At 61.5% G+C, this 230,686-nt stretch carries 187 protein-coding genes, 7 tRNA genes and 5 pseudogenes (2 of these 199 only partly in view); 86 read left to right on the top strand and 113 right to left on the bottom strand.

Going from position 1 to position 230,686, the window contains the following annotated elements; all coding sequences use genetic code 11:
- Positions 1-13, bottom strand: the 5' end (the start) of a protein-coding gene (tetR(A), locus tag C2U30_RS02750) for a tetracycline resistance transcriptional repressor TetR(A) (protein WP_000164043.1). It extends 638 nt beyond the left edge of the window; 13 of the gene's 651 nt are visible here — the first part of the coding sequence; it begins with the start codon at positions 11-13; the stop codon falls past the left edge of the window.
- Between the two features lie 105 nt (positions 14-118).
- Here tetR(A) and tet(A) point away from each other — a divergent pair, with 105 nt between their 5' ends.
- A complete protein-coding gene (gene tet(A), locus C2U30_RS02745; protein WP_000804064.1) occupies positions 119-1,318 on the top strand; it encodes a tetracycline efflux MFS transporter Tet(A) in 1,200 nt (399 codons plus the stop codon).
- Positions 1,319-1,349: 31 nt separating this feature from the next.
- Here tet(A) and C2U30_RS02740 read toward each other — a convergent pair whose 3' ends face one another.
- Entirely contained in the window at positions 1,350-2,234 is an 885-nt protein-coding gene (locus tag C2U30_RS02740) for a DMT family transporter (protein WP_000058717.1), read from the bottom strand.
- A 137-nt stretch (positions 2,235-2,371) separates the two neighbouring features.
- On the bottom strand, positions 2,372-2,764 hold the full coding sequence (locus C2U30_RS02735) for a cysteine hydrolase family protein (RefSeq protein ID WP_001351729.1): 393 nt from the start codon (positions 2,762-2,764) through the stop codon (positions 2,372-2,374).
- A 3-nt stretch (positions 2,765-2,767) separates the two neighbouring features.
- Between C2U30_RS02735 and C2U30_RS02730 the strand changes: the two are divergent.
- Positions 2,768-4,519: pseudogene (locus C2U30_RS02730) on the top strand (Tn3-like element TnAs1 family transposase); the annotation flags it as partial.
- A 240-nt stretch (positions 4,520-4,759) separates the two neighbouring features.
- On the opposite strand, the gene rsmF reads toward C2U30_RS02730, so the two are convergent.
- From rsmF to C2U30_RS02705, 4 genes are all read right to left on the bottom strand, one after another.
- Entirely contained in the window at positions 4,760-6,190 is a 1,431-nt protein-coding gene (rsmF, locus tag C2U30_RS02720) for a 16S rRNA (cytosine(1407)-C(5))-methyltransferase RsmF (RefSeq protein WP_103244631.1), read from the bottom strand.
- A 129-nt stretch (positions 6,191-6,319) separates the two neighbouring features.
- Positions 6,320-8,872, bottom strand: a complete 2,553-nt coding sequence (locus C2U30_RS02715; protein WP_048207697.1) for an MlaD family protein — start codon at positions 8,870-8,872, stop codon at positions 6,320-6,322.
- Positions 8,873-8,923: 51 nt separating this feature from the next.
- Entirely contained in the window at positions 8,924-9,532 is a 609-nt protein-coding gene (locus C2U30_RS02710; protein ID WP_010674753.1) for a paraquat-inducible protein A, read from the bottom strand.
- The gene (locus C2U30_RS02705; RefSeq protein ID WP_010674754.1) at positions 9,510-10,154 is read right to left on the bottom strand and encodes a paraquat-inducible protein A; all 645 of its coding nucleotides are present in this window, start codon (positions 10,152-10,154) and stop codon (positions 9,510-9,512) included. The genes C2U30_RS02710 and C2U30_RS02705 overlap by 23 nt, the downstream gene beginning before the upstream one ends.
- A 214-nt stretch (positions 10,155-10,368) precedes the next feature.
- Here C2U30_RS02705 and C2U30_RS02700 point away from each other — a divergent pair, with 214 nt between their 5' ends.
- The 5 genes from C2U30_RS02700 to C2U30_RS02680 all read left to right on the top strand — a co-directional run bounded on the left by C2U30_RS02700 (position 10,369) and on the right by C2U30_RS02680 (position 14,361).
- Positions 10,369-10,674, top strand: coding sequence for a YebG family protein (locus C2U30_RS02700; protein WP_103243120.1), 306 nt, complete (start codon positions 10,369-10,371; stop codon positions 10,672-10,674).
- Between the two features lie 280 nt (positions 10,675-10,954).
- Complete coding sequence (locus C2U30_RS02695; RefSeq protein WP_043152718.1) at positions 10,955-12,250, top strand: tyrosine-type recombinase/integrase; 1,296 nt, start codon at positions 10,955-10,957, stop codon at positions 12,248-12,250.
- Between the two features lie 191 nt (positions 12,251-12,441).
- Positions 12,442-12,792 carry a DUF3653 domain-containing protein gene (locus tag C2U30_RS02690; protein WP_042877952.1) on the top strand — a complete coding sequence of 117 codons (351 nt, stop codon included), beginning with the start codon at positions 12,442-12,444 and terminating at the stop codon, positions 12,790-12,792.
- 112 nt (positions 12,793-12,904) lie between these two features.
- On the top strand, positions 12,905-13,315 hold the full coding sequence (locus C2U30_RS02685) for a hypothetical protein (RefSeq protein ID WP_042877955.1): 411 nt from the start codon (positions 12,905-12,907) through the stop codon (positions 13,313-13,315).
- Between the two features lie 158 nt (positions 13,316-13,473).
- Positions 13,474-14,361 carry a DUF2971 domain-containing protein gene (locus C2U30_RS02680; protein ID WP_158654830.1) on the top strand — a complete coding sequence of 296 codons (888 nt, stop codon included), beginning with the start codon at positions 13,474-13,476 and terminating at the stop codon, positions 14,359-14,361.
- Here the strand turns inward: C2U30_RS02680 and C2U30_RS02675 are convergent.
- From C2U30_RS02675 to C2U30_RS02640, 8 genes are all read right to left on the bottom strand, one after another.
- Positions 14,316-15,737 carry an IS66-like element ISKpn15 family transposase gene (locus tag C2U30_RS02675; protein WP_032495448.1) on the bottom strand — a complete coding sequence of 474 codons (1,422 nt, stop codon included), beginning with the start codon at positions 15,735-15,737 and terminating at the stop codon, positions 14,316-14,318. The two genes, C2U30_RS02680 and C2U30_RS02675, sit on opposite strands and share 46 nt — an antisense overlap.
- A 640-nt stretch (positions 15,738-16,377) precedes the next feature.
- Positions 16,378-17,592 (bottom strand): zonular occludens toxin family protein, encoded by a 1,215-nt coding sequence (locus C2U30_RS02665; RefSeq protein ID WP_042878221.1) that lies wholly within the window; start codon positions 17,590-17,592, stop codon positions 16,378-16,380.
- A 3-nt stretch (positions 17,593-17,595) separates the two neighbouring features.
- A complete protein-coding gene (locus tag C2U30_RS02660; RefSeq protein WP_042878223.1) occupies positions 17,596-17,910 on the bottom strand; it encodes a DUF2523 family protein in 315 nt (104 codons plus the stop codon).
- Positions 17,911-17,915: 5 nt separating this feature from the next.
- On the bottom strand, positions 17,916-19,025 hold the full coding sequence (locus tag C2U30_RS22585) for a hypothetical protein (RefSeq protein ID WP_139739368.1): 1,110 nt from the start codon (positions 19,023-19,025) through the stop codon (positions 17,916-17,918).
- Positions 19,026-19,364: 339 nt separating this feature from the next.
- A complete protein-coding gene (locus C2U30_RS02655; RefSeq protein ID WP_042017657.1) occupies positions 19,365-19,577 on the bottom strand; it encodes a hypothetical protein in 213 nt (70 codons plus the stop codon).
- A gap of 303 nt (positions 19,578-19,880) precedes the next feature.
- The gene (locus tag C2U30_RS02650; RefSeq protein WP_103243118.1) at positions 19,881-20,201 is read right to left on the bottom strand and encodes a hypothetical protein; all 321 of its coding nucleotides are present in this window, start codon (positions 20,199-20,201) and stop codon (positions 19,881-19,883) included.
- Positions 20,202-20,228: 27 nt separating this feature from the next.
- Positions 20,229-21,755 carry a replication initiation factor domain-containing protein gene (locus C2U30_RS02645; protein WP_042878226.1) on the bottom strand — a complete coding sequence of 509 codons (1,527 nt, stop codon included), beginning with the start codon at positions 21,753-21,755 and terminating at the stop codon, positions 20,229-20,231.
- Positions 21,742-21,993, bottom strand: coding sequence for a hypothetical protein (locus C2U30_RS02640; RefSeq protein ID WP_039040799.1), 252 nt, complete (start codon positions 21,991-21,993; stop codon positions 21,742-21,744). The genes C2U30_RS02645 and C2U30_RS02640 overlap by 14 nt, the downstream gene beginning before the upstream one ends.
- 123 nt (positions 21,994-22,116) lie before the next feature.
- Between C2U30_RS02640 and C2U30_RS02635 the strand changes: the two genes are divergently transcribed.
- From C2U30_RS02635 to fabA, 3 genes are all read left to right on the top strand, one after another.
- A complete protein-coding gene (locus tag C2U30_RS02635; RefSeq protein WP_103243117.1) occupies positions 22,117-22,479 on the top strand; it encodes a helix-turn-helix domain-containing protein in 363 nt (120 codons plus the stop codon).
- Positions 22,480-22,559: 80 nt separating this feature from the next.
- The gene (locus C2U30_RS02630) at positions 22,560-24,539 is read left to right on the top strand and encodes a Lon protease family protein (protein WP_029314542.1); all 1,980 of its coding nucleotides are present in this window, start codon (positions 22,560-22,562) and stop codon (positions 24,537-24,539) included.
- Between the two features lie 78 nt (positions 24,540-24,617).
- The gene (gene fabA, locus C2U30_RS02625) at positions 24,618-25,178 is read left to right on the top strand and encodes a 3-hydroxyacyl-[acyl-carrier-protein] dehydratase FabA (RefSeq protein WP_010674758.1); all 561 of its coding nucleotides are present in this window, start codon (positions 24,618-24,620) and stop codon (positions 25,176-25,178) included.
- Positions 25,179-25,258: 80 nt separating this feature from the next.
- Here the strand turns inward: fabA and rmf are convergent, their stop codons facing one another.
- The 14 genes from rmf to C2U30_RS02555 form a co-directional block, all read right to left on the bottom strand.
- Positions 25,259-25,438: a ribosome modulation factor gene (rmf, locus tag C2U30_RS02620; protein ID WP_005315693.1), complete on the bottom strand. Its 180-nt coding sequence runs from the start codon at positions 25,436-25,438 to the stop codon at positions 25,259-25,261.
- A 157-nt stretch (positions 25,439-25,595) separates the two neighbouring features.
- Positions 25,596-27,245, bottom strand: a complete 1,650-nt coding sequence (locus C2U30_RS02615) for a DUF3466 family protein (protein WP_045524876.1) — start codon at positions 27,243-27,245, stop codon at positions 25,596-25,598.
- Between the two features lie 8 nt (positions 27,246-27,253).
- On the bottom strand, positions 27,254-29,164 hold the full coding sequence (uup, locus tag C2U30_RS02610; protein ID WP_103243116.1) for an ATP-binding cassette ATPase Uup: 1,911 nt from the start codon (positions 29,162-29,164) through the stop codon (positions 27,254-27,256).
- A 72-nt stretch (positions 29,165-29,236) separates the two neighbouring features.
- Positions 29,237-29,464, bottom strand: coding sequence for a glutaredoxin family protein (locus C2U30_RS02605; protein WP_039040794.1), 228 nt, complete (start codon positions 29,462-29,464; stop codon positions 29,237-29,239).
- Positions 29,464-31,635: a bifunctional 23S rRNA (guanine(2069)-N(7))-methyltransferase RlmK/23S rRNA (guanine(2445)-N(2))-methyltransferase RlmL gene (rlmKL, locus tag C2U30_RS02600; protein ID WP_045524878.1), complete on the bottom strand. Its 2,172-nt coding sequence runs from the start codon at positions 31,633-31,635 to the stop codon at positions 29,464-29,466. The genes C2U30_RS02605 and rlmKL overlap by 1 nt, the downstream gene beginning before the upstream one ends.
- Before the next feature lie 307 nt (positions 31,636-31,942).
- Positions 31,943-32,479, bottom strand: coding sequence for a cell division protein ZapC (locus tag C2U30_RS02595; protein WP_041215146.1), 537 nt, complete (start codon positions 32,477-32,479; stop codon positions 31,943-31,945).
- A gap of 85 nt (positions 32,480-32,564) precedes the next feature.
- Positions 32,565-33,575, bottom strand: a complete 1,011-nt coding sequence (gene pyrD / locus C2U30_RS02590) for a quinone-dependent dihydroorotate dehydrogenase (protein WP_043152728.1) — start codon at positions 33,573-33,575, stop codon at positions 32,565-32,567.
- A gap of 47 nt (positions 33,576-33,622) precedes the next feature.
- Positions 33,623-38,464: an NAD-glutamate dehydrogenase gene (locus tag C2U30_RS02585; RefSeq protein WP_103243115.1), complete on the bottom strand. Its 4,842-nt coding sequence runs from the start codon at positions 38,462-38,464 to the stop codon at positions 33,623-33,625.
- Between the two features lie 274 nt (positions 38,465-38,738).
- On the bottom strand, positions 38,739-38,960 hold the full coding sequence (locus C2U30_RS02580; protein ID WP_010674767.1) for a DUF2835 family protein: 222 nt from the start codon (positions 38,958-38,960) through the stop codon (positions 38,739-38,741).
- Positions 38,961-39,027: 67 nt separating this feature from the next.
- The gene (gene pepN, locus C2U30_RS02575) at positions 39,028-41,652 is read right to left on the bottom strand and encodes an aminopeptidase N (RefSeq protein ID WP_103243114.1); all 2,625 of its coding nucleotides are present in this window, start codon (positions 41,650-41,652) and stop codon (positions 39,028-39,030) included.
- Positions 41,653-41,781: 129 nt separating this feature from the next.
- Positions 41,782-43,797, bottom strand: coding sequence for a carboxy terminal-processing peptidase (gene prc, locus C2U30_RS02570; RefSeq protein WP_041211433.1), 2,016 nt, complete (start codon positions 43,795-43,797; stop codon positions 41,782-41,784).
- 8 nt (positions 43,798-43,805) lie between these two features.
- Positions 43,806-44,450 carry an RNA chaperone ProQ gene (proQ, locus tag C2U30_RS02565; protein ID WP_103243113.1) on the bottom strand — a complete coding sequence of 215 codons (645 nt, stop codon included), beginning with the start codon at positions 44,448-44,450 and terminating at the stop codon, positions 43,806-43,808.
- 101 nt (positions 44,451-44,551) lie between these two features.
- Positions 44,552-45,010, bottom strand: coding sequence for a GAF domain-containing protein (locus C2U30_RS02560; protein ID WP_010674771.1), 459 nt, complete (start codon positions 45,008-45,010; stop codon positions 44,552-44,554).
- Positions 45,011-45,118: 108 nt separating this feature from the next.
- The gene (locus C2U30_RS02555; RefSeq protein WP_103243112.1) at positions 45,119-45,577 is read right to left on the bottom strand and encodes a hypothetical protein; all 459 of its coding nucleotides are present in this window, start codon (positions 45,575-45,577) and stop codon (positions 45,119-45,121) included.
- A 279-nt stretch (positions 45,578-45,856) separates the two neighbouring features.
- Here C2U30_RS02555 and ccoN point away from each other — a divergent pair, with 279 nt between their 5' ends.
- From ccoN to ttcA, 11 genes and pseudogenes are all read left to right on the top strand, one after another.
- Positions 45,857-47,281: a cytochrome-c oxidase, cbb3-type subunit I gene (ccoN, locus tag C2U30_RS02550; protein WP_103243111.1), complete on the top strand. Its 1,425-nt coding sequence runs from the start codon at positions 45,857-45,859 to the stop codon at positions 47,279-47,281.
- A gap of 18 nt (positions 47,282-47,299) precedes the next feature.
- Positions 47,300-47,914 carry a cytochrome-c oxidase, cbb3-type subunit II gene (gene ccoO / locus C2U30_RS02545; RefSeq protein WP_010674774.1) on the top strand — a complete coding sequence of 205 codons (615 nt, stop codon included), beginning with the start codon at positions 47,300-47,302 and terminating at the stop codon, positions 47,912-47,914.
- A gap of 11 nt (positions 47,915-47,925) precedes the next feature.
- Positions 47,926-48,105, top strand: a complete 180-nt coding sequence (locus tag C2U30_RS02540; RefSeq protein ID WP_010674775.1) for a CcoQ/FixQ family Cbb3-type cytochrome c oxidase assembly chaperone — start codon at positions 47,926-47,928, stop codon at positions 48,103-48,105.
- Complete coding sequence (gene ccoP / locus C2U30_RS02535; RefSeq protein WP_039040785.1) at positions 48,105-49,094, top strand: cytochrome-c oxidase, cbb3-type subunit III; 990 nt, start codon at positions 48,105-48,107, stop codon at positions 49,092-49,094. The genes C2U30_RS02540 and ccoP overlap by 1 nt, the downstream gene beginning before the upstream one ends.
- 113 nt (positions 49,095-49,207) lie before the next feature.
- A complete protein-coding gene (locus C2U30_RS02530; RefSeq protein WP_045524884.1) occupies positions 49,208-49,696 on the top strand; it encodes a FixH family protein in 489 nt (162 codons plus the stop codon).
- An 88-nt stretch (positions 49,697-49,784) separates the two neighbouring features.
- Positions 49,785-52,181: a heavy metal translocating P-type ATPase gene (locus C2U30_RS02525; RefSeq protein WP_103244630.1), complete on the top strand. Its 2,397-nt coding sequence runs from the start codon at positions 49,785-49,787 to the stop codon at positions 52,179-52,181.
- An 82-nt stretch (positions 52,182-52,263) separates the two neighbouring features.
- A pseudogene (ccoS, locus tag C2U30_RS22580) lies at positions 52,264-52,416 on the top strand (cbb3-type cytochrome oxidase assembly protein CcoS); the annotation flags it as partial.
- 36 nt (positions 52,417-52,452) lie between these two features.
- On the top strand, positions 52,453-53,139 hold the full coding sequence (locus tag C2U30_RS02520) for a sulfite exporter TauE/SafE family protein (protein ID WP_158654939.1): 687 nt from the start codon (positions 52,453-52,455) through the stop codon (positions 53,137-53,139).
- Between the two features lie 68 nt (positions 53,140-53,207).
- Positions 53,208-53,963 carry an FNR family transcription factor gene (locus C2U30_RS02515; RefSeq protein ID WP_103243109.1) on the top strand — a complete coding sequence of 252 codons (756 nt, stop codon included), beginning with the start codon at positions 53,208-53,210 and terminating at the stop codon, positions 53,961-53,963.
- A 136-nt stretch (positions 53,964-54,099) separates the two neighbouring features.
- The gene (gene uspE, locus C2U30_RS02510) at positions 54,100-55,047 is read left to right on the top strand and encodes a universal stress protein UspE (protein ID WP_103243108.1); all 948 of its coding nucleotides are present in this window, start codon (positions 54,100-54,102) and stop codon (positions 55,045-55,047) included.
- A 67-nt stretch (positions 55,048-55,114) separates the two neighbouring features.
- Positions 55,115-56,023 (top strand): tRNA 2-thiocytidine(32) synthetase TtcA, encoded by a 909-nt coding sequence (ttcA, locus tag C2U30_RS02505; protein ID WP_010674783.1) that lies wholly within the window; start codon positions 55,115-55,117, stop codon positions 56,021-56,023.
- 70 nt (positions 56,024-56,093) lie between these two features.
- Here the strand turns inward: ttcA and C2U30_RS02500 are convergent, their stop codons facing one another.
- Together C2U30_RS02500 and C2U30_RS02495 are read right to left on the bottom strand one after the other, a co-directional pair.
- On the bottom strand, positions 56,094-56,756 hold the full coding sequence (locus C2U30_RS02500; RefSeq protein ID WP_103243107.1) for a DUF2987 domain-containing protein: 663 nt from the start codon (positions 56,754-56,756) through the stop codon (positions 56,094-56,096).
- A gap of 60 nt (positions 56,757-56,816) precedes the next feature.
- The gene (locus tag C2U30_RS02495) at positions 56,817-57,572 is read right to left on the bottom strand and encodes a hypothetical protein (protein WP_199767335.1); all 756 of its coding nucleotides are present in this window, start codon (positions 57,570-57,572) and stop codon (positions 56,817-56,819) included.
- A 257-nt stretch (positions 57,573-57,829) separates the two neighbouring features.
- Here C2U30_RS02495 and C2U30_RS02490 point away from each other — a divergent pair, with 257 nt between their 5' ends.
- The 8 genes from C2U30_RS02490 (at position 57,830) to C2U30_RS02455 (ending at position 66,045) form a co-directional block, all read left to right on the top strand.
- A complete protein-coding gene (locus tag C2U30_RS02490) occupies positions 57,830-58,447 on the top strand; it encodes a glutathione S-transferase family protein (RefSeq protein ID WP_103243105.1) in 618 nt (205 codons plus the stop codon).
- A 245-nt stretch (positions 58,448-58,692) separates the two neighbouring features.
- On the top strand, positions 58,693-59,112 hold the full coding sequence (gene rbsD / locus C2U30_RS02485) for a D-ribose pyranase (RefSeq protein ID WP_103243104.1): 420 nt from the start codon (positions 58,693-58,695) through the stop codon (positions 59,110-59,112).
- Between the two features lie 21 nt (positions 59,113-59,133).
- Positions 59,134-60,663: a ribose ABC transporter ATP-binding protein RbsA gene (rbsA, locus tag C2U30_RS02480; protein WP_103243103.1), complete on the top strand. Its 1,530-nt coding sequence runs from the start codon at positions 59,134-59,136 to the stop codon at positions 60,661-60,663.
- Positions 60,660-61,628, top strand: a complete 969-nt coding sequence (rbsC, locus tag C2U30_RS02475) for a ribose ABC transporter permease (RefSeq protein WP_039040774.1) — start codon at positions 60,660-60,662, stop codon at positions 61,626-61,628. Before rbsA ends, rbsC begins: the two co-directional genes overlap by 4 nt.
- Positions 61,629-61,658: 30 nt before the next feature.
- On the top strand, positions 61,659-62,534 hold the full coding sequence (gene rbsB / locus C2U30_RS02470; RefSeq protein ID WP_103243102.1) for a ribose ABC transporter substrate-binding protein RbsB: 876 nt from the start codon (positions 61,659-61,661) through the stop codon (positions 62,532-62,534).
- A gap of 98 nt (positions 62,535-62,632) precedes the next feature.
- On the top strand, positions 62,633-63,565 hold the full coding sequence (gene rbsK / locus C2U30_RS02465) for a ribokinase (RefSeq protein ID WP_103243101.1): 933 nt from the start codon (positions 62,633-62,635) through the stop codon (positions 63,563-63,565).
- A complete protein-coding gene (locus C2U30_RS02460) occupies positions 63,565-64,590 on the top strand; it encodes a substrate-binding domain-containing protein (protein WP_103243100.1) in 1,026 nt (341 codons plus the stop codon). The genes rbsK and C2U30_RS02460 overlap by 1 nt, the downstream gene beginning before the upstream one ends.
- A gap of 117 nt (positions 64,591-64,707) precedes the next feature.
- Positions 64,708-66,045: an IS4-like element ISAeme15 family transposase gene (locus C2U30_RS02455; protein WP_041205253.1), complete on the top strand. Its 1,338-nt coding sequence runs from the start codon at positions 64,708-64,710 to the stop codon at positions 66,043-66,045.
- A 76-nt stretch (positions 66,046-66,121) separates the two neighbouring features.
- On the opposite strand, the gene C2U30_RS02450 is transcribed toward C2U30_RS02455, so the two are convergent.
- The 14 genes from C2U30_RS02450 to C2U30_RS02385 form a co-directional block, all read right to left on the bottom strand.
- Positions 66,122-67,771 (bottom strand): GGDEF domain-containing protein, encoded by a 1,650-nt coding sequence (locus tag C2U30_RS02450; RefSeq protein WP_103243099.1) that lies wholly within the window; start codon positions 67,769-67,771, stop codon positions 66,122-66,124.
- On the bottom strand, positions 67,768-68,247 hold the full coding sequence (locus tag C2U30_RS02445) for a hypothetical protein (RefSeq protein ID WP_029314555.1): 480 nt from the start codon (positions 68,245-68,247) through the stop codon (positions 67,768-67,770). Before C2U30_RS02445 ends, C2U30_RS02450 begins: the two co-directional genes overlap by 4 nt.
- An 85-nt stretch (positions 68,248-68,332) precedes the next feature.
- A complete protein-coding gene (gene cobB, locus C2U30_RS02440; RefSeq protein WP_041215132.1) occupies positions 68,333-69,106 on the bottom strand; it encodes a Sir2 family NAD+-dependent deacetylase in 774 nt (257 codons plus the stop codon).
- 72 nt (positions 69,107-69,178) lie between these two features.
- A complete protein-coding gene (locus C2U30_RS02435) occupies positions 69,179-69,793 on the bottom strand; it encodes a GNAT family N-acetyltransferase (RefSeq protein WP_103243098.1) in 615 nt (204 codons plus the stop codon).
- Complete coding sequence (locus tag C2U30_RS02430) at positions 69,794-71,044, bottom strand: response regulator (protein ID WP_069651288.1); 1,251 nt, start codon at positions 71,042-71,044, stop codon at positions 69,794-69,796.
- A gap of 1 nt (position 71,045) precedes the next feature.
- Positions 71,046-74,969: an ATP-binding protein gene (locus C2U30_RS02425; RefSeq protein ID WP_103244629.1), complete on the bottom strand. Its 3,924-nt coding sequence runs from the start codon at positions 74,967-74,969 to the stop codon at positions 71,046-71,048.
- 54 nt (positions 74,970-75,023) lie between these two features.
- A complete protein-coding gene (ihfA, locus tag C2U30_RS02420) occupies positions 75,024-75,320 on the bottom strand; it encodes an integration host factor subunit alpha (RefSeq protein WP_005300715.1) in 297 nt (98 codons plus the stop codon).
- Positions 75,321-75,323: 3 nt separating this feature from the next.
- Positions 75,324-77,711: a phenylalanine--tRNA ligase subunit beta gene (pheT, locus tag C2U30_RS02415; RefSeq protein ID WP_103243097.1), complete on the bottom strand. Its 2,388-nt coding sequence runs from the start codon at positions 77,709-77,711 to the stop codon at positions 75,324-75,326.
- Positions 77,712-77,723: 12 nt separating this feature from the next.
- Positions 77,724-78,707, bottom strand: a complete 984-nt coding sequence (gene pheS, locus C2U30_RS02410) for a phenylalanine--tRNA ligase subunit alpha (RefSeq protein WP_041215128.1) — start codon at positions 78,705-78,707, stop codon at positions 77,724-77,726.
- A 306-nt stretch (positions 78,708-79,013) separates the two neighbouring features.
- A complete protein-coding gene (gene rplT / locus C2U30_RS02405) occupies positions 79,014-79,370 on the bottom strand; it encodes a 50S ribosomal protein L20 (RefSeq protein ID WP_010674800.1) in 357 nt (118 codons plus the stop codon).
- Positions 79,371-79,385: 15 nt separating this feature from the next.
- Entirely contained in the window at positions 79,386-79,583 is a 198-nt protein-coding gene (rpmI, locus tag C2U30_RS02400) for a 50S ribosomal protein L35 (RefSeq protein WP_005300673.1), read from the bottom strand.
- Positions 79,584-79,669: 86 nt separating this feature from the next.
- Positions 79,670-80,125, bottom strand: a complete 456-nt coding sequence (gene infC / locus C2U30_RS02395; protein WP_442752128.1) for a translation initiation factor IF-3 — start codon at positions 80,123-80,125, stop codon at positions 79,670-79,672.
- Between the two features lie 96 nt (positions 80,126-80,221).
- Positions 80,222-82,150, bottom strand: coding sequence for a threonine--tRNA ligase (thrS, locus tag C2U30_RS02390; protein WP_010674801.1), 1,929 nt, complete (start codon positions 82,148-82,150; stop codon positions 80,222-80,224).
- A 228-nt stretch (positions 82,151-82,378) separates the two neighbouring features.
- Positions 82,379-83,583, bottom strand: a protein-coding gene (locus tag C2U30_RS02385) for an IS3 family transposase (protein ID WP_103243716.1) whose coding sequence is annotated in 2 segments (ribosomal slippage) — positions 82,379-83,265 and positions 83,265-83,583 — 1,206 coding nt in all. Because the reading frame shifts where the segments join, the coding sequence is not laid out codon by codon here.
- Between the two features lie 227 nt (positions 83,584-83,810).
- Here C2U30_RS02385 and C2U30_RS02380 point away from each other — a divergent pair.
- Positions 83,811-84,026: a hypothetical protein gene (locus tag C2U30_RS02380; RefSeq protein WP_124245003.1), complete on the top strand. Its 216-nt coding sequence runs from the start codon at positions 83,811-83,813 to the stop codon at positions 84,024-84,026.
- Between the two features lie 3 nt (positions 84,027-84,029).
- On the opposite strand, the gene C2U30_RS02375 is transcribed toward C2U30_RS02380, so the two are convergent.
- The gene (locus tag C2U30_RS02375) at positions 84,030-84,620 is read right to left on the bottom strand and encodes a tetratricopeptide repeat protein (RefSeq protein WP_199767334.1); all 591 of its coding nucleotides are present in this window, start codon (positions 84,618-84,620) and stop codon (positions 84,030-84,032) included.
- A 173-nt stretch (positions 84,621-84,793) separates the two neighbouring features.
- Between C2U30_RS02375 and C2U30_RS02370 the strand changes: the two genes are divergently transcribed.
- Positions 84,794-85,849 (top strand): PA0069 family radical SAM protein, encoded by a 1,056-nt coding sequence (locus tag C2U30_RS02370; RefSeq protein ID WP_103243094.1) that lies wholly within the window; start codon positions 84,794-84,796, stop codon positions 85,847-85,849.
- Positions 85,850-85,855: 6 nt separating this feature from the next.
- On the opposite strand, the gene C2U30_RS22750 is transcribed toward C2U30_RS02370, so the two are convergent.
- Positions 85,856-86,029, bottom strand: a complete 174-nt coding sequence (locus tag C2U30_RS22750; RefSeq protein ID WP_164882096.1) for a hypothetical protein — start codon at positions 86,027-86,029, stop codon at positions 85,856-85,858.
- 303 nt (positions 86,030-86,332) lie between these two features.
- Complete coding sequence (gyrA, locus tag C2U30_RS02365) at positions 86,333-89,080, bottom strand: DNA topoisomerase (ATP-hydrolyzing) subunit A (RefSeq protein WP_103243093.1); 2,748 nt, start codon at positions 89,078-89,080, stop codon at positions 86,333-86,335.
- A 199-nt stretch (positions 89,081-89,279) separates the two neighbouring features.
- Between gyrA and ubiG the strand changes: the two genes are divergently transcribed.
- From ubiG to yfaE, 5 genes are all read left to right on the top strand, one after another.
- Positions 89,280-89,996 carry a bifunctional 2-polyprenyl-6-hydroxyphenol methylase/3-demethylubiquinol 3-O-methyltransferase UbiG gene (gene ubiG, locus C2U30_RS02360; protein WP_199767333.1) on the top strand — a complete coding sequence of 239 codons (717 nt, stop codon included), beginning with the start codon at positions 89,280-89,282 and terminating at the stop codon, positions 89,994-89,996.
- A complete protein-coding gene (locus C2U30_RS02355) occupies positions 89,996-90,682 on the top strand; it encodes an HAD family hydrolase (RefSeq protein WP_029314563.1) in 687 nt (228 codons plus the stop codon). The genes ubiG and C2U30_RS02355 overlap by 1 nt, the downstream gene beginning before the upstream one ends.
- A 585-nt stretch (positions 90,683-91,267) precedes the next feature.
- Positions 91,268-93,535, top strand: coding sequence for a class 1a ribonucleoside-diphosphate reductase subunit alpha (gene nrdA, locus C2U30_RS02350; RefSeq protein ID WP_010674815.1), 2,268 nt, complete (start codon positions 91,268-91,270; stop codon positions 93,533-93,535).
- 79 nt (positions 93,536-93,614) lie between these two features.
- Positions 93,615-94,748 carry a class Ia ribonucleoside-diphosphate reductase subunit beta gene (gene nrdB, locus C2U30_RS02345; RefSeq protein ID WP_103243091.1) on the top strand — a complete coding sequence of 378 codons (1,134 nt, stop codon included), beginning with the start codon at positions 93,615-93,617 and terminating at the stop codon, positions 94,746-94,748.
- A gap of 48 nt (positions 94,749-94,796) precedes the next feature.
- Positions 94,797-95,117 carry a class I ribonucleotide reductase maintenance protein YfaE gene (gene yfaE, locus C2U30_RS02340; RefSeq protein WP_042863899.1) on the top strand — a complete coding sequence of 107 codons (321 nt, stop codon included), beginning with the start codon at positions 94,797-94,799 and terminating at the stop codon, positions 95,115-95,117.
- Positions 95,118-95,250: 133 nt separating this feature from the next.
- Here the strand turns inward: yfaE and mltA are convergent, their stop codons facing one another.
- Positions 95,251-96,402 (bottom strand): murein transglycosylase A, encoded by a 1,152-nt coding sequence (gene mltA, locus C2U30_RS02335; RefSeq protein ID WP_029314565.1) that lies wholly within the window; start codon positions 96,400-96,402, stop codon positions 95,251-95,253.
- Between the two features lie 150 nt (positions 96,403-96,552).
- On the opposite strand from mltA, the gene C2U30_RS02330 reads away from it, so the two are divergent.
- Positions 96,553-96,804, top strand: a complete 252-nt coding sequence (locus C2U30_RS02330; RefSeq protein ID WP_039040754.1) for a DUF1289 domain-containing protein — start codon at positions 96,553-96,555, stop codon at positions 96,802-96,804.
- An 82-nt stretch (positions 96,805-96,886) separates the two neighbouring features.
- Here the strand turns inward: C2U30_RS02330 and fruA are convergent, their stop codons facing one another.
- The 3 genes from fruA to fruB are packed head-to-tail and all read right to left on the bottom strand — an operon-like array spanning position 96,887 to position 100,697.
- Positions 96,887-98,611: a PTS fructose transporter subunit IIBC gene (gene fruA, locus C2U30_RS02325; protein WP_103243090.1), complete on the bottom strand. Its 1,725-nt coding sequence runs from the start codon at positions 98,609-98,611 to the stop codon at positions 96,887-96,889.
- Complete coding sequence (gene pfkB / locus C2U30_RS02320; protein WP_103243089.1) at positions 98,608-99,597, bottom strand: 1-phosphofructokinase; 990 nt, start codon at positions 99,595-99,597, stop codon at positions 98,608-98,610. The genes fruA and pfkB overlap by 4 nt, the downstream gene beginning before the upstream one ends.
- On the bottom strand, positions 99,597-100,697 hold the full coding sequence (fruB, locus tag C2U30_RS02315) for a fused PTS fructose transporter subunit IIA/HPr protein (RefSeq protein WP_103243088.1): 1,101 nt from the start codon (positions 100,695-100,697) through the stop codon (positions 99,597-99,599). Before fruB ends, pfkB begins: the two co-directional genes overlap by 1 nt.
- Before the next feature lie 307 nt (positions 100,698-101,004).
- On the opposite strand from fruB, the gene cra reads away from it, so the two are divergent.
- The 4 genes from cra to C2U30_RS02295 all read left to right on the top strand — a co-directional run bounded on the left by cra (position 101,005) and on the right by C2U30_RS02295 (position 105,134).
- On the top strand, positions 101,005-101,991 hold the full coding sequence (gene cra / locus C2U30_RS02310; RefSeq protein WP_010674823.1) for a catabolite repressor/activator: 987 nt from the start codon (positions 101,005-101,007) through the stop codon (positions 101,989-101,991).
- A gap of 612 nt (positions 101,992-102,603) precedes the next feature.
- Positions 102,604-103,797, top strand: a complete 1,194-nt coding sequence (locus C2U30_RS02305; protein ID WP_041211460.1) for an aromatic amino acid transport family protein — start codon at positions 102,604-102,606, stop codon at positions 103,795-103,797.
- A 243-nt stretch (positions 103,798-104,040) separates the two neighbouring features.
- Positions 104,041-104,445: an antitoxin Xre-like helix-turn-helix domain-containing protein gene (locus C2U30_RS02300; RefSeq protein WP_041211580.1), complete on the top strand. Its 405-nt coding sequence runs from the start codon at positions 104,041-104,043 to the stop codon at positions 104,443-104,445.
- Positions 104,445-105,134, top strand: a complete 690-nt coding sequence (locus C2U30_RS02295; protein WP_103243087.1) for an RES family NAD+ phosphorylase — start codon at positions 104,445-104,447, stop codon at positions 105,132-105,134. The genes C2U30_RS02300 and C2U30_RS02295 overlap by 1 nt, the downstream gene beginning before the upstream one ends.
- Before the next feature lie 86 nt (positions 105,135-105,220).
- On the opposite strand, the gene C2U30_RS02290 is transcribed toward C2U30_RS02295, so the two are convergent.
- Positions 105,221-106,621 carry a DEAD/DEAH box helicase gene (locus tag C2U30_RS02290; RefSeq protein ID WP_103243086.1) on the bottom strand — a complete coding sequence of 467 codons (1,401 nt, stop codon included), beginning with the start codon at positions 106,619-106,621 and terminating at the stop codon, positions 105,221-105,223.
- Positions 106,622-106,926: 305 nt separating this feature from the next.
- Between C2U30_RS02290 and C2U30_RS02285 the strand changes: the two genes are divergently transcribed.
- Positions 106,927-107,745 (top strand): substrate-binding periplasmic protein, encoded by an 819-nt coding sequence (locus C2U30_RS02285; RefSeq protein WP_103243085.1) that lies wholly within the window; start codon positions 106,927-106,929, stop codon positions 107,743-107,745.
- Positions 107,746-107,833: 88 nt separating this feature from the next.
- On the opposite strand, the gene aroC is transcribed toward C2U30_RS02285, so the two are convergent.
- Both aroC and prmB read right to left on the bottom strand, forming a co-directional pair.
- Positions 107,834-108,922, bottom strand: coding sequence for a chorismate synthase (aroC, locus tag C2U30_RS02280; RefSeq protein ID WP_042017130.1), 1,089 nt, complete (start codon positions 108,920-108,922; stop codon positions 107,834-107,836).
- Positions 108,923-108,938: 16 nt separating this feature from the next.
- Positions 108,939-109,874: a 50S ribosomal protein L3 N(5)-glutamine methyltransferase gene (prmB, locus tag C2U30_RS02275; protein WP_041211581.1), complete on the bottom strand. Its 936-nt coding sequence runs from the start codon at positions 109,872-109,874 to the stop codon at positions 108,939-108,941.
- Between the two features lie 65 nt (positions 109,875-109,939).
- Between prmB and smrB the strand changes: the two genes are divergently transcribed.
- A complete protein-coding gene (smrB, locus tag C2U30_RS02270; RefSeq protein WP_103243084.1) occupies positions 109,940-110,464 on the top strand; it encodes an endonuclease SmrB in 525 nt (174 codons plus the stop codon).
- Between the two features lie 90 nt (positions 110,465-110,554).
- Here smrB and C2U30_RS02265 read toward each other — a convergent pair whose 3' ends face one another.
- The 6 genes from C2U30_RS02265 to C2U30_RS02240 form a co-directional block, all read right to left on the bottom strand.
- The gene (locus C2U30_RS02265) at positions 110,555-110,965 is read right to left on the bottom strand and encodes an SRPBCC domain-containing protein (RefSeq protein WP_042881036.1); all 411 of its coding nucleotides are present in this window, start codon (positions 110,963-110,965) and stop codon (positions 110,555-110,557) included.
- Positions 110,966-111,011: 46 nt separating this feature from the next.
- Positions 111,012-111,239 carry a DUF4287 domain-containing protein gene (locus tag C2U30_RS02260; protein WP_042863908.1) on the bottom strand — a complete coding sequence of 76 codons (228 nt, stop codon included), beginning with the start codon at positions 111,237-111,239 and terminating at the stop codon, positions 111,012-111,014.
- A gap of 29 nt (positions 111,240-111,268) precedes the next feature.
- The gene (locus C2U30_RS02255) at positions 111,269-111,667 is read right to left on the bottom strand and encodes a GFA family protein (RefSeq protein WP_010674834.1); all 399 of its coding nucleotides are present in this window, start codon (positions 111,665-111,667) and stop codon (positions 111,269-111,271) included.
- 207 nt (positions 111,668-111,874) lie between these two features.
- Positions 111,875-112,240 carry a VOC family protein gene (locus tag C2U30_RS02250; RefSeq protein WP_103243083.1) on the bottom strand — a complete coding sequence of 122 codons (366 nt, stop codon included), beginning with the start codon at positions 112,238-112,240 and terminating at the stop codon, positions 111,875-111,877.
- 122 nt (positions 112,241-112,362) lie between these two features.
- Positions 112,363-113,808: a chitinase gene (locus tag C2U30_RS02245; RefSeq protein WP_103243082.1), complete on the bottom strand. Its 1,446-nt coding sequence runs from the start codon at positions 113,806-113,808 to the stop codon at positions 112,363-112,365.
- A 188-nt stretch (positions 113,809-113,996) separates the two neighbouring features.
- Positions 113,997-115,190 carry a methyltransferase gene (locus C2U30_RS02240; RefSeq protein ID WP_103243081.1) on the bottom strand — a complete coding sequence of 398 codons (1,194 nt, stop codon included), beginning with the start codon at positions 115,188-115,190 and terminating at the stop codon, positions 113,997-113,999.
- A 179-nt stretch (positions 115,191-115,369) separates the two neighbouring features.
- On the opposite strand from C2U30_RS02240, the gene C2U30_RS02235 reads away from it, so the two are divergent.
- The gene (locus tag C2U30_RS02235; protein ID WP_039040739.1) at positions 115,370-115,948 is read left to right on the top strand and encodes a PhnA domain-containing protein; all 579 of its coding nucleotides are present in this window, start codon (positions 115,370-115,372) and stop codon (positions 115,946-115,948) included.
- A 343-nt stretch (positions 115,949-116,291) separates the two neighbouring features.
- On the opposite strand, the gene C2U30_RS02225 is transcribed toward C2U30_RS02235, so the two are convergent.
- Positions 116,292-117,317, bottom strand: coding sequence for a Wadjet anti-phage system protein JetD domain-containing protein (locus C2U30_RS02225; RefSeq protein WP_103244628.1), 1,026 nt, complete (start codon positions 117,315-117,317; stop codon positions 116,292-116,294).
- Between the two features lie 424 nt (positions 117,318-117,741).
- On the opposite strand from C2U30_RS02225, the gene C2U30_RS02220 reads away from it, so the two are divergent.
- From C2U30_RS02220 to C2U30_RS02210, 3 genes are all read left to right on the top strand, one after another.
- Positions 117,742-118,377 carry a LysE family translocator gene (locus tag C2U30_RS02220; RefSeq protein ID WP_103243080.1) on the top strand — a complete coding sequence of 212 codons (636 nt, stop codon included), beginning with the start codon at positions 117,742-117,744 and terminating at the stop codon, positions 118,375-118,377.
- A gap of 123 nt (positions 118,378-118,500) precedes the next feature.
- A complete protein-coding gene (locus tag C2U30_RS02215; RefSeq protein ID WP_039040737.1) occupies positions 118,501-118,704 on the top strand; it encodes a hypothetical protein in 204 nt (67 codons plus the stop codon).
- A 136-nt stretch (positions 118,705-118,840) separates the two neighbouring features.
- Positions 118,841-119,320 (top strand): hypothetical protein, encoded by a 480-nt coding sequence (locus C2U30_RS02210; RefSeq protein ID WP_232091026.1) that lies wholly within the window; start codon positions 118,841-118,843, stop codon positions 119,318-119,320.
- A 66-nt stretch (positions 119,321-119,386) separates the two neighbouring features.
- On the opposite strand, the gene C2U30_RS02205 is transcribed toward C2U30_RS02210, so the two are convergent.
- From C2U30_RS02205 to cmoM, 9 genes are all read right to left on the bottom strand, one after another.
- Entirely contained in the window at positions 119,387-119,878 is a 492-nt protein-coding gene (locus tag C2U30_RS02205; protein ID WP_103243078.1) for a SixA phosphatase family protein, read from the bottom strand.
- Positions 119,879-120,232: 354 nt separating this feature from the next.
- On the bottom strand, positions 120,233-120,541 hold the full coding sequence (locus C2U30_RS02195) for a putative quinol monooxygenase (RefSeq protein WP_010674842.1): 309 nt from the start codon (positions 120,539-120,541) through the stop codon (positions 120,233-120,235).
- A gap of 265 nt (positions 120,542-120,806) precedes the next feature.
- Positions 120,807-121,292, bottom strand: a complete 486-nt coding sequence (locus C2U30_RS02190; protein ID WP_103243077.1) for a GNAT family N-acetyltransferase — start codon at positions 121,290-121,292, stop codon at positions 120,807-120,809.
- 17 nt (positions 121,293-121,309) lie between these two features.
- Complete coding sequence (locus C2U30_RS02185; protein ID WP_041215097.1) at positions 121,310-121,783, bottom strand: cupin domain-containing protein; 474 nt, start codon at positions 121,781-121,783, stop codon at positions 121,310-121,312.
- A gap of 286 nt (positions 121,784-122,069) precedes the next feature.
- Positions 122,070-122,456 (bottom strand): septal ring lytic transglycosylase RlpA family protein, encoded by a 387-nt coding sequence (locus tag C2U30_RS02180; protein ID WP_103243076.1) that lies wholly within the window; start codon positions 122,454-122,456, stop codon positions 122,070-122,072.
- A 150-nt stretch (positions 122,457-122,606) separates the two neighbouring features.
- Entirely contained in the window at positions 122,607-127,034 is a 4,428-nt protein-coding gene (gene mukB / locus C2U30_RS02175; RefSeq protein ID WP_103243075.1) for a chromosome partition protein MukB, read from the bottom strand.
- Positions 127,035-127,079: 45 nt separating this feature from the next.
- Positions 127,080-127,817: a chromosome partition protein MukE gene (gene mukE / locus C2U30_RS02170; RefSeq protein WP_029314572.1), complete on the bottom strand. Its 738-nt coding sequence runs from the start codon at positions 127,815-127,817 to the stop codon at positions 127,080-127,082.
- Positions 127,798-129,117 (bottom strand): chromosome partition protein MukF, encoded by a 1,320-nt coding sequence (gene mukF, locus C2U30_RS02165; protein WP_042863922.1) that lies wholly within the window; start codon positions 129,115-129,117, stop codon positions 127,798-127,800. The genes mukE and mukF overlap by 20 nt, the downstream gene beginning before the upstream one ends.
- Before the next feature lie 114 nt (positions 129,118-129,231).
- Positions 129,232-130,008: a tRNA uridine 5-oxyacetic acid(34) methyltransferase CmoM gene (cmoM, locus tag C2U30_RS02160; RefSeq protein ID WP_103243074.1), complete on the bottom strand. Its 777-nt coding sequence runs from the start codon at positions 130,006-130,008 to the stop codon at positions 129,232-129,234.
- A 179-nt stretch (positions 130,009-130,187) separates the two neighbouring features.
- Here cmoM and C2U30_RS02155 point away from each other — a divergent pair, with 179 nt between their 5' ends.
- The 4 genes from C2U30_RS02155 to C2U30_RS02140 all read left to right on the top strand — a co-directional run bounded on the left by C2U30_RS02155 (position 130,188) and on the right by C2U30_RS02140 (position 135,491).
- Positions 130,188-130,922, top strand: a complete 735-nt coding sequence (locus C2U30_RS02155; protein WP_048208719.1) for an ElyC/SanA/YdcF family protein — start codon at positions 130,188-130,190, stop codon at positions 130,920-130,922.
- A 135-nt stretch (positions 130,923-131,057) separates the two neighbouring features.
- Positions 131,058-131,813: a triose-phosphate isomerase gene (gene tpiA / locus C2U30_RS02150; RefSeq protein ID WP_029314576.1), complete on the top strand. Its 756-nt coding sequence runs from the start codon at positions 131,058-131,060 to the stop codon at positions 131,811-131,813.
- A gap of 143 nt (positions 131,814-131,956) precedes the next feature.
- On the top strand, positions 131,957-132,928 hold the full coding sequence (gene pfkA / locus C2U30_RS02145; protein WP_010674852.1) for a 6-phosphofructokinase: 972 nt from the start codon (positions 131,957-131,959) through the stop codon (positions 132,926-132,928).
- 1,306 nt (positions 132,929-134,234) lie between these two features.
- A complete protein-coding gene (locus C2U30_RS02140) occupies positions 134,235-135,491 on the top strand; it encodes an amidohydrolase (RefSeq protein ID WP_103243072.1) in 1,257 nt (418 codons plus the stop codon).
- A 71-nt stretch (positions 135,492-135,562) separates the two neighbouring features.
- On the opposite strand, the gene yjjG is transcribed toward C2U30_RS02140, so the two are convergent.
- From yjjG to C2U30_RS02085, 12 genes are all read right to left on the bottom strand, one after another.
- A complete protein-coding gene (gene yjjG / locus C2U30_RS02135) occupies positions 135,563-136,243 on the bottom strand; it encodes a pyrimidine 5'-nucleotidase (RefSeq protein WP_010674855.1) in 681 nt (226 codons plus the stop codon).
- 33 nt (positions 136,244-136,276) lie between these two features.
- Positions 136,277-137,761, bottom strand: coding sequence for a M17 family metallopeptidase (locus C2U30_RS02130; RefSeq protein WP_103243071.1), 1,485 nt, complete (start codon positions 137,759-137,761; stop codon positions 136,277-136,279).
- Between the two features lie 144 nt (positions 137,762-137,905).
- Positions 137,906-137,982, bottom strand: a tRNA-Met gene (locus C2U30_RS02125).
- A gap of 96 nt (positions 137,983-138,078) precedes the next feature.
- A tRNA-Met gene (locus C2U30_RS02120) sits at positions 138,079-138,155 on the bottom strand.
- 96 nt (positions 138,156-138,251) lie between these two features.
- A tRNA-Met gene (locus tag C2U30_RS02115) sits at positions 138,252-138,328 on the bottom strand.
- 96 nt (positions 138,329-138,424) lie between these two features.
- A tRNA-Met gene (locus tag C2U30_RS02110) sits at positions 138,425-138,501 on the bottom strand.
- Between the two features lie 96 nt (positions 138,502-138,597).
- Positions 138,598-138,674, bottom strand: a tRNA-Met gene (locus C2U30_RS02105).
- Between the two features lie 95 nt (positions 138,675-138,769).
- Positions 138,770-138,846: transfer RNA gene (locus C2U30_RS02100), tRNA-Met, on the bottom strand.
- Positions 138,847-139,083: 237 nt separating this feature from the next.
- A complete protein-coding gene (locus C2U30_RS02095) occupies positions 139,084-139,803 on the bottom strand; it encodes a hypothetical protein (RefSeq protein WP_103243070.1) in 720 nt (239 codons plus the stop codon).
- Between the two features lie 112 nt (positions 139,804-139,915).
- Positions 139,916-141,550: an ATP-dependent endonuclease gene (locus C2U30_RS02090; protein WP_103243069.1), complete on the bottom strand. Its 1,635-nt coding sequence runs from the start codon at positions 141,548-141,550 to the stop codon at positions 139,916-139,918.
- A gap of 76 nt (positions 141,551-141,626) precedes the next feature.
- The gene (locus tag C2U30_RS23030) at positions 141,627-141,749 is read right to left on the bottom strand and encodes a hypothetical protein (RefSeq protein ID WP_267893005.1); all 123 of its coding nucleotides are present in this window, start codon (positions 141,747-141,749) and stop codon (positions 141,627-141,629) included.
- Positions 141,750-141,811: 62 nt separating this feature from the next.
- The gene (locus tag C2U30_RS02085; RefSeq protein ID WP_103244627.1) at positions 141,812-142,699 is read right to left on the bottom strand and encodes a helix-turn-helix domain-containing protein; all 888 of its coding nucleotides are present in this window, start codon (positions 142,697-142,699) and stop codon (positions 141,812-141,814) included.
- A 178-nt stretch (positions 142,700-142,877) separates the two neighbouring features.
- Between C2U30_RS02085 and C2U30_RS02080 the strand changes: the two genes are divergently transcribed.
- Both C2U30_RS02080 and C2U30_RS02075 read left to right on the top strand, forming a co-directional pair.
- The gene (locus C2U30_RS02080) at positions 142,878-143,795 is read left to right on the top strand and encodes a DMT family transporter (protein WP_041215090.1); all 918 of its coding nucleotides are present in this window, start codon (positions 142,878-142,880) and stop codon (positions 143,793-143,795) included.
- 51 nt (positions 143,796-143,846) lie between these two features.
- Complete coding sequence (locus C2U30_RS02075; protein WP_103243068.1) at positions 143,847-144,779, top strand: LysR family transcriptional regulator; 933 nt, start codon at positions 143,847-143,849, stop codon at positions 144,777-144,779.
- Between the two features lie 52 nt (positions 144,780-144,831).
- On the opposite strand, the gene C2U30_RS02070 is transcribed toward C2U30_RS02075, so the two are convergent.
- From C2U30_RS02070 to C2U30_RS02055, 4 genes are all read right to left on the bottom strand, one after another.
- On the bottom strand, positions 144,832-145,611 hold the full coding sequence (locus C2U30_RS02070; RefSeq protein ID WP_010674863.1) for a TSUP family transporter: 780 nt from the start codon (positions 145,609-145,611) through the stop codon (positions 144,832-144,834).
- A gap of 131 nt (positions 145,612-145,742) precedes the next feature.
- Entirely contained in the window at positions 145,743-146,495 is a 753-nt protein-coding gene (locus C2U30_RS02065; protein WP_103243067.1) for a tRNA-uridine aminocarboxypropyltransferase, read from the bottom strand.
- A gap of 191 nt (positions 146,496-146,686) precedes the next feature.
- A complete protein-coding gene (locus C2U30_RS02060) occupies positions 146,687-147,676 on the bottom strand; it encodes a D-alanine--D-alanine ligase (protein WP_041215087.1) in 990 nt (329 codons plus the stop codon).
- A gap of 200 nt (positions 147,677-147,876) precedes the next feature.
- Complete coding sequence (locus C2U30_RS02055; RefSeq protein WP_041211488.1) at positions 147,877-148,485, bottom strand: 2OG-Fe(II) oxygenase; 609 nt, start codon at positions 148,483-148,485, stop codon at positions 147,877-147,879.
- A gap of 209 nt (positions 148,486-148,694) precedes the next feature.
- On the opposite strand from C2U30_RS02055, the gene C2U30_RS02050 reads away from it, so the two are divergent.
- Positions 148,695-149,171: a glutathione peroxidase gene (locus tag C2U30_RS02050; RefSeq protein WP_039038588.1), complete on the top strand. Its 477-nt coding sequence runs from the start codon at positions 148,695-148,697 to the stop codon at positions 149,169-149,171.
- A 196-nt stretch (positions 149,172-149,367) separates the two neighbouring features.
- On the top strand, positions 149,368-150,768 hold the full coding sequence (locus C2U30_RS02045) for a DEAD/DEAH box helicase (RefSeq protein WP_103243066.1): 1,401 nt from the start codon (positions 149,368-149,370) through the stop codon (positions 150,766-150,768).
- A gap of 70 nt (positions 150,769-150,838) precedes the next feature.
- On the opposite strand, the gene C2U30_RS02040 is transcribed toward C2U30_RS02045, so the two are convergent.
- From C2U30_RS02040 to C2U30_RS02030, 3 genes and pseudogenes are all read right to left on the bottom strand, one after another.
- Positions 150,839-151,276 carry an acetyltransferase gene (locus C2U30_RS02040; RefSeq protein ID WP_069784644.1) on the bottom strand — a complete coding sequence of 146 codons (438 nt, stop codon included), beginning with the start codon at positions 151,274-151,276 and terminating at the stop codon, positions 150,839-150,841.
- A 36-nt stretch (positions 151,277-151,312) separates the two neighbouring features.
- A pseudogene (locus C2U30_RS02035) lies at positions 151,313-151,797 on the bottom strand (GNAT family N-acetyltransferase).
- Positions 151,798-151,913: 116 nt separating this feature from the next.
- Positions 151,914-152,759: a DUF5718 family protein gene (locus tag C2U30_RS02030; RefSeq protein WP_103243065.1), complete on the bottom strand. Its 846-nt coding sequence runs from the start codon at positions 152,757-152,759 to the stop codon at positions 151,914-151,916.
- A 267-nt stretch (positions 152,760-153,026) separates the two neighbouring features.
- On the opposite strand from C2U30_RS02030, the gene C2U30_RS02025 reads away from it, so the two are divergent.
- From C2U30_RS02025 to C2U30_RS02010, 4 genes are all read left to right on the top strand, one after another.
- The gene (locus C2U30_RS02025) at positions 153,027-153,578 is read left to right on the top strand and encodes a class IV adenylate cyclase (protein WP_103243064.1); all 552 of its coding nucleotides are present in this window, start codon (positions 153,027-153,029) and stop codon (positions 153,576-153,578) included.
- A 26-nt stretch (positions 153,579-153,604) separates the two neighbouring features.
- On the top strand, positions 153,605-153,997 hold the full coding sequence (locus C2U30_RS02020; RefSeq protein ID WP_103243063.1) for an NUDIX hydrolase: 393 nt from the start codon (positions 153,605-153,607) through the stop codon (positions 153,995-153,997).
- A gap of 101 nt (positions 153,998-154,098) precedes the next feature.
- Positions 154,099-154,605 carry a GNAT family N-acetyltransferase gene (locus tag C2U30_RS02015; RefSeq protein WP_010674875.1) on the top strand — a complete coding sequence of 169 codons (507 nt, stop codon included), beginning with the start codon at positions 154,099-154,101 and terminating at the stop codon, positions 154,603-154,605.
- 104 nt (positions 154,606-154,709) lie between these two features.
- Positions 154,710-155,018, top strand: coding sequence for an antibiotic biosynthesis monooxygenase family protein (locus tag C2U30_RS02010; RefSeq protein WP_103243062.1), 309 nt, complete (start codon positions 154,710-154,712; stop codon positions 155,016-155,018).
- A gap of 40 nt (positions 155,019-155,058) precedes the next feature.
- On the opposite strand, the gene pdxY is transcribed toward C2U30_RS02010, so the two are convergent.
- The 3 genes from pdxY to C2U30_RS01990 form a co-directional block, all read right to left on the bottom strand.
- A complete protein-coding gene (pdxY, locus tag C2U30_RS02005; RefSeq protein WP_103243061.1) occupies positions 155,059-155,922 on the bottom strand; it encodes a pyridoxal kinase PdxY in 864 nt (287 codons plus the stop codon).
- 549 nt (positions 155,923-156,471) lie between these two features.
- On the bottom strand, positions 156,472-157,227 hold the full coding sequence (locus C2U30_RS01995; protein WP_103243060.1) for a DUF429 domain-containing protein: 756 nt from the start codon (positions 157,225-157,227) through the stop codon (positions 156,472-156,474).
- 77 nt (positions 157,228-157,304) lie between these two features.
- Positions 157,305-157,868, bottom strand: coding sequence for a VC2662 family protein (locus C2U30_RS01990; protein ID WP_103243059.1), 564 nt, complete (start codon positions 157,866-157,868; stop codon positions 157,305-157,307).
- A gap of 316 nt (positions 157,869-158,184) precedes the next feature.
- Here C2U30_RS01990 and ybcJ point away from each other — a divergent pair, with 316 nt between their 5' ends.
- Complete coding sequence (gene ybcJ, locus C2U30_RS01985) at positions 158,185-158,418, top strand: ribosome-associated protein YbcJ (RefSeq protein WP_010674882.1); 234 nt, start codon at positions 158,185-158,187, stop codon at positions 158,416-158,418.
- 24 nt (positions 158,419-158,442) lie between these two features.
- On the opposite strand, the gene C2U30_RS22575 is transcribed toward ybcJ, so the two are convergent.
- Positions 158,443-158,604, bottom strand: coding sequence for a hypothetical protein (locus C2U30_RS22575; protein ID WP_158654829.1), 162 nt, complete (start codon positions 158,602-158,604; stop codon positions 158,443-158,445).
- Here C2U30_RS22575 and C2U30_RS22855 point away from each other — a divergent pair.
- Positions 158,573-158,647, top strand: a pseudogene (locus C2U30_RS22855) (ribosome-associated protein); the annotation flags it as partial. The gene C2U30_RS22575 and the pseudogene C2U30_RS22855 sit on opposite strands and share 32 nt — an antisense overlap.
- 38 nt (positions 158,648-158,685) lie before the next feature.
- Here the strand turns inward: C2U30_RS22855 and C2U30_RS01975 are convergent.
- On the bottom strand, positions 158,686-159,159 hold the full coding sequence (locus C2U30_RS01975) for a DUF4442 domain-containing protein (protein WP_010674883.1): 474 nt from the start codon (positions 159,157-159,159) through the stop codon (positions 158,686-158,688).
- A gap of 429 nt (positions 159,160-159,588) precedes the next feature.
- Here C2U30_RS01975 and C2U30_RS01970 point away from each other — a divergent pair, with 429 nt between their 5' ends.
- On the top strand, positions 159,589-160,770 hold the full coding sequence (locus C2U30_RS01970) for a hypothetical protein (RefSeq protein ID WP_043155175.1): 1,182 nt from the start codon (positions 159,589-159,591) through the stop codon (positions 160,768-160,770).
- A gap of 54 nt (positions 160,771-160,824) precedes the next feature.
- Here the strand turns inward: C2U30_RS01970 and C2U30_RS01965 are convergent, their stop codons facing one another.
- From C2U30_RS01965 to C2U30_RS01955, 3 genes are all read right to left on the bottom strand, one after another.
- Positions 160,825-162,576, bottom strand: coding sequence for an ABC transporter transmembrane domain-containing protein (locus C2U30_RS01965; RefSeq protein ID WP_041215081.1), 1,752 nt, complete (start codon positions 162,574-162,576; stop codon positions 160,825-160,827).
- Between the two features lie 109 nt (positions 162,577-162,685).
- Entirely contained in the window at positions 162,686-164,422 is a 1,737-nt protein-coding gene (locus tag C2U30_RS01960) for an ABC transporter transmembrane domain-containing protein (RefSeq protein ID WP_103243058.1), read from the bottom strand.
- Between the two features lie 139 nt (positions 164,423-164,561).
- Positions 164,562-167,360: a hybrid sensor histidine kinase/response regulator gene (locus C2U30_RS01955; protein WP_045524566.1), complete on the bottom strand. Its 2,799-nt coding sequence runs from the start codon at positions 167,358-167,360 to the stop codon at positions 164,562-164,564.
- 153 nt (positions 167,361-167,513) lie between these two features.
- On the opposite strand from C2U30_RS01955, the gene trxC reads away from it, so the two are divergent.
- Positions 167,514-167,954, top strand: coding sequence for a thioredoxin TrxC (trxC, locus tag C2U30_RS01950; protein WP_010674892.1), 441 nt, complete (start codon positions 167,514-167,516; stop codon positions 167,952-167,954).
- Between the two features lie 154 nt (positions 167,955-168,108).
- Positions 168,109-169,497, top strand: a complete 1,389-nt coding sequence (locus C2U30_RS01945) for an SLC13 family permease (RefSeq protein ID WP_103243057.1) — start codon at positions 168,109-168,111, stop codon at positions 169,495-169,497.
- A gap of 49 nt (positions 169,498-169,546) precedes the next feature.
- Here C2U30_RS01945 and C2U30_RS01940 read toward each other — a convergent pair whose 3' ends face one another.
- Positions 169,547-170,884, bottom strand: coding sequence for an IS4-like element ISAeme15 family transposase (locus C2U30_RS01940; protein WP_041205253.1), 1,338 nt, complete (start codon positions 170,882-170,884; stop codon positions 169,547-169,549).
- Between the two features lie 256 nt (positions 170,885-171,140).
- Here C2U30_RS01940 and C2U30_RS01935 point away from each other — a divergent pair, with 256 nt between their 5' ends.
- Positions 171,141-171,707: a cytochrome b/b6 domain-containing protein gene (locus C2U30_RS01935; RefSeq protein ID WP_080770075.1), complete on the top strand. Its 567-nt coding sequence runs from the start codon at positions 171,141-171,143 to the stop codon at positions 171,705-171,707.
- Between the two features lie 64 nt (positions 171,708-171,771).
- Here the strand turns inward: C2U30_RS01935 and C2U30_RS01930 are convergent, their stop codons facing one another.
- Positions 171,772-174,246, bottom strand: coding sequence for a glycogen/starch/alpha-glucan phosphorylase (locus C2U30_RS01930; RefSeq protein ID WP_103243056.1), 2,475 nt, complete (start codon positions 174,244-174,246; stop codon positions 171,772-171,774).
- A gap of 393 nt (positions 174,247-174,639) precedes the next feature.
- A complete protein-coding gene (locus C2U30_RS01925; RefSeq protein ID WP_005323525.1) occupies positions 174,640-174,837 on the bottom strand; it encodes a DUF4250 domain-containing protein in 198 nt (65 codons plus the stop codon).
- 234 nt (positions 174,838-175,071) lie between these two features.
- Between C2U30_RS01925 and C2U30_RS01920 the strand changes: the two genes are divergently transcribed.
- Together C2U30_RS01920 and C2U30_RS22570 are read left to right on the top strand one after the other, a co-directional pair.
- On the top strand, positions 175,072-175,551 hold the full coding sequence (locus C2U30_RS01920) for a cell division inhibitor (protein ID WP_103243055.1): 480 nt from the start codon (positions 175,072-175,074) through the stop codon (positions 175,549-175,551).
- A gap of 73 nt (positions 175,552-175,624) precedes the next feature.
- Positions 175,625-175,888 carry a hypothetical protein gene (locus tag C2U30_RS22570; protein ID WP_158654825.1) on the top strand — a complete coding sequence of 88 codons (264 nt, stop codon included), beginning with the start codon at positions 175,625-175,627 and terminating at the stop codon, positions 175,886-175,888.
- Between the two features lie 80 nt (positions 175,889-175,968).
- Here the strand turns inward: C2U30_RS22570 and C2U30_RS01915 are convergent.
- Positions 175,969-177,491: pseudogene (locus tag C2U30_RS01915) on the bottom strand (fumarate hydratase).
- Positions 177,492-177,701: 210 nt separating this feature from the next.
- Between C2U30_RS01915 and pabB the strand changes: the two are divergent.
- The 3 genes from pabB to C2U30_RS01900 all read left to right on the top strand — a co-directional run bounded on the left by pabB (position 177,702) and on the right by C2U30_RS01900 (position 181,196).
- On the top strand, positions 177,702-179,072 hold the full coding sequence (gene pabB / locus C2U30_RS01910; protein WP_103243054.1) for an aminodeoxychorismate synthase component I: 1,371 nt from the start codon (positions 177,702-177,704) through the stop codon (positions 179,070-179,072).
- A gap of 43 nt (positions 179,073-179,115) precedes the next feature.
- Positions 179,116-179,682 carry a CoA pyrophosphatase gene (locus tag C2U30_RS01905; RefSeq protein ID WP_103244625.1) on the top strand — a complete coding sequence of 189 codons (567 nt, stop codon included), beginning with the start codon at positions 179,116-179,118 and terminating at the stop codon, positions 179,680-179,682.
- A 215-nt stretch (positions 179,683-179,897) separates the two neighbouring features.
- Positions 179,898-181,196 (top strand): serine/threonine transporter, encoded by a 1,299-nt coding sequence (locus C2U30_RS01900; protein WP_043155190.1) that lies wholly within the window; start codon positions 179,898-179,900, stop codon positions 181,194-181,196.
- Between the two features lie 741 nt (positions 181,197-181,937).
- Here C2U30_RS01900 and sstT read toward each other — a convergent pair.
- Entirely contained in the window at positions 181,938-183,188 is a 1,251-nt protein-coding gene (sstT, locus tag C2U30_RS01895) for a serine/threonine transporter SstT (RefSeq protein WP_010674901.1), read from the bottom strand.
- Positions 183,189-183,520: 332 nt separating this feature from the next.
- On the opposite strand from sstT, the gene C2U30_RS01890 reads away from it, so the two are divergent.
- From C2U30_RS01890 to C2U30_RS01875, 4 genes are all read left to right on the top strand, one after another.
- The gene (locus C2U30_RS01890) at positions 183,521-185,443 is read left to right on the top strand and encodes a RecQ family ATP-dependent DNA helicase (protein ID WP_103243053.1); all 1,923 of its coding nucleotides are present in this window, start codon (positions 183,521-183,523) and stop codon (positions 185,441-185,443) included.
- Positions 185,444-186,016: 573 nt separating this feature from the next.
- Positions 186,017-187,939 carry a PrkA family serine protein kinase gene (locus C2U30_RS01885; protein ID WP_010674903.1) on the top strand — a complete coding sequence of 641 codons (1,923 nt, stop codon included), beginning with the start codon at positions 186,017-186,019 and terminating at the stop codon, positions 187,937-187,939.
- 24 nt (positions 187,940-187,963) lie between these two features.
- Positions 187,964-189,235, top strand: a complete 1,272-nt coding sequence (locus C2U30_RS01880; RefSeq protein ID WP_010674904.1) for a YeaH/YhbH family protein — start codon at positions 187,964-187,966, stop codon at positions 189,233-189,235.
- A 10-nt stretch (positions 189,236-189,245) separates the two neighbouring features.
- Positions 189,246-190,766, top strand: coding sequence for a SpoVR family protein (locus C2U30_RS01875; RefSeq protein WP_039040868.1), 1,521 nt, complete (start codon positions 189,246-189,248; stop codon positions 190,764-190,766).
- A gap of 59 nt (positions 190,767-190,825) precedes the next feature.
- Here the strand turns inward: C2U30_RS01875 and fadR are convergent, their stop codons facing one another.
- Positions 190,826-191,539: a fatty acid metabolism transcriptional regulator FadR gene (fadR, locus tag C2U30_RS01870; protein WP_010674906.1), complete on the bottom strand. Its 714-nt coding sequence runs from the start codon at positions 191,537-191,539 to the stop codon at positions 190,826-190,828.
- Positions 191,540-191,872: 333 nt separating this feature from the next.
- Here fadR and nhaB point away from each other — a divergent pair, with 333 nt between their 5' ends.
- Together nhaB and dsbB are read left to right on the top strand one after the other, a co-directional pair.
- On the top strand, positions 191,873-193,447 hold the full coding sequence (gene nhaB, locus C2U30_RS01865; protein ID WP_010674907.1) for a Na(+)/H(+) antiporter NhaB: 1,575 nt from the start codon (positions 191,873-191,875) through the stop codon (positions 193,445-193,447).
- 86 nt (positions 193,448-193,533) lie between these two features.
- Positions 193,534-194,055: a disulfide bond formation protein DsbB gene (gene dsbB, locus C2U30_RS01860; protein WP_103243052.1), complete on the top strand. Its 522-nt coding sequence runs from the start codon at positions 193,534-193,536 to the stop codon at positions 194,053-194,055.
- Between the two features lie 244 nt (positions 194,056-194,299).
- Here the strand turns inward: dsbB and C2U30_RS01855 are convergent, their stop codons facing one another.
- The 3 genes from C2U30_RS01855 to uvrB form a co-directional block, all read right to left on the bottom strand.
- Complete coding sequence (locus tag C2U30_RS01855; RefSeq protein ID WP_103243051.1) at positions 194,300-194,962, bottom strand: DedA family protein; 663 nt, start codon at positions 194,960-194,962, stop codon at positions 194,300-194,302.
- A gap of 147 nt (positions 194,963-195,109) precedes the next feature.
- A complete protein-coding gene (locus C2U30_RS01850; RefSeq protein WP_103243050.1) occupies positions 195,110-195,367 on the bottom strand; it encodes a DUF1232 domain-containing protein in 258 nt (85 codons plus the stop codon).
- Positions 195,364-197,376, bottom strand: a complete 2,013-nt coding sequence (gene uvrB / locus C2U30_RS01845) for an excinuclease ABC subunit UvrB (protein ID WP_103243049.1) — start codon at positions 197,374-197,376, stop codon at positions 195,364-195,366. Before uvrB ends, C2U30_RS01850 begins: the two co-directional genes overlap by 4 nt.
- A 132-nt stretch (positions 197,377-197,508) precedes the next feature.
- On the opposite strand from uvrB, the gene C2U30_RS01840 reads away from it, so the two are divergent.
- Positions 197,509-197,584, top strand: a tRNA-Asn gene (locus C2U30_RS01840).
- A 138-nt stretch (positions 197,585-197,722) separates the two neighbouring features.
- Here C2U30_RS01840 and C2U30_RS01835 read toward each other — a convergent pair.
- A complete protein-coding gene (locus C2U30_RS01835; RefSeq protein WP_103243048.1) occupies positions 197,723-197,929 on the bottom strand; it encodes a hypothetical protein in 207 nt (68 codons plus the stop codon).
- A 426-nt stretch (positions 197,930-198,355) separates the two neighbouring features.
- On the opposite strand from C2U30_RS01835, the gene C2U30_RS01830 reads away from it, so the two are divergent.
- From C2U30_RS01830 to C2U30_RS01810, 5 genes are all read left to right on the top strand, one after another.
- Positions 198,356-200,041 carry an aspartate:alanine antiporter gene (locus C2U30_RS01830; RefSeq protein ID WP_029314601.1) on the top strand — a complete coding sequence of 562 codons (1,686 nt, stop codon included), beginning with the start codon at positions 198,356-198,358 and terminating at the stop codon, positions 200,039-200,041.
- Positions 200,042-200,219: 178 nt separating this feature from the next.
- Complete coding sequence (locus C2U30_RS01825; protein ID WP_103243047.1) at positions 200,220-201,752, top strand: lytic transglycosylase F; 1,533 nt, start codon at positions 200,220-200,222, stop codon at positions 201,750-201,752.
- Between the two features lie 174 nt (positions 201,753-201,926).
- Entirely contained in the window at positions 201,927-202,892 is a 966-nt protein-coding gene (locus C2U30_RS01820) for a tripartite tricarboxylate transporter substrate binding protein (RefSeq protein WP_103243046.1), read from the top strand.
- Positions 202,893-202,949: 57 nt separating this feature from the next.
- Positions 202,950-203,411 (top strand): tripartite tricarboxylate transporter TctB family protein, encoded by a 462-nt coding sequence (locus C2U30_RS01815; RefSeq protein WP_005300329.1) that lies wholly within the window; start codon positions 202,950-202,952, stop codon positions 203,409-203,411.
- A 9-nt stretch (positions 203,412-203,420) separates the two neighbouring features.
- Complete coding sequence (locus C2U30_RS01810) at positions 203,421-204,950, top strand: tripartite tricarboxylate transporter permease (protein ID WP_045524545.1); 1,530 nt, start codon at positions 203,421-203,423, stop codon at positions 204,948-204,950.
- Positions 204,951-205,087: 137 nt separating this feature from the next.
- On the opposite strand, the gene C2U30_RS01805 is transcribed toward C2U30_RS01810, so the two are convergent.
- The 4 genes from C2U30_RS01805 to C2U30_RS01790 all read right to left on the bottom strand — a co-directional run bounded on the left by C2U30_RS01805 (position 205,088) and on the right by C2U30_RS01790 (position 210,317).
- Positions 205,088-205,753, bottom strand: coding sequence for a response regulator (locus tag C2U30_RS01805; RefSeq protein WP_010674918.1), 666 nt, complete (start codon positions 205,751-205,753; stop codon positions 205,088-205,090).
- Positions 205,754-207,337 carry an ATP-binding protein gene (locus C2U30_RS01800; protein WP_103243045.1) on the bottom strand — a complete coding sequence of 528 codons (1,584 nt, stop codon included), beginning with the start codon at positions 207,335-207,337 and terminating at the stop codon, positions 205,754-205,756. It abuts the gene before it with no gap.
- Positions 207,334-208,545, bottom strand: coding sequence for an ROK family transcriptional regulator (locus C2U30_RS01795; RefSeq protein ID WP_029314606.1), 1,212 nt, complete (start codon positions 208,543-208,545; stop codon positions 207,334-207,336). Before C2U30_RS01795 ends, C2U30_RS01800 begins: the two co-directional genes overlap by 4 nt.
- Positions 208,546-208,649: 104 nt before the next feature.
- On the bottom strand, positions 208,650-210,317 hold the full coding sequence (locus tag C2U30_RS01790) for a methyl-accepting chemotaxis protein (protein WP_103243044.1): 1,668 nt from the start codon (positions 210,315-210,317) through the stop codon (positions 208,650-208,652).
- A 128-nt stretch (positions 210,318-210,445) separates the two neighbouring features.
- Between C2U30_RS01790 and C2U30_RS01785 the strand changes: the two genes are divergently transcribed.
- The 4 genes from C2U30_RS01785 (at position 210,446) to glpC (ending at position 215,325) form a co-directional block, all read left to right on the top strand.
- Positions 210,446-210,901 carry a YchJ family protein gene (locus C2U30_RS01785; RefSeq protein ID WP_103243043.1) on the top strand — a complete coding sequence of 152 codons (456 nt, stop codon included), beginning with the start codon at positions 210,446-210,448 and terminating at the stop codon, positions 210,899-210,901.
- 220 nt (positions 210,902-211,121) lie between these two features.
- The gene (gene glpA, locus C2U30_RS01780) at positions 211,122-212,801 is read left to right on the top strand and encodes an anaerobic glycerol-3-phosphate dehydrogenase subunit A (RefSeq protein ID WP_103243042.1); all 1,680 of its coding nucleotides are present in this window, start codon (positions 211,122-211,124) and stop codon (positions 212,799-212,801) included.
- The gene (glpB, locus tag C2U30_RS01775) at positions 212,791-214,071 is read left to right on the top strand and encodes a glycerol-3-phosphate dehydrogenase subunit GlpB (RefSeq protein ID WP_103243041.1); all 1,281 of its coding nucleotides are present in this window, start codon (positions 212,791-212,793) and stop codon (positions 214,069-214,071) included. Before glpA ends, glpB begins: the two co-directional genes overlap by 11 nt.
- Before the next feature lie 51 nt (positions 214,072-214,122).
- Positions 214,123-215,325: an anaerobic glycerol-3-phosphate dehydrogenase subunit GlpC gene (gene glpC / locus C2U30_RS01770; RefSeq protein WP_010674925.1), complete on the top strand. Its 1,203-nt coding sequence runs from the start codon at positions 214,123-214,125 to the stop codon at positions 215,323-215,325.
- Between the two features lie 316 nt (positions 215,326-215,641).
- Here glpC and C2U30_RS22565 read toward each other — a convergent pair whose 3' ends face one another.
- On the bottom strand, positions 215,642-230,686 hold the 3' portion of the coding sequence (locus C2U30_RS22565) for a retention module-containing protein (RefSeq protein ID WP_158654769.1). Its footprint extends 2,523 nt past the window's final position; only the last 15,045 of its 17,568 coding nucleotides appear in the window; the start codon falls outside the window, past its right edge — the gene reads right to left on this strand; it ends in the stop codon at positions 215,642-215,644.

The following is a 230,686-nucleotide window of genomic DNA, read 5'->3' as shown; positions in this document are numbered from 1 at the left end:
GCAACTTTGTCATGCTTGACACTTTATCACTGATAAACATAATATGTCCACCAACTTATCAGTGATAAAGAATCCGCGCGTTCAATCGGACCAGCGGAGGCTGGTCCGGAGGCCAGACGTGAAACCCAACAGACCCCTGATCGTAATTCTGAGCACTGTCGCGCTCGACGCTGTCGGCATCGGCCTGATTATGCCGGTGCTGCCGGGCCTCCTGCGCGATCTGGTTCACTCGAACGACGTCACCGCCCACTATGGCATTCTGCTGGCGCTGTATGCGTTGATGCAATTTGCCTGCGCACCTGTGCTGGGCGCGCTGTCGGATCGTTTCGGGCGGCGGCCGGTCTTGCTCGTCTCGCTGGCCGGCGCTGCTGTCGACTACGCCATCATGGCGACGGCGCCTTTCCTTTGGGTTCTCTATATCGGGCGGATCGTGGCCGGCATCACCGGGGCGACTGGGGCGGTAGCCGGCGCTTATATTGCCGATATCACTGATGGCGATGAGCGCGCGCGGCACTTCGGCTTCATGAGCGCCTGTTTCGGGTTCGGGATGGTCGCGGGACCTGTGCTCGGTGGGCTGATGGGCGGTTTCTCCCCCCACGCTCCGTTCTTCGCCGCGGCAGCCTTGAACGGCCTCAATTTCCTGACGGGCTGTTTCCTTTTGCCGGAGTCGCACAAAGGCGAACGCCGGCCGTTACGCCGGGAGGCTCTCAACCCGCTCGCTTCGTTCCGGTGGGCCCGGGGCATGACCGTCGTCGCCGCCCTGATGGCGGTCTTCTTCATCATGCAACTTGTCGGACAGGTGCCGGCCGCGCTTTGGGTCATTTTCGGCGAGGATCGCTTTCACTGGGACGCGACCACGATCGGCATTTCGCTTGCCGCATTTGGCATTCTGCATTCACTCGCCCAGGCAATGATCACCGGCCCTGTAGCCGCCCGGCTCGGCGAAAGGCGGGCACTCATGCTCGGAATGATTGCCGACGGCACAGGCTACATCCTGCTTGCCTTCGCGACACGGGGATGGATGGCGTTCCCGATCATGGTCCTGCTTGCTTCGGGTGGCATCGGAATGCCGGCGCTGCAAGCAATGTTGTCCAGGCAGGTGGATGAGGAACGTCAGGGGCAGCTGCAAGGCTCACTGGCGGCGCTCACCAGCCTGACCTCGATCGTCGGACCCCTCCTCTTCACGGCGATCTATGCGGCTTCTATAACAACGTGGAACGGGTGGGCATGGATTGCAGGCGCTGCCCTCTACTTGCTCTGCCTGCCGGCGCTGCGTCGCGGGCTTTGGAGCGGCGCAGGGCAACGAGCCGATCGCTGATCGTGGAAACGATAGGCCTATGCCATGCGGGTCAAGGCGACTTCCGGCAAGCTATACGCGCCCTAGGAGTGCGGTTGGAACGTTGGCCCAGCCAGATACTCCCGATCACGAGCAGGACGCCGATGATTTGAAGCGCACTCAGCGTCTGATCCAAGAACAACCATCCTAGCAACACGGCGGTCCCCGGGCTGAGAAAGCCCAGTAAGGAAACAACTGTAGGTTCGAGTCGCGAGATCCCCCGGAACCAAAGGAAGTAGGTTAAACCCGCTCCGATCAGGCCGAGCCACGCCAGGCCGAGAACATTGGTTCCTGTAGGCATCGGGATTGGCGGATCAAACACTAAAGCTACTGGAACGAGCAGAAGTCCTCCGGCCGCCAGTTGCCAGGCGGTAAAGGTGAGCAGAGGCACGGGAGGTTGCCACTTGCGGGTCAGCACGGTTCCGAACGCCATGGAAACCGCCCCCGCCAGGCCCGCTGCGACGCCGACAGGATCTAGCGCTGCGTTTGGTGTCAACACCAACAGCGCCACGCCCGCAGTTCCGCAAATAGCCCCCAGGACCGCCATCAATCGTATCGGGCTACCTAGCAGAGCGGCAGAGATGAACACGACCATCAGCGGCTGCACAGCGCCTACCGTCGCCGCGACCCCGCCCGGCAGGCGGTAGACCGAAATAAACAACAAGCTCCAGAATAGCGAAATATTAAGTGCGCCGAGGATGAAGATGCGCATCCACCAGATTCCCGTTGGAATCTGTCGGACGATCATCACGAGCAATAAACCCGCCGGCAACGCCCGCAGCATCGCGACCGTCATCGGTGAGAAGTTCGGCAGGTATTGGGTGGTGACAATGTAGGTGCTGCCCCAAATGGCAGGTGCTATCGCTGTGAACAATAAATCGGGCGTGCGTAATGACATGCGATTACAAGACCTCCGCTACGGCGATGGGTTTTTGAGAGTTGCAGGCGCCGCGATGACCGCACCCTGACTTGGACTGGCCCTGCCTCGCACCAATCCACCTGCGGCTATGGCCGCGATCATGCGAGGCCCGAAAATTACACGACCTGTACACGTCCGCCGAACCCGGAACGCAACAGAGCTTCGTGGGCATCCCGATCCGGGTCGTAGCAGCAGTCCTGGACCAAACGCACGTCGTAGTCCGCATCACTAGCCCAGGCGACGCTTGAAAGAACAACGCCGGTGGTGCTTATCCCGGCCATGACAAGCGTGCTTACGCCGCGCGTCCGAAGGTCGGCGTCGAGCGCCGTGCCATAAAAGACGCTGGCTCGCGGACATGCATAGAAAAGGTCGCCCCGTTCGATCGCAAGCCCTTCGACGGGCAGACCGGTGCGAAATCGTCCGCTCGGGAGATACGGTGAGATTTGGCGATTCGTCGCCGGCGGCGCATGTTCATACTCTTCGCCGAGCGAAAAGTTGGGGAACAGCACGGGCCGGCCGCGCAAGGCGTGCTGGCAGCCGTGCAGACCCTGCGTGAGATGAACGCCGACAACCTGCGCAAGGTGCCGGCCGATGCACCCACGGCCTTCATCAAGCCGCGCTGGAAGCCGCTGGTGATCACCCCGGAAGGCCTCGACCGGAAATTCTACGAAATCTGCGCCCTGTCCGAGCTGAAGAACGCCCTGCGCTCCGGCGACATCTGGGTCAAGGGCTCGCGGCAGTTCCGCGACTTCGACGACTACCTGCTGCCGGCCGAGAAGTTCGCCGCACTCAAGCGCGAGCAGGCCCTGCCCCTGGCGATCAACCCGAACAGCGACCAGTACCTGGAAGAGCGTTTGCAGCTGCTGGACGAGCAGTTGGCCACCGTCACCCGCCTGGCCAAGGACAACGAGCTGCCCGATGCCATCCTCACCGAGTCAGGGCTGAAAATCACCCCGCTGGATGCGGCGGTGCCGGATCGGGCGCAGGCGCTGATCGACCAAACCAGCCAGTTACTGCCGCGCATCAAGATCACCGAACTGCTGATGGACGTGGACGACTGGACGGGCTTCAGCCGCCACTTCACCCACTTGAAGGACGGGGCCGAGGCCAAAGACAGGACGTTGCTGCTGTCCGCAATCCTCGGTGATGCGATCAACCTCGGGCTGACCAAGATGGCCGAGTCGAGCCCCGGCCTGACCTACGCCAAGCTGTCCTGGCTGCAAGCCTGGCACATCCGCGACGAAACCTATTCGGCGGCCTTGGCCGAGCTGGTCAACCACCAGTATCGCCACGCCTTTGCCGCCCACTGGGGCGACGGCACGACCTCATCCTCCGATGGCCAGCGCTTCCGCGCGGGTGGCCGGGGCGAGAGCACCGGGCACGTCAACCCGAAGTACGGTAGCGAGCCGGGACGGCTGTTCTATACCCATATCTCCGACCAGTACGCGCCGTTCAGCACCCGCGTGGTGAATGTCGGCGTCCGCGATTCCACCTATGTGCTCGACGGCCTGCTGTACCACGAGTCCGACCTGCGGATCGAGGAGCACTACACCGACACGGCCGGCTTCACCGATCACGTCTTTGCCCTGATGCACCTGCTAGGCTTCCGCTTCGCGCCGCGCATCCGCGACCTCGGCGAAACCAAGCTGTACGTGCCGCAGGGCGTGCAAGCCTACCCGACGTTGCGCCCGCTGATCGGCGGCACCCTGAACATCAAGCACGTGCGTGCCCACTGGGACGACATCCTGCGCCTGGCCAGCTCGATCAAGCAGGGCACCGTCACCGCCTCGCTGATGCTGCGCAAGCTCGGCAGCTACCCGCGCCAGAACGGACTGGCCGTGGCCCTGCGCGAGCTGGGCCGGATCGAGCGCACGCTGTTCATCCTGGACTGGCTGCAAAGTGTTGAACTGCGCCGCCGCGTGCATGCCGGCCTGAACAAAGGTGAGGCGCGCAACTCGCTGGCCAGGGCGGTGTTCTTCAACCGCCTTGGGGAAATCAGGGATCGGAGCTTCGAGCAGCAGCGCTACCGGGCCAGCGGCCTCAACCTGGTGACGGCGGCTATCGTGCTGTGGAACACGGTGTACCTGGAACGCGCCACCCAGGGGTTGGTCGAGGCCGGCAAGCCGGTGGACGGCGAGCTGCTGCAATTCCTGTCGCCGCTGGGCTGGGAGCACATCAACCTAACCGGCGATTACGTCTGGCGGCAGAGCCGCAGACTGGAAGACGGGAAGTTTCGGCCCTTACGGATGCCCGGAAAACCTTAGCGTACGATTTTTTCCGAATTCTGCGGGCTCCCCAAAAAGGAAGACAAAAAAAGCCAGGTACGAATTCCTTGTACCTGGCATAGGGGAATTGGCTCCTTGCAGAGCCGTGCGCTAACTGGTATGCGGATAGCCTTAAGCTTAGACAAGGCTCTAGGCATTTCAAGAACCGGGTAAAAGTTCAACCAGAGTGGGGGTTTTTCAGACTCGAACAGGCGCTATTATTGCTCGAGCGACCCACTCTCACGCATTGAACAGGTTGTTGTCCCGTACCAGCTCCCGGGGCAGGGCATTTTTGATGCGACTCCCCACCCATTTCCCCATGCCGAGCGGGTGCCCCTGGTAACGAACGATCACTTCCCCACTCCCGGCATCCTGCTCTGGCCAGACATCTCGTCCCATCATGAATTCACGGGCATTGGCGGCATCCAGCTCGACGCATCCCTTACTCGCCTCATGGCCGTAAGCCAGAGCCCATTCATGGGTCAATCGATATCCCTTCTTGAAGGTCTCAGCCAGCTTGATGCCGATGCGATCGAAGCGCAGCTTCCCCTGTACCTGCTCGAAGGCGTGAGGGAAGAGCCAGATCTCGTCATTGCGGCCAAACAGTTGGCCATGGGGCACGATGCCAAAATTCCCTTCAATCTCCCGCAGCATGGGGCCAGCCTCTTTCTCTGACAGCGGCGAGAAGGGGAACTTGCCGAGCTTGCCCGGTTTGAACATGGTGTTGGGCACGGAGTGATGCTTGCGTAACCGGGCGACGAAAAAGCCTTCACTGTCGAAGATCTGGGGCCAAACGTGCAAGTATCCCTCCGCTGTACAGGCTTTCTCCGCTTCCGGAAAGAGATCGGCCAACGAGTCAAAGCTGAAGGCATCACCGAACTTCTCTTGCAGTGACTGACAGACGGCCTGATTCTCTTGCAGGCTCAGGGTGCAGGTGGAGTAGACCAGTACGCCGCCGGGTTTGAGGGCGTGAAAAGCGCTCTCCAGCAGGCCACGCTGCACCGCGGCAATCTCGTCGATGCTCTCGAGACTCCAGTTGCGCAGCGCGTCTTCATCTTTTCGCACCGTCCCCTCGCCGGAGCAGGGGGCGTCGAGCAGGATGGCGTCGAAGGTTTCAGGCAGCCATTGGCCAAAGACCTTGGCATCGAAATGGGTCATGCCGACGTTGGTCACACCGCAGCGCTGGATATTGGCGCTCAGCACTTTCAACCTGCTGCTGGAAAACTCGTTGGCGATCAGCATGCCGCGGTTTTCCATCAGCGCCGCGATCTGGGTAGTCTTGGAGCCAGGGGCGGCGGCCGCGTCCAGCAACATGCCATCCCCTCTGGTTTGCTCACTGGCAAAGAGCGCCGTCACCGGCAACATGGAGCTCGCTTCCTGGATATAGAAGAGGCCGCACAAATGCTCGGCCGTGTTGCCAAGGGGAACGCTCTCATCGCTGCGGGTGAGCCAGAAGCCGGCTGCACACCAGGGCACGGGATCCAGCTGCCAACCAAGCGGCGCCATACGGGCGACAAACTCGGATACCGTGATCTTGAGGGTGTTGACCCTGATGCTGCGCCGCAGCGGCTGCCGGCAACTCGCCACGAATGCCTCCATGGAGAGATGGGATGGCATGAACTCCGCAATGTGACGCAGGAAGTGATCGGGGAGGTAGGTGTTGTCGTGCACGGCGCAATCTCGCTGACCCAAAATGAGGGGCGACATCTTACCACAGTGCGCGGCCCTTCTTGATGGGGGAGTCCATGAGGCCATAAAAAAACCGGCACAAGGCCGGTTTTTGACGAACAGGGGAATAACTCAGGGCAAGATGCGGGGGCTCCACTCCAGCCACTCTTTCTCTGCCTTGGCATGAAGCGGATAACGATGGCCCGCCTTGACGGTCGCGCCCATTTCCCGCTCCGGCGTATTGAAGGCAATCCCGCCTGCCAGCAGGCTTTGCACCGTTTCGACCTCGATGGTGCCACCGGTCAGCCCGATATCGGCCTTGACCCCGGAGACATTCCAGAAGCGGCTATTGGCGCGTATCAGATGGGCGTACTGTCCATCCACATTCACATCGATCAGTACCTCACTGCCATCCCGGGCCAGGGTCACGCCGGTGACGCTGCCCACGACCATCTTGCGAAACAGCAGGGGGCTGCCCACGCTGATGCCATCGACGGAGGGGCTCTTGAGGGTCAGGGCAAGACCGGCGGGGCCACTCTGGCTCAAGGGGAAGGTCTCCTTGCCAGCCCCCCGGCCCGGTGTCGCCTCCACAAAGGCCCCCTTGATCAGGGTATCGAGGTGGGCAACCCCCCCCAGCCCGACCTTGGCCTGCACCAGGGCATAGCGTGCCCCGGATTGCAGGAAACGCGCGGCATATTGCTCATTCAGCTCGGCCTTGAAGCTTACCTGGCCCAGGGTCGGGTCCAGTTCCACCTGCTCTACTTTGCCGATGTCCACTCCGCGATAGCGGATGGGGCTGCCAACCCCGAGACCCGGGTTGTGATCCGCCGTGAGCGTGAGGGTACGCACCTGGGAGCTTGCCTGCTCCTTGCTGTCAAAGAGCTGATGACTGCTGCGACCTGTCCCCAGCTTGTCGAATTCGATGGCACCACGCAGCAGGGTGGCGAGGTTCCCCATCTTGACCTGCACGCCGTCGAGCCGGATCTTGCCGTCGATGGCGGCCTTCTTCCAGAACTGAGGTTGCTGCTTGAGCAAAGGAGCATAGATGGCATCGATCTCCAGGGTGATGGCCACACCGCGACCATCGGCATCCAGCGCCTTGACCTTGCCCGCTTCCAGTCCCAGGTAGAGGACGGGGGAGCCCACACCGATACCATCAGCCTGAGCGGCACGCAGCGTCCAGCTGACCGCTTTGGCATGGCGGCTCCCAAGCAGGGCCAGCTCCTGGCTGGGGTAGAGGCGGTCAATCCTGTCACCCTTCGCAGCCTGTACCAGCTTGATGCCCCCCGCCAACCAGGCACTGGCCGGGCTGGTCTCCACCTTGATACCGCTGAGATCCGCCTCCACCTGCAAGGGGGCGGCGCGATAGAAGCGAGCCCGTTGCAGCAGATGGCGATAACGCTCGTTCACCAGCAACTCGACACTGGCATTGCCGCCGGCATCCAGGGTCAGTGCCCCGAGCTGACCTATCTGCAACCCCTTGAACCAGAGCGGAGCCCCTTCGCTCAAACCGGCGAGATCCTCTGCCTGCAGGGTCAGCTTGATGCCGCCGCGCTGTGCCTGGCTCTCCAGGGTCATGGTGTTGACCCGTTTACCGGGTTCATAGTCCAGACGAATGGCGGGCCCGGCCAGCAGGCGATCCGCATGCTTGATCCCGGCAGGGGAGAGAGAGACCGTCTCCCACACCAGACGACTCTTGCCGGTCACCCGGAACGCCTGTTCGGGGTTGATGAGGGCCGTCACGCTCCGCCCCTGCTCGGTCAGACGAATGGGGTCTATGCGTCCAATCTCGATGCCCTCATAGAGGATGGGCATCCCTTCCTTGATGGGCAGAGTCCCCGCCTGGATGGTGATGCGCTCACCCCGGGCGGCCTCGGCCAGCCCCTTGTAGAGGATGAAGTTGACCCCCTTTTGCGCCACGGGAGAATCCTTGGGGGAGTCAAACGCAATGCCGCCGCTCAGGATGGAGGTGAGACTGCCCGCCTCCACGCTGACGCCAGCCAGGCTGAAGGAGCCCTTGATGCCGCTGATGTTCCAGAATCGGGTATCCGCCTTGACGAGGTGCTCGAAGCGCGGCTCGATCACCAGATCCAGGATCACGTTCTGGTTCTCTTCCCCAAGACGGGTGTTGATGACACTGCCCACCTCCAGCCCGCGGAAATAGATCTTGGCACCGATGCCCACCGACCCCAGAGAATCGGCTGTCAGGTGCAGGGTTCGCCCCTGGGCCTGATAACCGGGGGGAGGGCCATCCAGGGCATCGAACTCATCCTCCAGCGGGTTGTTCTCCCGTCCGGGTTGCAGGTTGATGTAGTTGCCGGACACCAGGGTGTCCAGGCCGGAGATCTCGGTCAGTGACGCCTTCGGACTCACCAGCCAGAAGTCGGAGCCCTTGCGTATGAGGGAGCGGGCACGGCTGTCCACCTTGGCCAGCACCGCAATCTTGCGACCATCCTGTGCCAGTTCCAGCTCCTGGACCACGCCGATGGCGACCCCCTGATAGCGCAGCTGGGTCTTGCCCGGCAAGATACCGTTGCCCTGGGCAAAGTTGATGCGAATGAGTTGACCACTGCTCGTCCACTGCTGGTAGAGAAAGCCTCCCGCCAGCAAGAGGGCGATGAAGGGCAGCAACCAGACCGGTGATAACCAGCGGTGCTTCTCAATGACGGGCTCAGCCCCGACCATACCGACTCCTTACATTGGCTGTGATGCACAGCGCGTTCGACACAAAAAACATTAACGGGCCGCCTTGTCCCACAACAGGCGGGTATCGAGCATCCTGGCCGACATCATGGTGAGCACCACCACGCCGGCGAACGCCGTCGCCCCGGGGCCGGCACGCACGTTGAGCAGCACGCCGCGATCCACCAGGGCCACCATCAGCGAGATGACGAACAGGTCCAGCATGGACCAGCGTCCGATGAAATCGATGATGCGGTACATGACGAGCTGGCGTTTGCGGCGCACCGGCTTGCTGCGCTGCAACTGCCAGCAGATCCAGCCAAGACCCAGGATCTTGCCGATGGGCACGATGATGCTCGCGGTCAGTACTATGGTGGCGATGCCGGACATCTTGCTGCGATAGAGCGCCATGATACCGCTGAAAATGGTATCGGACTGCAATAATCCCTTGTTGTAGAAGTGGGTGATGGGCAGCAGGTTCGCAGGCAACAACATGAAGGTGGCCAGCGCCAACAGGCCCCATGACCAGGCGAGGGAATGGGGGATGCGCATCTGCAAGGGGGTGTGACAACGAGGGCAGCTCATGCCGTGTTGATGGCGCACCAGCAACCCGCAGGTATGGCAGCGGCAAAGCCCCAGTTCACGGGCGCTGATCGGGGACATGGTCCGGCTCCCGGGAGGCATGTTGCAGCGGAATCCGCTCCCAGTAAGGGGCAGGATCAAAGAGGATCAGCAGCGTCATGTTGAGCAGCATCAGACAACCCAGGCTCAGCAGACCGCCTCCCAGGCGCACGTCGGCGATGTCGATAAGTTTGAACAGGGCGACCAGCAGGCTGACGATGTACACCTCCAGCATGGCCCAGTGGCGAAATACCTCGACCGCTTTGAGGGTCCACGCCAGCAGATGCCAGCGCTTGGCCAGGCCGGAGGCGAGGGCAAAGATCCCGAGCAGCAGCCCCGTCGGCGCCAGCACGGCGCACCAGAGCACCAGTGTTGCCACCCAGAGCTCGCTCTCGGCATACAGCATCATAATTCCCTTGATCAGGTTGGCGTCCGAGTTCACGCCCGCCAGACGAAGATAGATCAAAGGCTCAAAAAACGCGGAAGGCAGCAACAGGAATCCGGTGATGGTCAGCGCCATCAACTGGGAAGGGCGAAAGGCATAGCGCCCATAGAGATGCTGATGACAGCGGGGGCAATGGGCGTGACGGCGCAGCGGCAGCAACTTGCGTTCGATCAGCAAGTCACAGGCCGGACAGACAATCACCGAGTGCGGATCCGACATACGATTCAACCTGTTGAAGGAATTGATGAAATTTACCTTAAAACGCCTGCCCTGTCTTGCCGCGCTGCACACCCCCCTTTGAAAAGACGTGTTTTCCGCTGTGAACTGGCCGGCCAAGCAGGGGCTGGCGATGCATGCCGACATGCTGAGGGTATTTGCAATACTGTATATACGTACATATACTTGCAATCACTATCATCAGGAGGGCGCCGCGATGGCCGTTGAGATCAAGTATGTTGTGGTACGTGGGGGAGTGGAGAAGATGACCTTTGCCAGCAAGAAAGAGGCGGATGCCTATGACAAACTGCTGGACACCGCCGATGAGCTGATGACACTGCTGGCGGGTGCGCCGGTCGCGCTTGCACCGGAACAGCAGGAGAGTCTGGCCTTTTATCTGGCCGAGCAGCGGGATCAGTTGCAGCAGGTATTGCGCGGTGGAAAAGGGCAGGGGAATCCCCCCAAAGAAGACAAGCAGGATACTGAACTGCCAAAGGGGAAGCCCCTGAAGAGCGTGGCTTGAGACGAAAGGGCGGGGAAGGGGATGTGAGGCAGAACCCGCTATCTCATTCATGAAAAGTGCAACTTAAGTCATTGTCACGACTCTTTTCCCCGAGAATTTTCCAACCAGACCGCATATTCATTGAATATGCCGATTGCTCGTCATCATGGGGTATCACAGCAAGATGCCTCAGGTCGTTGCCCCCAAGGCGCACTGCAAGCCCTGATGCCGATAACCCCATTTATCGGCATCAGGGGGTTGCGGCCCCGTTCAAAACATTCAACCGACATCACACACCATCATGACTCATCCAGCACTTCCACCCGCCATGCCACTGTTCGATAGCGTGGACCACCTTGAGGCGGGCAATCCCCAGGTCAACCAGTACCTCGCCACCCTGAGTCTTGGCAAGGTCCCCGACGCGGGGATCGTGTATGAGCTGGCCGTCGACTGGCTGCTGGAGCAGCGCCACAGCGAAAACAACTACAAGACCTATCGCAGTGAGCTGACCACTTTTTTGCACTGGTGTTTTTGCGAGGTGGCCATCAGCCCCAGGGATCTCACCAGGCGCATCATGATGCGCTATCTCGACTATTGCCAGGCGCCACCGTCCGGACTGATTGCCTATCGCAACGTCGCCCAGTTCGTGCTCGACAAGGAGTGGGGGGAACGGTTGCCAAACCCCCTGTGGCGTCCGTTTCTTGGCAAGCGGGAACTGGGCCGGGAGCTGCCGTATCGACTGAGTGAGCAGGCGATGAAGACAAAACTCGCCATTTTGTCCGCCTTCTTCCAGTTTCTCATCCAGGAGGAGTACATGGATCGCAATCCGGCTCTCCTGCTGCAGCGGGTTAAACGTGCGGGCCCCCAGGAGGCTGGTGAAGACGCACAATCCTTCACCGAACTGCAATGGTCCTATGTGATGCAAGCCGCCGAACAGCTCGCTGCCGAATGCCCGGCACAACATGAGCGCAGCCGCTTTCTCATCTGTCTGATGTATGCCTGTTATCTGCGGATTTCCGAGGTGGCGGCCAGGCCGGGTTTCAGCCCCGTCATGGGCCAGTTTCGACGTGACGCCAAAACGGGCGTCTGGGGTTATGACATTCCCCGCAGCAAAGGCGGTAAACGTCGCACCGTGGCCGTTTCTCAGGCTCTGCTCGAAGCCCTGGCTCGCTATCGTACCTTTCTTGGACTTTCGCCACTGCCGGCCCCCGGAGAGCAAACCCCGCTGTTCGTACGCCACAAGGCGGCGGCCCATGGCCGCGAACAAGGCGAACTCAATGCCAATCTGGGTATCCGCCAGCTACGAGACCTGGTAATGGCGGTATTTGAACAGGCTGCAAGCCTTGCCGAACAAGACTGTTTTGATCAGGATGCCGCTGAAATGCGAACCCTGACGCCGCACTCCATTCGCCACACCGGTATCACCCATGACATCAATCTGCACGGCAGGCCTTTATCCCACGTACAAGCCGATGCGGGACATGACAGCATCGACACCACCTCCAAGTACCTGCACACCGGCAACCGGGAACGTCACGAGAGTGCCAGCCGCAAGCCGCTGGACCACTTGCTCGACCAGGACCGTACATATGATTGATAACCAGTGGTGAACAATAAAACTGCACTCATAGCCAAGACGCGGGACCTAAAGGCAATCCTTGATTGACCATGCCCTGGGACTCATAAATCCGACATCGCGCATAATGTCGCGTTTGGTTAAATGCCCATGTGAAGCCCGCCGATAAGCCAGCCCACGCAATTTTGCTGGTTTATCAGGTATTTACTTGGATGGAACGAGAGTTGACCAAAAACTTCATTTTTCGTTGGTTTGAATGCGGTTTATCGGAAGAGGAGACGGCAAATCTATGTTTCGTTTCTGTGAGGCAGGTCACAAATTGGGATAAGGGTAAAGAGATCCCACCTGTCTATAAACGGCTTATGCGTATGGCATCTGGGCGGGAGCTGCCCACGATTTTCAAGGAGTGGAAGGGATGGCGGATGAAGAATGACTGCCTGATCGCACCGAATGGCGTCATGTTCGACAGAAGGAGGATCGAGGCGCTGGCCATCATCCAGGCCGAGCTGTCAGAGAAGCAGAAGGAAGCCTTCCACTGGCGGAAGAAACTAGGTATCAAGTAGACAGGGGAGGGGGCGCAAGCCCCCTTTTTCCTGATCTGGACAGGCTTGCAAACGTTTTCAGTTGAATGCAAGATAATTCAACACACACATAAAAACATGGGGATAGGTTCGGATGGGGCCCGTTATTGCTCATGGCAAACATACCTCCAGCATTTCTGAACAAGTGATCCAAAGCCAACTGATAGGGGCGTTCAACTCGGAAGGTTGCAGGATTTGGGTTGACAGCGTGAAGTCTCTCATCGCCAGCCTTGACGGTCGTCCGTTCTGCTTCCTCGTCGATACAAGAAGCTACGAGGGCGGCACCGATGAGGCTCTCAGTACAGCTAATGACTTCAATGGTTGGCTCAACGGCCAGAAGATGGTCGCTAAAGCTCATGTCATCAGATCCCAGGTACTACACGACATCGCGATTGAGCGAGTACCCAACATAAAGCAGCAGAATGTCAGAACCTTCAAGAACCAGGAGGACGCCATGGCTTGGTTGATGGAAGAGCTGAGGCTATCCGCAGTCGGCCAAGCATGAATACCGCATCCACCTGGGGAACTGCCCAGGAAGGATGGCGGAAGAAGCTAGGCATCGAGTAGGCAGGGCGGGGGGCGCAAGCCCCCTTTTCGTTGTGGACGCTCTGGGAGCCATGCGGGTAGAATTCCCCCCGTATTACTACACGGGGGGGGCTTTAAGTGAATACAGCATTTAAATATATGAGTTATCTAGGGGTTGAATATTTTGAAAATCCGACATTCAGGATATCTTTAGTCGAAGAACTCAATGACCCTTTTGAAGGTAGTTTATCGGATGATATTGATAGAATTGTAGATGAAATGATGAAATCAATGATTTCTGAAGATGACATTGATGCTGATAAAGAGGAAGAATTAAAAAAAGTAGTAGAGAGAAACATAAAAGGGACACTAAATGGCGCTGGTGTCATTTCTTTTAGCGAAACACATAGAAATTTATTAATGTGGGCACATTATGCAGACAACCATGAAGGTATCTGCATTGAAGTTGAAACAGACTGGTCAAAATCAAAGCCTAGGCTATATGATACATTATCAAATGCATTGCACTCCTTTCAACGAGTAAAATACGATACAAGGAGAGCTGATTATAGCGACATAGTAGAAATAAACGTCCAAAATCAGAATAAAATAACAATTGATCTATGCATGAAACACCTAACCCTTAAAAGTGATGAATGGATGTACGAGAAAGAGCATAGAAATATAATGTCTTTTCTTGAGGCTGATTACGTCAAATTGAAACCAGGAAAAACAATACCCAAAGAACTTAGAAATAGAATAAACAAATCAAAAATAAAGTATCTTGATAATGGTTATACAACAACCGAATGCTCCGACCTTGAGTTCTTTGACAATGTATTTGAAAGCAATTTATTTATGTACTTAAGCAAAGTTCCTGCAAACAAAATAAAAAGAATCTACCTTGGAGCTAGGTTTAATGAAAAGGATAAGATTATAAATGCATTTAAGAATCCAAATCATCCATTGCATGTATCTATTCACCAGGACGGGGTTGACGGCATCAGTTCTGCCGGGATGGGATAATCTGTCTTCTCGATGCACGCCCTGACCACGGCCCTCAACCACTCCTGTGGGCAGCGGCCCAATCGCTTGCCGGTCTCCACCAACGACAGGATGCGCTGGCGAAACAGCTCGCCCCGGTGAGACCACACGCCGTAGCTACCCTTGCGCCAGAGCACATAGCCACGCAGCGCCCGCTCCGCCTCGTTGTTGGTCAGCGCTATTTCGTCGTCAGTCATAAACCGCCACAGCATCTCGTCATCCCGCAGCAGCAACTGGCATCGTCCACGGTAGCGTTTGCTGCACAACAGGGCGCCGCGCTCCAACTGGCTTCGCCAGCTTTGCCGGTAACGCGCGAGCCTGCGCAGGTATTTCTGCTTGCTCAACGCACCGCTTTCCCAACGGTGCCGGGTACGAAACACCGCATCCGCCAGCAAGACCAACCGGGCACCGATGGGCTGGTTGCACTGCTCGCTACTCTCGGCGATGGCCACGAGATTGCGGGCCACGTGGGCCCAGCACAGTTGCCGCTGGTCGGCGTCGATAAACCGGTAGCCGGCGTACTGGTCGGTCACCAGCACCCCGTCAAACTCGGCGCCCAGCAGCCGCTTGGCCGCCTCCTGACCACGGCCATAGGCCGTCATGAAGCAGACGGCTATCTTGCTCAGCGCCAGCCACATCCAGCGGCGCTCTCCACCCCGCTGATGCCGGGTCTCATCGGCATGAACGTGGGTGGCCGTCTGCACCTGCTGCTTGATGGCCTGGTAGGTCGGGGTGAGCATGGCACTCACCCGCCCCTGCGCCTCACTGATGGCGCCCCGGCTAAAACTCAGGCCGAAATGCTGTTTGAGCTGCTGCTGTATCTGGCTGACGCTCTGGTGAAACTGGCCGCTTTGCAGCGCGATGTAGCTGAGCAGATTGGCCCCCATCTGGCTGCTGCTGACGTTGTCTGGCAGTGCGGCCTGGGTCGTGCCGATACACCGTGAGCAGGTCGCACGATACAGTTGGTGTTCGGTGACGAGATAGCTCACCTCGGGCAGCTCGAACACCTGATGAACCTGATAGGGTTTGGCATGGGCCACCATGTCCCCGCCACAGCAAGCGCAATCGGCGGCAGGGTAATGCGGGACCAGGGTCAGGCGGGCATCAAGCGGATGCCGCTCGCGGCGATGTCCCTTGTGACCGGGCTGCGCCCCCCGTTGCTTGCCGGACGCCGGACGCTTGCGGGCCGGCGGCGGTGCACCGGGGCCGTCGCTGGAAGGCGGCTTGGAGGAGTTGCCGCTGTGCTGATTGAGGCGGTCCTCCAGCTCGGCGATGCGGTCGAGGAGCTTATAAATCAGCTCGTTGGCCTGCTCCAGAGTGGTGGGCATTCCCGCGGAATGCATGGTGTTTTTGCTCATGGGGGGAGCGTATCTAAGGAGCAGGATCAAGCAAGCAGGAAAGTGGGATCAAGAGACGATCGTCTCATTTTTCCTGTGTCAATACTGTTCCGGTGAATACTTACCATTGCATCATGTGGAGGTATTTAAGTGTGAGATTAATAACTCACGATTTGAAATAGATGCTATTAGAGTTTATTAAACTCTAATAGCGCCCCTCCATGATAACAGCAATACATAAAGAACACAGTTTAGCAGGGAAGGGGGTTATTTCAGCGGAGGCACTCAATGTCGTGAATCACCCCAGGGAGGCGGACACCTGGGGGGCATAGGTCCTCGGGACGCAAGCGCCCTCCGGCAGGGCGTTTATCATGGTTCGCGCAGCTCACCATATGCTAATGGTCAGCGGCCATTCTTAACGTGAGTGGCAGCAGAGCGAGCGCGGCGTTTTGCCCGGCAGTGGTGCTGCCACTTAACCTCCAGCTCGATAAGGTGACCCCCAAAGAGCCAGAGCAGGGGAGGCAACGAGAACAGCGCCACCAGGGCAACACAGGCCCAACGAGCCTCGGCGGAATAGCTAGGATTGCTCCCTATGGCTATCAGGATGGCAATATCAATGCAGACAGCAATGATGCCAACCACAGTAACCCCCGAGCTTTTTTTATGTCCGGTCATCGCTAGGCATCCCGTCATTCTTGGCACCAGCAAAGAGCGCCCCATTGACCCGCTTTCGCAGCGCATCCCCGTCAGGGTCGCAATAAACGTCCACTGGCTGCCCCTGGTACTGGATAACCGCATGACACGCCGTCATGGGCTTCAAATCGACGAAGAATTGCGGCCACTCTTCGGCATAGATGGCTTGCTCGTCGTCACCTTTGCGCAGGGCGAAGCAATATTCGACGTTGTAGACGTCTCGATCACTTTTGGTCAGCACATGGCAGTTGATGATCATCCGGTATCCGGCGAACGGACCTACAGCAAAGACGCCAGCAGCATCCGCAGCAGGAGCGCCACTAGGACGTACATTAGCAGCGGGCGCAGCACCCACTTGCCCAGGAACCGAAATAGCGGCATCAGCGGGCGCAGAAGCCACCACAGGGGCTTTAGCAGGCGAGTCAATATACTCAGGCTTGATGAAACCAAAGAACATACAGAGTCCCCAAACGACCAGAACAAAAAGTATTTTAGGGTCTCGGAGCATCGAGCTACCCGCGATTGTATCCGAGACTTTACCGGTCGCAGTTGAGTCATAAAGTTTGAAAACATACTTGGGCACCTTATTAAATGGCTTGGCTTGCAGGACATCAGAAAGAGACGTACCGGAGTTATCGGAAAGGTGAAGAACGGTCTTATAACGGCCACCAATGCCCAATATCGCCATATTGGTATGACGAATGGCCGTTTCAGCCGCAGCCCGAATTACCTGGTGCACCTTTTTGATGTTCGGGGTGGTTAATACAAAGTCCCAGTTATGGTGACGGTGCATATCAAAAGCGACGTCGATTGTTTCGGGTCGGCCATCCTCTTTCGCCTTATCCGGCCCACCAGGATAATCGAGTTTATCCAGGTCACTCTGGCGCCATGCTGGCGGGAATACCCGCTGCACCTCATCGACCAGGAAGAATGCCCCCTTGGGTGCCCAATGGTAGAACCGCGCCAGATGATCGCGGCCCTCCTGGGATTCAGTCTCGACATAGAGCACCTCAAAGCCGTCCGGCACCTCTTTACCCAACACTTCGCGGCAACGTTCCACCGAGAAGCCCCGCACGTTGGTAATGATGTAGCGACCCGCCTTGATGGCCGGGATCACATCGGTGTGAATAGCGCCGCTTGATTTATAAGACCCTGGCGCACCGTGATGGATTTTGATGGACATGGATCACCACCCGAAGATATTCAGTAGAAAGCGCGTCACAAATGCCTGGGTAATAACGGACAGACCCTTGTCAAATTGCAGATAGAGCAAAATATCCCGCACAGATGCTGGGAGACTATTAAAGGAGGACGATATCAAATCACTGAATTGCAAGTTTATGAGGATTTCCCTGGCAACATCCCATGAAAACACCAACAGGAATATTTTAAACTCAATCCACTGAATAGCCAGTTTTACCGAAATCCAGGCCGTTACCTGGACAGCAAGATCATATATATCCTGAAACAACCCACTGAATAAATCACCTAACCACTCCATCGCTATCACCTTCTAGTCAAAATAATGAATGCTGTAAAGTAGAAAATAAACATCATCAAAGCCGCCAGAAAATCCCAATAGCCATCGGAATCAGGGCAGACTTGATAATCCTTTCCAAATATGGAGAACATATCGAAGCATTTAGGAGCCGAGGCAGAGCCATAGAACTGATATTTAAACATATCGGTCATTTCATTTTTAATAGAAATATACTGGCTTTTTAAAGCCTCCTTATGCTCACCATATACTTTCGTTATCTGCTCCAGGTCAAAGGCGCAACTAGCATCACCCGAGCAAAGCGGTGATTCATATTCAGCCTTTGCCACATGCAATGGATTTGATGAAGAACCTGGCATCTGAGAATAATCAATATTAAAGTCGCCAGACCCATCTTGACCACTGCCAGAATTTCCCCAGCCTGAATTTAACGCCTGTTGAGTCATCCCCTTGATAGCCGCAAGGCTGTTTTGCATACCGCCTAATTGGGATGAGCTTGTGCTATTCATCGATCTAAGTGTGCCATCGATAGACCCCAAATGTCCCGACATATTGCGCAAGTTGGAATCCATGGAGCCAGTATTGCCAAGAATAGAGCCAATGATTGACATTGATGATTGTTGCATTGCTTTAAGCGAGGCCACATCACCTTTGATTGCAGATAAATCAACAGTAGAAACGGCACCACTTTTACCGCCAGAAGAGACCATGCTATCAGCGATTTTCTTTAACTGGAGATTTGCCAAATCAAAATCAGCCTCCATGCGAGACAAATAAAGATTAGTCCCCTCTATTCGACCAGGGGTTTCCCGTATATAAGTTAGCGCCTCATTAAGCTTGTCATTAACGCCAGACAATCCGAGCTGGGTCTTAAATGTATTATCAGCGATCTGATTGGAATAATCCTTCAAATCAGAAAGTCTAGAATTAACCCCCGTCAACTGCTTACCTAAATTAGTATTAATCTTTGAAAGGGTATGACCCACGGTCTGATAACCGTAATGATTAAAATATTGCCAACCAGCAATATTATCGGTATCACCAGGAAGACTACCATCCCCGCCAGGACTGCCCCCAGTATCGCCACCGTCGCCACCAGTACCAGTACCAGTGCCCACGGTACATTCCACACCGTTAGACTGTATGGGGCCCATGGTGCCCGTAGATGGCGTTTCAACACAGACTCCAGGGCAAACGACCTGACACCCGCCCAGAGTGGAGGACTCCCATTTAACGCAATAGGGCATTTCTGTACCTATAGGCACATTTTGCAGATTGAGCCCTGCCGGACAGCTCGCAAACGCCCCCAGCGGCACCAGGAAGAGCAGATAAAGCAATCTCACGCGACCCCCAATAAAAAAGGCGACCGAAGCCGCCTTATGTCATATCGAAAACGATGTTCTCCAGCCTTCGACAAAGAACAAAAACCATAGCGTCCCAATCAAGAGGGACACGGTTTAAGCCTTACGCATGAGCGCGATCAGGATACCGACCCCGACGACTGTAGCCACGACCATCATCACCTTGGGCGCGGTAGTAGTGACGTCAGACTGGGCAGCATCCAGGGCAGCACCCGCAGCGGCAGCGATACCACCATCAGCAGCATTGGCACCGACAGCAGCTACGGAGCCCACCAGGGCGATACAGCCATTACGGAAATAGTTACGCATACTCGTTTATCCTCTTTTTGCACCTACAATGACACGGGCAATAGCGCCCAGTTTTAAACCCAAAGCCCAAATAACAATCCCAGAGCTAAAGGCAATTCCCACAACCGATATATCGAATTGGAACCAATTAGAGATATCGGTGAGTTTGGTATGCTCCTGGACAGTCAAGAGCACGTAATTACAAGAATCCCCCTCTGAAAGGCGGGTATATCCTTCGGAGGTAATATCCAGGCAAATCATTATTGCGCCCTCGTCGTCGGTCGCTGCGCGCCCTCGCTCCTCCTCCTCGTTGGCGCTGGTTGTTTACAGAGGCTTTTTAGATGCTTGGTAGCCGACGACAACGTTACGGGTCGGATTCTGGGGATCCGCTTCCAGAATAAGATCAATCGCCACCAATTTGGGGCAATCAGCCATTTCCTTGATAGTCGGCGCATCATTGCGCAGGGACAACTGGCGAACCTCATAGCCCCAGGAGTTGATATTGCACTCCGGCTTGTTGACGTTGTTTGCAGGAGCCAGGTATTCGACCTGGGCAAAGTCGTAAGGCACCGGAGCGCCAGATTTGCGGGAAACACCGTAGCCATAGGTCACGCGAGTGACCAGAACACCAGACAGAATAGACATAGTTATTACCTCGTTGAAGAACCTTAGTTAGGTCGAAAATACAGGCAGCTCGTCCAAGTCAGGAGGGAGCGGCATTCTTAATCGCGCCGGAATATCACTTTCTTCCAGGTGCGCAGTTAATTGGTTAACAATCTTCTCAGGCGATAATCCCTCGATGTTCGCTAACCAATTAACAAGGCGACCCGCCATGCGGGACATATTAAAGACGGCATTGTCCCTGGACGTTTTGAACTTGTTTTTAAAGGTGGTCAGTCTGACGGGCTTTATTTCCGCTTCCTGGATAGCAGCCAGCCATTTATCAAATTGCGGATACATCCCCGCAAAATAGGGGTCTGGGTTTACCAGGACGTCCAGCGGGATAATGCGGTCCTTATTGTGCAGCTCGCCTTCGGCGCGTACCCAATTCGGATACTCAGCCGACTGCATCTGTTTGCCCTTTTCGTATACCCGGGCGCACTTACCGTTGATGCGGCTGCCCACGTAGAACGAGCAGCCCTTGGTCGGCACCATGCCAAAGCGCTTGGCGATGCCCTTGGCAACCTCGGTGATCACGAACTCACCCGATTCAATCTTCATCCAGGACGGAGCGCGGCCCCGCTGGGGATGGAACTCGCCGGCTTCCGCGCCGGCAATGGCACCCTGGTAGGTGATGTGCTCGCCGCTGTAGTCATCCAGGGCGAGATCCACCCGTGTGATGCGCACGCCTGGAATGTGAGAGATAACATCATGCAAAGCCTGGAAATCCAGGGCGGCACAACCCACACCGGAAAAACTCACCATGCAACCATGGTTTGCCGCACCCCAGCCAATCAGGCCGCAGGGGATGCCGTCACACAGCAGGTCAGCCGAATTGGCGTAACCGTGCAGGCCAGAGCGGCGAGGGCGCATCGTGAAGCGCGGTTCGGGGATGGGGACACCAATACGGGTATTCAGCTCCTCTAACCACAGCTCCAGCTCGTTGCAGCAGAGGGCATCCAGGAACTGGACGCCGTAGCAGTCGATCAAGTCGTTGTAGGCTTCCCAATACTTGGCACCCTCGACAACCTCGAACTCGGAGAACTTGAGCAGGGCAGTGCAGACCGCCTTCAACTCCTTACGAATGTCGGCACGGGCCTTGTAACCGGAATGCAAAGCACGCTCCATCATTTCGGTCATGGATAGCGTCACGACAGGGGCAGGGGACTTAGGCACCCCCTGGAGGCTTAACCGCTCAGTGGTCTTGTCATATTCAACCGTTGGGGCAGGGGAGACCCCCAGCCGTTCGGCCTTGCCGCACAGGCGTTCTGTCACCTTGTCAAAACGGGCGAGGGGAGCGAAGCCAACCGGACGCTTCCAGAGATAACGCAGCCCCTCGACAGGGGGTTCAGAAATGGCCGCTTGCAGGGCCTTCACCTTGGTATCGAAGCGCGGGATAGCCTTCAAGAGCGCCCCTTGCTTGGCAAGCTCCTTCATCTGGATCAACTCGGTCGGCGCCCAGGTGAAGGACAGATAATCGATCAGGGTTTTGTTGCCGATAACCCCATTTATCGGCATCACGGAGCTATGACCAGTCATCGAAAAACACTCCCTGGTCATAGAAGCCGCGCCACGTGTCCTCGGTGACTTCCACCAGTTCGAACACGGTATCGGGGTACGTCATCGACAGATAGACCCGCAGCTCATGCAGGTCGCGGAACATCTCGACCTGACCCGCGATGCAGGCGGAGTAATCGCCAGTCGGCTCTGCCTGCCAATAGACCTTGCGCTCAATGAGCGCGGGCAGATCCTGGTTTTGTGGGCTAGAGTGGGTCATAGATCAATCACTTGAGTTAGTAGGCAAGTGCATTTGATCAATTTCCCAAGTAAGTTTCAACGGGCCTTTTTGGCCGCAAAATGGTTATGATACGGCCATTGATAAACTGAGGAGTTAAGGCAAATGGACTCTAAAACGCTGATCCAGGCCTACATGAGAGCCAAAAAGTTCACCCAGTTTCAGGAAGTCGCTGTAGAGCTTGGCTTTACACAATCTCACGTCTCACGTTTGACCAAAGGCAAAGCGCAACTCACTGATGAGACTGCAAAAAAGATTGCCGAGGAAATCGGCCTAGACGTCAAAGAAGTGCTAATAAGCCTTGCGGCTGTCAGAGAGACCGATCCCGAGCTGAAACAGGCTTGGTACGATATCCTGGCGAAGTATTCGAAAGGAGCTGGCACGGCGGTAGCCCTTGCGGCGGCTGTGTTTCTGTCTCCACTGAGCGGGCCTGACCATACCGCGCATAATGTATATTATGTTAAATGAAATATCTTGGTATTCTGTCACCCTCAACCGAACTGTGTATAATGGTGGCAATTGATCCTATCCCCGACCGGATGTCTTAAGTGGCTGAATTAACATCAGAACAATTAAAACCCGCTTTCTCGATTGAGCAGTTCCCCACACTTGGCGAACTCGACCCCATTCCGTTTGCCGCCCTGCAACCCAGAGCGATTTCGGGTATCAAACGGCTGGCCAGTTTTGATGGTGACTGCCCGGTCATGATCCTCAACGGTTTCCCCGGTGCAGATTACGAGAATGTCTGCCAGACCCTGATCGCCTCTTCGAATGGCAAGGATGGCGACCTGTTCGATCTCTGTTATACCGAGAATCTCAACAACCCTTTCAAGCCCATCTGGCTGCGCCTGCAACCGGGCTCGGGTTTCGAGTTCTGCGAAATGGTCGGTGAGCTGCTCAAGCTGATGAGCCACCATCTCGACGCCGAGCGGCTGGTCACCCGGATCATCCGCAAACAGAACAACGACCCCAAGATCGTGGATTTCCTCTCCGATCTGGCCGCCCATGTCGCCCAGGGCCTCGAGTTCCAGCACCCGGTGCTCATCAACCTGCTGATCCATCATGAGGATCAGCAAGCCCCTGTCGTCTACGGCCGTGACCTGAACTGGGATACCTTGTTCGGTTCCATCAACTATCAGACGGAACAAGGCTCCGTTTACGCCAACCAGCACCTTTTGGAACCTGGTCTGCTGCGGGAAGCCAACGGTGGTTACCTGATACTGCAGCTTGATGAGCTGCTGGATCAGCCTCATCTCTGGTTCAAGCTCAAGAACGCCATGCAAAAAGGCGAGCTGGACTGGAATGCCTATCAGGAAGGCAAGACGCTGACGCCGTTCTTCACCCCGGAGGCGACCCCCATCCGGTTCAAGTTGATCCTGGTCGGTGACAGGCTGGACGTGGCGGAATTCCAGATGCTGGACAGGGACATGGCGGAGCGCATCTTCCTGCGTGCCGATCTGGTCTCCGAAGTGAACATCGAGGAAGATCTCCCCGCCTTCCTGCAATATCTCGCCTGGCTGCGAGCGCGCTGGGCGCTGCTGGATTTCACCCCAGGTGCCCTCCTCGCCCTCTGTCGCCATGCCAGCCGCCTGTGTGACCACCAGGAGTGGCTATCCCTCTCCGAGGTACAGCTCGGCGCCATCATGCGCATGGCCGACAGCCTGGCCCGCGAGCTGGAAGCGATCTGCGTCACTGACGAACATATCCTGCTCGCCCTGGAAGAACAGGATTACCGCCTCAACTATCTGGTGGAGCAATCGGATCAGGGTGTCATCGACGGCCAGATCCTGCTGCAGACCGACGGTGAAGAGGTTGGCCAGATCAACGGCCTTTCCGTCATCCAGGTGGCCGGCCATCCCTATGACTTCGGGGAGCCGGTACGCCTCACCGCGACCGTCCACCTCGGGGATGGCGATGTTGCTGACATCGAGCGCAAGGCGGAGCTCGCCGGGCACATTCACGCCAAAGCCATGATGATCATCCACGGCTACCTCTCCAACAAGTTCGGCGCAGAGAACCCCTCGCCGCTCTCGGCCAACCTTGTGTTCGAGCAGTCATACCACGAGATCGATGGTGACAGCGCCTCCCTGACCGGCCTGTGTGCCCTGCTCTCTGCCCTCGCCCGCCAGCCCATCTATCAGCACTTCGCCGTGACCGGTGCGGTCGACCAGTTCGGCAATGTGCAGGCCGTTGGCGGCGTGAACGAGAAGATTGAGGGCTTCTTCCGGGTGTGCAAGATCCACGGTCTCACCGGCAAGCAAGGCATTCTGCTGCCCGGCACCAACGCCCAGCAGCTCAACCTCTCTGATGAAGTGATCGCGGCAGTAGAGGCCGGCCAGTTCCACATCCACCCGGTGGATCACGTGGAAGAGGCTATCGAGCTGCTCACCGGCTGCGTTGCTGGCGAACCGGACATGCCGGATACCCTGTTTGGTCGCATCCAGGAGAGACTGGACGAACTCAATGGCACGGCAACCAAGAGTGGCGGCCTGCTGCGCAGCCTGCTGGATCGGCTGCTTGGCCGTTAAATGAAGTGATCGGAGTTGTTTAGCGAACATCTGTAAGCTAAATTGGCCCGGCTTTGACCCATATGAAGGATAAACAGCGTGACCCTAGATAACGACACCACTGATCCCCGCCTCTCCCTGTGCGAACAAGGCAAAGAGTCCTTTACCCGTGAAGAGCTGCTTGCCTGCAGCCGTGGCGAATTATTTGGTGAAGGTAACAGCCAGCTGCCCGCCCCCAACATGCTGATGATGGATCGCATCGTCAAGATTAACGACCATGGCGGCGAGCACGGCAAGGGTGAAATCCTGGCTGAACTCGATATCACGCCGGATCTCTGGTTCTTCGACTGCCACTTCCCCGGCGATCCCGTCATGCCTGGCTGCCTGGGCCTGGATGCCATGTGGCAACTGGTCGGCTTCTTCCTGGGCTGGAAAGGGGGTCCTGGCAAGGGACGTGCGCTGGGTGTCGGTGAAGTCAAGTTCACCGGCCAGATCCTGCCGACAGCCAAGAAGGTCACCTACAAGATCACCTTCAAGCGCGTCATCAACCGCAAACTGGTCATGGGCATTGCCGATGGCGTCGTGGAAGTGGATGGTCGCCCCATCTACAGCGCCACCGATCTGAAAGTGGGCCTGTTCAAAGACACCACCGCATTCTGATCCTGCTCCTGGGTGAGCAGAGACAACGTAAAGGGGCCACGATGGCCCCTTTCCTTTTGTAATGAGTGATGAAGTATCGGTTACTTCATGAAGAGGCCTGAGCCTCGCCCTTCCATGGCATCACGCCAACCACCAAGCCAATGGCCCCTGGCATCCAGGCACTGGTACGGACACGCTTCTTTCTGTTTGCCGACTACGCCAGCCTGATAACCACGAGCGCGAGCTCTCTCCAGACGGTCCCGTTTCTGTCTCTTCATCATCTACGACCCTCTTCGTGGAACAAAAAAAGCGACCAGTTTTTCACCGGTCGCCTTCATCTTTACCCCAGGGGGGAGGCAGGGTCAAACAAAAAATTCCATGCTATTCAGGGATTGTGACACAAGATACTGAACTGCATTAATTTTTGATGACACTTATTTATCGCTGATAGCGACGCAGCCAGGCAAAGGGCAGCGCCAGCAGAGTCAACCAGAACAGGCTGCCGCCACCGCCCTCGCCACCATCCTGACCGGTCTGGTTGTTGACCGGCGCATTGCTGACCACATAGCTGGCCGGGGCATTGCCCTGATAATCCGCCACGGCCGGCGTCAGTTTGACGGCGACCACGGTGGCGTTGGCGCGTTTGTTGAGGTCGCTCTCGCTGTCATAGCGATACGCCGTCGCGGCAATGGTGCCGTCGCTGCTGATGCCGCTCGCGTAAGCGATGTGATAGTACTTGCCGTTCTGGGCACACTGCTTGTTGCCGGCGTCATCCTTGCCACAGATGAGATCGTTCAGATACCAGCTGTTGGCCGGGGCGGCCGCGTTCAGCAGGAAGGCTTCCTGCATGCGGTTGGTGCCATTGACCACCGGTTGGGTCTGGTGACGGGAGTCGCGCCAGCCAACCACCATGTTGTGATCGTTGATGGCGGCCGCTTCCGAGCCTGCCCCCGAGACCGGCTTGTCCTGGAGAGGAAGGCTGGCCGCCGTACCCGGCTTGCTCAGGTTGAACAGGAACATCTCCACCGGGCGGTTCTGTCCCTTGTTGATGCGATAGCGCTGGTTGCCGATCACGTAGCCGTTGTCGTTGACGGCCACGGCCCAGCTGTGTTGCAGCTTGGCATCGTCCTTGCCAGGCTCGCCATCCGGCAGCGGGATGATCTTGGTGGTGCCCACGGTGCCGGCAGCCGTATCCAAGGTCCAGTAGCTGGCGAGGTTACGACCATCCAGATCACCAGTGCCCACCTCGCCGGTAGAGCTGTAGCCCACGCCGTAGAGGGTGCCGTTGTACTTGGCCACGCCCAGTGCAGAGGCGGTTTGCAGCACCTCGTCACGCTGATGGCCATAGGTGCCGGCCTGCATCAGCTTGTTGAACCCGCCCGAGCTGTTGAGCAGCCAGAAGCTCGCCTGGGTATCGACCCCGGGGCAGTAGCGGAAGTCACCGTACTGGCTGTCATTGCCCGTCTCGAAACACCACTTGTAGAAGTCACCGCCCACCTTGTGGCGATACTTGTCGCTGGCCGCGGTACCGGTCACCAGATACTGACCGTTGTCCAGCTTCTTGATGGAGGTGGGTACGCTCAGGCCGTGGGTGCTGGCCGCATCCTTGAGCTCGACCGGGTTGCCGTCATTGACCACGGCAAAGGCGGTGCGCAGCTTGCCATTCATCTTGTAACCGACCCGATCCTCCGGGACATCCCCGAGGGCCGTCACCAGGCCATCGACCTCGGAGCTGGTCACGTAGCCCAGGTTGCTGCGTTGATCCACCTTGTCCAGGAAGTCGCGACGCCACTGGTAGGCAAAGCCCGAGTTGTCGCTCCAGAAGGAGTTGCAGACCGAGTTGGAGAGCATGCAACCCTGCTCGAAACGGAAACGATCGACCAGGAAGTCGGCAAACCGCACGGTGGAGAAGTATTCCGCCATGTTGTTCTTGGTGTTGAGCCCGATGAGGCCGTTGGCATCGCCGCTGATCCCGCTGGCATAGCCTTTGACTTCGTCATCGACGATGGTGAAAAAGGAGCTTTGTGCCGCCTGCGCGTTGAGGCTGGCGCCGACCAGGATGGCCAGCATGGATAATTGCTTTTTCATCTACTTCCTTAGTCTTGATGTTTCAACGCTTCCAACTCCTCCCAACGGGAGAAGGCGTGTTCCAATGCGGCCTCTGCCGCATTCAATGCATCCAGTTTGGGCTGGGTCTGCTCTGCTGGCAGAGAGAAGAAACCGGGGTGGTTAATCTCGGCCTGCAGGGCATCGAGTTCCATTTCCAACTGTTCCAGCCGGGCTGGCAGATTATCCAGCTCCAGTTGCAACTTGTAAGAGAGTTTTCGTGTTTTTTTCGCAAGCTCCGCTGCCGACGCGACAGGCTCTGCCACCTTGACCGGGGCCGGCTTGGCCGTCTGTTGGGCTGCCTGCAGGGCTCGTGTGGCCATCATGTCGGCATAGCCCCCGACATAATCGCTGATCCGACCATCCCCTTCAAACAGCCAGCAGCCGGTCACGGTATTGTCGATGAAACGGCGATCGTGGCTGACCAGCAGCAGGGTGCCCGGGTAATCGGTGAGCAGCTCTTCCAGCAATTCCAGCGTTTCGACATCCAGGTCGTTGGTTGGTTCATCCAGAATCAACAAGTTACTGGGCTTGAGGAAGAGTTTGGCCAACAGTAGACGGTTTTTCTCGCCCCCTGACAAGGCCTTGACCGGGGTGCGCGCCCGCTTGGGCTCGAACAGGAAGTCCTGCAGGTAACCGAGAATGTGGCGGGAGCGGCCGCGAACCATCACCTCCTGCTTGCCCTCCCCCACGTTGTCCACCACCGTCTTCTCGGGGTCGAGCTGCTCACGGTATTGATCGAAGTAGGCCACTTCCAGGTTGGTCCCCTGGCGCACCGAGCCACGGCTCGCCTCGAGCTGGCCCATCAGCAGCTTGATCAGGGTCGACTTGCCGCAGCCGTTGGGGCCCACCAGAGCAATCTTGTCCCCGCGCAGCACCTGCAGATCCAGTCCCTGGAACAGGGTGCGATCACCAAAGTCCAGCCCCAGCCCCTCGGTCTCGAACACCAGCTTGCCGGAGCGGCCTGCCTCGTCCAGTTGCAGCTTGGCCTTGCCCTGCAGCTCCCGGCGCTGGGTGCGCTCCATGCGCATCGCCTTGAGGGCCCGCACCCGTCCCTCGTTGCGGGTACGACGCGCCTTGATCCCCTGGCGCACCCATACCTCTTCCTGGGCCAGCTTGCGGTCGAACTCGGCGTTTTTCAGCTCCTCGACCCGCAGCCACTCCTCCTTGCCTTGCAGATATTCGTCGTAGTTGCCGGGCCAGGAGGTGATCACGCCGCGATCGAGATCGATGATCCGTGTCGCCAGCTTGTGGATGAACTCCCGGTCGTGGGAGATGAAGACGATGGCGCCGCGAAAGTCCTTGAGGAACTCTTCCAGCCAGTTGATGGCATCGATGTCCAGGTGGTTGGTCGGCTCGTCCAGCAGCAACAGATCCGGGTCACACGCCAGGGCGCGGGCCAGAGCCACCTTGCGCAGCCAGCCGCCAGACAGACTGTCGAGCGTCACATCAGGGTCGAGATCAAGCAGGGTCAGCACCTGATTGATGCGGGTCTCGTACTGCCAGCCGTTCTGATAGTCGAGCTGCTCCTGCAACTGGCTCATGGTGCGAATGTTGGCATCGGAAGGGTCGTGCGCCAGGGCGTGGGAGACATGGTGGTACTGCTTGAGCAGCTCCCCTACCCCGGCCAACCCTTCTGCGGCGTAATCGAACACGGTGATCTCGCTCGAGGCGGGCGGATCCTGCTCGAGGCGGGTCACTTTCAAATCTTGTTGCAACACCAGACGGCCGTCGTCCAGCGGCAGTTCGCTGGCAATCACCTTCATCAGGGTAGACTTGCCCGCCCCGTTGCGACCCACCAGACAGAGGCGCTCGCCCCGCTCTATGGTGAGCTCGGCATGGTCGAGCAGCGGAAAATCACTGAACGACAGGGACGCGCCGTGCAATGTCAAAAGAGCCATGTTTGTTCCTTGTTGCTTATGAAAAAACGGGCGGCAGCGTGAGTCTGCCCCCGTTTTGTCGTCAAATCCTGCTCACCCCTGTGCCAGCCAGCCTTGCAGCTCTCCCAGGGTGAAAGGCCAGCCCAGCTCCCGGCCGGCACTGTCTTGCAGCACCGGGATGCGCACCCGGTAAGCCTCGAGCCAGGCCTCCTCCTCCAGGATGTCGCAGCGGCGGGTCTGCGCGGCCATCCCGGCCTGTTCCACCAGCGCCCACGCCTGTTCGCACAGGTGGCAGCCGTCGGTGTGAAACAGGGTCAGCATCAGCCTTGTGCCTCGGCGTGGGTGATGATCCAGCAGTTGTGGATATGCTGGTTGCGCTCGAAGTCCTTGGGCCGGGTCTTGTTCGTGATGTTCTGCGCCTTGAGACCGATGGCGTCAAGGCCGGCCAAGTCCATCTTGAAGTGGCGCTTGTTGTTGGAGAACACCAGGGTGCCGTCCGCCGCGAGCAGGCGCTTGAGGTGCTGCATCAACAGCAGGTGATCCCGCTGCACGTCGAAGCTCTCGTCCATCCGCTTGGAGTTGGAGAAGGTGGGCGGATCGATGAAGATGAGGTCGTACTGCTCGTCGGCTTCCGACAACCACTTCAGACAATCCGCCTGCACGAACTTGTGCTCGCGGCCCACCAGCGAGTTGAGGCGCATGTTGTCCTGGGCCCAGTTGAGGTAGGTGCGCGACATGTCCACCGTGGTGGTTTCGCGGGCGCCGCCGAGCCCCGCGTGCACGGTGGCACTGCCGGTGTAGGCAAAGAGGTTCAGGAAGCGCTTGCCCCGAGCCATCTGGCCCAACATGCGGCGGGTCTGGCGGTGGTCGAGGAAGAGGCCGGTGTCCAGATAGTCGTAGAGGTTGACCCAGAGGCGTGCACCGTACTCCTGCACCTCCATCCGGTGCTGCTCTTCGGAGAGCTTCTGGTACTGCTGTTTGCCTTCCTGGCGCTCGCGCACCTTCAGGATCACCTTCTCGCCGTCCATGCCGGTCACCTTGATGGCGGCCTGCACCATGTCCAGCAGACGCTGGCGGGTCTTCTGGGCGGGGATGTCCTTGGGCGCAGCGTACTCCTGCACCACCAGATAATCCTGATAGCGGTCGATGGCGGCGTTGTACTCCGGCAAGTCCGCGTCATAGAGGCGGTAGCAATCGAGGTTCTCCTTGCTCGCCCATTTCTCGAGGGTCTTCAGATTCTTGCGCAGACGGTTGGCAAAGTCCTGGGCCACCTCTTTCTGGGAAGCGACGGCATCGAGGGCGATCTGGTAGTTGCGCAGTTGACACTCGAGGGCGCCGTTGAACAGGCGATACTGCTTGTCGGCACGCAGGCGCAGGCAGCTCAGGAGTTCGGGAGAGGCGGAGAGAATGGTGACCTTCCATCCCTGGAAGCTGCGGCGCAGGGCATCGCCAAGGGCCTGATGCACTTCCAGCAGGGCCGGGAACTCCCCAAGACGCTCGCCATAGGGCGGGTTGGAGATGAGCATGCCGACCTGACGACTCTCCCCTTCCACAGCCGGCATCGGCAGCGGGTTTTCCAGCTTGGTGACATCGGCCTGCTTGAAGGTGATGAGATGGGCCACGCCGGCGGCCTTGGCGTTGTCACGAGCCTTCATCAGGACCCGGGTATCCGCATCGCAACCGAACAGCTTCACCTCGCAGCGCTGCATGCCGCGCTTGGCTCGCACCTGGGCTTCCATCATCAGGCTCTGCCACAGTTCACCATCGTGTTGCAGCCAGCGATCGAAACCGAAGCGCTCGCGGCGCAGCGCAGGCGCCATGTCGGCAGCGATGAAGGCCGCTTCAATCAGCAGGGTACCGGAGCCGCACATGGGGTCCATCATGGGCTCGCCGGCCCAGCCGCTGCGGGCAATCATGGCCGCAGCCAGGTTCTCTTTGAGGGGCGCCTCGCCGGTGCCCTGGCGATAGAAGCGCTGGTGCAGCGCCGGGCCTGACAAGTCCAGCGTGATATTGGCCTTGCCTTTGCCAAGGTGCGCCATGATGCGAATGTCCGGGGACTTCTTGTCCACATCCGGGCGCACGTGACCGCGCTTGGTGAAGCGATCGACGATGGCATCCTTGATCTTCAGGGCGCCGTACTGGGTATTGCGAATGGAGGCGTTGGTACCGGTAAAGTCCACCGCGATGGTGGCGGTACCGGAGAAGTGCTCCTCCCAGGGAATGGTATGGGCCCCGAGGTAGAGGTCCAGATCGTCGTTCATCTGGAACTCGGAGAGCACCAGCACGATACGGGAGGCAAAGCGGCTCCACAGACAGGCCTTGTAGCCGATGGCCAGTTCGCCCTTGAAGTGGACGCCGGCCACGGTCTCACGGACCTGCTCCGCACCCAGATTGGTCAGCTCGACGGCCAGCAGGTTTTCCAGCCCCTTGGGGCAGGTTGCAAAAAATTCTTTCATCACGCTCACGGGGATGCCATAAAAATAGTGCCGCATTATACCTTATCGGCCCGCGCTCGGCACTCGAACCTTGGACAAAGGCGCCATATAAACGGCAAGAGGCGCGGCAAACGCTCCCCTCTCCCTTGCGGGGGACAGGATCCCGCTCCTGGCTGGCAGCTGTCTACCATCACATTCGTAAAGAATTCGAAAATCTTGCCCGGACCGGGCAGAAAACGGTCGTGACGACCCGACGAAGTAAACAGACAAATAATGGAACAAGAGAGAGACTGAGCGCTTAAATATCAGACCAATATAGCAGGCCTATAACGGACTTATTCGTCGCCATATAACGGCCCCGTCGTCAGCCCACTTCCCGATATTGTGTCTGTGCCCGGACTCTGGCTTGCATCCGGTTATTCATCACCTTGATCACGGCAAAGCGCGGCAGCGTCTTGCTGTTGGTCAGCACCAGCTCGTCGGTCAGGTTCAGGCACACGCTCGCCTGATCGCCGGCTTCGATGACCATGAATTCCCCCCGACCGTGGGGCGTATCCATCCATACCAGGGATCCCATATCCGGAAAAACATGAGCCTGCTGTTCATGAAAGAACCAGCTTTGCGGCATCAGGGGTTTATAAAAACGGCTGACGGCGATGGCATTGAGGACCAGCTGGACCTGGTGGGGCGTACTCCAGTCGAGTTCAGCGGCCTTGTCCATCAACTGGTAATAGAGGGCGGCATCATCCACGCAAAAAGGCTGGGTGGTGAAAGAACAGGGAACAAGTTGCCGACCTTTATATTCGGTGGCAAATATCATGCGATCGGACAAATCCAGCATCAGGCGATCATCCTGAGCGTCATAATGCCACTGCCAATTGTCATTGGGTTGAATACACATGGTGGTGCCCTTATCTAAGCCGTCCCTCGACTTTATTCCATGTCGAGAATTTGAGCAACGTTAAATAAGGGCAACCGGTTATTTTTTAAATATGGGTAACGATATCTTTGACCAGACTCGGCCCTTTATAAATAAAGCCGCTGTAAATCTGGACAAGACTGGCACCCGCCGCCAGTTTTTCCCGAGCCGCCATGGCGCTGTCGATACCACCCACACCGATAATGGGCAGGGCGCCGTCGAGGGCCTTGGCCAGGTGGCGGATCACCTCGGTGCTCTTGTGCTGGAGCGGACGACCGCTAAGCCCGCCAGCCTCTGCGGCATGGGGCATGTCATATATCATCTCCCGCTCCAGAGTGGTATTGGTGGCGATGACACCATCAATACGGTTCTTGATCAAAGAGGCGGCTACCTGATCTATTTCATCGAGTGACAGATCCGGGGCAATTTTCACGGCCAGCGGCACATACTTTTTATATTTCTCGGCCAGCTCCTGTTGACGCTGTTTCAATGCGGCCAGCAGTTCATCCAGTGCATCGCCATATTGCAATTGACGCAGACCCGGGGTGTTTGGTGAGGAAATATTGACCGCAATATAACCGGCATGGTCATACACCTTGTCCATGCAGAGAAGGTAATCATCCTTGCCCTGCTCGATGGGGGTGTCCTTGTTCTTGCCGATATTGATGCCGATCACCCCCTGATATTTGGCCTCTTTCACCTTGGCCACCAGGTGATCGACTCCCTTGTTGTTGAATCCCATGCGATTGATGATCCCTTCGGCCGGGATCACCCGGAAGAGACGAGGCTTGTCATTGCCGCTCTGGGGTCTGGGGGTCACGGTACCGACCTCGATGAAACCGAACCCCATGGCGCCGAAGGCATCGATGCACTCCCCGTCTTTATCCAGACCGGCGGCCAACCCCACCGGATTGGCAAAATTAAGCCCCATGACGGTGACGGGGCGTTTGGGCAGAGAGTGGCGGAAGAAACAATCAAGCGGGGTACCGAGAAGGCGGGGCAAATATTTGATGGAGAGATCGTGAGCCTGCTCCGGATTGAGTTTGAACAGGAAATGCCTGGCGAGTGGGTACAGCATGCTTGCTCCTTAAAAAAAGCCCCGGCAACTGGCCGGGGCTTTTGGGGTTATGCCGAGGTTCGGCAATTCAACTGGAGCAGGTTCAACTCTCGCAAGGCCACCGAGAACTTGGCGAACTCGTGCGTGCTCGTGGTCTTGAAGTCGGCCAACATGTGGGTCCAACGGGACAAGAGTTGCTCATGCTCCGAAATCCAGTCGGCCAGTATGGTAGCGCATTCCCCCTGCTCTTTGCACCCTTCCAGTACCACGGAGGTGAGGCTGCGTTGCTGCCAGTCCAGATCTTCGCGGAAGGAGGCCCGCGCCATCGCCTGCCAGTGGTTGCCCACCGGCTGATGGTTGATCTGTTCGAGGAACCAATGCAGATCCAGCTTGGCACCCAGGCGGTAGTAGACGTTGGCAACCCGCAGGATGTCGGTCTTGTGCTCCGCGGCAATCTGCGCCAGATCCAGGCAGGAGAAGAGGCTGCTCATGTGGGCCACGCGACGGGCGATGGCCTCCGGCACCTGTTTCTCCACCAGGGCGGCGACCGCCTGGCTGTGTTCGGCCACTTCGCTTTCGTCCATTACCTCGTAAAGGTGCTGACTCAGGGTCTCGAAGGCCGGGCGGAAGAAGGCGATGTTCTCGCCGATGCTCCAGCTGCGGTTGCGGGCGCGCAGGAACCAGCGGGTGGCGCGGCGTACGATGCGGCGGCTGTAGAACATCAGCTCGAGCTGGGTCTGGGCATCCACCCCGTTGTCACACCCTTCGATGTCACGCCACAGGGCGCCGAGGCCGAACACTTCCCGGGCCATGGCGAAGCAGCAGGCCACTTCCGCCACCGAGGCACCGGTCTCGTCCTTCATCCGGCTGGCGAAGTTGAGCCCCATGTCGTTGACCAGCATGTTGGCCACCCGGGTCGCGATGATCTCGCCTCGCAGCGGGTGCTGGGCCAGGGCAGCGCCAAATTGCTGCTGCAACTGGGTCGGGAAGCTGGTGACCAGCATGTTGGCGAGGAAGGGCTCTTCGGTCACTTCCGGGCAGTTGAGCTGCTCTTTGAGCACCATCTTGCCGTAAGCCACCAGCACCGCCAGCTCGGGTCGGGTCAGCCCCTGCCCTGCCGCCATCCGCTCGGAGAGCTCCTCGTCGGAGGGGAGGAACTCGAGCGCCCGGTCCAGCTTGCCTTCCCGCTCCAGCCCCTGGATGAAGCGCTGCTGCTCTTTCAGCTGCTCAGCACCACGGAAGGCGGTCACCGAGATGGATTGTGACTGGCGGTAGGCGTTGGTGATGACCACCTGGGCCACCGCATCCGTCATCTCGTAGAGCATCTGGTTACGCTGCTTGAGAGTCAGATCCCCGGCGGCCACCAATTGGTTGAGCAGGATCTTGATGTTGACCTCGTTGTCGGAGCAATCCACCCCGCCCACGTTGTCGGTGAAGTCGGTGTTGATGCGACCACCCTGGCTCGCGTACTCCACCCGGCCAAGCTGGGTGAAGCCAAGATTGCCACCCTCGCCCACGATGCGGGCACGCAGGTCACGACCATTGACCCGCAGCACGTCGTTGCTGCGATCCCCGACATCGGCGTCGCTCTCGCGGGCGCTCTTCACATAGGTGCCGATGCCGCCGTTCCAGAGCAGGTCGACGTTCAGGCAGAGCAGCGCCTTGATCAGCTCGTTCGGGGCCATGCCGCTCTTGTCGGTGCCGAGCAGGGTCTGCATTTCCGGGCTCAGCTTGATGGACTTGGCAGAGCGCAGGAAGATGCCGCCCCCCTTGGAGATGAGCTCACGGTTGTAGTCATCCCAGCTGGAGCCGGGCAGCTCGAACAGGCGCTTGCGCTCGACGAAGCTCCCGGCCGCATCCGGGGTCGGGTCGACGAAGATGTGCATGTGGTTGAAGGCGCCCACCAGCTGGATGTGCTCGGAGAGCAGCATGCCGTTGCCGAACACGTCGCCGGCCATGTCACCTATCCCCACGCAGGTGAAGTCGGTGGTCTGGCAGTTGATGCCAATCTCACGGAAGTGGCGCTTGACCGATTCCCAGGCGCCGCGGGCGGTGATGCCCATCTTCTTGTGGTCATAGCCGACCGAGCCGCCGGAGGCGAACGCATCGCCGAGCCAGTGGCCGTATTCGAGGCTTATCTCGTTGGCGATGTCGGAGAAGGTGGCAGTGCCCTTGTCGGCCGCCACGACCAGGTAGTAGTCATCCTCGTCGTGACGCACCACGGATTTTGGCGGGATCACCTCGCCGCCAATGATGTTGTCGGTCACATCGAGCAGGCCGCGGATGAACAGACGGTAGCAGGCCTTGCCCTCCTCCTGGATGACGGCACGGGGGGCGCCTGCCGGCATCTGCTTGCAATAGAAGCCGCCCTTGGCGCCCACCGGCACGATGACGGTGTTCTTCACCTGCTGGGCTTTTACCAGACCCAGCACTTCGGTGCGGAAGTCCTCCTTGCGATCGGACCAGCGCAGGCCGCCACGGGCCACCTTGCCCCAACGCAGGTGTACCCCTTCCACTCGCGGGGAGTAGACGAAGATCTCGAACTTCGGCAGCGGCAGCGGCATGTCGGTGATGCTGGAGGGGGCCAGCTTGAAGGAGATGTAGGGCTTGATGTTGCCCGCCTTGTCCAGCTGGTAGTAGTTGGTGCGCAGGGTGGCGTCGATCATCTCCACATAGCGGCGAATGATGCGATCGTCATCCAGGTTGGCGACCTGATCCAGCTTGGCCGCAAGCTCCTCGTGCAGCTTGGCCTGCGCCTTGGCATCCTGCTTGATGGCCGGATCCAGGCGCTGTTCGAACAGAGTGAACAGCAGTTGGGCGATGTCCGGATAACGGGTCAGGGTCTCCTCGATGTAGGACTGGCTGAAGGAGACGCCGGTCTGGCGCATGTATTTGGCATAGGCCCGCAGCACGGATACCTGACGACCGGTGAGGCCGGCCCCCAGCACCAGACGGTTGAAGCCGTCATCTTCCAGGGTCTTGTTCCAGATGGCGGCGAAAGCCTGCTGGAAGCGCTGCTGGCTCTGCTCCAGATCGAACGGTTGCTCACCGCGCAGCAGCATGGAGAAATCGAGGATCCAGAACACCTCGCCAGTGGGGGTCCGTACCTGATACGGGGTCTCGCCGATGACACGCAGCCCCATGTTTTCGAGCATGGGCAGGACGTCTGAGAGGTGGATGGGTTCGCTTCGGTGGAACAGCTTGAGGCGTACCCGGCGATCGTTCTCCTCCTCCTGGGCGCGGTAGAACAGCATGCCAAGCGGCTCGGCCTCGCTCAATCCATCCAGGGCCATGATGTCCGCGACGGCAGAGCCCGGCAGCACATCTTCCTTGTAGGCGCGGGGGAAGGCGGTGCTGAAACGGCGGCGCAGCTCGTTGCCGCGGGCCTCGCCATAGTGGGAAAGCAGCACGGAATCCAGGCGGTCATCCCAGCTGCGGGCCGCTTCAATCAGGTTGTTCTGTACTTCGTTCACATCCACATCCACGTTGTTGTTGTTGACCCGCACTATGTAGTGGGTCCGTGCCAGCACGCCCTCGGTGAAGTAGACGTTGAACTCCACATCGATGCTGCTGCCAAAATATTTCTGCAAAATCTGCTGGGTCTTGACCCGCAGCGCCGTGTTGTAGCGCTCCTTGGTGACATAGACCATGCAGGAGAAGAAGCGGCCGTAGACATCGCGGCGCACGAACAGGCGCAGCATGTCCCGCTCCTGCATCTCCAGCACCCCGAGACCGGTGGCCAGCAGCTCCTCTTCACGGGCCTGGATCAGCTCGTCGCGCGGGTAGGTTTCCAGTACGTTCAGCAGCGCCTTGTAGGCATGGGAGCCCGATTCAAAGCCGGAGGCGGCCATGATGCGCTCGAGGCGGTGGCTGATGAGGGGGATCTGGGTCGCACTGGTGTTGTAGATGGAGGAGGCATACAGGCCGATGAAGCGATCCTCTCCCACCACCTTGCCGTGCTCGTCGAAACGCTTGATGCCGATGTAGTCCACATAGGCCGGACGATGCACCCGGGACTTGCTGTTGGACTTGGTGAGGATCAGCAAGTCGGAACTGAGGGCCGCGTGACGGGCGCTGGCGGGCATGGTGCCGAGGCGCTGGCCTTCGTCCTTGATGGAGTTCTTCATCAGCCCCAGGCTGGACTCGGGCTGCGGCAGGATCTCGTGATCCCCCTCCACCGCCTTGACGTCGTAGCGACGATAACCCATCAGGGTGAAGTTGTGGGCGGCCACCCATTTGAGGAAGGCGACGCAGGAGTCCACCTCGGCCTGGCTGACCGGGTTCTTGCGTTTGGGCAGCTCCTCGATGATCTCGTTCAGGCGCGCCAGCATGGGCTGCCAGTCTCCCACCGCCAGGGCCACTTCCCGCGCCACCGAGTTGAGCTCGGCAGTCAGGGCGTCCATCTCCTCTTCACCGGTCAGGTGATCGATTTCGATGAGGAAGGCGGTTTCCACCGAGGTCTGCTCTGCGGTGTTGTCCAGATCCAGGATGGCGCCAATCTTGCCGCCTTCGCCGCGGATCAGGTGCAGCGGCTGGTGCAGCATCATGTGTGCGGTGATATTGAGACGCTTGAGCGCCATGCGGATGGAGTCCACCAGGAAGGGGGAATCCTGCAGGATGATCTCGACGATGGTATGGGGAGACTGCCATCCGTGGCGGGTCAGCTCGGGGTTGTAGACCCGGATATAGGGCTCGATGCCGGTACGGTGGTTGAGGGCATTCCACAGACTGAGGGCGGCGCCATAGAGATCGCTGTCATTGCGGTCATGCAGATCAGTGCTGGCCATGTTGCCGTAGAACTTGGCAACGAAACATTCGACCAGGGAGGCACTGTTTTTCGGCAATTTCTGGTGGATCAGACTGAGAACGTTTTCGAGCAGAACGGAGGTAGGGGCGTCTTTCAATGCCATTGCTAGTTTCCTTATCGGACGACATCACAGACACGGCGACATCCACCCAGGATGCCCACCGGTACAGAGTTGCAGCGAAGTGTAATGGCTTGGATCAAGGAAGGCGAGCAAAGGTGATAACGGGATGTTAAAAACAAGGGGCAGATCACGGCTTGGGTTGTGATAAATTTTGCCAAGTTGGCAAAATTCAGAAAATCGCACTGGATGCCGCGCCATTTACCGGATAGATAGTGACTTAAAGCAGATATTTACCCGGATTGATGTTCAAGTTTTGTTAATTTATGCGTTCCAGGGAAATGAAGCGATGATCATCCTGGGTTTTCAGTCGAAAGTAGCCGTGAACGCCGCTCTCCGACACAAAACGCCGGATTTTCTCCAACCCCAGCTCCAGGGTCAGACCCTGCTCGGTACGTACCACCAGGCGGTTCACCTGCCCCTGGTACATCAACATGATCTCGTCGCGGCCAAGGGAGAGCCGAAAAGTGTATTGCCTCATGTCACCTCCTGGTCATCCATGAAAAACGGGCAGGAGAGCCAGACTCCCCTGCCCGCCGTCGTGACGCTTACTGTGCCAGCGCCTTGCTCACCTTCTCGAACAGATCCCGCGCCAGCCCGTCCAGGTTGGCCAGGCGGGTCAGCTCGGCGCGAACCAGCGCCTTGCGCCCCTCATCGAGCCGCTTGAACTGGATAAGCGGGGTGATGAGGCGGGACGCCACCTGGGGATTGACCTCGTTGAGCTCGATCAAGAGATCGGTCAGGAAGCGATAGCCGCTGCCATCGGCGGCGTGGAACTGCACCTGGTTGTTCATGGCGAAGCTGCCGATGAGCGCCCGCAGCCGGTTCGGGTTGCGGATGCTGAAGGTCGGGTGCGCCATCGCCTGCTTCACGTCATCGAGCACATCCTTGGCCGGCTTGGCGCCCACCAGCCGCAGCCAGTTGTCCAGTACCAGGCCATCATGGGCCCACTTGCCTTCGAAGTCGGCCAAGAGCGCAGCGCGGCACGGCAGCAGATGGCTGTTGGCCACCTGGAGTGCCGCCAGGGTGTCGGTCATGTTGTCGGCGGCCCCGTACTGCTCGCGCACCAGGGTATCGGCCTTCGCGGCATCCAGCGCCGCCAGATAACCCAGCACCACGCCCTTGAGGGCCCGCTTGGCCATGTCGGCATGGACCACCTGATAAGCCGGCAGGCGCAGGCTCTCGTAGCACGCCAGCAGGCGGTCGCCGAAGGCGTGGGCCAGTGCGGCCTGGATCCCGTTGCGCACCTGGTGGATGGCGTCGATGTCGGCCACCTCGAACAGCTCGGCCAGGGGCGCCTCTCCCGGCAGGGCCAGGATCTCTGCCTTGAGGGCGGGATCCAGCGCAGCCTCGTCCAGAATGGCGACAAAGGCCGCCAGCAGGGTGTGGGAGAGTTCAACCCCCTGCCCGTGCTGCACCCGCGCCACCCCGTCGATCACCGCCTTGTTGATCAGCATCTGCGCCGCATCCCAGCGGGCAAACTCGTTGCGGGCATGGCGCATCAGGAAGGCCAGGGCCTCGTCGCTGTAGTCATAGTGCAACTTGACCGGGGCGGAGAAGTCCCGCAGCAGGGAGGGTACCGGTCTGACCGGCACCCGATCGAATTCGAAAGTCTGCTGTGCTTCCAGCACGTCCAGCACATTGCCGATGGCCTTGCCCTGATATTGCAGCGGGATGACGGCACCCTGCGCATCGTAGAGCTCGATGTCGAGGGGGATATGCAGCGGCAGCTTTTGTGGCTGATCCTGGGTCGGCGGGGTGTGCTGGCTCACGTGCAGACGATAAACACCACTCGTGGCATCGTACTCGTCGGTCACGGTGAGCTCGGGGGTGCCGGACTGGCTGTACCAGCGGCGGAAGCGAGCGAGATCCACCCCGGAGGCATCCTCCATCGCCTGCACGAAGTCGTCGCAGGTGGCGGCAGAGCCGTCGTGACGCTCGAAGTAGAGGCGCATGCCCGCCTGGAAGGCGTCCTCCCCCAGCAGGGTGTGCATCATGCGGATCACTTCAGAGCCCTTCTCGTAGACGGTCAGGGTGTAGAAGTTGTTCATCTCGATCACCACATCCGGGCGGATGGGATGGGCCATGGGGCCGGCATCTTCGGCAAACTGCGGACCGCGCACGGTGCGCACGTTGTTGATGCGGTTGACGCCGCGCGACCCCAGATCGGAGGAGAACTCCTGATCCCGGAACACCGTCAGCCCCTCTTTGAGGCTTAACTGGAACCAGTCGCGGCAGGTGACGCGGTTGCCGGTCCAGTTGTGGAAGTATTCGTGACCGATCACCCGCTCGATGCCGTGGTAGTCCGCATCGGTGGCAGTGGCCGGGTTGGCCAGCACGAACTTGGAGTTGAAGATGTTGAGCCCCTTGTTCTCCATGGCCCCCATGTTGAAGAAGTCCACCGCCACGATCATGTAGATGTCGAGGTCATACTCGAGGCCGAAACGCTGCTCGTCCCAGCGCATGGAGTTGATGAGGCTCTCCATGGCGAAACCGGCGCGGTCCAGGTTGCCCTTGTCCACGAAGATCTCGAGCGCCACCTGGCGGCCGCTTTTGGTAATGAAGTGGTTGCGTTCCACATCGAAGTCACCGGCCACCAGGGCAAACAGGTAACTCGGTTTGGGGAAGGGATCCTGCCACTGCACGAAGTGGCGACCGTCGTCCAGATCGCCGCTCGCGACCTTGTTGCCATTGGAGAGCAGATAGGGGTACTTGGCCTTGTCGGCGGTGATGCGGGTACTGTAACGGGCCAGGATGTCCGGCCTGTCCATGTAATAGGTGATACGACGAAAGCCCTCGGCCTCGCACTGGGTGCAATAGGCATCGCCGGATTTGTAGAGCCCCTCCAGCGCCGTGTTGGCGGCGGGATCGATGTCGGTGACCACGGTCAGCACGCACTCGGCCGGCAGGTTGAACAGGGTCAGGCTGCTCTCTCCCTGCTCGTATTGCTGATAGGGCACGCCATCCACACTGACGCTGACAAGGTCAAGCCCCTCGCCGTCCAGCACCAGGGGTTCGTTGTGATCGCCGCTGCGACGCAAACGGGAGATGGCGGTGACCCGGGTCAGGGGCTCTTGCAGCTGAAAATCGAGATCCAGGCTGTCACACCAATAGAGGGGAGCCTGGTAATCCTGGCGATATTTGGCCGTCATGGCCTGAGGTTGTTCAGTCATTATTGTGTGCTTCCACGCTTTGTTATTGACGTGTCAGAGGCTGTCACAAGGCTCGGACAGGGTCAAATAGTTTGCATTCAGGCAAAAGAAAGGGCGACCCGAGTCGCCCTTGTCATTTCGTTGCCAGCATCAGCTCTTCTTGCTGAGGGTGGCCAGATCCGCCGTGATGTTGGCCGCCTCCACCTGGTATTCGTCAGGTGCCTCGAAATCGGTCGGCAGTTCATCCAGGCTCTTCACCGTCGGCTTGCCAAGACGGGTCAGCCGCTCGTTGGCTCGCGCCAGCGCCTTCTCGTCCTGTTTGGCCTGTTCAGCCAGCCGCTCGGCTTCGTTCAGGGAGACCGACTTCTTGTCCTTGTCCGCCTGATACTCCTTGATGTCCTGCAGCACATAGGCAAATTCCGGATCCTTGGTGATCCGTGCCTCGTGGGCCGCTTTCAGCTTGGGCAACAGGCTGGAGAAGTCCCCCAGACGCTCGTAGCTGGCCGAGGCGATCTTGTCCCAGGGCAAGGCGTTGAACTCGCGGCTCTCCCCCGTCTCCCCCGGCGCCACTGCGGTCGGGAAGGCGATGTCGGGTGCAACCCCTTTGTTCTGGGTGCTGCCGCCATCGATACGGTAGAACTTGGCGATGGTGTACTGCACGTGACCCAGCGGCTGCTCGTAGAAGTCATAGACCTTGGCGAGGCTGCGATGCTGCTGCACCGTCCCCTTGCCGAACGAGTTTTCGCCGAGGATCAGCGCACGACCATAGTCCTGCATGGCGGCGGCGAAGATCTCGGACGCCGAGGCGCTGTAGCGGTCGATCATCACCGACATGGGGCCACCGTAGTAGACATTGCCGTCGTCGTCGCCATTGACGGTGATGCGACCCATGTGATCACGGATCTGCACCACGGGGCCGCTGGCAAAGAATAGACCGCTCAGGGCGGAGGCTTCCGTCAGGGCACCGCCGCCGTTGCCGCGCAGATCGACGATGAGGCCGTCGATCTTCTGCTTGTTGAGGCTGGAGATCTCCTTGATCACGTCGTCGTGCAGGTTGACGTAGAAGCTCGGGATCTCGAGCACGCCGATCTTCTTGCCCTCGGCGGTGATCACCTTGGACTTGGCGGCTCTGTCTTCCAGACGCACCTTGTCACGCACCAGCTCCACCAGCTCGGTCTTGGCGGTCGCGCCCTTGCCGCGCTGGATCTCCAGCTTCACCTTGCTGCCCTTGGGCCCCTTGATGAGCTCGACCACGTCGTCAAGACGCCAGCCAATGACATCCACAATCTTGCCGTCGTCCTGCCCCACACCGGTGATCTTGTCATCGGGTTTCAGGTGATTGGACTTGGCCGCCGGGCCGCCTGGCACCAGGGAGCGGATGACGGTGAAGTCATCTTCCGCCTGCAGCACGGCCCCAATCCCTTCCAGCGAGAGGTTCATCTCGGTGTTGAACCGATCGGCGCTGCGCGGAGACAGATAGCTGGTGTGCGGTTCGATGGCGCGGGCGAAGGAGTTCATGAAGAGCTGGAACACGTCCTCGCTCTCGGTCTGGGACATCCGCTTGATGGCGTTGTTGTAACGCTTGCCAAGCAGCTCCTTGATCTCGGGCCACTCCTTGCCGCTGAGCTTGAGGCTCAGGGCATCGAACTTGACCCGCTGACGCCACAGCTCGTTGAGCTCGGCTTCATCCTTGGGCCAGGGAGCCCCTTCCCGATCGAAGACGTAATTGTCTTTCTGGGTAAAATCGAAGGGAGTGTCGAGCAGTTTGAGGGCGTATTCGAACCGCTCGTACCGCCGCTGCTGACTCAGGTTGAACATCTCGTAGGCCGGAGCCAGTCGCCCTCGCTCGAGGTCGGTGTCAAAACCGGTACGATATTTCTCAAAACGGCTGATGTCAGAGGCCAGAAACAGGTTGCGGCTGTAGTCCAGATTCTCCAGATACTTGTCAAAGATCACGGAGGAAAAGGCGTCGTCCAGCTTGAACTGTTTGTAGTGGGAGCGGGTAAACAGATTGGCAATTCGCTTGCTGGCCGTAGCATGTTGGCTCTCTTGAGCCAACACAGGCAAATCACTTTCCTTGAGCACCGGCTCGATGGCCTGTGCGAGCCCGGCAAGCGCCAGGCTACAGGCAACGAGTGAAAAACGAATCACGCCATGCTTCAACATTCGTCTCCTTAGAGAACCAGATGCTCGAACTTGACCCGCAACATCATGCCGGTCTGCAATTGAACCTGTACGTCATCCTTGCTCACTTCCTTGATGGTCGCAGGCACAGGGGACTTGCCCAGCACGACGCGCACGCCCTGCTCGACTTTCAGGGTAGCGGCATCCACTTTCACCAGCGGCGCATCGGCGACCGGTGCAGCCTTGGGAGCAGGGGCGGACTTGGGCTTGTCGGAGCGGGGAGCGTCAGCCTTGCGCGGCGCGTTGCGACGCGGCTGCTTGGGCTTGTCTTCCTTCTCCTTGGTGTTGGTGCGGCGGCTGGCAAAGACACGTTCCTTGCTCTCCTTGAGCGCCTGTTTGGCATGCTCGATGTGCTCTTCGGTGAGCAGCTCGCCCGGGTTGCCGTCCAGATCGACACGGGCCTGGCCAGCCTTGAGGCCATGCAGGTAACGCCAGCTGGAGGTGTATTGACGCAGAGCAGAGCGCAGCATGGTCTTGGAGACTCTCTCGTCATCAGCAAGACGCGCGGCCAGATCCTGGAAGATGCCAATCTTGAGTGGCTTGGCCTCTCCTTCAGCGATGAAGCAGGCCGGGAATTTCTCGACCAGGTAGGCGACGATCTCTTTACTGTTCTTCAGCTTTTCAGTGTTTTCCATGTATAACCTTGGCTTTCATATAGACGCACGGGCATGCCCGAACACAACAAAGGCCCCATTATAGAGAGCTTGGGACCTTTTGCGAACCATCTAGCAATGACTTAGAGCATGCTTTCCAAAATTTGCACCGTTTCTTCGAGGCCAATCCGGTCCTGCTCGTCAAAGCGGTTAAAGATTGGACTGTCGATGTCCAGCACCCCGATGATCTCCCCGCCACGGCGCAGCGGGATCACGATTTCCGAGTTGCTGGCACCATCGCACGCAATGTGCCCCGCGAACTGGTGCACGTCGTCCACCAGTTGGGTCTTGCCCTCGGCAACCGCAGTGCCACAGACGCCGCGCCCGACCGGGATGCGCACACAGGCTGGCTTGCCCTGGAACGGGCCGAGCACCAGGGTCTCGCCCTGCAGCAGGTAGAAACCAACCCAGTTGATGTCAGCCAGTTCCTGATTGAGCAGGGCAGACAGGTTTGCCAGGGTGGCGATCATGTCGGGTTCGCCCTCCAGCAATGCCTGGGCCTGCTGGTTGAGCGTGCGATAAAATGCTTGTTTTTCAATCATGATTAAATGAACTTCACTCCTTGATAATCAATGCAAGGTACCGTCCTGCCTGAAAATTTCAAATCAATTTTCAATTATCCCCCCTCCTGGGGCCCGATGAGAGTCCGTTCAACGTGCCGCGCCCAACGTCAGTTGATGGCGCTGGCCATTGCTCCACTCGATGGTCAGGAGCCAGTCCATCGCCTCGGTCGTACAACTTCCCACCTGGGTCACCCCTCGCCACCCCGTTTGGCTGGGTTCAAACAGCACGGGGATGAGCCCCATGAACATCTCCTTGCCCTCGAGCCAGGCCTTGACCGGCGTGATGGCCGGCACACCCCCTTGAAGGCGCAGGACAAAGTCATGTTCAGGGCGGATCGGCAAGCCATCGATGCTGACCGTCAGCGGGCGATCCCCGACGATGAGGCGGCAGGGGCTGTGGGACAGATCACAAATCTGAACATTGGTGCCCTCTGCATGGTCGCTTCCTGTGCCTGAAAACCAGGTTCGATAGGCCATCAGGGAGAGCAAAATGACCAGCACCATGGACAGGTGGACGATTTTGCGTGAAGTGAGTCTCTCTTTCATGAAAAAACAGCTCTGTAAGGTACTTTGAAAATGTAATTTTCGTGATCTGGCGCAAGGTAAAAACTGGCGGACATGAGACCCGCTGGAGCCAAATATATCACTGTTTGTACTGTTATTTTACCGGTCATTTCAGTATCATTCTCAATGGATTTTCATTTAACCACCTTTTGCTTTTCCTTTTATTAACAGATGTTAACGAGAGGATTTTGCAAAACCGGGGTGAAAATGGCCCAGGACATCGGGCAACACAAACAACAGCATCGGAAGCGGAATACAACGATGAGCCATACAACAAACCACCCTGAGTACAACTATACCGTTGTGCGCCAGTTCACCGTCATGACGATTGTCTGGGGTATCGTCGGCATGTCGGTGGGTGTATTGATTGCAGCCCAGCTGATCTGGCCTGCCCTCAACTTCGACACCCCCTGGCTGACGTACAGCCGTCTGCGTCCCCTGCATACCAATGCGGTCATCTTCGCATTTGGTTGCAGCGCCCTGATGGCCACTTCCTTCTACGTGGTGCAGCGCACCTGTCAGGTCCGACTGTTTGGTGGTCCCCTCGCCTCCTTCGTGTTCTGGGGCTGGCAGGCGATCATTCTGTCTGCAGCCATCTCGCTGCCGCTGGGGTACACCACCTCCAAAGAGTACGCCGAGCTGGAGTGGCCCATCGACATCGCCATCGCCGTGGTCTGGGTGAGCTATGCCATCGTCTTCTTCGGCACCCTGGCCAAGCGCACCACCTCCCACATCTACGTGGCGAACTGGTTCTTCGGTGCCTTCATCATCACGGTTGCCGTGCTGCACATCGTCAACAACATGGAAGTGCCGCTCTCCGGCATGAAGTCCTACTCCATGTACTCCGGTGCCATGGATGCCATGGTGCAGTGGTGGTATGGCCACAACGCGGTGGGCTTCCTGCTGACGGCGGGCTTCCTTGGCATGATGTACTATTTCGTGCCCAAGCAGGCGGGTCGCCCCGTCTACTCCTACCGCCTCTCCATCGTGCACTTCTGGGCGCTGATCTCCCTCTATATCTGGGCCGGTCCGCACCACCTGCACTATACCGCCCTGCCTGACTGGGCCCAGTCGCTAGGCATGGTGATGTCCCTTATCCTGTTCGTGCCCTCCTGGGGCGGCATGATCAACGGCATCATGACCCTCTCGGGTGCCTGGCACAAGCTGCGTTATGACCCCATTCTGCGCTTCCTGATCGTCTCCCTGTCGTTCTACGGCATGTCGACCTTCGAAGGCCCCATGATGGCGATCAAAACCGTCAACGCCCTCTCCCACTACACCGACTGGACTATCGGTCACGTTCACTCCGGTGCCCTGGGCTGGGTTGCCATGGTGTCCATCGGTGCCGTCTACCACCTGATCCCGAACCTGTTCGGGCAGGGGCGCATGTACAGCATCAAGCTCATCAACGTCCACTTCTGGCTGGCCACCGTGGGCACCGTGCTCTATATCGTCGCCATGTGGATTTCCGGTGTGATGCAGGGCCTGATGTGGCGTGCGGTCAACGATGACGGCACCCTGACCTACAGCTTCGTGGAGGCGCTGCAAGCTTCCTATCCCTTCTACTTCGTGCGCTTCCTGGGTGGCTGCTTCTTCGTCACCGGCATGCTGCTGATGGCCTACAACGCCTATCGCACCGTCACTGCGCCCAAGGGTTCTCTGGAACCCGTCGCACAGCCAGCCTGATTTGAAGGGGTTTAAAGCATGAGCAACAACAACCGTCACGAGATTTTTGAAAAAAGCGTCCCCATGCTGGTGATTGGCATCATCTTCGCCATCAGCCTGGGGGGCCTGGTGGAAATCACCCCCCTGTTCTTCCAGAAGCAGACCAACGAGCCGGTGGAGGGCCTCAAGCCCTACACCGCCCTGCAGATGGAAGGACGCGACATCTACATCCGCGAAGGCTGCACCGTCTGCCACAGCCAGATGATCCGCCCGTTCCGCGCCGAGACCGAACGCTACGGCCACTACTCGGTTGCCGGCGAGAGCGTCTGGGAGCACCCCTTCCTGTGGGGCTCCAAGCGTACCGGCCCGGATCTGGCCCGGGTCGGCGGCCGCTACTCCGATGACTGGCATCGCGCCCACCTCATCAACCCGCGTGACGTGGTGCCCGAGTCCAACATGCCGGCCTTCCCCTGGCTCGAGACCAATGTGCTGAGCGGCGAGTTGACTGGCAAGAAGCTGGCTCTGTTCCGGGATCACTTCGGCGTGCCCTATACCGATGCCGACATCGCTGGCGCCGGTGAGGCCGTCAAGGGCAAGACCGAGCTGGATGCGCTGATCGCCTATCTGCAATCACTGGGCCATGCCCTGAAATAAGGAGTCGGGATATGGATTACGGCACATTTCGCGGCCTGTACACCCTGCTGCTGATGGTCATCATGATTGGCATCATCGTCTGGGCCTACAGCAAGCGCCGCAAGGCTTCTTTCGACGAGGCCGCCAACCTGGTTTTTGCCGATGACGAGCAACCCAGTGCTGATAACAAGAACGCAGGAGCGAAGCAATAATGAGCACTCTGTTTAGCATTTTTGTGACCGTCATAAGCCTTGGCACCATTCTCGGCTGCTTCCTGCTGCTGGCCTGGTGCATGAAGGACAAGATGGGGGCCGAAGAGGGCAAACCCATGGGTCACACCTTCGACGGCATCGAGGAGATCAACAATCCCCTGCCGAAGTGGTGGTCCTATATGTTCCTCTTCTTCATCGTCACCGGGCTCATCTACCTGCTCGCCTTCCCGGGCCTTGGCAACTTCAAGGGTCTGCTGGGCTGGCAGAGCTCCAACCAGGATGTGCGTTCCCTGGCCGAGTCCAAGGCGGCGGCCGAGTCTGCCAAGGCCGAAGGACGCGCGGTGGAATACGACCGGGAACTCGCCAAGGCCGACGAGATCTACGGCGCCAAGTTCCGCGAGCTGACCTATCAGGCTGACGGCAAGAGCTACAAGGAGATCACCGAGATCGCCAAGGATCCGGAAGCCCTGAAGGTGGGTCAGCGCTTGTTCCTGCAAAACTGTTCCCAGTGTCATGGCTCCGATGCCCGCGGTGGTCGCGGTTTCCCGAACCTGACCGACAGCGAATGGCAGTGGGGCGGCGCCCCCGACCAGATCAAGACCACCATCATGGGCGGTCGTCAGGGGATCATGGCCGCCTGGGGCGAGATCCTGGGTCAGGACGGGGTGAAGGAGGTTGCCTCCTATGTGTTGAGCCTCTCCGGTCGCAAGGTTGATCTGGTGGAAGCCAAGAAAGGGGAGGCACGCTTTGCCATGTGCGCCGCCTGCCACGGTCCGGATGCCAAGGGCGGCATCGCCTTCGGCGCACCGGATCTCACCAACAACATCTGGCTCTATGGCGGCTCCCGTCAGGTGGTCGAACAGACCATCACCCACGGGCGCCACGGCGTGATGCCGGCCTGGAAGGACATTCTGGGGGAAGACAAGGTACATCTGCTCGCTTCCTACGTTTACAGCTTGTCCCACAACGATCGGCAAAATCAGCAGTAACATGTGATAAGCACGTGATTAATCAGCAAAAAGCCTCGACTCTTCGAGGCTTTTTGTTATCTTGTGTTGGCTGAATTACCGCCATTTCGTTAACCATTTGTTTCGGTAGCATCATGACTCAACCCTGGTATCGCCAATTCTGGCCCTGGTTCATCATCGCCCTCCCCTGCGCCGCCGTGGTAGGCAGCATCGCCACCGCCATCATTGCCAGCAAGGATGGGGTCAACCTGGTGGCGGAGGACTACTACAAGCAGGGCAAGGAGATTAACCAGGATCTCAGCAAGTTCGATCGCGCCGAGGCGCTCGGCATCCGTATCGCCCTCAATGTCAGCGACAAGGAGCTGACGTTAAATCCACTGTCCGGGGATTTCCCCCCCGGGCAGGCACTGCACCTCTCCCTGTTTCATCCCACGTTGGCGGGCCTGGACAGCGAACATCTGCTGACGGCCGATGGCAAGGGAGTCTATCGCCTGATGCTGGACAAGCCCCTCACCGGCAAGTGGCACGTGCGGGTCGATGCCTTCAACCATGAATGGCGCCTCCAGGAGACGGCACAACTGCCGACTCAGGCAGCGATTGAGCTCGATCCCAAGGGACGTTGAATCACGAAGGCAGGGTGATCGGCACGCCGGTCAGCCGCCCTTCTCCCCGACCCGGCCTGCAGGGCTGCATCAAAGAGGGATGATCACCATGACCGGCTGTTTTCACTGTGGTGAACCGGTTCCCACTGGCAGTAACTTTACTCTCGAGATCAAAGGCATCGTTCAGCCGATGTGTTGCCCTGGCTGTCAGGCCGTGGCACAGACCATTCTCGAATGCGGCCTCGCCAGTTATTACGAACACCGCACCGCTCCCGGCATCAAGGGGGAACTGGTGCCCGAAGAGCTCGCCGCCCTCACCCACTACGATCTGGCGGAGGTGCAGCAGGAGTTCGTCACCGACACCGGTACGGGTCGCGAAACGACGCGCGAGATCCAACTGACGGTGGAAGGTTTGACCTGCGCCGCCTGTGCCTGGCTCATCGAGCGGCACCTGATGACCCTGCGCGGTCTGCGTTACATCAACGTCAATACCACCACCCATCGCGCCCGCATCAAGTGGGATCCGGCCCAGCTCTCTTTGAGCGACATTCTCAAGGGCTTTGCCAGGGTCGGCTATCGCGCCTATCCCTTCCAGACTCATCAGCAGGAAGCGCTCTACGCCAAAGAGGTGCGCAGCTACATGTTCCGCATGGCGCTGGCCGGCCTTGGCTCCATGCAGGTGATGATGTGCGCCGTGGCACTCTACATGGACCTCTTCATCAGCGTGGAAGAGGAGTTCATGATCTACTTCAAGTGGATAAGCCTTCTGCTCTCCACCCCCATCATGATCTACTCGGCCCAGCCTTTTTACGTGGGGGCATGGCGCAGCCTGAAGCAGGGGCACCTCTCCATGGATGTGTCGGTGTCGCTGGCACTGATCGGCGCCTTCGTCGCCTCCATCTGGGCCACGGTCTTCAACACGGGTGAGGTCTATTACGACTCCATCACCATGTTCGTCTTCTTCCTGCTGTTGGGCCGTCTGCTGGAACTGCGAGCGAGGCGCAAGGCGTCGGAGTCGAGCTCCAACCTGGCGCGCCTGGTGCCCATCATGGCGACCCGCATCGATGATGACGGCGAACACGAGGTGGCCGCCAAGACGCTGCGAGTCGGAGACAGGGTGCGGGTACTTGCGGGGGCCACCCTGCCGGCAGACGGCATCGTCACCCTGGGCCAGGCCAGCCTCAACGAATCCATGCTGACTGGCGAACAGTTGCCTCTGCTCAAACAGGCCGGAGATCCCGTCTATGCAGGCACCATCAACACCGATGCCCCCCTGGAGATCCGGGTCAGCCATTCCATTGAAGAGTCGCGCCTGGCCCAGATCATGCGCCTGCAGGATCATGCTCTGGACGACAAGCCCGCCATCGCCCAGCTGGCGGACGTGCTGTCGCGCCACTTTATCCTGGTGCTCCTGATCATTGCGGCCGGGGTCTGGACCTTCTGGCATTTTCATGAGCCCGAGCGGGCCTTCTGGGTCACCCTGGCGGTGCTGGTGGCGACCTGCCCCTGCGCCCTCTCGCTGGCCACCCCGACCGCACTGACCTCGGCCACTGCCAACCTGACCCGCAGCGGCATCCTACTGCGCCGCGGCCACGTGCTGGACATTCTGACCCGGGCCAACCGCATCGTGATGGACAAGACGGGGACCCTGACCACGGGCAACATCAGCCTGGTGAGCACCCAGCCCCTCGGCGAGCTCGATGCAGCCCGCTGCCTCGCCCTCGCCCAGGCCCTGGAGACCTACTCCGAGCATCCCATCGCCCGTGCGTTTCGAAGCAAACCACTGGCGGACGGGGTGCCGTTCGCCGCCAGCGACGTCACCCCCGTCATCGGCCACGGCGTGCAGGGAGTGATTGAGGGCAAGCATTACCGCATCGGCAGTGCACGCTGGCTCGAACTGGCGCAAGAAGAGAATGCCGCTCAAGGGCTGACCATCTATCTGGCCGATGAACACGGACTGCTGGCCCGTTTCATCCTGGCCGACACGCTGCGCCCCGATGCCGGTGCACTGATCCAGGCCTTCAAGGAGGCAGGCCTGCAAACCACCATTCTCACCGGCGACGGTTCGGACCAGGCGGACATGCTGGCCCGCGAGCTGGGGGTCGATGAGCTGGTAAAAGGGGTCACCCCGGACGGCAAGCTGGCCTATCTCAAGGCCCGGGAAGCGGCCGGGGATATCAGCATCATGGTGGGAGATGGCATCAACGACGCCCCTGTGCTGGCTGGCGCCCACGCGTCCTTTGCCATGGCGGGGGGCACGGATCTGGCCAAGAACAGTGCCGACGCCATCCTGCTGGCCGACGATCTCTCCCGTCTGCTGGCCGCCCGGGCCCTGGCCCTGCGCACTCGCAAGATCATCAAGGAGAACTTTGCCTGGTCCATCGGCTACAACCTGCTTGTGCTGCCGCTGGCGGCAAGTGGCTGGCTCCCCCCTTATCTGGCGGCTGCTGGCATGTCCCTGAGCTCCCTCATCGTGGTCACCAACTCCATGCGGCTCAACCGGTGAGCAGCCATCTGGCATCCTCCCGGGTGGCGGCACCTCTTGCCTCGCCGGGTTATCATCCCCCTTTCACCACAGGGTCCGCGCCATGAACATCATCTTCGTCCTCATCCCCATCGCCATCCTGTTCGTTGTCATTGCAGGAGCCGTCTTCTTCTGGGCCATCCGCTCCGAGCAGTTCGAGGATCTCGACAGGCAGGGCTCCAACATCCTGTTTGACGAGGAGCAGCGTCCCTTGCCCCCCCTGAACAACAAGCAGAACAGGAAAGCAGGCCTCATGACCAGCAGCCTTGACCTCATGGGCGCCCTGCTGGTCGGGCTTGCCGGTGCCGGCCACTGCATCGGCATGTGCGGCGGCGTGTCCGCAGCGCTCTCCATGGCCATACCTGCCGAGAAGCAGCATTTTTGGGGCCGACTCGGTTATCTGCTCAACTACAACCTGGGGCGCATCCTGAGCTATGTGCTGGCGGGCGCGCTGGTGGGTGGTTTGCTCGCCACCACCACGGAGATAGGCGCTGGCAAACACGCCCTGGCATGGCTTCGCTTCATCGCCGCCCTGCTGATGATAGCGCTCGGCCTCTACTTGGCTGGCTGGTGGCATGGCGTCTTGCTGCTCGAGCGCATCGGTGCGAAGTTCTGGCCTCTCATCAAGCCGCTGGCAGGCAGGTTTCTCCCGTTTACATCAGCCTGGCAGGCCCTCCCCTTTGGCATGGTCTGGGGCTGGCTCCCTTGCGGCCTCGTCTACTCCATGCTGACCTGGAGCGCTGCCGCAGGCTCCGCAAGTGGCGGGGCACTCATCATGCTCTTTTTCGGCCTCGGCACCCTGCCGACCCTGTTTGCGCTGGGGGGGCTGGCAGACCGATTGCGCTACTGGCTCACCCTGCGCAGCCTGCGCCTTGGGGGCGCCTTGCTGCTTATTGCCTACGGGATCCACACCCTCTGGATCGGGATGGCGTCCTTTTGAAACCCTATCCAAAACGGATGAGATGGTGGTAAACTTGTTTGATATAAATCAATTATTCATTTGAGCCTATGATCCCGGACAAGAAACCTGGCAGACGTATTCAGAGCGGTGGCTGTGCAATTCATTGCCAGGATTGCAGCATCAGCCAGCTCTGCATCCCCTTCACCCTGAACGACAACGAGCTCGATCAGCTCGACAGCATCATCGAGCGCAAAAAGCCGATCCAGAAGGGTGAAGAGTTGTTCAAGGCCGGCGATGAGTTCAAGTCGCTCTATGCCATCCGTTCCGGGACCATCAAGTCATACACCATCACCGAACAGGGTGACGAACAGATCACCGCCTTCCACCTCGCCGGTGATCTGGTCGGTTTCGACGCCATCCACAAGCAGGCCCACCCCTCCTTCGCCCAGGCGCTGGAAACCGCCATGGTGTGCGAGATCCCGTTCGATGTGCTCGACGACCTCTCTGGCAAGATGCCCAAACTGCGCCAGCAGATCATGCGGCTGATGAGCAACGAGATCATGGGCGACCAGGAGATGATACTGCTGCTCTCCAAAAAGAACGCCGAAGAGCGCCTCGCTGCCTTCCTGCACAATCTCTCGGTTCGTTTCTCCGAGCGCGGCTTCTCCGCCAAGGAGTTCCGCCTCTCCATGACCCGTGGGGACATCGGCAACTACCTCGGTCTCACCGTCGAGACCATCAGCCGCCTGCTGGGTCGTTTCCAGAAATCCGGTCTCATCAGCGTCAAAGGCAAATACATTACTGTATTGGACAATGTTGCCTTGGGCGTCATGGCCGGAGCCACTCGTCCTCCCTGCGGTTAATCCCCGTTGACTCCCTTTTTTGCCGGATCGGATCACCCTGAAATTTGATCCGGCACACCTTCCCGTCTCCCCCCTTGGACTAAGCTGTAATAGCTAAAGAGTTGCCATCATTGGCCTTTTTGCCAAGGAGGAGAACATGGTCAAGTACCGAAACATTCTGGTGGTGATCAATCCCGAGGAGGAGCGCCAGATTGCGCTCGAGCGCGCGGTCAAGGTCGCCGAGCTGGATGAGGGCGCCCAGCTGACCCTGCTCCTGACGATTTACGACTTCTCTTACGAGATGACCGCCATGCTCTCGGCAGACGAGCGGGAAGAGATGCGCCATGGTGTCATCGCCCAACGTCGGGAGTGGCTCGACGAGATCCTCACTCCCTATCGGGCCAGAGGGCTGGAATGCGAAGTGAAAGTGCTCTGGCACAACCGTCCCTTCGAGTGCGTCATTCAGGAAGTGCTGGAGCAGCGTCACGATCTGGTCGTCAAGGCGACTCACAAGCACTCCTTCCTGCAAACCTTCATCTTCACCCCCACCGACTGGCACCTGCTGCGCAAATGCCCCTGTCCGGTTCTGCTGGTAAAAGAAGGGCACTGGCAACGGGGGGGCAACCTGATTGCCGCCATCAACTGCTCGAGCGATGACAAGGAGCAGAAGGTGCTCAACGAGCGGATCACCCGCGAGGGGATCGCCATCGCCGAGCTGCTTGGTGCCAGTCTCTATCTGGTCAACACCTACCCGGGCACTCCGGTCAATGTCGCCATCGAACTGCCAGAGTTCGATCCCAACGCCTACAACGATGCCATTCGCAAACACCATGAAGATCTGCTGCGGGAACATGCCGATCAGTTCGGCATCAACCACATGTGGACCAAGGTGGCGGAAGGCTTGCCGGAGGAGGTGCTGCCGGACATGGCGGACGAACTGAATGCCACCCTGATGATCATGGGATGCGTCGGCCGTACCGGCCTCTCTGCCGCCCTGCTTGGCAACACCGCCGAGCACGTGGTGGACAGGCTCAACTGCGACATTCTCATCCTCAAACCCGACGATTACAGCTGCCCTGTGGATGACAGGCGTCATCCTGCATAAGCGTTTCTTGCCCTCCCCCGGGACATGGCTATAATAAGCCGCTTATTTTTGTCCCGGGTTTGAGGCCATGCTAGAAGAGCTTAACGCCAAAGAGAAATACAGTTTCAACAAGCTGCAGAAACGCCTGCGGCGCAATGTGGGCCAGGCCATCGCCGACTTCAACATGATTGAAGAGGGTGACAAGATCATGGTCTGCCTGTCTGGCGGCAAGGACAGCTTTGCCATGCTCGACATCCTGATGAGCCTGAAGGCCAGCGCCCCCATCCATTTCGATCTGGTGGCCGTCAACCTGGATCAGAAGCAACCCGGCTTCCCCGAACACGTGCTGCCCGAATACCTGAGTACCCTCGGCATTGACTTCAAGATCGTGGAAGAAGATACCTATTCCATCGTCAAGGAGAAAGTACCGGAGGGCAAGACCACCTGCGCGCTCTGCTCCCGCCTGCGCCGCGGTATTCTGTATCGCACCGCCCAGGAGCTGGGCTGTACCAAGATCGCCCTTGGCCATCACCGTGACGACATCCTCGAGACTCTGTTCCTCAACATGTTCTACGGTGGCAAGCTCAAGTCCATGCCCCCCAAGCTGGTGAGCGACGATGGCAAGAACGTGGTGATCCGCCCCCTGGCCTACTGCAAGGAGAAAGACTTGGTGCGCTATGCCGAGGTCAAGGCCTTCCCCATCATCCCCTGCAACCTGTGCGGCTCCCAGGAGAACCTGCAGCGCCAGGCCATCAAACAGATGATGCAGGAGTGGGATCGCCGCTTCCCGGGTCGTCTCGAAACCATGTTCACCGCCATTCAGGATGTGATCCCGAGCCACCTGCTCGATCACCAGCTGTTTGACTTCAAGAGCATCAACCGCGACTCCGGTATCATCGACGGTGGCGACAAGGCATTTGATCCGCCAGAGCTGCCCAAGGCGCCGCTGCTGGACATCGACGAGATGGACATGCTGGACGTGATTGAGGTGCGCTAAGCCCCGTCACCCACAGAAAAGGAGCGCCAGTCGCTCCTTTTTCATTCTGGCAATCTGCGGACTCTGGTCGCTACCCCTTGTGCAGCCAGGGGGTCAGGCGCAGGATCTCCCCTTGCAGTTGCAGCTTGCCCAGGGCAAACCCCTTCAGCTGCGCATTGCTGAGCAGCAGTTGCCCCTGCTGCCAGGAGACGGCCTCCTGACGGGCTCCCTCCACAAGGTAGGCTGTGCCTGCGGGCGCCACCATGGAGATCCTCACCCCTTCCATCTTGGGCAGGAAATACTGGCCGACCATGCCGGCCATCTTGTCGAGCAATCGCTGCATCTGCTGCTGGCGCAAGACGAGCTCGGCCAGCGGCACCTCGGGTATGGCAGGGGCGTCAGCCATCACCTGTACCGACAGATCGCAGGCAGCGTGGGCCTCGGTGAGCCCCACCACCACGATCGCCTTGTCGAGGTTGAGGTCATCGTCATAGGGCAGACGCAGTTCGCCATCCACCGTGACCTCGGCGGGCACATCCCTGTCCGGGGTCGAGACCCGGGCCGAGGTGAGCCCGCAGCGCCGACCGTTCTGTTGACTGGCCAGATAAAAGCCCAGTCTGGCGTGGCCAAATTCCCCCTTGGCGAAGGTCTTCATCTGGCTGTAGAAGGTGCCGTAGTCGAGTTCAAGGGATGGCTCAGCCTGTCCCAGCATGGGTACCAGCAGGAGCGCCGCCATCCCGTATCGCTTGTTCATATGCCATCCTTTTGCATCATGCTCCGGGCGGGTCGACACCGGCTGACCCCTGGTATCCCGTTATGCGTTGAAATGATCCGGGCCCTGCCCGTCGTTGCCACTGGCAACCTCGGTCACTTCGACTGCCACCCCACACAGATCCCGGTAGAGAATGCCCTTGCAGTTGAAGTAGAGCGGCGCCACCCAGATAAGTCCCAGCCCCATGGGGATGAGTGCCAGGAAGAAGAGTGCCAGCATGACCCCGTGCAGCAGCACTATGCTGGGCCAGCCCCGGGCAAAGAGCTTGAGGGAGACCAGAATGGCCTGAGCCGGGGAAAGACCGCGCTCCAGCACCAGAGGTACGGTAAACACCAGCCCCATGCCCACCAGGGCGGAAGGGATGAAGGCCAGCATCACCGGCAGGCCCAGCAGCTCGAACAGGGGGCCAAACAGGCTGGTGATGAGGCTGCCGAGCAGACTCAGGCTGCCCAGGCGCAGGAAGTGACGGAAGAAGTCGAATACCTGGCTCGGCCGGGCGCGCACCCCCACCGACTGCTGCAACCCCAGCATGTCGAGGGAGGAGGTCATGGGTGACATGATCACCGTGACCAGCAGACTCAGGATCAGGGCCATATCCATATCCCCCCCTTCACGGGCGACATAGGGCGTCAGCAAGGTATTGCTCAGCAGGATCCAGATTGCCATGACCCCGGCGATGGCCAGCGCCAATCCGAAACCGGTACGACGAGTCTGTTGCCACCCCTCTTTCAACACCCCTTGCAGGTCCAGACGATATCCCTGGCTGAGGGACTGTTCGAGGGTTCCACCGATCCGCATTCTATTACTCAATTGACTGTCCAACATTCACTGACGACTGATCCAAGGTGGCACATTATAGCGGTTTGAACCGGCATGCGTAGCCGTTTTTCCTGTTATCTTCCGTTCAGAAAGCCATTGATACCAAAGGCCTTGCAGCCCTTCTTGATGAGGTTCCCCTCACCCTTGGCCCCTCTGTCCAACGGGAGTAGGATGATGGCGCGCGCTGGCGGACGAGATGTCCACTGGCTCTTCTCTCTCACACAAGGAAAACGGTCATGTCCGAACTGACGCTCTATCTTGCCCCCGGTACCTGTGCCATGGCGGTGCGCATCGCTCTGGTGGAGGCCGGTGCCCCTCACCTTGTCAAGCGCCTGGATCTGGCCGCTGGTGAACAGCGCAGCCCCGACTACCTCGCCATCAATCCCAAGGGGCGAGTCCCGGCACTGGTGACGGAGCATGGCGTGCTGACCGAAACACCGGCCCTGCTGCTCTACGTGGCCCAGCGTTTTCCTAACGCCGGGCTGGCCCCATTGGATGACCCCTTCCTCCTGGCCAGGATGCAGGAGGTACACAGTTTCCTCGTCTCCACCGTCCATGTCGCCCATGCCCATGGACGCCGTCCCGGCCGCTGGGCCGACGATGAACAGGCCATGGCTGCCATGCAGGCCAAGATGCCGCAGAACATGCGCGATGGCTTTGACCAGGTTGAGCGCCACTATCTGGCCGGCCCCTGGGTACTGGGGGAGCGCTTCAGCCTGGCCGACATCTACCTCTTCGTGATTGCAGGCTGGCTCGAGAGCGACGGGGTGGCCATCAGCGAGTTTCCCAAGGTGGCGGATCACTATCAGCGCATGCTGGCCCGCCCCGCAGTGCAGGCGGCGCTCGCCCTCTGATCTCCTCGCGCCGGGTACGCCTTTTTGTACGGGCAACATCCGGCGACGCCTCTCAGACGGGTGCTCTTCTGACACCCGTTTCTTCTGAAATTGCCCTGTCACTGAGATCGTTTTCACATTTTCGTCATCACTGCCTAGACCCGTTAACGGTTAACACCTATCTTTCGCCCTAATGACGCAACCGGTTGCGTAACCGATTGCCCAACTCAATATCCATATGCGGTCCCAGGCCGCCGAGGTGCTGTATGAAACGAGGCAAGCTGCTCAATGCTCCCTTAAGCGCGCTGGTCGCGCAGATGGGCCACACCGACGAGATCACCGTCTGCGACGCTGGCCTGCCCATTCCGACGGGGCCGGAGCGCATCGATCTGGCGCTGATGGCGGGCACCCCCAGCCTTGAAACCGTACTGACCGCCTTGCTCACCGACCTGGTGGTGGAGAAGGTGATCATGGCAAGCGAGATCAAGGCGATCAGCCCCGCCACCCATCAGGCGCTGGTGGATCAGCTGGAGGCGCACGCCGTGGCTCAAGGCAAGCCCATCACCATCGAGTACTGCCTGCACGAAGCGTTCAAGGCTCGCTCCCGCCAGAGCAAGGCGATCGTGCGCAGCGGTGAGGTGTCTCCCTACGCCAACCTGATCCTCTGCGCCGGTGTGGCGTTTTAAGCCTCTTCAAGGAAGCTGCAAATGAGCACAACCTCCCCCCTCTCACCCATTCTGGAGCTGACCGGGATCGTCAAGACCTTCCCCGGTGTGCGCGCCCTCGACGAAGCGGGTCTTCGGGTCTATCCGGGCCAGGTGATGGCCCTGCTCGGCGAAAATGGCGCTGGCAAGTCGACCCTGATGAAGGTGCTGACCGGCATCTACCAGGCCGATGCCGGCAGCATCAGCTATCGCGGCCAGCCGGTGCACTTCAAGGGCCCCCGCGACTCTCAGGATCAGGGGATCAGCATCATCCACCAGGAGCTGAACCTGCTGCCGGAATTGTCGATTGCCGCCAATATCTTCCTCGGCCGCGAACCGCGCACCCGTTTTGGCAGCATCGACCACAAGCAGTTGCGTGAGCGTGCCAGCGGTCTGCTGGCGCGACTTGGCGTCAAGCACGGCCCGGATACCCGACTCGGGGATCTCTCCATCGGTGAACAGCAGATGGTAGAGATCGCCAAGGCGCTGTCGTTCGATGCCAGCGTCATCATCATGGACGAGCCCACCGATGCGCTGACCGACACCGAGACCGAGCAGCTCTTCACCGTCATTCGTGAACTGCGCGAGCAGGGCTGCGGCATTGTCTACATCTCCCACCGCCTGAAAGAGATCTTCGAGATCTGCGATCGGGTCACCGTGCTGCGGGATGGCAAGTGGATCGGCGAGCAGGCGGTGAGCGATCTCGATGAAGACAGGATCATCGAGATGATGGTGGGCCGCCGGCTGGAAGAGCAGTACCCACGTCTTGAGCGCGAGCTTGGCCCGGTTAGCCTGCAGGTGAACGATCTGGCTGGTCCCGGCGTGCGCGGGGTGAGCTTCTCCCTGCGTCAGGGGGAAATTCTGGGCTTTAGCGGCCTGATGGGCTCCGGCCGCACCGAGCTGATGAAGCTCATCTACGGTGCCAGCCCCATCAGCGCTGGCCAGGTGACGGTGGATGGCCACGCCCTGGTACCCAGAAGCCCGGCCGATGGTCTGGCCGCTGGTATCGCCTATATCTCCGAGGATCGCAAGGGCGACGGCCTGGTGCTGGAGCTGTCGGTGCGCGAAAACATGAGCCTGTGCGCCCTCGGCGAGTTCATTCGTGGCGGCAAGATTGACGGCAAGGCCGAGCGCCAGGCGGTAGGGGACTATGTGCGTTTGTTCAACATCAAGACCCCGAGTCAGGATCAGCTGATCAAGCTCCTCTCCGGCGGCAACCAGCAGAAGGTGGCCATCGCCAAGGGGCTGCTGACCCGGCCCAAGGTGCTGATCCTGGATGAGCCGACCCGCGGCGTCGATGTCGGCGCCAAGAAGGAGATCTATCAGCTCATCAACCAGTTCAAGAAGGAGGGGATGAGCATCATCCTGGTCTCCTCCGAAATGCCGGAAGTGCTCGGCATGAGTGATCGCATTATGGTGATGCACGAAGGGCGCATCAGCGCAGAATTCAACACCCGCGATGCCAATCAGGAGAAGCTGATGGCAGCGGCAGTCGGTAAACAGTGGCAAGCAGAGCAAGAGGCAGCACAATGACAACCCAAACCCTTTCCCGCCGCGGCGTCATGAGCAAGGCCTGGTGGATCGAGAACAAGTCCCTGGTCGCGCTGCTGGTGCTGATCGGCGTGGTCTCCTTCCTGAGCCCCAACTTCTTCACCGCCGACAACCTGCTCAACATCCTGCGCCAGACATCGGTCAACGCCATCATGGCGGTCGGCATGACGCTGGTCATCCTCACCGCCGGCATCGATCTGTCGGTCGGCTCGGTACTGGCCCTGTGCGGCGCCCTGGCCGCCACCATGGTGGCCATGGAGCTGCCCATCGGCCTGGTGATCCCCCTCACCCTGGGGGCCGGCGCCCTGCTTGGCAGCATCAGCGGCCTCATCATCGCCAAGGGCAAGGTACAGGCGTTCATCGCCACCCTGGTCACCATGACCGCCCTGCGCGGCGTCACCATGGTCTACACCGAGGGGCGCCCCATCTCCACCGGCTTCAGTGACGGCGCCGATCACTTCGCCTGGCTCGGGACCGGCTACCTGCTGGGTCTGCCGGTGCCCATCTGGCTGATGGCCATCGTCTTCCTGCTGGCCTGGTACCTGCTCAATCACACTCGCCTGGGCCGCTACATCTATGCCCTCGGCGGCAACGAATCGGCCACCCGCCTCTCCGGTATCAATGTGGATCGGGTCAAGCTCGCGGTGTATGGTCTGTGCGGCATGCTGTCGGCACTGGCCGGGCTCATCGTCACATCCCGCCTCTCGTCCGCCCAGCCCACTGCTGGCATGGGGTACGAGCTGGATGCCATCGCCGCCGTGGTGCTGGGGGGCACCAGCCTGATGGGGGGCAAGGGCCGCATCATGGGAACCCTGATCGGTGCCCTCATCATCGGCTTCCTCAACAATGCCCTCAACCTGCTCGACGTCAGCTCCTATTACCAGATGATCGCCAAGGCCAGCGTGATTTTGCTTGCCGTGATGATCGATAACAAAAGCAACCGTTAACAAGCCACGCCACACACAAGGAATGAAATGATGAAAAAGCTCAATACCCTGCTCGCTGCCACCATCATGTCCGTGCTGGGCACCGCCCAGGCCGCGGATCACACCCTGGCGATGGTGGTCTCCACCCTCAACAACCCCTTCTTCGTCACCATGAAGGAGGGCGCCGAAGCCAAGGCCAAGGAGCTTGGCTACGAGCTGGTGGTGCTGGACTCCCAGAACGACCCGGCCAAGGAGCTCTCCAACGTGGAAGATCTCACCGTGCGCAAGGTCAACGCCATCCTGATCAACCCGACCGACTCCGAAGCAGTGGGCAACGCCATTCGCCTGGCCAACAAGGCGAACATCCCGGTGCTGACCCTGGACCGCGGCGCAGCCCAGGGTGACGTCAAGGCCCACATCGCCTCCGACAACGTGGCCGGTGGCAAGCTGGCTGGCGACTTCATCGCCGAGAAGCTGGGCAGCGGTGCCAAGGTGATCCAGCTGGAAGGGATCGCAGGTACCTCCGCCGCCCGTGATCGCGGCGAAGGCTTCGCCCTGGCGGTCACCGCCAACAAGCTGCAGGTGCTGGCCTCCCAGCCCGCCGACTTTGATCGCACCAAGGGTCTGAACGTCATGGAGAACCTGCTGGCCGCCCATCCGACCGTGCAGGCAGTGTTCGCCCAGAACGACGAGATGGCGCTGGGTGCCATCCGCGCCGTGCAGGCCGCCGGCAAAGAGGTGATGATCGTGGGCTTTGACGGCACCGACGATGGCAAAGCCGCCGTGGCCAAGGGTAAACTGGCCGCCACCGTGGCCCAGCAGCCCGCCCTCATCGGCGCCATCGGCGTGGAAACCGCCGACAAGGTGCTCAAGGGTCAACCGGTGGAAAAATCCATCCCGGTACCGCTGCAAATCGTCAACAAGTAAGTTGACGGGGGGAGGTTCGCCTCCCCTCTCTTTTTCCGCCAGTGCCGCCTGGTCTGGGCCCACCCAGACCAGGATGTACTCAACCAAGGGTGATAGGAATGAATCGTCTCGTAGTCCTCGGCAGCGTGAATGCGGATCATGTGCTGCGCGTCCCCCACTTTCCCCGCCCCGGTGAAACCCTGACCGGCCACAGCTATCAGGTCGTTCCCGGCGGCAAGGGCGCCAATCAGGCGGTGGCCGCCGCCCGCCTCGGCGCCCCTGTCTCCTTCATCGCCCGCATCGGCGATGATGCCATCGGCCACCAGATGAAAACCGGGTTTGCCAACGACGGCATCGATGTCAGCGCCGTCGAACTCGACCCCAGGCTCCCCACCGGCATCGCCATCATCTATGTGAGCGACGAGGGGGAGAACAGCATCGGCATCTCCGCCGAAGCCAACGGCGCCCTCACCCCGGCCGTGGTGCAAGGTCACGAGGCAATGATCGCCGCCGCCCACACCCTGCTGCTGCAACTGGAAGTGCCGCTCGAGAGCGTGCAGGAAGCGGCCCGTCTGGCCCGTGCCCACGGCACCCGGGTGGTGCTCAACCCCGCCCCCGCACGCCCGCTCTCAAGGGATCTGCTGGCGCTGGTGGACCTCATCACCCCCAACCAGACCGAGGCCGAGCTGCTGACCGGCGTCAAGGTCACCGACGAAGCGAGCGCCCGGGAGGCTGCCGCCCGCTTCCACCAGATGGGCATCGGTGAGGTGATGATCACCCTGGGGTCCCAAGGGGTCTATTGCAGCAAGGGGCAGCAACAGGCGCTCATACCGGGTTTTCGGGTCAAGGCGGTGGATACCACGGCGGCCGGGGATACCTTCAACGGCGCCTTCCTGGCGGCCGAGCTCGCGGGCGCCGACTTTGACGCTGCCGTACGCTTTGCCCACGGGGCGGCGGCACTCTCCGTCACCCGGTTTGGTGCCCAGAGCTCCATTCCGAGCAAGCAGGAGGTCGATGCCTTCCTCCTTGAACAGACTGCGCAGGGGCACTGATGGCCAATATCAAGGAGGTGGCCGCGCTGGCGGGGGTGTCGACCACCACCGTCTCCCACGTCATCAACGAGACCCGCTTCGTGGCCGAAGAGACCCGGGAGCGGGTCTTCGCGGCCATGCGCGATCTCAACTATGCCCCGAGCCTGGTGGCCCGCAGCCTCAAGGTAAAGGAGACCAACAGCATCGGCATGCTGGTCACCACCTCCAGCAACCCCTTCTTCGCCGAGGTGGTGCGCGGGGTGGAGCGCTACTGCTTCGAGCAGGGTTACAACCTGATGCTGGGCAACACCGAAGGACAGGCCGAGACGGCACTCTCCTACCTCAAGATGATGCTCAGGAAACGGGTCGACGGCCTGCTCATCATGTGCAGTGAAGGGCAGCAGGAGGTGTTCAACCAGCTCGACTGGCTCAAGAGCCTGCCGGTCGTGGTGATGGACTGGGGCATGGAGAACGGCGAGGTGGATCTCATCGCCGACAACTCCCATCGCGGCGGCTACCTGGCAACCCGCCATCTGCTGGGGCTGGGTCACACTGCCATCGGTTGCATCACGGGCCCCCACAGCCGCGCCCCGGCCAACCAGCGCCAGGCGGGTTTCGAGCAGGCGATGCAGGAGGCCGGGCTCACCGTCAATCCGGGCTGGATCCAGGAGGGAGACTTTGACTGCGCCAGCGGCGCCGCCGCCATGACCCGCCTGCTGGCACTGCCAGAGCGTCCCACCGCGCTGTTTGTCTGCAACGACATGATGGCCATGGGGGTCATCAGTGCCGCCCATCAGGCGGGGCTGGTGATCCCCCGCGATCTCTCCATCGTCGGTTATGACAACGTGGCGCTGGCCCAGTTCATGTCCCCCCCGCTCACCACGGTCAATCAACCGAAAGAGGAGCTGGGCCGCCTCGCCGTCACCCGGCTCTTGGCACGCATCAACGGCGAGCCCATCGCAAACCGCATGATCACCGTGGATCCGGACCTGGTAATCAGACACTCCTGCACTCCCTTTTCCTCACCGGACAGCAAACCAGTTTAAGTGCCAGCAAGCAACAGAAGGGCGGCCATGAGCCCAATGCTGATCAGTTAAGGATCCATTGACCGATCCTTCTGCTGTAGGACAATCCGGAACCAATCACTGGTTCCGGATTTTTTTATGTCTATTGCAAACGATCTGAACGATGTTGTTGAGGCATCTGGCGACATGCTGGCTCGGCTGGCCATTTTTGCCGACCATATTCCCGACGAATGGATTACTGCCGCTGCCGCCTTGTCTGAAAAGGCCACTATCCGCCGACGCCGCTTACCTTCTGATATGGTCTTGTGGCTCGTCGTGGGGATGGCCTTTTTCCGCAATGAGCCCATCTCCGAGGTCGCTCGGCGCCTCAACATCTGTGCAGAAGGGTTGGCCAATGATGCCTTGCTCGCGGACAGTGCCCTGTCTCAGGCCCGTCAGCGACTCGGCAAACAGCCGCTCGAGTGGCTGTTCAAACAGTGCGCCGATGTGTGGGGGCGGGAACGTTATCCTGAAGACCATTGGCACGGTTTACAGGTCTTTGCCATCGATGGGGCCCTGTTCCGAACCCAGGATATGCCTGAACTCAGAGCACATTTCGGCTCGGGTAACACCTCAACCAACCGGCAGACACCCTACCCGATGCTGCGGTTGGTCACGCTCATGAATGTCCGCTCGCATGTCATTGCCAACGCGGCCATCAGCCCGTACCGCAAAGGGGAAATCCCCCTGGCCAGCGAGTTCATTCACTCATTGCCGGACAAGTCAGTGACCCTGCTGGATAAAGGCTTCTTCGGTGCCGACCTGTTGCTGCGTATTCAGGCCGAAGACACCGACCGTCACTGGCTCATCCCGGAACGCAAGGGGCTGGTATACACGGAACTTGAGCGCTATGGCGACGGTGACCGTCTGTTGCAAATGACGGTCTCGCCTCAGGCTCGCAAGAAAAACCCGGCGTTGCCGACACACTGGCAAGTTCGCGCAGTGACCTATGAGGTGGCAGGCAAGGAGAAAACGGTCTTTACCTCCCTGCCCGTGGCGCGATTCAGTGCAGCTCAGGTGGCGACCCTGTACCACGAGCGCTGGGAAATCGAGCTGGGATACCGGGATATCAAAAGCGCGATGCAGCACAACGCCATCACGCTGAGAAGCAAGAAAGTGGACTTGGTCTATCAGGAGCTGTGGGGATTGCTGCTTGGATACAATCTGGTCAGGCGGGAGGCCAGCCAGGCCGCCGTAGCCCATCAGCGAGCGCCCAATGAGGTGAGCTTTAAGTTTGCCTGTCAGTTCATCGCGAACCAGATGGCAGTGATGGCGGGCGCGTTATCGCCAGCCCATACGCCACGGAGGTTGGCGGAGTTGCGGGGCTGCATAGGCGTCATGTTCATAGAAAAACGCCCCAGGCCATCGAGACCCAGGGCGGTGAAGATATCAAAGACCCGTTTTCCGGTAAATCGCAATGCGGCTCCGCTTAAGTGAACAGCATTGCGGCCATGAGCCGCCCTTCTGTGTATTGTCTCCTTGGCATCGGCCCCCAGACTGCACAAGCCACCACTCAACTCAGCTTGAGATCATCCTCTTGCTGCGCCTCTCCCCGGGGAGCCAGGCGCAGCAGCCCCAGCGCCGTTGCCAACGGCTGGAGCAGCGCCTCGTACCCAGAGGGTGCTGGCAGCCAGTAGCGAATTGGCCAGCCCGCCTGCAGCAGTTCGGGGGCGCTGCTGCCAAGCTCGCTCAGCGCCAGCATGCAGCCACACTCGCGCATCTTCTCAAGCAGGGTGGCATCCGGTATCAGCGCAGGCAATGCCAGGATCAGCCTCCCCTGTGGCAAGGGGGGCAGGCTCGCCAGCAGAGGGGCCAGTTGGGCAGGCTGATGAAGCCTTACCAGCAAGGTGCCACTGCATGGCTCTTCTGTCAGCCATCGCGCCATCACGGGCCCAAGGACACCACGCTCCTGCATCCAGCCCACATCACAGGGCTGCTGGCTCACCCGCCAGCACAGACTGACCGCCGTCACCGGCACGCCCTGCTCGTCTCTCATCGGCTCGCAGAGGGTCTCCAGGGGGGAAGGGGCGGCCCCCGCCAACCATTCCCGCAGTTGGTGCAGCTGCCGCTGGGCCATGTGGAGGTCAGCCTTCATCGCACTCTGATACCACACCAGGGTGGTCCCCTCACGCTTGGCCTCGTTCAATGCCAATATGGCCTGCTCCAATAGCTCATCGGCATCCTCGCCACCCTCGCACCTGGCCACTCCGAAGCGACACGCCAGATCAAAGCTGCTTTCCCGGGTCACGAACTCAAACTGCAACAGGCTCACCATGGCGGCCATGCGGGCATCGAGATCTTCCTCTTCGTCGTCCAGCACCACGGCGAACTCATCGCCCCCCAACCGGTACGCACGGCCGGGGCATGCCTGACGCAACCGGGCCGAGACCGCCTGCAGCAGGCGATCACCAACCTGGTATCCGAGCAGATCATTGACCTGCTTGAACCGCTTCAGATCCAGCACCGCCAGCGCCTGGACCCGATCTTGCAGCAGGGATTGCCTGAGCTGCCCCTGCAAGGCCCGACGGTTGCCAAGCCGGGTCATGGGATCGAGCAGGGAGAGGCGACGATTCTGCAGATTGGTCCGAATGAGGGCAAATACCAGCACACAGCCCATCACCAGCAGGATCAACTGCCAGATCTGGATCCAGAACAGGCTCTGGCGCAACTGGTTGAGGGAGGCTTCCCGCTCCTGGCCGGAGAGGATCTGATCCCCAATCTGCTCCACCTGATGGGTCAAGCCGGTCAGCCGGACGAGGGCAAGATCGAGGGCTTTCCCCCTCTTCAGCTCCCCGGACTGCATCTGGGGATCCAGCCCCTTGAGTTCGTCAAAGAGCCGTTCAAGCACCTCCCCCAACCCATGCCTCGCCCGCGCATCGGCGGTCTCGGTACTGATCAGGAACACATCCAGCCGGTTCCACAGCAGGTCGTAATCCAGGCTCAGGGCCGCCATGTCGAGCGCCCCGGCACGGTAGAGGCGCACATCATAGAGAAATCGCTGGGACTCCTGCATTACCTGGCTGATGTTCCAGTGGGTGTTGCGGTAGAACATGTCAACGAGCTGCTCGTGCCGACTCTGCAGCAGCAGCCCCCAGAGGGACGAGAAGAGAAACAGCAGGGAAATGGCTGCAAGCAGCAGGTTATCTCGCTGTCGTCGCGTCACGGGACAACCTCGATGCGGATCACCTGCCAGACCATGTTGTTGTGGATGGCGGACACATCCATGTCGGGATGGGCCGAGAGGGGGACCAGCAGCCAGAGCGGCCCTTTATTGCGACGGGTGAGCGGTTTGTCATCCTGGTAACGCACCAGGGTCAGCGGCACCTTGGCAAACAGGGAGAGATCGACCCGCTGCTGGTAGCCATTGAGTGCGGCGACATCGATGGCGCTGGCACTATCCACCTGCTGCGCCGCCAGCACGCTCTTCAGGGTCGGTCCACGATAGCGGTGGGTGCCGAGGGTCCAGGGCGTCGCCGTCTCGAACTCCACTTGTGGCAAGGCGGCCAACGCCGCCTCATCCAGGGTGATTTCCCGCTTGTCCGGCAGGATCAGTTGCAATAGCGAAGAGGAGGAAGCCTGGGTACCGAACGAGAAAAGCACCAGCAGGAGAGAGGCCATCCCGCGCGTTGGAAAGTTCATGACATGTTGTGCCAGCTGCATCTTGAAGTTAGGTGTCAGTGTGGCGATTTCAGTGGGTCAATGCAACTGTGTGAAAAATCAATAATTAGGGGCCGCGCATCTCCATCCAGTTATGTCCCTCGACGGTGAGAGGCTGATGCACACCGCAACTTTGCAGGAGTTCATCCACAAAAGCGGGCACCAGCAAGGAAGCCGGACCATAACGTTTTTCATCAAACTGGCTGCCCACTTCGCTCGGCTCCAGATTGAGCTCCACCGTATGGGCACCGTTCAGGCCGGCCTCATGGACGAATCCGGCGGCAGGGTAGACCGCCCCGGAGGTCCCGATGGAGATGAAGAGATCGCACTGGGCCAGGGCCGAGTAGATGCGGTCAAGCCCGAGGGGCATCTCCCCAAACCAGACCACATGGGGGCGCAGCGGGTGGGGAAACTGGCAGCAGGAACACAGCTCTTCCTGATGGAGATCCCCGCGCCACTCGATCACCTGACCCGAGCCCGGGCAGCGGGCCTTGAGCAACTCGCCGTGCATGTGGATGAGGTTCTTGCTGCCGGCACTCTCGTGCAGGTTGTCGATGTTCTGGGTGACCAGGGTGACGCGCCCCGGCAGCAGGCGCTCCAGACGGGCCAATGCATAGTGGGCCGGATTGGGGTGGATCTCGGCGCGCTGCAACTGATGGCGCCGCGCATTGTAGAAACGTTGTACCAGTTCGGGATCCCGCGCATAGCCTTCAGGGGTGGCCACGTCCTCCACCCTGTGCTCTTCCCACAGGCCATCACAGGCCCGGAAGGTCTTGATACCGGATTCGGCCGAGATGCCGGCACCGGTGAGGATCACGATATGTTTGGCTGACTGCACCATGGTTGTTCTCCTCCAACGGGTAACAGGCTGACCTTAGCACAGGAGCAAGAAGCGGCCCATTCGCCCTTGGTCTTAGGCCGATGGGAGCACAAAGCTCGCCATGGGCGCGAGATCCAGCCTGGCAAAGACCATCTCCCGTCCTGTCACCAGGGTAATCGGCAACCCGAGCCCCTTGAGCAGAGCCAGCATGGGGCGATTCTGGCCGAGCACTTCCGCCGTCCACTCCCGGATCCCCTCCCCGTATGCCAGTCGCGCAAGCGCCAGCAGGATGCGACGCCCGGCGCCGCGATGCTGAAAATGATCCGCGACGATGCAGGAGAACTCGGCCCTGTCCGGGTGCAGGCGCCGGCGCACGGACTGGGCCATGGCAAGCGGCGTCCCCTGCTCGTCGGTCAGCAGCAATCCTATCTGGGGTTCTCTGGGGTAGTCGAGAAAGAAGGCGAGCTGCTCGGCCGTCGCAGGCTGCTTGGCCCGCATGAAGCGCAAATAGACGCTCTGCTCGCTCAGGGCGTCATAAGCCGCGCTTATTCGCTTCGGGTCGCTGCCCGCCAGCTCCTGCAAGTGGCAAGTCAGCCCCCCCACCACCATCGTCATCGGCAGGGCGGCCCGTGAGGCGGGAGCAGTCCAACCCGTCATCCCCTGCCACAAGCGCGGCTCATCGAGCGGCCAGCAAAGATAGCGAGCCATTTACCAGCGACCTGCCACGCCGCGATCCTGCCACTGGGTGGCATCCTGCAGGTTGAAGGGGTCGTCGAGGTAGAGCGCGATGCCAAGCTCCCGGGAGCGCTGGATGAAGCGGGCCAGCAAGGAGTCGGCAGCCATCGCCTCCAGCTCGGGCAGCAGGTGTTGCCCGAGCAGCAGGGATTGCAACGGCAGACGCTCGATGAGATCAAACGGCAGGTGCTGGGCATGATCGAGCAGCAGCGCGAGTCTGGCCCCCGCGAGGCTCGCCTGCAGTACCAGGGCGAAACGGTCCGCCTGGCTCAGCAGGTGATCCCGTCGGTGGATGACCAGGGTCAGCTCGCTTGCTTCTCGTCCATGCTGCTCGAGCCAGAGCTTGAGCGGCTCCCAGTGAGGGGAAAGGCCGCTCAGGCTCAGCCAGATCGGCAGCGTGCAGGAGGCCGCATCTGCCAGCAGCCCAAGCTGTCCTCTCGCCTCTCCCTGCCAGCTACGCACTGTGCGCTTGAGCCCGCCCAGCCTGCGCTGACGCTGGGGGCCAAGATAGAGCATCTTGAGCAGACGCAGCAGATCGTCGCTTTGCAGCGGCTTGGCCAGAGCGGCCAGCACGTTGAAACCCGCATCGTGCAGGAGACGCCGGGCGCCGTCTATCAGGGTCTGATCATGAGCGGAGAGCAGGATGATGGGCAGACCGCTGTGGCGATACTGGGGATGGCTCATCAGCAGGCTGATGGCATCCTGCTCCGCCAGACTGAGATCACAGATAAGCAATCTCACGCCCCCCTCTTCCAGCGCCTTGAGGCACCCTTCGCCATCCTGAACCCAGTGGCAGGGCAACCCCAGTCCCTGGATCTCCTGCTGAATGCAGGCTCCCTGGAAGGGGTGATCTTCGAGCAGCAGGATCTGGCACTGGGCGAGCCAGGCACGCCACCCCTGCTCCCGTGCCTGCAACCCCTCGAGCCAGGGATCGCTGAGGCGATAGATCCCCGCCCCGGGAGCCAGCAGATGAGGCAGATAGTCGGCCCCCTGATGAGAGGCAGGATCAAACAGGGCGATGGCCCCGGCGGCAAACAGCCCTTCCCATTGCCAGCCGGCATCGGGTCGGGTGCGGTGCAGATTGGCATAGGCCGGCAGGCCCGCCCCCTTGACCGCCTGATGGGAGACAGCGTCCAGGGCATAGACGCTGACCGGGTAAAACGTTGGCTCCTGGCTGTCATCAGACTCCAGCAAGGCCATCAACTCTTCATCTGTGATGATCATGTCATGCTCTCTCGCCCAGTTGTCGGCAGACCTCTTCCACGCACTGCCTCAAGGCGGCTCCAAGGGGATGTCCGGGGGCCTCCTGCCAACGGTCGATCACCTCTACCAGGGGGGTAGCCCCCACCATTTTGGCGGCCCCCTTCATCTTGTGTAAAGCCGTATTGAGGGCCTTTTCGTCCCCTTGCGTGACACACCGCTCAATGTCGGCCAGATCCTGGTGAACCGATGCCAGATAGATGTCAACGAGGGCCGGGCTGAGGGACACGGGCAGGGAAAGGGCTGCCGTTGGCTGCGGTGCCTTCCCCCCTTCATGGGGGCCAAAGACGGTACGAAGCAATACGGCCAGATCCCTGAGCAAGACGGGTTTGTCCAGATGGCCCTGACAGCCGCATTCCGCCAGTCGCTGCGCCGCCTGCTCGCTGAGATCCGCGGTGATCACGTAGACGGGTAGATGCTGCCAGCGTTCATCGGCGTGCAATTGCCTGCAGAGCTCGGCGCCGTCCATCACCGGCATCTGCAGATCCGTCAGCACCAGATCCACCGACTCCGATTGCAGGATCTCCAGTGCCAGACGGCCATTGGCCGCGCTCAATACCCGGGCCCCCAGCTGACCCAGCTGCATGCTGATCAGCATTCTGTTCACCTCGTGATCTTCCACCAGCAACACCCGCCTGCCTGCCCCCGGCAGGTCCGTGATCTCCTCGGCGCCACGGACGAGTCTGGGCTGCAGCAGGCTGACCACGGAGCCCGGGATCCAGGGTTCCCCCTGCCAGTACCAGGCGCGCAAGCCCCCATCGTCCTGCATGGCCCCAAGGCAAGGTGCCGCCGGATCCTCGGCCACGCCAAACTCTGCGAGCCAGGCCCGCATATATTCGAGCTCCCCGGGCAACAGTTGCAGGGAGACCGTCTTGACGCGCGGTTGCCAGGGCGCCTTCTCCTGCGCATGCCTGAGGGGCAACGAGCAGAGGAAACGGCTACCCCCGCGAGCCAGAGGCTCGACCCGGATCTCGCCCCCCATCTGCTCCATCAACTGGCGGCAGATGGCTAGCCCAAGCCCGGTTCCCTGGGCTCTGGGCTGGCCAGGCTCCTCCCCTTGTTCGAAGGGCAGGAACAACCGGGGCAACAGCTCGGCACTGATCCCGGGCCCCTCGTCGTCCACCCCGCACACAATCCACTCCCCTTGTCGCCGGGCCCAGAGCACCACCTCTCCCCGCTCGCTGAACTTGATGGCGTTGGAGAGCAGGTTGTGCAGCACCTGTTGCACCCGGTGGGGATCGAGTTCCATCAAGGCGGGCAGCGCCGGGTCGAGCGCCAGGCGCAGTTGCAGATGGCGGGATCGCGCCTTGGACCAGTGCACCGCCGCCACGTGCTCGCACAGCTCCACCAGATCCGTGGGCTGTACAGAGAGGCGCAACTGACGCGTCTCGTTGCGGCTGAAGTCGAGCACGTCGTTGAGCAGCCCGAGCAGTTCATTGCCCGCCTGCCTGACATGGGCCAGAGCCGAGGCCTGCTCTGCATTGAGTCCGGTCTGCTCGAGCCACTCCAGCAAGCCGAGCATGGCGTTCATGGGGGTACGGATCTCGTGGCTCACGGCGGCCAGGAAGCGTCCCTTGGCAAGCACGGCCTGCTGGGCCTGCTCGTGGGAAAGCTGCAGGGAGTGCTCCTGCTCCACCCTGGCCGTCACATCCTGCACCACCCCGTAGATCCGCCACCCCTCCCCCTGACGGCGCCCCCTGCCGGAAAATTGCAGCCAGCGGGTTCCCTTGGCGGGGTGCTGATAGCGCAGCAGATGGGAGAAAGGTCGCCCGGCTTGCAGCATGGCCAGCATGGGGGCTCGCATCTCGCGCCTGTCCTGGTGGGAGATGCGAGTCAGGGTCTCGTTGGGATTGACCCGAATCTGCTGGCTCGCCAGCCCCAGCAGTTCGTGACTGCCCCGGCTCACAAACTCCACCCGGGTGATGGCTCCCCCCAGCAGGGTGAATTGCAGCACCACACCGGGCACCGTATTGGTGAGGGCGCGCAGGCGCCGCTCTGCCTGACGCAGCAGGCGGGTACGCTCGCGCAGGGCGCTGATGTCGGAGAGGGCGATAAGATCCCCTGCCGGTGCCTGGGGGCCCAGTCGCAAGGGGATCTGGGCATAGGAGTAGACCTGCTCGTGCAGCGCCAGCTCCCCTTCGGCGCCCTGCAACTGTGGCGCGGGCAGCACCAGATCGGCGGCGTAGCGCGCCTCCATGCGCTTGGCCCGCTTGTTGCGCTTGATCACCTCCCCCTTGTCATTGCGCAAGAACACGGGAACGGGGAGCGCCTGGAAGAGAGACTCCCTGAACTTGCTTTCCAGTGCCAGCGCCTGCTCTACCTTGTGACGCTCGCGGGCCTCCTGGGCCAGTTGCTGGCGGGAACGCCAGACTGACCAGATCACCGCCATGCTGATCAGCAGTGCCAGCAACACGGAGCCAAGCCAGAAACCGTAGCTGACCCCTTCTTGCTGGTTGACCACCAGGCGACGCCAGCGTTGCACCAGCTCGTCCACCTGCCGATCATTGAGGGTCATCAGGCTCTGATCCAGCACCCCTGCCAGGCTGGTCTGTTCCGGCCGGATGGCAAAACCGAGGCCGAAACGCTCCGGCAATTCGGTGATGGTCAGCTCGCTCAACTGGTTGTTTCGAATGGGATATTGGAGCTGGTACAACTCCGCCAGCATGGCCTGGGCATCCCCATGCCGCACCGCCGCCAATCCCTGCAGCAGGTTGTCGGTCACCTCCCACTCATGCTGGCCGAACCGGGCAAGCAGGCCGGGATCATAGAGCATTCTCGGGACCACCACCTTGCCACTGACGTCCGCGAGGGAGACAGGCCCCCTCTTGCTGCGACTGACCAGGGCATAGCGGCTGGTCGCCACCATCCTGGTGAAGTCGAACTCCTTGTTCAGGGCGGCGGACTCCATCAGCCCGACCATCATGGCGGCATCGCCACTGCGCAGCAATGCCAACGCCTCCTCCCGGCTGGCGGCGGGCACCAGCTCGAAGCGCAGCCCTGTCTGCCGACTCACTTCCCGCAAGACATCCGCACTCCAGCCAATGAGCTCTCCCTGCTGGTTGACACCGCTGTATGGCATGAAGCCGGGATCCGCCACCATCTTGATGGTGTGGGCCTTGCCGACCAGCCAGGCCTGCTCCTTGTCGGTAAAATGCAGAGGATTCACATCCTGCTCACCCTGAGGCAGATACTTGCCCAGATCCCGGTAGAGACTGCCCGGCGGCAAATAGCGGATGGCCGTATCCACCAGCTCCAGCAACTCGGGCTGGTTGCGCATCATCAGCCGGTAGCTGATGACCAGATCGTCGCTGCGAAGACGGCGAAGGCGCAGCCCTTCATCCGGGAATTCCCGCATCAGGTAGCGCAGTTGCAGATAATCGCCGAGATAGGCGCTGCCCTTGCCGGCCACCAGAGCACCATACCAGTTCTCGGCATCGGTCAGCAGTTGCTGGGATGAACCAGGATAGAGACGCTTCAGGGTCTCCTGGGCCTGCCAGATGGGTGACACCAGAAACTGCGCCTGATCGAGCTCACCCCGATAGAGGATGGCGGACTCCGCTTCCATCATGGCCCGGCTCAAGACGGTATCGCTCGAGTTCGACCGGGCAGGCCCGACGTGAGGAATGAGATCGCAGCGCCCGTTCAGCAGATCCTGCGTCATGGCTGCCCAGCTCGGCCGCTTCTCGACATGTACCGGTACCGGCAACAGCTCTGCCAGCCGCGTCAAGCGATCGATGAGCAGGCCCCCCTCCGCCTCCAGATAGGGAGGACGTTGCAGGGCCGGGTAACAGAAGGTCAGTCCGGTGAGCGAATCGGCATAAGCCTGGGCATCCGGTGACAGCGGGAGTATGGCGGCACGCAGTGGCAAGGCCAGCAGCGCGCCGGACAGCAGAAGGATTTTTATCATCGGAATGGAAAAGCCAGGCGATTGCCTGGCTTTTTGTCACTCGTTGGGTTCAACATTTTCTACCCTGGCCTTGAGCTTCTGGCCGGGCCGGAAGGTCACCACGCGACGGGCACTGATGGGAATATCCTCCCCCGTCTTGGGGTTGCGTCCGGGACGCTGGTTCTTCTCGCGAAGATCGAAGTTACCGAAGCCGGAAATCTTGACCTGTTCGCCACGCTCGAGCGCCTGTCTGATCTCCTCAAAGAAGGCTTCCACCATATCTTTGGCTTCACGCTTGCTCATCCCGAGCTGGGTGAACAGGTGCTCTGCAATGTCGGCTTTGGTAAGCGCCATAGATCAATCCCTCAAGGATGCATTCAACTCTTCACCGAGGGCCCGCACGACATTGTCCACGGTCTCGGCGATCTCTTTCTCCTCCAGGGTGCGCTGGGTGTCTTGCAACACCAGGCTGATGGCCAGGCTCTTCTTGTCCTCTGCCATACCAGCGCCCTGGTATACGTCGAACAAGTTTATTCCAACTAACTGATTTCCGCCAACTTTTTTAATTACTGCCAGAACGTCGCCTGCCAGGATCTGTCTGTCAACCACCACGGCGATGTCGCGACGGTTGGCCGGGAACTTGGATACTTCGGCAGCAACCGGCACCTTGGCCGGCGTCAGTTTGTCCAGCTCCAGCTCGAACATGACAGCGCGGCTCTTGAGCCCCAGCTTCTTCTCGAGGCTCGGGTGGATCACGCCGATGTGGCCGATCACGACGCCATTGCGCAGAATGGCTGCGCTCTGGCCCGGATGCAGGGCACTGTGCTCGGTGCGCTCGAAGGTGAAGGTAGCCCCTTCTGCAGTCAGATCCAGTACCGCTTCCAGGTCACCCTTCAAATCGAAGAAGTCGACGGGACGGGCCTTGACATCCCAGTGCTCGTCCCCCTGGTTGCCGGTGATGATGCCGGCCAGCATGGGCTCCTGACGGATGCCGTTCTCGGCATTCTCGTCCTTGATGAAACGCAGGCCCTGCTCGAACAGGCGCACGCGCGGCTGCTGACGGTTCTGGTTGTAGACCACCGCCTGCACCAGACCCGGGAACAGAGACACACGCATGGCGGACATCTCGACCGAGATCGGGTTCGGCAGCACGATGGCATCGCTCTGCGGGAACAGGGTTTGCTGGGTCTTGGGATCGACGAAGCTGTAGGTGATCGCTTCCTGGAAGCCGCGGTCAACCAGCAGGTCGCGCACACGCTTCAGGGTCACCTGCCCTTCTGCCTGCTCTACCATCGCCAGAGAGGCGGCCGGTTTCAGGTTCGGGATGTTGTTGTAGCCGTAGATGCGAGCCACTTCCTCGATGAGGTCTTCCTCGATGGCGATATCGAAACGCCAGGAGGGTGCCAGCGCAGTCCAACCGTCAGCATCCACAGTAACCTGCATGCCAAGGCGAGTCAGGATCTCGACCACCTGAGCGTCAGCCACGCTGATACCGATCACCTTGTCGAGCTTGCTGCGACGCAGCTTGATGGGTGCCGCTTTCGGCAGATGGGCATCGGATTTGACCTCGATGACCGGACCCGCTTCGCCGCCGCAGATGTCCAGCAGCAGTCGAGTTGCACGGTCCATCACCTTGGCTTGCAGCTCCGGATCAACCCCGCGCTCGAAGCGATGGGAGGAGTCGGTGTGCAGACCGTAAGCACGGGCACGGCCTGTGATGGAGAGCGGCGCGAAGAAGGCGCACTCCAGCAAGATGTCAGTAGTGGTCTCGGATACACCGGTGCGGTTGCCGCCGAAGATACCGGCCATGCAGGCAGGACCTTTGGCATCGGCAATCACCAAAGTGGTCTCTTTGAGCTTCACTGCATTGCCGTCGAGCAGTGTCATCGGCTCATCGGTGTGGGCGCGACGCACCACCAGTTCCCCTTCCAGGGTAGCCAGATCGAAGGCGTGCATCGGCTGACCGTATTCCAACAGCAGGTAGTTGGTGATGTCGACAATGGCGTCGATGGAGCGGATACCACCACGGCGCAGCTTCTCTTGCATCCAGAGCGGGCTCTGGGCCTGCAGGTTCAGCCCCTTGATGACGCGACCCAGATAACGGGGGCAATCAGCTGGTGCTTCAACCCGGATCGGGAAAGTTGCATCAATGGTGGCAACAGCCGGCGTCCAGGTCGGCTCGACCACGTCCACGCTGTTGAGCACGCCGATTTCGCGGGCCAGACCGGCGATACCGAGGCAATCGGCACGGTTCGGAGTCAGATCCACGTCGATGGAGACGTCGTTCAGATTGAGGTAGTCACGAATATCGGTCCCGATGGGGGCATCGGCCGGCAGCTCGATGATGCCATCGGCTTCAACGTCGATACCCAGCTCGCTGAAAGAGCAAAGCATGCCGTGAGACGGCTGGCCACGCAGCTTGGCTTTCTTGATGGTGAAATCACCCGGCAGGGTCGCCCCGACCTTGGCCACGCACACTTTGAGGCCGGCACGGCAGTTCGGCGCACCGCAGACGATGTCCAGCAGCTCGGCCTCGCCCACGTTGACCTTGGTCACCCGCAGCTTGTCCGCGTCCGGGTGCTGGGCGCACTCGACCACTTCACCCACGACCACATTGTTGAACTGGCCGGCCACCGCTTCCACGGCGTCCACTTCCAGACCGGCCATGGTGATCTGCTCGGCCAGTGCATTGTCACTCAACTCGGTGCGGACCCACTCCATCACCCAGGATTTACTGAATTTCATGTTCTCTCGCCCTTACTTGAACTGCTTGAGGAAGCGCAGGTCGTTTTCGAAGAAGGCACGCAGGTCGTTGACCCCGTAACGCAGCATGGTCAGGCGCTCAACGCCCATGCCGAAGGCAAAACCGGAGTATTTTTCCGGATCGATGCCGACCGAACGCAGCACGTTCGGGTGCACCATGCCGCAGCCCAGCACTTCCAGCCACTTGCCGTTCTTGCCCATCACGTCCACTTCGGCGCTCGGCTCGGTGAACGGGAAATAGGAAGGACGGAAGCGAATCGTCAAGTCTTCCTCGAAGTAGTTGCGCAGGAAGTCGTGCAGGATGCCTTTCAGCTCGGTGAAGCTGGCATGCTCGTCAACCAGCAGGCCTTCGACCTGGTGGAACATCGGGGTGTGGGTCATGTCGTAGTCGTTACGATAGACACGGCCCGGCGCGATGATGCGGATCGGCGGCTGCTGATGTTCCATGGTGCGGATCTGCACACCGGAGGTGTGGGTACGCAGCATCAGATCAGGATTGAAGTAGAAGGTGTCGTGATCGGTACGCGCCGGGTGGTGAGCCGGGATATTCAGCGCATCGAAGTTGTGGAAGCCATCTTCAATCTCGGGACCACGGGCAACCTTGAAGCCCATCTCGCCAAACAGGCGCTCGATGCGCTCGATGGTGCGGGTCACCGGGTGCAGACCGCCATTCTCGATGCGGCGGCCCGGCAGGCTGACGTCGATGGTCTCGGCGGCCAGCTTCTGGTTCAGCACGGCGACTTCGAGGGCTTCACGACGCGCGTTCAGGGCATCCTGAACCTGCTGTTTGGCCTGGTTGATCACGGCGCCCGCTGCGGGACGCTCTTCAGCGGACAGGGCGCCCAGTCCCTTCATCTGCTCGGTAAAAAAGCCCTTTTTACCCAGATATTTGACCCGGATTTCGTCGAGGGCGGCGATGTCGCTTACGCCCTCAATTTCGGCCTTGGCCTGGCCGACTACTTCTTCAAGCTGTTGCATGTCTTCCTCGTCACCACTCCCGGAACAGGAGCCTTTAGGCTAAATAAGGTCAAGAGGGGAATAATACAAAAAAAGCCCCTTGGCTGACCATAGTTATGACGGGCTTTTCTCCCTGCAAATCATTTTGTTATATGGAGAAAGCCACAAGCCAGATGCAACAGGATTGAGACAAGCGTTGTTTGTTCTAGTTTGTTGGCATATGGAAGGATAAAGCATTCATGAACGTGGCATGCTACCTGCCAACGCTCAAAAATGAGCAACAAAAAAGGAGGCCTGAGCCTCCTTTATTTTTATAACAGAGCTGGATTAGACCAGAGCTGCTTTAGCTTTTTCAACCAGGGCGGTGAAAGCCAGCTTGTCGTGAACGGCGATATCGGACAGGATCTTGCGATCGATCTCGATGGAAGCCTTCTTCAGACCGTCGATCAAACGGCTGTAGGACAGGCCGTTCTGACGGGCTGCAGCGTTGATACGCGCAATCCACAGTTGACGGAACTGACGCTTCTTCTGGCGACGGTCACGGTAGGCATACTGACCAGCTTTGGTTACCGCTTGTACCGCTACGCGGTAGACACGGGAACGGGCGCCGTAGTAACCCTTGGCGGCTTTCATTACTTTCTTGTGACGAGCGCGAGCGGTCACACCACGTTTAACTCTTGGCATTTTTCACATCCCCCCTTATGCGTACGGCAGACAAGCGACAACACGTTTGTGGTCGGCAGCGGAAACAAAGAACTTCGGTCCCAGCTGACGCTTACGCTTGCTGCTCTTCTTGGTCAGGATGTGACGCAGGTGGTTGTGCTTGCACTTGAAGCGACCTGAGCCAGTCTTCTTGAAGCGCTTTGCCGCGCCCCGGTTGGTTTTCATCTTCGGCATTTCATACTCCGCATTGTGAGTGACAACAAAATCGCAAGGCGAACCGACTCATGGGGCCAGCCCCATGAGTCAATTTCTTGTGGGCCTTAAGATTTCTTCTTGGGTGCGAGGACCATCACAGCTTGACGGCCTTCGACTTTCGGGAACGATTCGACTACGGCCAGCTCTTCCAGATCGTTCTTGACGCGCTCGAGAACCTTGATACCAAGATCCTGGTGGGCCATTTCACGACCACGGAAGCGCAGGGTGACCTTTGCCTTGTCCCCGTCTTCCAGAAAGCGAACCAGGTTGCGTAGTTTTACCTGATAGTCGCCTTCGTCTGTGCCAGGACGGAATTTGATTTCCTTGACCTGGACGACTTTCTGCTTTTTCTTCTGTTCTTTGGTGGTCTTGCTCTTTTCGTAGAGGAATTTGCCGTAATCCATGATCCGGCAAACGGGCGGCTCAGCGTTCGGACTGATCTCGACCAGATCCACTCCTGCCTCAAGGGCCAAGTTCAGCGCATCCTGAATGGAGATGATGCCAATGGCTTCACCATCCAGACCAGTCAGACGAACTTCTTTCAGACGGATCTCTTCATTGATCCGGTGAGCGCGGGCTTGCGGTTGCTTGCCCAGTTTTTTTCCGCCTTTTATAGCTTATTCCTCCACTTTCTTTTGTCCGCGGGTCTGAACTTCCTGGGTCAACAGAGCAATCAGCTCTTCAACAGGATAAGAGCCCAGGTCAGCCCCTTTACGAGTACGCACTGCAATCTTGCCGGCTTCTACTTCTTTGTCGCCGCAGACCAGCATGAAAGGTACCCGCTTCAAAGTATGCTCGCGGATTTTAAAGCCAATCTTCTCATTTCTCAAGTCCGCTTTTGCGCGAAGGCCCGCATCATTCAATGCCTTGGCAACTTTCACAGCATAATCGGCCTGGTTATCCGTGATATTCATGACCACGGCCTGGGTCGGCGCCAGCCAGGTCGGGAACAGACCGGCGTACTCTTCCGTCAGGATCCCGATGAAGCGCTCCAGCGAACCCAGAATGGCGCGGTGGATCATCACGGGGATGTGACGCTCGTTATCTTCGCCCACATAGGTGGCGCCAAGACGGCCCGGCAGGGCAAAGTCGAGCTGCACGGTACCACACTGCCAGGCACGATCAAGGCAATCGTGCAGGGTAAACTCGATCTTGGGACCGTAGAAAGCCCCCTCGCCCGGTTGCAGGTCGTACTTCAGGCCGTTGAGTTCCAGCGCCTCGGCCAGCGCGGCCTCGGCACGATCCCAGGCTTCATCAGAGCCGATACGCTGCTCCGGACGGGTCGAGAGCTTCACCACGATGTTTTCGAAACCGAAGGTGCCGTAGACGTCATAGACCATGCGGATGCACGCAGACACCTCTTCCATGATCTGCTCTTCGGTACAGAAGATGTGGGCGTCATCCTGAGTGAAGCCCCGTACCCGCATCAGGCCGTGCAGGGAGCCTGACGGCTCGTTGCGGTGGCAGGAGCCGAACTCGGCCATGCGCAGCGGCAGATCGCGGTAGGATTTCAGACCCTGGTTGAAAATCTGCACGTGACCCGGGCAGTTCATCGGCTTGATGGCGTACTCGCGGTTTTCGGACTGGGTGGTGAACATGGCCTGGGCGTATTTCTCCCAGTGACCTGAACGCTCCCACAGCACGCGATCCATCATGAAGGGGCCTTTCACTTCCTGATAGTCGTACTCTTTGAGCTTGCCGCGGATGAAGGTTTCCAGCTCGCGGAAAATGGTCCAGCCGTCGTTGTGCCAGAACACCATGCCCGGCGCTTCTTCCTGCATGTGGTACAGGTCGAGCTGCTTGCCGATCTTGCGGTGGTCGCGCTTGGCGGCCTCTTCCAGACGCTGCAAATAGGCCTTGAGCTGCTTCTTGTCAGCCCAGGCGGTGCCGTAGATTCGCTGCAGCATCTTGTTGTTGGAGTCGCCGCGCCAGTAGGCACCGGACATTTTCTGCAACTTGAAGTGGTGGCAATGACGCATGTTGGGCACGTGCGGGCCGCGACACATGTCGATGTACTCTTCGTGATGATAGAGACCGGGCTGGTCATCACGGGCAATGTTCTGATCCAGGATCTCGACCTTGTAGGTCTCGCCACGGGCTTCGAACACGTCGCGCGCTTCCTGCCAGGAGACCTTCTTCTTGATGACGTCGTAATCCTTGGCGGCCAGCGCCAGCATGCGCTCTTCCAGGGCAGCCAGATCTTCGTCGGTCAGGGTGCGGTCGAGATCGATGTCGTAATAGAAACCGTTGTCGATGACGGGACCGATGGCCATCTTGGTCTGGGGCCAGAGTTGCTTGATGGCATGACCCAGCAGGTGAGCACAGGAGTGGCGCAGAATGTCCAGACCTTCTTCGTCTTTGGCGGTGATGATGGCCAGGGAGGCATCGGCTTCGATCAGCTCGCAGGCATCCACCAGTTCACCGTTTACCCGACCGGCAATGCACGCCTTGGCGAGACCGGGACCGATGTCCGCGGCCACATCCATGACGGAAACGGCGTGGGCAAATTGACGTTGGCTGCCGTCAGGCAGAGTAATGATTGGCATTAGGTGTTTCCTTATACAGTGGTGACCCCTACCAAAGGCCACATGCAGGTTGGAGAAACCCTTTCATGTCCAGCTGTTCACTCCCGAGTTTCACCGTTCACAATACGGTTGGTACACGGCAGTGGCACACCATATGGCGTGTGCAAGGCCATCCATTGAGAGGTACAGCGGGGGATTGTATCAGACGCGACTGGATTTGACCCCATAGATCCAGACACTTTTTCCCGCTTAGGGTTGTGATACCCGACTGCGCAGAAATTCCCGAGGTGAACGGTATCCCAAGGCGCTGTGCGGGTGGTGTTCGTTATAATGCTCAAACGCGATGGCCAAATTGCCTACCGCTGTTCGGCTATCTGGTTTCGGCATCATCTCGATATAGTCTCGCTTCATCGTCTTCACGAAGCTCTCCGCTATACCGTTGCTCTGTGGGCTTCTCACCGCCGTCGTTCTGGGCTCCAACCCGATTTCTCGTGCAAACGCGCGGGTCTCATGGGCTCGATACGCCGAGCCATTATCAGTCAGCCACTCCACCGGTGATGCCGGCAACGCATCCCCGAAGCGTCGTTCGACAGATCTCAGCATGACATCTTGCACCGTGTCACTGTCGTAACCCCCGGTGCTGGCAGCCCAGTCCAACGCCTCCCTATCGCAGCAGTCCATGGCGAACGTGACTCGTAGTTTTTCACCGTTATCGCAGCGAAACTCGAAGCCATCCGAGCACCAACGTCGATTGCTATCTTTGACGGCAACACGCCCCTTATGTGCCTGCTGGGCCAATGGTGCAGCCGGTTTTCTTTCCAGCAGCAGGCCATGCTCTCTCATGACGCGATATACCCGTTTGGCGTTTACTACAGGCTGTCTTGTTGCCTCTGACTGACGCCGTAACAGCGCCCAGACCCGGCGATAGCCATAGGAGGGAAGTTCTGCCATCGCCTCCATGATACGGCCAAGTAAGGCTGCATCATCACGCTGGCGATGATGACGACCATCTTGCCAACCTGGTTTGCGATGAACACGAACGGATAGCTGCGCACGCGATACATTAAGGGCCTGGCTCACAGCACTTAATCGTCGTCCCCCGGCAACAAGGGCGCATGCGCAATCCATTTTTTTGCTCGACCATACTCCACGGCTTCTTTGAGGATCTCGTTCTCCATGGTCTTCTTCCCGAGCAGACGCTGGAGCTCTCGGATCTGCTTGATGGCAGCAGCCAACTCGGAGGCTGGAACAACATCCTCACCGGCGGTGATCGCCGTGAGAGAGCCTTCCTGGAATTGTTTACGCCATTTGAAAAGCTGGTTGGCGTTGACGTCGTGCAAGCGAGCGACATGAGATACGGTCATTCCGGGCTCAAAGGTCTGCTGCACGATGGAGATCTTTTCCTGCGGAGTCCGGCGTCGACGGCGCTCAGCCCCTGTTAACACTTCGACCATTTTCTCGTTGCGACTAGTACTGAACATAGTTCCAAGACTACCTCTTAAATTAAGAGGGGCGAAGTGTCTGGATCTTCAAGGGGCCAATCTAGCGACAACCCAGACAAGCTGTCTTGGCGATTTTGCATACCGCTTAAGCGCGGGTGTCAACCTGTCCTACTTGCGAGGGCGCCCTTCTGCTGCCATACCCTGTACCAGATTGAGGCGTCAGCCAAAGCAAGGAGAGCATGATGTACACCTACGACATTTCATTTCCGGAGCATGCAGAAAAGCTGGTTCATCCGGATCACCTTCTCACGACTCACTGTCCCGTCCATATCGGTGAGCTGGTGATCCTGGGTGATGGCAGCAAGCGGGAGGTATGCAGCATCGTCCACAGTGCCGAGCGCAGTACCCTCTATGTCACGGACGTGACGCCCGGCAAAGTCACCGCCAGCCGTTGATCCCTAACCGGCGTTCAGAAAAGAGTGGCCATTGAAATCGAAGGCGCTGCGTCCCTCCTCGGCCAGCGCCATCTCCTGCAACACCTGGAGTGCCATCTTGTTGCCCTTTTGCGAGGCCTGATAGAGCCACTGCTTCGCCTCGGCCAGTTCAACCCGCCCGTTGACCCCCATCAGTTGCAGGATGCCCACCTTCAGCATGGCGGGCACATCACCGTTCCTGGCTGCCAGCTCCATCCAGCGAAACGCCTCGTGCAGATCCCGCTTCACCCCGGCCCCGCGCAGATAGACCTCTCCCAGCCGATACTGGCCGAGAGCGTCCCCCGCCTGCGCAGCCTGACGATAGAGTCGGATGGCGCGATCCATATCCTGCTCGCTCCCCTGCCCCACTTCATGGCTCCAACCCATCAGCGCCTTTGCCCGTGGCTGGCCCTGCTCCGCCAGCGGCGTCCAGATCCGGGTCGCCTCATCAAAGTGCCCTGTCCGCCAGGCGCGGTTGGCCGCCGCCAGCTCCTGCTCAGTGGAGAGCGGGATCAGACGCCAGATGACCAGCGCAATGAGGGCGATGAAGAGCCAGCGGGCGATAGTAGGTTGCATGACATTTTCCGTGATCTGGTTCGCATTTCGTCTATGTAAACGAAATGTAGCAACAGTTCAAGCAGGAGATCACCTGGGTTCACCCTCTTTCATGGGGTCGCTCTTTGCGAACTTGCAGTTTGAGGGGCTACACAGCAAATAACTGTATATATAAACAGTGCATTGGTGATGTGATGGCAGGACGAGGCGCGAACCACAATGTCGAGCACCGCTTCAGCGGCCCGCAAATCGAACCAGTTGACGACGGCTGGAGTCAGAGCGACTGGGACGCGGCATTTGTCGCCAGCGCTCCCCGCACCGAGGTGACGGAGATCAGCGCCCGCAGCATCATCAGCTACAACGATTCGCCGGATCTTCCCTTCGGTCGCTCCATCAATCCCTATCAGGGGTGCGAGCATGGCTGCATCTACTGCTATGCCAGACCCAGCCACGCCTACCTTGAGCTCTCTCCCGGGCTGGATTTCGAGAGCAAGCTGTTTGCCAAAATCAATGCTGTCGAGTTGCTGCGACGGGAGTTTGCCAAGCCAGCCTATCAGCCACAAACCATCGTGCTGGGGGCCAATACCGATCCCTATCAACCCATCGAGCACCACTATCGCCTGACTCGCGAACTCCTGACGGTGATGCTGGCTCATCGCCATCCGGTAGGGCTCATCACCAAGAGCGCCATGATCCTGCGCGACCTCGATCTGCTGACCGAGCTGGCCCGGGAAGGGTTATGCCAGGTGATGGTGTCGGTCACCACCTTCAATGAGACGCTGAGGCGACAGCTGGAGCCCAGGGCCAGCACGGGGGTTGGGCGGATCAAGGTGATCGAACGACTGGCCAAGGCCGGTGTGCCGGTCGGCGTGCTGGCGGCCTCCATGATCCCCAGGCTCAACGAGCCTGAACTGGAACAGATCATCAAGGCCGCCGTCGACGCCGGGGCGGGCTGTGCGGATTACATCTTGCTGCGAATGCCCCACGAGCTCACCACCCTCTTTTGCGACTGGCTCGATACGCACTATCCCGGCCAGAAAGAGGCGATCCTCAACCAGCTGCGGGCAAGCCGGGGTGGCTCACTCAACAGCGCCACCTTTGGCAGCCGCATGCGAGGTGAAGGACTGTTTGCCGACCTGCTCGCCCAGCGCTTTCGCCTGATCAGCAGGCGGCTGCAACTGGGCAAGCGCCATATAGCACTCAATACGGCCGCCTTCATCCGCCCGGGCGAGCAGTTGCGTCTGTTCTGAGCGCCGTCAGCCCCGTGGTCTCGGCGGGCAGCTCCCCGCTGGGTGGCGCTGTGCAATCAGCTCCGCAGGCAGGCGGGATGGCTCGTGCGCCACCTCCTCCTCATCCACTCTAAGGCGCGCCTTCTCTTGCCCTCCCCACATTCGGCTCCACCAGATCTCCCACATTACCCAGCTCGTCATAACAATGCTCCTGGCAAGCGATGCCTGCCTCTGTGGTTGCCTCATTCAACGCAGGCAGCATGGCTGGCCGTCATGACAGGGCCATGACAGCCGAGTGAAGGAATCGTGTTGATGCGATGGGACCAACCCTGCATATCAGGAAGATGACGCCGTGGCAGGCAGGGCTGCATGCACGGCAGACGGAGCCTGGCAGCAGAAAAGAGGGCGCCAGGGCAAGCACAGGGACGGGGAGAGCCTGCGGTGAGGCGGACAAAAAAGAGCGACCATCAAGGTCGCTCTTTTGCACCGGACAAAGGGGGACGATTACTCGTCGCCCGCCTCCCCGGTATCGACGGCGCCAGCGTCTGCGGCGGTGTCGGTGCCTTCAGACACCTCCCCCTCGACGGTCAGAGCCTCGGTTTCCTCTTCGTCGCTCTCGGCAACGCGCTGCAGACCGACCACGGTCTCGTCTTCACCGGTACGGATCAGACGCACACCGCCGGTGTTGCGGCCGATGACGCTCACCTCGGACACCCGGGTACGAACCAGGGTACCGCCGTTGGTGATCAGCATGATCTGGTCGGTATCTTCGACCTGGATCGCATCGATAACCTTGCCGTTGCGCTCATCCACCTTGATGGAGATGACGCCCTGGGTACCACGGCTCTTGGTCGGGTACTCGTCCAGCGCGGTACGCTTGCCGTAACCGTTCTCGGTGGCGGTGAGGATGGCACCATCACCACGGGGCACGATGAGGGAGACCACCTTGTCACCGGCGCCCAGCTTGATGCCGCGCACACCGGCAGCTGTACGACCCATGGGACGTACGCCCTTGAAGGTGCCTTTGCTTTCGGTGCCTTCGCCGTTGTCGCTGCCGTCATCGTCGTTGCCGGTGTCGTCATCGGTATCGACTTCGTCAGTGGCATCGGCATCGGCGCGAGCGCTGCCTTCCGCGAAGCGAACCACCTTGCCCGCATCGGAGAAGAGCATGATCTCGTTGCTGCCGTCGGTGATGTCCACCCCGATCAGCTCATCACCCTCTTTGAGGTTGATGGCACGGATACCGGAGGAGAGCGGACGGCTGAAGTCGGACAGGCTGGTCTTCTTCACGGTGCCGTTGGCGGTGGCGAAGAAGACATACTTGTCGGCGTCATATTCTTTCACCGGCAGGATGGCGGTGATGCGCTCACCCTCATCCAGCGGCAGCAGGTTGATGATCGGACGACCGCGGGCGCCACGGGACGCTTCCGGCAGCTGATACACCTTGAGCCAGTAGACCTTGCCACGGGTGGAGAAGCACAGAATGGTGTCGTGGGTGTTGGCCACCAGCAGACGCTCCACAAAGTCCTCTTCCTTGATCCGAGTGGCCGACTTGCCACGACCACCGCGGCGTTGGGCCTCGTAGTCCGAGAGCGGCTGATACTTCACATAGCCCTGGTGAGACAAGGTAACGACCACGTCTTCCGGGGTGATCAGATCTTCGATGTTGATCTCGGCACTGGACATGCTGATCTCGGTGCGACGCTCGTCGCCGTACTGCTCGCGAACGGCCAGCAGCTCGTCACGGATCACTTCCATCAGGCGTTCCGGGCTTGCCAAGATGTGCAGCAGCTCGGCGATGAGATCCAGCAGAGATTGGTACTCTTCCAGGATCTTCTCGTGCTCGAGGCCGGTCAGCTTGTGCAGACGCAGGTCAAGGATGGCCTGGGCCTGGATCTCGGTCAGGAAGTACTGCCCTTCACGGATGCCGAACTCCGGCTCCAGCCACTCGGGGCGAGCCGCGTCGTCGCCCGCTTTTTCCAGCATGGCGGCCACGTTGCCGAGCTCCCAGCCCTTGGCTACCAGGGCGGCTTTCGCATCCGCCGGGGTCGCACTGTGGCGAATGAGCTCGATGATGGGGTCGATGTTGGCCAATGCCACCGCCAACCCTTCCAGGATGTGCGCCCGATCCCGCGCCTTGCGCAGCTCGAACACGGTCCGGCGGGTCACCACTTCACGGCGGTGCAGCAGGAACGCATCCAGGATCTCTTTGAGGTTCATAACCTTGGGCTGGTTGTTGTCCAGCGCCACCATGTTGATGCCGAACGTGGTCTGCATCTGGGTGTGCTTGTAGAGATTGTTCAGCACAATCTCGCCGGACTCGCCGCGCTTGATCTCGATGACGATGCGCATGCCGTCTTTGTCGGACTCATCGCGCAGGGCGCTGATGCCCTCGATTTTCTTCTCTTTGACCAGCTCGGCGATCTTCTCGATCAGGCGAGCCTTGTTCACCTGATAGGGGATCTCGTGGACGATGATGGTCTCGCGACTGGTCTTCTCGTCCACTTCCACCTCGGCCTTGGCCCGCACATAGACGGAGCCGCGACCGGTACGGTACGCCTGCACGATGCCGGAACGGCCGTTGATGATGCCGCCGGTGGGGAAATCCGGGCCGGTGACATGGGTCATCAGCTCGTCAATGGTGAGGTCGCCGTTTTCGATCAGCGCCAGGCAACCGTTGACAATCTCGGTGAGGTTGTGAGGCGGGATGTTGGTCGCCATGCCCACCGCGATACCGGAGGAGCCGTTGACCAGCAAGGTGGGGACCTTGGTGGGCATGACAGCCGGGATCATCTCGGTACCGTCGTAGTTCGGCACCCAGTCCACGGTCTCTTTGTCCAGATCGGCCAGCAGCTCGTGGGAGATGCGCGCCATCCGCACTTCGGTGTAACGCATGGCCGCGGCGTTGTCGCCGTCCACCGAACCGAAGTTGCCCTGACCGTCGACCAGCATGTAGCGCATGGAGAAATCCTGCGCCATGCGGACGATGGTGTCATACACGGCGATGTCGCCATGCGGGTGATATTTACCGATTACGTCACCGACCACACGGGCCGATTTTTTATAGGGCTTGTTCCAGTCGTTCCCCAGCTCGTTCATTGCATACAGAACGCGGCGGTGAACCGGTTTCAAGCCATCACGCACATCCGGCAGAGCTCGTCCTACGATCACGCTCATGGCGTAATCCAGATAGGAACTCTTGAGCTCTTCTTCGATGTTGACCGGCGTGATCTCTCTGGCCAGATCGCTCATAGAAAGCCTTAATCCCTAATTAGTTGTTCTTTGGCTTAAACAGCGCGACATGGTAACACACTGAGCCAAATACATTAAGCCACAAATCCGATGAGCACATCGGGCTGGTGCGACGAGGTCGGTCCGTTATAATGCGCGCCAGGACAATAGATTGCGCGCGCCCAGCCCGCTGCGCGCCTTGCCACAGGATCATCAAAACATGAATAGTGATGCCAATGTCGATCTGACAGAAATCGCCAAATTTGAAGCCATCGCCTCCCGCTGGTGGGACATGGAGGGCGAATTCAGGCCACTGCATCAAATCAACCCGGTGCGCCTTGACTGGATCACCGACAAGAGCGGCGGCCTGTTTGGCAAGCGCGTGCTCGACATCGGCTGCGGTGGCGGCATCCTCTCCGAGAGCATGGCCCGCCGGGGGGCCCGGGTCACCGGCATCGACATGGGCAAGGAGCCCCTCGGGGTCGCCCGCCTGCACGCGCTGGAACAAGGTGTGGAGCTCGAGTACCGCCAGATCACCGCCGAAGCCCACGCCGATGAAGTGCCGGGCCAGTATGACGTAGTCACCTGCATGGAGATGCTGGAGCACGTGCCGGACCCGGCCTCGGTGCTGCGCGCCATCGCCACCCTGGTACGGCCGGGGGGCAAGGTGTTCGTCTCCACCATCAACCGCAACCCGAAAGCCTATCTGATGATGATCCTCGGGGCCGAGTACCTAATGAAGATGGTCCCCAAGGGCACTCACGATCACAAGAAGTTCATCACCCCCGCCGAACTGTGTCGCATGGGGGAAGCGGCGGGCCTGCTGGTGCGGGACATGAGTGGCGTTCACTACGCCCCGCTCTCCAACAGCTTCAAGCTCGGCAAGAATGTCGACGTCAACTACATGGTGGCGTTCGAGCGCCCGGAGCAAGGCTGATGAGCACACCTCACCCGATGCCCCTTGGCTGCGTGCTGTTTGATCTGGACGGCACCCTGCTCGACACCGCCCCAGACCTTGGCGCCGCCGTCAATCACGTGCTGATAAGCGAAGGCTTTGCCCCGCTCTCTGACGACATCATCCGCCAGACCACCTCCCACGGGGCCCTCGGGCTGCTCAGGGCCGGTCTTGGTGACGAGCTGCTCGAGGAGCTGGGGGCCACCCGCCTTCGCACCGCCCTGCTCGACTACTACGCCGCCAACCTCTGCGTCGGCACCCGCCCCTATGAAGGCATGGTGGATCTCATCGAGTGGCTCGACGAGAAAAAGCTGCCCTGGGGCATTGTCACCAACAAGCCGGGTTTTCTCACCGAACCGCTCCTGGCAGCCCTTCCCGAACTCGCCAGTTGCGGCGTGACCGTGAGCGCCGACACCCTGCCGGTACGCAAGCCCGACCCCGCCCCCATGTTCTTTGCCTGCGAGCGGCTCGGCATCGCGGCCAGCCAGTGTCTCTATGTGGGGGATCACGTGCGCGACATCGAGGCCGGCCGCAACGCCGGCATGCGTACCGCGGTGGCTGGCTGGGGTTATCTCAATGATGACGAGGATCCGGCCCTCTGGGGCGCCGATCTTCACTTTGATACCGTGCAGGCCCTGCACCACTGGCTTCGCTACGAGCTGAGCTGACGTCCATGCCCATGACCGACAAGGCATCCGGATAGAGGTGGATCTGCGGAGCAACTTTGATGTTGTCCCGATGGCCATGTGGGCATCTGCCCCGGCGCGCAGATCCCCCCGCAGCGCACCAGAGGGATCCCGGACAATCCCTCTTTTTACAGGCTTGGCAACCCCCCGAACGGCGTAACAGGACACCTTTTGACCCTGACTGCACAAGGGATGAGCAGGCCGGATTTGCTAGTAAAAACACCCTGCTTTCGCAAGCAAAAAAAGTTATTTTAATTTTCCATCTTCGATCGCCGGACTTGCATTTGACGGATCGGACGGATGAAAACCCGTTCGCTGTGAGCGTCCACTAACTCCCGTCCCGACACCCACAATTTATCCACAGCTAATGCGTTATCCACAGATTGCATTACCGCATCGACCTCACTATCTTGTAGTTCGCATTAAAAATAACACTACATCTTGTGATTCATCGCACAATCCCTGCCCAGTTTCCCTCGACAGACGGAGCCGGGTTGCGCCATTGTGCGATGGCTTTTCGGGAATCAACCGATACCGGCAGGTATCAATGAAAGGGGTCATCAGCCAATGAACTTGTTTGTGACGAAGCGTAACGGACACAAAGAACCCATCGATCTGGATAAAATTCACCGTGTGCTCGACTGGGCTGCCGAGAAGCTCGACAACGTGTCGGTCTCCCAGGTGGAGCTCAAGTCCCACATCCAGTTCTATGACGGTATCCGTACCGCCGACATCCACGAGACCATCATCAAGGCTGCTGCTGACCTCATCTCCGAGCAAAGCCCGGACTACCAGTACATGGCTGCCCGTCTGGCCATCTTCCACCTGCGCAAGAAGGCCTACGGCCAGTTCGAGCCGCCCCACCTGTATCAGCATGTCGCCAGATTGGTGGACATGGGCAAGTACGACAAGCACCTGCTGGAAGACTACACCCAGGCGGAATTTGAGGAGCTGAACGGCTACCTCGATCACTGGCGCGACATGGACTTCTCCTACGCGGCGGTCAAGCAGCTCGAAGGCAAGTACCTGGTACAGAACCGCGTCACCGGCGAGATCTACGAGAGCCCGCAGTTCCTCTACATCCTGGTAGCGGCCTGCCTCTTCTCCAAGTATCCGAAAGATACCCGTCTGGACTACATCAAGCGCTTCTATGATGCGGTCTCGACCTTCAAGATCTCCCTGCCGACCCCGATCATGAGCGGCGTGCGCACCCCGACCCGCCAGTTCAGCTCCTGCGTGCTGATCGAGTGTGACGACAGCCTGGATTCCATCAATGCCACCGCCAGCGCCATCGTGCGCTACGTTTCCCAGCGCGCCGGCATCGGCATCAACGCTGGTCGCATCCGTGGTCTGGGCAGCCCCATCCGTGGCGGCGAAGCCTTCCACACCGGCTGCATCCCCTTCTACAAATACTTCCAGACTGCGGTGAAGTGCTGCTCCCAGGGCGGCGTGCGCGGCGGTGCGGCCACCCTGTTCTACCCGCTGTGGCACACCGAGGTGGAGAGCCTGCTGGTACTGAAGAACAACCGCGGCGTGGAAGAGAACCGGGTCCGTCACATGGACTACGGCGTGCAGATCAACAAGCTGATGTACCAGCGCCTCATCAAGGGCGGTGACATCACCCTGTTCTCCCCGTCCGATGCACCAGGTCTCTATGACGCCTTCTTCGCGGACCAGGACAAGTTTGAAGCGCTCTACGTCAAGTACGAGCAGGATCCGGCCATTCGCAAGAAGACCCTCAAGGCGGTGGATCTCTTCTCCCTGATGATGCAGGAGCGCGCCGGTACCGGTCGCATCTACATCCAGAACGTGGATCACTGCAACACCCACAGCCCGTTCGACCCGTCCGTGGCGCCGGTACGCCAGTCCAACCTCTGCCTCGAGATTGCGCTGCCCACCAAGCCGCTCAACAACGTGGATGACGAGGACGGCGAGATTGCCCTGTGCACCCTCTCCGCCTTCAACCTGGGCGCCATCGAGAAGCTGGAAGATCTGGAAGAGATGGCCGAACTGGCCGTGCGCGCTCTGGACGCTCTGCTCGACTATCAGGACTACCCGCTCAAGGCCGCCAAGAAGGGCAGCATGAACCGCCGCACCCTGGGGATCGGCGTCATCAACTACGCCTACTATCTGGCGAAAAACGGTGCCCGCTACTCCGACGGTTCCGGTCTGGCCCTGACCCACCGCACCTTCGAGGCGATCCAGTACTACCTGCTGAAGGCCTCCGTGCAACTGGCCCGCGAGTTCGGCCCCTGCCCGGCCTTCAACGAGACCACCTATGCCCAGGGTATCCTGCCCATCGATACCTATAAAAAGGATCTGGACACCCTGTGCAATGAACCCCTGCACCTGGACTGGGAAACCTTGCGCGAAGAGATCAAGACCGTGGGTCTGCGCAACTCCACCCTGACCGCCCTGATGCCGAGCGAGACCTCCAGCCAGATCTCCAACGCCACCAACGGCATCGAGCCGCCCCGCGGCCTGGTGTCGGTGAAAGCCTCCAAGGACGGCATCCTCAAGCAGGTGGTGCCGGAGTACCACCGCCTGAAGGATCAGTACGAACTGCTGTGGAAACAGCCGAGCGTCGACGGTTACCTGCAGCTGGTCGGCATCATGCAGAAGTTCGTGGATCAGGCGATCTCCGCCAACACCAACTACGACCCGGCCCGCTTCGAAGGCAACAAGGTGCCGATGAAGCAGTTGCTCAAAGACTTGCTGACCGCCTACAAATACGGTCTCAAGACCCTCTACTATCACAACACCCGTGATGGTGCCGACGACACCCAGACCGATCTGCAAGATGACGGCTGCGCTGGCGGGGCTTGCAAGATCTAACCGCGAAACGCACTGATAAACCGGGCGGGAGCATCAAGCTCCCGCCCTCCTGTTTTCCTTATTTCACGGCATTCGAACCATGGCTTACTCTACTTTTTGCCAGACCCAAAACGATCAGCTCAAGGAGCCGATGTTCTTCGGCCAGTCGGTCAACGTGGCCCGTTATGATCAGCAAAAGCACGACATCTTCGAGCGGCTTATCGAGAAACAGCTCTCCTTCTTCTGGCGCCCGGAAGAGGTGGACGTCTCCCACGACCGCATCGACTTCCAGGCTCTGCCGCCCCACGAGCAGCACATCTTCATCTCCAACCTGAAGTACCAGACCCTGCTGGATTCCATTCAGGGCCGCAGCCCCAACGTGGCCCTGCTGCCCCTGGTCTCCATCCCGGAGCTGGAGACCTGGATCGAGACCTGGGCCTTCTCCGAGACCATCCACTCTCGCTCCTACACCCACATCATCCGCAACATCGTCAACAACCCGGGCCAGGTGTTCGACGACATCGTGACCAACGAGCAAATCTTGAAGCGCGCCGGCTCCATCAGCCACTTCTATGACGATCTCATCGAGGCCACCTCCGTCTATCACCTGCACGGTGAGGGAACCCACCGGATCGGGGATTGCGAAGTCACCATCAGCCTGCGGGAGCTCAAGAAGAAGCTCTACCTGTGCCTGATGAGCGTCAACGCCCTCGAAGCAATCCGCTTCTATGTGAGCTTCGCCTGCTCCTTCGCCTTCGCCGAGCGTGAGCTGATGGAGGGCAATGCCAAGATCATCAAGATGATCGCCCGTGACGAAGCGCTGCACCTGACCGGCACCCAGCACATGCTGAACCTGATGCGCAGCGGCAACGACGACCCCGAGATGGCGGAGATCGCCGTCGAGTGCGAGCAGGCCTGCTTCGAGCTGTTCAAGGAAGCGGCCCTGCAAGAGAAGGAGTGGGCCGAGTACCTGTTCCAGGACGGCTCCATGATCGGCCTGAACAAGGACATCCTCTGCCAGTACGTGGAATACATCACCAACCTGCGCATGGCGGCCGTCGGCCTGCAACCGGCCTTTGCCGGCACCAAGCAGAACCCCATCCCCTGGATCAACACCTGGCTCTCCTCCGACAACGTGCAGGTGGCGCCCCAGGAAGTGGAAGTAAGCTCCTATCTGGTGGGTCAGATCGACAGTGAAGTGCACGCCGACGATCTGGGTGACTTCGAGCTGTGATGCAAGGCGACCTCTGCTGGCAGACCATGATGCGGGAGAGCGACGTCCGTGAGTGACGCCACCGCCACCCTGAACGCCCCCCTGCATACCGCCACCACGGCGCCGGAGGGGCAAGCCCCCCAGGTACAGACCCTGGACGGTGTGCTGCACCCCCATCCCGGCGAAAGCGTGCTGGAGACCCTGGAGCGCCACGGCCATCACGTGGAGTTCCAGTGCCGCAGCGGCTATTGCGGCGCCTGCCGCACCCCGCTGCTGGCGGGCAAGGTGCACTACGCCGCCGTCCCGCTCGCCTTTGTCTCCCAGGGGGAGTGTCTCCCCTGCTGCTGCCAGCCGGTGGGCGCCATCAAGCTCGATATCCGAAAGGGCTGACGGCCCTTGTCGCCAGATCTGCCCCGCAAACAAAAAGCCGCCGGATTGCTCCGGCGGCTTTTTTCATGGGAATGTCCCGTCTCTTGAGGGAAATGAGGGGCCATGGCCCCTCTTACATTACAACCCGGGGGCGTTACAACCAGGGGGCGGCGGTCGGCCCGTGGTGCAGACCCAGCTTCCAGACCCGGCCAAAGTGCTTATAGTGACCGGCCGCGACACCGGCTTTCTCACCCATACCGTGGTAGAGATCGAGGTGGCCCTTCTTCACCGCGCCCCCCACATCCAGCGCAATCAGCAGCCGCAGCTGGTGCTTGCCGGTCCAGTTGCCCTCTTTGTCCAGCAGCGGTACTTCCGCGAGGATCGGCGTGCCCATCGGCAGCAGGGTCTTGTCGGCGGCCACCGCCGCCATCGGCAACAGCGGAATGCCTGCGGCCCCCACCACGTCGTTGGTGGGACGGCGCTCGAAGAAGACATAGGAGGGGTTCTGCTCCACCAGCTCCTTCACGCTCTCTTCCGGCTGACGATTGGCCCACTCCTTGATGGCCTTCATGGACATCTGCTCCTTGGGCACTTCGCCACGGTCGATGAGCACCCGGCCAATGCTGACATAGCCGTGGCCGTTCTTGCCGCTGTAGCCGAGGTACTGCAACCGGTCGTCATCGCCGTAGTGAACGAAGCCGGAACCCTGCACGTCCATCAGGAAGTTGTCGATGAGGGATTTGCTGTAGCCCAGCTCCAGCCCCCGGTTGGCCAGCGCCCCCCGGTGGATCTCGGCCCGGCTCGGGCAGCGACCGCCGCAGTTGGGCATGGCATAGATGGGATACTTGTACTGGGCGTCCGGGCGATGGCGCACCTCCAGCACCGGCGAGTAGTAGCCGGTGAAGAGCACGTTGCCCATGCGGTCGGCACCGCCAAGCTGGGCCAGGCTGATGCCGTACTGGGTGATATGGGCGGGATTGCCCCCATTGGCGACCCAGCGTGAGAGCTGACGGTAGAGCTCCCCATAGCGGCTCGCCATGCGGCCGGAGCGTTCCATCACCATCCGGCTCTGGGGACCGAACTTGCTGTAATCGGCGCGGGCGCGGCTGTTGACCCGCTCCACCCGCACCAGATCCCCCGGCAGGGCACCATCCAGATACTGCTTGCCCAGATTCACAGGGATCTCGCAGTTCAGAAAACATCCGGATTCCGCCTTCTTCTGGGGCACCTTGACCGGTTCAGGGTTGCCCGCACAACCGGCCAGCCCCACCACGGCGGCGGCCAACCAGTACGCATGTCTATTCATATGTCCTCATATAACACCGAGTGTCTTGCACGGCGGGGAAGATGCCAAAATTGCCCGGGGAAAGCAAACGCCTTCACGCCCCCGACGACGGATTTCTCCTGCCGTGATCTTCTGGGTTATAACAAGGTGACAAGGTGTGAGAGGTCATGGATGGAACAGCTCGAAATCTTCCCGCTCCAGAGCCCCTGTGTCGGGGTCTGCGAACTGAACAACAAGGGGTATTGCAAGGGATGCCTGCGAAGCCGCGAGGAGCGTTTCAACTGGCTTGCCATGACCCCTGCCCAGCAGCAGGAGGTGATGCGCCTGTGCCGCAGCCGCAAGGCCAGGGTCGAGGCCGCTCGCCGCAAGGCGCAGGCCGCAGAGGCGGCCGATCCGCCGCCCCCGCCGGGCTGGGATTTTTAAATCCCACGTTGCCCCTCCCCCCAACAAAAAAGGCGGCCCCAGGGCCGCCTTGTCATGAAGGGTGTGTCACGCCGCGATCTCCTCAGGCGGTCGCCAGCTTGGCCTGCTCCTCGCCACGCTTGAGCATGGCGTAGGCCACCCCGGTCACCAGAGAACCGGCCGCGATCGCCAGGATGTACATCATCACATGGCTGATGGCGTTCGGGATGAAGAGCACGAACAGACCGCCGTGGGGTGCCACCAGCTCGCAGCCGAACAGCATGGAGAGCGCACCGGTCAGGGCGCCGCCCGCCATGCAGGCCGGGATGACGCGCATGGGGTCCTTGGCGGCAAACGGGATGGCCCCCTCGGAGATGAAGCACAGACCCAGCACGAAGGAGGCCTTGCCCGCTTCCTGCTCCGCCTTGATGAACTTTCTGCTGGCCAGGAAGGTCGCGATCCCCATCCCCAGTGCAGGCACCATGCCGGCGGCCATGACCGCTGCCATGGGGGCATAGGTCTTGGAGGCGAGCAGGCCGACACCGAAAGCATAAGCCGCCTTGTTGACCGGGCCACCCATGTCGAAGCACATCATGGCGCCGATGATGACACCCAGCAGCACCGCGTTGGCAGAGCCCATGTTGTTGAGGAACTCGGTCATGGCGTTCATGATGCCCGCCACCGGGCCACCCACCACGTAGATCATCACCAGACCGGTGAACAGGCTGGCAAAGAGCGGAATGATGAGGATGGGCTTGAGGGCTTCCAGGGTGACCGGCAGGCGCACCTTGTCGCTCAGGAACTTGGCGCTGTAACCGGCGAGGAAGCCGCCGACGATGCCGCCAAGGAAACCGGCGCCGAGCGAGCTTGCCAGCATACCGGCGATCATGCCGGGCGCCAGACCCGGACGGTCGGCGATGGAGTAGGCGATGTAGCCTGCCAGCACCGGGATCATCAGGGCGAAGGCGGAGCCGCCACCGATCTTCATCAGGGCCGCGGCCAGCGTCCCCTCTTCCTTGAACGCTTCAATGCCGAAGATGAAGGAGAGCGCGATGATAAGGCCCCCCGCCACCACCATGGGCAGCATGAAGGAGACACCGGTCAGCAGGTGCTTGTAGGGGCCCGCCTTTTCCTCTTTCTTGACCGCAGCCGCGCCGCTGTGGCGATAGACCTTCGCCTCGGTCCAGGCCTTGTCGAGCTCGGCCCGGGTTTTCTTCAGGGCAGCCCCCGTGCTGGTGCGATAGACCGGCTTGCCGTCAAAGCGCGCCATGTCCACCTCGATGTCAGTGGCGAGGAACACCAGATCGGCGGCGGCAATCTCGTCCGCCGTCAAGGCATTCTGGGCACCGACCGAGCCCTGGGTTTCGACGCGGATCTGGTGACCCAGCTGCTTGGCCATGGTCTCCAGGGCCTCGGCCGACATGAAGGTGTGGGCCACCCCGGTCGGGCAGGCCGTCACCGCCACGATGCGCTTGGCACCGCTGGCCGGTTTGGCAACCACAGGTGCCGCCTCATGGCGATAGACGCTGGCACCGCTTCGCGCGGCTTCCAGCAGGGCAGCGGGATCCTGGAGCGCCAGATCCATGTCGCCCCGATAGAGCGACTTGCCGTCATAGGCGGCCAGATCCACCGGTGCGCTGGCAACGACCAGCACCAGGTCGGCGGCGGCAATCTGCTCTTTCGAGGGAACCTGACGGGGCTGCACGCTGGACTCGACGTCGAGGGTGAGCTCCCAGCCAGCCAGTTTGGCCTGCTGTTCTATCCGTTTTGCAGCGAGAAAGCTGGTGGCAATGCCCGCCGGGCAAGCCGTAACCAGAATTGCTTTCATTGGGCATCTCCTGAGTTAGCCATCAAATGGGGTTGGGGTTGAGTCGGTGCCAGATCATCCAGACGCTGTACGCGCACCTGCTCGAGTAACGGTTTGAGCACATTGATATCGTTGAAGCCGACCGCGACCTGGCTCACCGCCAGTGCCGAGACGGCGGTGGCCAGACGCAGGGTCTGCTCCGGCGTCCAGTCCAGGCTCATGCCATGGACCAGGCCCGCCACCAGGGAGTCGCCGGCACCCACGGTGCTGACCACCTCCATGCGCGGCGGAATCGCCTGCCAGGTGGCATCCGGTGCAAACCAGATGAGGCCGTCGGCACCATTGGAGATCACCACGTTGGGGATCCCGCTTGCCTGCAGCGCGCGGGCGCACTCGGCCTGCTCGCTCAGGGTCTTCACGGGGCGACCGGCCCACTGGCTCAGCTCTTCCAGGTTGGGTTTGACCAGCGTCGGCGCCGCCTTGATCCCTTCGCTCAACGCCGCGCCGCTGCAATCGAAGATCACCTGCTTGCCCTTGGCTTTGAGCAGGCGAATGAGGCGCGCGCAGTAATCGGGGGCCACCCCTTTGGGCAGGCTGCCCGCCAGCACGAACCAGTCGGAGTGGGGAGCCAGTCGCTCCAGCGCCGCTTCCAGGGCGCTGACATCGCCTTCCTGCACGGCGAGTCCCGGCAGATTGAGATCGGTCACCCGGCCGGATTGTTCGGAGATCTTGACGTTGATCCGGGTGTCGCCCGCCACGCGCACGAAGTGATCGGCAAGGGCACGTTCCTCGAACAGGGAGACGAAGCTCTGCTGGTTGCCCTCACCGAGCCAGCCGGTCAGGCCTACGTCACGGCCGAGATCTTTCAAGACCATGGCAACGTTGATCCCCTTGCCCGCTGCGCGCAAGTTGGCCTCGCTCACCAGATTGACCTCGCCAGGGTGCATGACCTCCAGACGGGTGGTGAGATCGAGCGCGGGATTGAGGGTGATGGTGACGATGTCCATCAGTGCGCCCCCTCGCCCAAGCCGGCGGCAATGGCTTCGCCAATGCCCTTGAGGGCTGCTTCGGCATCCGCCCCTTCGGCGCGAAACGCCAGACGATGACCGCACTTGACCCCAAGCCCGATCACCTTCATCAGGCTCTTGGCAGAGACGGCTTCACCGCTGCCATCGAGGTTGGCGACGCGGATGTCGGATTCATACTCCTTGGCCACCTTGACCAGCATGGCGCCCGGACGGGCGTGCAGACCGTGGGGGTTGATGATGGTGAAGGTCTCGGACAGCCCGCTCGCCGGACCCGCCTGCAACATGGCAAGACCGTCGTTGCCAGAGAGGGTGGCCAGCTGGCCGGCTGCGGCCAGCTTGGCCAGATTCTCGAGTTGCGGCAAATGGCCGCTATCTGCGGCACATAGCAGCAGCAGGGCGCTGACCGGCAATTCACCGACGTTCAGCGGGGTGCTCGGGGTGGCCAGCACCCAACCGGTCTGGGCCGCTTGCGCACGGGCCAGCCAGATGCCCTCCCCCAGGTGAACAGGCTGACTGGCCAGGAGGGCGCTCACCATGGCGGCGTCTCCCCAGCCTGCGGATTTGGCGCGGGCCACAGCCCCCAGCAGCAACTGGTCCTGGTCGTCGGCCGGGAAGTCCGCCAGGGTCAGGTATTGCACCTCTTTGGCGCCAGTCGCGCCAGTCAGGATATTGATGATGGTCTCTTCGTCGGTCGCCCCCTTGAGCTGGGCTGCGGCCTGCTCGTCACCCAGCACGTGGGTGAGCTGGCGCAAGATCCCCAGGTGCTCGTCGGACTTGGCGGCGATACCGATGGCGACGTAGGCAATCTGCCCCTCGTCCCACTCGATGCCGTGGGGGAACTGGGCCACCATGACGCCGGTGCTCTTCACCAGATGACGGGTGTCCGTGGTGCCGTGGGGAATGGCGATACCGCTGCCAAGATAGGTGGCGTGTTGCGCTTCCCGCGCCAGCATGCCGTCCACGTAACCTGCTTCAACCAGACCGGCGTCGGTCAGTTTGCTTGCCAGCAGGGCGATGGCGTCCGCCTTGGTCGTCACCGATTGTCCCAGCAGGATTTGCTGTCGCGCCAACTTCAACATAGAGATTCTCCATCAGGTCCGGCTTCACCTCGCGGCGTACCGGCTCAACTCAACTCGATTTTTGGGTAACTTGCCTGCTGACAATAGACGGTGATCTCTCGCTTTGGTGAGCCGGAACCCATTTCCAAGTGCAGATAATCATCCGTTACTGACAAGCTGAATCGTTTCACTTACACTCAGACTGAATCGTTTCAGCGCATTGTTCAAGATCCCGCAGAAAGTACGTTTCAATGATATGATCCCGCGCACACTTTTCGGCGCCCCAACCAGGAACCGGCGCGGGCCTTGCAACTCAAACAGAGCCAACATGATGAAACTGGATGAAATCGCCGCGCTGGCCGGTGTCTCTCGCACCACCGCCAGCTATGTGATCAATGGCAAGGCCGATCAATACCGCATCAGCCAGGCAACCCGCGACAAGGTGATGGCCGTGGTCCATGCCCACAACTATCAGCCGGACAGCCGCGCCGCTTCCCTGCGCGGCGGCCAGACCCGCACCCTCGGCTTCATCCTGCCCGACCTCGAAAACGCCAGTTACGCCAAGCTCGCCAAGCGCCTGGAGCAAGGGGCCCGCACCCAGGGATATCAGTTGCTCATCGTCTGCTCGGAGGACGATCCGGACACCGAAAAGGAGCTGGCCCGGATGCTGGTGAGCCGCCATGTGGACGCGCTCCTGGTGGCAAGCTGCCTCCCCCCGGCGGATCCCTTCTACCTGGAGCAGCAGTCCAGGGGCGTGCAGATCCTCGCCATCGACCGTGCCATGGCCACCGAGCACTTCGTCACCGTGGCGAGTGAAAACCAGAAGGCGAGCCTGGACCTCACCGCCTCCCTGCTCACCCCGGCCATCGGTCATATCGCCTTGATTACTGCACTGCCGGAACTGACGATCAGTCAGGAGCGAAAAGCGGGCTTCGAACAGGCGATTGCCAGTCACAGTGCGACCCGCCACCTGTGTGAAGGGGCCCACTTCTCGCGCACCGAAGGGTATCGCCTGATCAAGACGCTCCATCAGCAGCTCGGCCAACTGCCCGAGGCGCTGATCACCACCTCCTACATCCTGATGGAGGGGGTGCTCGACTACCTGCTGGAGCAGGAGGCCGACATGAGCCAGCTCGCCATGGCTACCTTCGGGGATGACCGCCTGCTCGATTTCCTCCCCTTTGGCATCAACTCCCTGCCCCAGCAGCACGACGCCCTGGCAAGCCAGGCCCTGACGCTGGCCCTCAAGGCGGTCAATGGCGACTACCAGAGCGGCCTGCACTATGTGAGCCGTACCCTCAAACGCCGCCGCTGACCCGGCAACGACGCACCACCCCGGGGGCGGCCCGCAGTGCCAGCCCCTGAGCCTCCTCCCCCACACCTGCTTGTGTTCTCCCCTGTTGTCTCAGCTTTTGCCCTTCGCCTTCTGGCTTTGAGGTGATCTGCCGGGCGGCAACCCCGCGCCAGGGCACGTTTATCGGCGCCTCGGCTCGCTATAAGTGAAAATGATGGCTTTTGGGAGTATGACCCGATGTTTGCTTATATCGGGCCAGTCGCACCACCAGGGCCCCGTGTTACCCTCTGCAAGCCCTGTTGCCGCCAACGCGGGCGCTCTCGATGTCGACCCGCAACGCAGCCTGACGGGTAGCCTCCCCCTGAGGGGCGCGTTTTTTCGGCGCATGGCGCAATGTGTCACTTTTTATTGCCACCCTTCGGCTTGCTACAGCACAAAATCCGCTTTTAAGGGGTTGTTTCCGCCATTTCAATCCGCTAACTTGGCAACCAATTTTTACAACTGACAGGTTTCAGGTACAGATGTATCCACACCGATATTGCTAGCCTCCGGCTTTTCCCCGGAGGCGTCTCCCGACACAGCCAACTGGCTCTCTCTTGTTTGCAACAGCGCCCTCACTTTCGGATGGATGACATGAATACCAAGACCCTGGGTTGTACCCTGTTGATTGCCGGCACCACCATAGGCGCCGGCATGCTGGCCCTGCCGCTGGCCTCCTCGTCCCTGGGCGGCCCCGCCACCCTGATGCTGATGATCGGCCTCTGGGCCCTGATGGCCTTCACCGCCATGCTGCAGGTGGAAGCCAGCCTCAGCACCGGCAAGTGGTACCTGCACCAGCTGGCGGATCACCTGCTCGGCCCCTGGGGCAAGGGCATCGCCTCCTTCTGCATCCTGATGCTGTTCTACGCCCTGGCCTCCGCCTACATCAGCGGCGGCAGCAGCCTGCTGGCCCAGGCACTGGCCGATGCCGGCCTTCCCCTCGGCCAGGAGCAGGCGGCCTGGGTCTTTACCCTGCTGTTTGGCGGCATGGTGTGCGTCGGCACCAGGCAGGTGGATTACCTCAACCGCCTGATGTTCACCGTGAAGCTGGTGATCATGGTGGCGGTGCTGGCGCTGCTGCTGCCCCGCGCCCAGGGGCAGCACCTGCTCTCCATGCCCCTCGGGGAAGGCTTGCTGCTGGCGGGCCTGCCGGTCATCTTCACCTCCTTCGGCTTCCACGGCTCCATCCCGAGTGTCATGCTCTACCTCGGGGACAACCCCAGGCAGTTGCGCCGGGTCTTCGTGTGGGGCTCCGCCTTGCCGCTCGTGCTCTACGTACTGTGGCAGGTCGCCATACTGGGGCTGCTGGGCCAGCAATCCCTGATCCAGACCGGCGGCGCCCTGGATAGCCTGCTGGCCAACGTCGGCGGCCTGGTGAGCTGGCCCGCCTTCAACCAGGCGATGCATCTGTTCGCCGATCTCGCGCTCGCCACCTCCTTCCTCGGGGTGACCCTGGGACTGTTCGACTTCATGGCCAAGGTGACCCGTCGCAAGGACAACTGGCAGGGCCGCACCCAGACCGGCCTCATCACCTTCGTGCCGCCCCTGCTGTTCGCCCTCTACTTCCCGCAAGGCTTCATCATGGCGCTCGGTTACGCCGCCATTGCGCTGGCGGTGCTGGCGGTGCTGCTGCCGGTGGCCCTGGTGTGGCAGAGCCGCAAGCAGGCCGAAGCAGACCACTACCGCGTCCCGGGTGGCGTGCTGGCTCTGGGTCTGGCCGGTGCCATGGGGGTACTCATCGTCGGGGTACAGGTCAGCGTCAGCATGGGGCTGCTGCCCGCCCTCTGATCTCCCCGACCCGACAAACAGAAACGCCGCAAAGAGACACGCCCCGCCAACCCAGTTGACGGGGCGTTTCATTGGCACGGGCTCACTTGGCCGACCCGCGCCCCTCCTCGCGAAATCCATCCAATAATGAACATTTGAGTGCAACCATGTATAGATATGTACATGACTGCGCCCCTGCCCTACACTGCTTAGCAGACAACCCACGATCCCGTGCCCGTCTGGCACGCCAACCCGGGAGGCAACATGGTCGCCACCGCATCTCTTCCCCGGCAACAGCCCGCCGTCGATCCCAGCAAGGCCCTGCCCGTGGTGTTTCGCATCCTGGACAAATGGCAGTGCAGCACGGATGAACAGCTCAGGCTGCTTGGCATTACCTCCCGCTCCACCCTGAACAAGTACAAGGAGGCCAGCGGCGGCATTCGGCTGAGCGCCGATCTCCAGGAGCGGATGAGCTATCTACTCAACATCCACAAGAGCCTGCGGCTGCTGTTCAGCCTGGATGAGAGCATCTATGGCTGGGTGCGCAAACCCAACAGCCACCCCTTCTTCGCCGGGCGCAGCGCCATGGAGGTCATGCAGGGTGGGCGGGTGGCCGATCTCTACGAAGTGGCCACCCGGCTGCACGCCTGGCGCGGGGAGATGGCCTGATGTCCTCCCCGCCCTTGCGCGCCTTCCACAATACCTGCGCCTATCGCATCATTCCGAGCCGCTTTCCCCCCATCTGCCTCTATGAAGACGTCGCTACCGCCGACGAGCTGGAGGCGGTCTGGGCCGTCGAGGCCCTGACCAACGACAGGCTGAGGGAAGAGGCGGGCGAGCTGATGCGGGTGCCCAGGGAAGACTGGCTGGTGGGGCTGCCCGGCGGCAGCTATGTGATGGCCGCCTTCACCCACCTCAATCCCGAGGGTGCCCGTTTCACCACGGGGGACTTTGGCGGCTACTATTGTGCCCCCTCCCTCGACACCGGCATCAAGGAGACGGTCTACCACAGGGAGCGGATCTTCGGGTACACCCGGGAGCCGGCCCAGAAGGTGCAGATGCGGGTGATCCAGGCGCAGTTCAGCGCCAGCCTCATCGACATCACGGGCCCGGCGTTTCTGCCAGGCCCCCTCTATCACGCCACCGATTACGGCCCCGCCCAGGCCTTCGCCCGGGAGCAGAAGGTCGCCGGGGCGGACGGCATCCACTACCGCTCGGTGCGCCACCCCGGTCACGACTGTCACGTGCTCTATCGCCCCCGTCTGGTCAGCCGGGTGGACCACGCCCGTCATCTGGAGTACCACTGGAGCGGCGAGGCCATCACCCATGTGCTGGAAATCCGCCTCTACGGTGAATAGCGTCTACCAGGACAAAAAAAGCCCCGCCAGATTGGCGGGGCTTTTTGTATCAACCGAACAGTGGGGGAGCCTGGCTCCCTGACCGCTTACTGGTTGTGGCTGGCGCGACGGGGACGACGGGCCTGGGCCGGTTTGGCGGCGCCGCCTTCCGGACGCTGACCGCCCTGGGGCTTGGGCTTGCCACCGTTGCCGGAGCGATTACCGCCGCCATTGCCACCGTTGGCAGAACGACCGGCACCCTGACGCTGGCCCTGACCTTGCGGACGCGGCGCACGGCGCTGCTCGCTCGGATCCCGCGGCTCTTTGCGAAGCGGCGCGCCGATGCCACGGGCGATGTTGTCGAGGGTCTCGCGGGAGGCTTCAAAACCGGCCACCTGCTCGCACGGAATGTTCTGCTTGGTCAGACGCTCGATGGCCTTGATGAGCTTGCCTTCATCGGCCGCGACCAGGGAGATGGCGTGACCGGCGGCGCCGGCACGACCGGTACGGCCGATACGGTGCACGTAATCTTCCGCCACGTTCGGCAGCTCGAAGTTGACCACCTGCGGCAGTTTGTCGATGTCCAGACCACGGGCGGCGATGTCGGTCGCCACCAGCACCTTGACGCTGCCATCCTTGAAACCGGCCAGGGCACGGGTACGGGCACCCTGGCTCTTGTTGCCGTGGATGGCGGCAGCGCTGACGCCGTTCTTGTCGAGGGTCTCGGCGACGCGGTTGGCCATGTGCTTGGTACGGGTGAACACCAGCACCTGCTGCCAGTCGTTGCTGGTGACCAGGTGGCTCAGCAGGGCAATCTTGTTGGCCTTGTCACAGGGGTGTACCAACTGCTCGATACGCTCGGCGGTGCTGTTGCGCGGGGTCACTTCGATCACCGCCGGGTTGTCCAGGAGGCCAGTGGCCAGCTCACGAATTTCGTCGGCAAAGGTGGCGGAGAAGAGCAGGTTCTGGCGCTTCTTCGGCAGCAGGGCCAGAATGCGGCGGATGTCGCGGATAAAGCCCATGTCGAGCATGCGATCCGCTTCGTCCAGTACCAGGATCTCCACTTCGTCGAACTTGACGGCGTTCTGGTTGTAGAGATCCATCAGGCGGCCCGGGCAAGCCACCAGCACGTCCAGACCACGGCGGGTCGCCATCATCTGGGGGTTGATGCTCACGCCGCCGAATACCACGTGGCTGCGGATCGGCAGGTGTTTGCCGTAGTTGCGCACGCTCTCGCCCACCTGGGCGGCCAGCTCGCGGGTCGGGGTCAGCACCAGGGCGCGGATGCGGTTCGGGGAGACCTTGCTCTTGCTTTCAGTCAGACGCTGCAGCATCGGCAGGGTGAAACCTGCGGTCTTGCCGGTCCCGGTCTGGGCGGCGGCCATCAGATCACGGCCAGCCAGTACCGCCGGGATCGCTTGTTGCTGAATGGGAGACGGGGTGTCGTAGCCTTGCTCGGCAACGGCACGCAACAAGGGTTCGGCCAGACCGAGGGAAGTAAAACTCATAGTTACCTGCTAGGGATAGGGGCGCCAAAGATCGTGGTGGGGCTCCTCTGCTGAGCCGATGCCATCTCACAGGATCCGGGCCTATAGAGAAAACAACGATTTCCCCGGGGAGCAGAGCAAAGGGGAAAGAATAGAGGCGCAGTCTAACGGAGTTGGCGCACTTAGACGAGGAAAATGTGATGCATCTCCCAGCGCGGCTGGAAATAGCGACAAAGGCAGGACAAAATGGCCCGAATCGCCGTATGTATCAAAGCCCCTGCACAGCCTGCGGGGGACGGCGCGATACACGGAACAGGAGGTTTTGATTGAAACGGAAGTTCACCCCCACCGCCCGGCGCATGCTGGGCCTCGTCTTGCCCCTGCTCTTCGCCCCGCCCCTCGTCGCCAGGGAGACCCTGTCGGTGGCCTGGAGCCACTGGCCCCCCTTCAGCCAGATCGCTGCCGACGGCACCCTCGGCGGACTGGACGTGACCCTGACCCGCCAGATCCTGGGCAAGGCAGGCGTTGAGCCCGCCTTTCGCAACCTCCCCTGGGCCCGGGCCCTCTACCTCATGGAGCGCCAGCAGCTGGACGTGGCCATGGGCGCCCTGAAAACCCCCGAGCGGGAGCGGTTCGCCCGCTTCTCCGCCCCCTATCGGCGCGCCAGCTTCGTGCTGCTGAACCAGCGCCCGCAGGCCGGGGAGCCCGACAGCTGGCAAGGGTTCACCGAGCTGGCAACCCTGTGCCAGGCCAAGGGGCTTCGACTTGGCAAGCTGCGGGGTACCCGCTCCCTGCCGATGAACGAGGAGTGCCCTGCCCTCGGGCAGGCGAGTGAATACAACAGCGATGACAGGCTGCTCACCCTCTTGCTGGCGCGCCGCCTCGACGGCGTCATCATGGAGTGGCAATACGCCCGCTACCGGCTCGGCCAGCTCGGGGCGAGCGACGCCATCCAGTGTCAGGTGCTCTTGCACCAGCAGCCGGTGCGCCTGATGTTTGCCAAAGAGGCCGTGAACGATGAGGCGCTCGCCCGCATTGATGCCGCCATCGCCACCCTGCCCTCACCGGACCCCGCCTTTGCACCGCCCCGCTGCCGCCAGGACGCAACCCGGCACCCATCGCTCTCGACGCCATCGGCCCCCTGACGCCGACGCCGGCAAAAAAACCATGAAAAAGGCGACCCTGGGGTCGCCTTGTCGTTCCTGGTGATCACTCACCCTGCCCGCAGCATGATCAGCGCAGTTGCGGGGTCTGGGTGTGCACGCCCTGGTTCTGGGCGCGGTGGCGCAGCAGGTGATCCATCAGCACCAGGGCCAGCATGGCCTCGGCGATGGGCACGGCACGGATGCCGACGCAGGGGTCGTGACGACCCTTGGTGATCATCTCGGTGGCCTCACCACTGGTGGTGATGGTCTTGCCCGGCACCGTGATGCTGGAGGTGGGCTTGAGGGCCATGCTCACCACGATCTCCTGACCCGACGAGATGCCCCCCAGGATGCCCCCCGCATGATTGCTGGCAAAGCCGGTCGGAGTCATCTCGTCCCGGTGCTCCGAGCCTTTTTGCTCCACCACCGCGAAGCCGTCACCGATCTCCACCCCTTTCACCGCGTTGATGCCCATCATGGCGTGGGCGATGTCGGCGTCGAGGCGGTCGAACACCGGCTCCCCCAGGCCCACCGGCACGTTGCGCGCCACGACGCACACCTTGGCCCCCACGCTGTTGCCCTCTTTCTTGAGGGCACGCATGTATTCATCGAGCGCCTCCAGCTTGCCCGCATCGGGGAAGAAGAAGGGGTTCTGCTCGATCTGGCTCTCGTCGAACCCTTCCGCCTTGATGGGGCCGAGCTGGGAGAGAAAACCCACGATCTCGATGCCGTGCACCTGTTTCAGGTACTTCTTGGCGATGGCCCCCGCCGCGACCCGCATGGCGGTCTCGCGGGCCGAGGAGCGGCCGCCGCCACGGTAGTCACGCTGGCCGTACTTCTGGTGATAGGTGTAGTCGGCGTGGCCGGGTCGGAACAGATCCTTGATCTCGGAGTAGTCCTTGGAGCGCTGATCGGTGTTCTCGATGAGCAGCCCGATGGAGGTGCCGGTGGTCTTGCCCTCGAACACCCCGGAGAGGATCTTCACCTCGTCCGCCTCGCGGCGCTGGGTGGTGTAGCGGGACGTACCGGGCTTGCGCCTGTCCAGATCCCCCTGCAAATCGTCTTCGCTTATCTCCAGCCCCGGCGGGCAGCCGTCGACCACGGCGCCCAGCGCCAGACCGTGGCTCTCGCCGAAAGTGGTGACCCGAAAGAGTTGGCCGAAACTGTTCCCTGCCATGAATGCTCCTTGCTGCTTAGTTCTTGTAAATGGCGAAATGGGCCTGGTACTGCTCGAGCTCTGCGCGGGTCATCACAAAGACGCCGTGGCCGCCGTTTTCGAACTCGACCCAGGTGAAGGGCACCTCGGGGAACTGGGCTTCCAGGTGGATCATGCTGTTGCCCACCTCGACCACCAGCACCCCATCCTCTTTCAGGAAGTCGGCGGCATTGGCCAGCAGACGCTTGGTGAGCTTGAGGCCGTCGGAGCCCGACGCCAGGGCCAGCTCCGGCTCGTGGCGAAACTCCTCCGGCAGATCCGACATGTCCTCGGAGTCCACATAGGGCGGGTTGGAGACGATGAGATCGTACTTGTCACCGGCCGGCAGATCCCGGAACAGATCGGAGCGAATGGGGATGACCTGCTGCTCCAGCCCGTGATCGTTGATGTTGCGCTCGGCCACGTTGAGGGCATCGACGCTGATGTCGATGGCATCCACTTCCGCATGGGGGAACTCGTGGGCCATGATGATGGCGATGCAGCCGGAGCCGGTGCACAAGTCCATGATCCGGGTCGGTTCGTCTTTCAGGAAGGGGGCGAAGCGGTTGGCCACCATCTCGGCGATGGGGGAGCGCGGAATGAGCACCCGCTCGTCCACATAGAACTCCCAGCCCGCATACCAGGCCTTGTTGGTCAGATAGGGCGCCGGAATGCGCTCCTGCACGCGGCGGATGATGAGCTCGGCGATGCGGTGGCGCTCGCTGGTGGTCAGGCGGGAGTGGCGCATGCCCGGATCCACGTCCGGCGGCAGATGTAACGCGGGCAGCACCAGTTGCACGGCCTCATCCCAGGCGTTGTCGGTACCATGTCCGTAGAAGATCCCGGCGTCGTTGAAACGACTCATGGCCCAGCGCAACATGTCCTGGATGGTGTGCATTTCGGCAACCACCTCATCGATAAATATCTTGTCCAAATCCACCTCCAAGTCGAGTAATATCCGGCCCGAGAATTTTATACAGCGAGCAAGACGAGTACCTGATGAAAAAATCGCCCTCACCCACAGACGAGGAAAGCCTGCTGTTTCGTGATGCTGTCAAAGGTACCCGGAAAATTAAGCAAGATACCATAAGGGCCTCCTCAAGCCCGGTCAAGCAGAAACGCGAAGTGCGCGAGAGCCGCGAAAAGCTTGGGGTTGACCACTTTTTCAGCGACGAGTACCAGCCCCATCTCGAGGCGGACGGGCCGACCCGTTACGTGCGCGACGACGTGTCAAAATTCGAGCTGAAAAAGCTCAAGCGCGGCAGCTACCCGCCGGAGATTTATCTGGATCTGCACGGCATGAACCAGCACCAGGCCAAGCAGGAGCTGGCGGCCCTGCTCACCCTGTGCCGAAAAGAGAACATCCACGTCGCCTCGGTGATGCACGGCATCGGCAAGCACATCCTCAAGCAGCGCATCCCGAGCTGGCTGGCCCAGCACCCCGCTGTGCGCGCCTTTCACCAGGCGCCGCGGGAGTGGGGTGGCGAGAGCGCCATCCTGGTGCTGCTGGACATCGAGGAGTGACCCCCTTCCCCGCCCCGCCTTGCCCCGGGCGAACGCCATAAAAAAACCACCGCCAGCTTGCGGTGGTTTTTTCTTGGCGCCCCACAGGGGTCAGCCGGCGGCTTCCATATGGCGCTTGAAGTTATCCAGGATGCTCTGCCACCCCGCCCGCTGCTGTTCGCCGCTGTGCAGGGACTCGGCATCGAACCGCTCCTCCACCCGGGTGCCCCCTTGCTCTGCCACGAACCGCACGCTCACCTCGCGGCCATCGTCCATGACGTAGCCGAGCCCCGTCGGCGCGGTGACCTCGGTGAAGGTCCCCTCGAAATCAAACCCCGTGCTGCCATCCCGCGCCGCCATGTGGTGGCAAAAACGCCCACCCACCCGCAGATCCACCCGGCTTTGGGGGCAGTGCCACTGCGGGGAGGCGGCGTTCCACGCCATGATGCTGGCGGGGGTGTTCCAGCCCTGCCACACATCGGCAATCGGCCTGGCAACCCAGACGCTGACGCTTATCTTCATCTCTCTGCTCCTCTGGCTTTCCTGCACGTTTTGCACTGTGGCACTGTCATGCCACGCCGGGCGCATCGGGCTGCGCCAAAAAGTGGGCCACCAGGGCATTGGCATGGCCGTGACCCATGGCGTGTTCGTCCTTGAGCCAGGCCACCAGGGCCATGTGTTTGCGCTCCTCCCGCCCTGCCAGCAGGGTCAGCCAGTGGACGATGGGCTGGCCGTATTTCTGCTCGATGGCGGGAAAATAGGAGGCAGGCCCCTTCACCTTCGGTTGTTCATCCATGATGGCTTCTCCTCGGGGTGAGTACAGGCTCAGGGTTTGGGGGCGAACTGCTCGAACACCTGCTGTCCGGTCAGGGTCGGGGTGTCGTTCTTGAGGGCATAGAAGTCGGGCTTCTCGTCGATGAAGATCTGCCCGGTGAGCTCGAACCCCTGATCCTGAAACAGGCCGGCGGAGAGGATGTACTCGTCCGTCGGCAACAGATGGTAGAAAAGATGGGTGCCGCAGGTGGGGCAGAATCCGCGCTCCGCCCACTCCGACGAGCGGTAGGCCACCGGGGTCATCCCGGTGAACCGCACGCCCTTGCCCCCGTGCACCGCGAACATGGGCCCCCCTGACCAGCGCCGGCACATGGCGCAGTGACACAGGTTGACCTCCTTGTGATCGCCGCTCGACACGGTGATCCCGCCACACAGACAATGCCCTTCCATGATGCCTCCTGAGAGTTGGGACGACAGACCGGGCGAACGGGTGCTCGCCTCCTTGCCGCACCAGATGAAGTAGCACGGGATCCGGGGGGCGGCAACTGACCATTCCGGGGCCTCACCGCGGGTCTGAGACTCCCGGAGCGGGAAAATCCCCCTCTTTATTCACCTCATGAATGACTTAACACACCCCATGCACCGGATAAATAATGGTCAGGTTCCCTCCTGCAAGGCGATGCGATTCCCCTCGCAATCCCGACACTCCGCCACCCGGAGGCTCTCCCCGACCCGGGTGACGGGATAGAGACAGGCCCCGCCCGATGCCAGCGCCCGGGCCATGGCCCCCTCGATGTCAGGCACCCGCAGATAGATCCGGGTGCCATCCAGGCTCGGCACATAGCTCTCCCCCTTCGCCAGGGCGCCGGAGCAGCCCGCCGTGCCACCTTCCAGGGGAAAGAGCGCCATCTCGTTGCCATCGATCTGCACCCGCTCCAGCACCGTCTCGAAGACCCCCTCATAGAAGCGGATGGCTCTCTCCAGATCCTGTACCGGAATTTCAAAATGAATGGCGATGTTCATGGTCATCCTCCCTCGGTGTGAACCCGCAGGCTATCAGTGCCAAAAGAGGCGCAGCAAGCCAGCGCGGCGATCAACAAGGGAGGCGCGCGGCCTCCCCGGAGTGCTTGCTCTTGCGCCGACTCTCAGGTTACCGGTGCCCAAGGGTCCCCCTTGCCCGGCTCGTTGCCCTGGGTCCACCACTTGGCCTGATAGATGATCCCCTTGTGGCTCACCTTGTTGCCGGCGGTGTAGACCTTGCCCGCGTCCCAGGCGGGCACCCCGTCCACCGGCGGCGTGCCGGGGTCGACCGGGGCCGGATCCAGCGCGGCCACCACCCGTACCTTGGGCCAGCTGGCGTGGGAGCCGTAGAAGTTGGTCACGCACTTCTCGTAATCCCCCGGTACCAGTGCCGAATAGGCGGTCTGGTACCCCACCAGATCGCACTCGAAGGAGTAGCCGCCGGGTCTGTCCGGGTAGTATTTCCAGTTGCCGTCCCAGTTGGTGTAGAGCACGTCGGTGGCGCCGTTGAGGTTGAGGCTGCCATAGGGGGTCTGCTGCCAGCAGGTGTTCTTCTCGTCCGCCAGCAGCGGGATCCCGTAGTGGGCCGCGAGCCCCTCCCAGTAGCGGATGCGGTTGACCGGCTGGCCCTTGTTCTTGTTCTGCTCGCCGCACTCGATGCCACCGTTGATGATGTTGATGGTGGTGCCAAAGCCGTAGCCGATGCCCGCCGCCAGCTCACGCTGGGAGGGCACCCAGGTCCGGTCGATGACGTGCAGCATGGCGGGTTTGGGAGCCTGGGGCGTCAGGAAGAACCAGATGGCGGAAGCGAGGTTGAGCCAGGAGTCCGCCACTAGCCCGGGGTTGTTGAGGAGCACAGAGGCGTCGCCTTCGAACATGGCCTCGGAGAAGGCGCCGTAGTTGAAGTGATAGGAGAGCTGCTTGGCGCCGCGACCGAAATAGCCCTGACCGGTGCTGCAGGGCCAGCGCCGGTTCTGCCAGTCACTCTGGCCACACCCCGTGGTGTAGCCGGTCTGCCCCTCAGACCAACCCATCTCCCGCACGTGCACCAGGGCCTGTTGCCACTCCTCCAGCCCAAGGGGGTTGTCGGAGACATTCTCCTTGGCAATGTGGCCGCCGGTCTCCTGGGCAAAGTGGGCGAAGGCGGTGATGATGGACTTCTTGCAGATGGCGTCCGCATTGCGCCCGTCCGTGTAGTCGCCGCAGAAGGCGGGGAACTTGCCCACCGCCCGCAGGAAGCGCTCGTAGGTGTACTCCGGGGCGGCCATCTGGGTCAGGAACTCCCAGTCCGATTCGGTGAAGACCCGCTCGACCCGCTTGACGTTGTCCGGGTTGCCGGGGGCGCGTGCCACGATGGCCTCCACCACCGAATTGGGCCGGGTGGCCAGGGCGTGGGACCAGATCCCGTACATGGGGTTGGCGGTCTTGGCCTGGGCCGCACTGGCAAGATCCGCCGCCGCCATCACATAGCCGCCGCTGTTCTGGGGATCGGGCTGGATTGTCATGGCGCTCTGGCCGGGCAGTGCCCAGACGAGGGCAACCAGGCAGGCGGTACGCGTGAGCATGAACATGGGTAACCATCCTTGTCTTGAAAATGTCAGGGCGAGCATAGGCATCCTGACAACTAAATTCACGACAAGAATTAAGAATTTGGCGAAATTGTGAGCCATGCCTCCCTGCACTCAGATGGCGCTCGTTTGCAGGGGGATCCAGCCCCTGGTCTTGCGGCCGCAGCCATCCGACCTGTCCGGACTCTTGCTCAGATCCCCCCTGCGCGCACCGCCCGGATCAGCAGATTGCGCGGGGTCATGGGTTTGGGACAGAAGGTGCCCACCTCGACCCGGTAGCCCTGCTCCTCGAGGAAAAGGGCGCGATCGAGCAGCAGCCAGATTTCCAGGGGACGGCGAAACAGGTGGCGCACCAGCTCCATGCGGGCGACATCGCCAAAGCGCCGCTCCCCCTGTGCCAGCAAGGCGGCGTAGTCGAGCCCCGCGGGCAAGCTCATCCCCTTGCGCTCGGCGGCCCAGTGGCAGAAATCCTCGAAGCCCCCGGTCAGCAGGCTCTTTTGCAGGTTGGGCACCGGCAGGTACTCATCCACCCCGCGCACCTGGCGCTGCAGGCAGTCAAAGGCGAGGCGCCACACCACCTCCCGCTCCCGCAACCGGGCGATGCGGGCGCCGCCGGTCACCGTCTCCTGCAGCGGCAGCTTCAGGTCGCTCTTGCCAAGGCGCAGGGCACTGGCCCTGGCGGCCCGGGAGAGGGGCGCATAGTGCTCTCCCCTGATGAGGTGGTAGCAACACGGGGAGAGGGTCACCCCCTGGGCGCCCCCCTCGGCCACCCGCATCAGCAGATGGGTGTGCAGATCGCCGCAGGCATGGAGCGCCATGGCGTGATGGTGCGGGGCGATGAGGGCCCCGGACTCGGTGGCAAAGGCATCCGCCTCCACGAACCGCATGTTGGCGCCGTCGCGCGCGGCGAGCCGCCGCCCCTCCTCGCAGAGCGCCCCCTGCCACTCCAGGCTCAGGATCTCGGCGCCACGGTGCAGCGACACCAGGCGTCCCAGATGCCCCTTGCCGGCGCACCACTCCAGATAGGGACCTTGGTGGGGGGGCAGACAGCCGGTGAAGGCCTCTATCTGCCCCTGCTTGCGTCCCGGCATGTACATCGCCATGGCCCTGGCGCACTGGACGGGCTCGGGGGCGAAAGGGGCAAGCTCGCCGAGAGCCTGCAACTCGGCCCCCGCCGGGATCCAGGGGGCGAGTAGGGTGCAGAGCGCATCCATGTCCCCGTCGAGGTGCGCTATCTCGTCAAGGGTCAGGGCTGCCAGGCACTTCGCAAGGGCTGGCTCCTCGCCGGCAAAGGCGATCCCCAGGTGGTGATAGGGCTGGTATTGCCACCAGCGTCGCTCGGCGGTGAGCAAGCAGTCCAGTTGTCGAAAACGGTGGGCCAGCACGGTAAACCTGTCCTTTGGCGCAAAAAGGGAGGCTCATTCTAGCGATCTGCCGTCAAAAAGCACTCGCCTGTGCGCCTCTGGTAGCCTGACAAAAAGCAGGGATTTGTGCTATATTCCGGCCCCTCATTCGCGCAGCCCGCCACGGCGAGCCGCTTTACCCCTATAAACGGAACCCAATCATGACCATCAATGCCATCCTGCAAGCCCGTGCAAATGCCAAATGCGAGCTGTGTGGCGCAGAACATGCGCTGACTGCCTTCCCGGTGCCGCACTCCCCCGCCAGCGACGACGACCACAGCGTGGCCCTCTGCGCCACCTGCCGCGGCCAGCTGGAGCAGCCGGACACCACGGAGGTGAACCACTGGCGCTGCCTGGGTGACAGCATGTGGAGCCAGGTGCCGGCGGTGCAGGTGATGGCCTGGCGCCAGTTGAAGGCCCTCGTCGCCCGGGGCGAGCTCTGGGCCCAGGACATGCTGGACATGATGTACATGGAAGATGAGGTCAAGGCCTGGGCAGACGCCGGCGTGACCAGCGACGATGACGACAGCGTACCGACTGTCGACTCCAATGGCGCCGTGCTGGTGGAAGGGGACTCCGTCACCCTGATCAAGGATCTGGACGTCAAGGGCGCCGGCTTCACCGCCAAGCGCGGCACCCTGGTCAAGGGCATTCGCCTGACCAACAACCCGCTGCACATCGAGGGCAAGGTCAACGGCATGCAGATCGTGCTGGTGGCCGCCTACCTGAAGAAGGCCTGATTCCGACCCCTTCAAGCCAGAAGCGCCCCCAGGGGCGCTTTTTTGTTGCCTCTGTTTCCCACCGTTCGGGTGGCACCCGCGGGAAACTGGACTATCCTGCAAACCAGTTCCGCGGTATGCCCCTCCCCTGACTGTCAGTGCGCCAATGGAGAGGGCCTTCCCGGCACGCATGGAAAGACCCCGGGCACCCTGATCCCCATGGCGCCCACGAGACCAAGGAGCCGCCCCATGGCCAGCAAGAAAGAGATCAAGAAGAAGATCGCCGCCCGCCAGGCGAAAATCGCCAAGCACGAAGGCAAGATCAAGAAGCTGAAAAAAGCCCTGAAATAGGGGCTGACAACCATTAAAACCGCCTGATGGCGGTTTTTTCATTACTGCGTTGGCCGCAAGGCGCGTCGAGTGGCCATGACTGCCAATCTCCGGCTAGCACCAATACTTCCTGTTCCAACCACAATCCCTTTTCGATCAGATATATAAGGACCTCTTCCAGTTGCTTGCCATGCTCACTCACCACGGGGACCTCCTCCCATGGGATCTTGCCTCTGCTGATCGGTTGCCCCTCCAGACGGCGGATCAGAGTGCGGGCATAGTGATGAACATAGGCCATCAAGGTGTCGGGTAGCCAAAGAGCCAACGGACGACGAAGGGCATGGGCCAGCTCGTTAGCGATATCCAATCCGCGCTGATCCAGATCGCCAAAATGGGCCCAGGGTACGGCAGCCGGCAACAGCGGGAATACCTGACGTGCCAACTTGGTATTGCGGCCAGGCACATAGAGCAACAACTCCCCCACTTGCAGCGGGTAATCCACGAAAGCTCCCTTGTTCTCCACCGTGACCAGTTGCCGCCCCTGCCACTCAATGCCATGTAACTTACTCAAGCAGCGCTCCGGTAAGACCAGCTCTCCCAATAGTGCCAGTTGCGCCCTCATGTCGTGGCGCAGTCCGTCCTTGTCGATGAGTGACAACGGGCTCAGCGTGCGAAGTCGAATCACTTCATCCTGTGTCAGCGTGATGTCGATAGCATCATTATCTGGATCTATCCCGCTCTTGCTGTCCCCATGCCAGAGGGCATGAAAACTGGCCTGGTTTAGATGTGCGGGCAGGTCCACCCCGAGAGCCCGTATCGTGTCACGCCTGTCCGGCATCACTGGTGCAACCTGTGCCAGCTGTGCTGCGAGATAATTCCTTCCAGCATCGGTCAACACATGACGAGCCCCTCGTCCCACTGGCTTGACTCCACCCACAGCCTGCAGGAGATCTCTCAACTCACGGCCATGCTTGCTATCGAGTGAATATCCCTGGTTATTAGTGTCTGCCAGCAAGCGGGCACAGAGATCCTGCACACGACGCTCATCAAAAAGTGACATCCTCCCCCCCTCTTTCATTGCGGTTCCATATGGCCAAGTAGAGGGGATCTTTCTGTCCACAACCGTGACCTGTCTCGCACCAAAGGAAGATCGCTCTTTCAAACCGTCACCCGTCCACAAGCTCGTGGCAGGATGGTCAGCGGTTACGATTGGCAATCCATCGACATCGGTGAAATCAGTATGCTGCGACGCCATTAGTTGACCGGCGAGAAAAAAGACAGCTTATCTGCGATGTGAAGGCATCATCAAAAACTGCCTTCATGCGGTTTTTTTATACATATCCTTGCCTATTGCATTTCCAGCCGCAGACCATGCTGCACCTGATTGCTCTCGCCTGGATCCTCTTCGGGGCCGGGAGAGACGCCGCTGGACGACTCGTCAAAGAGGCTGGCATCATGCCAGCTTTGACGCCAAGGATGTGCTCATGAACCCGAATACCTGGATGCTGTTTGCGCTAGCCTATCTGCTGGCGACCCTGACTCCTGGCCCCAATGTGCTGCTGGTGGTCAAGAACGGTCTGCAACACGGCTGGCGCGCCGCCCTTGTCAGCATCCTCGGCAACCTGGGGTGCCAGGCCATCCTCATCGGTCTGGTCGCCATGGGGGTGGGGGCCCTGCTGCAAACCCTGCCTCCCCTCTTTGTCGCCCTCAAGCTGGCGGGGGGTGGCTACCTGGTGTATCTGGGCTACAAGGCGCTGCGCGCGGCCAATACCAATGCCCAAGGGCTCTCTCCCTCCACCGCTCGGGGACGCACCAGAACCACCCTCTCCTTGTTGCGAGAAGCCTTTCTGGTCTCCGCCAGCAACCCCAAGACCATCGTCTTCCTCTGCGCCCTGCTGCCCCAGTTCCTCGATCACCAGAGTCCGCTGACGCTGCAGTTCATCACCATGTACCTGACCATCTGCGCCATCGTCAGCCTGGTGCATCTGTGCTATGTCGCCCTGGCCAGGCGCGCCGGTCGCTATTTCAAGCCAGGTCGCAGCGAGCGCCTCGTTGGCCGCATCACCGGCGGGCTCTTCATCACCCTGGGCGGCGCCATCCTGCTCAGTGGTCGTCCCTGATCCCTGTGCCTCACCGCGGCTGACATTATCTGCACCATCGGCGCCGCTTGGGCGCCGCGGATCCCGGCCACCGGGGCTAGAGTTGTAGGCGTGTCTGTATATGAGCCTGCGGTGGAGCGCCATATGTATTCCTACACCCTCACCTTCCGGGAGGAGGCCGACAAGCTGACGGCCCCCGAACACGAGATCCGCTTGCAAAGCCCGGCACAGGCCGGTGATTTCATCATTCTCTCCGATGGCAGTCGCCATCAGGTGATGTTCGTCACCCACCGCGCCCACTACAGCAGCCTCTACCTCGACAAGGGGGTCCGCATCCCCCAGAGCTGACGCAGACATCGTCTTTCGCTCCCTCCTGCTATGGTGAGAGAGGGCTGCAGCTCGCCAACGCAAACCCCTTGCCGCCCAGGTTCACGCCATCAACCACAAATACGCCGAGCAGCTGGAACGCTCCGGCTGCACCCAGGTGACCGAAGCCCAGGGCTGCGATATTCACAAGAGCAAGGCGGAAAACGCCAAGGCAGGATTTGGCACCGCCGCCCCGGCCGACGAAGGCGGATTGAACATGAGCTATGAGCAGAAGCTGGAGCGCTCAGGCTGTACCCAGGTGAGCGAGCTTAGCGGCTGTGACATCAACAAGAGCAAGGCCGAGAACGCCGCCGCCGGATTTGGCGCCGCCCCCGCAGCGGCCAGCGCCAGCCCCTACACCGGCAACTGGGTCGCCACCTTCCCCGAGACGGGCGCCACTGTCGCGAACATCCGCATCGATGACAAGGATCAGGTGTGGGTCAACGACAAGCAGGTCAGTGCCAGGAAATCCGACGGCGCCCTGGTGTTCAAGGAGGGGATGGTCATCTACACCATCCAGGGGGATCGCCGCCTCAAGGGAGAAGATGGCTGGGTCGACAACGACGCGGGCACCAAGGGGCCCATCGCGGCCAAATGACCCCGTCACCATCCCGACAAGGGGAGCCGCGGCTCCCCTTGTCATTTCTGCCTGCTTGCCCCCCCTCTACCCTTTCTTCGGAAAGTCCAGCACGGCCACCACCGGCGAGCAGGACGGGAGCGCCGACCAGGAGGGGGCGTCGAAGATGAAGCGGGCGACGGCGCAGGTCGGCATGCGAGTGATACCGGAGGAAAAGCCATGAGCCAGGTCGGTGAAGGCAGGGTCATGGCCCACCAGCAGCACGCAGGCGAGAGCATCTGAAAGCGCCCCCACCACCCCGAGAAGGGTCCCGGCATCGCTCTCGTAGAGGCCCTCGTCGATGACGATGCGGTCCGGGGAATAACCCAGCTCCCCGGCAAGCAGCCGGGCGGTTGTCAGGGCCCGGCAGGCGGGGCTCGAGAGGATGAGATCGGGCTTCACCCCCAGGTGTGCCAGGCGAGCCCCCATCAGGGGCGCATCGCGCAGCCCGCGCGTCGCCAGCGGACGAGCGCGGTCAGACAAAGACGCGTCCTCCCAGCTCGACTTGCCATGGCGTACCAGGATCAGGGTTCTTCTCATGACGCACTCCCTGGTTGATCAGGGCCACAGGCGGCCCCTCAGACCCCCCCCACGTTTGCCAGCATGAAGGGGCAGAAGCACCATGACCACCATGGTCAGCAGCACACCCCCTCCTCCCCAGCCTACCTGCTCCCAGTGTACTGTCTCCCCGGTCAGCATGCCGGTGAGCAGCACAGTGGCGCAGATGAGGGTCCAGCCGGTCAGGTGGAGGAAGGACTCCCCCCCGGTAGCAGCGCTTGATCAGGATGGGGTTGAGGGCCATGGCCACGCAGCCGAGCAGGTAGATGCGATTGCCGGGAGCGAGGCTGAAGGAAAAAAGCCCGATGAGGGGATCATCGGGCTCTGCGGCAAGGATCAGGGGCTCACTTCTTCCATGAAGACAAGCCGAAGGGGTTCGGCCAGCAGCTCGTCCGCCTGGCGAGCGAAAGCCTGGAAATACGCGGTCTCACAGTGGGCATCCAGGGCGGCCTGACTCACGAAGGCTTCCCGCATGTAGAAGGTGCCGGGTTCATCCTTCAACTCGAACAGCACGTAATCGAGGTTGCCCGGCTCCTGGCGAGTGGGGCCAATCAAGGTAAGCAGGGCATCGCGAAGGCGCTCTCCCATGCCGTCACGGGCCTTGAGCACTGCGATCGATACCAGTTTGTCTGTCTCTTTTTTCATCCAGTTTTCTCCGTTGTACATCGTCAATACGCCAGAGAGTGCAACCTGGACAGCGATTTATACTGCCGGATGCGCCCCCATCAGACGTTGCCCAGTGTAGGCAGGACGGTGGGGACCATATAGGGGGGCAGAATGAACACTGTGTTCAACGGGGTGGATAACCACGCCGTGCACGGAGGAACAAACGAGCGGGAGGGATCATGGCGCAAAGGGTGGCAACGGGACCCGCCAGGAGGCGGCACGGCTTGCTGCCCCCTGGTCCAGGCTAAGGGCCTGCAGACCAGCGCTCAACGTCAAGGCAATAGGTGGTGAAAGGGTGTTCGCCCAGGCGCGTTTTCCTCACCCAGATGGCCCGTCTGGCGAGGGATCGATAAGGCGGGCGGGTATCCAGCAAGTGAAAGAGGATCGTCCGATGGCCAAGCTCCCTCGCCCAGCCCATCATCTCGTTGAAAATCGCCACGCCGCTTCCCCAGCCGCCCCTGGCGAGCACAATGGCAAGCTCCACTCCCTCGTCATCGGGCTGGATGCCGCACCACCCCGCCAGGGTGCCGTCGAGGAAGATGGCGCGCACGCGGCAACCTGGCCGGGCGTCGACTCCCAGCTTGTGCGCCATCCAGTCGCGCACCCCGGCCACATCGAAAAGCGGATGAGGGATCAGGTGCTTTCGCAGCGTCTCATCGTTGAGCAGCGGAAGAAAATCCTCTGCCCTGACAGCAGAAAAGGGGCTGAACACCATGGAGGTCTCTCTCATTGCGCGAAGAGGCGCCCCTAGTAGGGGGTGCCATCCTTGTGTCTGGCTGACCAGGCGCCATCGGCACCCTGTACCAAGGCCAGATCGTCGTCGGGATAGTCGACGGTGTCCCCTGGCAGCCTGTCCCCCACCTCAAGATAGACAGCGTCCACCTCACCGTGGTTGAGCAACTGGTGGGCCAGGCCGCTGCCCCCCTTGAAGCCGATGCACTCCCCCGGCGACATCCGGTACTCCTCCTCCCCGTGGCGCAGGGTGGGATTGCCCGAGAGCACATAGACGAACTCGTCCTGCAGGCCGTGATGGTGCTTGAGCGCCGAGATGGCTCCCGGTGCCAGGGTCGTCAGATTGACCCCGAAATTGGCGAGGCCGAAATGATCCCCCAGCCTGCGCCGGGTGCGGTGCTTGACCAGGGAGGCAAAGGGCTCCGGATAGAGGGACTTTGCCTTGTGCTCGGGGATGGCCGTTGCCTGAATGGCGCGTTTGTCAGTCATGTTCTGATCCTCCCTGTGAATGACGTCTCACTTTATAGCCTGCTCCTTAGCGGCGAAACATGGGCAGGGGTTGAAGGGGGTCTCACACACCATGTCATGCCCGGTTGCCGCCAGATGGCAAAGACACCCTGTTTTTCGTTTGGCTATCTTAATGGCACACCGGAAAATGGGAAGGCGCGTTGGCAACCTCACCAATGGAATGAAGAAGGTGGCCCGCGATCACTGGGAAGCATCCTCTTCCAGCGGCCCGGGTATGGAGGGGCTCGGGCACATGCAGAACCGGCGACTAGAGCACCTCAATCCTGACCTTGATAAGCCCGGATCGGGGATTGCCGATGGCGCTGAACGCCGCTTTGGAGAGATCGATGATGCGCCCGCGGGGGAAATTGCCCCTGTCGTTGACCCTGACCACCACGCTCTTGTCGTTGGCCAGGTTGGTGACCCTCACCAGGGCGCCGAAGGGCAACTCCATGTGGGCGGCGGTGTTGGCGTGGCGCTGGTAAGGCTCCCCGCTGGCGGTGCGCTTGTTGTGGTAGCGATCGGCGTAATAGGAGGCGAGCCCCGTCTCGCTATAGCCTCGCCAGTTGCCCGCACTGCCTGCATCAGGCTGGCTGCTGCAGGCGGCCAGCAGCAGGCACAGAGAGGCCAGCAGCCCTTTTTGTCGCGTCGTCATGCGTTGCTTCCTCGATGGGACAGAGCGACCAGCATCGCCAGTCGGGCTTCCGTTAACAGGGGCCTACTCTCTCATATTTCCCATGGAAAACGGGAGGCCCAGGCCTCCCGTTTTGCGTATCGCTCCGTCAGCCCCTGTCAGGGGAAGATGTCAGGCGATGAGCTTGTCGTCGGCGAAGCCAAAGCCGCGCAGCCCCACCACATGCACATGTTCGTGCTTGCCCTGCACCTTGCGGATGAGCTTGTAGGTGGTGCCCTTCTCGGGGCTGATGTTCTCCGGCGCCGCGATGAGGAGCTGCATATCCTGGCGCTCGCACAGCTCGAACAGGGTGGCGATGGATTTGCCATCAAGCCGCGCCGCTTCGTCCAGGAACAAGAGGCGGCAGGGAGCGATGTCCTTGCCGCGCAGACGGCGGGACTCCTCCTCCCAGCTGATGAGCACCATCAAGAGGATGGCCTGACCGGTGCCGATCGCCTCGCCGGTGGAGAGGGCGCCGCTCTCGGCACGCAGCCAGCCGTCGGCCCCGCGCTGCACCTCGATCTCCAGCTCCAGGTAGTTGCGATAGTCGAGCAGCACGTCCCCCATCACCTGATAGTTGCGCTCTCCCTGCTCCACCTGCGGGTTCAGGCGCTGGAAGAGCTTGGCCATGGCCTCGGAGAAGCTGAGCTCCTTGTCGGCGAAAAGATCGTTGTGCATGGCGCTCTGATCGGCGAGCGCGGTCAGGAGGCGAGTGTGGGCCTCGCGGATATTGACGTTGAGACGCACCCCGCGCACCAGACCGAAGGCAATGTTCTGCAGGCCCTGGTTCAATACCCGGATGCGGTTCTGCTCCCGGCGGATGATGTTGGTGATCTTGGCCGCCACCTCGTGGGAGGAGAGGGACAGATGGGTTTCCCGCTGCTTGAGCTCGTCGGCGAGGCGCGCCAGCTCGATCTCCATCTCCTCGATGGCTTCCACCGGATCGTCCGAGCGGATGATGTCGTTGCGGATGCGATCTTTCAGGTAACGGTAGACCTGCACATAGAAGGCGACCTTCTGCTCGGTGCTGCGGTTGCCTTCCGACAGACGCAGCGCATCGCGCAGGGCCTCGTCGTGGGCCACCGCCACCCGCAGGGCGCCGAGGGCCTTGTCCGACATGGAGCGCAGCTCGTCGCTGTCAAGATAAGCCAGCTCGCGCTTGTTCAGACGCTTCTCGACGTCGGTCTCCCGTGCCAGACGCACCACCCGCGACCAGCTCGCCTTGTGACCCACCAGGGATTTGCGGGCGCTGTAGTAATCCTTGCCTTCGAGCTTGAGACGACCGCCAAGGGATTCGATTTCGCGCTTGCACACCTGCAACTGGGCCTCGGCGCTGGTGCGGCGGGTCCGGGTGCGGATAAGCAGCTCTTCAATCTCTTTCTTGTGGGCACGGGCCTTCTCTTCCATGTCATCCGACAGGGTCAGCCCCATGGCCGCCAGCTCCTGCTCGAACTCCGCCAGGGTCTGCCCCTTGGCCGAGGCGCTGGAATCGAGCGCCGTGCGCAGTTGCAGCGCCTCGGTGTGGCGCTGGGTGATCTGCTTGTGCTGCTCACCGGCGGTGCGGGCGGCAAGCTCCGCCGCCTTGAGCTTCTCTTTGAGTCGCTCGCTCATCTCGGAGGCCTTGCCCAGCAGGTCTTGCGCATCCTGATAGGCAAAGTGCGGCAGACGGGCCACCAGCTGATCGAGGGCGTAGCAGCGGCGCTTCTGCTCGGCCAGCAGGTCGCTCACCTCGTCAAAGGCCGCCTGCAGGGCCGCCAGATCCTGGGGATCCTGGCGCAGCACCTGCACCATGGTTTCCAGTTTTTCCAGCGCCTTGCCGTGTTTGGCGATAAAGGCTTCGGCTGTTTTAAGCGCCTCCACGTCGGCGTGAGCCGCCTCGAGGCGGGCCGCCAGGTCTGCCTCGGCAAACAGGTGGGCAAAGGGCAGCATCCCCTGCACCAGCTGGATATGGCGGGTCAGCTGGGCGGCGGCTGCTTTGGCATCACTCAGCTGCTTGTCGCACTCGGCGATGGTTTCTTGCAGCTTGCGCTGCTCGGCCTGTTTGGCCTGCACCTCGGCTTCGGGGTCCGGGCGGAAGGCGATATCCAGATGCTGACCGATAAAGTCGCGGAAGTGACCGTAGAGGCGGTGGTACTTCTGCTGCTCGAAGGCGGCCTTGGCGTAGCCCTCGATGAGGTTTTCCCGCTCAAGATCGAGCTGCTCGATCCGTTTTTCCCGGGCGGCGCGGCCAAAGAGCGGCAGCTCGGGGTAGCGGGAGAAGCGCACCTGACGCTTGCTGGTGCGCACCAGCACGGCGTCCCCCAGCTCGTCCGCTTCCACCAGATCCTCGTCAAAGGAGTCGGGGTTGCCCTGAATGAGGTAGATATCTTCCGGGCAATCTTCCAGCTTTTTCAGCCGCTCGATGGCGCCTTCGAGGTCGAGCACCACCAGGGCGCTGCGAGCCGGGCCGTAGAGCGCGGAGTAGTAAGGGGCATCATCGATGGAGATGTCGTCATAGACGTCCGAGAGCAGCACGCCCCCCACCTGCTCGGCGATGCGGGCAAGACGGGGATCCGCCTCGCCGGCACCCAGCTGCAGGTTGCGAATTTGCATCTCCAGCGCCTGTTTCTGGCCCTGAATGCGGTTGCTCTCCTGCTCGAACTCCCGCTCCTTGTCGAGCACGCTCTGCATGCCGGAAGAGAGTTCTTCGGCGGTGGCCAAGGCCAAGCCACTCTGCTCGCGCAGTTGCTCGAGCTTTTCAAAGGATTTGAGCCAGCGCGGGGCCAGCTTGGTCAGTTCCGCGATATCGCGGCCCAGCTGAGTGCCCTGATGCTCGAGGCTGGCGCGGCGCTGATTGGCCTCTGCCTGCTGCTCGGAGAGCTCCTCCTGGCGGGTGCGCTGGGCTTCGAGGAAGATCTCCAGCTCGTCCTGGCTGGCAATGTGCTGACCAGACGCCTGGGCCAGCTCGTCTCGCAGCCGCAAGAGGGTCTTCTGGCTTTCGCTCTCTTTCTCGAGGCGAGCCAGGGCGGCGCGCAGACCCTGGCCCTGGGCAATGCGGGCCTTGTCCTCGATGTGGCGCTTGAGCAGCCCCTGCGCGGTGGGCCAGGCGGCCTCGCGCACTGTCTCGGGGGCGATGCTGAGCAGCAGCGCCAGCGCCGCTTCGTGTTCGGCCACCGCCGCCTTGGCCAGCGCCAACTGCTGCTCGGCCCCCAGCACCCGGCTGGTCAAGCTCTGCTCGGCTGCGCGGAACTGGTGCAGGGTGTCGCTCGCCTGCGCAGGCTCGAGCCCCGGCAGCTCGCACTGCTCGCGGGCAGCATCGAGGGCCTGCACCGCCTGACGGTACTGGATGGCGCGGGTCTGCTGGATATCGAGCGCCTGCTGGTAGTCGGCGAGCTGGGTCTTGAGGCTGTCCACCTCTGCCTGGGCCAGCTCCTTGCGCTCTTCCACTTCCAGCAACTGGCCGTGGATCTCTTCCACCACCGCCTGCTGCTGCTCCAGCTTGTCGTTGAGCTCCGCCAGATCGGCGCGATAGAGGGCAATCTTCTTTTGCAGCGCCACGGCCGCCATCACCTTGGCCAGGTGCTCGGCGGCAGACTCCAGCTCGTCGGTCAGGAGCTTCTCGCGGTTGGTGAGCTGATCCACCTCATCCGCCAGATAGATGGCGCGCTGCTTCTCCTCGGCCAGCAGGCGGCGTTTGCCGGCGAGCTCAGAGCGTGCCTTGAGGGCCAGCTCGGAGAGGCGGCTCTTCTCGGCGGCGCCCCGCACATACTCCGCGGCCACATAGTGGGTGGTCTCGGTGATGAGGTTCTTGAAGAGATCCCGCTGACCCTGGGTCTCCTTGATGGCTTCCAGGGTGCGGCGGTTCTCGTAGATGGCCGCCTCCATGTCCTGGAACGCCTTGCGCACCCCGGAGTTCTCCGGCAGCAGGTATTCCCGCAGGGAGCGGCTGATGGACGAGGAGATGCCGCCGTAGAGGGAGGCCTCGATCAGCCGATAGAACTTGCCGCGATCCTTCTGATCACGCAGCTTCTTCGGGGTGATGCCGAACTCGAACATGAAGTTGTGATAGTCGGTCACCGTATTGAACTTGGCGACCTTGATGGCGCCGAGCTCCGCTGCCGCCCCCTTCAGATCGGCGAAGGCACGTACCCGCCCCTTGCCGTCGTCGAGCTTCTCCAGCAGCAGATCCGTGGGCGCCAGGTGTTCGGGCACATCCACCAGGGCGAACGGAGTGATGTTGACCTTGTTGTCACGGTTGGCCACCTGTTCGAGGTGGACGCCGACCCAGATCCGCTGCTCACGGCTGTTCATCACTTCCAGCAGCGAATAACAGTGGCCGCGCTGCAGCTTGCCGTAGAGCCCCTTGTCGCGGGACGCGCTGGAGGAGCCCGCCTCCGTGGTGTTACGGAAGTGGAGCAGTGACTGGTCGGGAATGAGGGCCGCGATAAAGGCCGCCATGGTGGTGGACTTGCCCGCGCCGTTGCCGCCGGACAGGGTCGTGACCAGCTGGTCGAGATCGAAGGTGCGGGCGAAGAAGCCGTTCCAGTTGACCATGGTCAGGGATTTGAATTTGCCTCTCACGCCACACTCTCCATCAAACCGGCAGACACCATCAGTGCCGGCACATTAACGTTGCAGATCATCTTCCACCTCCAGCTCCAGCTGCTCTTCGTCCAGATCCTCTTCGATATCCTCGAACAGGGAATCGCTGCTCGGCATCTCGTCGTCGTGGAAAATGGCCTCCCCTTCCTGGATCATCCGCAGTTGCACCGCCCGAGGATCCTCGTCGGAGCGCACATCGGCGGCGAAGCGGAACACGGATTCGTTGACCCGGAATTTGTCGCTGTTGCCAAGGGGGGTGATCATCCCGAGGCGTTTGAGGCGACGCATGGAGGTGCGGATCTTCTCGAGGAGTTTCTTCTTGTCCAGATCCGTGCCGCCGGAGCGGCTGTTGACCATGCGCAGCAGTTGCTTCTCGTCCGCCAGACTCAGCACCTCTTCTTGCAGCTCGCCCATGGCGAACACCCCTTCAGAGGCGAGCCTGTCCGGGCTCAGGAACAGGTAGCAGAGCACCTTGCCCACCAGCATGTCGAGCTCAGATAACACTGTTGTTCCGATGTCGGCGCTCGGGCGCGGACGCAGGTAGAAGAAGCCTTCCGGCGCCTTGATGAGTTCCACCTGATAGCGGCCGTAGAAGATCTCCAGCTCCTGGTGGTACTCCACCAGGGCCGAGTGCTGCTCGAATTCGTCGGCACTGATGTGGCGACCGGAGCGCAGGGCGGTGTCGATGCGCGGAAACAAGGGGTTGGCGATGGCCTCTGCGAGCCGCAGGGGCAAGGGGAATTCAGTATTGATCGATGACATAGGCCTGAACCTTGGATCCAGCTTGGTTGATGGGTTTCCATGCGGGTTGGCGGTGGTGCTCGCGCTCACCGCTGGCATGGCCGAGACGCACGGCCTGATCGATCAGGAGGCGCGCCACGTCGAAGTGGGCATGGGCCGGGTAGTCCAGCAGGTATTCCCGCAGCACGTCGGCAAGATCCAGCCGATCTCCCTGCTCCGGGTAGCGGGCCAGGTAGCGCTCGATGCGCTCCGCCAGCTCCTGGTTGATGTCCACCATCTCCACGTACTCCATCTCGAGGGGCACCTCGCCGGTCACCTCCTCGTCGTGGATGGCGATGGTTTCATCCCGCAGCTCCAGCAAACGGGGCTCTTCGGCCACCCGCAACAACCAGCTGTGCTGCTCGAAGTTGCGGATGGATTCCCGCAGCCGCTGGCTGAAGGCGCGGTTCTTGTCCATGTCGATGGCGTTGCGGATGAACTTGTGGACGTGCCTGTCATAACGGGACCAGAGCTCGATGCACTGCTGGCCCCACGCGGTGATGACGTCCAGACGCCCTTGCAGGGCGTGGGTCAGCTCCTCGACGTGGAACAGATCCTCACGCCCCTGGGCCGCTTCCTGAATGTTGAGCAGCCCCGCCTGCAGGCGGTGGCCGGCGGCGTCCAGGGTGTCCTGCAACTCGCGCAGGGTCTGGCCGGTCTCGTGCAGGAGCTTCTCGCAGCTGTGGATGGCATCGACCCAGTTCTGGGTCAGCAGGGCCGCGATCTCGCTCTTGACCTGGTTTTGCTGCTCGTCCATGGCGCGCTGGGTGAGATCGATGCGCCCGAGCGTCTCTTCCAGGGAGAAGGAGAGGCGCGGCAGCACCTCGGCGTCCCACTGCTCCCGGGTGTTGGTCTCGAGTGCCGCCTTGCGGGCGGTGTCGAGCTCGGCCGCCAGGTGCTCGAGCAGGATGGAGAGCTTGATGGAGTCCACCTGGCGCTGATCCATGAAGAAATCGACGATGCTCATGCCAAGGCGCGACAGGCGGTAGAGGCTCTCCCCCGCCACCATGTCGGTGGTGAAACGCGACAGCAGTTGCTGGCGAATGAGATCGTTGATGGCGTTGTTGGCGCGACCGGTGAGGGTCTCGTCCATCTGGCCGAAGGCACTGCTGACATAGCCAAAGGCATCGTGCAGCGCGGCCTCCGAGAGATCAGACTCGTCCTCGGAGAGCGTCTTGATCGCTATCAGAAAGGCCAGCCTGTCGGTGGGGAGGTTCAGCGCCAACCCCTCCTGTCTGACCCATCCCACCGTCTCTGGCAGGGTACGGGATGTACTCATCATGACGTTATCATCTCGTTGTTATAGTCGGCAGGTCTTCGCCCGCCGTGGTGATATAGGCCGGGGTCGGTGGCGCCCCGGCGGCTGGGTCCCGCATCGTATTCACACCGGTGTGTCTCAACCGGCCGGTTTCTGGGCCATCACATGGATGTAGCGCCCCAGGGAAACAAAGGGCTCCTGGCGGCAATATTGCTGCTCCATGGCCAGCAGGTCCTCGAACTTCTCGACCTGATCCTGCTTGTGGCGCATGTAGTCGTGGATGACACGCACCCCGGTCTTGCCGATGATCCGCAATCCCCCCCGGCCTATCCAGTCATAGACCTGCTCCGGCAACTGGGGATTGGTGGGTGTCAGGGCTGTCTGGCGTTTCTTGCGAAGGCCCAGGCGCACATAGTCGAAATTGCCCACCACCAGGCTCTGGAACAGGAGGCCGTGACGATTGTAAAAAAGCAGCGACAGTATGCCCCCTGCCTTGACGAAAGGGAACAGACCCAGCAAGGTCTGGCGCGGCTCGGCGAGCCACTCCAGTACCGCGTGACAGAGCACCAGATCGAAGGTGCCGGTCACCTGGTGCTTGAGATCCTGAATGGGGCTATGGATGAGACGAATTCTGTCTTCCAACCCCTTCTGGGCGATCTGCTCCCGGGCCAGATCCAGCATTTCTGCCGACAAATCGCACAGCTCCACCTGATGGCCCATGGCCGCCAGTTTCTGGGCGAAGTAGCCAAAGCCGCCGCCGGCATCCAGGATGCGCAGCGGCCGGTTGCCCAGGCGCGCCAGGCAGGCTTCGATGTCACTCCAGACAATGGTGGTGCGAATGCGCCCCTTGGTGGAGTCGTAAATGTTGCGAGCGAACTTGTCCGCGCGCCCGTCAAAACTCTGATCTTGCTTCAAGACACACTCATCTTCGACCGCCCCGCCATGAGGGCCGCAGGAGGAACCACACAGGATTGGGCCACAGGAAAAAAGAGGGGTATTCTGTCACATCCCGAATTTGCTGAAAACTCAAGGACGTGTCTGTCGTGTTCGAGCCCAACTTCTTTGTCATCAAGAAATGGCTGGGCCATCTGCTGATGCCGCTCCCCTTCTCTCTCTCCTTGTTGGTGCTGGCGCTCGTGCTGCTCTGGTTCACCCGCTTTCAAAAAAGCGGCAGGCTGCTGGCGACCCTCTCCTTGGTGATCATCGCCCTGATGGGGACGCGGCCGGTGAGCTACGAGCTGGCCCGCAGCCTGGAGCAGACCTATCCCCCCTTCGAGGTGAGCCTGCATCCTGACATCCAGGCCATCGTCGTGCTGGGCAACGGTCATGTGAGCGATCCGGCCATCCCAGAGCGCGCCTGGCAAAACAACATCTCCCTGGCGCGCACCCTGGAAGGGGTTCGCCTGGCCCTGGCCTATCCAGAGGCCGAGCTGGTTTTCTCCGGCGCCGTGGCCGGGGATCCCCTGTCGAATGCCGAGGTCAACGCCCGCATGGCGGCCAGCCTTGGCATCCCGCGTGCGCGCATGACGTTGTTTGAAAACAACAAAGACACCCATGACGAGGCGGTCAGCATCGCCGCCCACCTCAACGGCAAGCGGGTGGCGCTGGTGAGTTCGGCCACCCACCTGCCCCGGGCCATGGCTCTCTATCGCAGTCAGGGACTCGATGCGGTGCCGGCTCCCACCGATTACACCGCCAAGCAGAGTCAGGAGCCACAACCCCTCTACAGCTACCTCCCCAAGGGGCGTTATCTGATGTATTCCGAGGCTGCCATTCACGAGTGGATTGGGGTATGGTGGGCCCGTTTGCGTGGGCAGGTCACCGAGTGAGCAATCGCGCCTTGCATTCCTGATTTGGATCAGGAAAGCGAAAAAAAATTACGTCATTTGCCGCCGGGTCAGCTATCTTGGGCTCGGTTCAATTCATATAATGTTGCGCAATCAAATGCCTAGGAGATATAGAAGATGAGACAGCACCTGGTAATGGGTAACTGGAAACTGAACGGCACCAAGGCTTCTGTAGAAGCCCTGATCAAAGGACTGACCCCGGCCGCTGCCGCTCATCCTTCCGTGCAAGTGGCCGTCTGCCCGCCGGTTATCTTTTTGGGTCTGGTTGAACAGCTGACCGCTGGCAGCAAGATCGCCTACGGTGCCCAGAACGCCGACGTTCACGAGTCCGGCGCCTTCACCGGCGAAAACGCCCCCTCCATGCTCAAAGCCTTCGGCTGCACCTACTCCTTGGTCGGTCACAGCGAGCGTCGTACCCTGCACGCAGAGACCGACGACGTGGTGGCTGCCAAGTACGAAGCCATCCAGAAGGGCGGCCTGATCCCCGTGCTGTGCATCGGTGAAACCCTGGCCCAGTTCGAAGCCGGTACCACCAACCAGGTGGTCGAGACCCAGCTCAAGGCCGTGATCGATCGCTGCGGCATCGCCTCCTTCGAGAACGCCGTCATCGCTTACGAGCCGGTATGGGCCATCGGCACCGGCAAGACCGCCACCCCGGAGATCGCACAATCCGTGCATGCTCACATCCGTCAATACCTGGCCGGTTTTGATGCAGCCGTGGCTGCCAAGGTACAGATCCTGTACGGCGGCTCCGTGACTGGCGCCACCGCTGCCGACCTGTTCGGCCAGCCGGACATCGACGGTGGCCTGGTGGGTGGCGCGTCCCTGAAAGTGGACGACTTCTCCCAGATCATCGCTGGCGCCGCCAAGTAAGCGCCAAGCAAAGAGGGGCCCCGCCCCTCTTTGCATATCGCTTTCCTATGGACCCTCTCGCCATAGGAAAGCCGATATAGTAAAAGCGGCCAGCCGTATTTTTCAGAATCTTGATTTTCGACAACTCAGATCCAGAGGCACTCATGACCAAACAAATCAAACGTATTGGTGTTTTGACCAGTGGTGGTGACGCACCGGGTATGAACGCAGCCATCCGCGCCGTGGTGCGCGCCGGTCTGCATCATGGCCTGGAAGTTTACGGCATCTATGATGGCTACCTCGGTCTGCACCAGGACCGTATCGTCAAGCTCGAGCGTCACAGCGTTTCCGACGTCGTGAACCGTGGCGGTACATTCCTCGGCTCCGCCCGTTTCCCCGCCTTCAAGGATCCGAAAGTCCGTGCCGAAGCGGTCGAAAACCTGAAGAAACACGGCATCGATGCCCTGGTGGTCATCGGCGGTGACGGCTCCTACATGGGTGCCAAGAAGCTGACCGAAGAGGGCTTCCCCTGCATCGGCCTGCCGGGCACCATCGACAACGACATCGCCGGTACCGACTTCACCATCGGCTTTGACACCGCCCTGAACGTGGTCGTGGACGCCATTGACCGCCTGCGCGACACCTGCAGCTCCCACCACCGCATCTCCGTGGTCGAGATCATGGGCCGCCACTGCGGCGATCTGGCCATGTCTGCCGCCGTTGCCGGTGGTGCCGAGTACGTGATCGTGCCGGAAGTGGCCTTCGACAAGGAGAAGCTGCTGCAACAGATCAAGGAAGGGGAAGCCAAGGGCAAGAAGCACGCCATCATCACCATCTGCGAGCACGTCACCGACGTGAACGCCCTGGCGAAAGACATCGAGGCCATGACCGGCCGCGAAACCCGCGCCACCATCCTGGGTCACATCCAGCGTGGCGGTTCTCCCACTGCCCGTGACCGTATCATGTCCAGCCGCATGGGTGCCTTCGCCGTCGAGCAACTGCTGGCGGGCCAGGGTGGCCGCTGCGTCGGCATTCAGGGCAACGAGATGGTGCACCACGACATCATCGACTGCATCGAGAACCTGAAGCGCCCGTTCAACCAGGAGCTGTACGATCTCTCCACCACCCTGTTCTAAGGGCTGTGGTCTGACAAAAAACCCTCCTCTGGAGGGTTTTTTTATGCGGGCTCCTCACCCCCTCCTCCCTCTGCGGGGGCCCGACTATCCACTGGCCACTGTCGCCATGTCTTACCCCTTGCCCGGCGGCCCTGAGCCTCTGATCCCACGACCTTCTCCTTTACTTCTTTCCCCCGCTTTTCTGCTTGCTCACCTTGTTCGCGACGGGTCTGGATAAAGGCCTCGGTGCCGCAGTGCCACGGCCCTGCGCCAGGCCTCCCCCGTCCTTCATCCCATCACACTGGCGCCATATAGCCACCCGGGTAGGCCGACGATCTCTCCCGCTTCCCCTGCGCGCGGGCCCAGTGGCTCGTCCCCCCAAGAAAACAGCGAAAAACGGGGCTTCCGGCCACCCAAGGCCCCATGAAGATCGCCCCCCCATTTTCCCGCCTTCCCCCTTCCCTTCCATGCTCCTTTGGCGGCCCTTTTGTCGTTTTTTCGTTCTCTTTTTGCTCCCATCCTGTTTGGGATGAGCAGAAAATTGAGCCTTCATCGGATAACCCTGGCTGGCAACAGCCTTGCAGACTGGGGTTAGGACACAAGTCGTGAGAAAACATGACATGGGATGACAAAACCTGGCTGACAGCCACCAACCTCCCTATGGCGACACCAATCGGCGCATCCCGCAGGCCATTTTGCTGACTAAAAATGGAGATCACCACAAAGAAGCCAATCGGAACCTCCAAGGAGAGAGTCACAAAATCAACATAACTCAATGTATTTAAAGACTTTATATGCATCCCCTTTCACTGGCATCACCATAAAACCCTTTCCAGGACAAAAAACGCCCTTAAACTTGGAAAAATACAGCCATATTTCACCGCCAAACCATTTTCGCCTCATAATTACACTTTTCGTTGTTTTATCGTTCTGTTGTGGTATCTTGGTTCCATCATGAGCCAACCAAGGGAGATAAAATCATGAAAGAGTTCGTAGTTACCGCCGTTTTCACCGTGTTTTTCACTCTGGTTGCCGTCTCCATGCCGTCGCTGGCACAGCTCTAAGTCGGTCAATCAGCCATCTGCCACCTCTGCACCAGAGGTTGGTTCAAAAAACAGACTGCAACATGGGTTTTTGACGCGCTCTGGCAAAGGATGATGCCAAGCCATCATTGAGTGCGATCTGCGCGCACAAAACGACCTCGTCGACATCCATGCCATCTTTCAAGGGGAGCCCGGGCTCCCCTTGTCGCATCTCCCCCTGCGGGATTTACTCTTGCCCCCCTGCCCGTCACAATGGCCGCTGGATTTGCCACGCAGGAACCACCATGACTCAGGATGCCTTGCGCCACTGGCGCCGCGACCTTCATCGTCACCCCGAAGCCGCCTGGTGTGAATTTCGCACCACCACTCTCATCGCCCAACACCTCACTGAACTCGGTTTCTCCATCATGCTGGGGGATCAACTGCTCGCCAGCACCCTCATCATGGGACGGGAAATAGACGTCGAGGCCCAGAAGGCCCGTGCCCTGTACCAGGGGGCGCATCCGGAGTGGCTGACGCGGATCGACGCACTCACCGGCGTGATGGGACTCTGGGAGAGCGGGCGCCCCGGCCCCACCCTGGCGTTTCGCTTCGATATCGATGCGGTGGAGGTCGAAGAGAGCCAGGAGGCGTCACACCTGCCCGGCCAGGGAGGCTGGCACTCCGCCAACCCGGGCTGGATGCACGCCTGTGCCCACGATGGTCACACCGCCATCGGGCTGGTGCTGGCCGAGCGGATCGCGGCCCTCGCCGATCGCCTCACTGGCCGCATCAAGCTCTTCTTCCAGCCGGCTGAAGAGGGCTGCCGAGGCGGCAAGGCGCTCGCGGCAGGGGGGCAGCTCGACGATGTGGACGCCCTGCTGGCACTGCACATCGGCATTCACGCGAGCAGTGGTGAGCTGGTGGTCAACCCCACCGAGTTTCTCTGTTCAACCAAATTCGACGTGGAGTTCATGGGGCAAGCCGCCCATGCAGGGCTCGAGCCCAACGCGGGCCACAATGCCCTGGCGGCGGCCTGCATGGCCACCACCGCCATGCTCGGCATTCCCCGCCATCGGGACGGCATGACCCGCATCAACGTGGGCCAGCTCAACGGCGGCAGTGGACGCAACGTCATCCCGGGCCATGCCCGCCTGATGGGGGAGACCCGTGGCGCGACGCCGGCCCTCAACGACTACATGTTCAATCAGGTACAGCAGATTGTGGAGGGGGCGGCCCTGATGCAGGGCGCGACCTACCACATCCGCAAACAGGGGGAAGCGATCGGCATCGAGAACAGCCCAGCCCTCATCGAGGAAATCGTGCCTCTCGCACAGGGGATCTCCCTTGATACCATCCACACCCGCCGCTTCGGGGCCAGCGAGGATGCCGGTTTCCTCATCGAGCGGGTACAGCAGCACGGCGGCGAAGCCGCCTATTTCATCCTGGGAGCCAACCTCGCGGCCCCCCACCATCATCCGGAGTTCGACTTCGACGAAGCCGTTCTGGCCCCCGGAGTGGCCTTGCTGGAGGCCTGGCTGCTCGCCCGCCTCGGCCGCTAGCAGAGGCCGGATGCAAACAAGGCAGCCCATGGGCTGCCTTGTTTTTTTACACCCTTGCGGGCATAGGGGACCTACTCTCCCAGCACGATCGCGCAGAGATGGGCGAAGTGGTGGATCTCGTGGGTCGCCTCGCACGGGCCAGTCTCCCGCCCCGGGTTGTACCAGCAGGTGGCAAGCCCCTGGGCGGCGGCACCGGCGATGTCGGTCTTGGGATTGTCCCCCACCATCAACACCCGCGCCGGGCTCGGCTGACCCATCTGCGCCAGGGCATGCTGGAAGATGGCCGCCGCCGGCTTGGTCACCTGCACCTCGTCAGAGATAACGAGAGGCTCAAACCAGCTGTTCCAGCCCAGTTTGTCGAGGCGCCCGCGCTGGGGCAGGCTGAAGCCGTTGGTGATGATCCCCATTCTGACCTTGCTCTTCAGGGCCTGCAGGGTCTCCTCCACCCCCTCCAGCGGCACGCTCAGGGCGATGATCTGCTGCAGGAAGGTCTCGTTCATCGCCATGGGCGCCACGTTGACCTGCTCGGCAAAGAGCGAAAAACGGGTCTGCTGCAGGTGGGTGGCGTCAATCTCCCCTGAGTTGTACTGCTGCCAGAGCCGCTGGTTGAGGGCATGGTACTCCGCCATCTTGGGGGGAGTCGGCGCCACGCCGTAGATCTGCAGGGTCCGCTCCAGCGCCCTGGCGACCGGAAAATCGAGCAGGGTTTCGTCCAGATCGAACAGCACCCAGTCATAGCTTGCTTGTTTCACGCTTGTCCTTATTGATTGTGCTTGGCCACGTTGTCATGCGTCGGGCGCACCCATCCCCAGAGGGCTGTCGAGCAGGGTCAGGGTCAACCTGACACCAAAGCCGGTTACCTCGCAGCCCACCACGCCATTGCCCCCCTTGTTGCGAAAACCACTCAGGTCGAGGTGCAACCAGGGAAGCTCGGCGGGCACGAAGCGCGTGAGAAAACGGGCGGCATCGATGTGATCCGGGGAGGCGCCCGGCGCGCACTGTAACAGATCGGCCCACTCGCTATCGAGGTTGTCATCGTAATCCTCGTCCAGGGGGAAGGGCCAGACTCGCTCCCCGCTCTGCTGGCCCAGCGCTATCAGAGTGGTTAGCCACTCGGGGCGGTTGGTGAAGGCGCCGCTGTAACGGCTGCCGAGCGCCCGTTTGCAGGCGCCGGTCAGGGTGGCGTAGTCGATCAGCAAGTCGGGCTTGTCCCCAGCCGCCAGGGTCAGGGCATCCGCCAGCACCATGCGCCCCTCGGCGTCGGTGTCCACCACTTCGATGGTGGTGCCGTTGAGGGCAGTCACCACCTCACCGGGCCGGAAGGCCTGCGGGCCGATGTGGTTCTCGGCGATGGCGAGCCAGCAGTGCACCTCAAAGGGGAGTTTCGCCCGGCTGATGGCCAGCAGCGTGCCAAGGGCCACCGCGCTGCCCCCCATGTCCAGGTGCATGCCATACATGCTGCCACCGACTTTCAGGTTGTAGCCACCGGAGTCGTGGCAGATCCCCTTGCCCACCAGCGCGACGCGGCGCACCGGGTTGGCCGGACAGTAACTGAGCCTGACGATGGCGGCCTGACCGTCCGCCGAACCACGGGCCACCGCCAGGAAGGCGCCAGCCCCCATCTGTGCCAGGGTCGTCTCATCAAACTCCTGCCACTGCCACCCCTCCTGCTGCGCCAGCTCCCGGGCATAGGCCCGGTAATGACGGGCATTGAGCTCGGACGCTGGCAGCACTGCCAGGTGGCGAGCCAGACCGTTGCCTTCGGCTTCTGCGCTCAGGCGGGTCATGTCCAGCTCGCAAGGGGGGGAAAGTTGCAACTGCTGATAACCCGGTCTTGTCGCCTCACTCCGTTTCTGGGTCGGCAGGGTCACATCGGCGGCGAGCAGGCAGGCGAGCACCACCCTTGCCAGTTGGGCGCGATGCTCATCGTCAAAGCCCTCCAGATGGAGCGCCAGGTGCGTCGCCTTGAGGCCCGCCAGCGAGCCCACCCAGCTGCGCACCTGCTTGTAGAGCCGATGATCCAGGACCGGGCGGGCATCCATGAAGATCACCCGTTGCAGCCCCTGACTGTCGTCGAGGGAATAGGGGGCCTTCTGACCCAGGGCTATCTGGGTTGCCACGGCGGCAAAGGGAGGCGTCGCCAGCAGGGTATCGCGCGCTGAGTCGGCAATGAGCAGGAGTTTGACGGCAGTCGGCCCTGCCATTACCTCGGCGAGGGAGGTGTTCTGCATCGTGATTTGGGGAGAAGAATAGCTAAAAGGGGTCATCACAGGGTGCGGCCTCATCCATGAACAGAAAGCAGGATGATACCGAACAAATGGCGAGAGGGATCGGAAAAACACACATTATTGTGTGCAAGCAACAGGTGCTGGAGGGAATCAGAGAGGTAATGCAGAAGAAAAGCAGTCAGAAGTTGGTTGCGGGGGCCGGATTTGAACCGACGACCTTCGGGTTATGAGCCCGACGAGCTACCGAGCTGCTCCACCCCGCGTCCGAATTGTATTGCCACCACAAGAGACTGAGCAGTTGTCCCTTGCTGTCTTCGTTTCCACCGCCAGGCGTTTGCCTTGCCATGGACACAAATAGTTGGTTGCGGGGGCCGGATTTGAACCGACGACCTTCGGGTTATGAGCCCGACGAGCTACCGAGCTGCTCCACCCCGCGTCCGAATTGCATTGCCACCACAAGAGACAGAGCAGTTGTCCCTTGCTGTCTTCGTCTCCACCGCCAGGCGTTTGCCTTGCCATGAATACAAATAGTTGGTTGCGGGGGCCGGATTTGAACCGACGACCTTCGGGTTATGAGCCCGACGAGCTACCGAGCTGCTCCACCCCGCGTCCGAATTGTATTGCCACCACAAGAGACTGAGCAGTTGTCCCTTGCTGTCTTCGTTTCCACCGCCAGGCGTTTGCCTTGCCATGGACACAAATAGTTGGTTGCGGGGGCCGGATTTGAACCGACGACCTTCGGGTTATGAGCCCGACGAGCTACCGAGCTGCTCCACCCCGCGTCCGAATTGCATTGCCACCACAAGAGACAGAGCAGTTGTCCCTTGCTGTCTTCGTCTCCACCGCCAGGCGTTTGCCTTGCCATGAATACAAATAGTTGGTTGCGGGGGCCGGATTTGAACCGACGACCTTCGGGTTATGAGCCCGACGAGCTACCGAGCTGCTCCACCCCGCGTCCGAATTGTACTGCCACCACAAGAGGCTGAGCAGATGCCCCTTGCTGTCTTCGTCTCCACCGCCAGGCGTTTGCCTTGCCATGAACACAAAGGTTGGTTGCGGGGGCCGGATTTGAACCGACGACCTTCGGGTTATGAGCCCGACGAGCTACCGAGCTGCTCCACCCCGCGTCCGAGGTCGCCCATAATAGGCGCCAACGTTGAGATTGCAAGTAATTATCCTAAAAAAAGTTTATTCGAGGATTAAACCGTCACATGCTGTTTTCTTTTGCAACAGATCGCAGTTTTTTCAGGCAGCCCACCATTTTCCGGGCCTCAGTACCCTCCCCTCCACGCTCCCTGTCTGGCGCCTCTTTGCCATAAAAAAAGCCCGCCCCCCGGGGTGCGGGCCGCGCGACGGCACCGGGCTCAAGCCAGTTGGTGCAGCACGCTGGTCGCCGCAATCTGGGCGATGATGAGGCCGCACAGGGTCACGGAGAGCACCACGGGGGCCGTCTCCTGCTGGCGGTAAAGGGGGCTGAACCAGAGCAGCAGGGCGGCCACAAGCAGGCCGGCCTGGGTCAGGACCCCGGGGATCAGGGCGTCGAGCCCCTCGCCGCTCCCCTGCCAGCCCACCAGCACCGCCAGCCAGATGAGGCTCAGCATGGCCGCCACCAGCCCAGCCAGGGGCAGCAGCAGGTTGAAGGCCTGCAGGCGATGGCGGGCCCGCAGCAGCATCAGGTGGGCAAAGGCCGATCCCAGCAGCACCATCTGCAGCAGGCCGCCGAGCCAGCCCTGGATCTGCAGCAGGCCCGCCCCATAGAGGGCGAGCGGCAGGGCGGGCAGCCACAGCAGGCTGGCGGGGATGGCACGCTTGCCCTCCAGGCGGGACTGAGCCAGGGAGAGCACGACGCCGAGGATCAGGGCGGCGCCTCCGCTCCAGATCAGCCAGCCCTCGATGCCGGCTTCGATCGCCAGCATCAGGGAGAGCCCGGTGATCACCCAGACCGAGAAGATCTGGGTGGTGATCCGCGAACGCTGGCCCGGGCAGAGATCGCCGCGCCACAGGACGAGGCCGACGGCGATCAGGGCCCCGAGGGCCATCAGACCGGTCAGGGGAAAGAGCCAAAAAGGAAGTTGGACGAACATAGGGTCTCCGGCAACAGTGTGAGTCCGGGCGCCGGCGCGCCCGTCACAGGACAAGGAATGACAAGAGGCGGGGAGTATAGCCAAACTCCTCCCCGTTCCCAACGCCGCGGGCTCAGCTTTGCCCGCGGGCCAGGGCGACCACCCGGGCGAACATCTGCCTGAGCACGGGGGGGATGTGCTCGCTGCCGAGGCGCTCCGCCTCCTCCACCACCGCCAGGGCCATGCCGGGCTTGCTGCGGTGGTGGATGGCCTTGGCGATGATGCGTCCGGCGTTCAGGGTGGAGCGGCCCCCCACCCCGGCCTCGCGCCGAAACACCCCCTCGAACCCGTTGTGATAGAGATAGTGCTCTATGTCCGCCGCCGGCAGCTGGGTCAGTCGGTCCCGTTCGCGCTCCCCCTTGAGCAGGGAGCGGGCGGAGCTCGCATACTTGGCACCGGCCTCGTCACCGTCGGTGAGCAGGTGCCACTCTATGCCAAAGTCCCGGGCCACCTTGATGAGGGGGGCCTGACCGCACTGGGCGAACTCGATGATCCGCACCCCTTCCGCCCGCAGGCTGTAGCCGCAGATCTGGGCGAGCTCGGAGAGCAGCCAGATCTCGGTCTCCCCCTCCACCAGCAGCCAGCAGCGGGCGAACATCGACATGGGCCTGTTGATGCGCACGTGGAAGGCAATCTTGCGCAGATCGTCGCTGCTGTAGCGCTCCCCTCCCAACTGGTGGCAGAGGATGTCCTGCTGGCGGCGCACCAGGCGGCGCACCTGATTGAGCGGCAGGGAGGAGAGCAGGTCCCCCGAATTGGTGGTGAGCAGCTTCTGGCCGGGCAACTGCTCCAGCAGCCCCCAGGCCAGGGCCAGCATGGTGGGATGCAGCCGGCTCTCGGGGTCTTCCAGCATCAGTATGGGCCTGGCCCCCTCCTCCAGCTCCCGGTTGCCCCGGGCGTGGAGCAGCATGGCCGCCATGCCCGCCATGGCCAGCTGCAGCGCCCGGTTGTCCGCATTGCGCAGCAGCACCTGCAGGTTGCCGGGATTGCGCAGGGTCATGGGACGGTTGACGATCTCCCGCTGGCTGCGGGGCTTGTGCTTGATGGGGGCCAGGGCGCTGAAGTAGTGCTCCATCAGCTGTTGCACCGCCTGCAGCGCCTCCTTGAGCTCGGGCTCGCCGATGCGCTGGGGCTCGTCGGTGAGCTTGCCGGCCAGCTCGTCCAGCCGCTGCTCGCACAGATCCCCCCAGGGCAGCCGCTCGATGCCGTCCCGGGCGGTACGGGCGTCCCGCAGCCGGAACACCGGGTTCATGGTGATGAGCAGGCGCACCAGCGCCTCGTTGTTGTCGATGGCCAGACTCTTGCCGATGCCGTCAAGAAAGTCGTGGGTGGTCAGCACTGTGCCATCGTCCTGCAGCTCGGCGCTGGCGCGGTAGTGCACCCGGTGGAACTTGTCCTTGTGGGGGATCCAGGCTGCCCCGAGGCGGGCCAGACGACGGGAGTGCTGGCACATCTGGGGGCGGTACTCGCTGAAGGTGAGCACCAGTTGCAAGTTGCGCGAGGGTTCGAGCTCGGGATCTTCGGGCCGATGGAAATCATCCAGGCCAAATTGATAGGGCTCGGCGTCCCCCAGCAGGCACCAGAGGGCGCGCAGCAGACTGGACTTGCCCCAGGCGTTTTCGCCGATGAGCACTGTGGTGTTGTCCAGCCCGAGCGAGAGGCGATTTATTCCGCGAAAACCTTTGACTTCAATGCGTTCCAGAAACATGCGGCCATATCCAGTCCATCCTGATGGCGCAATAGTGGCAAAGTTGCCGGAAAAATCCTACCGGGTTGCGGCGTTTTCAGCGGGAACTGTGAGGAACGAGAGGTTCGGGCGGTGTGGGCAGGCTGGCGCGATCCTGGGGGGCATTCCAGTGGCTGAACCAGAGATGGCGGGTGCGGGTCTGACGTTTGCGATGATTCAATGGGCATTCCTTTCAATGGACAAGAGACAGAGGGTACACCTCTTTTGCCCAGAGTCTCAGGGTTATCTGTGACAGGAGAATGACAGCTGGGCGCGCCACTGGCCCGGGCTCAGGCCGAAGGCCTCCCGGAAACGGTTGCCGAAGTGGGCCTGGGAGGAGAAGCCGCACTGGGCGGCGATGCTGGCCAGGGGCTCGCTTCCCGCCAGCAACTGCTTGGCCCGCTTGAGCCGCAGCCCCAGCAGATAGCGGTGGGGCGGGCAGCCCAGGCTCTGGCCGAACATCCGGGCGAAGTGGTATTCGCTCAGGCCCGCCTCCCGGGCGAGCTCCCCCAGGGTCACCGGCTCGGCCAGATGCGCCATCAGATACTCCTGCACCCGGCGCACCACGGCGGGCGCGAGACCACCCCGCACCTCGGGCAGGGTCGGGGCCTCCCTGGTGTGGTGGCGATAGGCGTGCAACATCAGCATCCAGGCGCCGTGGGAGAGCGCCATGCGATCGATGCCGTGTTGCCAGTCCAGCTGCATCAGCTGCCCCTGCACCAGGGCCGCCGCCTGGGGATCGTCGATGAAGGTCTTGTCTTCCAGTTGCAGATGACGCCCCTCCTTGTCGCACGCCTGTTCGGCGATACGGGTGAAGTGGGCGGGGGTGAAGTAGAGATGGAAGAAGCGAAACTCCTCGCGCACCAGCCACTCGGATCTGTGGTGATCCGGCATGATGCACACCTTGCCCGCACCGCCATGGCCACCGGGGCCGTCCAGCCGCTCGGTCTGCTCGCCCCCCTGCAGGTAGACGCTGATGGTGTGGTTGCCCGGCTTGTGGTAGCGGGTCTGATCGTAGCGGTTGCACCAGCTCGCCACCCCGAGCCCGGGCTCCAGCCAGCAGGAGTCCTCCAGCCTGGCACCGGTGCTCACCAGGGCATCAAAGACCCCCGCCTGTCTTGTCTGCTGCATGGCATGCTGCACGCTTGCCTCCCTCTTTGGCACTTGCCGCCCCTTTCCTGTCGCCATCTTATCGCGCCTCATGGTCAAAGGCTGCGCCTCCGTTGAAAAAACCGCAAGATGGTGCAAGCCGGCACCCCGCCTCACGGTTCATGCTGATCACATCATCTTCTCTTGATGGGATCACACCATGAATCTGATGCTCTATGTTTCCACCGTCCTCATCTGGGGCAGCACCTGGATTGCCATCGCCTGGCAGCTCGGCCCCATCCCCATCGAGGTCTCGGTGCTCTATCGTTTCGCCCTGGCAGCCCTGGCCCTGTTCGCCCTGCTCACGGTGAGCGGCAAGTTTCCGCGACTGCCCTGGGCGGGCCAGCGTTATGCTGCCCTGCTCGGTGCGTTGCTCTTTTCCACCAACTTCCTCTGTTTCTACCACGCCACCCTCTATATCCCGAGCGGCCTGTCGGCGGTGATTTTCGCCAGCGCCAGCATCTTCAACGGCCTCAATCTCTGGCTGTTCGAGGGTAAACGACCGGGCCTGCGCTGGCTGCAAGGATCGTTGCTGGGGCTGCTTGGCACCCTGCTGCTCTTCTGGCCGGTGCTGGCGGATGCGCAACTGGGTGCAAACGGCTGGAAGGGCTTGCTCTTTGCCTGCGCCGGCACTCTCTGCTTCTCCCTGGGCAACCTGGTCTCCGCCCGGGGACAGCGCCAGGGCTATCACGTACTGCAGATGGTACCCTGGGGCATGGTCTACGGCGTGGCGCTGCTGCTGGGCTGGGTCACGGTACTCGGTCAGTCACTCACCCTGCCCACCGACCCGCGCTACCTCGCCGCCATGGTCTATCTGGCCATCTTCGGCTCCGTCATCGCCTTCACCGCCTACCTCACCCTGGTGGGGCGCATCGGTGCCAGCAAGGCGGCCTACGCCACCGTGCTCTTCCCCTTGGTGGCCCTCACCCTCTCCACCTTCTATGAAGGCTTTGTCTGGCAGACGGTCTCCATCGTCGGCGTGGTAGTGAGCCTCATCGGCAACCTGGTGATCTTCGCGCCCCCCGTCAAGGCATGGCGCTGGCCGCTATCAAGGGCCGCAAACGGTACTTGCCCCTGATGCCACCAGCCCCTAAGGTAACCGCGTCCAACACACGAGGAGGGAGGATGCATGTTACTGGAAGGGCTGGAGACACTCTGCCTGCTGGCAAGCGAGGGCACCATGGCCAAGGTTGCAAGCCGCCTCTATATCAGTCAGTCGGCGGTCAGCAAGCGCATCGCCCAGCTGGAGCACCGCCTTGGCAAGAAGCTCATCGAGCCGGATGGCCGTCATATCCGCCTCACTCCCCAGGCCCGTGAGCTGCTCGCCCGGGTAGCCCCGAGCCTCGCCGAAATGAAGGGGGTGCTGGCGGACAGCCAGATCCTCACGGATCAGACCCCTCTGTCCATCGCCTGCTCCGAAACCCTGCTGGCGGGCTACCTCGCCCGCTTCATGCACGCCTACCTTGAACGGGATCCCCACATTGCCCTCTCCACCCACCACACCCCGGTCATTCTGGCCCGGGTGCGCGGCGGGGATGCCCTGCTCGGGATCTGCGCCGGCCGCCTGCCGCCTGGCCATGGGCTGTGTGCCGAACGGCTGCTGGAGGAGCCCTTCTATCTGGTGGGGGACGCTCTGGATGAGGCAGCGCAGCCGGATCACCAGGGCGCCTTGCAAGAAACTGTGACCAGCAAGCAACTGGCTGAAGGCGACGTGAGTCAGGGGATGCAGGGCAAGGTGCGCAAGATCCTGACCATGGATCTGGAGAACCCCTCCAACCGCTATCTGCGCGAGCCCCTGGCCGCCCTCGGGCTTATCCCCGCCATGGAGCTCGATTCCTACCTGGCGCTGATCGAACTGGCCAAGGCAGGCATTGGCCCCGTGCTCCTGCCCGCCGGCCTGCTGGCGCTGGTGGGTGAGCAGGGGACACAGGCACGCCCCCTGCCGGGACTGGGCCGCCCGCTCCACCTTGTCTATCGGCCAAACAGCCTCAAGCGCGATCGCATTGCCCGCCTGGTGCAGGCGCTGCAAGCCCATTTCCGGCAACTGACGGCACTGGGCTGAAACGCAAGAGGGCCCGATCTGCGATCGGGCCCTCGTCATGGGGGATATCGGCTCAGCCCAGCCAGGCAAAGAGCTCGGGGTACTGGCTCCACACCAGCTTGGCGGACATCACCAGGGAGACGGTCACCAGCAGCGGCTTGATGAGCTTCACCCCTTTCTTGAGTACCAGCTTGGAGCCCATGCGCGCCCCGATGAACTGCCCCAGCGCCATGCACAGCCCCACGCTCCACACCACCTTGCCCCCCAGGGTGAAGAAGAGCAGGGAGGCGATGTTGGAGGTGAAGTTGAGCAGCTTGGTGTGGGCGGTGGCCCGCGCCATGCCAAAGCCCGCCAGGGCCACGAAACCGATGGCAAAAAACGACCCCGTGCCCGGCCCGAAGAAGCCGTCATAAAAGCCCACGCCCCCGCCCACCAGCAGGGCAAACGCCATGGGGGTGAGGCGGCGCTGGCTCTCCGCATCGCTCACCCTGGGGGAGAAGTAGAAGTAGCAGGCAAACGCCATCAGCAGGAAGGGGAGCAGTCGCTCCAGGATCGCGGCATCGATGGTCTGCACCGCCAGAGTGCCGATGGCCGCCCCGATGAAGGTGCAGATGACCGCCGGCCAGATGATGGCCCACTCAAGGAGCCCCTTGCGGGCATAAAACCAGGTGGCGGAGAAGGAACCGAAACTGCTCTGCAACTTGTTGGTGCCAAGCACCAGAGCCGGCGGCATGCCGGTGGCCAGCAGGGCCGGCACCGTCAAGAGTCCCCCGCCCCCGGCGATGGCATCGATAAAGCCGGCGATGAGGGCCACCCCGAACAGGGCGACCAGGGTGAGCAGTTCCAGTTCCATCCATAGACCTCGTGTGATTGGCGGCGCCCGGCATGGCCTGGAGCCTGAAGGAGTCAACAGGTCGCTATCCTAGCGAGGGCAGGCTCATGAAGCCAACGAAACAATGGCAGCCAACTAATTCCTCATTTTCATCAATCAGCGTGCGAGAGGACCTGTGCTTTGATAACCGCCAGCCCCTCCAGCAGGGGCGCTTCATCAGCACCGGGTGCACGGCTTACCCGGCCAGCCATGTAGCGGCTGCTAAAGAGATTGAACCAGAGCTGCAGCGCCTGTCCCGCCCGCAGCTCCCCGGCCACTTCCAGCACGCAGGCGGCCACCTCGGCGGTGCACAGGTGCTCGTCGCTGTGGGCGACGCGCATGCCGTAGGTAGAGAGCGCGTCCGGCTTGATGGCGAGCACCGGGAAACCGTCCAGATAGGGACTCTTGTTGAACATCTTGCGCGCCTCGGGCCAGGTGCCGTCCAGCAGGATGAACAGCGGCTTCTTGCCGGGAGCCAGTACCACCTCGCCGGTCAGGCGGTCGGGCGCTTTTTCGCAGGCGGGAAAGACCACGTAGGGCTGCCAGGCGGGATCCGCCAGCAGGGCCAGCAGCTCGGGATGGGGTTCGGTACGCGACCAGAGAAAGGCCCAAGTGGAATCCGGCAGCACGTCGGCGATGAGGCGCCCGGTGTTGGAGGGCTTCATGGGCTCGCTGTCATACATCATGAGGCAGAAACCGGCCTCGGCCTTGAGCGCCGGGCGCCAGTCGCAGGCACACCAGTCGTGGCGCAGCTGGCAGGCATCGCAGCGTGGTACGCTGCCGCCACGGGCAAGAAAGGGTCGGGTCGAGACGCTCTTGCGCCAGATGCGCAGGCGGTTGACGGCGTGATCGGGGATGGGCTTCATGGAACGCGGCTCTGACGGTGCCTGTGGCGGGACAAAAGGGGGCTGATTGTAACGGCGCGCCCTCCTGGCGGCAAGGCTTGCCAGGCGGCGCCCTGCCCCCTTCCCTCCCCGCGTTCTGCCCGCCTCGCCCCCATGAAAAAAGGGGCCCTGAGGCCCCTACTCACCATCCGTTGCAACCGGGTCTGGCGACGTCAGACCGCCTTTCGCAGGATCTGCTCCAGATAGTGCGCGAAGCTGTGGCCGTGGTGCTCCAGCAGTTTCGGGAACATGGAGATGGAGGTCATGCCCGGGAAGGTGTTGATCTCGTTGAGCAAAATCTCCCCCTCTTCGGTCAGGAAGAAGTCGATGCGCGACAGGTGGGTCAGCTTGAGCTGACGGAACGCCTTGAGCGCGTACTCGTGAATGGCGTCAGCCTGCGCCTGAGTCAGTCCCTCGGCCTTGAGCGCGGTCTCGGTGTGACTGGCGCTGCTGTACTTCTCTTCATAGGTGTAGAACTTGTCCTGGGGTACGCAGATCTCCCCCGGATAGGTGGCCACCAGCTCGTCACCATACTGGTAGACCGCCACTTCCAGCTCGCGGGGCTTGACCGCTTTTTCGATCAATACCTGCTCGGAGTAACCGAAGGCATCGGCAATGCCCTTCACCAGGTCTGCCTCGTTGCTGGCGGAGTAGCAACCCACGGAAGAGCCCTGGGAGGCCGCCTTGATGAAGACCTTGCCCCACTTGGCCAGCGCCGCTTTCGCCTCGGTCAGGCTCGCCTCGCCTTGCTCGGTCAGGAACAGGTAGGGGGTATTGGGGATGCCGATGGCGGTGAGCCACAGCTTGGTGGTGATCTTGTTGAAGCACACCTTGCTCGCCTCGGCGTCACAACCCAGATAAGGCAGGCCGGCCAGCTCGAGGAAGGATTGCAGATCGCCGGTCTCACCGGGATAGCCGTGGATGCAGGGCACCACGTAGTCCACCGGACGGGCCACGCTGTCGAACGAGAGCAGCTTGTCCAGCCCCAGCTTGCACTCGCGACCGTCGGCGGAGAGCCAGCGGTCGGCAAACATCTCGACCCGGGTCACTTCGATACCGGGCAGGAGCCCGAGCTGTTTTTCGAGGAAATTGGCGCTGCGCAGCGAGACTTCGTGCTCGGAGCCGCCACCGCCGCACAGCAGCAAGACATGCATGTTCTTCATTAGATGTGATCCCTTGGGAGAAGCGGCTTCGTCATCACCATGTCAAACCCAACCGCATGAAAACCGGACGAAGCCAGAAACGAACATAAGTGCGGGCAGTGTAGCAAGGGAGGGGAAGCCTTGTCAGCCGATGGGGCGCACCTCCCCCTGCCCGGGCAGATAAAAGTCTCTTCCTGTGTCAGAAACAGGATGAAATGCGCTCAGCGGGGGGGATCGACCCGCCCGGCGCCATTGCCGTTGACCCGAAACCAGCCGGCAATGCTGTAGCGCTCCCGGCTTGCGGGCAGCACCTCGTGGGGAAACTCTTCAGACAGGAAGAGCACCAGCCGCCCGCCCCGGGGGGAGACATCCATCAGAAACTGCTCGCTGTCGTCATAGACCCGCAATATTCCCCCCGCCTCTGGCTGCCAGTCGTTGTTCAGGTAGAACACCGAGGTGAGCCGGCGGTTGGATCGCCCGGCGAAGGCGTCGCGATGGGTGGCGTAGAAGTCCCCCTGACGGTAGCGGGCAAAGTGGGCCTCGTAGTCGAACAGCCCCAGCATCAGGCTGCGATTGGCGGCCAGACGCAGGGACTCCATCCGGGCCAGATAGTCGGCCACCGGCGCGCCGAGGGAGGCGTCGAGCCAGTGGATCTGATCCCGACGGATATCGCGGTTGTCCTGATGCAGGGTCTCGCGCCCGATCCCCGCCGGTCGCCACTCGTCCGGCAGGCAAGCCTTGAGGGCATCCACCTCGGCGGCGGTTAAAAAATCATCCACTATCACCCAACCCCGGGTGTAGATGGCATCCATGACGGCTTGATAGTCCAAGATAGGCTCGCAGCGAGGGGAGAGAGTGCGCTTTGTAGCGACTTCGGACCATCGGCACAAACCGGATTGCTTCTCTTGAGAAGTCCCGCCATCAATAGGAGTCTGGGGGGGCACAGACGCCCTCCCCCTTGCTCCCCGGCCCTCGGCCCGTTAACGTGCAAGGATTGTCCCCCGGGCGCCTTGTCGCCCCTCTTGCATCAGGAGAAACCATGCCCCTGCCCCTCATCCCCCTGCAACGACTCGATGGCACGGCCTGGTCCACCGCCGATCTGCAGGGCCGTGTCGTGCTGGTGGTCAACGTGGCAAGCCGCTGCGGTTTTACCCCCCAATACACCGGGCTTGAGGCCCTCTATCGCCAGTTCGGCCCCCAAGGCTTCGAGATCCTGGGCTTTCCCTGCGATCAGTTTGGCCATCAGGAGCCGGGCGATGCCGAGGAGATCGCCCGCTTCTGCTCTCTCGACTACCCTGTCAGCTTCCCCCTGATGGCCAAATGCGAGGTCAACGGCGCCGGGGCCCACCCCCTCTATCGCTGGCTCAAGGAACAAAAGCCCGGACTCCTTGGCAGCGAGGCCATCAAGTGGAACTTCACCAAGTTCCTGATTGACCGTGAAGGCCGAGTGGTGGACCGCTTCGCCCCCCAGACCAGACCGGAGGATCTGGTGCAGGCCATCGAGGGACTGCTCTGACGGGCGTGCGCCGCTCGCGACACGGCTGCTGCGCGTACGCCTCGCATCTGCTATATTACGCGCCCACTGTTCTCTTGTACGGTCGCTTTGCCGGGCTCAGGCCCAGCCTCGATGGCGACCCACCCTATTTTCCATGTCGTGACGGACCAAGGCTGCCGTCACCCGTTGAGCCCAAGGCTCGGAGTGTCCCTCGAACATGTCATTCAATGAACTGGGTCTGTCACCGCACATCCTGCGGGCCGTCAAGGAGCTGGGTTACGAACAACCCACCCCCATCCAGCAGCAAGCCATTCCCGCCATCCTGGCCGGGCAGGACGTGCTGGGCGGCGCCCAGACAGGCACGGGCAAGACGGCCGGTTTCACCCTGCCCATGCTTCATCGACTGCTGGCCAACCACGGCCGTGGCGGTCGTCGCCAGGTGCGAGCCCTGGTGCTGACCCCGACCCGGGAGCTGGCCGCCCAGGTGGGCGAAAGCATCATCAAATATGCCCACCACCTGCCGTTTCGTACCCTGATCGCCTATGGCGGCGTCAGCATCAAGCCGAACCTGGACGCCATCAAGCTCGGGGTCGACATCCTGGTCGCCACCCCGGGCCGCCTGCTGGATCTGCTGACCCAGGGCGCCCTGACCCTGAGCGCCCTCGAGGTACTGGTGCTGGATGAAGCGGACAGAATGCTCGACATGGGGTTCATCACCGACATTCGCCGCATCATGAAGGCCCTGCCGGAGGAGCGTCAGACCCTGCTCTTCTCCGCCACCTTCTCCAATGACATCAAGGCACTGGCGGACGATCTGCTCAAGGATCCCACCCTCATCGAGGTGGATCCCAGCAACACCGCCGCCGAGCAGGTAAGCCAGCGCATCATCCAGGTCGATCGGGAGCGCCGCCGGGAGATGCTCTCCCACATGATTGGCCGTGGCAACTGGCAGCGGGTGCTGGTGTTCGTGCGCACCAAGCAGATTGCCGACAGGCTCGCCCAGCAAATGCAGAAAGATGGCCTGGATACGGTCGCCATCCACGGTGACAAGAGCCAGGGGGCCCGCAACCGGGCGCTGGCGGATTTTCGTGAAGGCAAGGTGCGGGTGCTGGTTGCCACCGACATCGCCGCTCGCGGCCTGGACATCGATCAGCTGCCCCACGTGATCAACTTCGAGCTGCCCCAGATGGCGGAGGATTACATCCACCGCATCGGCCGCACCGGCCGTGCCGGGCGCGGCGGCGAGGCCATCTCCCTGGTGAGCCAGGATGAGCTGGGTCAGCTCAAGGAGATCGAGGCGCTGATCGGCCAATCCCTGACCGTGGAGATCCTGGAAGGGTACGAGCCGAGCGGCAAGCCGAGCCGCCAGACCCTGCCGGGCAGCAAGCCGGTGCAAAACCCGCCCCGCGCCCGTGGCCATGCCAACGCCAACGCCAACGCCAAGGGCAAACCCGCCGCCGGGAAAGGCAAGGGTGATGGCGCCAAGAAGCCGGCCCAGCCTGCGCAAAACAAGTCCCGCAAGCGGGAAGTGGTGGGCGAGGACATCGGTTTCGCCCCTATGCGCCGTCTCCCCAAGGCCCAGCGGGGCGACTATCAGGACAACTCCAGCGAGGAGTGAGGGGGCGCGAGCCAAACCTCCTGAACAACAAAAAACCGCCCTCGGGCGGTTTTTTTATGCTCTAGCGCCCTTAACCGGCGGCCAAGGCCATGTGCAGCAGCGGATAGGGCTTGCCCTGGCCATCCAGGGGGGAGCGCCCCGTCACCTCGAAGCCCAGGTGCTGGTAGAAGCCGACAGCCTGGGCATTCTGTTCGTTGACGTCCACGCGAGTCGCCCCCAGACAACGGATGGCGTGGTCCACCAGCTGGCGGCCGACCCCGCCCCCTCTCGCCTCGGGGGCGATGAATAGCATCTCGATATTGCCCTCAGCCACCCCGATAAAACCGACGATCACGCCATCCTGCCTGGCGCAATAGAGGCGCACGGCATCGAAATAGTGTTCGAGGATGAGAGGCTTGAGGGTCGCGATATCCTCCTCTTGCAGGAAGTGATGGGTAGCGCGTACCGAGGCCTCCCAGAGAGCGATCAGGGCCGGGTAATCCCCGGTTTGTGCTGGTTCTATCTTCATGAATTGTTGGCTCAATTTATGGCAAAAGCGCCGATGCTAAGCCTCGGGGCCGAACCTCGTCAAGGTGCAGCCCTGGGCCTCTGCCTGCTTGATGACAAACCCCTTCTCGATGCCCGCCTTGAAGCCCAGCTTCTCATAGAGGCGATGGGCTTCATCGCGCCCTTCCCCCGAGAGCAGCATCACCTTGTAGCCATCCAGCCCCCAGGCCAGGGAGAGCGCCTGTTCAAGCACCTTCTGGCTCAGCCCCTGGCGTCGGAACGCAGAGGCCGTTACCACGTGCTCTATGATGCCACAGGGCCTGCCGCCGTTGCTCAGGGTCGGGATCACCCCGAGCTGGCAGGTGGCGGCGAGCTCACCGCCCACCTTCGCCACGATGATCCGCACCTCGGGCCTGGCCAGCAGGCTCGCGAGCGTCTCCCTCGCCATGGAAAGCGGCATCACGGGATCCCGTGGTCTGAGCTCGGCGTAAAGGCTGAGCAAGCCGCCAGATCCTGCTCCCTGCACTCTCTGATCACCACCATGGCAACCTACCTGATCTGCCACTCCTCTTTCGGCTGATCATGCATGACGCCAGCATGGAGTGTGCGCAGGCATAAAGAGAAAGAAGATGCCTCCCCAGGTTGGGAAGGCATCGCGATCAACGGGTCTTGACCGCCTGGAGCAGGACAGAGACGTCGGCGCCAACGCGGCGGGTCGCGATGGCTTCGCGAATGTCGCGCTCGCTGTAGCGACTGGCGGGGTAGACCACCACGCAGGCAGTGTCACCGGGAGCGAGGAAGTGGGTCTCGCCAAAGGGGGTGTAGCGGGTGGCGCCAATGCTGATGAGTGCATGGGCCGGGCGCCCCGCCTGGGCCAGCAGCCCCTGGATATGCTCGGCCGGGCCTTCGTCCTGCTGATGGTTGAACTTGTCGATGGCCCACGCCAGCAACTGACCGTGGAAGTAGCTGTAGTCCACCGCCGCGCTGTCGATCCCGTAGGGGTGCAGCTCGCCGCCGCGCTCCAGGTAGCAGGCGATGCGGTAGTCATCGAGCTCGCATCCTGCGGCAAAGTGGGTCAGGGGCAGCAGGTTCGCGGCCAGCCCCTTGCTCTCTTCACCCCAGTTCTTCTTCTCGCTGATCTTGTTGGCATTGGGGCGACGGATGGAGCAGTCGTTGTAGGCGCCAAACGCCTTGGGATGGATGGCCACCACCTGCTCCCCCGCGTACTCCAGCTCGCACCACAGTGCCACCTCGGGTTCAATCTGCACCTTCTCGTCCCCGCTCACCGCCGCCTCCGGCAGGAAGATGGCCTCGCCGCTCAGGGGAAAGACCCCGAGCTGGCCGGGATGGTTCGGCACATAGAAGGGGAACAGCGCCTTGGGGGCGACCTTGTCGTCAACCTTGACGGCGACGAAGTCCGCCGCCTCCCCTGCCTGTTCCAGGTGACCGGCGAAGTTGCCCGCCACGCCCAGTCCGATAAAGGGGGTCTGTGAGGTGATCTGCATCTGTGGCTCCACTGGCGCGGCCGGGGCCGCCGCCTCGTTGTCGTTGTTCAGGGCGGAAATACCGCCAAAGAGGGAGCTTATTAGAGCACAGCCCCCGTACGGCGCCCAGCCACCGGGCCACAAGCTGTGCACCAGGGCGGATTTTCCCTCACCATCTGGTCATAAAGTCGGCAGTCAATACGAAGCTGTGATCCCGATGCTTGGGAGAGCCCGGCACTTTTGCTAGGCTGACCTATTCATTTGCCGTTCGGGAGCCGTCGCAAGGCCATGACCACCCACTTTCAGGGGCGCTTCGAGGTGGAGTTCAAATACCGCCTGACGGACAGCGCCGCCTTTGTACATACCCTCACGGCCCTCGGCCCCGAGGTGATGGTGGCGGACAATCATGAGCAGGACTGCTACTTCGACACGGCAGATGGCGCCCTGGCCCGGGCAGAGAAGAGCCTGAGCATCCGCACCATGGCCCCCAGCGGCATCCGGCTCTGGATAGTCAAAGGACCCGGACCCGATCGCTGCGAGGCGGTCAACATCACCGATGCGGACAAGGCGGCCAGCATGGTGCGCACCCTGGGCTACCAGCCGGTGCTGACCATCGACAAGCGGCGCAGCATCTATTTTCTGGGGGCCTTCCACGTCACGGTGGATCACCTGGCAGGCGTCGGTGATTTTGCCGAGCTCGCCATCATGACTGACGACGAGACCGCCCTGCCCGCCTACCGCGCGCAGTTGCTGGCGCTGGCTAGCCGGCTGGGACTGGCGCCCGAGATGCGGGAAACCCGCTCCTATCGCACCCTGTGCGAGCAGCGAGTCCCCCTTTGACAAGCGGCAACAAGAGGAATCTGCCCATGATCGACAAACTCGCCTGGCTGACCTTCAAGAAGGGACAACTGCTGTGCGCCCGCTCCCACGGCAAGGACATCTACTACATTCCGGGGGGCAAGCGCGAGCCGGGCGAGAGCGACGAGGCGGCCCTCGTTCGTGAAATCGAGGAAGAGCTCGCGGTCACCCTGAAACCCGACACCCTGACGTTCGCCTGCGAGTTCAGCGCCCAGGCGGACGGCAAGCCGCAAGGGGTGAATGTCAATCTGCGTTGCTACACGGGGGACGCCGACGGCACGCCCGTCGCCTCGGCGGAGATCGCCGAGCTGCGCTGGCTGGACAGCCGCCACCTGGCCGAGGTCTCCCCCGTCTCCCGCCTGCTGTTCCAGTGGCTGGCAGCGCAGGGACTGATCCATTAAGAGACGGCGCACCTGACCGGATGACGATGGCACCGGCAGGAGAGTCCGCGCCCGAGACATTAATCCCCCACGTGGGCCAAGAGAGAAGATGAGGACATTCAATGGAGATCCTTGAGGTCGAGAGTACCAGAGGCATCAAACCGGCGCTGATCGCCCTGCTGCAAGATTGCGTGGCCAGCGGTGCCTCGGTGGGCTTTCTGCCTCCCCTGCAGGAAGAGCAGGGGCTGGCGTACTGGCAAGGCATCGAAGGGGAGCTGGCGGATGGAGTGCGCAAGCTCTGGGTGGCGTTTGATCAGCACCATCTGGTGGGCGCCCTGCAGCTCTCCCTGTGCACCAAGGCCAACGGGGGCCACAGGGCCGAAGTGGAAAAGCTGATGGTCCACAGCCAAGCCCGTGGCAAGGGGGTGGGCCGAGCCCTGATGAACGCCATGGAGCAAGGGGCCCGGGACGCCAGGCGTACCTTGCTGGTGCTGGATACCCGGGTCGGCGACGTGGCCTCCAGCCTCTATCGCCAGCTCGGCTATCAGGAGGCCGGCCAGATCCCGGACTTCGCCCGCAATGGGGACGGCACCCTGGCCGCCACCCAGTTCTTCTACAAGCAGCTCTGAGGCAGACGGCTTGGCAAGATCGGACAGCGTGCCGGTCTTGCCCCCTCCAAGGCTCGGCGCACATAGGTTTTTGGTTCAATCAGACTCATCGGCAAGGAGCCATCATGATATTGGAAGTCGCCCATCTGCAGATCATTCCCGGCAAGGCCACTGACTTCGAGCAGGCCTTCGCCCAGGCCCAGCACATCATCAGCGCCATGCCCGGCTACCTGGGCCACCAGTTGCAGCGTGCCCTGGACGATCCCCATCACTACCTGCTGCTGGTGCAGTGGGAACGGCTGGAAGATCACACCCGGGGGTTCAGGGGCTCCCCCCAGTACCAAGAGTGGAAGGCCCTGCTGCACCACTTCTACGACCCCTTCCCCAGGGTCGAACATTTTCAGGATGCAACACCGATCAGCGCCGCAAGCTGAACCTTGATCAGACAGTCCCGTCACGGGCTGATCAATGGCGTCAGGCCAGTCGCTCGGCCCTGTGGGCAATCTGCGGCTCGGCAAAGGCGCCCTGGGCCGCGATGAGCTGCAGCTCGTAGGCATTCGCCTCCCAGGTCTGTCGCAGCACCGCATCCACCGCGGCGTTGGTGCGCTCGAAGGCGCTCACCCCATCATATCCCGCCTGCAGGTTGGCCAGCATCAGGGCGCTGATGAGATCCCCCACGCCCACCGGTTGGCGCGCGAAATCGTAAAGGGGACGGGCGATCAGATAGTCTCCCTCGGGGGTGGCAAGCAGCATCTCGAAGCGGCCGGGGACGCTGGCGGCGCGACCCAGGTGCTTGACCAGCACCATCTTCACCCCCCTCTCCAGCAACTGGTGTGCGGCGACCCGGGTCTGGGCCAGGGTTGTCAGATGGACATCACACAGGGTCTCCAGCTCCAGCAGATTGGGGGCCATGATGTCCGCCACCGGCAGGGCCTGCTCGGTGAGAAAGCGGGTGACGCCCGGGGCGACGATGCACCCCTTCTCCGGATGCCCCATCACGGGATCGCAGAAATAGAGGGCCGCCGGATTGGCTCGCTTCACCGCCGCCACCACCGCCAGGATCTCGTCCCCCTGCTCCGCCGAGCCCAGATAGCCGCTCAGCACCGCATCGCAGCGCGCCAGCACCTCGATATTGCAAAGCCCCTGGCACAAGGCGGCAATGTGGCCCGCCGGCATCGCCATTCCCTGCCAACCCGCCTCGTACTGGGTGTGGTTGGAGAACTGTACCGTATTGATGGGCCACACCTCCATGCCGAGACGGCGCATGGGGAACACGGCGGCGCTGTTGCCGGCACAGCCAAACACCACGTGGGACTGGATAGAGAGAATGCGTTTCATCGACACCACCGCACAAGAAGCCTGAGGAAAAGAGGCAATATATCGGATGAAGAGACGGCTCTTCCAGCAATTAACGCCATGACTCCCTATTTATGCTTCTGCAGGCCTAACCTGCCGCATATTTGACCGCCGCTACCCTGTTCCTGCACAACCCTGGAGCCATCTCCCCCGCTGCTGCGGGGTGATAAATGTACCTGGACGCCTCTTGTCTGATGGCATACAAGGTGATTTTTTAACCAACCATAAACAGTCGGGATCAAGGATGAGGTCCGATGGAAAGGCGCCAGTCGGCAGTCGGCAGTCGGCAGTCGGCAGTCGGCAGTCGGCAGTCGGCAGTCGGCAGTCGGCAGTCGGCAGTCGCAAAATAAGGCAACAAGGGCAAGGGTCAAGGAGGCGTCGGAAGATCACAGGACAAAGGCGGCCTACCCTTGCCTGACACCGTGGCAACGGCAAGCCATACGCAGTGGCGACAGCAAGTCACGTCACCAGTGCCGTGGCTGCAGCGAGTCGCCAGCAGTCGTCAGGGGGAGCGCGGTGCCCTTGGGCGTCTCAATCCCGGGCGAAGTGGTAGACCCAGCCTTCGTCCGGTGCCATCTCGTCCGGCAGGTCCACCAGGGCAGGCAGCGAGGTGACGGCCCCTTCGGCCGCATATTGCAGGGCCATCAGGGCGCAGAGCGCGGCATCATAGGGATCCGTGCCAGGGATGAGGGACGCCGGCAGGTGGGGTTGCAGCTCGGGCCGCACCGCAGAGGCTTTGCCCCCCATTTTGGCCAGGGCGGGATAGACCTCCAGCACCGCGCGCCCGGCAGCCCTCGCCTGTTTTGGCACCAGTTGCAGATCCCCGAGACGCGGCAGCATGGAGAGGGCCAGGGTGGCGTTGTTGCCGAGCCTGTCGAAGGTGGCGGAGAGGGGCTTCTTGCCATAGTGCTGATGGAGCCAGCGCTCGCAATCCCGGTAGGCGTAAGGGTTGTCAATCTCCCGCTGGGGCACGGGAAAGCCGCTCCCCCGCCCCGCCAGCAGATCGGCGAGGGCGCGGGGAAAGGCCAGGGGCGCATCGATGCCGAGAGCAAGGCGCGGGCAGGCCAGCACCTGCATCAGCGCCACCTCGTCTTGCAGGGCCGGGCGCAGCAGGGCATCCAGATCCGGCGCGACCCGGGAGCTCAGGCGAAACAGGGGGGAGATCCCGAGCCAGTGCAGACGCGACTCCCGGGCCTGCCAACCCACCACCGCCACCGCCTGGGCATTGCCCTGCCAGCCCCTCACGTCCCAGCCGATGCCGATGGCGTCCATGTGTTCCGTTGTCATGCCCCTGTTACCTCTGTGCAGCCTTGATGGAGCACAGGGTAATGGCTGCCCCTCCTAAAGCAAGGGCAAGTTGGTCCCTAGAAGGATTTCTTGAAGTTGATCAGGGGCAGAATGGGGAAGATGCCGTTCTCGGCGTAGTTGGCCAGGCCAATCTGCAAGCCGTCCAGGTGCTTGGTGGCATTGACGAATCCCAGCTGGAACGTGGTGCGTTCGGCATAGTTGACGAAGCCGACGTTGGCCAGGGCATTGCCCTGGGCGATGTTGACCGCCCCCCAGTTGAGCCCCTTCACATTGTTGGTCAGGTTGACGAAGCCCAGATTGAGGCCGGTATCCTGCCCTTCGTGCCAGTTGACGGCGTTGATGGCGACCCCGCCAAACTGATGGCGCACCCGGCTCGCGCCAAAGAACACACCAAGCTGCAGGCCGGTGAACTGATCCACGTCGGAGAGGGCGAACACCGGCAGATCGATCCCCCTCACCTGGCCGGTGCGGCCGTAGAGGAAGGAAGCCCGTGCCCCTTCCACCTGATTGGACGAGGGCAGGTTGACACCGGGCAGGGAGATCTGGACCGGCGTGCTGGCCTGGGCGACACCGGCGAGGGTCAGGGCACCACAGCCGAGCAGCAGGGCGAACGGTTTCATCGGGGATTCCTTGTGAAGAGGGTGTGGCTCAAGGGTACCAGCGCAGGCCCCGGGGGACGAGGTCCCGGCCCTTTCCCTGCGTCACCTCTCGTCTGAATCCGGGGATGGCTCTCTCGGCGTGACGGGGGAAGCGGTGGTGAAACTCCCTTGAGCGCCAGTGGCCCCCAGAGACACAACCAGCCCGGTCGGGCTGGTTTTTTTGCCTGTGCTCGCCCCTTTTTCGGGGCAATTCGGCCCGGGCCCTTTCCCTGCCCCGCCTAACTGCCTAGAATGAGCCCCCGCTGTTTCAGCCATTCATCCAGCTAGAGGATTTCCCATGGAGACGTTTCTGCTCGAAGGTCACCCCTTCGTTGCCTTGTGTGACCTGATCAAGCATCAGGGTTGGGCCGATTGTGGCGGTGCCGCCAAGGCGCTGGTCGCCGAGGGCCTGGTGGAAGTGGACGGTCAGGTCGAGACCCGCAAACGCTGCAAGATAGTCGCCGAGCAGGTGGTCAACTTCAACGGCATGAAGGTCGTGGTGAAGGAAGGCGTCAGCCCCGAGATCCTCTGATCCTGACGCCCTGCCACGCCATCGCTACCCAGCACAGTGGCCGAGCAGGTGGTCAACTTCAACGGCATGAAGCATGAAGGCCGTGGTGAAGGAAGGGAGCAGTCCCGAGATCCCCTGATCCTGACGCCCTGCCACGCAAGCGCTACCCAGCACAGTGGCCGAGCGGGCGGTCAATTTCAACGGCATGAAGGTGGTCGTGAAGGAAGGGATCAGTCCCGAGATCCTCTGATCCCGGCTTGAACAAGGGCGCCAAGCGCCCTCTGGCCTTCAGCTGGCCTTGATGGAGAGGGTCAGCACGAAGCGGGCCATGGCCTCGTCGCCGTTGCGCGACGGGCAGGTGGCCACCACCTGGATGGGGCGGTTGATGCGCTGACCGCTCGCTAGGGACTCGTCGATCATGGCGTCGATAAGCTCCCCCGCCGCGCAATCAAACTGCACGTCCCCCTCCGGGCGCTTCAAAAACTCCCCCTGCACATCCTTGAAGGCAAAATGCACCTTCTTGCGCCGCGCCCGCCCCTTCTCCATGACCAGGAGCCCCCCCACCAGGTCGGCGCCGGTGGCGAGCGCCCCGAAATACATGCTGCCCAGGTGGTTGCGGGTGCGCCAGCCCAGCGGAATGCGGATGCGCAGCGCCCTGGCGTCCATCTGCTCGATGACGGGGGCACAGAAACCAATGACGGGAATGTAGCGCCAGGCGAACAGACGCAGGGCGAGGTTGGCTTTGAGGCGTTGCAGGTCCATTGCAAACTGATCCGATGAGTGAATGTGACGCAAATGTTGCCAGCCTGCTTCCCGATAGACAAGCCTCCCGTGCCATCCCTGTGAGCGGCCCCCCAAAGGGTATTTGCAAAATTAATGCAATGGCCAGGTTCTATTTTCCCGGCAAATGATAAAACCGGCCTTTCCTGACCCCGGGTCGCCCCTCTCTTTCCCCTTTTTCCGGATTTTTTCAAGGTCCCGCCCCGGATGACGGGACCATGACAGCCATATCCGAATGAAACACAACAAGAAATACTCCCCGTCAGGGGGCTAGCCCAGGATCCCGCCCCCGCCACTGGGATTATTCGCAGTAACCAAACCCCCACTCCCTCGCTAGGCTGTTGCTGGCCCGGAAGTAGCCACTCGGCACCGGGTCAACCCGTCTACCAATCTCACCATAAGGATAGAGAGATGAGTCACGTGCAACAGTTGTTCAACGGGGGCGAGAGCGCCGGTACTTTCCAGCTCAACTTCAACAACAACCGTGCCTACGAGCTGTTTGGCCGGGAGTACCTCAAGTGCTATGCCAACCTCAGCGCCAAGGGGAAGATGAGCAAGCCCCTGCCCACCGGGCCGCTGAGCTACACCGTCGACTTCGCCATGGATTGCGGCTGCAGTTCGGTGCTGTTTGACTTCAACCTCGCCTACAAGAAGACCTTCGGCAACCAGTTGCAGGCCCCCCTGTGGCGCGAGTCGGACTACGAGGCCGAGCTGGTGCTCTGCCAGCTGGTGCGCGAGGCACCGGCCAACCGCCTGAGCAACCATGATCAGTTCGCCGAGGCCGAGGCCTTCTTCAACGACGTCAATCTGCCCGACACCGTCCGGGCGGTGGGCAATGATCCCTATGCCGACAAGGACGGCCTGGTGGAGTTCATCGTGGCAAACGAGCTGCTGGACGATCCCGCCGTCATGGCCAAGCTGGCGGAACAGAAGGCCTACCTCATCGCCATCACCTCCGTGGTCACCGCCTACATCAACCGTTACGCCGAAGCCTATGGCGAGCAGTACAAGACGGACGCGGATCTCTGGGCCAGGGCCCTCTCCAAGATCCCTCTGATGGGGCCGAGCAAGATCGATCAGCAGAGCTACAGCCGCCACATCAAGGGGCTCAGCATCGCCACCGACTTCATCAACTTCATCATGGACGTGGTGGTGAGCCAGGGCACCACGGCGCTGGCCAGCTTCAACAAGTTCCTGCAAAAGCAGGGGGATGCCATCCGCTTCGGGGTGGAGAACAACAAGGACTTCTACAAGACCATCACGGTGGGGGTCACGGTGGAAGTGTTCAAGGTGGGCAACGAGCTGGTCTATGTGCCGAAGATCAAGCAGTACCGCGTCAACTTCGACCGCCAGAACAGCAAGTTCACCTCCGCCTGTGCCAGCGCCGAGTTCGTCGACATCTACTTCAACTACCTCTATGCCGCCAACGTGTTCGACTACGAGGCCCTCAAGGACCCCGAGATCAAGCGCGACTTCGACAACTTCATCCAGAAGCAGCGCAAGGCACAAATTGAAGAAGCGGATACCTTCTTCAACGATGACTTCCCGCCCCTGGAGCCCAAGCAGGTCAGCCGCAGCAAGGCCACGGTGTAACCCCGCCAGTCAAAAAAACAGCCGGCAGATGCCGGCTGTTTTTTTAGGTGGGCCTCAGGCCCGTTTCTCTTCAAGCCAGGCCCCCTGGCTCTGCATCTCGAACAGCTGGGCATAGTGTCCTCCCAGCGCCATCAACTCGCCGTGGGTGCCGCGCTCGCTCACCCACCCGCGGGAGAGCAGCAGGATTTCATCGGCATCCACAATGGTGGAGAGGCGGTGAGCGATGGCGATGGTGGTGCGGCCACGGCGCGCCGCCGAGAGCGCCTGGGAGAGGGCGAGCTCGGTCTGGGAGTCCACGCTCGCGGTCGCCTCGTCCAGGATGAGGATGCGCGGATCCCCCACCAGGGCGCGGGCAAAGGAGAGCAGCTGGCGCTGGCCGGCGGAGAGGTTCTTGCCCCCCTCCTCCATCAGGGTGGCCAGGCCATCGGGCAGGCGGCGCACGAAATCGGCCAGCTGCACCTCCTCCAGGGCCTGCCAGAGCCGCCCATCCTCGATGCCGTCACGCCCAAGGCGCAGGTTCTCGGCCAGGGTGCCGACGAAGATGAAAGGATCCTGCTGCACCAGGCCGATGCTGCGGCGCACCGCCGAGAGGGCCAGGCCGTTCATGGGGTGATCATCGAAGTGGATGCTCCCCCGATCCAGGGGGTAGAAACCCATCAGCAGGCTGATGATGGTGGACTTGCCGCTGCCGGTGTGGCCCACCAGCGCCAGCATCTGGCCCGGCCGGGTGGCAAAGCTCACATCTTGCAGCACCTGCTGCTCCCCGTCGTAGGAGAAGCCCACCCCGTCGAAGCGTACCCGTCCCTCCAGGGGGCGCACCGCCCCGTCGGTGCTCTCGCGGGTTTCATCGAGCAGGGCGAACACCCGCTCCCCCGCCACCATGGCCTGCTGCAACTGGTTGAGCTGGTTGGTCATCTCGATGAGGGGCTCGATCATCCGCCCCAGATAGCTGATGAAGGCGTAAAGCACCCCCACCTGGATGGCCCCCGCCGTGCTCAGCCCCTCGTGGGCAAACAGGGCCAGCAGGCCGATGAGCACCATCATGTAGAAGAGATCGATGAGGGGGCGCAGCAGGATGCCGTTGATCTTGAGGCTCTTGATCCGCGCCTGCCAGTGCTGCTGGTTCACCCCCGCAAAGGCGTTGGCGAAGTGGCGCTCCTGCACCATGGCCTGGATCACCGGCATCCCCTGCAACGACTCGTTGAGACGGCTGTTGATGTCGGAGAGCAAGGATCGGGTCGCCCGCACCACGGGCACGCTCAGTTTCTGATAGAGCCACATCACGGCTCCCACCGCCGGCAGCAGGGTGGCGCACACCAGCATCAGGCGCAAGTCCAGCAGCGCCATGGAGAGCAGGATGCCGCACAGGAGCACCACTTTTTGCACCAGGAGCCCTATCACCTGGACATAGAGGTTCATGATCGCCTCGGTGTCGTTGGTGATGCGGGAGATGAGGGAGCCCGAGCGGTGCTTGTCGAAATAGCGGGCAGGCAGGCGGATGGCGGTGGCGAACACCTGCTCGCGCAGACGCTGCACCACCGCCTGGGCGATGCGGTTGAAGCGCAGGGATTGCAGATAGAAGCCGGCCGCCGACAACACCTGCAACCCCAGATAACCGGCGGCAAGGGCGGCGATGATGCCCCACTCCAGCCGGCGCGGCGCCAGGTAGTCATCGATGAAGAGCTTGATGAGCAAGGGGCCCGCCACCTCGGCGCCGGTGGCGAGCAGCAGGCAGATGCCCGCCTGCACCAGCCAGCGGGGGTAGCTGGCGCAGTAGGCGAGCAGCCGTTTGATGGTTGGATTCACAGACTGGCCTCCAGCGCAACGTTCCACGGGAATTGACTCTCTTTGCTCCCCTCTCCGCTCGCCGGAGTCGGGAGAGGGGTGAGGGGTGCCTGGGGTCTTGTCATCCTGTTCACAGGCTCTCCTCCACGTCCTGCTCCAGGCGCTGGTAGCGGACCATGTCCGCGTACCAGCCATTCCTGGCCATCAGGGTCTCGTGACGGCCCCGCTCGCTGATCGCTCCCTGCTCCAGCACCAGGATCTCGTCCGCCTGCTCCACCGCCGTCATGCGGTGGCTCACCAGCACCAGGGTGCGCTTGTGGACCTTGAGGGCCAGCAGGATCTGCTGCTCGGTGTGGGCATCCACCGCCGAGAGGGCGTCATCCAGCACCAGGATAGGGGCATCCAGCAGCAGGGCGCGGGCGATGGCCAGACGCTGCTTCTGACCGCCGGAGAGGGTCACCCCCTTCTCCCCCACCTCGGTTTCATACCCTTTGGGGAAGCGGCTGATGTCGTCGTGAACACAGGCGATGCGCGCCACCCGCTCAATCTCCTCTCGGCTCGCCTCGGGGCGGCCCAGGGCGATGTTGGCCGCGATGGTGGTGGAGAACAGAAACGGCTCCTGGGGCACATAGGCAAACTGGCTGCGCAGCTCACCCAGCGACAGTTGCGAGATGGGCACCTCCCCCATGCGGATCTCCCCGGCCGTGGGGTTGGCCAGGCGCATCAGCAGCTTGAGCAGGGAGCTCTTGCCTGCCCCGGTGCGTCCCACTATCCCCAGCATGGCGCCAGCCTGCAGGGTGACATCCACCCCCTGCAACAGGGTGCGTTGCTCCAGCCGGTAGCCCAGCCCCTGCACCCCCAGGGGAAAGGCCGAGGCCAGCGCCACGGGATGGGCCGGCTCCTCGATGTCGCTGCGCTCCCCCAGCAGGCTTTCGATGCGCGAGTAGGCGGCGCTGCCCCGCTCGATGATGTTGAACAGCCAGGCGATGGCGAACATGGGCCAGATGAGCTGGCCGAGGTACATGGTGAAGCTGGTGAGCTCCCCCAGAGTCAGCTTGTCTTGCAGCACCAGGGCGCTGCCCCCTGCGACAGCCAGAAAATAGGAGCAGCCGATGCACAGGTAAATCACGGGGTCGAACTTGGCGTCGATGCGGGCCACCGCCATGTTACGCTCCCCCGCCTGACGGGTCAGCTCGGCAAAGCCCTCGTCCTCCAAGGATTCGACCGCGTAGGATTTGAGCACCCGCACCCCGGAGAGGGCCTCCTGGGTCTTGTTGTTGAGGCGGGAGAAGGCCCCCTGAGCCGCCTTGAACTCCTTGTAGATCTGGGTCCCGAAGCGGTTCATGAAGAAGGCCATCACCGGCAGGGGCAGCAGGGAGAGCAGGGTCAGCTGCCAGGAGTACTGGCTGCACATGATGGAGAGCACCAGGATGCCGACGATGAAGGAGTCCACCAGGGTCAGCACCCCTTCTCCTGCGGTCATTTCCACCGCCTGGATGTCGTTGGTGGCGTGGGCCATCAGATCACCGGTGCGGTGGCGCTGGTAGAAATCCGGGCTCATGCGGGTGAAGTGGCTGAACAGCCGGTTGCGCAGCACGTAGGCGAGCCGGTAGGAGGCACCGAACAGCATGACCCGCCACACGTAGCGCAGCAGGTAGATAAGCAGTCCCAGGCCAAAAAGCCCCGCCAGATAGCCGGTCAGGGTGCCACTGTCCAGGTCACCCTTGGCGATGCCATCCACCACCCAGCCCACCACCTTGGGGGGGATCACGGTCAACAGGGCCACCAGCATCAGCAGGGAGATGGCCACCAGATAACGCCGCCACTGATCCTTGAAAAACCAGCCAAGCCGCAAAAATACGCTCACAGAGAAGTCCTTGGTCGCGGCGCGCTGCCGCGTGATCGTGAAGAGAAGCTCAATACAATCGCCCCCTGGCGGGGGCGAACGAGTGGGTCATCATAGCCTGAAGCGGGTGACTTGAGAACGATTGCTATCTTGCCCTCCCTCAGAGCCGCTTGTCGGGGGGCGAGAACGGGAAGGCGACCGACTCCTGCTGCTCTCCGGTGAGCAGGAAGTGGGAGACCTCCTCCCGGGTCTGGGTAAAGACCTGCTGCAACTGGTTGAGCTCCCCTTCGCTCAGCTCCTCCTGCAGCCGCAGCCGCCACTCCAGCTCCCCGGCCAGCAGTTGCAGGCGGGAAGCGGAGATGTTGGCCGACACCCCCTTCAGGGTATGCAGCAAGCGGCACGCCACTTCGGGCTGCTGGCGGCGCAGGGCGGTGCGGATGTCCCACAGATCGTCCTTGTGCTCGGAGAGGAACAGCTTGAAGAGGATCTGCAGCGCCTCCCTGTCATGCTCCAGCCGGCGCAGGGCATCCTCCAGATCCAGCACGCCCATGAGGGCCGGCGGCTTGACCTCGATGGGCACCTTGGGCTCCCCGCCGCTGCTCTTCACCCATTGCAGCAGGTTGTTGTAGAGATCGAGCTTGCTCACCGGCTTGGTGACATAGCCGTTCATGCCGACGCCAAGGCAGCGCTCCCTGTCCCCCGGCATGGCGCTGGCGGTGAGGGCGATGATGGGCACATCGTGCTTGTCCACCATCTTGCGGATCTGGCGGGTGGCATCCAGCCCGTCCAGCACCGGCATCTGCAGATCCATCAGGATGACGTCGAACGGCTGCTCCGCCACCTGCTCCACCGCCTCGCGGCCGTTGTCCACCACGGTGACCTTGGCCTCCACCCGGCGCAGGTACTCCAGAATGAGCTGCTGGTTGACCCGGTTGTCCTCGGCCAGCAGCACCCGGGTACCGCGCAGCAGCTCCCGGAACTGCTGCTGATCCCCCTGGGCCTCCGCCTGGCGGACCTTGCTGTCATGGGAGCTGCCGTTGAGCAGTTCGTCCACCTTGGCCAGCAAGGCGTTTTCCGTCATGGGCTTCGCCAGGAAATGGGTCAGTCCCATGCTCTCCATCCGCCCGTGCAGCCCCTCCCTGGACCAGGCGCTGGTCATCAGGACAGGCAGGCGCCGCCACTGGCTGTGCTGGTACATCTCGAGGGCCAAGTCCAGGCCATCCTCCTGACCCATGCGCCAGTCGAGGATGGCGAGGCGGATGTGATGCCCCTCTTCCCGCAGCACCTGACGGGCGCGGGAGAGGCTGTTGACCGTGATGACGGACGCCCCCGCCCGCCCCAGGATGTCCTTGGCCAGTTCCAGCACCAGCTCATTGTCATCCATCATCAGGATCAGGGGCTGGTGATCGAAGAAGACCCGGCGCCCCGAGACCCCGTACACCGCCTGGGAGATGGGGATCTCGAACAGGAAGGTGGAGCCCACCCCGGGTTTGCTCTGCACGGTGATCTCCCCGCCCATCAGCCCCACCAGGCGCTGGGAGATGTTGAGGCCAAGCCCGGAGCCGCCATATTTGCGGGTATTGCCCGCCTCCAGCTGGGTAAAGGGCTGGAACAGCTGGGCCTGCTTCTCCGGGGCGATGCCGATACCGGTATCCCGCACGCTGAAACAGACCCGCATGGGATGCTGGCTGGTGAGGGTGATGGCCACCTCCACCTCGCCCCGCTCGGTGAACTTGATGGCATTGTTCACCAGGTTGACCAGTACCTGACCGAGGCGCAGCGGATCCCCGCGCAGAAAGTCGGGCACGGCGGGAGACTTGTTGATGATGACCTCGATGTGCTTGCGCTCCGCCAGATCCGCGAACATGGCGGCGAGGGAGTCGAGCTGCTCGCTGAGATCGAAGTCGATCTCCTCCAGGGTCAACTTGCCGGACTCCACCTTGGTGAGATCCAGAATGTCGTTGATGAGCAGCAGCAAGGTGTCCGACGAGGATTTGATCTTGTTGAGATAGTCCCGCTGCTGGGGATCCAGACTGGTTTGCAGTGCCAGGGCGCTGAAGCCGATGATGGCATTCATGGGGGTGCGGATCTCATGGCTCATGTTGGCCAGGAAGTCGCTCTTGGCCTGGGCCAGCAGCGCGGCATGGCGAGAGAGCTCGCTCAGCTTCTGGTTGCGACGCCACAGGGTCGCGGCCACCAGCGAGAAGCAGAGCAGCGCCCCCCCCAGCACCATCAGGTAGAAGCGGCTCTTGAGGGAGGAGGCCCGCTCCAGCTTGCTCTGCTTCCAGGCGGGCAGTGAGCTCAACCCCTTCATCTCCACCACCTGATTGCGCAGGCGATGGTACTCCATCACCTGCTGATTGAACTCCTGGCCCAGCCGGACGAGGGCCGCGACCCTCGGCTGCTCGCCATAGCGGTCAAGCAGGTGCTGCTGGAGTTGCAACAGTTGCCGCTGCTCGTTCTGATCCCAGCTGCGTCGGAGGTAGTGGTGCAGGCGCATGAGTTCGGTCAGGTCGCGGTACTGCGCCTCACCGACCGGCAGGGTGCCTTGCAACGCCTTGAGCTGGCCCTGGAAGCGGGGAGCCAGATACTCGATGGTCATCTCCATGGTGTAGAGCCTGGCGAGATCCAGCAGATAACCGTCGATGTCCCGCTGCAACGCCTGGGAGCCGGGGTCGTCCACCGACTCCGGATCCTCGTGCACCAGCCTGACGAATCTGTCCAGGTGACTGGAAAGCAGGCTCAGGCGTTGCTGTACGCTGCCATCGCTGGCCTTCTCGCGCCCCAGCAGATAGACGGTATCGGTATTGACCCGATTGAGCACCATCTCAGCCGCCACGCTCAAATCGAAGGCACGCTGCTGCTGGCTGAGCAACTGCCAGCAATAGGCAGAAAAGCCCACCAGCGATACGATGATAAGGCCAAAGACAACACGATTGCCCCGTGCAACACTCTTCATCCCGTCTCGATTCTCATGTCATGGTCGGCCATCCGGTGACATCAGGTCACGGCCGGAGGCCAACTGTGAAAAACCACTGAGTGCTATGTTACCGTTAGTCGGCGCTCTGATTGCAATAAAGATGTTGCCGGGCCATGAAATAAGGAAGCAATTATGTCACTTGTCACCACCTATTGTAGCCAATGCTTTACCCGCAACCGCCTGCCTGTCGAAAAAGCAGACTCAAACGCGAAGTGTGGCCGCTGCCGTCACGCCCTCTTCGAACAAACCCCGGTGGCGGGGCGTCAGGCCAGCTTCGATGCCCTGATCCAGTCCGACATCCCGGTGGTGGTGGACTTTTGGGCAAGCTGGTGTGGCCCCTGCCTGCAGTTTGCCCCCGTCTTTCAGGAGGTCGCCCGGGAGCTTGAGCCCCGCCTTCGCTTCGTGAAACTCGATACCGAGCAGGAGGCCGCCATCGCAGGTCGCTATGGCATTCGCAGCATTCCTACCCTGATGGTCTTCCAGCGGGGGGAGATCCTGGCACAGCGCAGCGGCTCCCTGCCCAAGAGCCTGTTCAAGGAGTGGCTGCTCTCCTTCACCTCCCCCGTCAAATGAAAATAAAATGTTTCATTTCTGTTTGATTGAAGATCCATTTTCACTTGACTCTGTGAGTCGCCACATGATTTGACCATATCCCCCTGTTTCAAACAGGGGGATATATGTAACCTCGGCATCACAACAACAACCATAAATTAACCGAGAGAACGTTATGCACACATCGGCTGTACCTCCGACTCCCCCCTCACGCTGGCTGGACATCAAGTCCGGGATCGTCATCCTGGATCTGCTCCTGCTCTGCGCCATGCTGGTATGGCTCCCGTTTGATCCCATGGTCAACAAGGGGCTGGCCATCCTGATCTTCATCGCCATCCTCTGGCTGACCGAGGCGGTGAACATCACCATCACTGCCATCTCCATCCCGGTGCTCGCCACCCTGCTCGGGGTGTTCGACATGAGCAAGTCGCTGACCGACTTTGCCAACCCCGTCCTGTTCCTCTTCTTTGGCGGCTTTGCCCTCGCGGCAGCCCTCTCCAAGCAGGGACTCGACACCCAGATCGCCGGCAAGGTGATGCAGCTCGCCAAGGGACACCTGGGCTGGGCTTCCATCGTGCTCTTCACCATCACGGCCGCCCTCTCCATGTGGATCAGCAACACCGCAACCGCGGCCATGATGATGCCGCTGGCCCTCGGCATGCTGAAGGGGCTGGACGTTCACAAGGAGCGCCGCACCCTGGTCTTCGTGCTGCTTGGCGTCGCCTATAGCGCCAGCATCGGTGGCATCGGCACACTGGTGGGCAGCCCCCCCAATGCCATCGCCGCCGCCCAGATGGGCTTGGGCTTCACCGACTGGCTGGAGTTCGGCATCCCCGTGGTGATCATCTTCATGCCGGTAGGTATCGGCCTGCTCTACTGGGTGACCCGTCCCAATCTCTCCCACCAGGTCAGCACCGAGCAGGTCACCATCGAGTGGACAGGTCAGCGCAAAGTGACCCTGACCATCTTCCTGACCACGGTGCTGCTGTGGATTGGATCCCAGCCTCTTGCCAAGGCGCTGGGCGGCATTCCCCAGTTCGATACCCTGATCGCCATGGGCGCCATCCTGGCCATCGCCGTCAGCCGGGTCGCCAGCTGGGATGACATCAACCAGAACACCGACTGGGGCGTGCTGCTGCTGTTCGGGGGTGGTCTCACCTTGAGCGCCATCCTCAAGCAGACCGGGGCCAACGCCTTCCTGGCGGAGCACCTCTCCAGCGGCCTCTCCTCCATGCCCATCTTCGTGATCCTGCTCTGCCTGGCCGCCTTCGTGGTGTTCCTGACCGAGCTGGTCTCCAACACCGCCACCGCCGCGCTGCTGGTGCCGCTGTTCGCCGGGGTGGCCGAGGCACTGGGAGTCTCCCCCATCGTGGTCTCCGTCCTGATCGCCGTCGGCGCCTCCTGTGCCTTCATGCTGCCGGTGGCCACGCCCCCCAACGCCATCGTCTTCGCCAGCGGCCATATCCAGCAGCGGGAGATGATGCGGGCCGGCCTGGTACTGAACCTGGTGTTCACCGTCATCCTGACCATGCTGGCCTATTTCATGGGGGATATCCTCCACTGAGGTTCGCCCCCTAATGCCCCTCCAAGCCCCGCATCGCCGGCAATGCTGTTCACTTAAGCGGAGCCGCATTGCGATTTACCGGAAAACGGGTCTTTGATATCTTCACCGCCCTGGGTCTCGATGGCCTGGGGCGTTTTTCTATGAACATGACGCCTATGCAGCCCCGCAACTCCGCCAACCTCCGTGGCGTATGGGCTGGCGATAACGCGCCCGCCATCACTGCCATCTGGTTCGCGATGAACTGACAGGCAAACTTAAAGCTCACCTCATTGGGCGCTCGCTGATGGGCTACGGCGGCCTGGCTGGCCTCCCGCCTGACCAGATTGTATCCAAGCAGCAATCCCCACAGCTCCTGATAGACCAAGTCCACTTTCTTGCTTCTCAGCGTGATGGCGTTGTGCTGCATCGCGCTTTTGATATCCCGGTATCCCAGCTCGATTTCCCAGCGCTCGTGGTACAGGGTCGCCACCTGAGCTGCACTGAATCGCGCCACGGGCAGGGAGGTAAAGACCGTTTTCTCCTTGCCTGCCACCTCATAGGTCACTGCGCGAACTTGCCAGTGTGTCGGCAACGCCGGGTTTTTCTTGCGAGCCTGAGGCGAGACCGTCATTTGCAACAGACGGTCACCGTCGCCATAGCGCTCAAGTTCCGTGTATACCAGCCCCTTGCGTTCCGGGATGAGCCAGTGACGGTCGGTGTCTTCGGCCTGAATACGCAGCAACAGGTCGGCACCGAAGAAGCCTTTATCCAGCAGGGTCACTGACTTGTCCGGCAATGAGTGAATGAACTCGCTGGCCAGGGGGATTTCCCCTTTGCGGTACGGGCTGATGGCCGCGTTGGCAATGACATGCGAGCGGACATTCATGAGCGTGACCAACCGCAGCATCGGGTAGGGTGTCTGCCGGTTGGTTGAGGTGTTACCCGAGCCGAAATGTGCTCTGAGTTCAGGCATATCCTGGGTTCGGAACAGGGCCCCATCGATGGCAAAGACCTGTAAACCGTGCCAATGGTCTTCAGGATAACGTTCCCGCCCCCACACATCGGCGCACTGTTTGAACAGCCACTCGAGCGGCTGTTTGCCGAGTCGCTGACGGGCCTGAGACAGGGCACTGTCCGCGAGCAAGGCATCATTGGCCAACCCTTCTGCACAGATGTTGAGGCGCCGAGCGACCTCGGAGATGGGCTCATTGCGGAAAAAGGCCATCCCCACGACGAGCCACAAGACCATATCAGAAGGTAAGCGGCGTCGGCGGATAGTGGCCTTTTCAGACAAGGCGGCAGCGGCAGTAATCCATTCGTCGGGAATATGGTCGGCAAAAATGGCCAGCCGAGCCAGCATGTCGCCAGATGCCTCAACAACATCGTTCAGATCGTTTGCAATAGACATAAAAAAATCCGGAACCAGTGATTGGTTCCGGATTGTCCTACAGCAGAAGGATCGGTCAATGGATCCTTAACTGATCAGCATTGCCGCATCGCCGGGGCTTTTTCTCGCCCCGACACCACCGCACTCCCTACCCGTGACATCACCGCGACATTAACTCGCACTTAAGAAATCGCCTCCATGATGCTGACAACGGCCATCACGCAGCCATGGCTGACGATGGCGATGATCATGGACATCACGACAAGGGGATCACCTCATGGGAAAGACGATGCAGAACAACCGTGAAATCAAGGTATGGGATCCGGTGGTCAGGGGATTTCACTGGGCCACTGTGCTGTTGTGCGTGCTGAATCTCTTCATCCTTGAAGAGGGGGCGCGCAACCACCGCTATGCGGGATATGCGCTGGCCGGACTGCTGGTACTGCGCATCGTATGGGGTTTCATCGGCTCCTATCATGCCCGCTTCGCCCAGTGGCTGCCGACACCGGCCGGCGTCATCACCTATCTCAAGGAGACGATCAAGGGGCGCCACCCCTACTACGCCGGTCACAATCCTTTGGGGTCCTTGATGATACTGCTGCTGTTGACCTGCCTTGTCGGCACCGCCGCCAGCGGGATCATGACCGAATACGGGCCGCTCTCCGGCACCCATCGCATGGAAGAGATCCACGAGTTCTTTGCCAAGGGGTTGCAGGTGGCCATCTTCGTCCATGTACTGGCCGTCATCGCCCTGGATCGTCTGGTACGGGGCGATCTCGTCAGGGCGATGATCACCGGCAAGAAACGGGTGCCGGCGGACACCCGGGTGGTCGACAGGCCCTGAGCCTCCCTCAGCCCGACAGATGAAAAAAAACCCCGCATCGCGGGGTTTTTCACAGGAGCAGACATCAACCGACGCTGCAGCTCGTCAGTTTCCAGATCCGGTCTACGTAATCCTGGATGGAGCGGTCGGAGTTGAACTTGCCCATGGTGGCCGAGTTGATGATGGCTTTCTTCGCCCACAGGGCCGGATCCCGGTACCAGGCGTCGATCAGCTTGTGCGCCTCGGAGTAGGACTCGAAATCGGCCAGAGTCAGGTAAGGGTCTCCCCCTTCCAGCAGGGAACGCTTGATGGAGGAGAGCTCCCCCGGGCGACCCGGCGTGAAGTAGTCGGTATCAAACCAGTCCAGCACGGCTTTCAGTTCGGAGTTGGCGTAGTAGAAGTCATACGGGTTGTAGCCGCGCGACTTCAGGGACTTCACCTCGTCCACGTTCAGACCGAAGATGGCGCAGTTCTCGGCACCCGCCTCTTCGGCGATCTCGATGTTGGCTCCATCCAGCGTCCCGATGGTGATGGCACCGTTCAGCGCCATCTTCATGTTGCCGGTACCGGATGCTTCGTAACCTGCGGTGGAGATCTGCTCGGAGACATCCGCCGCCGGGATCAGCTTCTCGGCAAGGCTCACGCGGTAGTTCGGCATGAACACCACTTTCAGCTTGCCCTGGATACGGGCGTCGTTGTTGACCCGCTCCGCCAGCTTGTTGATGGCGTAGATGATGTCCTTGGCCAGCTTGTAGCCGGGCGCCGCCTTGGAGCCGAAGATGAACACCCGCGGATGCATGTCATAGTCCGGGTTCGCCAGCAGGCGACGGTAGAGCGCCATGATGTGGATGAGGTTCAGTTGCTGGCGCTTGTACTCGTGCAGACGCTTGATCTGGACGTCGAAGATCGCCTCCGCGCTCACGTCGATGCCGGTTTCCGCCTTGATGACCTTGACCAGCTTCTCCTTGTTGTGACGCTTGATGGTCATGAACTGCTGCTGGAACGCCTTGTCATCGGCAAACTTCACCACGCTGCGCAGCTTGTCCAGTTGCAGCGGCCACTCCTTGCCCACCACCTCGTTGTAGAGTTCGGCCAGTTCCGGGTTGCAGGCCAGCAGCCAGCGACGGGGAGTCACGCCGTTGGTGACGTTGCACATCTTCTCGGGCCACAGCTCGGCATACTCGGGGAAGAGATCTTCCTTCACCAGCTTGGAGTGGATCTCGGCCACGCCGTTCACCTTGGAGGAGCCGATGACGCACAGGTTGCCCATACGCACCTTGCGCACGTCACCCTCTTCGATGATGGAGAGCTTGGCCTTGATGGCATCGTTGCCCGGCCACTTGGGCTCCACCAGCTCGTTCAGGAAGCGGGCGTTGATTTCATAAATGATCTCGAGGTGACGGGGCAGTACCTTCTCGAACAGGCTGACGGACCACTTCTCCAGCGCTTCCGGCAGCAGGGTGTGGTTGGTGTAGGAGAAGACCTGATAGCAGATGCCCCAGGCGGTATCCCAGTTCAGCCCCTCTTCGTCCACCAGCACGCGCATCAGCTCGGGGATGGCCACGGTGGGGTGGGTATCGTTGAGCTGGATGGCGATTTGCGCGGCAAAGTTGCTGAAGTCACTGCCATGCACCCGCTTGTAGCGACGCATGATGTCCTTGATGGAGCAGGCGCAGAAGAAGTACTGCTGGATCAGGCGCAGCTCCTTGCCGGCGTCGGTCTCATCGTTCGGGTAGAGCACCTTGGAGATGGTCTCGGCCTGGGCCTTCTCGGCCTGGGAGTCGATATAACCACCGGCGTTGAACACGTCCCAGTCGAAGAACTCGGAGGCGCGGGATTCCCACAGACGCAGGATGTTGACGGTGTGACCACCGAAGCCGACCACCGGAATGTCCCAGGGCACCCCTTTGATCTTGCGACCGGCGTGCCACACCTTCTTCAGGCCCCCCTTGTCACCAAAGACGGTCTCCACGTAGCCGTAGAGCGGGATCTCCTGCACCGATTCCGGGCGGCAGATCTCCCAGGGGTTGCCATATTCGCGCCAGGAGTCCGGACGCTCGATCTGACGGCCATCCTGAATTTCCTGACGGAACAGGCCGTGCTCGTAGTGGATGCCATAGCCCACCGCCGGGTAGTTCAGAGTGGCCAGGGAATCGATGAAGCAGGCAGCCAGACGACCCAGGCCGCCGTTGCCAAGGGCCATGTCAGGCTCTTGTTCACACAGATCGGTCAGTTCCAGACCGAGTTCACCCAGCGCCTCTTCACAGACTTTGTAGAGGGAGAGGTTGTGCAGGTTGTTGGAGGTCAAACGCCCCATCAAAAATTCAGCAGAGAGATAGTGAATCGCACGAGTATCTTTCTTGAAGTGAGTCTGCTGAGTACGGGTCAGGCGCTCGTACACCTGTTCATTGACGGCGGCAGCGGTCGCTTTCCACCAGGCATCCGGAGAGGCTTTCTGTTCGCTTGTACCCAAGGTAGAACGCAGGTGACGCACGATACTCGCCTTGAGCTGATCTTTATCCAGTTGGAGATCCTGGTCTGTCTTCTTCTTGGTAGCCATAAACCATTTTCCTTCGTTACAAATAAAAAATGTCATCCCATCGGGGGGACCGGCGCTGTTGTTATCTCAGAATATGCTCCGGCGGGGGCATACTAGCTAAAGCCAAGGGTTTAAAAGTTAACGTGAGTCACACTTTAACGCATAAAAATGACAGTTTCACCATGAAAACCCTTTCCTTGAGCCAGCCTGAATGAAATATAAATTTCGTTTTAAATCATAGCGATACAAGAAAACAAAAAAGATAGTTTCATGAATAGGTTTTCAATGATTGCCTGTGACTGAAAATACGTGAAAATAACCGTCAACACGGGAGAAATTGAAAGCGTTTTCAATTCACACCTCCTCGTCAGGTAATAAAAAGGATGCCCCAATCGGAGCACCCTTTGATTTCAATTAACCATGTGCCTTGAACTGATTGCTCATAGGGTCGTAGTGATACCCGATCTGTTGCAGACGGGTAGCCAGCTGATCTTCTGTCATGTCGTAGTAAGCCAGCAGCTCTTCAAGGCCATCACACTCCAGCCGCAGCTTCTCGTTGATGATCCCGAGCAGAATGTTCGCATCCAGTCGTTGCAAGGTACTGACGTCCATCTCGCTCCCTCCTCTCCCTATACAGGACTGTATAACCATGAGCGCCGACCCGAAGTTTGTCTACAGGTTAAAAAACATCCTGTATAAGGAAGATATAAATATCCTTTTTAATCATGCAGTTAAAGTCATCTCCTGTTAATCGGCTCACACTTTTAGCCACAAATGACTTGTCACTCCTTGCGAACAGAACTACTGTATGCGCATACAGCATGGTTATTCATACAGGAACGACATATGAGCCAGCCCCTGAATCTTTGCCCCCCCTCCTCCTCTGCCGGTCTGATCACCACCTGGCCCACTCGCCATCAGAGCAAGATGGGACAAGAGCAGCGGCGCGGCCCTCTCCATCAGGAAGCACCGCTGCTCGATGCCCTGGGGCAACTGAGTCAGTCCGACAGTGGCTGGATCCTGCTCGTCGCCCCGCCAGGTCTGCCCGCCGCCGCGCAATTGCAGGCCAGAGGGATCAATCCTGCCAGGGTGCTTGTCGTGCACGCCCCCAAGATCAAAAACTGGCAGCGCCTGCTGGAGCAGAGCCTGATGAATGGTCACTGCGCCGCCGTGCTGACCTGGCTGCCCGAACAGGTCGCCCTGGACCGGAGCACATTGAGCACCCTGGGCCAGCGTGCCGGTGTCCTGACCCGCTTCTTCGAGCCCGCAACCCCTCTGGGTGGGGCACTGAGCTACGGCGGCCAGGATATCTACCTGAACCACTGATCGCCCCTTCGGCGTGACAGCCAATGCGCCGGCATTGCCCACCGGGTTATCCAGGCTTCCGACCCGGGATGCCATGACGACAAAGACAAAGCAGCACAGCAGCACAGCAGCACAGCAGCACAGCAGCACAGCAGCACAGCAGCACAGCAGCACAGCAGCACAGCAGCACAGCAGCACAGCAGCACAGCAGCACAGCAGCACAGCAGCACAGCAGCACAGCAGCACAGCAGCACAGCAGCACAGCAGCACAGCAGCACAGCAGCACAGCAGCACAGCAGCACAGCAGCACAGCAGCAGTAAATTTGCTCAGGCCCAGACCGTCAAATGGGGCCCGTAAAAAAGGCGACCCGAGGGTCGCCTTTCAACATGCTGCTGTACGGGGCCAATCGCCCTCCGTTTGCATCGAAGCCCGATTGATCAAGCCAGCTTGGTCTCCAGCTCGGCAATCTTGGCGGACCAGTAGGCCGGGCCGGTCTCGTGGATGTTGTTGCCCTGGGAGTCGACCGCCACGGTGACCGGCATGTCTTCCACCTCGAACTCGTAGATGGCCTCCATCCCCAGATCGGCAAAGGCCACCACGCGCGCCTTCTTGATGGCTTTCGCCACCAGATAGGCGGCGCCGCCCACCGCCATCAGGTAGACAGCCTGGTGCTGCTTGATGCTCTCGACCGTCTTGGGGCCGCGCTCGGACTTGCCGATCATGCCGATGAGGCCGGTTTCTCCCAGCATCATGTCGGTGAATTTGTCCATCCGGGTGGACGTGGTGGGGCCAGCCGGGCCGACCACCTCGTCACGCACCGCATCGACCGGGCCCACGTAATAGATGAAGCGGTTGGTGAAATCGACCCCTTCGGGCAGTCCTTCACCCTTTTTCAGCATGTCGGCGATACGCTTGTGGGCGGCGTCGCGGCCGGTCAGGATCTTGCCGGAGAGCAGCACGGTATCGCCGCTCTTCCAGCTGGCAAGCTCTGCCTTGGTGATGCCATCCACGTTGACCCGGCGCACATTGCCACCGGACTCACGGGTGATCTCCGGCCAGTCTTCCAGCCTGGGGGGGCCAGCTCCGCCGGGCCGGAGCCATCGAGTTCGAAATGCACGTGACGGGTGGCGGCGCAGTTGGGGATCATCACCACGGGCTTGGAGGCGGCGTGAGTCGGTGCGGATTTCACCTTCACATCCAGCACCGTGGTCAGGCCGCCCAGCCCCTGGGCACCGATCCCGAGCTTGTTGACCTTGTCATAGAGCTCGACCCTCAGCTTCTCTTCGGTGGTCTCGGGACCACGGGCAATCAGCTCCTGGATGTCGATGTGCTCCATCAGGGCTTCCTTGGCGAGCACCGCCGCCTTCTCGGCGGTGCCGCCGATGCCGATGCCGAGCATGCCGGGCGGGCACCAGCCAGCCCCCATGGTCGGCACCGTCTTGAGCACCCACTCCACGATATCGTCGGAGGGGTTGAGCATCACCATCTTCGATTTGTTTTCGGAGCCGCCGCCCTTGGCCGCGATACTCACTTCCACCTTGTCGCCGGGGATCATGTCGATGTGCACGACTGCGGGGGCATTGTCTTTGGTGTTCTTGCGGCTGCCGGCCGGATCCGCCAGCACGGAGGCGCGCAGCGGGTTGTCCGGATTGGTGTAGGCGCGGCGGGTGCCCTCATCCACCATCTCCTGGACCGTCATGTCGCTGTCCCACTGTACCTGCATGCCGATCTTGACGAAGCAGGTGACGATACCGGTGTCCTGACAGAGCGGGCGATGACCTTCGGCAGACATGCGGGAGTTGATCAGGATCTGGGCCAGGGCATCCTTGGCGGCCGGGTTGATCTCGCGGTCATAGGCGGCCTTGGCGGCCTGCACGAAATCGAGGGGGTGGTAGAAGGAGATGTACTGCAGGGCGTCAGCAATGGAATCGATAAAGTCCTGTTTTCTAATGATGCTCATATCATCCTCACTGGTCCTTGTTATCGCTTGCGCGAGCAAGGGCTTCCATATGAGCCGGGCCTTCGGCAGGTGGCAAATGCACCTGGAGCCGGCAGACTGCGGCGTGTTTTTATAACGGTGTTTTTCTTAAAAATGCCGGCGGCCATGATACGCTTGACCACCCGAACCGGCTAGGGAGCCGGGCGCAAACTGTTGCCTATGTAACAAAAAATGAAACCAAGACTGCATATCCACCATTTCGACCCGCAGGCCTCGCTCCACACCTGGTTTGCCTGCCTGCAACACCAACCCTGGGCCATCCTGCTGGAATCCGCCGGCCCCCTGGGGGCTGACAACGGTTTTGACATCATCAGCGCCGATCCGCTTGCCACCCTGGAAACCCGGGGTACCAGCACCTGCCTCACCCAGGATAACCACCAGCACCATCATGACGGCGATCCCCTCGCCCTGCTCGCCAAGACCCAGCAAGCCCTGCTTGGGGAGCGCGTTGAGGATGACTCAGGATTGCCGTTCATCGGGGGAGCCCTGGGACTCTTTGGCTACGATCTGGGCCGACGATTCGAGCGTCTGCCCGCAGTGGCGCAACAGGACATCCAGGTGCCCGACATGGCGGTCGGGATCTACGACTGGGCGCTGCTGCGAAATGTCGCGACGGGACACTGGCAACTGGCCCACTGGGGTGATGAAGCCGGCCTCGCCCGCAGGCTCGACTGGCTGATGGCGCAGCGCGAACGAACCACCCTCCCCCTTCGCCTGACCGGCCCCTGGCAGAGCAACATGACGCGGGCCGAATACGGAGACAAGTTTGCCCGCATCCAGGCCTATCTGGCGGCGGGGGATTGTTACCAGATCAACCTGACCCAGCGCTTCAGCGCCCCTTATCAGGGGGATGAATGGTCCGCCTATCTCGCCCTGAGCGCCGCCAACAAGGCGCCGTTCTCCGCCTTTGTCCGCCTGCCGCAAAGCGCCATTCTGAGCCTCTCCCCGGAGCGTTTCCTGCTGCTCGACAAGCGCCATATCGAGACCAAGCCCATCAAGGGCACCCGGCCTCGCCACCCGGATCCCGCCCAGGATGCCAGGGTGGCCGAGTCACTCGCCAACGCCGACAAGGACAGATCGGAGAACCTGATGATCGTCGATCTGCTGCGCAACGACATCGGCCGGGTGAGCCGGCCGGGATCGGTCACGGTCCCGCATCTCTTTGCCGTGGAATCCTTCCCGGCGGTGCATCATCTGGTTTCCACCATTCACGGAGAACTGGATGCGCGCTGGCAAGAAGTGGATCTGCTGCGGGTCTGCTTCCCCGGCGGCTCCATCACAGGGGCTCCCAAGATCCGGGCGATGGAGATCATCGAGGAGCTGGAGCCGGTGCGGCGCAATGCCTACTGCGGCAGCATCGGTTATCTGAGTCAGCACGGAAGGATGGATACCAGCATCTGCATCCGTACCCTGATCGCCGAAGCCGGTCAGCTGCACTGCTGGGCGGGGGGCGGCATCATCGCCGACTCCGATCCCGACGCCGAATATCAGGAGACCTACGACAAGGTGGCCCGCATCCTGCCACTGCTCGATGCCCTTTGACCCCATCCGGCCCTGCGGGGCCGACACAAGGAGACCCATGGAGATGACGAGTGCCGAGCTGCTGACCCGCTTTTTGCTGCAGCGCCCCGCCCCCGCCCATCGCCTGGCACTGGCCGGGCTCAAACCTGCCGCCGTGTTGATCCCCCTGGTGGAGCGCCCCGAGGGCCTGTATCTGCTGCTGACGCGCCGCAGCACCGCCCTGCGCCACCACCCGGGACAGATCAGCTTTCCCGGCGGGCGCCAGGACCCGGAAGACCGGGACCTCATTCACACCGCGCTCAGGGAAACCGAGGAGGAGCTTGGCATTCCCCCCTCCCAGATCCGGATCATCGGCAGCCTCACCCCTCTCAATACCGTCTCGCGCTACGATGTGCTGCCAATTCTCGCCATGCTCGACCCAGGCTACGGGCTGACCCTGAGCCAGGACGAGGTGGCCCAGGCCTTCGAAGTCCCTCTCGCCCACGTGCTGGATCCGGGGCAGCACATAGCCCTGAGCCTGCCAAGGGCGGACGGTCGTCACACCATCTATTGGATCCCTTGGGAGCAATCTTTCATCTGGGGAGCCACTGCCAGCATGATCCGCCAGCTTGCCCAGCACATCTCGACATAACATTTCGATAACATGATGAGGTGGGAAATTATCCAGTTAACATTCAAATAACACTGCATTTGATAAATAAATTTTGATTTTTTATTCTTTTGATCACATTTCTACAAGAAAGTACGGGTTTCAGCCGCACAAAGGTGAATTTGATCAACATGTTTGATTAAAAAGAAAGTATTCTTGCGCCGACTAATTAAAACCACACATTCGGGGTGAGACACATGTCCAATACTGTCACTGGCGCACAGGATGTTGCAGCCGCACAGGAGCAAGGAATCAGCTCGGTCCAATCTCGCGGTTGGAATAAACAAGACACCACCTGGGTGATCAGCCTGTTCGGTACCGCCGTTGGTGCAGGCATCCTGTTCCTGCCCATCAACGCCGGCATGGGTGGCTTCTGGCCGCTGGTGGTGATGGCGCTGCTGGTCGGCCCCATGACCTACCTGGCCCACCGTGGTCTGGCGCGCTTCGTGCTCTCCTCCAAGCAGCCCAATGCCGACATCACCCAGGTGGTGGAAGAGCACTTCGGCGTGGGTGCCGGTAAATTGATCACCCTGCTCTACTTCTTTGCCATCTACCCCATCGTGCTGATCTACGGCGTGGGCATCACCAACACGGTGGAAAGCTTCCTGGTCAACCAGTTGCAGATGACGCCGCCCCCGCGCTGGATCCTCTCCATCGTGCTCATCATGGCCATGATGTCCGTGATGCTGGCTGGCGAGAAGCTGATGCTGAAAGTGACCGAGTTCCTGGTCTATCCGCTCATCGCCATTCTGGCGGGCATCTCCCTGTACCTGATCCCGGACTGGACCGGTGCGGCACTGAATCAAATGCCGAGCACCAAGGACTTCGCCACCACCCTGTGGCTGACCATCCCGGTGCTGGTCTTCTCCTTCAACCACAGCCCGGCCATCTCCAGCTTCGCCCTGGCCCAGCGCCGTGATCACGGTGAGCATGCCGTCGCCAAGTCCGACGCCATCCTCAAGCGCACCGCCATCATCCTGCTGGGCTTCGTGATGTTCTTCGTCTTCTCCTGCGTGATGAGCCTGACGCCGGCCCAACTGGCAGAAGCCAAGTCCCAGAACATCGCCGTGCTCTCCTACCTGGCCAACCAGCATGCGAGCCCCATCATCTCCTACTTCGGTCCGCTGGTTGCCTTCGTGGCCATCGTCTCCTCCTTCTTCGGCCACTATCTGGGTGCCCGTGAAGGTCTGAAAGGGATGATCGTCCAGAACATGCGCAACTCCGGCAAGGCACCGAACCACAAGAAGGTGGAGCTGTTCATCATCGCCTTCTTCATCCTGACCCTGTGGGGCGTGGCCGTGATCAACCCCTCCATCCTCGGGATGATCGAATCCCTGGGTGGCCCCATCATCGCCACCATCCTGTTCCTCATGCCCATGTACGCCATCAAGCGCGTTCCGGCAATGGCGAAATACCAGGGCCAGATCAGCAACGTCTTCGTGGCGACCATGGGCCTCATCGCCATCTCCGCCATCCTCTATCAACTGGTCGGTTAAGCCTTCCTGCGATACCGTCGGACCAGCATCTGGCCCGACGCCTCCCACAGCCCGGCAGATCTCCTCTGCCGGGCTGTGTTCGTTATGATCATCAGGTACTGGGCTCAGATGATCAGAGCCCCCAGCCCTCAAATCAGAGACAGCCCTTTCACCCACTCTCTTTCCCCTTGGTGACAGCTTGCCGCTCATATTCCTTTCCCCATGGCACACGACCAAGGCGTGCTGCGTTATCCCGTCATCTGCCGCACGCCATCGGCCTTGCCAGGCAGAACACCAGAGCCCTTGTCCTTGCCAGGAACGCCCGCTCTTCGGGGTTTAGCCCAGAGAGCCGACACCCCCACCCAATGGAGCCTTTCTTCAAGGCATTCAAGGAAAATACCGGCCACAGGGCGCAGGCAAACCGCCGAGAGGGCCTTGACCGGGATTCTCGTGCCGCGTCCGAAGCGCAGATGACCCCTTCGGTCACCAGAGGGGATGCCACAGGCCGCCATGCTGACAGCACAAACAGCCCGATATGCCCTGCCGAATGCAGTGCCGGGCACGCGGGTACAGGGAATGGCTTTTTGGCGGTGGCGAGAACACGTAAGGCGGCCAACGGGCCCCTCCCGGGAAATCACACAGGGGGATCCGAGCACTGTCAGTGCCATGACACGGCGAGAAGGTGCAGGGCGCCTGACGCGCGCGCAAATAAAAAGCGCCCTCCGAAGAGGGCGCCTGTGCAGAGCGGAAAGTCTGAGGGGATCAAGCTTCGCGGCTGGGGACCGGGGCGGCATCCAGCAGGCTCTCATCCTCGGCCATGCAGGCCGCCGCAGTGAACAGCACGTCGGTGGAGCTGTTGAGGGCCGTTTCGGCGGAATCCTGCAACACCCCGATGATGAAGCCAACGGCCACCACCTGCATGGCGATGTCGTTGCTGATACCGAACAGGCTGCACGCCAGCGGGATCAGCAGCAGGGAGCCGCCCGCCACACCGGAAGCGCCACAGGCACTGATGGTGGCGACGACGGAGAGCAGAATGGCGGTTGCCATGTCCACTTCCATCCCCAGGGTATGCACCGCCGCCATGGAGAGCACGGTAATGGTGATGGCGGCGCCGGCCATGTTGATGGTGGCCCCCAGCGGGATGGAGACCGCATAGGTGTCTTCCGGCAGGCGCAGCCTCTCGGCCAGGGCCATGTTGACCGGAATGTTGGCGGCGGAGCTGCGGGTGAAGAAGGCGGTCACACCGCTCTCTTTCAGGCAGGTCAGCACCAGGGGATAGGGGTTGCGCTTGATCTTCCAGAAGACGATGAGCGGATTGACCACGAAGGCGATGAACAGCATGCAGCCGATCAGTACCACCAGCAGCTGGGCATAGCCAAACAGCGCATCGAAGCCGGTTTCAGCCAGGGTGGAGGCAACCAGACCCAGGATGCCGAGCGGAGCGCAACGGATCACGGCCTTGACGATGGCGGAAACTCCGTGAGACACATCGGAAATCAGTGATTTGGTGCTCTCATTGGCGTGACGCATGGCGATACCAAGGCCGATGGCCCAGGCCAGGATGCCGATATAGTTGGCTTCCAGCAGTGCTTTCACCGGGTTGGTCACCACGTTGAACAGCAGGGTCTGCAGCACTTCCGTGATGCCCCCCGGCGGCGTGATCTCGGTAGCGCCTGCCACCAGATGCAGGTTGGAGGGGAAGAGGAAGCTCGCCACCACTGCCACGGCAGCCGCCAGGAAGGTACCCAGCACATAGAGCAGCAGGATCGGTTTCATGTTGGTCTTCTGGCCCTGCTTGTGGCCGATGATCGCCGACATCACCAGCACGAAGACCAGCAGCGGCGCCACGGCCTTCAGGGCGCCGACGAACAGGCTGCCGAGCAGACCCGCCGCCTTGGCCCACTCGGGCATGAACATCGCAAGAAGGATACCGAATACCAGACCGACCAGGATCTGGCTAACCAGACTGGTGCTGTTGACCAGTCGAATGAGGGGGTGTTGTTGTGTCATCAAGTAGTCCCTGTGCACTCATGGTGCGTGAATCATTAGTCCTGTTGGCAACCAGCCCCGCGCATTGGCACCGGTCCGTTAACGGTGACGCCGTGGGCAGCTCTTCTGGTGGATCTGTCCCGTTCGCGTGGGGTTGCGGACAGGAATATCCCATCTGCCATGGTTTTTTTCCACATAATCACTGAAAAATATCAGGGTTACCTCACAAAAAATCTACAACAATGTGATAACACAATATCAACCACGGTCAAAATGTCACCAAACCAGTCCGATCATCGGCCACCACTGGGCCAGAAGTGATATGATGACGCCCTTTTTCAGGGAGCCTTGCCATGATCACCTCTTTATTGACCCGACACTTCGGCTTTGATCGCTTGCGGCCCGGGCAGGAAGCAGTGATCAGTCGTCTGCTGGCCGGCAAGAGCGCCGCAGCCATCTTCCCGACTGGCGCGGGGAAATCCCTCTGTTATCAATTGCCCGCCCTCGCACTGCCCCACCTGACCCTGGTCATCTCTCCCCTGCTGGCCCTGATGCACGATCAGCTCGCCTTTTTGCGCAGCAAGGGGATCGCCGCCGCCACTCTGGATTCCAGCCAGACAGCGGAAGAGAGCCGGCGCGTGATGCAGCAGGCCAGCGATGGCCAGCTCAAGATCCTGATGATTTCGGTGGAGCGCCTCAAAAATGAGCGCTTTCGCCGCTTCATCGCCCACATCCCCCTGTCACTGCTGGTGGTGGACGAGGCGCACTGCATCTCGGAGTGGGGCCACAACTTTCGCCCCGACTACCTCAAGCTGCCGGATCATCGCCGTGAACTGGCCATTCCCCAGGTGCTGTTGCTGACCGCCACCGCCACCCCGGCCGTCATGGCGGACATGCAGGCAAAATTTGCCATCGACCGGGACGATCTGGTGGTCACCGGTTTCTACAGACCCAATCTGGATCTGGCCGTCCTCCCGCTGGCCGGCAGTGCCCGCGATACCTGGCTGCGCGAGGAGCTGCACCGGGATCCGGCCGCCCCCACCATCGTCTACGTGACTCTGCAACACAGCGCAGAACAGTGCGCCGCGCAGCTACAGGCCAGCGGCATCCGGGCATGCGCCTACCATGCGGGGCTCGCTCCCGCCCTGCGCAGCCAGATCCAGCACGACTTCATGGCTGGCAGACTCGACTGCATCGTGGCCACCATCGCCTTTGGCATGGGCATCGACAAGGCCGACATTCGCCGGGTCATTCACTACGACCTGCCCAAGTCCATCGAGAACTACAGTCAGGAGATAGGCCGCGCCGGACGTGACGGGCTTCCCTCCCGCTGCACCGTGCTGGCGAGCCGCGCCCAGTTGCCGGTACTGGAAAACTTCGTTTATGGGGATACACCGGACAGGGACGCCATCGCGTACTTGCTCGATATCGTGCGCCAGAGCGGCGCCGAGTGGGAATTCAGCCTGCTGCGCCTCTCCAACGAGACCAACATTCGCCAACTGCCCCTCAAGACCCTGCTGGTCTATCTGGAGATGGCGGGGGTCATTGCACCGGCCTACAGCTACTTTGCCGAGTACCGTTTCAGGTTCGTACTGGAAAAACAGGCGATCCTCGCTCGTTTCAATTCCGAACGCCGCCAGTTCCTGGAGCAGGTCTTTGCCTGCGCGCCACAGGCGCGCACCTGGTGCACCATGGACTTCGAAGCGCTGTGGCAGGGATACCAGGGGGAACGCCAGCGCGCCGCGGCGGCGCTGGACTACCTGCAGCAGCAGGGTTGGATCGAGCTTGAAAGCAAGCAGATGACCGAGGTCTATCGGGTGCTGAGCCAGCAAATCGATACCGCGACCCTGGCCGAAGAGCTGCATGGATTGTTTGAAAAGAAAGAGCAGAGCGAACTGGCCCGCCTTCAGGCGCTGCTGGCCTTTTTCACCTCGACCACCTGCCTCAGCCATGAGCTTGCCCGCTATTTTGCCGACGACGCGGCCCCCGAGCGGTGCGGGCACTGTTCCGTCTGCCGGGGAGAGATCGCCGTGTTGCCGCCGTTGCCATCACCGGGCTTGCCCAACGAGCACGGTTTGCGCGCCTGGTGCGATCCGCTGATCGCCCTCTGCCATCAGCGCCATCCCAGGATCCTGACCCGTTTCCTGTGTGGCATCGCCACCCCGCTGACCACCCGTCTCAAGGCCAGGGATCTGGCCGGCTTTGGCCAGTTGGCGGACCATCCCTTCGCCGAGGTGCTGGCGGCGGTGTCAGCCCTCTATCCCGCCGAATCCTGAGCTTGCAGGTTTGGCGCGCGTTCAGGCGCTGAAAAAATAAGACCCTCGCGGATGCGAGGGTCAAGCCAACGGAAACGTGCTTAAACAGAGCTTAGTATCTGCACAATCACCCACTCTCTTGCTAAAGCGATGACTGCTCGACACAGGGCCAATCTAGAGCAGCCAGAATGTAGCGTCAATGTAAAAATTAGAGCAAAAGCATCAAACAAATAACATTACGTTGACGTAAGCGACACGTCTTTTCACCCTCTATTCCCTACCGCCCTTGCCCTTGCTGGCACCGCCCCCTGACAAAACAGAGCGTCACCATTTTCTCCCTCTGGCACACAAAGATTTATTTTTTATGTCTTTGACATTTGCATCACTGTCGTGGCAAAAATAATTTAACAGTCAGTAACATAGGTATGTCACTTACTGTTTCTTCCCGTACGAGGATCGGGAAGCTCCCGCACAAACTTAAACCAATGATGGCGATGGATTACTGGGGGCTGTTGACTAGGCTTAAGAGGTAAACAGAACAAAAGTAGTGATCCACTCTTTTTCAGGGCAAGCGACTATAACGAGGGCTAAGTTATGGGCATCTTCGAGCACTATCAACAGCGGTATGAGAAGGCCAGAGAGGAGGAGTACAGCATCCAGGAGTTTCTGGATATGTGCAAACAGGACAAATCCTGCTACGCCTCTGCCGCCGAACGTCTGCTGACCGCCATCGGCGAGCCGGAAATGATCGACACCTCGACCAATCCACGTCTCAGCCGTCTCTTTTCCAACCGCGTCGTCGCGCGTTATCCCGCTTTCAAAGACTTCTATGGCATGGAAGAGGCCATCGAACAGATTGTCTCCTATCTCAAACATTCCGCTCAGGGTCTGGAAGAGAAGAAACAGATCCTCTATCTGCTCGGACCGGTTGGCGGCGGTAAATCCTCGCTGGCAGAGAAACTCAAATCCCTGATGCAAAAAGTGCCCATCTATCGCATCAAGGGCTCACCGGTGAACGATCACCCCTTCTGCCTGTTTGACATCGACGAAGATGGCGAAATCCTCGAGAAGGAGTACGGCATCCCTCGCCGTTATCTGCGCCCCATCATGTCTCCCTGGGTCGCCAAGCGCCTTCACGAGTTTGGCGGCGACATCACCAAGTTCAAGGTGGAGAAGGTAAACCCCTCCATCCTCGATCAGATCGCCATCGCCAAGACCGAACCGGGGGACGACAACAACCAGGACATCTCCTCCCTGGTCGGCAAGGTCGATATCCGCATGCTGGAACATTTCGCCCAGGATGATGCCGATGCCTACTCCTACTCCGGTGCGCTGTGCAAGGCAAACCAGGGGATGATGGAGTTCGTCGAGATGTTCAAGGCGCCCATCAAGGTGCTGCACCCGCTGCTGACAGCGACACAAGAGGGGAACTACAACGGTACCGAGGGGCTCTCCGCCCTCCCTTTCGACGGCATCCTGCTGGCCCACTCCAACGAATCCGAGTGGCAGCAGTTCCGCAACAACAAGAACAACGAAGCCTTCCTCGACCGGGTTTACATCGTCAAGGTGCCCTACTGCCTGCGGGTGTCGGAAGAGGTGAAGATCTACGAAAAACTGCTGTTCAACAGCGAGCTGACCGAGGCCAAATGCGCACCGGGTACTCTGGAGCTGCTGGGCCAGTTCTCGGTGCTGTCGCGACTCAAAGAGCCGGAAAACTCCAGCCTCTATTCCAAGATGCGGGTCTATGACGGCGAGAGTCTCAAGGACACGGATCCCAAGGCGAAGAGCTACCAGGAGTATCGCGACTATGCCGGTGTCGACGAGGGCATGAACGGCCTCTCCACCCGATTCGCGTTCAAGATCCTCTCCCGCGTCTTCAACTTCGACCACGCGGAAGTGGCAGCCAACCCGGTGCACCTCTTCTATGTGCTGGAGCAGCAGATAGAGCGCGAGCAGTTCCCGCAAGAGCTGCACGATCGCTATCTGGAGTTCATCAAGGGTTACCTGACTCCGCGCTACGTCGAGTTCATCGGCAAGGAGATCCAGACCGCCTACCTCGAGTCGTATTCAGAGTACGGTCAGAACATCTTCGATCGCTACGTCACCTACGCCGACTTCTGGATCCAGGATCAGGAGTATCGTGACCCCGAAACCGGCCAGCTGTTTGACAGAGCATCTCTCAACAGCGAGCTGGAGAAAATTGAAAAACCTGCCGGGATCAGCAACCCGAAAGATTTCCGTAACGAAATCGTCAACTTCGTGCTGCGTGCCCGGGCCAACAATGCAGGCCGTAACCCCAACTGGACCAGTTACGAGAAGCTGCGCACCGTGATCGAGAAGAAGATGTTCTCCAACACGGAAGAGCTGCTGCCGGTTATCTCCTTCAACAGCAAAACCTCGGCCGAGGAGCAGAAGAAGCACGATAACTTTGTCGAACGGATGATGGAGAAAGGCTACACCCGCAAACAGGTGCGACTGCTCTCCGAGTGGTATCTCAGGGTACGCAAGTCATCCTGACCCTGCCGTGTTCAAGGGGGAGTTATGGCGCATTTTATCGACCGCAGGCTCAACGGCAAAAACAAAAGCGCTGTCAATCGGCAGCGCTTCATCCGCCGCTACAAGAAGCAGATAAAACAAGCGGTCTCGGATGCTGTCTCCAAGCGCAGCATTCAGGACGTGGACAAGGGCGAGAGCATCAGCATCCCGACCAAGGACATCGGGGAACCCCATTTTCATCAGGGTCATGGCGGCAAACGGGAGATGGTGCATCCGGGCAACGACCAGTTTGTCTCCGGTGACAAGATTGACCGGCCCAAAGGGGGTGGCGGCGGCCAGGGGAGTGGCGAGGGCCAGGCCTCGGATCAAGGAGAGGGCGTCGATGATTTCGTCTTCCAGATCTCCAAAGACGAGTATCTGGACTTGTTGTTCGAGGATCTGGAACTGCCGCGGCTGCAAAAGACCCAGCTCAACCAGCTGATGGAGATGAAGACCTACCGGGCCGGCTACACCTCCAACGGGGTGCCTGCCAACATCAACGTGGTGCGCTCCCTGCAAAATTCGCTGGCGCGGCGCATGGCGCTGCAGGCAGGCAAGAAACGTCAGTTGCGTGAACTGGAGGAGCGCCTGGCCCAGCTGGCCTGCGAGCCCAACGACCATTTCGCCGAAATGGCGCAACTTGAAAAAGAGATCAGGGAGCTGAAACGGCGGATCGATGCGGTCCCCTTTATCGACACCTTCGACCTCAAATTCAACAACTTTGTCAAACGGCCCGTCCCCTCGAGCCAGGCGGTGATGTTCTGCCTGATGGACGTCTCCGGTTCCATGGATCAGGCTACCAAGGAGATGGCCAAGCGTTTCTATATCCTGCTTTATCTATTCCTGAGCCGGACTTACAAGAATGTCGAGGTGGTCTACATCCGCCACCACACCCAGGCCAAGGAGGTGGACGAGCACGAGTTCTTCTACTCCCAGGAGACCGGCGGCACCATCGTCTCCAGTGCGCTCAAGATGATGAACGACATCATCAACGAACGTTATCCTGCCAACCAGTGGAACATCTATGCGGCGCAGGCCTCTGATGGTGACAACTGGGCCGATGACTCACCCCAGTGCAGGGAGATCCTGATGCGCGACATCATGCCAAGGGTGCGCTACTACTCCTACATCGAGATCACTACCCGCGCCCACCAGACCCTGTGGCACGAATATGAGGCGGTGGCAGAGCAATACGCCCACTTCGCCATGGAGCACATTCGCAAGGTCGAGGACATTTATCCGGTGTTCCGGGAATTGTTCAAGAAGCAAGCGGCTTGAGGGATCACATATGGTAGAAACCGCAAGAAAGATAGCGCCGCTGGACGATGGTCCTGACTGGAACTTCGATCTGCTGGAGCTTTATCACCAGGAGATAGCCCGGGTCGCCAAATTCTATCGGCTCGACACCTATCCCAACCAGATCGAGGTGATCACTGCAGAGCAGATGATGGATGCCTACTCCAGCGTGGGCATGCCCATCGGTTATCAACACTGGTCATTCGGCAAGCGCTTTATCCACACCGAACGCAACTACAAGCGCGGCCAGATGGGACTCGCCTACGAGATCGTCATCAACTCGGACCCCTGCATCGCCTATCTGATGGAAGAGAACACCATGCCGATGCAGGCGCTGGTCATGGCCCACGCCTGCTATGGTCACAACTCCTTCTTCAAGAACAACTATCTGTTCAAGGCCTGGACCGATGCCTCCTCCATCATCGACTACCTGTTGTTTGCCAAGAACTACATCACCGAGTGCGAGGAAAAACACGGCATCGATGCGGTGGAGAAACTGCTCGACTCCTGCCATGCCCTGATGAACTTCGGGGTGGATCGTTACAAGCGGCCTCAGAAGATTTCTCTGGCCGAGGAGAAGCGACGCCAGAAGGCGCGGGAAGATTATCTGCAAACCCAGGTTAACGAGCTGTGGCGTACCCTGCCCAAGCAGCACAAGATTGCCGGGGTGGAAGACAGGCGCTATCCTGCCGAGCCTCAGGAGAACATCCTCTATTTCATCGAAAAGAATGCCCCCCTGCTCGAGCCCTGGCAGCGCGAGGTGGTACGTATCGTGCGCAAGATCAGTCAGTACTTCTACCCGCAGAAGCAGACGCAGGTGATGAACGAGGGCTGGGCCACCTTCTGGCACTACACCATTCTCAACCACCTCTATGACGAGGGAAAAATCAGCGATCGCTTCATGCTGGAGGTGCTGCACAGCCACACCAACGTCGTCTATCAGCCCCCCTACAACAGCCGGTATTACTCGGGGATCAACCCCTACGCCCTTGGCTTTGCCATGTTCACGGACCTGCGTCGCATCTGCGAGCACCCGACCGAGGAGGACAGATACTGGTTCCCCGATTACGCTGGCACCAACTGGGTCGAGACATTGCATTTCGCCATGCAGAACTTCAAGGACGAAAGCTTCATCAGCCAGTTCCTCAGTCCCAAGGTGATGCGCGACATGAAGCTCTTTGCCATCGATGACGACGATTTGAAGAACTACCTCAAAGTGTCCGCCATTCACAATGAAGAGGGCTACCGGCTGGTGCGTAGCACCCTGTCCGCTCAATACAACCTGAGCAACCTGGAGCCCAACATTCAGGTCTACAACGTGGCAGTGAAAGGCGATCGCTCCCTGACCCTGCGCTATGTTCCCCACAACCGCATCCCCCTTGGCGAGTCACGCCACGAGGTGCTCAAGCATCTGCATCAGCTGTGGGGCTTCGATGTGGTGCTGGAGCAGGACAATGGCGAGCTATCCGCAGATATCATCGGCCGTTGTCCGGACCGCAAGAGCATGACCTGACGTCAGTACCGGGCATAAAAAAACGCGCCATCAGGCGCGTTTTTCTTGGGTCAGGGCAATCAGTTGTCACACAGGTTGCTTGGCATGTCCTGACGCAGACGGGTCCAAAGCTTGCCAGACTCGATGCCGTACTGGCGTACAGTCATGAACACGGCTTCGTGATCCTTGGTTTCGGCCAGCTTGCGCAGCGTCTTGTAGTAGGCATCTGCGGTTTCGCGCGCCTGCTTGTCCGAGAAGTAGTAGCGGCCAACCCGGCTGTACAAGCCCTTGAAACCATTGAGGATCAAGGCATAGATGGGGTTGCCCGAGGCAAACGAAAGCTGATGATGCAAACGGTAGTCGAAGTCCGCATAGGCCTCGGCCGTGTTCTCCACATCATCGGCACCACGCAGTATCTCGGCGGCCTGTTCCGGGTTGTTACGAATGGCGCCACGGATGAAGATGGTGCAGATGTTGGTCCGGGCGGAGAGCAGCTGTGCCACCAGATCCGGCACCTTGTCCTGATCGAGACGCGCCAGGGTCTCCAGAATGTTGAGACCGGAGGTTTCCCAGAAATTGTTGACCTTGGTCGGTTTGCCATGCTGGATGGTGAGCCAGCCATCACGGGCAAGGCGCTGCAACACTTCACGCAAGGTAGTGCGAGTCACGCCGATCAATTCGGACAGCTCGCGCTCCGCCGGCAGAATGGATCCAGGAGGAAAGCGATTGTTCCAGATGGACTCGATGATGTATTCCTCGGCAAACCCGGCAGGGCTTTGCGCTTTAATGACCATGTAATGACTCTGTTGTAGTGCGTAAAAAGGCCCCCGAATAATAGCAAAGCCGGTCATGCTGGCAAGCAGAAGGTCGGTCCTCTGCTCACATTACCCCGATCTTTTTGTTAAAAATATGTATGCGGCGACAAGTGAGGAGTCAACCAACACCAAATGATGGGAATATAAGCGTTTGCTCGCTGGGCAAGTTCAGCGACCTTATTTATAGTTATCGCTCCCTTGATTAAAATCATGTGCAATCAATCTGATACAGGTGAATATCCGGATGTTCGGCTCGGGTCGGGCTCGACTGCATAGACGCAGATATCAACAACAGAACAGAGAACCATCATTATGCCAATCAGCCTAGGGCGCGCGTTTACAAAGAACTTTTTGGGCAATGCTCCGCGATGGTACAAAATTGCCATCGTTCTATTCCTGCTGATCAACCCGATCATTTTCTACGTTGATCCCTTCCTGGCCGGCTGGCTGCTGGTTGTCGAGTTTATTTTCACCCTGGCCATGGCCCTCAAGTGCTATCCGCTGCAACCGGGCGGACTCCTGGCCATCGAAGCCGTGCTCATCGGCATGACCTCCGCCAACCAGATAAAACATGAGCTGGTGGCCAATATCGAAGTGCTTCTGCTGCTGGTCTTCATGGTGGCCGGCATCTACTTCATGAAGCAGTTGCTGCTCTACGTCTTTACCAAGATGCTGGTGCGCATCCACTCCAAAACGTTGCTTTCTCTCGCCTTCTGCCTGGTGTCTGCATTCCTCTCCGCGTTCCTTGATGCCCTGACCGTGATCGCCGTGGTCATCAGCGTCGCAACCGGCTTCTACGCTATCTACCACAAGGTGGCCTCCCGGGATGAGTCCGGCAATCTGCATCATGATGACGAAGAGATTGACGAGCTCTCCCGCCAGCATCTGAACGAATTTCGTGCCTTCCTGCGCAGCCTGATGATGCACGCCGCCATCGGTACCGCCCTGGGGGGCGTCTGCACCCTGGTCGGCGAACCCCAGAACCTCATCATCGGTGAACAGGCGGGGTGGCACTTCGGTGAATTTGCCATTCGCATGGCGCCAGTCACCATTCCGGTCTTCATTTGCGGCCTGCTGACCTGCATCCTGGTCGAAAAATTCCGCTGGTTCGGTTATGGCGCCCGCTTGCCCGAGCCCGTGCGTCACATCATGGAATCCTACGAGCGCGACGAAGACGCACAACGTACCCCGCAGGACAAGGCCAAGCTGATCGTCCAGGCGCTGATTGCCACCTGGCTTATCACGGGTCTTGCCCTCCATCTGGCTGCAGTCGGGCTGATCGGCCTGACGGTCATCGTGCTCGCGACGGCGTTCACCGGCGTGACTGAAGAACACGCGCTTGGCAAGGCATTCCAGGAGGCTTTGCCGTTCACCGCCCTGCTCACCGTCTTTTTCAGCGTGGTGGCGGTCATCATCGATCAACAGCTGTTCAAGCCGGTGATCCAGTGGGTACTGGCGGCCAAGCCGGAGGATCAGCTTGCCCTCTTCTACCTGGCAAACGGTCTGCTCTCCATGGTCAGTGACAACGTCTTCGTCGGCACCGTCTACATCAACGAGGTGAAGACCGCCCTGATCAACGGCGCCATCAGCCGCGAGCATTTTGATCTACTGGCCGTGGCCATCAACACCGGCACCAACCTGCCGTCGGTCGCCACCCCCAATGGCCAGGCCGCATTCCTGTTCATGCTCACCTCGGCCCTCGCTCCCCTGCTACGCCTCTCTTATGGCCGCATGGTCTGGATGGCGCTGCCCTATACCCTGGTGCTGGGGCTTGTCGGCTTTTTCTCCGTGGAACTGCTCCTCGGTCCTGCAACCGAATGGTTCTATCAGGCAGGGTGGTTGCTGGATCATGGGGCACTACCACTGCCCACCCCGTCCACACACTGATCATGAAAGGGGCTGTTCGGCCCCTTTCTTTTCAGATGGGGCTCTGCTCTAATTCAGCCACTATTTTTCTCTGAGAGATCAATCAGATGATCGAGTATCTTCGCCGCATTGCCAGTCATCGTCTGGCCTGGGGATTGCTGGCAGCCTCCGCTTTCGCGCTGGAACTCTGTGCCCTCTTCTTCCAGCACGTGCTGGGTTTGCACCCTTGCGTGATGTGCATCTATGAACGTATCGCCCTCCTCGGCGTGCTCACCGCCGGCCTCCTCGGCATGGTCGCGCCAGAGCGCTGGTACCTGCGCTGGAGTGCCATGCTCCTGTGGGGTTACAGCGCCTTCTGGGGCCTGAAACTGGCGCTCAAGCACGTGGATTACCAGATGAACCCCTCCCCCTTCAACGTATGCGAAGGGTTTGCTGACTTCCCTGCCTGGGCACCACTGGATAAATGGGTTCCCTGGATGTTCTACCCGGACGGCGACTGCAGCGAGATCAGCTGGCAGTTCCTCGGTTTCTCCATGCCGCAGTGGCTCGTGGTCATCTTTGCCGCCTACCTGCTGGTGTTCGTCATCGTGGCTGCTGGCAACCTGATAAAAGGGCGCTGCTGCAACTAGTCGTTCAATCGACCATAAAAGGGAGCCCATGGCTCCCTTTTTATCTCCTCTTATCGCCTCACGACCCCATGCCCAGGGGGCCGGCTCCCCTTCTCCCTGTTCTGCCAATGAAGTGGCTGCCTGCGGGTGTGCATCATCGTAACAGGCCACAAGCGGGTCAAAGGGCGCAGCGGCGACCTGCCACTCAGCCAACCAACAAGAAGGGAGCCATAGGCTCCCTTCTTTCATGTCGTGCACGGCGATGTCACGCGCCTTCGGAGGTAGCCTTGCTGGCACTTCTCCTGGCCTTCACCATGCCGATCACCATGGGCAACAAGGAGACCGCGATGATGCCGAAGATGAGCAGGGTAAAGTTGTGGCGCACTACCGGCAGATTGCCAAAGAAGTGGCCGGCATAGACGAAGGAGAGCACCCACAAGAGCCCCCCCACCAGGTTGAACGCCAGGAAGCGGGGATAGGTCATGGCCCCCATGCCCGCCACGAAGGGGGCGAAGGTCCGCACTATGGGCAGGAAACGGGTGATGATGATGGTCTTGCCGCCATGCTTGGCATAGAAGGCATGGGTCTTGATCAGATAGTCCCGGCGAAAGATTTTGGAATCGGGGTTGCGAAACAGCTGCTCACCGAAGAAGTGGCCTATGGTGTAGTTCACCACGTTGCCGAGCACCGCGGCGATGATCAGCACGACGGCCAGGGTGTGCACGTCCAGCACGCTGCCCACGGTGAGGGCACCTGCAGCAAACAACAGGGAGTCCCCCGGCAGGAAGGGAGTCACCACCAGCCCGGTTTCACAGAAGATGATGAGAAACAGGATGGCGTATACCCAGACGCCATAGTTCTCGAACAGCTCTTTCAGATGCACGTCAACGTGCAGAATAAAGTCGATGGCAAAGAGGATCAGATCCATTTTTTGGTACCCATGAAGTGAACGGCGTGGAGTCTACGCCAATGAGACCTGGCTCACAATCTCCCCATGGTCCCCTTTTTCGAACCCCATTAAGGGAGTCATTCAATCCCCCCTTCTTTTCCCCTTTCCCTGAACGTAGGGTTCTGCTCACTCGGCCTTGTCCAGAGCGGCCAGCACCTCGTCGGGCAGACATTTCTCCCAGCCCCACAAGAGGAGCAGCAACAGGGTCGCGTCGTCGAGCCAGCCAAGGAGAGGCACCACATCGGGGACAACGTCCACCGGGCTGATGCCATAGAGCAGGATAAGGATCACCAGCCCCTTCGCCCACCAGGGTGTGCCTGGGTGGCGAAAGCCCTGATAGAGGCGGCGCAAACGCCGCCAGATGAGCCAGCGTCTGGCGCTCATGACGCGATCAGCTCGCCGCGCAGCCGCTGGATCTGATCCCGCAGCGCCGCCGCCTGTTCGAACTCCAGATCCCGCGCATGCTGGAACATCTGCTCTTCCATCCGCTTGATCTCCTTGCTGATCTCGCTGGCAGAGCGGGCATGGTACTCCCCTTGCGGTTCGGCAGCCTTGCGACTCCCCTTGCCGGCCTTGCCCGCCGTGCGGCTGCCCCCCATGTCCATCACATCGCCGATGGCCTTGTTGAGCCCCTTCGGCACGATGCCGTGTTCCAGGTTGTGGGCGTGTTGCAGGGCGCGGCGCCGCTCGGTCTCTTCAATCGCGACCTTCATGGAGTTGGTGATGGTATCGCCGTAAAGGATCACCTTGCCGTTGAGGTTACGTGCCGCCCGGCCGATGGTCTGAATGAGGGAGCGGGTGGATCGCAGGAAGCCCTCTTTATCCGCATCCAGAATGGCCACCAGGGAGACTTCCGGCATGTCGAGGCCTTCGCGCAGTAGGTTGATCCCCACCAGGACATCGAACTTGCCAAGGCGCAGGTCGCGGATGATCTCCACCCGCTCCACGGTATCAATGTCCGAGTGCAGATAGCGCACCCGTACCTCGTGATCCGCCAGGTATTCGGTCAAGTCCTCCGCCATCCGCTTGGTCAGTGTCGTGACCAGCACCCGCTCCTCCACGGCGACCCGCTTGCGGATCTCGGAGAGCAGATCGTCCACCTGGGTGGTGACCGGCCGCACTTCCACCTCGGGATCGAGCAGGCCGGTGGGACGCACCACCTGCTGCACCACGTCGCCGCCGGACTTCTCCAGCTCGTAGGGGCCCGGGGTCGCCGAGACGAACACCGTCTGGGGCATCAGCGCCTCGAACTCATCGAACTTGAGGGGCCGGTTGTCCAGCGCCGAGGGAAGGCGGAAACCGTACTCCACCAGGGTCTCCTTGCGGGATCTGTCCCCTTTGAACATGGCGCCGATCTGCGGCACCGTGACGTGGGATTCGTCGATGATGAGCAGGCCGTCCCCCGGCAGGTAGTCAAACAGGGTGGGTGGCGGCTCACCCGGCGCGCGACCGGAGAGGTAGCGGCTGTAGTTCTCGATACCGGAGCAATAACCCAGCTCCTGCATCATCTCCATGTCGAACTGGGTGCGCTGGCTGATGCGCTGCTCCTCCACCAGCTTGTTGAGGCTCATCAGCTGCTCGCGCCGCCCCTTGAGCTCCTCCTTGATGTGCTCGATGGCACCCAGGATGGTCTCCCGCGGGGTGGCGTAGTGGGTCTTGGGGTAGATGGTGTAACGCACCACCGTCTGCTCGATGGCGCCGGTCAAGGGATCGAACAGGGAGAGGCGTTCTACCTCTTCATCAAACAGCTCCACCCGCAGGGCCAGCTTGTCCGATTCGGCGGGGTAGATGTCGATCACCTCCCCCCGCACCCGGAAGGTGCCGCGCTGGAAGGCCATGTCGTTGCGGGTGTACTGCAGTTCGGCGAGGCGGCGCAGGATATCCCGCTGATTGATCACGTCCCCCACTTTGAGGTGCAGCATCATGCTGAGGTAGGCCTGGGGATCCCCCAGACCATAGATGGCCGACACTGAGGCGACGATCACCACGTCGCGCCGCTCCAGCAGCGCCTTGGTGGCTGACAGCCGCATCTGCTCGATGTGATCGTTGATGGAGGCATCCTTCTCGATGAAGGTGTCCGTGGTCGGCACATAGGCTTCGGGCTGGTAGTAGTCGTAATAAGAGACGAAATACTCCACCGCGTTGTCGGGGAAGAACTCCTTCATCTCCCCGTAAAGCTGAGCCGCCAGGGTCTTGTTGGGGGCCAGGATCATGGTGGGGCGATTGAGGGTCGCGATGACGTTGGCCATGGTAAAGGTCTTGCCCGAACCGGTCACCCCGAGCAGGGTCTGGTGGGCCAGTCCCGACTCGATGCCATCGAGCAGCTGGGCGATGGCCCTCGGCTGATCCCCGGCGGGTTGAAACTGGCTGGCCAACTGGAATAACTTGCTCATGACGACTCCCGGCAAAAAACGGCAAGGGAGCAGTGTACCCCGAGTTGAAGGAGCTGGGTATCCGCTCACCCTCCCTGATGGCTATTGACCCCGAAATACGACCTCTGTATGATGCACCTCCTTGCCTGATGTTCCCCCGTAGTTCAGTCGGTAGAACGGCGGACTGTTAATCCGTATGTCACTGGTTCAAGTCCAGTCGGGGGAGCCAATTCCTCACCATCTCGGTGCAAGTTATCCACTTTAGTGCTTTCCTCTTCCAATTTTAATGCACAAGCCCTTCCCTGCGGCCTGACTCCCTTTTGATCTCCCGATACTGACCAGCAGCGTTTTGTTCTGCTGCGCATAACTATTTGATTTTTATAGAAACAATTAATTGCAGGTATTTTTTGAACAGTCCTTGCAGCCCAGTATTGGCGCGGCTTTCAGCCTGATCGCCAAGTTTCATGAACAGGGTTATCCACAGTTTCTGTGGGTAACTTGACCAAAGCCACGGTTCATCTGGGCTGGCAGCCATTGTCCCCGGTTTGCGCTGGCTGCCCCCGCTCTTCCCCATTTTCTGCTGTTTTTCCCTTCCCCCCTAAATGGGATGAATCGACTCGCGGTGCTGCCTGTGGGTGATTTTTTTTCGCTATGCCGCATCCTGCGGGTCAGCCCTCGCCGGATGAGTCATAAGTCTCTTTTGTAACCCTTCAATTTCCTCAGTGGAAAATGCTGAAAAACGTGCCCGTTTGCTCCCCATGCAGCAGGTAATAAATTGTCCACAGGAGTGTCATCCCCTCGCGGCTCGACAGCATATTTCACTCATTGACAGCGGGCCTTGCAGCGTAAAATAGAGGTGTTTTCCCCAGCCCCCCCTCGCATCCCTATCTTCACCGAAGAGACCAGCACTTAACTGGCTGTTAATCCGCTTTGGCGCTTCTTTCTTGATACAGGATCCGGCACAATATCGGCCCCACTTTTTTCCTCGGTTTTTCCGGGCATGACCATAGATTTCGTGACATTGCTACATCAAAGCGACTCCCTGCTGCTGTTCGTGGTACTGGCCTTCGGGCTGCTGCTGGGCAAGGTACGCATCGGCAACTTCCAGATAGGCAACACCATAGGCGTGCTCTTCACCGCCCTGCTGTTTGGCCAGATGGGATTCCAGTTTTCCACCTCCACTGAAAACGTCGGCTTCATGCTGTTCATCTTCTGCGTGGGGATTGAAGCGGGGCCGCACTTTTTCAGCGTCTTCCTTCGCGACGGCATCCACTACATCACCCTGACCCTGGTGATCCTGCTGTCGGCCCTGCTGCTGACCGTGGGGCTCGCCAAGTTCTTCAATCTGGGGCCCGGCATGGCCGCCGGCATTCTGGCAGGTTCCCTCACCTCCACGCCGGCCCTGGTGGGGGCCCAGGACGCCCTGCGAAGCGGATTGCTCAACCTGCCCCACCAGACCGACATGCAGTCGGTGCTCGACAACATGGGGATAGGCTACGCCCTGACCTACCTGGTGGGCCTGGTGGGCCTGATGCTGGTGGTACGCTACCTTCCTTCCCTGGCCAGGCTGGATCTCAACACCGAGGCCCAGAAGATCGCCCGCGAGCGGGGGCTCTCCGACAGCGAGAGCCGCAAGACCTATCTGCCCATCATCCGCGCCTATCGGGTCGGCCCGGAGCTCGCAGCCTGGATCGGCGGTCGCACCCTGCGCGAAACCGGCATCTATCCCCACACCGGCTGCTATGTGGAGCGCATTCGCCGCAACGGCATTCTGGCCAGCCCCGATGGTGACGCCGTCATTCAGGAAGGGGACGAGATCGCCCTGGTGGGCTACCCCGAGAGCCACGAGAAGCTCGACGTCAACTACCGCAACGGCAAGGAGGTGTTCGATCGCAACCTCCTTGACCTGCAGATCGTCACCGAAGAGATCGTGGTGAAAAATGATGCCGTGGTGGGTCGCCATCTGGTGGAGCTCAACCTCACCGAGAAGGGATGCTTCCTCAACCGGGTGGTGCGCTCCCAGATAGAGATGCCGTTCGATCGCAACATCATGCTGCAAAAGGGCGACGTGCTGCAGATCAGCGGCGAGAAGCAGCGGGTCAAGCTGCTGGCCAACAAGATAGGCTTCATCAGCATCCACAGCCAGACCACGGATCTGGTGGCCTTCGCCACCTTCTTCGTGCTGGGCCTGCTCATCGGCTCCGTCTCCCTGGTGTTCGGCCAGATAGAGTTCGGCCTCGGCAATGCCGTCGGCCTGCTGCTGGCGGGGATCCTGATGGGCTACCTGCGTGCCAACCACCCCACGGTGGGCTATGTGCCACCAGGCGCCCTGCGCCTTGCCAAGGATCTCGGACTCGCCGTCTTCATGGTGAGTACCGGCCTCAAGGCCGGGGGCGGCATCCTTGATCACCTGAGCGAAGTGGGGATGGTGGTACTCTTCTCCGGCATGCTGGTGACCACCTTGCCAGTGCTGGTAGGCTACCTGTTCGGTGTCTGGGTGCTGAAAATGAACCCGGCCCTGCTGCTTGGTGCCATCACCGGGGCCCGTACCTGCGCCCCGGCCATGGACGTGGTGAACGAGGCGGCCAACAGCTCCATCCCGGCGCTCGGCTACGCCGGCACCTATGCGGTGGCCAACGTCATGCTGACCCTGGCGGGCTCCTTCATCATCGGCTTCTGGTTCTAGCCGCCGAGTACCTGCCCGCCCATGAAAAAAGGGAGCCTCGAGGCTCCTTTTTTCATGGGCGGGCACTCCTGGATGGAATAGTGAAAATCGTGCTATGGGGACGGGTCTATCAAACCCAATAAGCTAAATCCTCTACAAGGTGCCACTTACACTCAATAAAACGAGCGAGGTGTAAGTGATGAAACGCGCATGGATGATTGTGATCTGGTGGTTCTGCTCCCTGACGCCAGCCTGGGGGGCCGAATCCGGCAAGCAGGTGGCCCCCGAGGCAGAGACGGAGAAAAGCGCCCTGAGCTTTGCAAACGACGAGCTTGCCAAACCCAGGCTGGGAGATCTCGACGTCATGCTGGAGCAGCGCACCATCCGGGTGCTCACCACCTACAACAAGACAGGATTTTTCATCACCAAGGGCGTGCAACGGGGGGCCACCTACGATGCCTTCATGCAGGTGGAAAAGCGCCTCAACGAACAGTTGCGCAAGCAAAAGGCGATCAAACGCCACCTCAAGGTGCACTTCGTCTTCATTCCCGTGGCCCGGGAAGCCCTGCTGGCCTCCCTCATCGAAGGCAAAGGCGACATCGCCGCCGCCAACCTCACCATCACGGACAAACGCAGGCAACAGGGTATCGCCTTCACCGATCCCCTGCTTGAAAACGTGCGGGAGCTGCTCGTCTCCGGACCCCTCTCCCCCAAGGTGGAAAGCGCCGCCGATCTCGGGGGCCAGCGCGTCTTCGTACGCCCCTCCTCCAGCTACTACGAGAGCCTGCTCGCCTACAACCAGGCCCGCAAGTCGGCGGGAGAGCCCCTCATCGACCTCCAACCCGCCTCGGAGGTGCTCGAAGATGAAGATCTGGTGGAGATGGTGAACGCAAGCCTGCTCCCCTTCATCGTCATGGACGAGCACAAGGCCCGCTTCTGGAAAAAGATTTTCCCCGGGATCACCATTCACGACACCCCCGTGTTCCGGGAGGGGGGCGTCATCGCCTGGGCGGTGCGCAAGGAGAGCCCCCAATTGCTCGCCATGCTCAACGAGCAGATAAAGGCGCTGCGCGGCAAGGCGACGGGGGACGAGATCCTGGCCCGTTATCTCAAGCAGAACAAGTTCGTCAAAAGCGCCGCCGCCGAGGCGGAGCGCAAGAAATTCCTGCAGGTGGTCGAGCTGTTCCGTGAATATGGCGAACGCTATGACATGGACTGGCTGCTGATGGCGGCCCAGGGCTACCAAGAGTCCGCCCTCAACCACCAGGCCCGCAGCCATGTGGGCGCCATCGGCATCATGCAGATCATGCCCGCCACCGGCAAGGGGCTGAAGGTCGGCGACATCCGCAAGCTCGAGCCCAATATTCACGGCGGCGTCAAATACATGCGCTGGATGATCGATCACTACTATGCGGACGAGCCCATGACCGCCCTCGACAAGGCCCTCTTCTCGTTCGCCTCCTACAATGCCGGCCCCGCCCGGGTGGCGCGGCTCCGCGCCGAGGCCAGAAAACGGGGGCTGGATCCCAACGTCTGGTTCCACAATGTCGAGTACGTAGCGGCGGAGAAGATTGGCCCCGAGACGGTCACCTATGTGGGCAACATCTACAAGTACTACATCGCCTACAAGCTGGTGATGGAGCAGGTGGCCCTGCGCCAGCAGGCGAGCGATGCCCTGAAACAGGAGGCGAAGGAGGACGTCAGCACATCGGCGGCGAAACCGACCCAGTGAGCCTTGCCGGACGAGGCGCTCACGAGCGCCTCGTTTCTATGCGCGCGCCCCTCTTCGGCCCATGACCAGAATGAACACAATGGTCACAACAGCCTTAATAGCCATTACGGTCAGATTGTTTTCCAGCCAGACATGATTAATTAACCTTCTTGCAACAATCACAAGGAGAGCACCATGTTGCAAGGAACCCTCAAACGCACCCTGATCGGTAGCCTGCTCGCACTGAGCGTCGGCGCCCACGCCCAGATCAACGAAGTCCACTTCCTGATCCCGGGCGGCGCTGGCGGCGGCTGGGATACCACGGCCCGCGGCACCGGTGAAGTGCTGGCCAAGTCCGGTCTGGTCAAGACCGTCTCCTACCAGAACATGTCCGCCGGTGGCGGCGCCAAGGCCATCGCCCACCTCATCGAGACCTCGGCCCAGTCCGACAAGACCCTGATGGTCAACTCCACCCCCATCATCGTCAAATCCCTCTCCAAGGAGCTGCCCCAGTCCTTCCGTGACCTGACGCCAGTGGCCGCCATCATCGCCGACTACCAGGCACTGGCGGTGAAAGCGGACTCCCCCTATCAGAACTGGGCCCAGCTGCTGGCAGCCTACGAGGAGAACCCGGCCAAGGTGAAGATCGCCGGGGGCTCCGCCCGTGGCAGCCTGGATCACCTGGTCGCCGCCCTGACCTTCAAGAACGCCGGGGCTGACGCCAGCAAGCTGCGCTACGTCGCCTACGATGCCGGTGGCAGCGCCATGGCCGCCGTGCTGGCCGGAGAGACCCAGGCCATCTCCACCGGCTTTGGCGAGGCAATGGAAGCGGTCAAGTCGGGCCAGATGCGGATCCTCGGGGTCACTTCCGACAAACGCCTGCCGGGGGCGGAGCAGATCCCCACCTTCAGCGAGCAGAACAACCCCACCGTCTTCGCCAACTGGCGCGGTTACTTCGCCTCCCCCACCATCAGCCCGGAGAAATCCGCCGAGTTTGCCGCCCTGCTCAAGCAGATGTACGACAAGCCGGAGTGGGAAGTGGTCCGCAGCCGCAACAGCTGGACCAACCTCTACCAGTCAGGTCCCGAGTTCACCGCCTTCCTTAACGGCCAGGAGCAGCAGATCGGCGGCCTGATGCGCGAGCTCGGCTTCATCAAATAACCCTCGCTGTCCCATCGCAGGCGGGCGCAGGCCCGCCGCTCATGTTGGAGTCAAAAGATGAACATTACCAAGGAGCGACTGGGGGGCCTGCTGTTTCTGCTGCTCTCCCTCGCCTATGGCTACTACGCCACCGAGATACCGGGCTACCCCGGCGACGAATATGAACCCTTCACCGCCAGCACCCTGCCCTATGCCCTGGCCGGGATCGGGGCGCTGCTCTCCCTGCTGCTGGTGCTCTTCCCCGGGGGCGAGCCCCTGCGCCGGGAAGAGGGAGACTGGCGCCGGGTCTTCATCCTGCTCGGGCTCATGGTCATCTACGGACTGGGGCTCACCTGGTTTGGCTTCGTGCTCTCGACCATCGCCTTCCTGAGCGTGGGCATCCGGGTACTCGGTGAGCCCAGCCTGCGCTACGGCCTGATGATCAGCGTCCCCTTCTCCATCGGCTTCTGGGCCCTGCTCACCAAGGGGCTCAACGTCTATCTGGAGCCGGGTCGCCTGTTCACCCTGCTCGGTTTCTAAGGAGTCACCATGTTAGACGGAATCTTGCAAGGACTCGGCACCGCACTGCTGCCGGTCAACCTGATGATGGTGGTGCTTGGCTGCTTCATCGGCACCTTTATCGGCATGTTGCCGGGCCTTGGCCCGGTCACCGCCATCGCCCTGATGATCCCCATCACCTATGGCCTGGATCCGGCCTCCGGCATCATCTTGATGGCGGGGGTCTATTACGGCGCCATCTTCGGGGGCTCCACCTCCTCCATCCTGATCAACGCCCCCGGCTGCTCCGCCACCGTGGTCACCGCCTTCGACGGCTATCCCCTGGCCTGCAAGGGACAGGCGGGCAAGGCGCTGGCCATCGCCGCCTACGCCTCCTTCACCGGCGGCACCCTCTCCGCCATCATGCTGATGGTGGCGGCGCCCCTGCTCGCCAAGGTCTCCCTCTCCTTCCAGTCGGCGGACTACTTCGCCCTCATGGTGCTGGGCCTCTCCGCCGTGGCGGCCTTTGCCGGCAAGGGGCAGGTGCTCAAGGCGCTGATCATGGCGCTGTTCGGCATCATGATCTCCACCATCGGCATCGACCGCAGCGTCGGGGTGGACAGGTTCACCTTCGGGTTGCCGGATCTGCGTGACGGCTTCTCCTTCCTGCTGCTGGCCATGGCCACCTTTGCCCTCGCAGAGATCCTGATGGCGGTGCTGCGCCCCGGCAAGGACAACAGCGAGGAAGAGGCCAGGCAGATGCAGCAGCTCGGCAGCCTCAAGCTCAGCAAGGAAGAGGTCAGGGAGATCGCGCCTCCCATCGCCCGATCTTCGGTGCTGGGCTTTCTCATCGGCGTGCTGCCGGGAGCCGGTGCCACCATCGCCGCCTTCATGGCCTATGGGGCCGAGCGCAACATCGCCGGCAAGCAGCGCCAGGAGCAGTTCGGCAAGGGCAGCCTGCGCGGCCTGGCCGCCCCGGAAGCGGCCAACAACGCCGCCTCCACCGGCTCCTTCGTGCCCCTGCTGACCCTGGGGATCCCGGGCTCCGGCACCACGGCCCTCATCCTGGGCGCCCTGGTGGCCTACGGCATCCAGCCGGGCCCGCGTCTGTTCATGGAGCATCCGGACGTCTTCTGGTCGGTGATCATCTCCATGTATCTGGGCAACGTGGTGCTGTTGATCCTGAACCTCCCCCTCATCCCCTACCTGGCCCGGGTACTGGCGGTGCCGCGCCCCGTGCTCATCCCCATGGTGCTGCTGTTCTCCCTGACCGGGGTCTATCTGGTCTCCTTCAACACCATGGACATCCATGTGATGGCCATCGTTGCACTGATCGCCATCGGCCTGCGCCTGCTCACCTTCCCCATGGCCCCCATGCTGCTCGGCTTCATCCTGGGAGGCATGCTGGAGGACAACCTGCGCCGGGCCCTGGTGATCAACGACGGCAGCCTGAGCTTCCTGTGGGAGCGCCCCATCACCCTCGCCTTCACGGTGATCACCCTGACCATGTTGCTGCTGCCCGTCTGGCAGTGGTGGCAGGCTCGCCGGGCCCCCAAGGGGGAGCCTGCCACCAGCCACTGAATCGATGATCCTCTGCCACCTCTGAACCCTGCCCATAACGCGCAGAGACCTTGATGCCCACGGGAAGCAAACCCTGATAAAAAGAGCGCCGAAAGGCGCTCTTTTCTTGTCTGGACAGCAGGTTCCGGGCGACCGGATCACGGCTTGCGGTAACGCCGCTCCGGCCGCCCGACGGTGCCATATTCGAGCTCTGGGCTCGCCAGTTGCTGCCCCACCAGAAATTCCAGATAGCGGCGCGCCGTGGTCCGGCTCACCCCTATCCGGCTGCCTATCTCCTCGGCACTGGCGGCCTCCGGAGTCAGGGCCGTCAGCACCCGCTGCAGGGTGAGAGCATCGATGCCCTTGGGCAGTCCCTCTGCCGCCACCTGCTGCAACGGCGTACCGAACAGGGTGTCCACCGCCTGCTGGTCGATGTCGGCCAACGCCGCCAGGGCGGCGATGCTCTGACGGTATTTCTCCAGGGTGTCGCGCAGCCGCTCGAACACCACGGGCTTCAAGATGAAATCCACCACCCCGAGGCGCATCGCCTCCTGCAGGGCAGCGGCTTCCCGCGCCGCGGTGAGCAGGATCACATCCAGACTCGCCCCCGCCTGGCGCAGCTCTCTCAATAGCGAGAACCCCTCTCCATCGGGCAACCAGACATCCAGCAGCACCAGATCGGGCCGGAGGATCCCTATCTGCTCCCTGGCATCGAACAGGGTCAACGCCACCCCCAGCACCTCAAAACCGGCGAGGCGCTGCACGAAGCGGCGGTGGATCTCGGCAATGGCGGGATCATCCTCGACGATCAGGATCTTGATCACTCACACCTCCTTGGGAATGTAACAGACGACGCAACTTCCCTGCGTCGTGGCTTCGATGGTGATCTCCCCCTGCAGGGCATCCAGGGTCTTGCGCACCAGGGAGAGCCCGATACCGTGTCCTGGCTCGGGCTTGCTGCTGACCCCCTGTTCGAACAACCTGTCCGCCAACTGCGGGTCGATGCCGCCAGCCCCATCCTCCACCTCCAGCACCAGATCCTGCCCCAGATCGCTCAGGGAAACCCGGATGGGCTGATAGGGCGCACCGTGGCGGCGGGTCGCCTCGAAGGCGTTGTCGATGAGGTTGCCCAGCACCGTTACCAGCTGGGAACCGCTGACACGGGCAGGAATATCGTGCAGACGGGCATCGGGATCGATCACGAGCTCAAGACCGAGCTCGTGGGCCCTGTGGTATTTGCCGAGCAGCAACCCCGCCACCTTGGGTTTGGCGATGGCCCCCATCAGGAAGCCGAGCAGGGTCTGCTCGGTGGCCGCCTCCCGCCCGATGAAGGCGAGCGCCTCCCGGGTGGCACCGAGCTCAATGAGGCCGGCGATGGTCCCGAGCTGGTTGTTGTGCTCGTGGGTCTGCACCCGCAGCAGATCGCTGTAGGCCTGCACCTGGGAGAGCTGGGCGCTGAGTTCCGCCAGCTCGTCCTTGCGGCGAAAACTCGACACGGCGCCGATCAGCTTGCCCTCGCGCACCAGCGGCAAGCGGTTGACGATGAGGGACTGGCCGTTGAGCACTATCTCCTCGTCAAACTGGGGGGTCTGCTCTTGCAGGATGGAGAGCATGCGACTGCCCGGCAGCAGGTGACCGATGGGCTGGCCGATGGCGCTCCTGGCGGTGGTGTCGTCCAGGCGCAGCAGCTTGATGCCGTTGGGGTTCAGGGAGGTGAGGCGCCCTTGCTCGTCGATGGTGAGGATCCCCTCGCGCACCGTGCGCAGGGTACAGTCGAGCTCCGCATAGAGACGCCCCATCTGCTCGGGTTCAAAGCCGAAAATCGCCTTCTTGTAGCGTCGGGCCAGCCAGGCGGCGGCGACACTGTTGAGTACCACAATGAGCAATGTCATGGCCAGGCCAAAGCGCAAATAGCCCTGCAGATCCGCATCGATGTCCCGCACCAGATAGCCGACCGACACCACCCCGATGATCTTGCCCATCTCGTCCCGGATGGGCCCCTTGCCGCGCACCGAGATCCCAAGGGACCCTTGGGCCCTGGAGATATAGGCTTCTCCCTGCAGGGCACGCTCGGGATCATCCCCCACCATGGCTTTGCCAATCCGGTCCGCATTGGGGTGCACCAGGCGGCGTGCCTGCCTGTCCCCGATGACGATGTAGCTGGCCCCGACCTCGGCGCGGATCCGCTCCACCAGGGCATTGAGGCGGACCGTATCCGCCCGCTTCACCCCGGCGATGACGCCGGACTCCCGCGCCACCAGCCGTGCCACATCCAGGGCCTGATCCCCCACCTCACGGTAGCGCTGCTCGGCGACATAGTAGTAGCTGGCCCCGCTCAGCAACACCAGTTGCAGCAGACTGACCAGACAGAGAATGAGCAGGAAGCGTCCTTGCAACCCGAGCCTCATGCCTCCTTGTCGCCTCGCAACAAGTCGAGCAGCAGACTGCCATCGCGCAGGGCCTTGTGCACCTGCACCGAGGTGGGTTTGGTGGGATCTTCGTAGAAGTGGGTGGATTCAATCTGCAGGCGCACCAGGTACTCGGCGGGCAACTGGCTTGCCAGGGACTGGTGCAACATGGGGAAGAGCAGTCGATCGGCCCGGGTGATCTCCCCCCCGAGCAGCAGCTTGCCCGGATTGAGCAGGCAGATGAGGTTCGCCAGTACCCGGGAGAGACGGCCCGCTGCCTGGTGCAGGATGTCCTGACACAGGCTGTTGCCCGCCAGCGCCAGCTCGCACAGCTCGCGGATGGTGACGCTTTCGGGCAGATCGAACTCCTGCATCCGTTCGCGCAGCTCCCGATATTGCGCCTCCAGCGCCTGATTGGTCACGAGGGTGCAGGCGCAGCCGAAGCCACCGCAGTAGCAGCGCTGGCCATAGGGTTCGAGCTGCAGGTGGCTGAGATCCCCGAGCAGAGCCGACTCGCTCTCGATGAGCTGGCCATTGACCACCATGCCGACCCCGATGTCGTTGTGCACGAACACCAGCACCGCATCCGAACAGTTCCTGGCGGCGCCCCACTCCCGCTCGGCCTGGATCCAGGTGCGCACGTCGCCGCTCACCAGCACGGGTACCGAGAAGGCCTCCTGCAGGGTGGGACCGAGGGGCCAGTTGCGCAGATCGTAATAGGGAAAATGCTTGACCATGCCGGAGTGGCGCTCCACCTGGCCGGGGAGGCAGAGGGCGATGCAGGCCAGACGCAGCGCCTTCTTGGGCAAAAAGCCCTCGATGGCCCGCACCAGGCTGGCCAGCAGCTCGGCACGCTCCGCCTCGTTGAAGACATGGCGATGGCGCGCCAGGGAGTGACCCGCGAGATCGAACAGGGCCATGTCCACATAGCCGCGCCCCAGGCGCATGGAGAGAAACTGGAAGCGGCGCTCGTTGATGCGCAGCAGGGTCTGGCGACGGCCACGCCCCACCGAGCTCTCGCCGCAGGTGACCACCAGGCCGCCGTCCAGCAGCTCGCGGGTGATCTTGGTGATGCTGGCAGGCGACAGGCCGGTCAGACGGGACAGATCGGTACGGGACAGCTCCTTGTGCTCCTCCAGGCTGGCATAGACCAGGCCGTAGTTGAGCTGACGGATCAAATCGATACTGCCTTTCACGATCTCATTCATAGGGTTGGGGCTAACGAAAGGAACGAATGGCGCGATTTTCACACATTCTGCGCCGATCCCCAAATTTGCCGTCTGGAAATCCTGTCCAGACGGCAAAAATGTGATTAGTAACGGAAGCGGGAGACGAGTTGGCGCAATTTGTCACCCGTGCCTGCCAGGGCGCGGGTGGTGGTGCTGGACTCCCCGGACGCCTCGGTCAGCTCGCTGACGATCTGCTGGATGGCCACCAGGTTCTTGTTGATCTCCTCGGAGACCGCGTGCTGCTCCTCGGCGGCCGTGGCGATCTGGATGTTCATGTCGTTGATGGTGCCGACCGCCGCCACCATGCTGTCCAGGGAGCTGGCGATGTGGCTCGCCTCCTGCACCGTCTCCTGGCTGCGTGCCTCGCTGGCCTGCATCACCTCCACCGCCTGTTTCACTCCGCCCTGCAGGCGCTGGAGCATCTCGTTGATCTCCTTGGTGCTCTGCTGGGTACGGCCCGCGAGGGATCGCACCTCGTCCGCCACCACCGCAAAGCCGCGCCCCTGCTCGCCCGCCCGGGCCGCCTCGATGGCGGCGTTGAGGGCCAGCAGGTTGGTCTGATCGGCGATGCCGCGAATGACCTCCACCACGGAGCCTATCTTGCCGGTCTCGTGGGCGAGCTGCTCGATGACCCCGGCCGCCACATGCACTTCGTCCACCAGCCGGTTGATGCTGCCGATGGCGCTGTTCACCACGCCGCGGGCCGCATCGGACTCGCGGGCCGCATCGCTGGTGGCGCTGGCGGCGTTGGAAGCGCTCGCCGCCACCTCCTGGGCGGTGGAGCTCATCTCGGTCACCGCGGTCACCACCTGATCCGTCTCCTTGCCGTGGCCCTGCATCTGCCTGTCCGCATGCTCGCTCAGGCTATGCAGCCGATCCACGGCCCCCAGCAACTGGTGACTGGTTTCCCCCACCTGGCTCACCACCGACTGGATCCGCTCGACGAAGCGGTTGAAGGCGGCGGCCAGCTGCCCCACCTCGTCCTTGCTCTGCACCTTGAGGCGCTGGGTCAGATCCCCGTCCCCGTCGGCGATGTCATTGAGTGCGGCAACCGCATCCGCCAGCGGGCGGGTGACCCGGTTGCCGATCACCACGGTGGCCGCCAGGGTCACCCCCAGGATCACCAGGATGAACAGCACCCCGGTTTTCAGGGAGCCATACATGGTCTCCTCCCGCTCGCTGCGCAGGGTGGCCAGCTCATTGTCGATGTCGTCGATGTAGAAGCCCGTGCCCATGACCCACTGATACTTGTCGAGCACCAGATTGAAGGAGAGCTTGGGGGCATCCCGCCCGATAGAGGGTTTGTTGGTCCAGTACTCCGAGAAGCCATCTCCTTCCCGCGCCGACTTGATGATCCCCTGAATGAGGAAGGCACCCTTGGTATCCTTGTCCTGCCAGCGGTTCTTCCCCTCCATCTCGGGCCGTGTCGGCAGCAGCACGGTATTGCCCTGATAGTCGTAGACGAAGAAGTAGCCGTCGCTGCCATAGCGCAGCGGCCGCAATATCTCCTTCACCTGCTGGCGCACTTCGGGGCTGTCAGGCTTGCCGTAGCTGCCCTCGATGGCCGTCTTGGCCAGCATCAGATAACTGCTGAGCAGCGCCTTGCGCTCCTTGATTGCCCTCTCCCGCGCCACCACCAGATCCGATTCCAGATCGCTCCTGGCCACCAGGTAGTTGCTGAGATTGACCACCAGGGCCATCAGCAGCACGGGGATGGCCCCCAGTAACAGGATCTTCTGCTTAAGTGTCATTGTGTCACCCTTTGTGCTGTGTTCATTGCTGCATGATGTCTGCCTAAACGGCATGGGAAGCTGGCCGAAAGGGAAGTGCGTTCGCTACAATCCCGCCACCTTTCATTATCGACCAGATGAGCTGACTCATGAACCTATGTCCTTGCGGTTCCTCTCTTTTTCTTGCCAAGTGCTGCGGTGTACTCCACGCAGGCCAGCCCGCCGCCACCCCGGAGCAGCTGATGCGATCCCGCTACAGCGCCTTCGTGCTGGGATTGGGAGAATATCTGGTACACAGCTGGCACCCGGACTATCTGAACGGGCTGACCGCGGCCGACCTCTCATCGACCGACACCCGCTGGGATGGCCTCGAGATCCTCGCCAGCCAGGGCGACCCCGATGACATCCTCGGCATGGTGGAATTCAAGGCCTGGTTCCTGGAGGGGGACGAACGTCACTGCCTCCATGAGCGCTCCCGCTTCGTGCGCCATCAGGGGCGCTGGGTCTACACCGACGGCGAGCAGGATCCGGCGCCGCTGCGGGTCGGGCGAAACGACCCCTGCCCCTGTGGCAGCGGCAAGAAGTTCAAGAAGTGCTGCGGCTGAGGTTTCCCCCACGCGCCCTCTGGCCAGCCCCCGGGCTGGCCTTCTCCCCTCCCGTCATGCTTTCCCCTGCCTGCCTCGACGGTGACGTGAGGTTCATCACATTTCGCTCATCGCCCCACATTTAATGAGCGTTTACGAACATTAATTTGGCCCATATCAAACATTTTACGTCGTGGAGGCGCCACACTGGCCTCATCTGGAAGAGATGAGACGGGCACGAATGAAAAGAATCACCACACAAGTCGTCATCATAGGGGGGGGCGCCACCGGCGCCGGCATCATGCGCGATTGCGCGCTGCGCGGCATCGACTGCATCCTGCTTGAGCGGGACGACATCGCCGCCGGCACCACGGGCCGCAACCATGGCCTACTCCACTCCGGCGCCCGCTACGCGGTGACGGATCAGGAGTCCGCCCGCGAATGCATTCAGGAGAACCGCATCCTCAAGCGGATCGCCAGCCACTGCGTCGAGGACACCGGCGGCCTCTTCATCACCCTGCCGGAAGATGACATCCATTTTCAAAATACCTTCATGGACGCCTGCGCCCTGGCGGGCATCGACGCCCGCCAGCTGGATCCCGCCGAGGCGCTGCGCCTTGAACCCAACGTCAACCCGGCGCTGATCGGTGCCATCCAGGTGCCGGACGGCACGGTCGATCCCTTCCGTCTGGCTGCCGCCAACGTGCTGGATGCCAAGGAGCACGGCGCCCACATCTTCACCCACAGCAAGGTGCTGGGGCTTTTGCGCACCCAGGATAGGGTGCACGGGGTCAAGGCCATCAACACCCGCACCGGCGAAGCGTTCGAGGTGGAGTGCCAGGAGGTGATCAACGCCGCCGGCATCTGGGGCCAGCAGATCTGCGAGTACGCCGATCTCGGCATCCGCATGTTCCCGGCCAAGGGCTCATTGCTCATCATGGATTACCGCATCAACCAGCTGGTGCTCAACCGCTGCCGCAAACCGGCGGATGCGGACATCCTGGTGCCGGGCGATACCATCTCCCTCATCGGCACCACCTCGAGCCGCATCGATTACCACAAGATTGACCAGCTCACCGTCGAGCCCGAAGAGGTGGAGGTGCTGCTGCGCGAGGGAATAAAACTGGCCCCCATCATGGCCCGCACCCGATTGCTGCGCGCCTACGCCGGCGTTCGCCCCCTGGTGGCAGTGGATGGCGACGAGTCCGGCCGCAACATCAGCCGTGGCATCGTGCTGCTGGATCACGCCGAGCGAGATGGCCTCCAGGGGTTCAACACCATCACAGGCGGCAAGCTGATGACCTACCGGCTGATGGCCGAATGGGCCACCGACTTGCTTGCCAAAAAGCTTGGCAACAGCAAGCCCTGCCGCACCGCCGAGCTGAGCCTGCCCGGCTCGCGGGATCCGGAGAAGGTCTCCGCCCCCGGTCTCTCGGTACCCGCCGAAGGCTCGGCCCAGTACCGCCACGGCGAGCGGGTCATCGCCTTTTTCCGCGACAATCCCAAGGCCAGCGCCCTCATCTGCGAGTGCGAGATGGTGACCGCGGGCGAGATTGAATACGCCCTGCGGGAGCTCGACGTGGACAACCTGGTGGACTTGCGCCGCCGCACCCGCCTGGGCATGGGCCCCTGTCAGGGGGAGCTGTGCGCCTATCGCGCCGCCGGCCTGATGCAGGAGTACGGCAAGGCGGACGGTCGTCAGGCCTGCGTCATGCTGCGCCAGTTCCTGGAGGAGCGCTACAAGGGCACCCGGCCGGTGCTGTGGGGCGATGCCCTGCGGGAAGCCGAATTTACCTACTGGATCTACGAAGGGCTGTTCGGCCTTGGCGAGTGGACGGCCCCCCACCTGGTGAGCGAGCCCCCCTTCCCGCTCGATGCCAGCACCGCCAATTCCACCAAGGAGCGCAGCCATGAAATTTGACAGCATCGTGATCGGCGGCGGCATGGCGGGCCTCTCGGCGGCCCTGCGCCTCGCCGAGGCCGGCCAGAAGACCCTGCTGATGGCCTCCGGCCAGAGCGCCCTGCACTTCTCCTCCGGCTCGGTGGATCTGCTGGAGAGCGACGGGGATCCCCGCGCCGCCCTGCCCGCCTTCATGGCGGCCCATCCGGATCACCCTTACAGCAAGGTGGGGATGCAGAATATCGAGGGGAGTCTGGCCGACCTGCAACGCCACTGCGCAGAAGAGGGGCTACCCTTGATGCGCCAGGAGCACAACCACCAGCGGCTGACCCCCATCGGCACCCTGAAATCCACCTGGCTCTCCCCAGACACTTGCGCCTGCATGACCGATGCCCCCGCCCCGGACGCCATCCTGCTCGCCACCCTGGAAGGGTTTCGCGATTTTCACCCGGCGCTCGCGGCGGCGAATCTCGCGACCCACGCCCGTTTTGCCCACAGCCGCATCCTGACCGGGGAAATTCGCTTGCCCCAGCTCGCCCAGTTCAGCCGCAATCCCCACGAGTTTCGCTCCGCCGACATCGCCCGCCTGTTCGACAAGCAGGGGCCTGGCCAGCAGGACCTGCTGGCGGATCTGGCCCGCGAGATCAGCCGCATGGTGCAGGGATGCGGCGTGCCCGGCTGTCGCCATATCGTGCTGCCCGCCTGCCTGTCGCTGGGGCTGGTCGGCCCGCGTCTGAGCGAGCTGGAACGGCGCACCGGCTGCACCATCAAGGAGGTGGCCACCATGCCGCCGTCCCTCATCGGCATGCGGATGCAGGAGGCACTCAAGCGCCGCTTCATGACCCTTGGCGGCACCTTCCTCACCAGCGAGCGGGTGCTGGGCGCCCGCTATGACGGCGACAAGGTGATCGGGGTGCACAGCCAGCACGGGGAGGATCAGCTGTTCGAGGCGGACCACTTCGTGCTCGCCTCCGGCAGCTTCTTCAGCCGCGGACTGGAGTCGCGCCTCGGGGGCATTCGTGAACCCATCTTCGATGCCGACGTACTGAGCCTTGCCGAGCGCGACGCCTGGGCCGGCCGCCGCCTGTTCGACCACCACCCCTTCATGGGCTTCGGGGTCAAGACCGACGAGCGGCTGCGGGTGCTGCGCGGCGGCAGACCCCTCGCCAACCTCTACGGCGCCGGCAGCGTGCTGGCGCACTACGATCCGATCAAGGAAGGGTCAGGCTCAGGTGTCGCGGTCGCCACCGGCTGGCAGGCCGCCGGTCACATTTTGAGTTCAGCCCAATGATGATTTCGCCCCATATCCCGTGCCTTCACACCCAACGGGAGGAGAACTGACATGCTACTGGATCATGCCAACCAGACTTTCGATCAGTGCATCAAATGCACCGTCTGTACCGCCTACTGCCCGGTGGCCAAGGCCAACCCGGCCTACCCCGGCCCCAAGCAGGCGGGCCCGGATGGGGAGCGGCTGCGCATCAAGAGCCCCGAGCTCTTTGACAGCGCCCTCAAGTACTGCACCAACTGCAAGCGCTGCGAAGTGGCCTGCCCGAGCGGGGTGCGCATCGGCGACATCATCGCCAAGGCCAAGCACCAGTACAGCGGCTTCAAACCGGGGATCCGCGAGTTCGTGCTCTCCCACACGGATCTGATGGGCAGCATGTCCACCCTGATGGCCCCGGTGGTCAACTTCACCACCGGCCTCAAGCCGATGAAGCAGGTGCTGGACAAGGCGCTGGGGGTCTCCTCCCACCGGGACCTGCCCAAATATTCACAAGGCACCTTCCGCGGCTGGTACAAGAAGCAGAAAACGACTCAGGCCCGCTTTGCGCGCCAGATCGCCTACTTCCACGGCTGCTATGTGAACTACAACCATCCGCAGCTTGGCAAGGAGCTGGTGCAGGTGCTCAATGCCATGAACATCGGTGTCCAGCTGCTTGCGCGGGAGAAGTGCTGCGGCGTGCCGCTGATTGCCAACGGCTTCATGGACAAGGCCAGGCAGCAGGCGGCCTTCAATATCCAGCAGCTGGAGAACACCCTGCTCGGCAACGAGATGCCGCTCTTGGCCACCTCTTCCACCTGCGGCTTCACCCTGCGGGACGAATATCCCCACCTGCTGGAGCAGGACAACCACAAGGTACGGGATCGCATCTCCCTGGTGACCCGCTTCCTGTGGAACGAGTTCGATCGGGGCAACAAACCGGCCATGAAGCCCCTCAATCTGCACATCGCCTACCACACCCCCTGCCACCTGGAGAAGATGGGGGGCGTCATCTACACCCTCGAACTGCTGCGGGCCATCCCCGGGGTCAAGGTGACGGTGCTGGACTCCCAGTGCTGCGGCATCGCCGGCACCTACGGCTTCAAGTCGGAGAACTACGACACCAGCCAGGCCATCGGTCAGGGGCTGTTTGATCAGATAAACCGGCTCAAACCCGATCTGGTCATCACCGACTGCGAGACCTGCAAGTGGCAGATCGAGATGAGCACGGCGTTTCGCTGCGAACACCCGGTGCACCTGCTGGCACGGGCGCTGGCCTGACCGCCATCCCCCCGGTCCGCCCATCATCACGGGCACCGGCTTGGAAGCGACACACCCCGGTCAATGCCTGCGCCCCCTCTGGCCGGCATTGACCGGGATCGGCGCGGCAAGGCCCTGACGCCGCCCGGGCAGCCCGATGGGAGGCCCGGGCGGCGAATTCCTTTGGTTGTTTGAACCACCCACACAGTGAAAAGCAGCAACAACACCCACTCTGTTAAAAACCATCTCCCATTACCACCACCAGGAAATATCAAGCCAGCATATTCAGCCAAAAAAAGAGCCGGCATTCGCCGGCTCTTTGCATCATCTCACCCCATCAGGGGTGCTGGATGATCAGGCTGTGCTGATCCAGCATGGATTGCAGGATGTCGTGAGAGGAGGAACCGCTCAGGTTCCAGCCACTCAGATCCACGTCCTTCAGGGTGATCTGCTGGGTGACATTGCCATCCCCCGCCGGGGAGACCGACAGGCTCACGTCACTCAGGCCATTGCCGGTGCTGGTCACCGATGCCTGGAGATGACCCAGCAGGCCATCCACGCTGTTGTCGGTCACCCCCTTGAGCAGGTCCGCCAGATCGATCCTGTCCCCCTCCTGGGGACGGAAGTCGGTGATGGTGTCTATCGCCGGAGAGGCCGTCGTCCCCTCGTCACCACTGCCCCACACGAAGAGATCGCTGCCGGCGCCACCGGTCAGGATGTCGTTGCCCTGACCGCCCCGCAGCACATCATCTCCCATGCCGCCCAGGAGGCGATCATTGCCGGAGGAGCCGAACAGCCAGTCCCCCTGATCCGAGCCCAGCAGATCGTGACCGCTCTGGCTGTGGATGGTGATGGTCTCCGTGGCCGAGCTCAGGGTGCTGCCACCCAGGCTGGATTCGGCACTCAGGGTGAGGGCATGATCCCCCGCCGGCAGATCCTTGAGGTAGATGGGCACGGACTGGTCCATCGGCAGCAACCAGTCGTTGCCATCCGCGTGGCCGACGCTCTGGCCGTGCTCGTCCACCACCTGGGCGCTGCCGAGGTTCTGGATCCGCACCGACAGCTCACCCGGGGCCGGATTGACCACGCTGGCGCTGAGGTTGAGCGGCACCCAGGCCCCTTGCAACGCAAGGATATCGTGGGTGCCGACCCCCAGTTGGGGATCGTCCGGCTCGGCCGTCACCTGGATGGCAATCTGGGCGCTGTCGGTCAGGACGCCACCGGCACCGGTATTGCCCTGATCCGAGGTGGTGATGCTCAGGTTGTCCAGACCCCAGAAGTCCCTGGCTGGCTCGTAGTGCAGGTTGCCTGCCAGCAGGCCGTTGAGATCATCGAGCGACCCGACCAGGGTCACCACGCTGGTCCCCGCCCCCTGCACCGAGACGGCGCCTGCCGCCCCCAGCAGGGTCAGCACACCGTGCTCCACCCGCAGCACCATGGAGATGGGGGCGCTGCCCGCATCCACGTCCTTCACGCTGATCCCGGTGAGCGACAGGGAGCCATCCTCTTTCACCTGCAATGAGCCCGGCACCTGAGTGACAGGGGCATCGTTGACCGGCTCGACCTCGATGGGCAGCACGTCGGTATCGCTCAGGGGACCACCGCTGCCGGTGTTGCCAAGATCATTGGTCACCATGGTCAGGGCATCCTGGCCATTGAAGTCCTGCTCGCCCTGATAGGTCACGCCCCCTGCGAGCAAGGCATTGATGGCATCCTGGGAACCGCTCAGCACCAGGGTGTTGCTGCCGCTGCCGCTCACCGTCACGCCACTGCCCGCCGCCAGTTCCAGGGTACCGTGCAGCACGGAGAGGGTGACAGAGAGGGGGCTGTTGCCCGCATCCACATCGCTCACCTGCAGCCCGTGAATGGTGAAGGGCTGATCTTCCTGCGCTACCTGAGGCGTCGTCGGCAGTTGGTTGACGGGGGCATCGTTGACCGGTTGTACCAGGATGGGCAGCACATCGGTGTCACTCAGGGCGCCACCGCTGCCGGTATTGCCCCGATCGTCCGTCACCATGGTCAAGGCGTCATTACCATGGAAGTCCGGGTCGCCCTGATAGGTGACGCCGCCCGAAAGCAGGGCATTGAGATCCGCCAGCGTGCCGGTCAGCACCACATCGCCGGTACCGTTGCCGGTCAGGGTCACGCCGCTCCCGGCCGGCAGGGTCAGGGTGCCGTGCTCCACCGAGAGGCGCACTTCCATGATGCCGTTGCCCGCATCCACGTCCTTGACCTGCAGACCCTGGATGACGAACGGCTCGTCCTCCTGGGCCACCTGGGGATCATCGGGCAGCACGTTGACGGGGGCGTCGTTGACCGGGCTCACATCGAGATGGATGGTGCCGTTCACTTCGGGGCCGAGGGCGCCGTTGTCCAGGCTCTGGGCCGTCACCTTGATCGCCATGGCGCCGTTGGCGTCGTTGGTCACGAGCTCCACCGCGTCGAGCTTGCCGCCGTCCGTGGTGACCTGCCAGCGGCCACCGCCGAGATCCACCACGGTGCCGCTCACCCCGCTCGGCAGGCGGATCTCTGCCCCGTCCGGCACCCCTTCCAGGATGACGCGCACCTGCTCGGGCCCGTTCTCGTGCACATTGCCGGCATTACCGCCGGTAGCCTGGGTATCCCGGGTCTCCACCCCCAGGTTCAGGGTGATCACATCCCCTTCGGTGCCGCTCGCCTGCTCCTGCATGTCGGTGATGACCGCATCCCCCACCGGATTGACGGTGACGGTGAAGCCCGCACTGGTTTCAAGGGGCAGGGTCAGCCCCTTGTCCAGGGTGAAGGCGCTCAGGGTCAGATCCAGGGTGCCGCTGAAGTCCGCAGGCGGGATCAGGGTCAGCTTGGAGAAGTCGGTGCCAACAGGCACCTGCCACACCCCGCCGCCGTTGTTGACCGCCGGGGCGGACAGGGTGAAGCCATCCGGCACCCCCTTGATCTGCAGCCCGACGATCTGCTCGGAGCCATCGTTGTCGATCAGGCTGGCCCCCAGCCCCCCCAGGCTCACGCTGCCATCTTCCTGGCCCGTGACGTTCTGGACCGTGAGGTTGGCCGGATCGTTGACCGGCAGCACCTCGAAGCTCACGTGGCCGCTCCAGCTCCCCCGATCCGTGCCCGTGGTGGCGGTATCAAGAATATCCACCGTCACCGCCAGCGGCACCTTGCCGCTGAAGTGCTCCTTGGGCACGAACACCAGATCCTTGAGATCCGCCGGGTCGTTCACCGTGAGGGTGGAGACCGGCTGGCCGTTCTTGTCGAGGAAGTGACCATATTGGGGATCCACGGTCACGACCACCCGCTCCACGGTCTCGAGACCGCCATCGGCCACCGAGGGGCTGATGTCAGCGAGCTTGACCGAAAGATCGAGATGAATGTCGGTGTCTTCCAGGTTGTCAGGCTGGCCGTCGCCGTTCACATCCTTCACGTTCAGTTGCAGCTCGGGCAGGCCGTCCGCCCCGCCGTTGATGTCCACCTCCGGGGTGATGGAGAGGGTGACGTCCTTCTCCACCATCTTGGTGTCACCGCTCACGGTGTCGGTGTTGACCAGGCGCACGTTGAAGTGCAGGCCGTCACCGGCATAGTCTTGCGGCAGGGTCAGGGTCAGCTTGTCGAGATCATCGAGGCCGCCCGGCAGCTTGATGAGGTACTCGCCGTTGACGAAGTCGAAGGTGAGCCCCTGCACGTTGACGCCCGGGGGCAGACCTGTGATGACGATGCTGAGCTCGTCGTCGCCGATGTCCGCCGTGCCCAGGGTCACCATGTCCTTGAACTGGCTGCCGAAGTTGACGCCCTGATCCTCCACCCCGGTGATGGGGGCGCTGTTGTCAAAATCGACATCGGCCGCCACCTGGCCCGAGTGGGTCGCAGCATGGAAGTCGGCGCTGGCGGTGATCTCCCGATAGGCCGGGGCGCTCACATCCCCCTCGTTGTTGTCGCCAAGGTCGATCACCCTGGCACTGACCTTGAAGGTGACGGTGCCGGTGAAGCCATCCGGCGAGCACAGGGCATAGTTGCCGAGGGCGTCGTGGGGCACCGTCCAGTTGCCCTTGCCATCGTTGATGCCGCCCACCACCACGAAGCCGGGAGGCAGATCGCTGATGACCAGGTAGTCGATGACCTCATCGCTGCTGGGATCCAGATCCTGGAACACGAAGACGCCGTCCAGCGGGATGGCGTGCCCGTCCGGGCTCTCCAGCTGGCCGGTCTGCACCAGGTTGCCATCGGGCTCGACCACCGCCTGGATATCCAGGTGCAGGGTGCCGTCGATCACCTTCTGGGCGGTTGCGCTGGAGTCCACATCCACTTGCGTCACCGTGACATGGCTCTGGAGGGTGGTGTCCCTGTCGCTGTCTTCGGGCCCTTTCACCAGCAGCTGGCCGCCGTTTAACAGGCTGTCGAGCTGGCTCGGGGTCAGATCCACGGCGCCGCCGGTGACCGTCAGCTGGGTATCCACGCCCCCGACCCGGATCCAGACTTCATACCCGGGTTCGATACCGGAGAGGCCGAGGTGGGTCACCTGCTCGGCGCCGTCGGTCAGATCCGGCTGCCAGTCCAGCACGGTGAACTGATCCTCCAGGCCATGGCTGGTCCTGGCATAGTCGGTGGCGTCGATGGCCGGCTCCACCTTGATGGTGAGGGGCACGTCGAAGCTCTTGTGGTCGCCGTCATTCTCGGTCACCACCACGTGGCCGACCAGGTGCAGATCGGCGGTGCTGTTGGGGGGCGGCTGGATCTGCAGGTTGCCGAGGCTGGAGACATCCACCTGATAGAGGGGATTGCCCTTGCCATCGAGTCCGGCGAAGGTGAGGGTCAGCTCCTTGCCATTGCCGTCGAACACCCTGGCCCCTTCCGGCAGCCCTTCCAGCACCAGGTTGAGGGTTTCCGAGTGATCGAGCGGGGTGTCGGTCCACTCCCCCGAGGTGAGCTTGAAGTCAAGGGGAGCCCGGCCATCCTCCTGGATGGTGATGCTGTAGCCGTTGCCATCCTGGGTCCAGTCGCTGGTATTGAGATCGAAATGGGGTTCGTCCACCACCCCCACCAGATCCACGTGCAGGCTCTGGCTGCCGGTCTCCTTCTCGTTCACCACTGTGTGGGTCTGGCCGTTGGCATCGGTCAGGATGGCGGTGTCCTTCACCACCCCCTTGATGGTGAGATCGAAGTCGACGTTGCTGTTTTTGGGCGGCTGCAGCTTGAGGTCATTGATGCGGTCATAGGGCACCTCGTAATAGCCGTTGGCATCCAGGGTGACCGCCACCCCACCCAGCAGCAGGGTGGCGCCGGCGGGCAGGCCGCTGATGCGCACGAACAGCTGCTCGGAGCCATCTGTGGTGTCTCCCAGATGGGCGAGCCCTATCTTGCTGCCCAGATCGATCAGGGTGTCTTCCTTGCCCTGGATCTCGCGCACGGTGAGCTTGGCGTCATCCGCCTGCGGGTTGACGTTGATCACCAGATCCAGGGGATCCCCGAGCGCCTTGTTCTGGCCGCTGACCACAGGGCTCTTCTCCGTGCTCACCGGGGTCACGATGAGCCTGATGTCACCGCTGTAGTCCTTGCCGGGCACCACGGTGATCTTGTTGATATCCCCTGCCGTCACCGCGTAGAGGCCGTTGCTACCCGGTTGGAGTACCTTGCCGTTCAGGGTCAGCGTGCCCTGGCCGGACGCCCATTTGATCTGGTAGCTCAGGGTCTCGGAGCCGTCCGTATCGGTGAGACCCGCCTTGACGTTGAGGGCGATGCCGCTGCTGTCCTCGTCCGTGGTGTAGTGCTGGTGCGTGCTGCCCGCATCCCACAGGGGTTTGTCGGCAATGCCCTGCACCGTGATGTCCAGATTGCCGGTCAGCACCGGGGGCTTGCTCCCCTCGGTGACCCCCACCTGCAACTGCACCGGGAAGTGCAGCGCAGCACCTCCGTTGTTGTAGCTCGAGTAGTCGTGGTTTGGCACAAAAGTGACACCGGTGAGCTGGAACTTGTCATCGGTGTTGGCCACCGCCACCATGGCCGCGGGCGGCACCTCATACCAGGTCTTGCCCCCCTGGGTGATGGTGGTCAGTGCGACGCCGTTGAAATAGAAGGTGCCCTGGGCGTTGGCTGGCGCCTGGATAAGCAACTGCTCCACATGCTCGCCCCGATCGAAATCCCCCACATCCAGGTTCATGGTGATGGGGATCCCCTGGCCCGGATCGCTCGCCCCCGCATCCTCCTGGCCGGTGACTGCGCTCACGGTGAGCTTGCCAGCCTCGTCCCGGATGGTCAGGGTCAGAAGACCGTCGTCGGTATCTCCGTCGCCATCCACCAGGTGGAAGCCTATCTGCTGTACCAGGGTGCTGTTGCTGTGATCGATGCCCGATTTGGCGGTGAAGCTGTAGTCACCCTCGGCATTGATCACCAGGGTGCCGATGATCTGCCCCGTGCCGTCTGTCACCGAGATGGTGGTGTTGCCCGTGGCGGTGATGGGGTGCTCGGTGCCATTGATGGTCACCGCTCTCACCACCGCATCATCCGCCCCCTCGCTGGCAGTGGCCAGCAGATCGCCGGTCACTTTCGCCCCTTCATTCAGGGTCTTGCTCGCGTCCACGGCCACGGGTACGTCATCCTGCACGCTCACATGGCCGATCACTTCGGCGCTCAGATCCCCGTCACTGTCCCGTGCCTGCAAGGGCAGCTGGATATCCAGCAGATCCTTGCCCTGGACGCTGTGATCCAGGTTGCCGGTCAGCTCGAAGGTGTAGCGGCCGGACACATCCAGGGTCAGCTTGAAGATGAGCTTGCCTGCGCTGTCCTTGCCAAGGTAGACACCCGGCTGGCTGTCTGCCCCTATGGTGACCGCCTTGCCCCCCGACGTCAGGGTATTGAGGGCGTTGAAGCGGGCTACATCCAGTTGCAGGGAAACCACCCGGTCACTCCCGGCGGCGATCGTCACCTGGCCGATGGCAACCTCTCCCGTGCCTGACGGGCTGGTGCCCCCATGCTGGCCACTGCCCCCGTTGAGGTCCGACTCCTTGACGGTCACCCCCTCGATGGCGGTGATCACGGGATCCGCCGCATCGGTGATCACCGCCGTGGTGCTGCCGGTGATCACACTGCCGTCGCTGTCGGTCACCTTGACCGGCAGGCTCAGGTTGAGCTTGTCATCCGCCCCGTGATCCAGGTTGGTGTGTACCGTCACCTGGTAATCGAGGGTTGCCTGGGTGTGGGCTTCGATGCGCCCCGGCACGCTCGGCAGGGTCACCGTCAGCACCAGGGTGCCGCTCGCAGTCACTGCCTGGAAGCTGTGGCCGTTGCTGCCCGCCACCTCTTGCCAGGTGATGGTCTCGCCATTGTGGGTGATGGCCTTGCCACTCCCATCCACGACTTGGCCCGAGAGGGTCAGCCGCACGTCCACCACGGGATCGGAGTCCGCCGTGATGGTCAGGGTGCCGCTGGCATGCTGATCATCGCCGGTCTGGTTGTTGGCGGCGCCATCGAAGCGCCCTTCACTCACCGTCACACCGGTCAGGCTGAGGGTCGGTTTGTCCCCTTCCGAAATGCGGATGTTGAGGGTGCCCGTGGTGCTGTCGTTGTTGCCGCTGCCCTTGTCGCTGTCGACGATGTTGAGCTTGAACGGCAGGTCGGTCGCAGTGCCACCGCTCTGGTGAACCCCCTGATAGAGGGTCACCTTGTAGTCAAAACCGTTGCTGGCGGCGTTGTCCAGCTTGCCCACCAGTTCGACCTGAAGCACCTCGACGCGCTGGCCATTGACTTCCACATAGCCTTTCAGCACCTGATTGCCCGGGATGCTGGCATCGCCGTCGACCAGCTCGTATTTGACGCTCTGGCCCAACGCGGTCAGGGCCGGCTGCTCGCTGATGTCGGCAAACGACACCTCGCTCACCCGATCCGAACCCGCATTGACCTGGAAGTGGCCAGTGCCGGTCAGGGTGTTGCTGCCGTCGAGCCCACGCTCATCCAGGCTCACCCCGCTGCCCGCCACGAAGTGCGGCGCATGGCCATCCTTGATGGTGAGCGGCAAGTCGGTGGAGACCCTGTCTCCGTCTTTGTCGGTCAGGGTGACGGTGAGCGGCAGGTCGAGGGATTCGCTGCCCTGGTGATCCAGCTCGGCCCCCAGGGTCACCTTGGCGGTGACGCTCCAGTTGCCGTTGCTCTCCACCAAATCCAGCTCGGCCCGCAGCACCTCGCGGCCGTCGGCGCTGGTGCCCACCAGTTCGCCGTTGGCGTCCAGGGTGAAGGTAACCAGGCTGCCGTGGCTGCTGTACTTGCCATCCAGGCTCTGCTGAATGGCGGCGATATCGAATTTGAGGCTGCTCGTATCGAGCGCATCAGCCCCGTGGCTCACGGTGAAGCTCATGTGGCTCACCACATCCTTCGCCCCCTGGTTCGCCTCCGTCATCTCGGTGCCGGTCACGGCGCTGATGACCGGATTGGCCCCGTCGCTGATGGCAACGCTCAGGGTGGAGGAGACTTTATCTCCGTCACTGTCGGTCAGGGTGAAGCCCACCTTGAGCAGACTGTCTGCACTCCCCTGATCCAGCGGCTGGTTCAGGGTGAAGACGTAGTGACCGTTCTGATCCAGCGTCAACGTGAAGACGTTCTGGCCGTTGACGGCGCCGCTGATGCTGTTGCCGCTGATGGTGATGACCACGGGCTGGCCGCCGCTGGTGAGCCCCTGCAGGCCGGGCTGGCTGGCATCGAATGCGATGTTGACCAGAGGGTCGGCCCCCGCAGTGATGGCCAGGTCCCCGGTGAGGGTCTGGGCCGCGCTCCAGTCGCTGTCCTCCACCAGGGTGAGGGAGACGGGGTCGACCTGGGGCAGCACGCCGTCGGTGATATGAATATTGAGGGTGCCAAGGTTGCTCTTGTCCCCGTCAAAGTCGGTGCCTTGCACCTGCAGCCCCAGGTTGACGCTGTTGGTGCTGACCGATTGATCCAGCACGCCGTCGAGCACCACCTGGTACTTGCCATCCAGCCCCAGGGTCACGGTCAGAATGGTCTTGCCGCCCGCATCCAGCAGGGTGATGACATTGCCGTTGACCTGATAGTGGGTCGGCTGGCCGCCGCTGGTGAGGCCATTCAGGCCGGGCTGGTTCGCCTCGAAGTTGAGCGACACCAGGCGATCGCTGCCCACGCTCACCGGCAACTGGCCATCCAGGGTCTGGCCAGAGGCCCCTTCCTGCAAGGTGACCCCGCTGTCGTTGCCAAGGTGAGGATCAGCGGCATCGGTGATCACCGCCGTGGTGCTGCCGATGATCACACTGCCGTCGCTGTCGGTCACCTTGACCGGCAGGCTCAGGTTGAGCTTGTCGTCAGCCCCGTGATCCAGGTTGGTGTGTACCGTCACCTGGTAATCGAGGGTTGCCTGGGTGTGGGCTTCGATGCGCCCCGGCACGCTCGGCAGGGTCACCGTCAGCACCAGGGTGCCGCTCGCAGTCACTGCCTGGAAGCCGTGGCCGTTGCTGCCCGCCACCTCTTGCCAGGTGAGGGTCTCGCCGTTGTGGGTGATGGCCTTGCCACTCCCATCCACGACTTGGCCCGAGAGGGTCAGCCGCACGTCCACCACGGGATCGGAGTCCGCCGTGATGGTCAGGGTGCCGGTGGCATGCTGATCATCGCTGGTCTGGTTGTTGGCGGCACCGTCGAAGCGCCCTTCACTCACCGTCACGCCGGTCAGGGTGAGGGTCGGTTTGGCCCCTTCCGAAATGCGGATGTTGAGGGTACCCGTGGTGCTGTCGTTGTTGCCGCTGCCCTTGTCGCTGTCGACGATGTTGAGCTTGAACGGCAGGTCGGTGGCGTTGCCACCGCTCTGGTGAACTCCCTCGAACAGGGTCACCTTGTAGTCAAAACCGTTGCTGGCGGCGTTGTCCAGCTTGCCCACCAGTTCGACCTGAAGCACCTCGACGCGCTGGCCATTGACTTCCACATAGCCCTTCAGGACCTGGTTGCCCGGGATGCTGGCATCGCCGTCGACCAGCTCGTATTTGACGCTCTGCCCCAACGCGGTCAGGGCCGGCTGCTCGCTGATGTCGGCAAACGACACCTCGCTCACCCGATCCGAGCCCGCATTGACCAGGAAGTGGCCAGTGCCGGTCAGAGTATTGCTGCCGTCGAGCCCACGCTCATCGAGGCTCACTCCGCTGCCCGCCACGAAGTGCGGTGCATGGCCATCCTTGATGGTGAGCGGCAAGTCGGTGGAGACCCTGTCTCCGTCCTTGTCGGTCAGGGTGACGGTGAGCGGCAGGTCGAGGGATTCGCTTCCCTGGTGATCCAGCTCGGCCCCCAGGGTCACCTTGGCGGTGACGCTCCAGTTGCCGTTGTTCTCAACGAGGCTCAGCTCGGCCCGCAGCACTTCGCGGCCGTCCGCGCTGGTCCCCACCAGCTCGCCGTTGGCGTCCAGGGTGAAGGTAACCGGGCTGCCGTGGCTGCTGTACTTGCCATCCAGGCTCTGCTGAATGGCCGCAATATCGAACTTCAGACTGCTCGCATCGAGCGCGTCCGAGCCGTGGCTGACGGTAAAGCTCATATGGCCCACCACGGCGGCATCGCCCTGATTGGCCTCGGTCAGGCTGGTGCCGGTCACGGCGTTGATCACCGGGTTGGCGCCGTCGCCGATGGCAACGCTCAGGGTGGAGGGAACGGTGTCGCCGTCGCTGTCGGTCAAGGTGAAGCCCGCCTTGAGCAGACTGTCTGCACTCCCCTGATCCAGCGGCTGGTTCAGGGTGAAGACGTAGTGACCAGCTTGATCCAGGGTCAGGGTAAAGACGTTCTGGCCGTTGACCGCGCCGCTGATGCTGTTGCCGCTGACACTGATGACCACGGGTTGACCGCCGCTGGTGAGGCCCTGCAGGCCGGGCTGGCTGGCATCGAAGCCGATGTTGGCCACAGGATCCGTGCCGGCGGTGATATTGAGATCCCCACTGAGGGTCTGGGCGGCGCTCCAGTCGCTGTCTTCCACCAGAGTGAGGGAGACGGGATCGACCTGGGGCAGCACGCCGTCGGTGATATGAATATTGAGGGTGCCAAGGTTGCTCTTGTCCCCGTCAAAATCGGTGCCTTGCACCTGCAACCCCAGGTTGACGCTGTTGGTGCTGACCGGTTGATCCAGCACGCCGTCGAGCACCACCTGGTACTTGCCATCCAGCCCCAGGGTCACGGTCAGAATGGTCTTGCCGCCCGCATCCAGCAGGGTGATGACGTTGCCGTTGACCTGATAGTGGGTCGGCTGGCCGCCGCTGGTGAGGCCATTCAGGCCAGGCTGGTTGGCCTCGAAGTTCAGCGACACCAGGCGATCGCTGCCCACATTGACCGGCAGTTGACCGTCCAGGCTCTGGCTGGCCCCGCCCTCCTGCAGGCTGATGCCGGCGTCGTTGCCAAGATGAGGATCGGCGGCATCGGTGATCACCACAGTGGTGCTGCCGGTGATCACCGAGCCGTCGCTGTCGGTCACCTTGACCGGCAAATTCAGGCTCAGGTTATCACTCACCCCATGATCCAGGTTGGTGTGTACCGTCACCTGGTAATCGAGGGTCGCCTGGGTGTGAGCTTCGATGCGGCCCGGTACGTTCGGCAGGGTTATTGTAAGCACCAGGGTGCCGCTCGCGGTCAGAGCCTGGAAGCCGTGGCCGTTGCTGCCCGGCACCTCCTGCCAGGTGAGCGCCTCGCCGTTGTGAGTGATGGCCTTGCCGCTCGTATCCAGCACCTGACCACTCAGGGTCAGCCGCACGTCCACCACGGGATCGGAATCCGCGGTGATGGTGAGGGTACCGCCGGCCTGCTGGTCGTCCGCCGTCTGGTTGTTGGCGGCGCCATCGAAGCGCCCTTCACTCACCGTCACACCGGTCAGGGTGAGGGTCGGGGTGGCCCCTTCCGAAATGCGGATGTTGAGGGTGCCCGTGGTGCTGTCGTTGTTGCCGCTGCCCTTGTCGCTGTCGACGATGTTGAGCTTGAACGGCAGGTCGGTGGCGTTACCGCCGCTCTGGTGAACCCCCTGATAGAGGGTCACCTTGTAGTCAAAGCCGTTGCTGGCAGCGTTGTCCAGCTTGCCCACCAGTTCGACCTGAAGCACCTCGACGCGCTGGCCATTGATTTCTACGTAGCCCTTCAGCACCTGGTTGCCCGGGATGCTGGCATCGCCGTCCACCAGTTCGTATTTCACGCTCTGGCCCAGGGCGGTCAGCGCTGGTTGCTCGCTGATGTCGGCAAACGACACCTCGCTCACCCGATCCGAACCCGCATTGACCTGGAAGTGGCCGGTGCCGGTCAGAGTATTGCTGCCGTCGAGCCCACGCTCATCCAGGCTCACCCCGCTGCCCGCCACGAAACCTGGCGCATGGCCGTCCTTGATGGTGAGCGGCAAGTCGGTGGAGACCCTGTCACCATCCTTGTCGGTCAGGGTGACGGTGAGCGGCAGGTCGAGGGATTCGCTGCCCTGGTGATCCAGCTCGGCCCCCAGGGTCACCTTGGCGGTGACGCTCCAGTTGCCGTTGTTCTCAACGAGGCTCAGCTCGGCCCGCAGTACCTCGCGGCCGTCCGCGCTGGTCCCCACCAGCTCGCCGCTGGCATCCAGGGTGAAGGTGACCGGGCTGCCATGGCTGCTGTACTTGCCATCCAGGCTCTGCTGAATGGCGGCGATATCGAATTTGAGGCTGCTCGTATCGAGCGCATCAGCCCCGTGGCTCACGGTGAAGCTCATGTGGCTCACCACATCCTTCGCCCCCTGGTTCGCCTCCGTCATCTCGGTGCCGGTCACGGCGCTGATGACCGGATTGGCCCCGTCGCCGATGGCCACGCTCAGGGTGGAGGAGACTTTATCTCCGTCACTGTCGGTCAGGGTAAAGCCCGCCTTGAGCAGACTGTCTGCACTCCCCTGATCCAGCGGCTGGTTCAGGGTGAAGACGTAGTGACCGTTCTGATCCAGCGTCAACGTGAAGACGTTCTGGCCGTTGACGGTGCCGCTGATGCTGTTGCCGCTGACACTGATGACCACGGGCTGGCCGCCGCTGGTGAGCCCCTGCAGGCCGGGCTGGCTGGCATCGAATGCGATGTTGACCAGAGGGTCGGCCCCGGCGGTGATGGCCAGATCCCCGGTGAGGGTCTGGGCCGTGCTCCAGTCGCTGTCCTCCACCAGGGTGAGGGAGACGGGGTCGACCTGGGGCAGCACGCCGTCGGTGATATGAATATTGAGGGTGCCAAGGTTGCTCTTGTCCCCGTCAAAATCGGTGCCTTGCACCTGCAACCCCAGGTTGACGCTGTTGGTGCTGACCGGTTGATCCAGCACGCCGTCGAGCACCACCTGGTACTTGCCATCCAGCCCCAGGGTCACGGTCAGAATGGTCTTGCCGCCCGCATCCAGCAGGGTGATGACGTTGCCGTTGACCTGATAGTGGGTCGGCTGGCCGCCGCTGGTGAGGCCATTCAGGCCGGGCTGGTTCGCCTCGAAGTTGAGCGACACCAGGCGATCGCTGCCCACGCTCACCGGCAACTGGCCATCCAGGGTCTGGCCTGAGGCCCCTTCCTGCAAGGTGACCCCGCTGTCGATGCCAAGGTGAGGGTCGGCGGCATCGATGATCACCGCCGTGGTGCTGCCGGTGATCACACTGCCGTCGCTGTCGGTCACCTTCACCGGCAGGCTCAGGTTGAGCTTGTCATCCGCCCCGTGATCCAGGTTGGTGTGTACCGTCACCTGGTAATCGAGGGTTGCCTGGGTGTGGGCTTCGATGCGCCCCGGCACGCTCGGCAGGGTCACCGTCAGCACCAGGGTGCCGCTCGCAGTCACTGCCTGGAAACCGTGGCCATTGCTGCCCGCCACCTCTTGCCAGGTGAGGGTCTCACCGTTGTGGGTGATGGCCTTGCCACTCCCATCCACGACTTGGCCCGAGAGGGTCAGCCGCACGTCCACCACGGGATCGGAGTCCGCCGTGATGGTCAGGGTGCCGGTGGCATGCTGATCATCGCCGGTCTGGTTGTTGGCGGCGCCATCGAAGCGCCCTTCACTCACCGTCACACCGGTCAGGCTGAGGGTCGGTTTGTCCCCTTCCGAAATGCGGATGTTGAGGGTGCCCGTGGTGCTGTCGTTGTTGCCGCTGCCCTTGTCGCTGTCGACGATGCTGAGCTTGAACGGCAGGTCGGTCGCAGTGCCACCGCTCTGGTGAACCCCCTGATAGAGGGTCACCTTGTAGTCAAAACCGTTGCTGGCGGCGTTGTCCAGCTTGCCCACCAGTTCGACCTGAAGCACCTCGACGCGCTGGCCATTGACTTCCACATAGCCTTTCAGCACCTGATTGCCCGGGATGCTGGCATCGCCGTCGACCAGCTCGTATTTGACGCTCTGGCCCAGGGCGGTCAGGGCCGGCTGCTCGCTGATGTCGGCAAACGACACCTCGCTCACCCGATCCGAACCCGCATTGACCTGGAAGTGGCCGGTGCCGGTCAGAGTATTGCTGCCGTCGAGCCCACGCTCATCCAGGCTCACCCCGCTGCCCGCCACGAAACCTGGCGCATGGCCGTCCTTGATGGTGAGCGGCAAGTCGGTGGAGACCCTGTCACCATCCTTGTCGGTCAGGGTGACGGTGAGCGGCAGGTCGAGGGATTCGCTGCCCTGGTGATCCAGCTCGGCCCCCAGGGTCACCTTGGCGGTGACGCTCCAGTTGCCGTTGTTCTCAACGAGGCTCAGCTCGGCCCGCAGTACCTCGCGGCCGTCCGCGCTGGTCCCCACCAGCTCGCCGCTGGCATCCAGGGTGAAGGTGACCGGGCTGCCATGGCTGCTGTACTTGCCATCCAGGCTCTGCTGAATGGCGGCGATATCGAATTTGAGGCTGCTCGTATCGAGCGCATCAGCCCCGTGGCTCACGGTGAAGCTCATGTGGCTCACCACATCCTTCGCCCCCTGGTTCGCCTCCGTCATCTCGGTGCCGGTCACGGCGCTGATGACCGGATTGGCCCCGTCGCCGATGGCCACGCTCAGGGTGGAGGAGACTTTATCTCCGTCACTGTCGGTCAGGGTAAAGCCCGCCTTGAGCAGACTGTCTGCACTCCCCTGATCCAGCGGCTGGTTCAGGGTGAAGACGTAGTGACCGTTCTGATCCAGCGTCAACGTGAAGACGTTCTGGCCGTTGACGGTGCCGCTGATGCTGTTGCCGCTGACACTGATGACCACGGGCTGGCCGCCGCTGGTGAGCCCCTGCAGGCCGGGCTGGCTGGCATCGAATGCGATGTTGACCAGAGGGTCGGCCCCGGCGGTGATGGCCAGATCCCCGGTGAGGGTCTGGGCCGTGCTCCAGTCGCTGTCCTCCACCAGGGTGAGGGAGACGGGGTCGACCTGGGGCAGCACGCCGTCGGTGATATGAATATTGAGGGTGCCAAGGTTGCTCTTGTCCCCGTCAAAATCGGTGCCTTG

It is taken from the genome of Aeromonas sp. ASNIH5, from assembly GCF_002902865.1.
GTDB lineage: Bacteria > Pseudomonadota > Gammaproteobacteria > Enterobacterales > Aeromonadaceae > Aeromonas > Aeromonas caviae.
The sequence above is the reverse complement of the archived record's forward strand: the minus strand, read 5'-3'. Positions and strand labels throughout refer to the sequence as shown.

What these genes read in the sequence shown, in the direction of transcription:
- C2U30_RS02740 (WP_000058717.1), bottom strand. Translation starts at nt 2,234, where the DNA reads ATGTCATTACGCACGCCCGATTTATTGTTCACAGCGATAGCACCTGCC.
- C2U30_RS02715 (WP_048207697.1), bottom strand. Translation starts at nt 8,872, where the DNA reads ATGGTCGGGGCTGAGCCCGTCATTGAGAAGCACCGCTGGTTATCACCG.
- C2U30_RS02710 (WP_010674753.1), bottom strand. Translation starts at nt 9,532, where the DNA reads ATGTCCCCGATCAGCGCCCGTGAACTGGGGCTTTGCCGCTGCCATACC.
- C2U30_RS02705 (WP_010674754.1), bottom strand. Translation starts at nt 10,154, where the DNA reads ATGTCGGATCCGCACTCGGTGATTGTCTGTCCGGCCTGTGACTTGCTG.
- C2U30_RS02700 (WP_103243120.1), top strand. Translation starts at nt 10,369, where the DNA reads ATGGCCGTTGAGATCAAGTATGTTGTGGTACGTGGGGGAGTGGAGAAG.
- C2U30_RS02695 (WP_043152718.1), top strand. Translation starts at nt 10,955, where the DNA reads ATGACTCATCCAGCACTTCCACCCGCCATGCCACTGTTCGATAGCGTG.
- C2U30_RS02690 (WP_042877952.1), top strand. Translation starts at nt 12,442, where the DNA reads ATGGAACGAGAGTTGACCAAAAACTTCATTTTTCGTTGGTTTGAATGC.
- C2U30_RS02685 (WP_042877955.1), top strand. Translation starts at nt 12,905, where the DNA reads ATGGGGCCCGTTATTGCTCATGGCAAACATACCTCCAGCATTTCTGAA.
- C2U30_RS02675 (WP_032495448.1), bottom strand. Translation starts at nt 15,737, where the DNA reads ATGAGCAAAAACACCATGCATTCCGCGGGAATGCCCACCACTCTGGAG.
- C2U30_RS02665 (WP_042878221.1), bottom strand. Translation starts at nt 17,592, where the DNA reads ATGTCCATCAAAATCCATCACGGTGCGCCAGGGTCTTATAAATCAAGC.
- C2U30_RS02660 (WP_042878223.1), bottom strand. Translation starts at nt 17,910, where the DNA reads ATGGAGTGGTTAGGTGATTTATTCAGTGGGTTGTTTCAGGATATATAT.
- C2U30_RS02655 (WP_042017657.1), bottom strand. Translation starts at nt 19,577, where the DNA reads ATGCGTAACTATTTCCGTAATGGCTGTATCGCCCTGGTGGGCTCCGTA.
- C2U30_RS02650 (WP_103243118.1), bottom strand. Translation starts at nt 20,201, where the DNA reads ATGTCTATTCTGTCTGGTGTTCTGGTCACTCGCGTGACCTATGGCTAC.
- C2U30_RS02645 (WP_042878226.1), bottom strand. Translation starts at nt 21,755, where the DNA reads ATGACTGGTCATAGCTCCGTGATGCCGATAAATGGGGTTATCGGCAAC.
- C2U30_RS02640 (WP_039040799.1), bottom strand. Translation starts at nt 21,993, where the DNA reads ATGACCCACTCTAGCCCACAAAACCAGGATCTGCCCGCGCTCATTGAG.
- C2U30_RS02635 (WP_103243117.1), top strand. Translation starts at nt 22,117, where the DNA reads ATGGACTCTAAAACGCTGATCCAGGCCTACATGAGAGCCAAAAAGTTC.
- rmf (WP_005315693.1), bottom strand. Translation starts at nt 25,438, where the DNA reads ATGATGAAGAGACAGAAACGGGACCGTCTGGAGAGAGCTCGCGCTCGT.
- C2U30_RS02615 (WP_045524876.1), bottom strand. Translation starts at nt 27,245, where the DNA reads ATGAAAAAGCAATTATCCATGCTGGCCATCCTGGTCGGCGCCAGCCTC.
- uup (WP_103243116.1), bottom strand. Translation starts at nt 29,164, where the DNA reads ATGGCTCTTTTGACATTGCACGGCGCGTCCCTGTCGTTCAGTGATTTT.
- C2U30_RS02605 (WP_039040794.1), bottom strand. Translation starts at nt 29,464, where the DNA reads ATGCTGACCCTGTTTCACACCGACGGCTGCCACCTGTGCGAACAGGCG.
- rlmKL (WP_045524878.1), bottom strand. Translation starts at nt 31,635, where the DNA reads ATGCGGCACTATTTTTATGGCATCCCCGTGAGCGTGATGAAAGAATTT.
- C2U30_RS02595 (WP_041215146.1), bottom strand. Translation starts at nt 32,479, where the DNA reads ATGTGTATTCAACCCAATGACAATTGGCAGTGGCATTATGACGCTCAG.
- pyrD (WP_043152728.1), bottom strand. Translation starts at nt 33,575, where the DNA reads ATGCTGTACCCACTCGCCAGGCATTTCCTGTTCAAACTCAATCCGGAG.
- C2U30_RS02585 (WP_103243115.1), bottom strand. Translation starts at nt 38,464, where the DNA reads ATGGCATTGAAAGACGCCCCTACCTCCGTTCTGCTCGAAAACGTTCTC.
- C2U30_RS02580 (WP_010674767.1), bottom strand. Translation starts at nt 38,960, where the DNA reads ATGAGGCAATACACTTTTCGGCTCTCCCTTGGCCGCGACGAGATCATG.
- pepN (WP_103243114.1), bottom strand. Translation starts at nt 41,652, where the DNA reads ATGACTGAACAACCTCAGGCCATGACGGCCAAATATCGCCAGGATTAC.
- prc (WP_041211433.1), bottom strand. Translation starts at nt 43,797, where the DNA reads ATGTTGAAGCATGGCGTGATTCGTTTTTCACTCGTTGCCTGTAGCCTG.
- proQ (WP_103243113.1), bottom strand. Translation starts at nt 44,450, where the DNA reads ATGGAAAACACTGAAAAGCTGAAGAACAGTAAAGAGATCGTCGCCTAC.
- C2U30_RS02560 (WP_010674771.1), bottom strand. Translation starts at nt 45,010, where the DNA reads ATGATTGAAAAACAAGCATTTTATCGCACGCTCAACCAGCAGGCCCAG.
- C2U30_RS02555 (WP_103243112.1), bottom strand. Translation starts at nt 45,577, where the DNA reads ATGAAAGAGAGACTCACTTCACGCAAAATCGTCCACCTGTCCATGGTG.
- ccoN (WP_103243111.1), top strand. Translation starts at nt 45,857, where the DNA reads ATGAGCCATACAACAAACCACCCTGAGTACAACTATACCGTTGTGCGC.
- ccoO (WP_010674774.1), top strand. Translation starts at nt 47,300, where the DNA reads ATGAGCAACAACAACCGTCACGAGATTTTTGAAAAAAGCGTCCCCATG.
- C2U30_RS02540 (WP_010674775.1), top strand. Translation starts at nt 47,926, where the DNA reads ATGGATTACGGCACATTTCGCGGCCTGTACACCCTGCTGCTGATGGTC.
- ccoP (WP_039040785.1), top strand. Translation starts at nt 48,105, where the DNA reads ATGAGCACTCTGTTTAGCATTTTTGTGACCGTCATAAGCCTTGGCACC.
- C2U30_RS02530 (WP_045524884.1), top strand. Translation starts at nt 49,208, where the DNA reads ATGACTCAACCCTGGTATCGCCAATTCTGGCCCTGGTTCATCATCGCC.
- C2U30_RS02525 (WP_103244630.1), top strand. Translation starts at nt 49,785, where the DNA reads ATGACCGGCTGTTTTCACTGTGGTGAACCGGTTCCCACTGGCAGTAAC.
- C2U30_RS02520 (WP_158654939.1), top strand. Translation starts at nt 52,453, where the DNA reads ATGACCAGCAGCCTTGACCTCATGGGCGCCCTGCTGGTCGGGCTTGCC.
- C2U30_RS02515 (WP_103243109.1), top strand. Translation starts at nt 53,208, where the DNA reads ATGATCCCGGACAAGAAACCTGGCAGACGTATTCAGAGCGGTGGCTGT.
- uspE (WP_103243108.1), top strand. Translation starts at nt 54,100, where the DNA reads ATGGTCAAGTACCGAAACATTCTGGTGGTGATCAATCCCGAGGAGGAG.
- ttcA (WP_010674783.1), top strand. Translation starts at nt 55,115, where the DNA reads ATGCTAGAAGAGCTTAACGCCAAAGAGAAATACAGTTTCAACAAGCTG.
- C2U30_RS02500 (WP_103243107.1), bottom strand. Translation starts at nt 56,756, where the DNA reads ATGAACAAGCGATACGGGATGGCGGCGCTCCTGCTGGTACCCATGCTG.
- C2U30_RS02495 (WP_199767335.1), bottom strand. Translation starts at nt 57,572, where the DNA reads ATGCGGATCGGTGGAACCCTCGAACAGTCCCTCAGCCAGGGATATCGT.
- C2U30_RS02490 (WP_103243105.1), top strand. Translation starts at nt 57,830, where the DNA reads ATGTCCGAACTGACGCTCTATCTTGCCCCCGGTACCTGTGCCATGGCG.
- rbsD (WP_103243104.1), top strand. Translation starts at nt 58,693, where the DNA reads ATGAAACGAGGCAAGCTGCTCAATGCTCCCTTAAGCGCGCTGGTCGCG.
- rbsA (WP_103243103.1), top strand. Translation starts at nt 59,134, where the DNA reads ATGAGCACAACCTCCCCCCTCTCACCCATTCTGGAGCTGACCGGGATC.
- rbsC (WP_039040774.1), top strand. Translation starts at nt 60,660, where the DNA reads ATGACAACCCAAACCCTTTCCCGCCGCGGCGTCATGAGCAAGGCCTGG.
- rbsB (WP_103243102.1), top strand. Translation starts at nt 61,659, where the DNA reads ATGAAAAAGCTCAATACCCTGCTCGCTGCCACCATCATGTCCGTGCTG.
- rbsK (WP_103243101.1), top strand. Translation starts at nt 62,633, where the DNA reads ATGAATCGTCTCGTAGTCCTCGGCAGCGTGAATGCGGATCATGTGCTG.
- C2U30_RS02460 (WP_103243100.1), top strand. Translation starts at nt 63,565, where the DNA reads ATGGCCAATATCAAGGAGGTGGCCGCGCTGGCGGGGGTGTCGACCACC.
- C2U30_RS02455 (WP_041205253.1), top strand. Translation starts at nt 64,708, where the DNA reads ATGTCTATTGCAAACGATCTGAACGATGTTGTTGAGGCATCTGGCGAC.
- C2U30_RS02445 (WP_029314555.1), bottom strand. Translation starts at nt 68,247, where the DNA reads ATGAACTTTCCAACGCGCGGGATGGCCTCTCTCCTGCTGGTGCTTTTC.
- cobB (WP_041215132.1), bottom strand. Translation starts at nt 69,106, where the DNA reads ATGGTGCAGTCAGCCAAACATATCGTGATCCTCACCGGTGCCGGCATC.
- C2U30_RS02435 (WP_103243098.1), bottom strand. Translation starts at nt 69,793, where the DNA reads ATGGCTCGCTATCTTTGCTGGCCGCTCGATGAGCCGCGCTTGTGGCAG.
- C2U30_RS02430 (WP_069651288.1), bottom strand. Translation starts at nt 71,044, where the DNA reads ATGATCATCACAGATGAAGAGTTGATGGCCTTGCTGGAGTCTGATGAC.
- ihfA (WP_005300715.1), bottom strand. Translation starts at nt 75,320, where the DNA reads ATGGCGCTTACCAAAGCCGACATTGCAGAGCACCTGTTCACCCAGCTC.
- pheT (WP_103243097.1), bottom strand. Translation starts at nt 77,711, where the DNA reads ATGAAATTCAGTAAATCCTGGGTGATGGAGTGGGTCCGCACCGAGTTG.
- pheS (WP_041215128.1), bottom strand. Translation starts at nt 78,707, where the DNA reads ATGCAACAGCTTGAAGAAGTAGTCGGCCAGGCCAAGGCCGAAATTGAG.
- rplT (WP_010674800.1), bottom strand. Translation starts at nt 79,370, where the DNA reads ATGCCAAGAGTTAAACGTGGTGTGACCGCTCGCGCTCGTCACAAGAAA.
- rpmI (WP_005300673.1), bottom strand. Translation starts at nt 79,583, where the DNA reads ATGCCGAAGATGAAAACCAACCGGGGCGCGGCAAAGCGCTTCAAGAAG.
- thrS (WP_010674801.1), bottom strand. Translation starts at nt 82,150, where the DNA reads ATGCCAATCATTACTCTGCCTGACGGCAGCCAACGTCAATTTGCCCAC.
- C2U30_RS02380 (WP_124245003.1), top strand. Translation starts at nt 83,811, where the DNA reads ATGATGTACACCTACGACATTTCATTTCCGGAGCATGCAGAAAAGCTG.
- C2U30_RS02375 (WP_199767334.1), bottom strand. Translation starts at nt 84,620, where the DNA reads ATGCAACCTACTATCGCCCGCTGGCTCTTCATCGCCCTCATTGCGCTG.
- C2U30_RS02370 (WP_103243094.1), top strand. Translation starts at nt 84,794, where the DNA reads ATGGCAGGACGAGGCGCGAACCACAATGTCGAGCACCGCTTCAGCGGC.
- C2U30_RS22750 (WP_164882096.1), bottom strand. Translation starts at nt 86,029, where the DNA reads ATGACGAGCTGGGTAATGTGGGAGATCTGGTGGAGCCGAATGTGGGGA.
- gyrA (WP_103243093.1), bottom strand. Translation starts at nt 89,080, where the DNA reads ATGAGCGATCTGGCCAGAGAGATCACGCCGGTCAACATCGAAGAAGAG.
- ubiG (WP_199767333.1), top strand. Translation starts at nt 89,280, where the DNA reads ATGAATAGTGATGCCAATGTCGATCTGACAGAAATCGCCAAATTTGAA.
- C2U30_RS02355 (WP_029314563.1), top strand. Translation starts at nt 89,996, where the DNA reads ATGAGCACACCTCACCCGATGCCCCTTGGCTGCGTGCTGTTTGATCTG.
- nrdA (WP_010674815.1), top strand. Translation starts at nt 91,268, where the DNA reads ATGAACTTGTTTGTGACGAAGCGTAACGGACACAAAGAACCCATCGAT.
- nrdB (WP_103243091.1), top strand. Translation starts at nt 93,615, where the DNA reads ATGGCTTACTCTACTTTTTGCCAGACCCAAAACGATCAGCTCAAGGAG.
- mltA (WP_029314565.1), bottom strand. Translation starts at nt 96,402, where the DNA reads ATGAATAGACATGCGTACTGGTTGGCCGCCGCCGTGGTGGGGCTGGCC.
- C2U30_RS02330 (WP_039040754.1), top strand. Translation starts at nt 96,553, where the DNA reads ATGGAACAGCTCGAAATCTTCCCGCTCCAGAGCCCCTGTGTCGGGGTC.
- fruA (WP_103243090.1), bottom strand. Translation starts at nt 98,611, where the DNA reads ATGAAAGCAATTCTGGTTACGGCTTGCCCGGCGGGCATTGCCACCAGC.
- pfkB (WP_103243089.1), bottom strand. Translation starts at nt 99,597, where the DNA reads ATGGACATCGTCACCATCACCCTCAATCCCGCGCTCGATCTCACCACC.
- fruB (WP_103243088.1), bottom strand. Translation starts at nt 100,697, where the DNA reads ATGTTGAAGTTGGCGCGACAGCAAATCCTGCTGGGACAATCGGTGACG.
- cra (WP_010674823.1), top strand. Translation starts at nt 101,005, where the DNA reads ATGATGAAACTGGATGAAATCGCCGCGCTGGCCGGTGTCTCTCGCACC.
- C2U30_RS02305 (WP_041211460.1), top strand. Translation starts at nt 102,604, where the DNA reads ATGAATACCAAGACCCTGGGTTGTACCCTGTTGATTGCCGGCACCACC.
- C2U30_RS02300 (WP_041211580.1), top strand. Translation starts at nt 104,041, where the DNA reads ATGGTCGCCACCGCATCTCTTCCCCGGCAACAGCCCGCCGTCGATCCC.
- C2U30_RS02295 (WP_103243087.1), top strand. Translation starts at nt 104,445, where the DNA reads ATGTCCTCCCCGCCCTTGCGCGCCTTCCACAATACCTGCGCCTATCGC.
- C2U30_RS02290 (WP_103243086.1), bottom strand. Translation starts at nt 106,621, where the DNA reads ATGAGTTTTACTTCCCTCGGTCTGGCCGAACCCTTGTTGCGTGCCGTT.
- aroC (WP_042017130.1), bottom strand. Translation starts at nt 108,922, where the DNA reads ATGGCAGGGAACAGTTTCGGCCAACTCTTTCGGGTCACCACTTTCGGC.
- smrB (WP_103243084.1), top strand. Translation starts at nt 109,940, where the DNA reads ATGAAAAAATCGCCCTCACCCACAGACGAGGAAAGCCTGCTGTTTCGT.
- C2U30_RS02265 (WP_042881036.1), bottom strand. Translation starts at nt 110,965, where the DNA reads ATGAAGATAAGCGTCAGCGTCTGGGTTGCCAGGCCGATTGCCGATGTG.
- C2U30_RS02260 (WP_042863908.1), bottom strand. Translation starts at nt 111,239, where the DNA reads ATGGATGAACAACCGAAGGTGAAGGGGCCTGCCTCCTATTTTCCCGCC.
- C2U30_RS02255 (WP_010674834.1), bottom strand. Translation starts at nt 111,667, where the DNA reads ATGGAAGGGCATTGTCTGTGTGGCGGGATCACCGTGTCGAGCGGCGAT.
- C2U30_RS02250 (WP_103243083.1), bottom strand. Translation starts at nt 112,240, where the DNA reads ATGAACATCGCCATTCATTTTGAAATTCCGGTACAGGATCTGGAGAGA.
- C2U30_RS02245 (WP_103243082.1), bottom strand. Translation starts at nt 113,808, where the DNA reads ATGTTCATGCTCACGCGTACCGCCTGCCTGGTTGCCCTCGTCTGGGCA.
- C2U30_RS02235 (WP_039040739.1), top strand. Translation starts at nt 115,370, where the DNA reads ATGACCATCAATGCCATCCTGCAAGCCCGTGCAAATGCCAAATGCGAG.
- C2U30_RS02225 (WP_103244628.1), bottom strand. Translation starts at nt 117,317, where the DNA reads ATGTCACTTTTTGATGAGCGTCGTGTGCAGGATCTCTGTGCCCGCTTG.
- C2U30_RS02220 (WP_103243080.1), top strand. Translation starts at nt 117,742, where the DNA reads ATGAACCCGAATACCTGGATGCTGTTTGCGCTAGCCTATCTGCTGGCG.
- C2U30_RS02215 (WP_039040737.1), top strand. Translation starts at nt 118,501, where the DNA reads ATGTATTCCTACACCCTCACCTTCCGGGAGGAGGCCGACAAGCTGACG.
- C2U30_RS02205 (WP_103243078.1), bottom strand. Translation starts at nt 119,878, where the DNA reads ATGAGAAGAACCCTGATCCTGGTACGCCATGGCAAGTCGAGCTGGGAG.
- C2U30_RS02195 (WP_010674842.1), bottom strand. Translation starts at nt 120,541, where the DNA reads ATGAAAAAAGAGACAGACAAACTGGTATCGATCGCAGTGCTCAAGGCC.
- C2U30_RS02190 (WP_103243077.1), bottom strand. Translation starts at nt 121,292, where the DNA reads ATGAGAGAGACCTCCATGGTGTTCAGCCCCTTTTCTGCTGTCAGGGCA.
- C2U30_RS02185 (WP_041215097.1), bottom strand. Translation starts at nt 121,783, where the DNA reads ATGACTGACAAACGCGCCATTCAGGCAACGGCCATCCCCGAGCACAAG.
- C2U30_RS02180 (WP_103243076.1), bottom strand. Translation starts at nt 122,456, where the DNA reads ATGACGACGCGACAAAAAGGGCTGCTGGCCTCTCTGTGCCTGCTGCTG.
- mukE (WP_029314572.1), bottom strand. Translation starts at nt 127,817, where the DNA reads ATGTCATCGATCAATACTGAATTCCCCTTGCCCCTGCGGCTCGCAGAG.
- mukF (WP_042863922.1), bottom strand. Translation starts at nt 129,117, where the DNA reads ATGATGAGTACATCCCGTACCCTGCCAGAGACGGTGGGATGGGTCAGA.
- C2U30_RS02155 (WP_048208719.1), top strand. Translation starts at nt 130,188, where the DNA reads ATGCCGCTCCCCTTCTCTCTCTCCTTGTTGGTGCTGGCGCTCGTGCTG.
- tpiA (WP_029314576.1), top strand. Translation starts at nt 131,058, where the DNA reads ATGAGACAGCACCTGGTAATGGGTAACTGGAAACTGAACGGCACCAAG.
- pfkA (WP_010674852.1), top strand. Translation starts at nt 131,957, where the DNA reads ATGACCAAACAAATCAAACGTATTGGTGTTTTGACCAGTGGTGGTGAC.
- C2U30_RS02140 (WP_103243072.1), top strand. Translation starts at nt 134,235, where the DNA reads ATGACTCAGGATGCCTTGCGCCACTGGCGCCGCGACCTTCATCGTCAC.
- C2U30_RS02095 (WP_103243070.1), bottom strand. Translation starts at nt 139,803, where the DNA reads ATGTTCGTCCAACTTCCTTTTTGGCTCTTTCCCCTGACCGGTCTGATG.
- C2U30_RS02090 (WP_103243069.1), bottom strand. Translation starts at nt 141,550, where the DNA reads ATGTTTCTGGAACGCATTGAAGTCAAAGGTTTTCGCGGAATAAATCGC.
- C2U30_RS02085 (WP_103244627.1), bottom strand. Translation starts at nt 142,699, where the DNA reads ATGCAGCAGACAAGACAGGCGGGGGTCTTTGATGCCCTGGTGAGCACC.
- C2U30_RS02080 (WP_041215090.1), top strand. Translation starts at nt 142,878, where the DNA reads ATGAATCTGATGCTCTATGTTTCCACCGTCCTCATCTGGGGCAGCACC.
- C2U30_RS02075 (WP_103243068.1), top strand. Translation starts at nt 143,847, where the DNA reads ATGTTACTGGAAGGGCTGGAGACACTCTGCCTGCTGGCAAGCGAGGGC.
- C2U30_RS02070 (WP_010674863.1), bottom strand. Translation starts at nt 145,611, where the DNA reads ATGGAACTGGAACTGCTCACCCTGGTCGCCCTGTTCGGGGTGGCCCTC.
- C2U30_RS02065 (WP_103243067.1), bottom strand. Translation starts at nt 146,495, where the DNA reads ATGAAGCCCATCCCCGATCACGCCGTCAACCGCCTGCGCATCTGGCGC.
- C2U30_RS02060 (WP_041215087.1), bottom strand. Translation starts at nt 147,676, where the DNA reads ATGAAGAACATGCATGTCTTGCTGCTGTGCGGCGGTGGCGGCTCCGAG.
- C2U30_RS02050 (WP_039038588.1), top strand. Translation starts at nt 148,695, where the DNA reads ATGCCCCTGCCCCTCATCCCCCTGCAACGACTCGATGGCACGGCCTGG.
- C2U30_RS02045 (WP_103243066.1), top strand. Translation starts at nt 149,368, where the DNA reads ATGTCATTCAATGAACTGGGTCTGTCACCGCACATCCTGCGGGCCGTC.
- C2U30_RS02040 (WP_069784644.1), bottom strand. Translation starts at nt 151,276, where the DNA reads ATGAAGATAGAACCAGCACAAACCGGGGATTACCCGGCCCTGATCGCT.
- C2U30_RS02030 (WP_103243065.1), bottom strand. Translation starts at nt 152,759, where the DNA reads ATGCAGATCACCTCACAGACCCCCTTTATCGGACTGGGCGTGGCGGGC.
- C2U30_RS02025 (WP_103243064.1), top strand. Translation starts at nt 153,027, where the DNA reads ATGACCACCCACTTTCAGGGGCGCTTCGAGGTGGAGTTCAAATACCGC.
- C2U30_RS02020 (WP_103243063.1), top strand. Translation starts at nt 153,605, where the DNA reads ATGATCGACAAACTCGCCTGGCTGACCTTCAAGAAGGGACAACTGCTG.
- C2U30_RS02015 (WP_010674875.1), top strand. Translation starts at nt 154,099, where the DNA reads ATGGAGATCCTTGAGGTCGAGAGTACCAGAGGCATCAAACCGGCGCTG.
- C2U30_RS02010 (WP_103243062.1), top strand. Translation starts at nt 154,710, where the DNA reads ATGATATTGGAAGTCGCCCATCTGCAGATCATTCCCGGCAAGGCCACT.
- pdxY (WP_103243061.1), bottom strand. Translation starts at nt 155,922, where the DNA reads ATGAAACGCATTCTCTCTATCCAGTCCCACGTGGTGTTTGGCTGTGCC.
- C2U30_RS01995 (WP_103243060.1), bottom strand. Translation starts at nt 157,227, where the DNA reads ATGACAACGGAACACATGGACGCCATCGGCATCGGCTGGGACGTGAGG.
- C2U30_RS01990 (WP_103243059.1), bottom strand. Translation starts at nt 157,868, where the DNA reads ATGAAACCGTTCGCCCTGCTGCTCGGCTGTGGTGCCCTGACCCTCGCC.
- ybcJ (WP_010674882.1), top strand. Translation starts at nt 158,185, where the DNA reads ATGGAGACGTTTCTGCTCGAAGGTCACCCCTTCGTTGCCTTGTGTGAC.
- C2U30_RS22575 (WP_158654829.1), bottom strand. Translation starts at nt 158,604, where the DNA reads ATGCCGTTGAAATTGACCGCCCGCTCGGCCACTGTGCTGGGTAGCGCT.
- C2U30_RS01975 (WP_010674883.1), bottom strand. Translation starts at nt 159,159, where the DNA reads ATGGACCTGCAACGCCTCAAAGCCAACCTCGCCCTGCGTCTGTTCGCC.
- C2U30_RS01970 (WP_043155175.1), top strand. Translation starts at nt 159,589, where the DNA reads ATGAGTCACGTGCAACAGTTGTTCAACGGGGGCGAGAGCGCCGGTACT.
- C2U30_RS01955 (WP_045524566.1), bottom strand. Translation starts at nt 167,360, where the DNA reads ATGAAGAGTGTTGCACGGGGCAATCGTGTTGTCTTTGGCCTTATCATC.
- trxC (WP_010674892.1), top strand. Translation starts at nt 167,514, where the DNA reads ATGTCACTTGTCACCACCTATTGTAGCCAATGCTTTACCCGCAACCGC.
- C2U30_RS01945 (WP_103243057.1), top strand. Translation starts at nt 168,109, where the DNA reads ATGCACACATCGGCTGTACCTCCGACTCCCCCCTCACGCTGGCTGGAC.
- C2U30_RS01940 (WP_041205253.1), bottom strand. Translation starts at nt 170,884, where the DNA reads ATGTCTATTGCAAACGATCTGAACGATGTTGTTGAGGCATCTGGCGAC.
- C2U30_RS01935 (WP_080770075.1), top strand. Translation starts at nt 171,141, where the DNA reads ATGGGAAAGACGATGCAGAACAACCGTGAAATCAAGGTATGGGATCCG.
- C2U30_RS01930 (WP_103243056.1), bottom strand. Translation starts at nt 174,246, where the DNA reads ATGGCTACCAAGAAGAAGACAGACCAGGATCTCCAACTGGATAAAGAT.
- C2U30_RS01925 (WP_005323525.1), bottom strand. Translation starts at nt 174,837, where the DNA reads ATGGACGTCAGTACCTTGCAACGACTGGATGCGAACATTCTGCTCGGG.
- C2U30_RS01920 (WP_103243055.1), top strand. Translation starts at nt 175,072, where the DNA reads ATGAGCCAGCCCCTGAATCTTTGCCCCCCCTCCTCCTCTGCCGGTCTG.
- C2U30_RS22570 (WP_158654825.1), top strand. Translation starts at nt 175,625, where the DNA reads ATGACGACAAAGACAAAGCAGCACAGCAGCACAGCAGCACAGCAGCAC.
- pabB (WP_103243054.1), top strand. Translation starts at nt 177,702, where the DNA reads ATGAAACCAAGACTGCATATCCACCATTTCGACCCGCAGGCCTCGCTC.
- C2U30_RS01905 (WP_103244625.1), top strand. Translation starts at nt 179,116, where the DNA reads ATGACGAGTGCCGAGCTGCTGACCCGCTTTTTGCTGCAGCGCCCCGCC.
- C2U30_RS01900 (WP_043155190.1), top strand. Translation starts at nt 179,898, where the DNA reads ATGTCCAATACTGTCACTGGCGCACAGGATGTTGCAGCCGCACAGGAG.
- sstT (WP_010674901.1), bottom strand. Translation starts at nt 183,188, where the DNA reads ATGACACAACAACACCCCCTCATTCGACTGGTCAACAGCACCAGTCTG.
- C2U30_RS01890 (WP_103243053.1), top strand. Translation starts at nt 183,521, where the DNA reads ATGATCACCTCTTTATTGACCCGACACTTCGGCTTTGATCGCTTGCGG.
- C2U30_RS01885 (WP_010674903.1), top strand. Translation starts at nt 186,017, where the DNA reads ATGGGCATCTTCGAGCACTATCAACAGCGGTATGAGAAGGCCAGAGAG.
- C2U30_RS01880 (WP_010674904.1), top strand. Translation starts at nt 187,964, where the DNA reads ATGGCGCATTTTATCGACCGCAGGCTCAACGGCAAAAACAAAAGCGCT.
- C2U30_RS01875 (WP_039040868.1), top strand. Translation starts at nt 189,246, where the DNA reads ATGGTAGAAACCGCAAGAAAGATAGCGCCGCTGGACGATGGTCCTGAC.
- fadR (WP_010674906.1), bottom strand. Translation starts at nt 191,539, where the DNA reads ATGGTCATTAAAGCGCAAAGCCCTGCCGGGTTTGCCGAGGAATACATC.
- nhaB (WP_010674907.1), top strand. Translation starts at nt 191,873, where the DNA reads ATGCCAATCAGCCTAGGGCGCGCGTTTACAAAGAACTTTTTGGGCAAT.
- dsbB (WP_103243052.1), top strand. Translation starts at nt 193,534, where the DNA reads ATGATCGAGTATCTTCGCCGCATTGCCAGTCATCGTCTGGCCTGGGGA.
- C2U30_RS01855 (WP_103243051.1), bottom strand. Translation starts at nt 194,962, where the DNA reads ATGGATCTGATCCTCTTTGCCATCGACTTTATTCTGCACGTTGACGTG.
- C2U30_RS01850 (WP_103243050.1), bottom strand. Translation starts at nt 195,367, where the DNA reads ATGAGCGCCAGACGCTGGCTCATCTGGCGGCGTTTGCGCCGCCTCTAT.
- uvrB (WP_103243049.1), bottom strand. Translation starts at nt 197,376, where the DNA reads ATGAGCAAGTTATTCCAGTTGGCCAGCCAGTTTCAACCCGCCGGGGAT.
- C2U30_RS01835 (WP_103243048.1), bottom strand. Translation starts at nt 197,929, where the DNA reads ATGGGGAAGAGCGGGGGCAGCCAGCGCAAACCGGGGACAATGGCTGCC.
- C2U30_RS01830 (WP_029314601.1), top strand. Translation starts at nt 198,356, where the DNA reads ATGACCATAGATTTCGTGACATTGCTACATCAAAGCGACTCCCTGCTG.
- C2U30_RS01825 (WP_103243047.1), top strand. Translation starts at nt 200,220, where the DNA reads ATGAAACGCGCATGGATGATTGTGATCTGGTGGTTCTGCTCCCTGACG.
- C2U30_RS01820 (WP_103243046.1), top strand. Translation starts at nt 201,927, where the DNA reads ATGTTGCAAGGAACCCTCAAACGCACCCTGATCGGTAGCCTGCTCGCA.
- C2U30_RS01815 (WP_005300329.1), top strand. Translation starts at nt 202,950, where the DNA reads ATGAACATTACCAAGGAGCGACTGGGGGGCCTGCTGTTTCTGCTGCTC.
- C2U30_RS01810 (WP_045524545.1), top strand. Translation starts at nt 203,421, where the DNA reads ATGTTAGACGGAATCTTGCAAGGACTCGGCACCGCACTGCTGCCGGTC.
- C2U30_RS01800 (WP_103243045.1), bottom strand. Translation starts at nt 207,337, where the DNA reads ATGAGGCTCGGGTTGCAAGGACGCTTCCTGCTCATTCTCTGTCTGGTC.
- C2U30_RS01795 (WP_029314606.1), bottom strand. Translation starts at nt 208,545, where the DNA reads ATGAATGAGATCGTGAAAGGCAGTATCGATTTGATCCGTCAGCTCAAC.
- C2U30_RS01790 (WP_103243044.1), bottom strand. Translation starts at nt 210,317, where the DNA reads ATGACACTTAAGCAGAAGATCCTGTTACTGGGGGCCATCCCCGTGCTG.
- C2U30_RS01785 (WP_103243043.1), top strand. Translation starts at nt 210,446, where the DNA reads ATGAACCTATGTCCTTGCGGTTCCTCTCTTTTTCTTGCCAAGTGCTGC.
- glpA (WP_103243042.1), top strand. Translation starts at nt 211,122, where the DNA reads ATGAAAAGAATCACCACACAAGTCGTCATCATAGGGGGGGGCGCCACC.
- glpB (WP_103243041.1), top strand. Translation starts at nt 212,791, where the DNA reads ATGAAATTTGACAGCATCGTGATCGGCGGCGGCATGGCGGGCCTCTCG.
- glpC (WP_010674925.1), top strand. Translation starts at nt 214,123, where the DNA reads ATGCTACTGGATCATGCCAACCAGACTTTCGATCAGTGCATCAAATGC.